The sequence below is a fragment of the Mycolicibacterium elephantis DSM 44368 genome (assembly GCF_004014805.1).
In the GTDB taxonomy this organism is placed as follows: domain Bacteria; phylum Actinomycetota; class Actinomycetes; order Mycobacteriales; family Mycobacteriaceae; genus Mycobacterium; species Mycobacterium elephantis.
On sequence record NZ_ATDN01000012.1, the window covers coordinates 57,672 to 252,880 of the forward strand.

Genomic DNA, 195,209 nt, shown 5'->3' on the forward strand with positions numbered 1-195,209 from the left:
ACGGCAGCCGCGCGTACGCGGTCGGGCAGCAATTCACCGCTACTGGCCTGGCGCGGTCGGTCATCAAGGTGATCAACACCGCCAACTCCGCTGTGCTGCGCGAGATCACCGTCGGTGACTACCGGTCGGCCGAAGACGGCATGGTCTACGTCGGCCAGGTGGAGGCAAGCGCTGACAATCGGCGGCTGTACGCCTTGGTGATCGATTCGCAGGAAGATGCTTACGTCTATTCGATCCGGGTGTACGACACTGCGACGGGCACGGTTCTCGACACCTATGAGAACGTGGGCGCGGCGTTCGGCAGCATCGGCCAGCGGGGCAGGTTCATGGTGCTGAGCAAGGACGGGCGGTACCTGTACGCACGGGACGCAGCAACGATGACTCTGAAGGTGATCGACACCCGCACCGGCGAATACGTCGGCGATCCCGTGCCCTATGAAACCAGCTCCCCGAGCGTCGCCGACATGCTCATAAGCCCAGATGGCAAGCAGCTGTACTTCATCGGTCCGGACTCCACGGGCGGCGGCACGATGCATGTCTTCGACCTCTTCTAGCTACCGAGGTCGCCCATGGATCTAAAGGTTCCGTAACACCCGCGCGGCGCGCGGCGATGATCTTGACGTAGGTGCCGTTCGGAGTCGGGGAGGCCGTGTGCGTTGTCGCTGGAGGGCCGCTCTCATAGCGGTCGCGCTGTCAGTCGCCGTCGTCGTCGGAGAGTTTTCGCCCACAGTGGCGCAGGCGCAGCCGACGGCCGCGGTGAAGGACTTCTCCAAGCCGGCGATCGTCATTCTGGGGTACGGCCTCCATCCGAACGGCACCATGCGGCCGGTGTTGCGTCGTCGCGTGATGATGGGACTGACCGTGGCGCAGTTCTTCCCGCAGTCGCCGATCATCGTGACCGGCGGCAACCCGCGCAACGGCATCACCGAGGCCGCGCAGATGCGCCGAATGCTCACGATGCTGGGCTTTCCGCCGCACCGGATCATCGTGGAGGACAGGGCGAACAGCACCGTGCAGAACGCGCGGTTCTCGGTGCCGCTGGCCAAGGAGGCGGACACGTCGGGCATCATCCTGGTCACGTCGTCGTCGCACCAGGACCGCGCGGACACCACGTTCATCAACGAGGGCGCCAACATCCTTGCCACGGTGAGCTTTCCCGATGAGAACCCGCAGACCAACGTCGTGCAGTTCGTGCACGACGTGATGAGCCCGTTCATCAACGTGCGCTAGCCCGGCGGTATCGGCGAGCCGGCCCACGCTGAGTGAGCAGCCACGGTCGCGATCCGGCGGGTTTGACAACCGTGGCTGCTATCTCGGCGCCAACGGCCAGCGGCCCGCCGCCGAGTGAGTAGCTACGGTCGCGATCCGGCGGGTTTGACAACCGTGGCTGCTACCTCAGCGCCAACGGCAAGCGGCCCACGCCGACTGAGCAGCTACGGTCGCGATCCGGCGGGTTTGACAACCGTGGCTGCTACCTCAGCGCCAACGGCAAGGTAACAAGGTGATCACTGCCCCGCGCGGGGGCACGGACACCGACGGCGTGGCTGTTACTTTCGCGCGGTGACGAACGGATTCGTGCAGGTTGCGCGCCGGGTGTGCGCGGTGGTGGGCGCCGCGGTGACGCTGGCCGCCGCTGGTGCCGTCGTCGCGCCGCAGGCGGCGGCGTACTCGCGCGACGGGCTTCCGGTGGAACGGCTGAGCGTACCGTCGCCGGCGATGGGCCGCGACATCGCCGTGCAGTTCCAGGGCGGCGGACCGCATTCGGTGTACCTGCTCGACGGCCTGCGCGCCCGCGAGGACGAGAACGGCTGGGACATCAACACCGGGGCGTTCGAGTGGTTCTATGAGTCGGGGATCTCGGTGGTGATGCCGGTCGGCGGGCAGTCGAGCTTCTACAGCGACTGGTACGCCCCGGCGAAGGGCAGCGAGGGCACCGTCACATACAAGTGGGAGACATTCCTGACGCGTGAACTGCCGACGTGGCTGGCGGCCAACAAGGGACAGGACCCTCGCGGCAACGCGGTGGTGGGCCTGTCGATGTCGGGCGGGGCGGCGTTGACGATGGCGGCGTGGTATCCGCAGCAGTTCATCTTCGCCGCGTCGCTGTCGGGCTACCTCAACCCGTCAAAGGGGTTGTGGCCGACGCTGATCGGGTTCGCGATGAAAGACGCCGGCGGCTTCGAGGCGGTCGACATGTGGGGTCCGCCCAACAACCCGGCCTGGCAGCGCAACGACCCGATGCTCAACATCAACCGGCTGGTGGCCAACCGCACGGCGCTGTGGATCTACTGCGGCAACGGCGCGACAAGCGATCTCGACGCCGGCGGGGACTTCGGCACCCAGTTCAGCGCGCAGTACCTGGAGAACATCACGCTGAGCACCAACAAGGAGTTCAAGGAGAAGTACCTGGCCGCCGGCGGGCGCAACGCGGTGTTCAACTTCCCGCCCAACGGCACGCACAGCTGGGGTTACTGGGGCGCCCAATTGCAGGCGATGAAACCGGATCTGGTGCGGATCCTCACCACGCCGGTGCCTCCCCCGCCGCCCGTGCCCGTGCCGGGCGCGCCGATGCTGCCGCCCGCGCTGCCGCCGCCGGCGCCGGTCGGTTAGGCCTCGCCCTGCCGGTGCAGGTGCTTCCACCACCGGGCACCGCCGGCGAACGCGACGAGCAGGCCGATGCCGCCGATCACGATGCCGGTGAACAGCGACAGGAACATCGGGTCGACGGTGTCGCCGATCGTGCCCGGGCCGAACATGCCGCCGACCAGGAAGCCGAACAGCGGGGCCAGCACCGCGACCGCCAGCCCGAGCAGGGTCGGCCACATCCCCGGCGGCGTGGGTTCGAGCACAACGGGACGCCCGTCGTCGAGAGGTTCTTGATCGGGTGGGGCGCTAGTCATCGGACCTCACTCTCCTGATATGCGAGATGCCGTCGCCCGTGGAATCGGTTGGGCGTTCGGTGCTTTCGAGGAACGGACGCACGATGTCCATCGGGATGGGGAACACGACGGTGGAGTTCTGATCGGCGCCGAGTTCGAGCAGGGTCTGCAGATAGCGCAGCTGCAGCGACGCGGGGCTCTCGCTGAGCGTCATCGCGGCGTCGCGCAGTTCGGTGGAGGCCTGCAGCTCACCGTGCGCGCTGATGACCTTCGCGCGGCGTTCCCGTTCGGCCTCGGCCTCGCGGGCCATCGCGCGCTGCATCATCTCGGGGATCTCGACGTCCTTGATCTCGACCACCTCGACCTGAATCCCCCACGGCTCGGTCTGTTTGGCGATCGACGCCGCCAGGTCCTCGTTGAGGTCGGCACGGTGCGCCAGCAGGGTGTCCAGGTCGGCGCGGCCGACGACCGAACGCAGCGTGGTCTGGGCGATCTGAGAGGTGGCGACCGCGAAGTTCTCCACGGCCATCACGGATTTCGTCGCGTCGACCACCCGGAACAGCACGACGGCGTTGACGCGGGCGGTGACGTTGTCGCGGGTGATGACCTCCTGCGGCGGGATGGTCAGCGTCACCGTGCGCAGGTCGACGCGGACCAGCTTGTCGACGCCGGGCAGCACGACGACGATGCCCGGCCCGAGCGGTCCGCGCAGCCGGCCGAGCCGAAACGCCACCCCGCGTTCGTACTCCTTGATGATGCGCAGCGACGCGATCGCCACGCCCACCAACACGACGGCCAAGAAGACGACCACGACCACCCAGGCGCCCATCAGCGTGGCTCCCGTCGATCGGAGGCATACGTGGTGCGACGGCGGAGTTCGGCTTCGGCCAGTCGGTTTCGCTCATCGAGGTTGTCGTCAAGGGACTGGAACACCACGCCGTCGGGCACGGCCGGGGTACGGCGCAGGTGTGACCACAGCGGCAGCGACACCAGCCCGGCGGCCACCGCGCTCCCTATCAACAGCAGCGCCTCGGGCACGGTGTTGGCGGCGAGCGCCATCGCCAGCGGCCAGATCACCGCGATCGCGCTGACAGCGCAGGCGATTCCGCGGTGGAAACGCGCGGCCTCCGACGCGGGCCAGCTGTCGATCGCCCGGCTGATCTCGCGGCCGTCCTGCGAGGTGGTGCAGGTGTGCTTGACCGGGCAGGCGTTGCAGATCGACGGGCTGCCGCGGTAGCGCATGACGCGGTTGTCCGGGTCGAACGAGGTGGGCCACAGCCACTGGTCCTCGGGGCACAGCCAGGCGTCGTGATCCTCGTGGTAGACGAACGGTCCGTTGCGGTGCCCCTCCACCGTCGCCGCCGCGCGGCGGGCGAAAGTGTCGATGCCGTAGGCGATTAGGACCAGCAGCGCGGCGTAGCCGATGGTCAGCCAGGTGGCGGCTTCGATGCCCGCGGTCATGGGCTCGCCCCGGTGTCGCGGTCGTCGGGCGCCGGGGGCCGCCGGTCCGAGGCGTAACGCGACGTTCCGCCGCCGCCCGCGGTGGCCAGCCCGGTGCGGTCCTCCTCGGCCTCGGCGTGCTCCTCGACGAACAGCGTCTCGGGTGGCAGCGTGTGCGTCGCCGCCTTGATGCCGTATCGCACACCGAGCCAGGCGATCCAGAGGAACGGCAGCACGCCGCCGAGGATGAACAGGAAGTCCCCGGGCATGCGCAGCCATTCCAGCACGGCGTTGCCGGGCTGGGCGATGTAGCCCAGCGAGCGGGCCTCGTAGTAGCCGTCGTTCACCGAATGCCACAGCTGCAGAACGCCCAGCGGCAGCAGGGTCGCGAACACCATCCAGGCCAGCCCGATGTTGAGGCTCCAGAACGAGATCTTGGCCAGTTTGTCGGGCCATTTGTCAGCCGGGATGATGTAGCGCAGCGCGAACAGCGCCAGCCCGACGGCCAGCATGCCGTACACGCCCATCATCGCGCCGTGTGCGTGGTTGGCGGTCAGCGCCGTGCCGATCTGGTAGTAGGACACGATCGGCAGGTTGATCAGGAACCCGAACACGCCCGCGCCCACGAAGTTCCAGAAGCCGACCGCGACCAGGAACATCACCGCCCAGCGGTGCGGGAACGGCGCGCTGCTGCGCGACTGCTGGCGCGAACCCAGCTGCAGGAACGTCCACGCCTCGACGGTGAGGAACGTCAGCGGGATGACCTCCATCGCGGAGAAGAACGCGCCAAGGGCCATGTGCTCCACCGGAGTTCCGGAGAAGTACAGATGGTGCATGGTGCCGATGACGCCGCCCATCGAGTAGAGGATGACGTCGAGGAAGATCAGCTGGATCGCGATCTTGCGCCGCACCACGCCGAGCATCACGAAGATGTAGGCGACCATGACCGTGGTGAACAGCTCGAGGAAGTCCTCCACCCACAGGTGCACCACCCAGAACCGCCAGAACTCCGCGACGGTGAGATGGGTTTCGGTGCCGGCGAGCAGGCCGACCGCATAGAACGCGGGAATCGCGAGCCCGGCGTAGAAGAACAGCCACGGCATGTTGATCTTGCTCTCGGTCTTCAGCCGTGACCGGATCGAGCGGAAGATGATGGCGATCCACACGAACAGCCCGATGACGAGCAGGATCTGCCAGAACCTCGGCAGGTCGAGGTACTCCCACTGCTGGTCGAAGAAGATCGAACCCTTGGCCCAGTCCACGCCGAAGGTGCTCAGCGCGGTGCCCGTCAGCGTGCCGGCGACGACGATGAACAGCGCGCCGAGCAGCGCGTAGGCCAGCCAGTGCTGCCGTCGCGGTTCACGCCCGGAGATGATGGGCGCCAAGAAGATTCCGGCGGCCAGGAACGACGCCGCCGTCCACAACAGCGACAGCTGCACATGCCAGGTGCGCGCCAGGTTGAACGGCAGAATCTGGGCCAGGTCGATGCCGAAGAAGGTGCTCAGATCGGCGCGGTAGTGCTCGATCGCGCCGCCCAGCACCGCCTGGGCGAGGAACAGCACGGCGACGACGAGGAAGAACCAGGCGGTGGCCTTCTGCGACGGCGTGATCTGCACCTGGCCGGGTTGACGGAACGCCAGCGACGGGGTTTCGGTTGCGTGCCAACCGATCTTGCGGCTCCACCGGCCGTAGAGGGCGAACAGCGCGCCGAGCCCGGCCAGCAGCGCGATGAGCGACATCGCCGACCAGACCAGGATGTCGGCGGTCGGGGTGTTGTTGACGCGGTGCTCGGGTGGCCAGTTGTTGGTGTAGGAATAGGAGTGGCCTTCCCGCTCGGCGGCCGAAGCCCAGGCGGTCCATGCGAAGAACGCGGTGAGGTCGTTGATCTCCTGCGGGTCGGTGATGACGCGCGGGATCAGGCCGTATTCGGTGGAGTCGGTGCCGAAGATGTCGGCGTAGTGGGCGCGGATGCGTTCGAAGGCGGCGACCTGTTCGGCGGTGAACTGCAGTGTGCCGGTGGCCTCGTCGTAGCGGTTGGTGCGCATCATCTCGACGACCGCGGCGGTGGGGTCCTGGACGCCGCGGTCGCGCAGGGCGTCGCCGACGTGGTCGGCCGACAGCCGCAGGTACTCGGCCGTGTAGTCGGGGCCGAGGTAGCCGCCGTGACCCATCACCGAGCCGTACTGCTGCAGCCCGCGGCGCAGGAAGATCTGCTGGCCCTCGGTGATCTGCTGTTCGGTGAACAGGGTCTGGCCGTCCGGGCCGACCACCCGCTGCGGCAGCGGCATCGAGTCGGTGTAAGTCCGCGCCGCGAGCACGCCCATGATCAGGAAGCCGAAGACCATGACAAGCGCGACGCCCTGGACCCACCCTTTCGAGATCGCGAGCTCCGCCTTGGTCGGGCGAGGTTCCAGGAACTGCTCGGTCATGCCAAACCCCCGGGGTTGAGATTCAGAGCATTCTGATGGTCAAAATAGCCCTAAGCGTTGAGATATTGGGGATGTTGGCGATTCCGGGCGCGGTTCAGTCGGCGGCGGTCCAGTCGTAGGGCAGGAACTTGCCGTCGAACGTCACGACGACACGGTCGCCGGACGAATGCGGCTTCTTCTCGACGTTGACGCTGAAGTTGATTGCGCTCATGATGCCGTCGCCGAACTCCTCGTGGATGAGCTCCTTGATCGCGCCGCCGTAGACCTGAAGGGCCTCGTAGAAGCGGTAGATGGTGGGGTCGGTGGGCACCGCGGTGGGCAGGCCGCCGCGCATGGGCACCGCGGCGAGCGCGGGCACGACGGACTCGTCGAGGCCGAGCATGTCGACGAGGGTTCGCGCGGACTCGGCGGGGATGGGGTGCTGGCCGAGCAGCGCGGAGGTGGTCCACACGACCGGCCTGCCGATGGCGTCGGCGAGCTGCTGCCAGGTCAGGCCCTTCGCGAGGCGGGCGGTCACGATCTGTTCGGTGATTTCTTCTCGGGTCGTCATGGCCCCATCGTGCCGCGTTCGTTCCCGATATTTCGCGAGACGTACACCAGGGTCGCGATCGCCAACGATCCGACAGCCCTGGTGTACGTTTCGCGAGCAGTGTTAGGCGGCGGGGCGGATCGCCTGTAGGCCGCCGCCGACGGTCAGGTTCGCGCCGTTGACGTAGCTGGCGGCCGGTGAGGCGACGAACGTCACCGCGTTGGCGATCTCCTCCGGCGTGCCCGTTCGACCCAAAGCCGTTGTGCGGCCCAGCCCCTCGACGAGGTCAACACCGAGGTCGCGGGTGCCATGCGTCTGGGTCGGCCCGGGCGAGACGGCGTTCACGCGTACCCCGTCGGCGCCGAACTCGTCGGCCCACAGCTTGGTCAACAGATCGAGGCCGGCTTTGCTCGCGCCGTAGATGCCGGCGTCCGCGGCGGGCGTGCTCGCCGCCACGGTGCTGACGTTGACGACCATGCCGCCGCCGCGCGAGATCATGCCCGGCACGAGCTTCTGCACCAGCACGTAGGGCGCGCGCAGGTTGGTGTTGATCAGCTCGTCGAAGTCGGCGTCGGTGGTGTCGACGGTGGGTGAGAAGCGGTACACCCCCGCATTGTTGACGAGGATGTCGACGTCGCCGGCCTCTTCGGCGAGCCTGCGGACATCGGCGGCGTCGGCGATATCGGCAGCGGCGAATCGTGCTTTGCCACCGGCATTTTCGATATCTTGAACCGTCTTCGCGCCGCGCTCGGCGTTGCGGCCGTGGACGATCACCTCGGCGCCTTCTGCGGCGAGTTGTAGGGCGATGGCGTACCCGATCCCGGCGGTGGCGCCGGTGACGAGTGCGACCTTGCCCGTGAGTGTGTTGGTCATACCGGCGTAAAGCCGGGGGGTCGGTCGTTTATTCCGTGAGCGTCACCACAACACGGCGATGGCGGCGGCCGCGAAGGACAGCACGCCGATCGACCAGAACATCGGCCGCGGCACGGGCTCGCCGGTGCGCTTCTGGCGCGCGCTGCCCATGCCGAGCACCCCGCCGAGGACGACGAGGATGACGAGCTTGACGCCGATCTTCGGATAGTTCAGTTCGATGCCCGCCGGCCACGGCGCCGCCAACGCCAGGCCGGTGATCAGCGACAACACCAGCCCGTAGTCCATGGCGCGGGTGGTGCGGAACCGTCGCGCCGCGGCCTCGGCCACCCAGGCCCCGAAGGTCACCGCGAACCCCACGATGTGCAGCAGTACAACTACGTTGCGTAGTAGGTCCATGGTTCAGAGCATAGCCGCAACGGCGTAGCGTCCGTCCCATGTTTGTCGACGCGATGACCACCCCGCAGCCCCTCGCCCAAACCGGCGACCTCGCCAGGCGCACGCAGGAGGCCGGCTTCTCCGGGCTGTTGTTCACCGAAACCGGACGCACGGCGTATCTCAACGTCGCGATCGCCTCGCAGGCGGCGCCGGGCCTGGAGCTGTCGACGGGGGTGGCGGTGGCGTTTCCGCGCAGCCCGTTCGTCACGGCGGCGACGGCCTGGGAGCTGCAGGAGTCCTCGGCAGGCAACTTCCGACTGGGCCTGGGCACGCAGGTGCGCACGCATGTGGTGCGGCGCTACGGGGTGGAGTTCGAGCGGCCGGGCCCGCGGCTGCGCGACTACGTGTTGGCGGTCAAGGCGTGCTTCACGGCGTTTCGCACCGGCAAGCTGGACCACCACGGCGAGTTCTACGACTTGGACTTCATCACCCCGCAGTGGAGCCCCGGGCCGATCGACGCACCCGATCCGAAAGTGGATGTGGCGGCGGTGAATCCGTGGATGCTGCGGATGGCCGGCGAGGTGGCCGACGGGGTGCATGTGCACCCGCTGGGCGAGCCCGGATACATCTGGCGCCATGTCGTGCCGAACATCGCGATCGGAGCGGAGAAGGCGAGCCGCTCCCCCGATGACGTCGCGGTGATCGTGCCGGTGATGACGATCGTCGGCGACAGCGACGAGGAACGCGACCGCGAGCGTGAGCTGGTGCGGGCGAGCATGAGCTTCTACGGCAGCACCCCGAACTACGCGTTCATCTGGGACGAGGCGGGTTTCGAAGGGACGACGGCGCGGATCCGCGAGAAGCAGAAGGCCGGCGACTTCAAGGGCATGGCCGAACAGATCACCGACGAGCACATCGCGAAGTTCGCGACCGAATCGACGTGGGATGGCTTGGCGGACGCGCTGATTGAGAAATACGACGGGCTGGCGACGCGCATCGTGCTGTACAACTCGCTGGCCGATCCCGAACGGATCGAACGCTACGGCGCCGTCGCGCAGCGGATCGCGGATTCCTAGTCCAGCGCGTCAAGCGCACCGGCCAGTGCCGTGCGCGAGTGCCCCACGGCGCGCATCCGAGATCGTCGAACACCGCAGCGCCGCACCGATATCGGCGCTCGCATCGTTGCGGCGGCGTTGCCGCCGATTGAGCTGACCGTAAACCAGTTGTGTGCGAGCGCGTTCCAGCGGCATCGGCAACCGTTCGTGGTGAGCGAGTGCCTGCCGCGCGGCCTTCGTGGCGGCCCCGACCTCCCCGCGCACCGCCAATAGCATGCTGCGGCACCGTCCCCCGACGGCCAGCAGCCGAGGCCGGTCGAGCAGACGGCCCCGGCGCTCGAGGCGCTCGATCAGCGTCTCGGCTTCGGCGAGCTGATCGACGCGGATCAACGCTTCGACCGCGTCGGCGACGAACGGGGCGGTGCAGATCTCCAGGGCGTCCGGGGTTTTGTCGAGCTGCCGCAGCAGCGGCTTGAGAGTGGTCAGCGCGGCTTCGTGGTTCTCCAGCGAGAGTTCCAGGAAAGCCAGGGCCGTGATCGGCCACACCGCCAAAATGTGCGCGCCGCAACGCATGCTGGCCGTCAGCGCGGCCTCGGCGTCCGCGCGGGTCTGTTCTTCGCGGCCGGCGTATGCGCCAAGCATGGTGCGCATGGTCAGCGCGGTGCCCGTCGGGACAAATCCGGCCGGCTCAGATGCCCAAGTCAACGAAGCGATGTAGGGACAGCAAAAGGTAACCGTAGGGACATCCCTGATTCAGCAGGTGGTCTCCCTGCCTAACGTCAAACCCCGTGATGACCACGAACGCGTCGGACGGGTGGTACCTGGCCGAGTGCTATTGGCCGCGGATCGTGCCGGGGCCGGGAACACTCGATGAGACGCTGACGCAATTCGACGCCGCCGCGGCCTCCGCCCGCGCCGATGTGCGGCTGCTGTTGGCGCTGTGCGCGCGCACCGACGAGGTGCTCTACAGCCTGTTCTGGGCGCCGTCGCTGGAAGCCGTGCGGCAGGTGTGCGAGCAGGCCGGTCTGCCTGCCGACCGCATCAGCGTGGGGGTCGAAGCCCTGATCAACGCGGACGCCGCCAATTCTCTGTTGCGAGTTCATGGTTCGCCGCCACGCGGGGACCGCCACGCGTAAAAAAGGAACAGCGATGGGACACGCGAGATATATCGGACGGGTCGGCGCGCTGGCGGTGGCACTCGGTGTCGAGCGGCGCCGATGCGACGACGAGCGCACCTGACGACTCGACGACGCCGCAGGTCGAGGGCGCCCCGGCCGCGGCGACCGGGCGCGACTCGTCGGGGATCACCGTCGTCGACGAACGAAAGGAACAGACACCCTCCCGGAACCGGCCGACGAACCGGAGGCGTCGGACACCGCGGCAAGTCCAGGGTTGGCACGGTAACGGTGATCGACACCGCCACGAAAGCGGTCATCACGACGTATCCCGCCGTCGCGGCAGGCCCCGGCGGCTCCTACGTTGTCGATCTGGCCATCGTCGCCCTGATCGCCGCCCACTTCGTCTACATCGTCTGACGGCCCGGTGTCGGGGCCGCTTGTCGGTCGCGATTACGGAATCGGCTCCGCGGCGAAATATCATCGCTGCCGATATGACCGACAACGCCCTCGCCGCCGAAGCCGCCCGGCGCAGAACCTTCGCCGTCATCAGCCACCCTGACGCCGGCAAATCGACGCTGACCGAGGCGTTGGCCCTGCATGCCCGGGTCATCACCGAGGCAGGCGCGGTGCACCGCAAGGCGGGCCGACGCGCCACGGTGTCGGACTGGATGGAGATGGAGAAGGCCAGGGGCATCTCGATCACGTCGACGGCGCTGCAGTTCCCGTACCGCGACTGCGTCATCAACCTGCTCGACACCCCCGGCCACGCCGACTTCTCCGAGGACACCTACCGGGTGCTGACGGCCGTCGACTGCGCGGTGATGCTGGTCGACGCGGCCAAAGGGCTTGAGCCGCAGACGCTGAAGCTGTTCCAGGTGTGCAAGCATCAGGGCATCCCGATCATCACGGTGATCAACAAGTGGGACCGGCCCGGCCGCCACGCGCTGGAGTTGATGGACGAGATCGCCGACCGGATCGGGCTGCGCCCCACTCCCCTGACCTGGCCGGTCGGTATCGCCGGCGACTTCAAGGGGGTGCTGGACCGTCGCGATGGTCATTTCATCCGGTTCACCCGCACCGCCGGTGGGGCCACCGTGGCGCCCGAAGAACACATCGCCGCCGTCGACGCCCGTGCCGCCGCGGGTGACGACTGGGACACCGCCGTCGAGGAATCCGAGCTGCTGTCGGCCGACGGCGCCGACTATGACCGCGACCAGTTCCTCAGCGGCGCAGCCTCTCCGGTGCTGTTCACCTCGGCGGCGCTGAACTTCGGGGTGAACCAGCTGCTCGATGTGCTGATCGAGCTGGCACCGGCCCCGGCCGGCGCGGTCGACGTCGACGGGGTGTTGCGCGGCACCGAATCCGCGTTCAGCGCTTTCGTTTTCAAGGTGCAGGCCGGCATGGACTCCGCGCATCGCGATCGCATCGCGTATGCCCGGGTGGTCTCGGGGACGTTCGAGCGCGGTGATGTGCTCACCCACGCCGCCACCGGTAAGCCGTTCGTCACCAAGTACGCGCAATCGGTGTTCGGTCAGCACCGGTCGACGCTGGACACCGCGTGGCCGGGCGATGTGATCGGGTTGGCCAACGCGGCCGCGCTGCGCCCCGGCGACACGCTGTATCGCGATGTGCCCGTGGTATTTCCGCCGATTCCGAGCTTCTCCCCCGAGCATTTCGCGGTGGCCCGCAACGCCGATCCGAGCAAGCACAAGCAGTTCCGCCGCGGGATCGAACAGCTCGAGCAGGAGGGCGTGGTGCAGGTGCTGCGCTCCGACCGGCGCGGTGACCAGGCCCCGGTGCTGGCGGCCGTCGGCCCGATGCAGTTCGACGTGGCGTCGCACCGGATGGCCACCGAGCTCAGCGCCCCGATCTCGCTGGAGTCGCTGCCCTACCAGGTCGCGCGGGTCGTCGCCCCCGAGGACGCCGAGTTCATGGACAAGCAGGTCTCCGCCGAGGTGTTGACCCGCACCGACGGCGTCATGCTCGTGCTGTTTTCCACCCCGTGGCGGCTGGAGGGCTTTCAGCGCGACAACCCCGACGTTGCGCTGGGGTCGTTGGTGGCCGCGGGGATGTAGCCGTGGATGTGCTCGGGATGTTGCTATGGGTGAGATTGCGCTGAGGGCTGTTGTGTCGCCGTCACAGCCCTGGTTTCAATCTCGTGCATAGCGTCGCAAGCGCACACGGTTTACTTGGAGCCGATGGCACTGGACCGCGAGATCATCCTCACCGAGGAGTTCCGGCACGCACTGGCGCTGCTGGCCGACGGCAGGCACATGTTCCTCACGGGCAAGGCCGGCACCGGCAAGTCGACCCTGATCCGCCACTTCATGGCCAATACCGACCGCAACGTGGTGGTGGTCGCGCCGACCGGTATCGCCGCGCTCAACGTCGACGGTTACACCATCCACCGGCTGTTCGGGTTCCGCACCACCACATCGTTGGCCGACGTCAGCAGCGGTGACTACCGGCCAAGCCGGTTCACCAAGACGCTGGCGTCGCTGCAGACGTTGATCATCGACGAGGCGTCGATGGTGCGCGCCGACATGTTCGACATGGTCGCCGGCGCGTTGGAGCGGTTCGGTCCCGAGCCTGGAACGCCGTTCGGCGGCGTGCAGATCGTGCTGGTCGGCGATCTGTACCAGCTGCCACCGGTGATCAGCGACGGTGAAGAGGCCTACTTCTCCACCGTTTACGAGACGCCGTACTTCTTCTCGGCCCGGCGGTTCACGCCGGAGGACTTCCCCACCGTCTCGCTGACAACGGTGTTCCGGCAGCTTGGTGATGACCGGATGACGGCGATACTCAACGAGATTCGCGAAGGCGTGCTGCTCGGGCACGCCCAGGAGCAACTCAACGCCCGCGCCGACGCCGAGTTCGTACCGCCGGACGGCGAGTTCTGGTTGACGCTGGCGCCGACCAATCGGCTGGTGACGGCACGCAACCGTCAGCACCTCGAACGGCTGCCGGGCGACGAACTGATACACCGGGCACGGGAATCCGGGGATTTGTCGCTCTTCGACAAGCCGATCGAGGACGAGCTGCGGTTCAAGGTCGGCGCGCAGGTCATGATGCTCAACAACGACCAGGGCGACCGGTGGGTCAACGGCTCGATCGGGCGCGTGGTCGGCGTGGACTACAATCGCTACGGCGCCGTCGTCGAGGTGGAGTTCGCCGACGGATCATGCGCCGACGTCACGCCTTTCACGTGGGAGGCGACGCGCCCGGTGATCGAGGGCGGTTCGCTGCGTCGCGAAGTGATCGGCACGTTCACGCAGCTGCCGTTCAAGCTCGCCTGGGCGATCACGATCCACAAGAGCCAGGGGCAGACGCTGGACCGCCTGGTCGTCGACCTCACCGGCGGGATGTTCTCGACCGGTCAGCTCTACGTGGCGTTGAGCCGGTGCACGTCGTTGGCCGGTTTGGTGCTGAAACGTCCTGTGCTGCCGAAGGATCTGAAGACGGACCGGCGCATCGCGCGGTTTCTGCGCGACTCGGGCGATCGGGCCGCGGCGCGGCGCTACTGCGCGATCGGCATGCTGACGGTCGGCGACGAGGGCCGGATGTCGCGGCCGAGGCCGGTGGAGTTGGCGGTGGCGTTCGACGACGGCACCGGGTTGTCGACGCTGATCAACCCGCAGCGTGATCTCGCTGATGCGCGAAATGCGTTCGGTATCAGCGTGTCCGATGTGCTGCTGGCGCCGACGCTTCGGGAGGCGTGGGCGGTGATCGCACCGATGCTGGCGGGGTGCACGCCGGTCGGCGTCGGGGTGGACGAGACGCTGGGGTTGATCGACTTCGAGCTCAAGCGGCTGGGGCAGGTGGCGGTGATGCCGTTCGGGGTCGAGCTCGGGCGGGTGCCGGTGACGGGGCGCACGGCGTTGGAGCGGGCGCAGTCGGCGCTGAAGGCGCACGCATCGACCGACGCCCAGGGCGGCTCGTCGGCGTTCGAGGAACCCGAGGAGGCCGAACTGGTGTCGGGGCTGCTGGTCAGCCGCGACCACGCGACCCCGACGCCGTCGGCCGAGCATCGGCCGGGGTTGTCGGCGTTGCTTCGGGTCAGCCGCGGGGTCGGGGCGGTGGTGCTGGGCCACCTCTCGGCCGCCGAGGTCGACACCGGGGATGCGACGACGTGGGACGCGGCGGCCCGCCAGTCGGTGGCCGACCAGCTGCGGGCCGCGGCGGCACGCGCGCTGTTGCCTGATGAGGTGGTGGCGCGCCTGCATGAGGCGTCGGTGCTGCTGGGCGTCGACGTGATGAGCGGGGCGGCAACGGCTTCGCGGCACGATATCGACGCGACGTTGGTGCCGGGCGCCCGGATCTGCTTTACCGGAACGGCTTTGGATGCGACCGGGCAGGTGGTGGAGCGCGACGAGATGGAACGGTTGGCGGCGTCGGCGGGCCTGGCGCCGGTACGGTCGGTGACCAAGACACGGTGCGAGGTGTTGATCACCGCCGAGGCCGGGACGCAGTCCGGTAAGGCGCGCAAGGCGCAGGAGTACGGCAAGGCGGTGTTCAGCGCCGAGGAGTTCTTCGCATGGCTGGCGGGCCGGTGACTCCTTGCTGTTGGGCGTCGCCTGTCAGACCGTCAAAGTAGCGTCGAGCTTGTCGAGCAGGTCCCCGACAAGACGGTTGCTGCGAACGCACGCCCTCCGGAATAACTATTGACAATCCGCAAGAGAATTCTCATTATGGGTAGAGACGACATCGGTGACATCGTCGAGTGGGCGGTGTCGCAGGGGTGGACTGTCGAGGTTGACAAGGAGGGTTACCGCCGGTTCTTCGACCTGGCCGGCAATTACATCGTGCGCTACCCGGCAACACCGCGGAACCCACACCGGCGGCGCCTGGACGTGCTCACCGCAGTCAAGAAGGCGGGTCTTCCGTGGCCCGCTCCGAGCAAGAAGGAACGACGGGCACAGCGCAGGAGGCCGAACCGTGACGACTGACGACTGGGTAATCACCTATGCGTTCGACCTTGATCCGACCGACGAAATGATGGAGCAGTGGACCGATGATTTGGAGTCGGTCGATGCGTTGGTCGCACGCCGGCCGGGCGTAGGTGTCAACGTGACGGTGTATGGCGACGGCCACCTCCCAATGCTGGCTGCGGGCGAAAAGATGATGAGTGAAGTAACCAGCGTGATCAACGCTGAGCTGGTTGGGGTTTCGATTGCGCGGGAAACGCTGCATGCTGTACTCGCGGAGTCGCCGACCATGCCAGAGCTGATGTCGGCCGCCGAGATTGCCGAGGAGCTAGGCGTCGCACGCCAGCGTGTTCACCAATTGCGGTCGATGCCATCATTTCCCGCGCCGCTGGCTGAACTACGCGGTGGCGCAGTGTGGGACGCTTCAGCGGTTCGGAAATTCCATGCGACTTGGGCACGCAAGCCTGGGCGCCCTTCACGCGTCGGCACCTGATCGCACGGCGTTGAGCCGGATCTGACACGGCCTCTACGATGCGTCGGCGCCGAAGTCTTCACCCCAGTCCGCAGCCCGTTCCAGCACCTCCCGCTTGTATGACTGCGCCATCCGGTCGACGACGGCGATTGCCGCTGCGGTGAGCTCTGCACGGATCCCGCTCCGCGCGTGAGCAAATGGAATGTAGGCGCGCAGGATCTCGGGCACGTTGAGGACGGTGCCGATCGGCATGTAGGTGTCGCCGTACGACGATGCGGCTAACGCATGCTCGACGCGTGTTGGGCTCCAGCGCAGCGGATCGCCAGTGCCGGTATCCAGCAGGAGCTCGAGCGCCAGCTCCCGATACTCGCAGGCATTGAACGGCGCGCCCGACGGTGAGGCGAAGAACGCGTCCAGCAGATCCTCGCTCTGCGCGAAATCGACCGCGGGCGGCAGATATCTCGTCCCGTTGTCGGGTAACTGCCGGATCAGCCAGGTGAGCAGTGCTGGCCACAACCACCCGCTGTCGTCCCCGAACCCGATCAGCGGGTGCTCGAGGCCTTGGGTGATCCAGGCCCGGGCGTCGGCGAGGCTCATCTCGGCCACGCCCATATCGGGGTGGTCCGCGGCGCGAAGCACGTTGGCGATCGAATTCTGCAGGAAGAGCACGTCGGTGGCTGCTGACGTCAGGTTGTGGTCGATGTACACCAGGCAGGTCAGCTCGTGACCGCCGATGAGCCGCGCGCCGATCAGTAGTTGGTCGGCATCGCCGAGCACGTGCGGCATCCGCACCGCTCGGTAGACGTCGATGTCCCCGAGTCGCCGAGCCCAAGCCGGAACCATGTCGTCCCGCGCGGCGACATGTTGTCGGCACCGCGCCCGTAGGTCCTCGTCGTCGATGAGCAGTTCGGCGAGCACCGCAAGCAGTGTCGTCGTCTCGCGACATGGCACGTCGATCAGACCGGTGACCACCTGATCGAGCCAAAGTGGGTCGCGGCGAGGGGATTTCAGCCTCGTGACAGGGTCGGGCGCCGCCGCGCGAATCAGGGCGCTGGCCAAGGCAAGCAACTCCAGCGGACGACGCGTGGACAGCAACTCGCGGATCAGGGGCACCAGGGGTGACTCGTCCACGGTGTCACGTTGGCCTCGACGCCGTGCGTCCCGTCGCACCCGCTTGGCCTGGCGTCGTCTGCGTCCGTGGTTCATGTCGCGGACGGTACGCGCGGGCACCGACAAGCACTGACAAGCACCGCCAGGTGCGATCAGCTGTTACGGCCGACGATCAAGTCTTTGATCTCGGCGAGATGCTCATCCACCGAGCGGAATCGGGCTCGGGCTTCCTGACGGAAATCAGCCAGTTCATTCTCGACGCTGGTCAGCCTGGTTTCGACCCCGGTCAGCCTGGTTTCGACGCCGATTAGACGAGCCGTGTGGTCCCGTTGGTTCACGCCCAGCGCGTTGATCGCCGTCAACACGGCGCGGTAATCCCCTGCGCTGCCTCCAGCGCCGAAATCCGCGCTTGGTGATCCTCGAGCATGCCCACGACGATCAGCGTAAGGGGCGACGGCCGCTGATGGTGCCGGCCGATGAGGTGGCTGTGGATGAGGCCGGTCCGACGGCCGATCCATAGCCGCGCCGTCGGCGCCTCGTATGGTGACAGGATGCGCAAAGATCGAGTTCTTCACATCGCCCGGCAGGTGGCGGCGCTGGCTGTCGCGGCAATGACCGCGGCCTCCACCCTCAACGGTTACCGGCCGCTGGCGCGTAAGGGCTACCCGTCGATGGTCTCGTTCGGGTACGGCCTGGTGGTCAGCGAACTCCCCCTGCAGACGCTGGCAAGCCAGCTCGCCGGGCTGGCGTTGACCGGGCGCCGGCTGACCCGGCCGGTGCGCATCATCGCCTGGGTGGTCGCCGCGATCTCAGCGGTGGGCCTGCTGAACTTCAACCGCGCGGCGCACCGGGCCGGTACCCCGTTGAAGGAAGCGTTGGACCGCGGTCTGGGCGCCGATCGCCGCACGGACTCGACGGGCCTGTGGCGTCGACCCGCCGGCGCGGGCACCGCCAAGAGCCCGGGCGCGCTGCGGATGCTGCGGATCTACCGCGACTACACCCACGACGGCGACATCAGCTACGGCCCCTACGGCAGCGCCAATCATCTCGACATCTGGCGGCGTCCGGACCTCGACCGCAACGGGAAGGCGCCGGTGCTCTTCCAGGTCCCCGGCGGCGGCTGGGTGACGGGTAACAAACGCGGACAAGCGCATCCGCTGATGAGCCACCTGGCCGAGCTCGGCTGGATCTGCGTGGCGGTCAACTACCGGCACAGCCCGCGCAACACGTGGCCCGACCACATCGTCGACGTCAAGCGCGCGCTCGCGTGGGTCAAGGCCCACATCGCCGAGTACGGCGGCGACCCCGAGTTCATCGCGATCACCGGCGGCTCGGCCGGCGGGCACCTGTCGTCGCTGGCCGCGCTGACGCCCGGCGACCCGCGGTTCCAGCCGGGCTTCGAAGACGTCGACACCCGCGTGCAGGCCGCGGTGCCGTTCTACGGGGTCTACGACTTCACCCGCTTCGACGACGCGATGCATCCGTCGATGCCCGAGCTGCTCGAGCAGATGGTGATCAAGCAGCCGCACCAGACTAGCTTCGAGACGTATGCCGAGGCGTCGCCGGTGAACCACGTGAGCGCGGACGCGCCACCGTTCTTCGTGTTGCACGGGACCAACGACTCGCTGGTGCCCGTCGAGCAGGCGCGCGCGTTCGTGGCCAAGCTGCACGACGTCAGCACGCAACCGGTGGTGTATGCCGAATTGCCGTTCGCGCAGCACGCTTTCGACATGTTCGGCTCGGCGCGCGCCGCGCACGCCGCGGTGGCAGTGGAGCAGTTCCTGGCTGAGATCTACGCGGACTGGCAGGCGGCGGCACGGCCCGAGGACGTCAGCGCCGGGTGAAATCGGTGCAGTCGATGCCCGGAAATCGCCGCTAGGCTCGACGCGTGGACTCCGGAGACCTCGAATCACGCGTCAGCGCGCTCGAAGAGCAGGTGCAGGGCCTGACCGGGCGGGTGCGCGCCACCGAGCACGACGCGGCGGCCACGCGGGTGCTGGCCGGGGCCGCCGACCGCGACGTTACCGGCACCCACGTCGACAACGGCTTCATGGAGATACGCGGCAAGTTCGACGTCATGGCCGCCGGGCAACAGCAGATCGTGGACCGTCTTCAGAGCACCCGCAGGCCGGCGTAGTCGGACGGCATCATGGCGACCCTTCACACCCGGGTGGCGCGCATCGCCGAGGCGACCATGGCCGAGCACGGCTTCGTTAGCCCCGTCGACGTCCTCGTCGGCCTGGGCTGGCTGGCGCAGGTCAACGTCGAGCGCTGGGAAATGGGTCGTGTCCCTGTGCTCGCCCGGTGCGCGGGGGTCGACGCCGACAAGCTCGGCGCGGCGCTGATAGCGGTGCAGCAGTGGGCCCGCGACCGCGAGCTGCACCCGTACGAAATGGACTACCGGGACCGGCAATTCAGTGAGGGCGGCGATCCCGACACCGAGCGCGCTTACCGCACTCAGTGGGGGTTGCCCGGCGGACCGGACCCCGTCTCCGAGCGCCCGCGCCAACGGCCGCAGGACATCGTGGTGATTTCACCGCACGACTCGTTTGTGTGCGACGCGTGCGACGAGCCCGGCGACCTACTCGTCAAGGACCCGAAGGGCACGTTGTGCCTGGACTGCGCGGACCTGGATCATCTTGAGTTTCTGCCGTCCGGCGACGCGGCGTTGACGCGGCGCGCACGCAAGGCCAGCCGGTTGTCGGCGGTGGTCGTGCGGTGGAGTCGACGACGCAAACGCTATGAGCGGCAAGGGGTTCTGGTGGAACCGGCCGCGATCGAGCAGGCGGCGCAGGAATGCCTGTCCGACGCGGACGCGCGCGCCCGGCGCAGGGAGCGGGATCGCAGCCGGCGGGCCGTGGAGGACGAGGAGTTTCGCGGTGAGTTCGCCGCGGCGATCCGCCGACAGTTTCCGGGGTGTCCGGCCGAGCGCGCCGAGGCCATCGCGCTGCACGCCGCGGCGCGGGGCAGTGGGCGGGCCGGGCGAAGCGCGGCGGGACGCTCGTTGGACCGCGAGGCGGTGCGCCTGGCTGTCGCGGCGTCGGTGCGCCATCTCGACACCGACTACGACGACCTGCTGATGTCCGGTTACGACCGCGATTCGGCTCGCGCGCAGGTGTATACGCGCGTGGAGGACGTGCTCGACGCGTGGCGCCGCGGCGTGGTGACGCTCGACGGGCCTGGCTGAGCTCGCGGTCGTCGAGTTCTGCGCCAGGGCTGTGCTCCGAGCCGCATCACGACCCTGGTGCAGATTTCGCGGCGCATGCGTTCGCTCAGGGGTTTCAGAGCCCTTCGGCGTCCAGCGCCTTCATCAGTGCCGGCCGCCTGCCGTAGTCTTTGCGGATCTGCGCGATGAACGACGCGAAATCTGCGCTGCGACCGCCCTTCTCGTAGAGTCGCGCCATTTTTGCCAACGTCTCGGCGATGCCCGGATAGCACGTGGAGTCGGGGTAGCGCAGATCGCTCTCGAGCTGCGGTCGGTACAGGTCTGCCGCCGCGACGGGCCGGGCCTCGGCGCCCCGGTCCGCTAGTTCCCGCCACGCCCGGCCGGCGCCGTAACGGTCCGCGGCTCGCCACGCGGCGTCGATATCCCCCTCGCTCAGGCAGACTTGCACCAGGACCGCGCCGGCGGCGAAACGGTCTGAGGCCAGTTCGCGTGCGTGCTCAAAGGCCCAGTCGCGTTCGGTCTCGGTGCGGTCGACGCCAGCGGCGAAATCCCGGAGAACACTGTAAGTCTGGACAGACGGTTGTCGAACGAAATCTGCACGCAGGACGGCGACTGCGTCGTCGATGCGGCCGAGCTCGCGGTAAGTCCGGGCGACGTCGTCAGGACTCAGTCGGTACGCGGTCCCTCCGGCGTAGCTGGTGACGCATCCGTCGGCAACCGCGCGGTCGATCCATGTCAGCGCCTCCGCGGCGCGTCCGCCCGCGCGCAACCGGTCGACGATCGTGCCGTACTCAGGGTGTTGCCCTTGGCTGAGTAACTCGATGGCCCGGTCGACATCGCCGTCGTGATCGGCGAGCTCCAACAGCATTGCGTCGACCTCGTGCCGCTTCCATTGATCAAGACCGGCGAGCTCGCGGTCCAGCGCTGTCACGGCGCGCCGATACGTCGCGAGGGCCCGCTCGTCGAACGCATCGACGAAGTCGGCCAAAGTCACGTTCGGCCACCCCGGCGAGTCGGCCCGGAAGTTGACTAGCCATGTGGCGAGCTTGACCGGGTCCGGGTTGCCCAGCCGGCAGGCCCGCGCGTAGAGGCCGACGGCCCGCTGGCATTGATCACCGATCGAGCCTGAGGAGTCGTCGGCCTGCTCCATGATCTTGCGTAGCCGGGTCAGCGCGCGCAGCAACGCCGGGCGCACGATCTCGGCAGCACCAACGTCGAGGTGGTCTTCGAGTTCGTCGAGCATTTCGCTGGCCACGGCCGCGACCTCGAAGGAGCGCCGGTAGTCGATAAAGCCGCGGAACCTCAACGTGTTTCGCACATAGGCCTCGAGCTCCGCCTTGGCCTGCGCGTCGTCGCCGGAGGCGGTCTTGGCGCGAAGCTCCAGCATGCGCCGCAATCCGTCATCGCGTTGTGCGAGCGTCATGACCATTTGGCGCAGTTGGTCGACGCTCATGGCCTCCACAACCGCCTCCAGCCCCAGGGTGGGATCGTCGTCGACGGCGACCCGCCCGGAGTCGATCACAGCGAGGCCGGTCGCGACCAGGTGCTTGCAGAAGTTGCCGTCGGCGTGGTGAGGGCAGGTGCAGGTCCCGACGGGTCGCGGACCCGACCAGTCCAACTCCACGGTGTAGACGTTCTTGGCCTGGATCGACGCGTAGGCCTTGACGTTGGTGACGCGCAATCCGCGCACGTAACGGACGTAGTCTTCGCCCCGGGCGTAAACGACATCGCCGGCGATGTTGCGCAGCATCGTCTCGGAGAGCGTCATGGCACCATGGTGCCCCATTGGTCGGGGAACTCGCCCCCGGATGCCTCAACCAGACCACTGCAGTCTCTAGGTCATGACAACGTGCGCTCGATCAGGGGCTAGTGCCAGGTCGGTTCGTCGTCGTCGCGACCGCGTTCGTTCTCTTTGTCCTGCGCGTAGCGGATGGCATAGCCGAGGACCGCAGCAATGACGAGCATGAGCAGCAGCTGCCAGACCCTCACTGTGACAGGCAGATCTAGAAAGGCCGTCGTGAGGCCGCTGTCGGTCATTTCAGGCACCCGAGTTTATCTAAGCAATATTTGAAAGTATCGCTCAGGCCATATCGCGAGCGACGGCCAGCTTGAAAAGCGGTACAGGCGCCCCCCGCCGGCACAGCCACGACGAATCCACGTTTGCGCATCATCCCCCCTTGATCCGCGCGAACACCTCGACCATAGACACGGCCACCGACAACTACGGCGACGATGAAGTGCGGAGAGCCTAAATCCGCAGGTAATCAGGGCTTTCTGGCGAGCAGCCATGCCTCGCCGTCGCCCTCACCCGAGGCGATGTTCTCCAACTGGGCGAACGCGGTCGTCAACTCCCCTGGCGCCGTCCGGAACCGCCCCGGTCCGGCGCCGACGACGCTTCGCGTCGAGATCGCCAGCAGCCCACCGGGTGCGAGCCGTTCGATGATCGGTTGGTCCAGCCGCCGGTCCCGGAACCGGTGACAGAGGACGACGTCGACGGGCGGGCCCGCGGGCAGACCGCTATCGAGGTCGACGACGTCGAATCGGCACCGATCGCCGACACCGCTGCGCGCAGCCAGATCTCGCGCCTGGCTGATGGCTGTCGGCGAAATGTCGACTCCCCAGACGTCCATGCCGCGTAAGGCGAGCCACACGCTGGCCCGCCCTTGCCCGCATGCCAATTCGAGTGCTCGCCCCTTCGTCGGGAACAGGTCTTCGAACGGCGCGAACACGGCCGGGAGACTCACCTCGTCCGCCTGTGGTACGGCGCGACTTCGGTAGCGCTCCTCCCAGCGATCGCGGTCCAGCTCGCTCATGCGGGCACGCTAACTCGACGGCAGGTTCAGCCGCCGCGCGAGGTCGGGTCCGCCCACGTCCCGGATGAAGCCGGCATCGCCGCACACCACGAGTTGGTCGCGGGCACGGGACAATCCGACGTAGAGCCGCTCGCGGGAGCGGTCGAACGCGGCCTCCTCGTTGACGACAAGCACCACGGCCCGTCGCTCAAGGCCTTTGAACCCCAACACGTGCCCATAGAACACCTGGTCGGTGTCCCAGAAACTGTCCCAATAGGCGCGGTGGCCGGCTTTCTGGCGCTCGACCTGTTCGGGATGACGACTGCCGGTGGTCAACAGCGCGACGTCTTCGGGCCGCCAGCCCTCCTCCAGGAGCCGCTCGACATGATCGTCGCCGACGTCCATCGCGTCCTCACGGGTGCACGGGATGAACTGCACCGCAGGCCCTTCCCCGCCGAGGTAGCGCATCGGATGATCGACAAGGGGCTGAAACGCATTGGCGATCTGGCGGGTGTTGCGCAGATTGTGGTCGAGCAGCAGCGGCACCAACGGCACCGGCGGCGCACCGAACCGGTTGAACACCCGCTGGCCCTCGTCGGTGAACACATAGATGCCACCGGTCTCATCGTCCTTGAGTGCGGCCAACAGCGGGTCCCACCAGGCGTCGGCGAAATCCTGGGCCTCGTCGACGATGATCGAATCGAACCGATGCCCCGGCTCCAGTTGCGTGGCCAACTCGGTCATTTGCAGCGGCAGGTCGTGCTCCCAGAACTGGACGGTCTCCTCGGTGCGCAGCGACTCGTCGGGCCCTTTCGGGGCGCCCCACAACTTGCCGAGGTCGTGGAACTCCCCGACGTAGGCAGGTTGCTGGCGTCGCGGCCAGGTGGCGCAGATGCGCTCCAGATACGACGCCAGCCCGTGCGAGTAGCAGACCAGCGCGACGCGCTGACCCTTCCCCGAGAGCCGGCGGGCCTGCTCCATCGCCAGAAACGTCTTGCCGCTGCCCGCTCCCCCGCGGATTTCCACCCGGTTGAGCAGCTGTATGGCGTCGAGGATCACGGCCTGGTGCTCGGTCAGCGCGTCGGCGGAGTCCTCGTTGGCCAACGCGCGCGCGACGATACTGCGTTGCGGTAATCCCCTGCCGCTCAGCGCTGTTGAGAGTTGCTCGATGCCCTCGGCACTCAGCAGCGGACGATCGATTTCCTGTCTGATGAGCACATACTTGAGCTTGTCGACCAGCGTCGACAGGTCGTTGCGGTCGATGACCTTCCAGCGCGGGCACTCCGGCAGGGCGAAGTCCGCGGCGATCTCGGCGTTGGGGAAGACGACGACGTGGTCCCAGCGCAGCCGATTTTGGGTCCAGCGGTCGTCCTTCTCGATGAACTCGCGCAGGGCGTAGCAGGCCTCCCGGGCCTGGCGGACCGGGTTGATCTTGTGCTCATGCCCGCGGCGGCGTTGCCACCAGGACTCGCCGTCGTGCCAGACGTCGCCGCCCTTGACCTCCAGGCAGACGATCCCCGCGCCCTCGATCGCGACGACGAAGTCGACCTCGTGGTCCTTGAGGTGGTCGGTGACGCGCTGGCCGGCGATCACCGCGTCGTTCGGCTCGAGCTGCGCGGTCAGGCACTGGTAGACCCGCCGCTCGGCGGCGTTGGCCAAGCGGGGCGTTTCATCAGGCGTCATCGTCATCGTGTTCCCCCACGGACTTGCAGGGTAGAACGGTCGGCCGACAAATATGCGGGTTCGCGGTTTCGACGATGCGCCCGCAGCGAGGCAGCGGACTTGTCGGTGGGTGGGGTTACCGTCGGTTCGGAAGCGCTAATCAAGGGGGGATGATGCGCGGACGTGGGGGAATCGCGAGCGTGCTCGCGGTGTGCGGAGCAGTGGCGTTGTCGGCTCCGGCGCAGGCCGACGAGTACGACTTCATCGCGCAGCTCGACGGCATGGGGGTGTACTACACCTCGGTGCTCGACATGATCGACATCGGCAAGGAGTTGTGTCACGAGCTGCGCTTCGGGGTGGCGCCGCCCGCGGTGCTGGGCAAGCTGCAGCGGACGGGGTTCGCGCCGGCCGAGGCGGCGATCGTGTTGCTGGCGGCGGTGGACACCATGTGCCTGGACGCCAAGCCGGCGGTCGTCGAGTGGGCGCGCGGCATCGGCTACACCCAGCCGCTGTAGGGGCGGGTGTGGCGATGTGTACCGGTGGGTTCGACGGGCTGGGGCGGCCGTGATGGCAAGGCGTGGTTCGGATTCCGGCGGCGCGGCGGCCTTTTTCGGTGTGCTGGTGCTGATCTGGGTGGTTATCAACTACTACTGGGTCATCGTCGGTGTGGGGGCGGCGATCGGGCTGTTCTTCGGGATCCGGGCGCTGATCCGCCGCGAGCAGGAACGCCGGCTGGCCGCCGAGCGGGAAGCCGAGATCCTGGCGTATCGCGCCGATCGACAGCATCGCTGGGCGCTGCGGGGCGACACCCGGGGTGTGTACGGCGTCGAGGGGGCGGAGTTGATGAAGTCAATCACGCCTCAGCCCGACATTCCGCCGGCCGGCACGGCCGAGGATGAAAAGCCCTACGCTGCCATCGCATACACCGCAGAGGATCTCGACGTCCTGCTGAGAGAAAGGCCGACGGGATGGACGTGGGCGGCCTTTGTGTCGGTACTCGTGCAACGCTACGCGAAGGTGCGGCCGCGCCTGCGCGATTGCGAGCTGAACTACTCTGCGGCGCCGATTCGGCACCTGCGGAGCGGCTGGGAGGTCGCGGCTTACTTCGAGGACTGCGTCGACGACGTGTGCGAGCTCACCGAACGGTTGGAGTCGTTCATGCACTCGCCGGCGTTCAAGGACGTGATCGGCTTTGACGACGAGGATCTCGCCGACGCCGACGGAATCCTGCACGTGGCCAATCGGATGATGGACTTTCACGAGCGGTTCGTCGAACTCGCCGAGCGCTGCCGTGATGTCAGCGTGCCGTCGGCGTACAGCGGGCTGCTGACAGACTGCACACACCTGATGGGTATCCCGCTCGACGGGTTCCGGGCGTGCATCGACGAACTCGTCGAAATCGTCGAGGGCATGCCCGACGTACTGCGTCACGCACCGAGCGACGATGTCTATCTCGGCGCAGTCGTGCTGGAGATCGTCGCCGACGACCGGCTCATGGAGCGAATCTGTAAGCAGATCGAGGCGGCCGCGAGAGACTGACGTCGTGTAATGGCCGGACCCGCGGACCGCGCCGCGGGGTCACTCTGGTGTGTCGAAATTGATGACCTTGCCTCGGTTGATCGACACCCAGTCGCGGGCTTGCAGGTACGGGCGGAAAGTCTCGGTGATGGCCTGCTGGTCGGCGGGTGTCTTCGGCCGCTGCAGCTCGTAGAGGTACGGGAACTCCGTCCACGCGACGACGGCGTCCCACAGCCGCAGCGCCGCCTCACCGACGGGCGGGTCGATGAGCACCGGCCCGAACAGGCACTGCCCGTCGGGGAAGAACAGCGTCGGCACGCCGTAGCCGCCGGCGTCGACGACGCGCTGGTGATCGGCCAAGACCTCGTCGTTGGTCGTCGGGTCGGCGATGGCCTGGTCCACCAGGCCGGGATCGAAGCCGAGTTCGGCCAGAAGCGCTCGGGCGACGTCTTTTTCGTGCGGTTTGAGACCTTCGACGTGCAGGGCGCGGGCCGCGCGTTCGTACCACGCGTCGACGTCGGCCATCGACCGCCGGCGCAACAGCGCGCCGATGCGCATCATCGACCAGCCGTAGGACCACTCCCGTTCCCAGGGGTGCTTCTTGCCCTCCTCGCGGTTGATCTCCTCGAGGCTGAAGAAGCGCCAGTTCACCTTGAGGCCGGTCTGATCGCGCACCTCGCGGATCCAGCGCGACGTCTGATACGCGAACGGGCACATCACATCGAAGTGAAAGTCAACGGAGACAGGGCGATTGGTCACAGCGAAACCTCAGAGTGGGCGGCAGTTGGTCGCCATCCTGCCAGCTGCTCGTGTCGGAGTCGATGGCCATCGCCCACTGTCGGGCCCGCGGCCTCGGTATTTACAACATGCCGTGGAGATCAGGGATCCGCACAGACCGGCCCAAAGCCCGTTCGTACAGCGCGAGCACTCGCGGCGTCTCCCCGGGATCGGCGCCCTCAGCTGATTGGTCCGGCGGGCTTTCGTCGTCGTCCAGTTCCCAGTCCATATCCAGCAAGCACAGGACCTCCATATCGCGATGGACGCACCTGATGGCTCGCTCCACATCGCACCAGTGCTCGTGCATACACCGCGCTACCAAGCTTTCACATACGGAACCGACGAGCGGAATGTGCTCGACCAGTTCGCCGTCGCGATAGCGCGCGAGGGTCACGTCGCTGAACGCGTACCCCGGGTCGTCGGGGTCCACTTCGGTGATGACATGAACGACGCCGACGCCCTCGATCGGAATCTGGGTGTGGATTCGCTGCGGCCAGTCATCCATGTTGCTGAGACGAGCCAGATCACGGTTCAATGTAGGGTAAATACTGGTTGCTGCCTGCATATAGCTATTCTAGTAACGACCACAGACAATTTCTGTCGCCTTTGCTGTCTCAGGCGGAGATGTGGATGCGGTCAAGCCGCCGCGCTTCACGCCGGGCGACGTTCGCACCGGTGGAGTGGTGACTTTATATTCGTCCGCGATTGACGTGTTCAACGCCAAGATCCTTCGGAGATTCGTGGCGGCACGCCAAGTCGAATGCCCGCAGCGGGACAAGTCAGAGGTATCGCAGGTACGTCCGGAACACCGATCCAAAAGGTGCTGGGATGGCCAATCGTCCGGATTCGTACCGTGGACAATCCGCAAGTGCGGCACAGATATTCGCTATCCCAAGTGACCGCGTGGTTGTACTGCGCCGGACAGCTACCACGGCATCAGCTGCTGTATGACGGTCTTTTCAACTCGAAGCGAACGCTGTAGAGCAGCCATTCACATTTCACGCCAATCTTCTCGGCCTGCACCTGCACTTGGTCCGCCAACTGCGCGTTGGGTTGGCCGGTGATGATCATCAATCGCGCACCTCGCAAGCCGTCAGCTTCAGCTCGATGCTTGAGAGCCGACATGTACTTGGCTGCCTGCGCGACAATGCCCTGGTCGGGCCATTTAGCCTTCAGTTCGATTCCGACGAGTTCCTTGCTCTTGGTGTCCTCCGCGACCATGTCCGGCCGTGAGCCGGGTGCCAGCATTTTCTCGCGTTCTGTAAGCCGCAAGTTGCGCACCGCTTGGCCTAAGAAGTGTCTGTTCGCCCAAAGGAAGTGACCGAGCTCGGCTTCCTTCTCGAAAAGCTGACGAGCGGGACGTAAGCCTTCTACCGGCCGCTTGGCGTCGAAAAAGTAGATCCGCGTGTCAGGCGTGTTGTCGGTGTCCAGGAGGTCGGGACTGAAGTCAATGCCCGCCGCGTGAAGGCGATTGCTGAGCTCGTCAAGGAAAATGCGCGAAGTTCGCTTGTAGCCAGCTTCTCGAACGAGCACTCCTAGCTTGCTGCTCGGCATATGTTTGAGCAAGCGCGCCGACGCGGGTACGTCTCGAACCCGCCGTCGCGTCTTTTCCACGAGCCGCTCGATACGATCTTTTTTCGTCAACTGAGCAGCCAATTGATTCTCCTCTGCGCGGTCGGAACGCTTCCAAGTGAATGTGGCAAGCGCTCGCCGGCAAGTCAACCACGCTGGGGACCGCGGCGTGCCGAGATGAGCCTGGGAGACACGGTTTCGAGCAGCTTCCGCTATGGCTGGCCGGTCGTACGGGTGAGCGCGAGGACGGTGGGATAGATCGAGCGGACGACAACATCAGGGAACTGAGCCAGCAGCGCCATGACAAACGCTGAACGCTTCACGTTGAGCTCGTTGAGGAGCTCATCGTGGCTTAATTCGCCTTTGATCTTCAAGTTCCAGGCGGCCACGATCATCCACGCCGGAACGAGTTGCGGTGCGGTTTCGAGCCGTCGAAACCGTAAGGTCTCGACCCAGACCCCACTCGCATCGAACCGGTCGATCCAGTTCGGTCGCTTGTTGGTAAGTGTGTCGATCTCGGCATGGGCTTCGAAAACGGCCTGAATTCGTTCGAGCAGATCGTCATCGAGATTTTTCAATCGCGGATGCGTAGAAATTCTGCACCTCCTCGTCTGCCCGGTCGAGGCCCATAAGCCGCTCGACGTACGACACAGACGGCACAACGGGTTTTCAATCGAGACCCCGTATCGATCGCCAAGATAGCGGGTTCTCATCGTCTATCACCAAGAACTCGGATCTGCGGGCGATAATCTTCTGGTGCGAAACGGTGGAACACTGCTCTTCTATGGGTAATGAGTCGGCCGATCCGCTGCTGCTCGGTCAGCGGGTCGTGGCCATCCTCGAAACCGGTCAACGCGACGCCACCTACAAGCTCGCGACCCTGATGGCGCTGATTGAACACTGCATTGAAAACCTACCCGAGCAGGCCACCGATACGCTGCGGGTGCCGATCCCTGAGCTGGCACACCGGGTGCTGGCGATCTACTGGCAACAAGTTCGCCCCTTCGAGGGACATGAGCTCGCACAACGCAGGACTGGGAAGAAAACGCGGATCATCGACGCGACCAAGGAGTTGCGCGATGCGGCGCGCACCGGGGACACCGCACTATCGCTGGAGGTCGCGATGTTGCGGGCACCCAAGGCCTATCAGAAGGCGATCGACAAAATTGTCATCGCACTGGCCAAGCAACCGCTGCCGAGGTTGCAGAAGCTTCCTGGATCGGCCACCAGTGATCCGTTCTTGTACGACGATTCTTTTCTGGGCGAGAATGTTTCGCGCCGAACGGTGCGCCAGCACGGCGACGCAATTGTGCTCAACCCGGGGGTCGCGCACGGCCTGGCCCGACTTGCCGGCCTGCTGCGGCCGACGTTGGAGATCATGTGGGTCGAAGACGTGCGGCAGATGAATAAGTTTCTGGACGCGGAAGTGCCCGACGTGGCGGGGCATCTATTCGGGCGGGAACGAGCAGCCCTGACCGTTGTACGCGACCCATTCAAAGAAGCGTTCGGACCGCACTGTTTCTATTGCGGCACCCACCTGCCCGCCAATAATCCGATCGATCACGTGCTGCCATGGTCGCTTGTGGGTATCGACGGGCTCGCCAACCTCGTATTGGCTTGTGCCCGGTGCAACGGCGACAAACGACACGCACTGCCATCAGTAGACATCGTCGATCGTGTTCTCACACGGGACCGCGACACCCTCGAGGAGATCGCCGCCGACCTGCAGTGGCCGACCCAGCACGAGCGGGTCACTGCGGCAGCACGGGGAATCTACCGCGGCCAGCCCGAAGGAGTCCCAACGTGGGCTGGTTACAAGCAAACCGAGCGGCTCGATATCAGCTTTCCGCCGTGGTGGATAATGACGGGCTAAACACCCCGAGCCTATGGCGCCGACGCAACATCCTTCGCGGCGGAGACCGTCGCCGCCGTCCGAGCCTTTGAGGTCGACCTGTGGTGGAGATGGATCCAGGAATCTACGAATTACTCGTCACTGAGGCGCTCCGCGCACGGGTTAAGAACGTTGACAGTACTTTGCGTCCCACACGTCCTCTGCACACGGCCGAGGCGGCCGATCGGATCGCGCTGCACCTGAGCCGGGAAATCGAGAGGTCTCTCGAGGCATTACCTGACAAGGACCGCGTCGAGGTCGGCATCGAGATCGCGCGCCAACTGATCCAGCGACTGAGCGAACTAGTCGAGACTGACACCTCCGCCGCACCCGTCGAACCAGGTGAGGTTCTTCACGCGATTCTCGAAAGGAGACCTGACGGGACACCGCGTACGTTCACCGAACCGCTTATCCCTCTTCTCGACACCACGCTGCTCACAAATGCTCCCGGTGATCCGGTCCTGATGACCCAATTGGACGCCGAGATCGACTCCGCAACGGACGGTATCGACGTCGTGATGGCATTTGTCCGCCGCAGCGGCATCAACCCCCTACTCAGCTCACTACGGCGTCACTGCGAACGGGGGAACCGACTGCGTCTGCTCACCACGATCTACACCGGTTCCACCGAGCGGGCAGCGCTGGATCAACTAAGCGACCTCGGCGCCGAGATCGGCGTCTCCTACGACGTGACCAGCACTCGATTGCACGCGAAGGCGTGGATTTTTCATCGTCGGTCCGGGTTCTCAACCGCGTACGTCGGCTCATCGAATCTGACTCATAGCGCCCAACACACTGGCCTCGAGTGGAATGTTCGTGTCTCGTCGGCGCGAAATCCCGATGTCCTGGCCAAGTTTGAGGCTGTGTTCGAAAGCTATTGGCAAGGTGGCGACTTCATTCCGTACGATCCCGACCAGTTCGAAATGGAAACACGGCGGGCCACTCATACCGACCAGGGCCCACATGTTGTCCTTAGTCCGATCGAGCTGCGTCTTGAGCCTTTCCAGGAGCGATTGCTCGAACAAATCTCGGTATCGCGCACTAAAGGGCACCATCGCAACTTGCTGGTCGCCGCGACCGGTACCGGAAAGACCGTCATGGCCGCTGTCGACTACGCGCGCCTTCGTGAAAAGTTACCACGCGCTCGGCTGTTATTCGTCGCTCATCGAAACGAAATTCTTGATCAGAGCCTTGCCACATTTCGATATGCCTTACGCGAAGCGTCTTTCGGTGAGAAGTGGATTGGCGGATCCCGGCCTCAGCTCTTCGACCATGTCTTTGCCTCGATCCAAAGTCTCAATGCCGCCAACCTGGAAGATCTACCGCCCGATCACTTCGACGTTGTCATCATCGACGAGTTCCACCATGCGGCAGCGCCCTCGTACCAAAAACTTCTGGACCATGTGCAGCCCCGAGAGTTGTTGGGTCTTACTGCCACGCCTGAACGCAGCGACGGCCTTTCGATCCTTCATTGGTTTGACGACCGCATCGCCGCCGAATTGCGACTGTGGGATGCCATCGACCAGCAGCGCCTTACACCGTTTATGTATTTCGGGATCCATGACGGACTCGACCTCACCGAGATCCCCTGGCGCCGCGGCCGCGGTTACGACCTCGAAGCGTTAAGCGACCTATACACCAGCACGGACGCTTGGGCGCGCACCATCGTGCAAGAGGTGCAGCGGCGAGCGGAAGACCCGCGCTCCATGCGGGCTCTTGGGTTTTGCGTCAGCATCGACCACGCTAGGTTCATGGCGAAGCACTTCAACAAGCACGGCCTCCCTGCCGTGGCGGTTTGGGGTGATAGCCCGCGGGAGGAGCGCAAGGCGGCGTTGCGGCAACTGTCCGCCGGTGAGATCCGTATCGTCTTCTCGGTCGACCTGTTCAACGAGGGGGTCGACGTGCCCGCCGTCGACACCGTACTTATGTTGCGTCCCACCGAAAGCCCGACGCTATTTCTGCAACAACTTGGCCGTGGTCTGCGGCGGTCGAAGGGCAAAGCCTTTTGCACGGTCCTCGACTTCGTGGGTACGCATCGCCGTGAGTTCCGCTTCGACCGCCGCTATCGTGCACTCATCGGTGGCACGCGTCGCGATATTGAACGCGCGGTGCAGCAAGGCTTTCCGTTCTTGCCGGCCGGTTGCTACATGCAGCTGGACCACAAGTCGTCAGAAATCGTGCTGCGTAGCCTGCGCGAGGCGATTCCCACCCGTTGGCCTGCCCGCGTCGAAGAGTTGCGGGTGGTCTACAACAGATATCCCGACGTCACGTTGTCGAAGTACCTCGAGGAGTCCGGGCTGGACTTGCCCGATGTGTACGACGGGTCCCGGAGCTGGTCGGATTTGTGTGAAGCGGCCGCGGTGCCGGTCGCACCCTCAGGCCCACATGAGAAGTCACTACGTAGGGCGGTCGGTCGGCTGTTGCATGTCGATGACGATGAGCGCATCGCCACCTACCGCGACCTTCTAGAGTCAACAAAGCCACCGAATGTCTCGGCGTTGCCCGAACGGCAGCGACGGCTGGTCCGCATGCTCGTCGCGAGCATCGGCGACCAAGTGCTGACGAAGGATCACTCGGTGCAGGACGCTGTCAATCTCGTCTGGGCGCACCCGCAGATACGTGCCGAACTCGCCGAGCTTCTCGTCGAGCTCGACAATCGGGTGGATCATTTGCACGGTGATCTAGAGCATCATCCCGACGTACCGCTGCAAGTTCATGCCCGTTATTCGCGCATCGAGATCTTGAGCGCGTTCGGCATCGGCACAAACGCGAAAGTCGCTGCTTGGCAGAGCGGTGTGTACGAAGCGAAAGATGCCAACGCCGAGGTGCTTGCGTTCACCCTTGATAAGAGCACCGGCGCGTTTTCTCCAACGACCCGCTACCGCGACTACGCGATCAGCCGCACCCTTATTCACTGGGAAAGCCAGTCGACCACAAGAGAAGACAGCGCTACGGGCTTGCGCTACCGCAATCACGAACGCGACGGGCGCTCGATCATGCTGTTCACTCGTCTGCGCGCCGACGACCGAGCCTTCTGGTTCCTCGGCCCGGCCAGCTATCGCGGCCATGTCGGCGAGAAGCCGATGGCCATCACATGGGAGCTGCACACACCCTTGCCGGGTGACCTGTACCAGCAGTTCGCCGCCGCCGTCGCCTGACAGGAGACATTGACGAAAGCCTCGCGGTCAACGCTGGCACTACTCGTGGAGCGCACCATCGTTGGGTTGCACCGTTGGCCCGGTACCCGACATCGAGTCCGGGTCACTGGCAACGGGCACAGGGGTCTATCCGACGCTGCTCAGGAGACCGACGCGCCGAGCTCGGCGTAGACAGCCGCCTCGAACCCGCCGAACGACATTCGAAGCTGATCGCTATAACAGTATCGCCGATTGTGACGAAACAGTTTCACATCGAAGACAGAGCACCCGGCTCCATCGTCGCTACGGGCGAAATCGATTCCAATGGCCTTGTCGTTTGGGTCGAGACGGAAGATAGCGTGAGCAGGGAACTCTCTGATCTAGCAGCCGGGATTCAGGCGCATATTGCCGACGGTTTAGCGGCGGTCAATTACGACGACCCGCTTGAATGGTTCGAATTATAATGACTCACACCTCTTTGGATATATTGGATATAAAGGTGCAGCGTGCGCGGGGGCATCGGCGGAAATCGAGCAACTGCACTGTTCTTAATCAATTAGCAAGAATATGTTTATTGTCAGCAATTCTTGCTTATCCGGAAACTTGCCTCACACGTCGCGGTTGACCGCTGTCGCCGGCGTCGTTGCGCAGAGTAGAAGATCCCAGGGATCTGAGCGACGACGAATATTGGTGAGGTGTTATTTCGGCGCCGATGCCGTCTCATCATTAGTTAAGTATGTCGCGGTGTGTAGTCTTCCGGACAATTTTGAAAAACACTCGGTGATGCCGCAGATTCGCTTTTAGTCTAAAGTAACGGCGCGGTTGAAAGTTGTGTACACTCGGGGCGTTATTCGAAAGTCTGACCTATTGCATTGGGGAGCTGTCCGTGCACTGCCCCGAGGACGGTGCGCGCTAAGTGGAGCCAAGTTTCCCGCTCGTACATGGCGTCATCATCTCCGCCGCTTATAGGAGCACCATCAGGTACGTAAGTCCAGCCGTCGACGCCCACGTCCGGCCAAGTGTAGGCGATCAGCAAGTCGACGCCGTTTCGCCATGACGCCCATCCCTTAGAAGGGGCACTGGAGCCGGGAGATAAGCCTCCCTGCTTCTCGGAGATATCCTGCCACCAGGTCATTGTTGAGCCCTCGTTCCACGTTGCCCGAAAATCGAAGAGGGTCGGCCCCCTCCCATCCGGGTCATAACTGAACGTGAATTCAATCTCGCCTGGTTCGATTTCTTCGGGCAAATCTTGAATATCTGGCATTTCGCATCCTCCGGTTCAGATTTTAGGACTATGGCGCATAGCGATCGTTCAGATGCCTAAACGAATGCGCCAATGATATGGCCGATATCAGACGCTGTGCGCCTCGGCGAAAGCCTCCGCGACCCTTTCGGCGGCGGCCGGATCCGACCCAGCGTGCGCGCAGAGCTGGAGCCACTCCGCTTTCGCTTCATCGGACTCATAATCGGAGTCCGCGCCGGCCTCTTGCGCCTCCCACAGCGCGGTCCCCGCCGCGATAGCATTCGGGTACACCTCCAGCAACATCGACCGCCCGTTCCGAGAATGGAAGTGGGCGGAAAAGCGATTAACAAGAGCTGCTACCGCATCGAAATCTACGACGTCGGCACCGGCAAGGAGAGCATCCAGGGTGTCGGCGAGAGACAGGAAGAACTTGCGATCCCCGGAGTTGGCTTCAGTTGACTCAGCTGCCCAGGCGATGGTCTCGCGAATAGGAAGTCGGTCGATCATTCTCCCGAAGGCGCTGGTTTCATCGAACCACCACGCCGCGAGATCGGGCAGACCAACGTGCAACAAGTACTCGGCAAGGTCACGCGGTGAGTCGAACCAGTCCCATCCCGAAGGGCCAGCATTCTTCAAGATGACGCTTTCGAACAAGAAGACCGAACTCGGACGAAGCGGCCTACCGACCGCTGCGTGCACCGGCGGCGGATAAATCTGGTTCCAAGCCTCGAATCCCCCTACCACAAATGTTCCTTTCACTCGAACTCAAGAGTCGCTGCCCCAGCAGCGCTGCAGGTTAGCAGTTAGCACCGACGCGAAACTGCCGAGTGGCAAGCACGCCAGCCACGGCGGCGTTCGGACTTGCTCGTGGAACTTGGACGTTGGCACGATCCGTTTGGGGTCAAGGCGTGAACGACGGAACTGACCACCAAGGGTCACGGGACGCTCGACCGATCCCATTGCGCTGCGTACGAATCGCTAGCAAACTTGGGAAGGCAGCGGATGAGGCCAGTTGCACCAACAACAGGGGGTCTGATGCCCGACGCAAGCTCGGACGACGAATTTCGCTTTCGCGAGTCCGCGGCCGCCGACTCCCCGCGACCCGGTGACGGCTCGAGCTCTGCGGCACTGGAGTTAGTGAACAAAATCTTGTCCGTTGGAGTCAACGGGCTTGGTCCGTACAAGTCGGCCGCAGCGGTTGCAGATGAGGCACTATCGGCCCACGGTGACCCGGAGATCGCCATCGACCGACTCATAGCGACCCATCGTCGCTGGGTCGGGTCCACGGGATTTGCAAGCGGGTTAGGCGGCTTGATGACGCTGCCAGTTTCGCTGCCAGCCGACGTCACCACCTTCTATATGCTGTCCGCCCGCATGTCCGCAGCAATCGCAGTTCTTCGCGGCTACGACATCTCCTCGGAGGAGGTTCAAAGCGCGATTCTGATCTCGTTGTTGGGGGCTAGCGCGGCAGGTGCGATGGGCAAAGTCGGCGCCGAAGTAGGAACGAAGACGGCGGTCGCCGGATTGAAGGCCCTGCCGGGGCGCGTTCTTACCGAGATCAACAAAAAGGTGGGCTACCGCCTGATCACCAAGTTCGGAACCAAAGGGTCAATAAACTTGGTTAAGGCAGTTCCGCTGGTTGGTGGCGGCGTTGGCGCAGGAGTGAACGTCGTGGCTATTCATCAAATCGCTAAGTATGCGAAGAGCACATTCGTGCCGATTGCTGGCGCCTAAGCTACGCGTCTGGACCGCAGGTTTCCTCGGCGGTCGGCCTGCGGCCATGAAGATGCGCCGTCCCGCCGCCCCTTAGTAGCTAACAGGGCAGATCGGATCATGCTCCTGCTCTAAGTTGTCGGTGTCGACCCACATACTCCCTGCTTGGGGAAAGATGCAGAGTCTCCCCCAACCGCGGTGCATGGAACCGCGCGCCAGTAACGTGGCTACAACCAGAATGAAGGAGGTGGCCCACCGGTGGAAGACGGCCGCTGGGTCACGATTGCTGACTCGCAGTTCGCTCACGAAAAGCAGGGGCTCGATGTCGTCAAGCAACTGCTGCCGGATGCGCCTCCGTTCCGGGCGTGGGCGAACTTCGAGTTCCGCGACAACCGGGGCCGCTGGCATGAGGTCGACTTGCTGGTGCTCGCGCGCGACACGCTGTACCTCATCGAGCTCAAGCACTACCGCGGCATCCTGCGGGGCAACGATCACGTCTGGCTACGTGACGGTCACCGCGCCGAGGACTCACCACTGCTGCTGGCACGCCGCAAGGCCCAGTACTTTGCCTCGCTGCTCCCCCGTCAGCGGATCGATGAGAAATCGGTGCGATTGTTGCCGGGGGTCACGGCGCAGGAGTTTTCTGCTGCGTTTATCGGCATCAATTGGCAGCTGCCGGCGGTCGATGCCTCTGCTCTCCGCGGTCTGAAGTTCTCATCAGCTTTACCAGATGCCCTGGCGCGGCAGACGCTCAGCGCCCGGCTTTCAGATCCATGCCACGCACAACGCGTGTCGGGCGAGAATTGGTCCATATTGAGATAACGGGGGTGCTGATGGTCGACGAGGCAGTTCGCAACGAAATTCGCAACGCGCTCGCATCATGGGATCGTGATGCAGCCAAGGTGCGGGTCGACAAAGCTAAAGATGTCCGAAGCCAGTTCGTCCAGCGATTCCCCAAAGAGCGCTGGGGGAACCTCCTGCTCGAGGATTACGCACTCGGCCTAGGGTCGCAGGACACAGTGTCGTGGTGGCTGGAATACAAGCCCGGCCTAATGCCCAGCATGAAGGGCGGATCTGCACACAAGCATCTCATATTCCGCGCCAAGGGCGGCTCGTGGAGCTTCCCCAACGAGTATGAATCCGTCGAACACGCCTGGACAGCGATCCGAGATGGCTTCGTCGAGATGCTGAACCTAGCTAGTAGCGGGCACTTCGACGACGCGGACGACATCAAGGTACTCACCGGAGCAGCGGCACTTCGAACCAAGCTGCTGTACTTGTACTTTCCTGACTCGCTCGTGCCGGTTTCGTCGAAGGCCGATATCGATCACTTCCTTCGCGCCGTCGGGGAGACGTCACCAGCGCCGACTCCGGTGCGGGCCAATCGACAATTACTTGACACTCTCCGGGCCGTTCCTGAGTTAGCCGAACTGCCTAGTCTCGAGCTCGGCGTCTTCCTGTACCACTCGAGCAACCCCCGCCCCTCACGACGAGTCGTCAAGATCGCGCCCGGCGAGCGCGGCAAGTTCTGGGATGACTGTCTCCACAACGGCTATATCTGTGTGGGTTGGGACGACATTGGCGACCTCACACAATTCGAAAGTAAAGATGAGTTCCGCGACGCCTTCCGCGAGCACTACCCCTACAACGGCGTAGAACGACAAGTCAGTCGCAAGGCTAACGAATTATGGACATTGCGAGAGTTGCAGCCGGGTGACACCGTTATAGCCAACCGCGGCGTGTCGGAGCTCCTCGGCGTCGGCACCGCTAACGATGTCGGATATGCCTGGCGACCTGAACGCCCCGAGTATAAGCACACAGTGGGTATCGACTGGGACACGTCCTACGCAGGACCGGTCGAACCGGTACCAGCGTGGGCAACAACCACAGTCTCCAAGGTGTCAGCAACGCTGCGTCGCAAGTTGCTCGGAGAACGTGGACAACCACCGAAACCAGTTGAGACCGACCAGATTTACCTTGATGTGGAAGCTGCCTTACACCGCCGCGGTCAGGTGATCCTCTACGGACCGCCTGGCACTGGCAAGACGTATATAGCCAACCGAGCAGCAGTCTGGTTTCTTGACGGTGGAAGTGCGAGCGAGAAGGCAAACGCTTTACTTGCCAACGATGACTTGCTGTCTTCGCGAGATAGCTCGCTGAGCTTTGCGGCGACCGATGATGACGTAGCACGTATTACCCGCGCGACTTTCCACCCGTCATACACCTACGAAGACTGGGTAGAAGGATTCCGGCCTCGACAGGCCCACGGTGAATCCCTCCAACTCACCCTTACCGATGGCGTACTCAAGCGGGTGTGTGCGGCAGCACGACGAGATACGGAGAACGCGTACATCGTCCTGATCGACGAGATCAACCGTGGCAATATACCGAAGATCTTTGGTGAACTTATTACGGTCATGGAGAAGGATAAGCGCGGCAGATCCGTGCAGCTCGCGCAGAGCCGAGAAAGTTTCTATGTTCCTTCCAATGTCTATCTGATTGGGACCATGAACACCGCCGATCGAAGTATCCACCTCCTAGATACCGCTCTGCGAAGGCGGTTTCAGTTCATCGAGTTGCTTCCGGAAAGTGACTTAATGGAGGGTGTCACCGTTGGAGCGCTGGCGCTTGACACTTTTCTCGATGGCTTGAATGACAAGATCCGGCAACGGTTCGGGCGTGAGAAGCAGATCGGACACGCTTTGTTCTACAAGGACGGCGAAATCGTAAGCACGGCCGATGACTTCGCGTCTGTGTTCCGATTCGAACTATTGCCGCTACTGCAGGAGTACCTTTTCGACGACTATCGGGCCTTAGCCGACATCCTCGGACCCGTCATCGACGTGGACGCGCAACGCATTTCCGAGCTGGCGCTCGATCCGGACGCACTATGCGAAGTACTGGCTAGCATCTTCGGAAGCGCCTCCGCCTGAATATGGCTCAGTCGATTGAACTAGGCGAGTACGACACCAGGCGGGTTGTAACCGCGCCGCCAACGATAGACGACCAACGTCTTGCCGAGCGATTGTCAGCGGGTGGCGATCTTCAACCACGCCTACTCGTCCAGTGGTGGGCCGACGGGACGGTTCAGGTGACCGCGTCATCTTGGATTGGGGTAGTTCGTTTCTCTCACTTCGAGGTCCGCGTTGTGCCGAAACTCGTGGGCGGTTCCTTGCGGGTGCTTCGCATGCTCGAGTACACATCGGGAGTCCGGCTACTCGCGCACCTCCCGGTGGAACGCGATCAGCCATCAGAGGGCAGGGACTTATTTGATTTGATCGTCATGCTCCTAGCCAAGGAAACAAGGGTCTTGGTGCACGAAGGTCTGATCCGGGACTACCGACCTGTTAACGACAGCCTTGACGTGATGCGAGGGCAGCTGCGACTGCGGGAGCAATACTTCCGCCGCTACGGCGCATTGCACCTTCTGGAGTGTCGCTTCGATGAATACGATGGCGATATCCCGGAAAACCAACTATTGGCAGCCGCTTTAGCGGTCGCACGCAGCCGCGTGCAGGACCCACACATCCGCACAGAAACGCAGTTGGCAACACACTGGCTCGAGGGTGTCTGCACCGCACCCAACCGCAACGCCGACTGGTACCGACGCAGGATCACGTATGGACGGCGAAATGACCGTTACCGGCCGGCTCATGAATTAGCCTACCTCGTCCTGCAGGGTTTGGCGTTTGCTGACCTGTTCGACAGCTCGTCTAGGCGCATGACCACCTTCATGCTAAACATGAATGCGATCTTCGAGCAGTTCGTCAGCCAGCTTGTAGAAGAATCGTTGGCCGACACAGTATTTCGGGTCGACCGCCTTAGGCCGCAACACAGCGCAGTTATCGTCGATGATGCGACTGACAAGACCTATAGCCGTATCCGCCCAGATATCGTGATCGTCGACACCATTCGCAGCCGAACAATACCGATCGATGTCAAGTACAAACTGTACGACTTAAAGAAATTCAGCGCAGCAGACATTTACCAGCTCTTCCTGTACGCGTACGCGCTTGGCGCTGACGCCATCGAGCGCATCGCGGGCTTGATCTATCCGCAGTCAAGCGCACCGCAGAACCGCGGGTGAGAATCCAGCCGGTTAACGGTCCTGCCGGAGCGATGATTCATGGTCTCGCGCTCGACATTCCGTCGATACTGGATGCGCTTGCGGACGGGCGCGACGAGTCGGTTCACCGAATGGTGCGTGACAAAGTTTTCCAAATCACAGATTCGACGGCTAGCCACGCGACTACGCACCGCCATAACTCATAGGAGTTCGGCTCAAGTACTGGGCCGTGCGACCTTCGGCGTCTGGCGAGGGATGTCGTCGGCCGCTACTTGCCCGACAAGATGCGCCACGCCGGCATCGGCCGCCCTCACCGAGCGTCTGCGCGGACTCTTCGAAAGCCGCGGCAGCGAGATGCGCTACCGTCAGGTCGAGCAAATCCTCGTCGACGCCCGCCGCGTCACCGGCGTGCGCTGCAAGGATGGCGAGGCCATCACCGCCCCCGTCGTCGTATCCCACTTCTTCGACCGACACCAGTCTCACCGAACCCGTTGGCGGCCGAGCATTGCTCGACTCAACCGCTCGAAAGACTCCAAGGACGCGACCATCGCGCCACTTCGTCCAGTTGGACTTCGCACTCGACGGACTGCCGAAAATTCCCGCCGCCCTACGACCTGCTCAACGAACCGGCATGCACGCCGCCAGCGCCTACGCATACGCCTTTCCCGTCGAAACCCACGCGATCAACACGGACACCTCAAAAACGAAATGGCACAACGCGTCATAGACAAAATCACCCGCTACGCCCCCGAACTTCAAAGACATCCAGATCCGCCACATCACATTCGCCCCCTACCACATGAACACCATGTTCGGCGCCCCCGCCGGCGACTTCTGCCACGGCCTACTACTCCCCGACCTGATGGGACCCCACCGCCCCGGCCCGAAAGGCTTCCGCGGCCTGTCCATCGGCATCGACGGCCTCTACCTCGGCGGCGCCGGCTGCCACGGCGGACCCGGCATCACCTTCATCCCCGGATACAACGCTGGTTACCAAGCACTCGACAACCTCGCCTGACGGCGCCCCGCCGGCGACACATGACCCCAGCCAGACAGACACACATGACCACGGGAAGGATGCGCCTCGATTCATTCCTTCGAGCACCCGGCAGTCTGATGCCCGGTGGCGGAGCAAGTCTCGCGACAGAGCCCACCTGCGGGGACGCATCACGAAAGACAACAATGGTTTTAGGCGTGCCGCCTTGTGATAGTGCCACATGCAGGGAAAGGCCTGGGGCGTCGTCGTCGAGGTCCAGATTCAGATACACCGAGGACCGCCGCTCCTCGTGGCATCTCGAGATCAACCGATTGGCGACATGGTGACCTTCGGTTCGGTAACGAGGAATCGCGGCGACATCTCTGGGTCGATGGTCTGCTTTCTGCATGAGTTCCAACGCCATCAGCTGCGGCCCGGTCACCAGAAATCCTGCCACCTGAAAAACCGCGGGCACATAGGTGAGGGTCTGCCCTATCAGCGCCTCGGACTGCGTGTTGTCGATGACGTAATGCAGCACGAATCCGCGTTGGGCCAGGACCTGCATGAACACTCCCGCGGTCGCTGCAATGTGGTCCTTGACTCCAGGTGTCCACCGAAACTGGGTCTGCTGCACGAATAGGTGACATCTGAGTTGGCTTGCCCCAGGTGGGTGAGCTGGATGGATGTCCTTGTGCCCAGGCCCTACCCCTGCGAGTTCCGCGACGACGTCGTGCGGGTTGCTCGCAACCGCGATGATGGTGTGACGGTGTCTCATCGTCCCTTCCGGCCCGACATCGGGCCACAGGACTCTAAAACTGATTTGATCTGTCCCCGCCGTTTCGAGCCGTCGTTATGCGAGTTGAAGGATCGAATAGGTGGACTTCCAGAGCGTTTCGTACTCTGTGGGACTGATATTACCGAGGTAGCTGTGGCGACGTTCGACGTTGTAAAAGTTGTCGATGTAATCGGCCATGGCGGCGGCTAATTCGATCGTGGTCCCCCATCTTCTGGTGTTGAGCAGCTCGACCTGGAGTCGGGCCCAGAACGACTCCATGGCGGCGTTGTCGAAGCAGTCGCCCACCGTGCCCAACGAGCCGAGCAGACCCCATCGCCGTATGTTCTCCCCGAAGCTCCAGGACGTGAACTGGCTGCCGTGATCCGCGTGCAGAATCGTTGAGCCACTGCGGATTCTGCTGTCTACAGCCATGTTGACAGCATTGTTCACCAACGCAGTGTCGGCTGTAGTCGAGAACGTCCGGCCCACGATCATCCGTGAGAAGCAGTCTAAGATCGCACAGCAATACACTTTGCCATCACGTGCAGGATGTTCGGTGATGTCGGTGCACCACAATTCGTTGGGCTTTGTGGCGGTGAACCGCCGATTGACCAGGTCAACGGGGGTGTCGACTCCGATCAGGTTGGGTTTTCGCCGCCCGAGGCGTGGCAGCCCGTACAGACCTAGCTCCGTCATGATCGAGTGCACGAGCTTGTGGTTGACGTTCATCTCGTAGTCAGCCAGCAGCGCGGCGCGGACCCGTCGGCGCCCGTAGGTGCCGCGAGAACGTTGGTGGATCTCGGTGATCGTATCGGCGACAATCAGCCGGCGCACCTCACGGTCTGGAACAGGGCGACGCCGGTGGTACTGCAAGAGAGAACGCGTCAATCCTGTTATTCGACAGGATGATCGGGCTGAGTGCCCCCGCGCGATCAACCCTTCAGTGATCGCGCGTCGGTGTTTTGGGGGCACCACCGCCTGCGCGTCGAACAACTCGCACGCATCGCGGGTCAAGGCCAGCTCGGCCTCGAGCGCCGCGATGCGCTTGTGGGCGGCCGCCAGTTCATCGGCCTGAACGCTGGGGACGCCCTCGATGACTCCGGCGTCGATGAGGGCTTGGCGTTTCCAGCGGAACAGGGTCGCCTGGCAGATACCGGTCTCGGCTGCGACATCGGCCACGGATTCATCTGATCGCAGCCGTGCGACAATTTGCCGGCGCACTGACGACGAGTACTGACGGGGCATGTGACCTCCCAGTGATCACTTTGCCCTCGACTCTCACAACCATGGACCAAGGACACGGGTACAGATTGATTGGACTCATTCACCGGGAACACGCCAATGACCACACCGGCCAGTCAGGCCGCGTGACCAAAACTGTCACCTAATCGTGCAGCAGACCCCCCTGCGCGACAAACAGATGACCCACGAGCTGCGAATCTTAGCTGACTCCAAAGGACGAAACTACCGTTCTCACCTGATCATTCGGAACAAGTCCGCAATTTCTACTCTGTGGCCAAGATCTACGGTTATCCAACTGCACCAACGAGATCGTCGACGTAATCCTCAAGAACTTGCAGGACGCCACTGAATCCGATGCGTGCGCGACGAGACTTGAGTACAACTGTTGGCGGCTTGGCGTGTCGATCGACACACTCCGTACCCGCGTGCTTGGCATGCTGCGTTACGACTACGACGACGTCGGCCTTCTCGCAAAGAGCGCGGAGGCGTGGACTACAGTCGCGAGAATCATCAACCTCAACCTCCACCTTCCTGCCTTCGACCAGTCGTGCGATCATCTCAGCGAACCGACGGCTAATCGGAGCGAACAAGCAGTGAAGTCCCAGGGTTTTCCCTTCGAGCACAGTCCATTTCGACTCATCCGTTGCAGGCTCATCGGTCGTCTCGAAGTTGGAATCGACCGCAGCCAAGAGTTCGACCTCTCCGCATTCGGCGTACAGAAGTCGGACATAGCCAACATCTGATGTGCGTAGTCGATAGGCGGTCTGTACCAGCGTGTCCGCGAGGGCGGACAGAAAGCGCAATCGTGCTGCAGGATCTGGACAGGCATTCCGCGCAAGGGCGTCGAGTGCCTCGATCGCCCAGTCTAGGTGTTCGTACGATCGCAAACGTCGTATCCACAGGTCGAGCGTTGTATCGACGATATCCGCGTAGTCCGGCGCCGACGGACCAGCGGATAACAATTGCCCAAAGATTGTCACCACGACTGCTAAGTCACTGGCTGTCGCGTGGTCATCGAGGACGAGAGACTCAAAAAGTGCGCGCCACAGGGGCCATGCCGTAGCGGGGCCGGTATCTTCGGCGATTCGATCGGCGTAACTCAACAGATGCGGCACAGCAGGCAGAAGACTGTCTGGAGCAGATGCATAGATTTCGGCAAGCCGATCGGCGGACGCTTGAACTTGGGTTGGCGTGGGTGCTTCCCACGTTGATGTGCCTACTTCGACGGTTGTGACCGCATCCGGCCATTCTGGCGTCGCTTCCACAATCTCGATCCACTCAGCCAAAGAGGATGGCATAGAGGACGTGACACCGAGAATCGCGGCTACGCTCTCACTCAACGAGTCAAGCCTCCGGCGCATCGAGGGCGTCTCCCGGATCTGTTCTTTATCAGAATCATTCAGGGCTTCGAAACCAGTGACCGCTTGAAGCGCTGCTTCGCAATCATCGAGTTCGAAAGCCGCAATGATCTTGACTCGGACAGCGCTTAATGAATTATCGCCATCCAGGAGAGATAGCGCACGGTCGAACTCGGAATTATCTAGTGCCTCGATCGCCAATTCCAATGATGATGCGGGCGGCGGTGGTGTTGGTGGTGGCTGGAGCAGAGCAGCCAGTTCTTCCAGGGTTGGATCTGCCGGAGTTCTGTGTGATTGCCCGCTCCTTTGTAGAAGCGCCTCGAGGATGTCACCCCGCTGGGGATCAGATGTGACTGCGAACAGCGCTGCAACTTGCTGCGCGACGGGTGAGCCAGCACGTTGTGCTGAGATGAATAGCGGCCAATATTCCGTTCCGACTTCTCGCCGAAACGTGTCGGCCAGATCCTCAGGAGCGTTGCTAGCTGCCGCAGGTATTAGGACCTTATGCCAAATAGCCTCCAGCAGTAGGTCAGTCACGACCTGGGGCCGGGGTATGTCCAACATGTAGGCCATGAGCCCCAATTTCCAGATATCTTCCCACTCTTCTAAGGCGGCGAACCGTTGCACCTCGAGAAACCGCTGATTGTCCTCAGACAACTCGCCCGTGAGCTTGACCGACGCCAATACGGAATCAAGCGTCACCGAGTCGCCATTCCGGACTGCCCAATCGAAGTCCCGAAGGAGATGACCGAGGCTTCTGGGCGCACCCGTTGTGCTCGGTGGAGCCTGCGCCAGGGTCTCGCACATCAGCAACAACTGATTACGAAGGACATCGACAGTGACGGTAGGCGCCCGCCTCAACCGGAAGCCAATGGAGTACCCATGTAACGCAAGCTCCCTGGTCTGTGCATCACCAAGGGGCAGTGCGATATCCCCAGGTTCTATGTCGGCGTACGTCGGACCGACAAATGCTGTCACATCTTCGCGGAAACGCCTTAGCGCCGTAGGGTCGGGGGCAGCACACAGATACCCAGGTCCGGCCGAGAACAAGAATGGCAGAGCGACCGGTTCGTCATCGACTAAACGGTCGCCTGTTACATCCAGCAACTGTCGCTGCGCATCATCCAAAGCATCCAGTCGAACGTTCAAGTGCGCGACCCAACGCGAAAGAAACTCCTGTGCTTCCGCTGGGTTCATCGGCCCACCCGCCGATCGAAGACTCCCCCAAATCGCTCATAGAACGACCTGCGGGCGCGTGCAACCTCAACAGGATCCAAGTCCAGAGCGACCAATTCGCTGCCAATATGGATCCCCGTGTATGTCAAATTCATTGAGCCGCTGAGGTAGAACGTGTCGCCTGCAATACCCTTTTCGTGCAGAAGATCATCATCGGCGACGATAAGATGCGGTTCTCTATTTAGGTCCGCTTGCCCGAAGGCACCACGGATTGTGTTAAGAAATGGCCTGTTATGTGGTTCATTAAGGCGTGTAGCGACCACTAGCGCCGCTCCCCGCCGCGCTCTGGCGAGAAGGACCTCAGACAATCGGACCTCGCGTGGCCCCCAAGCATCATTCAGATCCTCGTAACTCAGGGTTGAGTTATCCACCACTCCGATGTCTGATATCCATGGCGACACCAGCCACAAGCATGTGCTTGGGGCGACGAGTTCGGCGATCATGAGCGTCTGGAGAAGTTGACCTACCTCGACGCTGCTCGTCAAGCGTGAGCGACGTATTGTACGGCGTCCGGACGTCACCAGAACTCTCCGAGATAGATGCGCGCGAGAACACTCTGGCCCGTCGTCCATACTCCATCGACGCGCGGAAACCCTTGGAGTAAGCCGACCTCCGTAGGTCGATTGGCGATCTGCAGCAACGCCATGTGCATCATCTCCGGTTGCCTGACATCCACCTCGAGTACCACAGTTCCCTTATCAGACAGGGCAGCATCAACCAGTTCGCGCCAGTCTTCTTGTGTGACATCAACGTGCCGGTGGCTGTCGGCGCCTAGAAGTAAGTTGAGGCCACAGACATCGGGCGCGGGGGCAGGTTTGAAGCGATTTGGGATCTCAACACTCGAACGGGCCAATTCGGGCCCGCGCGGCCACAACAAAGTAGACAAAGTCAGGAACCGGTGAGCCTGGTCAGCGATTCCGGGCAGCAGGCCACTGATGATCGTGTCCTCGCTAGCAATCAGGGCAGCGATTCGACTGTCTACAGATACCCCGGCCTGCTGTTCAGCAGAGTCCCAAATATCAAGCAGGCGTATGAACAGTTGATCGGTCTGCGTACTACTGCCAGGTCGAAGAATTCGCGTCGTAAGCGTCGTATTGGCCACACGCTGCAGACGGAGATGTTTGCTCTCAAGTAGAGAACGCAGACGTTCGGTAGCGGTAAGAACCGCACTGTGGCCGTTGCCCCATGCCTCACGAACCTCGGCGAAAGCAGATTGCAACTCTACATCTTCGGCATGGGCACGAAGCACACCACGCAGCTGCTCGTCTGCAACTGCCAAGTCCCCGGGCCTCACCACGGAATCCATTACCCTTAGGAATCGGTGTGGATTTTCCTGCCAAACCTCCGCAATCCGACCTACAGTCCCGGTACTGCCCGGCAGGTTCTCGGTAATCCAAACCTCAGCTTGTGACTCACTTTTTCCCTCGACATCCACCGCGAGGTCATCGGTGTCGATATCCGGAGCACATATTGTGCCGGCGCCGATGATTACGCCACCGATTGTTGACCACAAGCGACTGCGAGCCCACCGGATCATCTGTGGTGTGGCTTCGCTCCAAAGGCGCGATACCCGTTCCAGAATGGCGCCGCGAGATTGATGGTCGGAGAGAAGGCTGCGCACCGATTGCAAGGTACGGCCGGGAATGTATGGCGATGCGGGATCGCTAGGATCGCTCTGAAAGGCCGGGAACATAACCTCTGCTACATCCCGAGCCAGGTCAAAGAACCCGTCATGCCCGATCCGGTCCATTGTGTCGGCCAAAGTGTCATCGTGAGCCGACTGCGCAGTGCAAAGAGCACCTATGCACACGAGCCTGAGCCAGTGGCGATCGTAGATCGAGACATCGTCAGGAAACCCTGTGCTGTCGTCGAAAGAATCCAGAGTATAAGCCCAGCGATATTCCCGAAGAAGTTGATCGTCGCTCAAAATGTCGCGTACCGCATCGTCTGGCAATGTGACCGTGATACGCAGACCGTCGACCTCCTGTTGAAAGCTCAACGCTGAAGGTTCCCCACCATTGTCGACAAATTCGGCGATACGGTGAACTCGCTGCCCCTGTCGGATCTGGTCGAGAGTGGCGCTTCGCGCATACCGGCGAACGACAACAGGTGCACCGTCTGCGTGCAGAAACGCGGACCAACCAGAGAGTACATGCGACCATCGACTTGCTTTGGGCGGGTTGAGATTACGTCCGTCTCCACACGCCGCAAACGCGGCTGACCAAGACAACGTCGCGCGATCAGACGGGTGCGCGTAAGACGGAATCTGTTCCAAGCGTGCTGCAATGGGACGCAAGCAGTGCAAGATCGCGCCGTCGCAGTCTGGCTGCGCGCCTTCCTCGGAGGTTGAGTAAACCTCGGCAATGTTGACGACCACCCTGCCGTTGGGATCCGGTTCTGGGATTGGAACCCAATGGGCCTCCGTGCGGTCAGCGACGGCGTAACGGCGGGTGACATTGCCCGGCGCGAACTCTGACAGGCCCAATTGAATACCGAGTGTGTCCTCGCGATCTGGTTGTCCTGCTCGATAAGCGGGGATAGAAACGTACAGTTCCGGAACAAGAAGTTCACCGAAAAGCCGACCGGGAATAAAGTCTGGGGCTGGCCCGCTCACAACACCGTCGGCACCCTTGCTCCCTCCGACTGCCCAACCTGTCGTCAGACGTCGGATCAGCGTGGGTAGTACGTGTCGGTAGAGCGCGCGGGGTGGTGTCCAACAAAGCGCCGTGAGCTGGTCTGGCTCGAGGTTCAACGCGTGACGTATCCAGTTCTCAAGGTCGCGACGTTCGCTTCCGCGTTGCAATACCGCCCCCAAACGCAGCGCGATCGTCCGCTGGCGTTCCGATGGAGATAGGTCATCGCCAGTCGGTCGACTCAACTCCGTCCATACATTTCCGATAGAGGGCACACGTCGCGCTAACCAGTCGAAGGTTGCGAAGACCGCCTGCATCTTGAGGACATAGGGGCTTTTAACAGGAAGACGCTGGGCCTCCAGTCGCGGGTCAATAAGACTTTCAAAAGTTTGGAAGGTGAGCCGATCTCGTCCGTAGTCGGACAGCGCTACGACTGTCCATGGTCGCATCAACGACGGTCGCCCACCTCGTCCCTTTCGCTGTAGATACCTCGCAGCGTCGTGCGGGGCCTTATGCTGAATAACAGCGCCCACGGAGTCATCATCAAAGCCTACTTCGAGAGCTGCAGTGGCGACTACGACTTGGGCATCACCCCGGACCCCACCGTGTTGAGATGAGGTGCGATCTATCGAAAGCTGATTGTCGCCAACGAGATTATGGCCCAGTTCCTGGCTAAGTCGCCAGGTCTGTCCTGCGGAATCACGTGCGGCAGCCGCTGCGGGAGGTTCCGAACGCGGTGCACGGATACTAGCGAGCGTCAGTGGTTGATACCGCCGAACAGGCCTCCCGGGTTCGTACCATCCTTCGGCATCCAAGAGATCCCAATAGAGCCTGTTTACAGAGTCTAAGCGATCCGTGAAAACAAAGGTTTTGGAGCCGAAAACACCATCACTGGGCCTGTAGTTGGGGGCGTCGAGGATCCGTGCGATTAGCATCGACAGCTGAATCGTTAACGATAGCAACGCAGTACCAACGGTGGGATCGTGGCGAAGTGCGACGATATACTCGTCGCTGACTGACTCCATCTGTTCAATCGCGGGTTCAATACGATCGACCGTCGATTCCGGGATACCTACCAGATCGGCAAAAAAGGATTCTGCGTTGATGAGAGTTGCCGACAGGCCGACGAAGTTAACGGGCGCACCTACTCCGTTTCTCCAACGACGCAACAAGTTTGCAACGTGAGCACCGTGCGTACCCAAATATGTATGGATCTCGTCGAGGAGACATAGGCGTGGCCGCCGTTCACCCGAGAGACCAAACGGTGTGCGAGCGTAGGTTGAACCACCATGCGATTGTCGTGGCTCGGGGGTGTATCGGCCGATCCGCGCGACGCCTTCGGGATCGGACTCGAGCTCGCGTTGCACCGCCACCCAGACGGTGTCGCCGTCGATGGCCACGCCCTCCAGGCCCTGGCCGCCCACCTCGGATGCAATGTCGTCCGGCAGCCCGACCCGCCGCTCGATGCTCCCGTCCGCGGCGACGTACACCAGCTGGTTGCCCGGGCCGTCCTCACCCTCGACTGCGAGCACGAACCCGCCGTCGGGCCGCGCGGAGACGCCCTCGATGTCGAGTGTGACCGGCTGCCCGTTCTCGGTCACCGGCAGCGCGGTGTCGATCAACGCCGGCGCCTTCGACAGATCGATCCCGAGGATCCGCGCCGGCCCAACCGCGATGTCCGGCGAGGTATAGAGCCGGTTCTCGTCGCCCGGGTCCGCGCTCAGCGCGCCCAGCGCGCCCCACCCGATCGGCGCCCCCTCGACGTCGCCGGACACGAGCGACGGAAACGCCGGCCCGCCCGCCCCGGCGTACTCCGAGCCGTAGCCGTAGACGCTGACCGAGGCACGCACCCGGTTGTCGGCCTCGTCGGCCTCCGAGGAGATGACCAGCAGGTTGCGCGCCGGGATGGGCAGCACGCCTTCGGGTCCCGGTGTGGTGGGCAGGATCTGGCGGAACGCCGGCGAGGTCACGTCGCTGACGTCGTAGGCGGCGACGAAGTTGCTGCGCTCCGAGGCGACCAACGCCGTTGGGTGACCGTCGATCTCGGTAACCGCCAAGCCTTCCGGCTCCGGCCCCTTCGACTCGGCGCGGCTCTCGATGTGCAGGCCGGTGCGCACGGCGAGCTGCTCGAACGAGTTGCCCGCGTCCCAGACCACTTCGCCGGTGTTGGCGTCGAAGATCGTCCACCCACGCGTGCCGCCCTTCCAGTCACCCTCGTTGGCGGTGGCGACGTGGTCGTCGCCGATCCAGCCGATGGCGTCGGGCTCACGCGGGGTCTCCGGGATCGAACCGGTCTGGTCGATCGCGCCGTCCTCAACGGTGTCGATCCCAGAGACAACGACGCTTCCCGCGCTGAAGATCTGCGACACCGCGCCGGTGCGGCCGTCGATGATCGCGAACCCGTTGTTCTCCTGCAGCGTGACCGCGACCTGTCCGCGGGAGTTGATGCTGACGTATTCGGGTTCGAGGTCCTCTGGCGTCTCGAGGCCTGCCGCTCGGGCGGTCTCGACGTCGAAGTCGACGCGGCGCGCAGTCCACGCGCTCGGCTCGCCCGTGAGATCGATGAGTTGGACGAAACCGGTTGGCGGCTGCGGCAAGTCACCCTCCTCACCGCCCGGCGGGGTGGACTCCTCGTCACGTTGGTTCTCGATCGCGACCGCGGCGAACGCACCGTCGGGGCTGATCGCGATCGAGTCGGGTTGACCACCGAGGTCGATGCTGTGCACGCGCGTCCGGTCGCTGACGCGCACGACGTCCACCCGCCCCGAGGGCTCGGTGAAGTTGCCGCCGGTCGTGTCGACGACCACCAACACCAGGTCGCCGACGGCGGCCACCGAGGTGGGCTGGTCATCGGCGTTGCCCAGCTCGGCCAGTGAAAGCGTGCCCTGGCCAACCGGTTTCGCCGGGTCGCGGATATCCAGGAAACCGATGCGCTTGGCGGCGGCGTCGGTGTAGATGACGGTGTTGCCGTCGGGGGTGACGGTGGAGATCTCGGCGACGGTCTCCATTTCGACCGGATCGTCGGTGGCCTTGTTCAGGTACACCGGGTAGGTGGCGAGTCGGTGATAACGCTGCGCGTCGGGCAGGTTGAAGTCGATCGACGAGGCGGCCCTCGGGGTGCGGGTCTCGCCGGGCTCGTTCTGTGCGGTCGAACATCCGGCGACCACCAACGCTGCTATCGTTGCCGCGGCCACGGCCCGAGCCGAGTTCGTCATCACAGGGGCGTCGTCCTCTTCTCTTGTCCGATGGGTCGAGTGAGCTTGGCGCGCACAGGTAGCCAAACGGCGATCACCGGGTGAACGAGAGGGAACGAGGGGGTTGTCGACGTCTACCCAGGCATCAGCTTGGTGCTTCCCGCGATGGGATGCGTGGTGCTGACGATTTTGGCGATGCAGTTGTCGCGGTCGAACCCCTCGTCAACACACCAGCCGAGCACGTCGTACGGATTGTCCGACCACAGGCCCACGACAGTCACCCAGAAGTTGCGCCCGTCATATGTCGACCAGTCCCCCGACCACAACAGCTTCACATCCGGGTACATGCTCCGCAGCCGCAAATGCTCGTTGAGGATCGCCTCGTTGTCCCACGTGATGCCGTTCGCCACCAAACCCACCCGCTTGGAACTGATCTGCGGTATCCACCGGTCGGCGAGCATTGCCGACACCGATGGGCGGTCATCGCGGGCGATGGCCTGCAACCGCGCGAGGCTCTGCTTCTCCACGTCGGGGGTAGGCGTGACGGTGACGGTGCGGGTGGGCGGCGGTGTTGGCGGCGGCGCAGCCGTCGTCGGATCGGGTTCCATCGTCCCGAGCACCAATTCGACGCCCGCCTTGGCCTCTTGTTCCGTGTAGCTCATCTCGTGTTGGCCGACCTGCACCCGGTAGAACTGCGCCCCTGCCGGCACATCACTCACGTGGAATCTCAGCAGGCACCCGTCACGGTCGGAGCTGCTGCCGAGCATCGACCCCTTGGCGAGCAGCTTTCCCGACTCGTCTTCGACGATGATCGGCGCATTCGGACTGATATCGCCGTAATCGCCTGCGCCGGCGCACTTGTAGCCGCTCGGCAGCCCGGTTGTCTTGACCAAGTCAGTCAGACGGACCTTGCCGGCGATCGTGAACGGCTCAGCGCTCGACTCCTCGTCGGTCGGCTGCAGCGCGAAGTAGGCAACCACGGCGACCGCGGCGAGCACGACGGCCGAAATCACCGCCACCCCAATCAATTTGCGGCCCGTGCCAGCCGACGAGGTCGCTGGTGCGGACACCATTGGGGTGGCCGGTGGAGGCGGGGTCGCCACCGGCGCCACCATGGTTTCCATCGCGTTCGGGCTCAGCGTCGACGTGTAATCGTCGGACTCCAGGGACTGCTCGAGTGCCCGCGCGAAGTCCGTGCACGTCGTAAACCGCTCGTCGGGACTCTTGGCCAGGGCGCGGGCCAGCACTTCATCGAACGGTCGGAGATCGGAGCGGACCCAGCTGATCCTGGGAGGCTCTTCGTTGAGGTGCTTGCCGATCACCACCGCCGGGTTGGAGTGCTGGAAGAGCTGCACCCCGGTCAGCAGGTGATAGGCGGTGGCCGCCAACGAGTACTGATCGGCCCTGCCGTCGAGATCGAGCCCCATCAGCTGCTCAGGCGCGGCATAGGCAGCCGTGCCGACAGTCATGTTGGTCGCGGTCAGGGATCCGCTCGCGGTGTCGGTGAGATCGCGCGCAACACCGAAGTCGGTCAACAAGATCCGTCGCTCACCGTGGTGGGCATCGGAGATCAGGATGTTGGCGGGCTTGACATCGCGATGCAACAGGTTCATACCGTGTGCGTAATCGAGGGCTGCCGACACCGCGGTGACGATGACGAGCACATCTTGTCTCGGCATGCCGTCGGGGTAATCCTGCAGGAGGCGCCCGGCGTCGATTCCGTCCACGAAATCCATCGAGATCCAGAGCCGCCCCCGGTACTTGCCGCGGTCATGGATGCCCACGATGTGCGGATGCCACAGTTTCGATGCGAGGTCGGCTTCCCGGTTGAAGCGCTCCACGTAGTCGGGATCCGACGAGATGTCGGATCGCAGCACCTTGAGCGCGTCGTGCCTGGGCAATCGTGGGTGCTGGGCGAGGTACACCTCGCCCATTCCACCGGCTCCAAGTTGTCGCTCGATGGTGTATCCAGCAAACTTGGTACCGTCCCCCAGCGGCATGCCCGAAATGGTACCGAAGCGAGAGACGCCCGGTAACCCCCTCCAACGGGCAAACAGATGCGCTCCGATGGACGTATCGTCACCTCTGTGGACGCACCTCTGATGAGAGGCGGTTCGGAACTCAGCCGTCGCCGGTGGCTCCGACTTGCGGGAACGGCTGGTCTGGCAGCTGCCCTGGCCGCCTGCGAGGCGCCGCCCGGGTACCCGGGGTCAGCCCGTCCATCCACGAATCCGCGTCCATCCGCCGGCCTCGCTCCGCCGGCGACCTCGATCCCTCCGCCGGCACCATTGCAATCGCCGGCCGCGGTCTCCGACGTGATCTTGTGCCGTGACGCCTGGGGCGCCAAGCCGCCACGTCCCGGCGGCACACCCCAGATCCCCAGCCGCATGACGATCCATCACACCGCCGTCGCACTCGGCGACAACAGCAACGCGCCCGCCCGGTTGCGCCAGCATCAGCGCTATCACCAGGACACGCACGGCTGGATCGACATCGCTTATCACCTCAGTGTCGACCGCAACGGACACATCTACCAGCTGCGAGACCCGACTCTTGTCGGTGACACCGCGACGAGTTACAACCCCGCCGGACACTTCCTCGTCGTTTGTGAGGGCGACTTCGACCAGGAAGATGTGACCGAGGCGCAACTGAACGGTGCTGCGCTTGCATTCGCCTGGGCCGCACAGCAATTCAACATCCCGAGTACCATCGTTCGTGGCCATAAAGACGAAAGCTCCGACACCGCGTGCCCGGGCGCCAACCTTTACGCTCGCCTGACATCCGGTGATCTACAGAACCGTATCGACGCGCTCCTCGCCGCTGGGCCGGTGGAGCTGCAGCCGATCTGTGGAGATCAGGCTGCTCAGATCGTCGCGAACATCGAAGCCGGCACCGGCTAGCAGCCAAGCACAGCGACCTACCGCGGGCCGTCGACTTCGTATGTGCCCGCGTCGTCACGGAAAACGACCTGCACTTGCCGGGGCGCGCCGTTCACCGTCACCTCACACATGAAGCTGTTACCTCGCTTAACCTTTGGATCCACGCCACCGTTGCAGCGGACAGAGGATACGTCGTTGGCGCCGTAACCGTTGATCGGATCGCTGAGGATCTGCCGCACGCCTATTTCGGCTTGGTTCACATCCAACACGTAGCTTCGCTCGAAGACCCCGAAGAGCCACAGGACGGCGATCAGGACGACCACCTCGAGCGCGATGATCGCCGCGCCTCCCCATAGAAGGGTCATGCGTCGTGACCGCTTTGGTGGTGCAGGCGAGGGCGGGACCGGCGCAGGCGGCGGCGGAACCGGCGCGGGCGGCGGGACCGAGCCAGGCGGCGGGGTGACCGGCCGCGCGTAAGGCGGCGGGCCGCTCGGCGGCCGTCCTCGCAGCGGGGCCCCACCGGGCCGGGCCCACCACGGCTGTTCTGGAGGTCCTGTCATGACTGGCTACTCAGCATTTCGGTCCTACGAGAACCGCTGGAAGCACTCGTCGACATCGCTCGACAGGCCGACTCGGTACGCGAGTATCCGCGTGAAGCCCGCCGGCGCCGGCCGACCGTTGACGTCGCTCGCGACGACGGGATTGGTCAGCAGACCGGCCACCGCTTCGTCGGCATCGCCGGGTGACAGCACGAAATCGAAGCCCGCCTCCGCTGTCATCCGGCCCTGCGCGACGCCCGTCAGGCACGCGGTCCGCAACGCAGCGGCCGGTGTATCGAGATCGACTCCCCGCTCTCGTTGGATCGCCAGCGCGTAACGAGACGTCACCATCGACAGCGCCGTGTTGTCTCCTTGGATGAGAACCTCGTCCTCCTCTTCGCTCTTGGGTTCACCGATCGCTCGCAGCATCGGGAGGTTGACGTGAATGACGTTGTCGGCGTCGCAGTATGACGTCGGCGCCGACTCCTGACCTGGCGCGCAGCCCGACGCGCTGGTGGACAGTGTGGGCGGATTCGTCGGTTGAAATATCTCGTTCAGCACGCTCATGAGTTGCGACAGCGTGTTCTCGTTGATCGGACTGTCCAGGACGGGTTCGCCGTAGGCATCGTTGCTCAGCTGCCGCGGTAAATCCCCTTGTCGCTTCTCGATTTCGGCGAGGTCGATGGCGGCGCATTGGTCGGCGCCTCCGGCGAATCCCAGCTGGAAAGCGCTGACTCGGTCCAGCGCGGAGCCGTGCGCATCGCCCGTCGAACTCGACGACACCGGATCTCGGAGGTAGATGAGGCCGGCGAGCACCCGGTTGAGGCCGTCGCCCGTACTCAACTCAAACCGACGCGAGTCGCCCGCCGCGACAGAGCGCAGGTACACACCGGCAAAGCAGTCGGCTTGCTGTTCTCTCACCAGTACGTCGGTGTCCAAGTCGACCAGACCGCCCATGTACTGCAGCGCATGCCCGTACTCATGGGCCAGGATGGCCACGACTCCCATCTCACCGAAGTACTTGATCGCCAAGGGCACGAGTACGCCTCGGTCCCAGGCGATCACGTCACCCAATAGGCAGTACATCGCGTTGACCAGACCGTAGGTGTTGATGAAGCATACGGTCGGGCTGTCAGGGTCTTCCGAGTCGTAGGAAAGCAGTGCCGCCACGGGCTGGAACTCGCCGGGCAGATATTTGGCGTAGTGCTCTTGCCAGAACTCCTCGATATCGTTCACGGCCGACAGCGCCAGGAGATCGGCGGCACCGTGGTCCGAATTCTCGACGGTGCCGACGGGTGGTGGTGCGACCGGCCTCGGGCCGCTCGGTCCCTCCGTGACAGGCAGGCCACCGCCTCGATCCGGGTTGAAGAGCATCGACGTCGCGCGGCCATCCACCCTGATGGGTGCGCACCCCACCAGAACGACAAGTGCGCACACAACGGCGCTTATCGACCGGAGAGACAAGCTCACCCCCTTACCCACGTATAGGGATAGGGGATGCGCGCAGGACGGGTATCGACCGCGGTTCGGGGGCAACGCGCCGCACTGAACAGGTCACTAGCCCCCTTTCGCCTCGAAGCCTCGTCAGCCACTTTGCCGCGAGCCTCACCGCCAAGCCATCGGAATCCGCAAAATCCAAGAGGCAACGGAGCGATTTCGGCGCGCTCATGGACGCTGAGGGGGCATTAGCGCGCCGAAGTCGCCGGACATCGCTGTGACGTGTCGGCAGGTCAATCCACCCGATGAGCCCTGCGGAAGCGATCGAGGTAGGCCGGCCAGTCCCAGGAGGACAGGAACGTGCTCGCCGCCGAATACCCCCGCTGGTACAGCGCTTCGGCATCCTGGCGGCCGATACCGAAGTCGAGCACACCCACATCGGTGGAGTCCACCTGGATGGCGCGCACCTTCACCCAGGGCTGGTCGAGGTGTGCCTGGTCGTGGCCGACCAACATCGTGGTGATCAGGCTTTCCAGCAATGTCGTTCCCCGGAACTTCAACGGACCCAGCCCGGGAATCAGTTGTTCGATCCCCGGGGCAGGAAGGTAGGGAACCACCGTCACACCGAATGTGGGCCAACGGGGCTCCTTGCCGTCGGGGCGGTCGAAGGAGTCGATCGGGAAGTTCGACAGCACGCCGCCGTCGACCAGCGTGCATGGTTGTCCAGCAGCGTTTTCCAGCGTGACGGGTCGGAACAGAAACGGTATCGCCATCGATGCCCGCACCGCGTCGGCCACAGACTGCTCGTCGGGGTCGCGGCCATAGAGCCGCCGGTAGTCCCATGGCAGCCGCACCAGTTGCCCGCTCGTCAGGTCGGCCACCGTGACCACCAGACGGTACCGACGCTCCGGCAGGAGATGATCGTCGTCGACGGCGAGGTCGCCAAAAGTGCTGACCCCCAGGTTCTTCAGCTCACCGCGGATCCACTCGTGAGCGAAATCGCCACGGTAGACACCGGTTTCGCGTAGCAAGCCCCAAGCCGTGCCCAACACTGGGATCCGTTCGATCGGCCCGCTGTCAGCGAACTTGCGATACGGCACGCTCAATGCGAGGTCGCGCAACTGTTCGCTGGTCAGGGGATCCCGCTGCGACGCCGCGGCCACCACCGCCCCCACCAGCGACCCCGCCGACGTGCCCGACACCCGCTGGATCTCATAACCCGCATCCGCGAGCGCGCCGACCGCTCCGACCAACCCGATGCCCTTGACCCCGCCGCCCGACAGCACGAGGTCCGCACGGCGGTCCGCGAGTCGCTTCTCAGCCATAGTCCCAGCCTGACACGAGATGCTGCGAGCCGGCGTTCGTTACGGGCCGGCGCTGGGGCAGAATCGGGGTGTGGCGGAGTTGGTCATCGCGCTCAACCCGGACGAGAATTCCCGGCTGCCTTACCTGCTGCGGCTTCCCCAGCCCGGCGGTGACCTGCTGTTTCGGACGTCGGGAACGTGGCCGCGGGTCAAGGCGCTGTATTGCCACCCGGTCAGCCTCGACGAGTGGCCCGCCGACGCGGAGATCATCGAGCGTGTCGAGCTGCGCTCGTGTCAGCGTCGCGGCGCAGCCATCGATGTGATTGTGCAGCGGTCCAGGGAGAACCGCTCGCAGCTGGTGTTCACCACCGCGCGTGGCCGCGACGCCGTCTTCTGGCAGGCGCCGCGCACCCGCAAGCAGGCGCGTCCGAACGTGCGCACCCCGACCGCGCGCGCCCAGGGCATCGACGGGTTGCAGATCGTGATCGACTCACACGAGCGGTACGCCTACCGGTTTGGTGCCCAGCAGGTGAGCACCGTTGCGCAGGCGCTGCCGTGCGGCGACTACGGACTCGTTGTCGACGGGCAGTTGGTCGCCGGCGTGGAACGCAAATCCCTGGCCGATCTGGTCTCCAGCCTGACCAACGGCAAGCTGCGCTATCAGGTCGCCGATCTGGCGGCGCTACCGCGCGCGGCCGTTGTCGTGGAGGACCGCTACTCACAGGTGTTCAAGCTCGACTGGGTCCGTCCCGCCGTGGTCACCGACGGGCTGGCCGAACTTCAGGTCCGCTGGCCCAACGTGCCGATCGTATTCTGCGAGACCCGCCAACTCGCCGAGGAGTGGACCTACCGGTTCCTTGCCGCCGCACACGCGTGGGCGATTGCTGAACAGGCTGCACTGCAGCGTATCTCGTCGCCCACGATCGAGATCACCAACCACAGCCCGGCGGCCGCGGAGCGCGGGCCGAGCACCGCCGAGGTCCGCGCCTGGGCCCGCACCGCCGGGCTGCCGGTGCCCGATCGCGGCCGGCTTCGCCCCGATATCTGGCAGGCCTGGCACGACGCCCACGACCTGACCTGAGTCGGTCGAATTACGGCGACTCTATTACCGTCGTCGCCGGCGCCTGGACGGAACCTCCACTGCCACTGTCACTTCCGCTGCCGTAACCGCCTCCGCTCGACGGCAGCTCCGGAATCGTGGGCGCGACGGGCGCGGGGGCCGGGGCGGGTGCAGGCGCAACGGCAGGCGGCGGCGTGTAGGCCGGCACCACCTGCGTCGTCGGCGGCTCGGGTGCGGGCGTGACCGGTGAGTATTCGATCGGGGGCGCCGAGGTGGGCGGCTGCTCCGACGTCGTGGGCGCCTCGCTGGTGGGCGGCTGCTCCGACGTCGTGGGCGCCTCGCTGGTGGTCGTCTCGGTCGTCGTCGGTTCCGTGCTGGTCGTCGTCGGCGTCGTCGCGGTGGTCGTCGGCGTCACCGACGTCGTCACCGTCGTCGTCCACGTCGGCAGCGTCGGGAACGGGTTGAACGGCGGCGGCACAGGAACGACCGGCACCACCGGCACGTTCGGGACCGGAGCGGGCGCCGGCGCCGGCACCTGCGGTGCCGGAACCTGCGGAACGACGCGGTTCGGGCCCCGATTCATCAGCACACCCGTTCCTCGCGGAGCCTCGGGCGCCGGTGACACCACCGCGACCGGCAACGCCACCGGGTCCGGCTCATGCGGCACCGTCGGCAGGTATCGACCGGGCACCGTCTCCGCCTGCGCCTGCGCCGGGGGTGGCGGCTGCGCCGACACGTCGGCCACCGGCCGCACCGCGATCGCCACCGATGCCGCCAGCGCCGCGAAGCTCACCACGACGAAGCCCAGCGCGCTGCCCATCAACAGCGTCCGCGGCGGCGGAGGCGCGATCATCGAGGTGTAGGCCTCTTCGTCTTCCAGTTCCGGGACGTACTCCTCGAGCGACTCGAAGGGCAGCTCGTACTCGCCCGGCTCCTCCTGGGAGTACGCCAGCTGCGGACCCACCGCCGCAGGATCCGGCGCGGGCGCCATCTGCGTCGCCTCGCCAGCCACGGGCGCCATCTGCGTCGCCTCGCCAGCCGCAGGCGCCATCTGCGTCGCCTCGCCGGCCGCAGGCGCCATCTGCGTCGCCGCACCCGCCGGGAACCCGGACTCCGGTGCCGTCTGCGCCGCACCCCGCGCGATACCGAACCCCGCGTCCGGCGGCAGCTCCACCGGTGTCGTCGAACTGAGCTCTGCCGCAACGGAATCCAGGTCAAGGCGCTGCCCGACCAACATGATCCGCATGACGCCTTCGTCAGGCACCTGCCGTAACACCTCAGCGCACGCGACGGCCGCACCGGCCGCCCCGATCGGCACCGACGCCAGCGCGGACGTCGACTCCTGGTCTTCGCCGACCACCATCAGCGACACGGTGTCGTCCTCAGCGAGCAGCAACGCGGCGTCCGCACCGGTATTGCGGGCCAGCGCCGCGGCCGCGTCGGCCTCCGATATCACCTCGACGTTCTGCACCCCGGCGTCCAGCACGGCCTGCCGCAGCGTCTCGGCCCGCGCGGCGTCGGGCAGACAGAGCCGCGTCGCGGCCACCCGGTTACCCGAGTCGGCCACCGCGCGGTACGTGCCCACGATCGTGTCGCCGAGATCGGTCAGCGCGTCGTCCGGCAGATCCAGCGCGTACTGGTCGTAGACCTGCGCATCCGACGCGCCGACCAGCGCCAGCCGAGCGACCCGCCCGGTCACCGCCACCCCGAGGACTACGTCCACCAGTTCACCCTCGCCATTCTCCTGCCTGCCACGACCGTCCAAAGTTACCCTCTACCGTCTCGCTTGTGCCGCGACGCAAAAGTGAGCACGCTGAAGCGCAACATGTCCCTAAAGGAGGAATCGGCACGTGAGCGACCCGCGTTACGACGCCACCGTCGCAGTGCCCACCACCGCCATGGGCGGGGGCGGCCGGTCGTCGCAGGCCGGCTACGTGCCCGTCCGCACCAACAGGGTGCGCGACGCGGTCGCGGTCGTCCTGTTGCTCCTCGCGCTGCTGCTGCCATGGAATCTCGACTTCGGATTCGGTGTCCCTGGCAGTAAACACACGTGGTGGGCGGTCGTCATCGTCGTGACCGCGCTCGCCGTCACCGCCGCGCTGGACGCACACATCGGGCCGCTGCGGCTCACCAACCCGCAGCTCGACGTGCGCCTGCTCAGCCGAATCCGGCTGTTCGTCTGCCTGCCCTACCTCGTCGTCGCGGTCGGTTTCGTCGGGTACCACCTGTTCGAGACCGTGCGCGACGGCGGCACCGGCATCGTCCCGCCGGGCGTCGGGCCCGGCCTGGTGCTGGGCGTCGCGGGCGCGCTGCTCGCCGCGCAGCCGCCGGTCACCAGTATCACGATCGAGGACAACCGTTTTCGACGCTGGTACTCCGTCGCTCGTATTCTCGGCGCGATCTCGATCGGGCTGGCGACGCTGTCGGTCGCGTGGAACGTGTACTGGCGGCTGCGCTACCTGTTCGTCACCAACGACGAGTTCGGCGGCCAGGACGTCGCGGTCATCGTCACCACGCTGCTTTACGGCGCCGTCGCACTGATCGCCCTGATCGTCGGTTCGCGCTGGCTGACCGAGAAGTCCGCCGCCGGGCGCTTGTCCACCACCGCGCTGGGCGCGTCGGCAGGGCTGGCCGCGACGCTCGTGTGGGTGTTTCCGATCGGCCGCGACATCGACGCGTTTCACGGCATCGCGCAGAACACCTCGACGGCGGCGGTCGGCTACGAGGGCTATCTGTTCTGGGCGGCCGCCGCGGCGATCGTCGCGCCGACGACGCTGTACACCGTCTTCCTCGTCAAGCCGCCGACACTGGGGGCGTTTCGCTCCGCCGCGCAGAAGTGCCTGACGCTGATCGCGTTCTGGGCGTTCGCCGCGGCGGTCTGCCGCGTGGTCGACTTCGTGATCGCCGCGTCGCTGGAATTGCCCCGCGCGCTGTACGACAGCGTGGCGATGACGGCGTTCAACCTGTTCGCCGGGATCATCGCGGCGTGGCTGCACCGCCAGCTCGCCCGCGGCGAGACCTCGCCGGCCGTCATGGCGGCGTTCAGCGCCTTGCTGTTCGTGTTCACGGTCGCCAACATCGCGATCGGCGTCGCGCTCGCCCCGCGGTACGCCGAAGCGTCGCCCGACGCCCTCTACGGCAACAACCTCGCCCAGCAGATCACCAGCACGTTCGACGTGGTGATCTGCCTGCTGTCCCTCGCGGTCCTGCTCGTGATGCTGTTCACCGGTCCGCTGGCGGGCTACCTGATGCGCCGCCGCGAAGCGCGCGTCACCGCACCGGAGCCGGAGCCAGAGCCGCCGACGGTCGCCCAGCCTCAGCCGGCGGCACCTCCGAGAATCGTTCGGCTCAAGGATGATTCGACGACCGTGCTGCCCGCGCCGGAGACCGAGCAGTTCACCACCGGATTGCGGATCCAGCGCCGCGACCCCTAGGCGATTTCGGCGCGCTCATGCACCCTGAGGGGGCATCAGCGCGCCGAAATCACTCCAGGTCGAATCGGCCGTCGCGCAACCGCTCCGCCGCGCGGCCGTCCACCAGCTCTGCCCGATCCTCGGGATGGCGCCAGTAGTGGCGCACCAACCAGTACAGCGCGGCCCCGCGGGGCAGATAGATGTCGGCGATCGTGATGATCTCTTCGTGGCCGTCGCGCATCCGAAGCACCACTGCGCGACGCGCCTTCTTCGATTCCGCATGGTCGGCGACGTCGACCACGTCGTCCCAGTCGAACACCCGAATCTTGAGGACGTCAGCGTTCTCGACCACGCTCGGCGTCAGCTTGACGTGTCCGATTCCCTTGCGACGCCAGGCGGTGACCAAGCCCAAGATCGTCGTGAACACAGCGAATCCTGCCAGACCAGGCAAGACCCCTCGCAAGTAACGGCTGTCGGGCATATCGATGACGCCGAACGGTCCGAAGACCGCTAAGGGTAGACAGCTCGAAATGGTCGGCACGGTCGACACGAGGCAGATGATGGTGAACCGTCGATCCGGCCACAAGGTGAAACCCGTTGCATCACTTGTGGTCCGCGCAGTGGTTCGGCCGAACCCGACCAATGCTATCGCTGTCATTCCTAGCAGCCAAACAATGGCCAACCCAATGAAAACTACCGCCGTCAAGTAGCTTCCACGGCCGACTGCCGCCACACCCAGACAGGCCAAGCCCACTGCGACACCGATGCCTACCGTGACGATCACCACGAGGAACCGACGCCCACCACGCCAGCCCGGAGGCTCCGGTAGCTCTAGTAGGGACACACCACGTCCCCGACCAACTTGCCCAACTCGCGGCCGCCGAGCCCCGCGAAAAATGCGCCGCCGATGGCGAAAGGTGGAACGAGAAGTGGCGCGAACGGTCCAGTCGCGGCACCGGCCGCCGCACCAGCCTCCGCGCCGCCCCAACCGCCGAGACCGCCGGCGGCCCCGGCGACCAGCGCGACACATCTGTCGTGACGCGAATCGGCCATCACCATGTCGAAGATCGTCGTCGCGACCGTCACCACGGGGCCGCCGAACTTCATCGTCTTGCCGATCCTGTCAACTGACTCGGCAGTAACCATCGGCATCGACCCGCCGCGGGCGATGTGTTTCTCCAACCCGGACATGTGTGAAGTGGTCACCAACGAGATGTCGTCGATCAGCTCGACGGGCACCGCGCTGTGCCGCCCGTCCGCGGAGGTGAAACCGACGGTTACATGTCCGGTCGGGTCCATCGATATCGACAGGTTTGACCCGTCGGCGTAGGCGAATGAGGTGTAGTCACAGTCGTTTCCCATGTCATGCCAAGAGCTCGTTCTGCCGACAAAGTCACCGGATTTGTCAAATTCTTCAATCTGGTAAAAGTTCAACTTGCTCGGCCATTCAAAGGGATCCATGCGCGTGGCGACGGCCTTGCTTCCGTCCTGTTTGGTCACGGTGGTCATCTCCTCGCCGTATTCGTTGGTCGATTCAATGACCTCGCGCACATTTTGCTGTTGATCAACGGACCGGATCGCCGCCTGGCCGAGGGCGCCCACGATCGTGCGGGGATCCGGCACCCGATCGACCGGTCGCGACGCCGTCGCGAGCATCATGTCACCGACGTCAGTGGGCGGTCCCGGCTCGACGAACCCGAATCCCTTGCCCGCGTTCAAAACCGCGTCCGCCATCGCATCATCCGCCTCGGTCACAGCGATCAGCATTGCATTCAATGCTTCCTGCTCGCGCAAGGCCAACGTCTGCAATTCCGCCATCTCCTCCTCGGAGACATACCTGGAATCAATTTGCACTACCCACGAGTCAGTTACGTTCAGCGGCCCGGCGTCGAGTTCGTTGGCCTTGGCCAACAACTCGCCGCGCACGCTGTCGAGCAATGCGGCGCCGTCACCTATCGCAGTCGCTACTGCGTCGGCATAATTTGAGAACTGTTCGGCCACAACGTCGGCCCTGCCGAACATTTCTTCTGCGGCGTTCTGTGCAGTTCCCGCCCACGCGCGCGCTTCAGGCAGCCGCCCGCAAGCGTCGTCCACACTCGACACCGCGGCCCGTACCGCATCACCAGCAGCACCGACGGAGGCCGACGCCGCACGCAGCAAGTCGGGCCTCCAGCTCTCCAACGTCGAACGGGTCGGTAACACCCGTCAATTGTCTCTCACCCGTTGCCGTGCTCCGAACACCAAATTTGCCAGCTGCCGTCGAATCGAGACGGCGCTCCACAGGTGCCGTCTAAAGCTATTGACACACAGGGAAATCGGGCGTCTACTGTGCTTCAACCGGCAGATGAGAGACACGCCATGCTCGCAAATATTGAATCTCGGATCCTGGCCCTCTTCGAGTACCGCCCGGTGGCGTCACTCGCAAGGCTGATCGGCGCCCACCCCGACCCGAGCTGCACATCTGCCTACCGGCTCGCACTCACCCACCTTCGCGATCAGCCGGCCGCCGACCGCAGTCGCCACACCAGGCTCCAGCGCCAGAGACGCGCCGACACCGCCTAGCCACCCGCCGTTCGCTGAAACTGAGCGGATCGCTTAGTCTTTCGGCGACGTGAAGTGAGCAGACTGCTTACGTGGAAGGCGCACCCCGTATTTCAGCGCTCACCAATGCATCCAACTCGGTTTCGAACCGGTCCGCCAAGTCCCACAGGTCGTCCACCAGTTGACGACACGAGATGATGCCCACGTTGAGCTTGCCGTTCAGCGACATCACCGTGATGTTCAAACCGGAGCCGTGAAAGATCGGGCCGAGCGGGTAGAGCGATTTCAGCTCGGCCCCCATGACGTATAGCTGGGCCTGCGGCCCTGCCACGTTCGACATCACGACGTTGTGAATCGGCGTGCGTTTCAACGGCGTCCGCGACATCACCTCGAACGCCACCCCGAACATCGGGGGCGGTAGCGCCTGGGTCACGTCCGCCAACAGCGTCGGTGCGATCTCTGCGCTGTGTTCCTTTGCGCGCGAGCTTGATTCGGCGATCGCCAGCAGCCGCTGGACCGGATCTGCGATGTGCGTCTTCAAGTTGCAGAACATGCCCGACAACTGGTTGCGCCCCGGCCGGTCCCACGCCTCGCGCACCGACGACGGGACCACCGCCACCAACGGCTTGTCGGGTAGCTCCCCTCGGCCCTCCAGGTACCCGCGCAGCGCCCCGGCGCACAAGGCCATCACCACATCGTTGACCTTCACGCCGTGCCGGTCCTTCACCCGCTTGACGTCGTCCAGGTCCAGCTGCGCCAACGCCAGCGTCCGGTCCCCGGTGATCTCGGCGTTGAACACCGTCGCCGGAGCTTTGAACGGCGCCGCCATCGCCCGGCCGCTCAGCGCCCGGCCGATCGTGCTCGCCACCGTCGACACCGTCGCCGGCACCGCGCGCGTCAGCTGCCACGGACGCGTGAGGAACCGCAGCAACCCCCCGGCCTCGATCTCCAACGGCAGCGCGCCGCCCGGCCCGGCCACCGCATCCGGTGGCGGCGCGTCGGGCTGCAGGTCACACAGCTGGTTGAGCAGATCGCCCGCCGACACCCCGTCCACCGCCGCGTGGTGGACCTTGATCATCAGCGCGATCGGCCCGCCGTCGTGCGGGTCCGTGCCTCCGACGCCCTCGATCACCCACATCTCCCACAGCGGTTTGTCGCGGTCCAGCGGAATCGAGGCGATGCGTCCGCAGACCTCGCTCAGCTCATGGCGCCCGCCGGGGGCGGGCAGCGCGATCCGGTGCAGATGCTGTGACACGTCCAGTTCGGTGTCCTCCACCCACACCGGGTGATCGAGGTTCAGATGGCTGTTCGCCAGCTTTGCTCGCAGCTCCGGAAGTGCGCTCATTCGCGACGCCAGATGGTCGCGGATGCGGTCGAAGTCGTAGCCACCGGGGATCGTCGTGGTGTCCAGCTCCGCGATCGAACACACATGCAGCGGTACCGAACTCGTCTCGGCGTAGAGCAAACTGGCGTCGAACGCGGTAAGCCGTTCCATCCCTGGGAGATACCCGCGCTGACACTCCCGTCAAACGTCGGGGTGCGTGGACGGCTAGCGAACCAGTTAGCCGGAGCCGTCGGGTGAGGCGCCCGGGACGTGGCGCGCGACGGTCTGATCCATGGTCTCGCGCAGCGCCGGAATCTCGTCGAGCAGGCGCCGCAGATCGTCGCGCGCGATGTGCAGCACCGAGGCGCGCCCCATCGTCGTCACCGTCGCATTGCGCAGCGATCCGCGCAGCACCGACTCGCCGATGACCTCGCCCGGCCCCACCACCGCGATGCGGTCATGGCCGACGTACACCCCGGCCTCCCCGCTGAGCAGGATGTAGCAGGCATCCGAGGGCGTCTGCTCCTGGATCAGCGGCCACGGCCCCGACGTCGACGTGCGATGCGCCGCCGACACCAGGCGCTTGAGGTCCTTGTCGGAGAACTTCGCGAACGTGTCGAACTCCCGCAGCCGGCGCGCGTCCTCTTCGATCTCCTGGGCGCGGGCCTGCTCGCTTTCCCGGGCGTACTTGCGGTTGTCCACCATGTGATCCCCGATCCGCGATGTTTTCGCTGCCACCGGGAGCTTAGTGAATGCCCCGCGAACGTGCGGTTTTATCCGCAACACGCCGCGCGAGGCGGATAAAACCGCACAGTCGCCGACGCACCCCGACGGTAGATTGACCGCAGCCGGGATCCGCCCCGGCGAAAGCGGTCGGATCAGATGCATGCACGACGCCGGACGCGGCTGGCCACGCTGGCGATCGCCGCCGCCGTCGTCCTGCCGCACTGCAGCTCAGAGCCCCCGCCGCCGGCCGCCTCCGAAGCGCCACCGCCGCCGTCGACCAGCGTCCCGGCGCCGCCACCCCCGCCTCCACCGCCCAGCCCCACGCCGACGCCCGCCGGGCCCGCCGTTCACCCGGTCACCGCCGCCGAGCTCGGACCGAGTTGGCGCCCGGGCTGTCCGCTGGCTCCGGAGCGGCTGCGGCGGGGGGAACTCGACCACATCGGGTTCGACAACCGGCCCCGCCGCGGGGCGCTGATCGTGCACGAGGACCTGGTCGACGACGTCATCGCGATCTTCGACGAGCTGTACCGGCTGGGCTATCCGATCGAGAAGATGCGCACGGTCGAGGCGTATCCGAACGCCGACGACGAGTTGTCCATGCGCGACAACAACACCTCGGCGTTCAACTGCCGCGACATCCCCGGCAGCGGCCAGTGGTCGTGGCACGCCTACGGCCGCGCGATCGACATCAACCCGCTGCTCAACCCGTACATCGACTCAGCCGGCGATTTTCAGCCCGCCAACGCCGAGGTCTACCTGGACCGCAGCCGCATCGACCCCGGCCTGCTGCACGACGGCGACCCCGCCGTCGCCGTGTTCACCGACCGCGGCTGGACCTGGGGCGGCAACTGGCGAACCCCCAAGGACTACCAGCACTTCGAACGTCCGTGACGTCCTCCGGCGCGACTGTGCGATTTCATACGCGACACGCCGCGCGGGGCGTATGAAACGGCACAGTCACGGCTCCTCGCGCCCGGAGGCGCACAGCGACCACACCGTCAGGTACGCCAGCCCGAAGAACGCCGCCACCGCGATCGCCACCCCGGTCGACTGCACGTACGAGAACGGTGAGCGCACCCAGTCCAGCGTCGACGTCGCCACCGCCCTCGGGTCCGTCACCAGGTCCCACGAGTTCCACCGCTGAAACCGCCCGATCACCACGCCGATCGCACACAACCCGACCGAGACGATCGCCGCCGCCCATCCGACCAGCACGCCCGCCTCGCGCTCGATCCGCCGATGCACCAGCCACAGCGAGACGGTGCCCAGGATGATGCCGGTCCACGCGGCCACGCCGTATTGCAGGACGTGCCGCCACAGTTCGGCGTTGTCGTCCAGGTGCACGAGATCGGTGACCAGATACGGGGCGTTGGGCAGGAACAGCAACCAGCACAGCCCCAGCGGAATCAGCCAGACGCGGCGGCGCACCAAGGCGAAACCGGCCGCGAAGAACATCGGCATCCACGCCAACACGAGGTTCCAGATCAGGAACGCGGTCGGGTAGTACAGCGGCTCGGCCCGATCCGTGATGCCCAGCATGATCGCCAACGCGGTCGTGGCCACCAGCGAAAAGCCCAGGAGGTATCGCGACAACGAGGTCATCTGTGCAGCTTGCCAGCACAATCGATGAACCATTCACCCTTTGTGCACGTAACTAGCGGTAGGAAGCCCGACTGAGAGGACGCCGCGTGCTGCAAGGGATCGCACGACTGGCCCTCGCCGCGCCGCGCCGCGTCATCGCCGTTGCCGCGCTGGCGACGATTCTGGCGGCCCTCTTCGGCATCCCGGTCGCAAACCGACTGTGCGCGTGCGGTTTCCAAGACCCCACCTCGGAGTCGACCGAGGCGACACGCCTGCTCGCCGAGAAGTTCGGCCAGGGCGAGGTGCAGCTGCTCATCGTCGTCACCGCGCCCGACGGCGCCGACAGCGCGCAAGCCCGCGCCGTGGGCACCGACATCGTCGACCAGCTGTACCGCTCCCCGCACGTCGCGACCGTGACCTCGGCCTGGACCGCGCCGCCCCCGGCCGCGGCCCAGCTCATCAGCAGGGACGGCGGCTCCGGGCTGATCATCGCCGGCATCCGCGGCGGGGAGAACGACTCGCAGAAGTACGCCAAGGAGCTGTCGTCGGAGATCGCCATGGACCGCGACGGCGTCACGGTCCGAGCCGGCGGCGTGGCGATGGTCAACGTGCAGATCACCGAGCAGTCCCAGCGCGACGTGCTGACGATGGAGATGATCGCGATCCCGCTCAGCTTCCTGGTGCTGGTATGGGTGTTCGGCGGGCTGCTGGCCGCCGCGGTGCCGATCGCCGTCGGCGTGATCGCGATTCTCGGTGCGCTCGCGGTCCTGCACGCCATCACGTTCACCACCGACGTGTCGATCTTCGCGCTCAACCTCACCGCGGCCATGGGGCTGGCGCTGGCCATCGACTACACGCTGTTGATGGTCAGCCGGTTCCGCGACGAGCTCGCCGATGGCGCAGGCCGCGACGACGCGCTGGTGCGCACCATGGCGACCGCGGGCCGCACGGTGGTGTTCTCGGCGACGACGGTCGCGCTGTCGGTGGCCGCGATGGCGCTGTTCCCCATGCACTTCCTCAAGTCGTTCGCGTACGCCGGCGTGGCGACCGTGGGGTTCACCATGGTCGCCGCTCTGGTGGTGACGCCCGCGGCGATCGTGCTGCTCGGGGACCGGTTCGACGCGTTCGATGTACGACGGCTGCTACGGCGTATGTTCCGGCGGCCGACGCCCTTACGGCGGTCGGTCGAGCGACAATTCTGGTACCGCGCACCGAAATTCGTGATGTCGCACGCCGTTCCGATCGGGTTGGCCGTCGTCGCGCTGCTCATCCTGCTCGGTGTGCCGTTCTTCGGCGTGCGCTGGGGCTTCCCCGACGACCGCGTCCTGCCACCGTCGGCGTCCTCGCATCAAGTGGGCGATCAGCTGCGCAACGACTTCGCCGCGAACTTCGAAGCCACGGTCACCGTGGTGATTCCCGACGCCGCCGGCGTCGGCCCCGGCGAGATGCAGCGCTACGCGGCCGAACTGGCGCAGGTCCCCGACGTCGCCTCGGTGTCACCGCCGGCCTTCGCCGACGGCAGCGCGTTCCTCACCGTCGACAGCACCGCTCCGCTGTTCACCGACCGCTCCGAGGCCCAGCTCGACGGGTTGCACGCCGTGGCAGGCCCCGGGAACCAGCCCGTGCTCATCACCGGCACCGCGCAGATCAACCGCGACAGCGTCGCCGCGATCACCTCGCGGTTGCCGCTGGTACTCGGCGTGATCGCCGTCATCATGCTGGGGCTGCTGTTCCTGCTCACCGGCAGCGTCGTGGTCCCGCTGAAAGCGTTGGCGTTCAACGTTCTTTCGCTGACCGCCGCGTTCGGCGCCATGGTATGGATCTTCCAGGACGGGCACCTCGGCGCGCTGGGGACGACGCCCACCGGCACGCTGACCGCCAACATCGCGGTGCTGCTGTTCTGCGTCGCGTTCGGCCTGTCCATGGACTACGAGGTCTTCCTGGTCTCCCGGATCCGCGAGTTCTGGTTGGCGTCCGGAGCCGCTCGGCCGGCGACATCGGGGTCCGGCAGAACCCGCGCCGACAACGACGAGAGCGTCGCGCTCGGCGTCGCGCGCACCGCTCGCGTCATCACCGCGGCCGCGCTGATCATGTCGATCTCGTTCGCGGCGCTGATCGCCGCCAACGTGTCGGTCATCCGGCTGTTGGGCCTGGGGTTGACGTTGGCCGTGCTCGCCGACGCGACGCTGGTGCGGATGGTGCTGGTACCTGCGTTCATGCACCTGCTGGGACGGTGGAATTGGTGGGCGCCTGCGTGGATGACGCGGCTGCACAAGCGTTTCGGTCTCAACGACGGTCACGGCGCGGTGAACCAACCGGACCCCGAAACCGTATCCAATACATGAGCGTCCTTGCGAGCGTCCGCGGCGCGTTACCGCGGCACCGCTACACCCAGGCCGAGATCACCGAGTCGCTGCTCACCTATCCCGGGTGGGAGCGCTACGAAGCGGCGATCCGGGCCGTGCACGCCAGCGCGCACGTCCGCAGTCGCCACCTCGTGGTGCCGCTCGAGGACTACCCGATGCTGATCGACTTCGGCGCCGCCAACGATGCTTTCATCGAGCACGCCGTCGCACTCGGGGCCTCGGCGCTGTCCGACGCGCTGCAGGACGCCGGGCTGGCGCCCTCCGACGTCGACCTGATTCTGACGACGACGGTCACCGGGATCGCGGTGCCGTCGCTGGACGCCCGCATCGCCACGCGCATCGGGCTTCGCCCCGACGTGCGACGGGTGCCGGTGTTCGGGTTGGGTTGCGTGGCCGGGGCGGCCGGCGTGGCCAGGCTTCACGACTATCTGCGCGGCGCGCCCGACGACGTCGCGGTGCTGGTGTCGGTGGAGCTGTGCTCGCTGGGCCAGAAGGTCAACCCGACGATGGCGACCATCGTCGGCAGCGCGTTGTTCGGCGACGGGGCGGCCGCCGTCGTGGCCGTCGGCGAGCGGCGCGCCGAGAAGATCCGCGCCCGCGGACCCGAAGTCCTCGATTCCCGCAGCCACCTCTATCCCGACTCGCTGCGGACCATGGGGTGGGACATCAGTTCGGACGGAATGGAATTGGTGTTGGCTGCCGATCTGCCGGCCATCATCGAGCGCTATCTCGGCGACGACGTCACCGGCTTCCTCGCTTCACACGGGCTGACGATCGACGACGTCGGCGCCTGGGTCAGCCACCCCGGCGGCCCGAAGATCATCGACGCGATCGTCGACACCCTCGGGCTGCCCGACGACGCGCTGGAGCTGACGTGGCACTCGCTGAGCGAGGTCGGCAACCTGTCGTCGTCGTCGGTGCTGTTCGTTCTGCGCGACACCATCGACAAGCAGCCGCCGGCCGGCAGCCCCGGGATCGTGATGGCGATGGGTCCGGGCTTCTGCTCGGAGCTGGTCCTGCTGCGCTGGCACTGACATGGTCTGGTATGTGCTGCTGATCGGCGCGGTCGCGGTGGAGCGCGTCGCGGAACTCATTGTGGCGCAACGTAACCGTGCGTGGGCCCGGTCGCACGGCGGAATCGAGTGCGGTGCACGACATTACCCTGCGATGGTGGCTCTGCACACCGGGCTGCTGGCCGGGTGCCTGGTCGAAGCCGTTGTGCTGCAGCGGCCGTTCATCCCGTGGCTGGGCTGGCCCATGCTCGTGCTCGTGATCGCCGCGCAGGAGTTGCGCTGGTGGTGCATCATGACGCTGGGCCGACAGTGGAACACCCGCGTCATCGTCGTCCCGGGTGCTTCGCGAGTGGATCGCGGACCGTACCGCGTTGTGCCGCACCCGAACTACGTCGCGGTGGTGATCGAAGGGGTGGCGCTGCCGCTGGTGCACACCGCGTGGCTCACCGCCGTCGTGTTCACCGTGCTGAACGCGGCGCTGCTGCGCACCCGGATCAAGGTCGAGAACGCGGCGCTGGCGAGGTTGAGGTGATCGACCTTCTGGTCGTCGGCGGCGGCCCGGCCGGGCTGGTCACCGCGCTGCACGGCGCACGCGCCGGGCTCGACGTGGTCGTCGTCGAACGGCGCCGCGGCCCGATCGACAAAGCGTGCGGGGAAGGGCTGATGCCGCACACGCTGCGCCAGTTGGAGCGGCTCGGCATCGACCCGCCGGGCCGGCCGTTTCGCGGCATCCGCTACCTGGACGAGGACCGCTGCGTCGACGCGACGTTTCGCTCCGGCCCCGGCCGCGGGGTGCGCCGCACCGCACTGCACGCCGCGCTGCGCGACGCGGTGACGGCCGCCGGAGTACCGGTGTTCTTCGCGGAAGCCGGTGCGGTGAAGCAGGATTCGACGTCGGTGCGGATGGGTGCGCTGGGGGCGCGCTACCTCGCCGCCGCCGACGGGCTGCATTCGGGAATCCGCCGATCGCTGGGGCTGGCGCGACCGTCGCACGGCCCGCGCCGGTGGGGCATCCGCCGGCATGTGCGGATGGCTCCGTGGACCGATCACGTGGAGGTGTACTGGGCCCACGGCGCCGAGGCGTACGTGACACCCGTCGCCGACGACTGCGTCGGCGTCGCGATCCTGACGTCGCAGCGCGGCGGGTTCGATCGACAGCTCTGCGCGTTCGCCGCCCTGCATGACCGGGTGGCCGGTCATGCGCACGGCCCGGACCTGGCCGCCGGGCCGTTGCGGCAACGGGTCAGCACGCGGACGGCGGGTCGAGTGCTGCTGGTCGGGGACGCGGCGGGCTACGTCGACGCGCTGACCGGCGAAGGGCTCGGCATCGCGTTCGAGGCCGCCTCGCTGTTGGTGGGCTGCGTTGCCGCGGACCGGCCCGGCGAGTACGACCGGCAGTGGCGGCGGATGTCGCGGCGCTACCGGCTGCTGACGTCGGCGCTGGTGAACGCCGGTGCGTACCGGCCGGTGCGGGCGCGGATCGTGCCGGCGGCGGCGGCGTTTCCGCACGTCTTCGCAGCGGCCGTCAACCAGCTCGCGGACTGAGGTCGCGCGGCGAGCGGAATCGGGCGATTGAAAGATCTTGAATCGGGTACGCCGCCCTCATGTCCAAGTCGAAAACCGCCGCCGCCGTCGCGCTCGCCGCACCCCTCGCCATCGCCATGTTGAGTGCCTGCAACGCCGAGGAGACCGCCGACCAGACCACCACCACGACCACCACGACCAGCCCCGCACCGGAAGCCGAGACGCTCACCACCGAGCTGCGGACCGCCGATGGCACCACCGTCGCCAACGCGACGATCGAGTTCACCGACGACTACGCCACGATCACGCTGGAGAGCGCCGAGGGAAGCAACCTGACGCCCGGGTTCCACGGCTTCCACATCCACGCGATCGGCAAGTGCGAGCCGAACTCCGTCGCCCCCGACGGCGGCGAACCCGGCGACTTCCTGTCCGCCGGCGGACACCTGCACACCCGCGGACAGGGCGCCGACCATCCCGCCGCCGGCGATCTGACCCCGGTGGACGTGCGCTCGGACGGCTCGGCGCGCCTGGTCGCCACCTCCGATTCGTTCACGATCGAAGACCTGCGCGGACCGCAGGGCTCTGCGCTGATGCTGCACGAGCTGCCCGACAACTTCGCCAACATCCCCCCGCGTTACACCGTCAACGGAGTGCCCGGGCCGGACGCCGAGACGCTGGCCACCGGTGACGCCGGCAGCCGTGTCGCGTGCGGAGTGCTGGCGCCCGCGTCCGAGACGCCGGCGACCACCGATACGACGACCGTCACCGAGACGGCCCCGGTCCCGCCGCCCGCAGGGACGACGCCGCCGGCCACCGAGACTTCGCCGGGCACGGAGACGTCGCCTACGGAGACCACCACTCCGACGACCGAGAGCCCGGCGACGACGACACCCACCACGACGGTGACGACGACGCCGACCACCCCGGAGGAGGGGCAGCCGGGCGGGTGACCCCGGCTCGGCGCTTGGCCCCGGCGGCGTGACCACCCGCGGCGCGCAGCCGCGGCCCGGGCGGGCGCTCGGCGTGACCACCCGCCGATCGCTGGCCACGGCTCTCCAGGGTGACGGTGCTATTTGTGCCAACCTCTGAGCGAAAATTTCGCTCAACTACTACGCGCCGTCCCGACGACAGCGAATTATTCGCTCAGAGCTTGGCACTTCGGCATGTGCACCTAGACACCGGTCCGCTCACGCGCGTCGACCCGTTCCCGCTGCGGCACCACAACGTATTTCGGGTCGCGGATGGACTCGACGCCCGCCTCGAACACGGCGAATCTCTGCAGCGCGCTGCCCACCAGCAGCGCCGCCCCCGACACCGCCGTCACCGCGCGCCGTCTCCCGAGCACCGCACCCACCGCGCCGCCGACCGTCAGCGCCTCCGACAGCTGACGTAACCGATGCACCCTGCCGGTCGTGTACGCCTCGGCGGACAGGCCGATGCGCTGCTCCATGACCCGCGACGCCGTCACCTCCAGCGCGGCACCGACGACGGCCATCCGCCGTGCGGGGCCGGTCTCGGCAGGCTGCGCCAGCAGCATGCCCAGCCCGCCGCCGCTGGCCGCGGCCGAGCCGGTGAACACGAACGGCAGGTACGGGTGCGCCTCCCGCCACGCCGGAACCGCCGTCTGCGACAACAGAACTGCCGTGTACGACGCCACCCCCGGCGCCGTCGCCGCCGCCCACAGCCCCGCGGGCCGCGCCGACCGCGACACCAGCCGACCCAGCCACGTGCGTCGCAGCCGCTTCGGCATCACCTCGGCCACCGCGGCCACGCCCGAGCCGGGACCATACGCGCTGAGGATCCAGGTGCCCACGCTCATCGGCGAGCTCGGTTTAGCCACCCGCAGCATGTGGTGGAACCGTTCCGGCCGCCCGAGATCCGCGATCAGGAAGTACAGGCTGGCCAGCACGCTCAGCAGCGACCCGATCCGCGAAACCCTGCGCAGCCCAGGCAATCCCGTCAGGTCCGCGCCTGCGGCCAGCATCGCCGAGCCCGCAGACAGCCCGCCGGTGAACAGGTAGGCCGCGATCATCCAGTTCCACACCGGCGTCTTGAGGATCTGCTTGCCGTAGTAGGAGCGGAACTCCGCGCGCGGCACCGCCAGCTGTTCCTTCATCGGCGCCGCCCCGCGAACGCCGACACCGCGATGCCCACCAACGCCGACGCCGCGATCCCGGCGTAGCGCCACATCGCCGGGGCGTCGCGCGTGGGTACCACCGGATCCGGCGGCAGTCCGTACACCTCGGGCTCGTCGAGCAGCAGGAAGAACGCGCCGTCGCCGCCGACGCCGTCGTCGGGATCCTCGCCGTACAGCCGGGCTGAGGTGACGCCGCGGGCGTGTAGATCCTCGACGCGTTGCGCGGCCCGTTCGCGCAGTTCGTCGAGCACGCCGAACTGGATCGAGTCCGTCGGGCACGCCTTGGCGCATGCCGGTTCCAGCCCGTCGCGCAGCCGGTCGTAGCACAGCGTGCACTTCCAGGCGCGCCCGTCGCCCTCGCGGCGCTCGATGACCCCGTACGGACAGCCCGAAACGCAGTATCCGCAGCCGTTGCAGATGTCCTGCTGCACAACGACTGTGCCGAACTCGGTGCGGAACAACGCGCCCGTCGGGCACACGTCCAGACAGCCGGCACGGGTGCAGTGCTTGCACACGTCGCTGCTCATCAGCCACCGGAAGTCGGTGCGAGTCTCTTCGCCGGAGGCGTCGCCGGGCCGCTGAAGCCCGGGCATGCCCAAGTCCACCGGGGCCTGCTCGACGAACGCGACGTGGCGCCACGAGTTCGCGCCCAGCTCACCGGTGTTGTCGAACGACGTGCCCAGCAGGTTGAACCCGTCGTCGGGCACGCCGTTCCATTCCTTGCACGCGACCTCGCACGCCTTGCAGCCGATGCACACCGAGGTGTCGGTGAAGAACCCCACCCGCGGCTGCTCGTCGTAGGCGGTCATGGCGTCTCCTCGGTGTGCGCGTCGGCCGGGCCGGTGGTGTCCAGCCGGGTTCCCGTCTCGATCGTGATCCCCGCCCGGCGGCGGTATTCCGCGATGTAGGACAGCAATTCGGGTCCGCGGGGCCGCCGGCCCGGCTGGATGTCGCACGTCGCGACCTTGCTCTCCTGGATGAACACGTTCGGGTCGGCCACCACGCCGAGCAGATCGTTGACCACGTCGCCGTCGATCAGCCCGACGTGCCCCCAGTGGTAGGGCATCCAGATCTGGTGCACCACCCGGTCCTCGATGCGCAGCGGGCGCATCCGGTCGGTGACGAGCACCCGGGCGTCGACCGCGGTGCGGCTGGTGATGACGTGCGCCCAGTCCATGTGCGAAAGTCCGCGCAGCGCAGCCAGTTGCGGGGACACCTCGACGAACAGCTCCGGCTGCAGCTCGCTGAGGTAGGGCAGCTGGCGGCTCATGCCGCCGGCGGTGTGGTGCTCGGTGAGCCGTGCGGCGGTGAACACGTACGGGAACACGTCGCCGTTCGGTTCGGGCGGTGACGGATTCGACGGGTTGTCGTCGCGCCCGTAAACCTTCCGCGCCGGGTTGCCCTGCTGTGTGTAGAGCGCATTGCGCACCGGCGACTCGTGGGGTTCATAGTGTGTCGGTAGCGGTCCGTCGAGCAGGCCGCTGGGCGCGAACAGCCACCCCTTGCCGTCGGCCTGCATGACGAACGCGTCGTCGCCTCTCAAAGCATCCACGCCGACGGCGTCCGGATCCGGTTGGTAGTCCGGGGGTTTGGTCTTCTCGAAGTCCGGGACGTCGTAGCCGGTCCACTCGCCGGCCTCGGCGTCCCACCAGACGAGCTTCTTACGTTCGCTCCACGGCCTGCCCTGCGGATCGGCCGAGGCGCGGTTGTAGAGCACGCGCCGGTTCATCGGCCAGACCCAGCCCCACTCGCCGGGCGGGCCGTACCCGGTGTGCGGGTTGCGGCGGGCGGCCTGATTGACCTCGTCGGCGTAGACACCGCTGTAGATCCAGCAGCCGCACGCGGTGCTGCCGTCGGCCTTGAGTTCGGTGTAGCCGTTGAGCGCGCGCCCAGTGGTCAGGTCCACGCCGTTGATGCGGCGCAGCACGTCCTCGGCCGAGGGTTCGTCGCCGTCCATCTCGTAGTCCCACGCCAGGTCGAGGATGGGGCGGTCGCGTTCATCGGTTGAGCCGGCGAGCTTTTCGCGTATCCGACGGCCGAGGTGGTAGAAGAACCACAGCTCCGAGCGCGCGTCGCCGGGCGGTCCGACGGCCTGGTCGCGCCACTGCAGCATCCGCTGCGTCTGGGTGAACGTGCCGGACTTCTCCACATGCGAGGCGGCCGGGAACAGGAACACCTCGGTGCGACAGGTCTGCGGGGTGATCTCGCCGGTCTCGATCTCGGGCCCGTCCTTCCAGAAGGTGGCGCTTTCGATCTCGACGAGGTCGCGCACCACCAGCCAGTCCAGGTTGGCCATGCCGAGGCGTTGCAGCCGGCCGTGCGCCGAGCCCACGGCCGGGTTCTGGCCGAGCAGGAAGTAGCCGAACACCTTGCCGTCGACCATGTCCATCACGGTGCGGTAGGTGCCGTGGTCGCCGTTGATGCGGGGCAGGTAGTCGAAACAGTAGTCGTTGTCGGCGGTGGCGGCGTCGCCCCAGTACTCCTTGAGCAGCGACACCATGTAGGTGTCGGCGTTGCGCCAGAACCCTTTCTGGTACGTGCCCATGATGTCGTCGAGGTAGTCCGACAACGTGGCGTGGCCGGCCTGGGCCATCGCGAGGTAGCCGGGCAGCAGGTTGAACAGCGTCGGCACATCGGTGGAGCCCTGGATGCTGGCGTGTCCGCGCAGTGCGATCACCCCGCCGCCGGGCCTGCCGATGTTGCCGAGCAGCAGCTGGATGATCGCGCCCGCGCGGATGTACTGCGCGCCCACCGAGTGCTGTGTCCAGCCGACGCTGTACACCAGCGCCGAGGTGCGTTCGCGCCCAGAGTTTTCCGTCCAGGCCCGCGCGATCTCGAGGAACTGCTCGGCGGGCACGCCGCAGATCCGTTCGACCATCTCGGGGGTGTAGCGAGCGTAGTGGCGTTTGAGGATCTGGTAGACGCAGCGCGGGTCCTGCAGCGTCGGGTCGGACGGAATCTGGTGGGCGCCTTCGATCGGGGCGCCGCCGGAGCCGTGACGGTCGGGCGCGGCCTCCTCCATGTCCGCGGCGCCGCCCTCTTCGGCGTCGGTGGTCTGGTATTGCCACGTCGCGGGGTCGTAGGAGGCGGTGTCGGGGTCGTAGCCGCTGAACAGCCCGTCGAGATCCTCGGCGTCCCGGTAGCGTTCGTCGACCAGGAACGACGCGTTGGTGTAGGCGGTGACGTAATCGCGGAAGTCGAGTTCGTTGGACAGGATGTAGTTGATCACGCCGCCGAGGAACGCGATGTCGCTGCCCGCGCGCAGCGGGATGTGCTGGTCGGCCAGCGCGCTGGTGCGGGTGAACCGCGGGTCGATGTGGACGACGCGCGCGCCGCGGGCCTTGGCCTCGACCACCCACTGGAACCCGACGGGGTGGGCTTCGGCCATGTTCGAGCCCATGATGACGATGAAGTCAGAGTTGGCGAGATCTTGCTGGTAGTCCGTCGCCCCGCCGCGACCGAAGGAGGCTCCCAGACCGGGAACCGTGGCGCTGTGTCATATCCGGGCCTGGTTCTCGATCTGTAGCGCGCCCAGCGCGGTGAAGAGTTTCTTGATCAGGTAGTTCTCTTCGTTGTCGAGGGTCGCGCCGCCCAGGCTGGCGATGCCCATGGTGCGGCGCAACGTATTGCGGTCGGCATCGAACTGCTGCCAGCCCTTCTCGCGGGCGTCGAGCACCCGGTCGGCGACCATGTCCATCGCGGTGTCGAGGTCGAGGTCCTGCCATTCGGTGGCATACGGCGGGCGGTAGCGCACCTTGGTCAGCCGCTGCGGGCCGGTGACGAGCTGCTTGCTCGCAGATCCCTTGGGGCACAGTCGGCCCCGGGAGATCGGGCTGTCCCGGTTGCCCTCGATCTGGATGACCTTGTCGTCCTTGACGTAGACGTTCTGCGCGCAGCCGACCGCGCAGAACGGGCAGACCGAGTGCGCGACGCGGTCGGCGTCGACGGTGCGCGGGGTCAGCGTGGCGCTGCGCTTGGATTGGGCGGCCTGCCCGCGTCCCGTCGGATCCTCCCCCGTGAGCTGGCGATACACCGGCCACGACTGGAACAGTCTCTTGATCTCCATGAAGCTCTCCCTACCCGGCGGTCTTTCGATCAAACCCGGGAACCGCGGAGAAGGCAATCGCGCACGCCGGGACAGTGGGCCAAACTCCCCGCGAGCGGCCGTTAGACCAGCGTGCGAGTGCCGTCTGGCCCCCGTCGCGTCACCCCTCGCGCGTCGAGCTGTTCCAGCAGCGGCACGGCGACCCGGCGCGTGGTGTTCAGCGCGCGCTTGGCTTCGGCGACGGTGAACGGCTGCGCCAGCGTCGCCAGCACCTCGGCGGCGCGTTCGAAAGCGTCCCCGCCGAGCACGACGCCCTCGGCGATCCGGGCCAACCGCTTCACGCGCACCGCCGCGGCGAGCTCACGAGGACCGAGTTTGAGCTCGCTGAGCCGATCGGCGTCGGGCGCGCGGAACGGCTCCGCCGCCAACCACTTTTCGACCGTGCGCACCGCCTCGTCCACCCGCGGGGGTAGCTCCGCGTCGGGTCGCCGCACCAACCCGTCGGCGACGACGAGACCCGTTCCGTCGAGCACCCCGGCCACCAGCTCAGCGGCGGGCAGGTCGAGCTCTTGCCGCAGTGTCTCCAGCGGCATTCCCGCCGCGATGTCGTGCTCCCTCGACCACCGCTCCACCGCCACCGTCGCGCCGGATCGCCGCTGCGCCCACCACTGCTCATCCACCACCCATTCGCCGATCCGCAGCCCGTCGACGGGAAACCCCATGGCGCGCAACTCATTCACACGCGCACACACCGGCGGCCGCGCCCGCCCAGACGCCAGCTCGGCGGCTCGCTCTCGCGCCGCACCACGCCGTCGCAGCGGCGGCGGGCGCACGTCGAGCACTTCGATGCCCGCGGCGATGCGATGCCGGCCGGGGTCGCGCAGCAGCCCGACGTCGCCGACGCGCAACGGCAACGGCCGCGCCAGCCGCAGCCTGGCTGCCGCGCCCAGCGGACGGACGGTCGCCGGCACGGCCGCAGAGCCGATGTGCAGCACCAGGTTTCGAGGCACCTCGTCGGCGGCGCGCACCGAAACGTCCACTTCGGCGGTGTCGAGCCACGCCCCCGGTGTACGCAGCGCGTCGCCGCGGCGGATGTCGCGGTGGTCCACGCCGCGCAGGTTCACGGCAACGCGCGCCACCGCCGAAACGGACACTTGGGCGCGTTCCAGCGACTCCAACCCCCGCACGGCGTAGCGCCGCCCCGCGTGCTCGATTTCGTCGCCGACCCGCAGCGTGCCCGCCCCCAGCGTGCCGGTGACGACGGTACCCGCGCCGCGGATCGTGAACGAGCGATCCACCCACAGCCGCACGTCGGCGTCCACATCCGGGTCCGGCAGCCGCTCGGCGAGCGCCCCCAGCTCCGCCCGCACCGCATCCAGATCCGTGCCCAGCACCACAGGAGCGACCGGAAACCGCTGCCGCACTTCAGCAATGGCACGCGCAGGGTCGGCGAGGTCGGCCTTGCTGATCACGACCAGCGTGTGCCGCACCCCCAGCGCCTGCACCGCGGCGAAGTGCTCGTCGGACTGCGGCATCCACCCCTCGGTGGCCGCGACGACGAACATCACCGCGGGCACCGGCCCGACCCCGGCGAGCATGTTGGCGACGAACCGCTCGTGTCCGGGGACATCGACGAACGCGAAGGTCCGGCCCGCGATCTCCGTCCACGCGTAGCCGAGCTCGATCGTCAGCCCGCGGCGCTTCTCCTCGGCCAGCCGGTCCGGCCACATGCCGGTCAGCCGCTGCACCAGCGTCGACTTCCCGTGATCGACGTGGCCCGCGGTGGCTATGACATGCATGCCCGCACCGCACGCACCAGCGCGTCGTCGTCGCCGGGCCGCACCGTCCGCAGGTCCAACAGGCAGCGGCCGTTCTCCAACCGCCCGACCACCGCCGGGTCGCCCATCCGCAGAGGCGCCGCGCACGACTCGGGCAGACTGACTGCCGCGCTTGGCAATTCGACGCCGGGAGCGCCGCCGCCGCCGACCGCGGCGACACAGTCGGCCGCCTCCGCTCCGGGCAACTGCGCGGCCAGGCGCTTCGCCCGCTCCCGCAGCGATGCCACGTCGACCTCCAGCGCCTCGACGACCGGCGGCGGAGGGCCGGTCAGCGTCGCCTCCAGCGCCGCCAACGTGAGCTTGTCCACGCGCAGCGCCCGCGCCGCCGGGTGCCGTCGCAGCCGCTCGACCAACTCCGCCGTCCCGAACAGCAGCCCGGCCTGCGGCCCGCCGAGCAGTTTGTCGCCGCTGGCGGTGACGAGGTCGGCGCCGTCGCGCAGCATCGTCGTCGCATCGGGCTCGTCGGGCAGTAGCGGATGCGGCCGCAGCAGCCCCGAACCGATGTCGACGACCAGCGGCACACCCAGCCCGGTCAGTTCGGAAACACCTACCGCAGAGGTGAATCCACTGAGCAGATAGTTCGACGGGTGCACTTTGAGCACGAAGCCGGTGTCGGCGCCGATGGCGTCGGTGTAGTCGCGCAGATGGGTGCGGTTGGTGGTACCGACCTCGCGGAATCGCGCCCCGGTGGACTGCATCAGCTCCGGCAGCCGGAACCCGTCGCCGATCTCGATGAGCTCGCCGCGGCTGACGACGATTTCCTTGCCCGGCGCCAGCGTCATCGCGGTGAGCAGCAGCGCGGCGGCGTTGTTGTTGACAACGTGCACGCCGCCCGCGGTCGGGACGGCGGCGGCCAGCGCTGCCAACGCGCCCCGGCCGCGGCGCGCACGTCGTCCCGTCTCGAGGTCGAACTCGACGTCGGTGGCGCCCGCGGCGGTGACCATCGCGTCGACGGCGGCCTGCGACAGCGGCGCGCGCCCGAGGTTGGTGTGCACGACGACGCCGGTCGCGTTGATCACCGGGCGCAGGCTCGCGGCGCTGCTCGGCAACGCGGCGACCGCGTAGTCGGCCACCTGGTCGGCCGCGATCGTGCCCGCCCGCGCCTGCTGCTGGGCGTCGGCGACGACGGACTTCACCAGCGTGCGACCCAACGTGCGCGAGGCTTCGGCCAGGCGAGGATCGGCCAGCAGCACGTCGGTGCGCGGCACCTGCCGGCGCGGATCCTCGGACATGGGGCCATCATGGCAAGCCGCCGCTGGGGTAGACAGAGGAAGTGCTGATCTCGGTGGGCCACGGGACGCTGGACAAGGCGGCGCTGGTGGCGTTGCTGACCGGCGCCGAGGTCGAGGCGCTCGTCGACATCCGCCGTTACCCCAACAGCCGGCGCAACCCCGACGTCGCAACCGAGGCGATCACCGCGTGGGCGGCCGACGCCGGGCTGGACTACCGCTGGGACGCACGCCTGGGCGGGCGCCGGCGCCTGCCCGCCGACACCGAGCCCGAGGACACCTGGTGGCGGGTGAAGCAGTTCGCCGCCTACGCCGCCTACACCCGCACCGCGGAGTTCGGCGAGGCGCTCGACGAGCTGCTCGCGCAGGCGCGGCGGCAGCGCACCGCGATGATGTGCAGCGAAGCGGTGTGGTGGCGCTGTCATCGGCGCATCGTCGCCGACGTCGCGGTGGTGAAGTGCTCCACGGAGGTGTGCCATCTCATGCACGACGGCCGGCTGCGCCCCCACCCGCCGTCCGAGGGCGCGCGGCTGCGCGACGACGGCCAGCTGGTGTGGGTCTGACCTGGGCGTTCCGCGGCGCTGTGCGGTGGCGGAGGCGGACGGGAATCGAACCCGCCAGCGACAGAATCTGCCGCTCAACGATTTTGAAGACCGCGCCGGTCACCAGACCGGATACGCCTCCCTGCCCACGCCAGATCATGCCAGGGCAGCATGGAGGCCATGGCTTATCGACTGACCCAGTACGCCCACGGCGGCGGCTGCGCATGCAAGATCCCGCCCGGCGAGCTCGAGGACGTGGTGCGCGGGCTGACGTCGGCGACGCCGCGCGATCCGGTGGGCGAGCTGCTGGTCGGTCTGGACGACGGCGACGACGCGGCCGCGGTGCGCGTCGACGGCGACACGGCGCTGATCGCGACGACGGACTTCTTCACCCCGGTCGTCGACGATGCCTACGACTGGGGCCGTATCGCGGCCGCCAACGCGCTGTCGGATGTGTACGCGATGGGCGGGCGGCCCGTCGTCGCGGTGAACCTGCTGGGCTGGCCGCGCGAGAAGCTGCCGTTCGAGTTGGCCGCCGAGACGCTGCGCGGCGGGCTGGACGTCTGCGGGTTGGCCGGTTGCCATCTGGCGGGCGGGCACAGCGTGGACGATCCGGAGCCGAAGTACGGCCTGGCGGTGACGGGTATCGCCGATCCGAATCGGTTGCTGCGCAACGACTCCGGCGAGGCGGGGCTGCCGCTGTCGTTGTCCAAGCCGCTGGGCATCGGGGTGCTCAACAGCCGGCACAAGGCCACCGGTGAGCGTTTCCCGGAGGCGATCGAGGTGATGACGACGCTGAATGCCGCTGCGGCCCAGGCTGCGCTGGAGGCGGGTGTCGAATGTGCCACCGACGTCACGGGTTTCGGGTTGCTGGGTCATCTGCACAAGCTCGCGCGGGCCAGCGGGGTGACGGCGGTGCTCGACGCGAAGGCGGTGCCCTACATCGACGGCGCGCGCGAGGCGTTGGCCGACGGGTATGTCAGCGGCGGCACCAAGCGCAACCTCGACTGGGTCTCGCCGCATGTCGACCTGAGCGCGGTCGACGACGCCGAGGCGCTGCTGCTCGCCGATGCGCAGACGTCGGGTGGACTGTTGATCGCCGGCGAGATCCCGGGCGCGGCCGTCATCGGTGAACTGGTGCCGCGCGGAGAGCACACGATCGTCGTCCGATAACGCCGTACACGTGTAGCCGCCTATCCGCCCTCGCGAGACGTACACCAGGGCCGTTGACCGGCGGGCGATCGCGACCCTGGTGTACGCCTCGCGAGACGAACACCAGGGTCGTTAACCGACGAGCAATCGCGACCCCGTTGTACACCTCGCGAAACGAACACCAGGGCCGTTGACCCGCGGGCGATCGCGACCCTGGTGTACGCCTCGCGAAGAGGGACCCGTCGAAAACCGGTTGCGACACGGTCACGGACGGGTATCAAGTAGAACTCAGCGATCCCAACAAGATCATTGATCACTATCGTCACATCAGCCCCACTGTTGACGTCAATGCGACGTCCGCCCCGGAAACCGGAAAGGTGTGACATGTCGCCGCGTCCACGCATTGCAAGCCTCTCGGCGTCGGCGGCCGCGATCGGATTGATCGCCACACTCGGTGTCGCACCACCGGCCGCGGCCGAACCGTGCACAGGCGCCGCCGCCGCCGCGCAACCCCCCGCGGCCAACAACGCCGAGGAAACCCCGCTGCTGCCGGGCCTCAACCGCCGCCCGCTCGGTCAACGCCCCGACGGCGCCAACGACGACGCCCCGCTGCCGAGCCTGGGCCAAATCTCCGCGCCGCTGCAGCAGCAAGCCGGGGTGCGGCCCCGCCCGGACGTGCCCGACGCCCAGACCGTCAACCCGCCGCCTGCACCACCCCCGCCGCCGTCGGCGCCGGGCACCTCGCTCGTCGGGTGGGTGACGGGTCCCGACAGCCCGAACAAGACCATCGAACGGTTCGCGATCACCGGCACCGACCTCGGAATCATGTGGGACAACGGCGATCCCGCCAACCGCCAGGTGTTGATGGCGTTTGGCGACACCTACGGCTACTGCAGCGTGCGCGGCCAGCAGTGGCGCTACAACGTGCTGATGCGCAGCCAGGACGGCACACTGTCCAACACCGTCGCCGTACCCAACGGCGTTCTGGCCGGCAGCTATTCGGGTTCACCGATGCTGCGGCCGAACATCTCCAAAGCCATCCTGCCGGGCGTGAAGTGGGCGCCCGAGGAGAAGGGCATGATCCCGACCGCGGGAATCGCGGTGGGCGGCAAGCAGTACCTCAACTTCATGTCGATCAAGAGCTGGGACGGCGACGGCCGCTGGACCACCAACTACTCGGCGATCGCGGTGTCGCCCGACAACGGCGAGCACTGGGGCATCTACCCCGACAGCGTCCGTCCCGCCCGCCCGGATGCCGTCCCGAACGTCAAACACCGTGCGGGAGACCAGAACTTCCAGCAGGGCGCGTTCCTCAAACCCGGGCCCGGCGACCCCTACATCTACTCGTTCGGCACCCCGTCGGGGCGCGGCGGCCCGGCGTTCGTCTCCCGTGTGCTTCCGGCCTACGTGCCCGACCTCAGAAAGTACGAGTACTGGAGCGCCGACGCGAACGCCTGGGTGCCGGGCGATCCGGCCGCGGCCACGCCGGTGATCCCCGCCCCGGTGAGCGAGATGTCGGCGCAATACAACACGTACCTCAACCAGTACCTGGTGCTGTATGGCAACGGCGCCAACGACATCGTCGCGAGAACCGCGCCGGCGCCGCAGGGCCCGTGGAGCCCCGAGCGACTTCTCGTGCGCTCGTGGGACTTCCCCGGCGGCATCTATGCGCCGTTCCTGCATCCCTGGTCGACGGGTAAGGAGTTGTACTACAACCTCTCGCTGTGGTCGGCGTACAACGTGATGTTGATGAAAACTGTTCTGCCCTAACCAGAGCGTCGGCGGGACCGCGCCTGCAACGCGGTCTGCAACCCGACGACGCCACCGGCGGACCACTTGCGTTCCGAGGCGGTCTCGGGCGCGTCGTCCGGCGTGGCGTGCAGGAACCGGTCGGGCAGCGCCAGTTTGTGGATGGTTCGCAATGTCAGGAGATATTGGCGGGCAAGCGAACCGCTGGTGTACGGCAGGTCGTACTTCTCACATAGCGCCCTTACCCGCAGCGCCACCTCGGCAAAACGGTTGCTCGGCAGATCGGGAAACAAGTGATGCTCGATCTGGTAGCACAAATGCCCGCTCGAAAACGCCAGCAGCGGACCGGCATCGAAGTTGGCCGCACCCAGCATCTGGCGCAGATACCAGTCGGCGCGGGTTTCTTGCTCCAGAACGTCGGCGGTGAACTTCTCAGCGCCGTCGGGAAAGTGCCCGCAGAAGATCACCAGGTAAGCCCACAGATTGCGCAAGACGTTGGCCGATACGTTGGCGGCCAGGGTTCTTCGCCACCGTGACCGGCTCAGCGCCGGCATCAGAACGTAGTCCTTGACGGCTTGGCGGGCGATCTTGCCTACGAGCACCATCCGTGCCCTGGATACCTTGCCGGTGTCCGGTGTCAGGCGGTCACGCTCGGAATGCACGCCTTGAAAGGCGATCCCCCACTCGAAGACGGCGGCCAGCAGAAGGTTTCGGAGAGGCTGCACGAGATGCTTCGGCTGCCACGGTTGGTCACGGGTTATCCGGATAACGCCGTAGCCGAGGTCTTCGTCCAGCCCGACGACGTTGCTGAACACGTGGTGGCGGTAGTTGTGCGAATACCGCCAGTGCGAGGAAACCGCGACCATGTCCCACTCCCATGTGTTCGAGTGGATCTCCGGGTCGTTCATCCAATCCCATTGGCCGTGGCTGACGTTGTGGCCGATTTCCATGTTCTCGATGCTCTTGGCATAGGCCAGCGCCGCGGCTCCCAGTGCCCAACTCGCCCGTGACCGGCTGACGGCGATGAGTATCCGTGCGCTCACCTCGAGTGTCCGCTGGAACCTGATGGTGCGGCGGATGTAGTCGGCGTCACGCTCACCGAGGGATGCCTCGATGTCGCGGCGGATCGCGTCGAGTTCACCGCCGAGGGCATCGATGTCCGTCTTGCTCAGATGCGCATATGCGGCAACGTCGGTGATTGCCAAGAGTTGTCCTAATGTCCGTTCGGTCGAGGCAGCGTGTGCCTGCTCTGGTCATCCCCAAGAGCGGCGCTTCCTAAACTTCATCTGGGACGCTGCATCCCGGTGATAAAGGGCCGGCGATTTCTGACAAGTCTTCTCCACCAGCCCGCAATGCCTGGAAATGCGTTGTGGGCCAGCAGGAAACCTGCCAGCCCACAACGACGAGGTACTCGTTAGACGGCCGTCACTCCGACTGCCTGCGGACCCTTGGCGCCCTGTTCGATTTCGAACTGAACGCGCTGGTTTTCCGTCAGTGTCCGATAGCCGTTACCGCGGATTTCGCTGTAATGGACGAACACATCGTTAGAGGCCCCATCGGGAGCGATGAAGCCGAAGCCCTTGTCTTCGTTGAACCATTTCACGGTTCCCTGTGTCATACTTTCCAACTTCTCTCATTCTGAACGGATGTCAGAGAACATCCGTTGTCAGGATAGCAGCCCACCCGCCGTCAACCCTATCGCCGACAGCAGGTCGCTGAAAATACCTTGTGCGCCAATGCTTTACGCAACACTGCCTATCCACGACGCGCACTGCGTGCCAGCGTCTCGAACAACGCCCTCGGCCGCGCCACACCACTGGCTGTCAAGTTCCGAACCGACCAGCGGTCTGCCCGACGCGCATCGCATCACCAAGTTACCCAGCGCCGGTGTCGTCATATGCGGCACGACAAGAAGCCTGGCCTGGGCGTTACGGCCGACAATCATCATCAACCGGTGCCGTCGATGCGCGGCAGCGGCGTTGGGCCGCGCCCGGGTCAGGATTGAATTCAGGTCCAACTCGCCGTCGGTCGCCGACCAGTTGACGCAGATGTCGACAATCTCGCCGAGGGATGGGTGTAAGACCTCGATCAATTGCGGCAATTCGCCGGCGGTCGAGCCGGTGTGGGGCCACCATGCCCCGTCGATGTCCGTGCCGCCGAGTTTGCGGGCGAGCACCACCCTGACGGGCCGGGCCAGTCGCCGCGTACCCGTCAAGCCGTTCATGAGTGCCGCGACGTTACAAACGACTTCCGATGCGGCTGATCGGAGAACACCGGGTTCTTCACGGGTTCGTCGGATCGACTGGTGTTCGAGGTGGGCTCGGCCTTGTCGAGATGGGAAAACAGTTCGGATGACTTCATAAAGCAAGTCCTCAAATAGGGTGCGCTCCGGGCCCACGAAATCGGCGGGGCGAAGGGCATTCAAAGCGCAGATGCGCTGCTGACCGATTGGTCTGACACCCAGCGTACACGCCGCTAGCCCGAGCCGAATTCCAGCGCCGGTTCCGCCGCATCGACACCGCGGCTGCTGGAGATCGTCAACATGTCGGGGCGCACCTCGTAGCGGGCCCCGTCGGCGGGGTTGACCGCCACAAACCCGGCGCCGGAGCGCACCGCGTTGCCGAGTTGCAGGCTCGCGCCGTCGCTCAGCCGCTCGCCGCGGTAGTAATACGTGCCGGGCGAGGTTTCGCACACCACCGCCAGCGAGTTGGCCGTCCGGATCGCCGCCGCGGGCGAGTCGCCCGCGTCACACCGGGCGGAGTGGCCGACAAAGCCCAGCGAATCGGTGCCCGACACCCCGGCGATCGGAGCCCCGGTCGGCGACGGCGTCGTCGTGGGGGTGGTCGTCGTCGGCGACGTGGTGGTGGGCGACGTCGTCGTCGTCGTTGTCGTCGTCGGCGCGCTGGGCTCCGGCGGCACCGCCAGCGTCGTCTGCGGTTCGCTGCCGCCGCCGTCAGCGAACACCAGCACCGCCGCCAGCACCACAGCCGCGGTGAACATCACGATCGTTCCGATCAGCAGCGCCAGCTGTGCCGGGCCGAACCGGGACTTGCGCGCCGGCGGCGCAGGTGCAGGCGGCGCGTACGGCAGATAGCCCGTGCCGGCCGGGTTCGGATAAGCCGCCGAGAACTGCCGCGTCGACGGCGGCGCGGCGGGCGCGACCGCGGGGGCCGGCGTCGCGACGGGCGGCTGATCGAGCGCCGCGGCGGCCGCCCTGGCCAGCTCACCGGCCGAGGCATGGCGGTCGGTGGGCTTCTTCGCCATGCCGCGCGCGACGACGTCGTCGAAGGCCCGGCTGACCCCGCGGCGCATGATGCTGGGCCGCGGCGGCGGGTTGAACAGGTGCGCGCTGATGACCTGGCGCAGATCGGCCGCCTCGAACGGCGCCCGGCCGGTGAGCGCCTCGTAGAGCAGGCATGACAGCGAGTACACGTCGGAGGACGGGCCGCCGCGTTCGCCGTTGAAGCGTTCGGGCGCCATGTAGGCGCTGGACCCGATGAGCAGCCCGGTCATCGTCACCGTCGCCTCGCCGGTGCCGTGCGCGATGCCGAAGTCCACCAGGTAGGCGAAGTCGTCGGGCGTGAGCAGCACGTTCTCCGGCTTGATGTCGCGGTGCACCAGGCCGTTGGCGTGCGCGGCGTCCAGCGCCGAGGCCACCTGGCCGATGATCGACACCGCCCGCCGCGGTGTCAGCGCCCCCTCGTTGCGCAGCACGTCCTTGAGGCTGGCGCCCTCGACCAGCCGCATGTCGATGTAGAGCACGCCGTCGATCTCCCCGAAGTCGTGCACGGGGATGACGTGCGGCTCCTGCAGCCGGGCCGCGACGCGGGATTCGCGGCGGAACCGCTCCTGGAACGTCGGGTCCGACGCCAGGTCCGGTCGCAACAGCTTGATCGCCACCATGCGGTCGCGCGCGGTGTCGTAGGCCCGATACACCTCGCCCATGCCCCCGACCCCGATCAGAGACTGCAGCTCATAGGACCCGAACCGGGTGCCCAGTCGTGAGCCGCCCTTCGGGGTACTCACATGAAATCCTTTCCGTGTGCGGCGCGCGAAGGCGACAGTGCAGGTCAAACGTCAGGGTTCCCGCTGCGCGCCCGGACCTAACGCGCTGGTCCGGGCCGCGAGCGCTCGACACTACCAAAGTGTATGCCGCACAGATGGATTGGTAGACCGCCGAACGCCGGGTTCCCTGACCTCGGGAAAGCGAAACGCTATTTCGTGGCGCCGTTGATCGTCGGGGTGTCGATCGTGCCCTGCTCCACGCCCCACATCGTGGCGATGGTGCGGTACTCGCCGGTCTCGATCAGGTGTTCCAGCGCCAGGCGCAGCGACTCGGCCAGCCCCGATCCCTTGGCCACCGGCCAGCCGTAGGGTGCGGCGTCGAACACCTGCCCGGCCGCCTCCAGCGCGCCGCCCGAGGTTTTGATCGCGAACCCGGTCACCGGCGAATCGGCCGACATCGCGTCGACCTCGCCGGTGATCAGCGCGGTGTTCAGGTCGTTCTGGCTGACGTAGACGGCCTTGTCGATCGGCGGCATGCCTGCCGCCTCGCACGCCGCGCTCTTGTCCGGGATCTCGTCGGTCTCCTGCAGCGACGCGTAGGACACCCCGACGCGCAGCCCGCACGCGTTGTCCGGGTCGACGGAGGAGCCGACCTGCTGGGCCCACTGCGTGCCCGCCTCGAAGTAGTCGACGAAGTCCACCGACTCCTGGCGTTCCTTGGTGTCGGTGAACGACGACATCCCCACGTTGAAGTCGCCCGCCCGCACCGACGGGAAGATCGCCTCGAACGCGGTCTCGCGATACTCGGGCACCAGGCCGAGCGTGCGCGCGACCGCGTTCATCAGGTCGACGTCGAACCCGACGATCTGGCCCTCGGCGTCTTTGAATTCGTTTGGTGCATACGGCACGTTGACTCCGACGATCAGCCGGCCCGTGGACCGGATGTCCTCGGGCACCGTCGCCGCGATCGACTCCACCGCACCCGTCACCGCCTCCGGCGTCGCCGTCGACGAACTCTCGGCCATGCTGGCCGGGGTGGTGTCGCTCCCGGAGCCGCCGGAACCGCCGCGCCCCTGCCACACGCCGAAGGTGCCCAGCGCGGCGACCAGCACGACGGCACCGGTCACTGCGAGCACCCGCCGCTTGGTGACCGGTTTGCGGTGCGCGGCGTGGCGACCGCTGCCCGCCACCCGCACCGGCGCATCCAGGGCCTGCCGCGCGGCCTCGGCCAGCGCGCCTGCCGTCTGGTAGCGCTTGCCCGGCTTTTTGGCCATGCCCTTGGCGATGACGTCGTCGAACGCGGCGAGCCTGGGATCGGTGGCCGACGGCCGCGGCACGTCCTTGGTCATGTGCGCGGCGATCTGCTGCTCGAGGGTGTCGGCCGGATACGGCCGCACCCCGGTCAGGCATTCGTAGAGCACGCAGGTCAGCGCGTAGATGTCGGCGCTGGGATCGACGGGTTTGCCCTCGAAGCGTTCGGGGGCCATGTAGGCCATCGTGCCCAGGGTGCTGCCCGCCGTCGTCAGCCCCTGATCACCGGCCGAGCGGGCGAGCCCAAAGTCGATGAGGTACACGAAGTCTCGGTCGGTGATCAGGATGTTCGACGGTTTGACGTCGCGGTGGATCAGGCCGGCCTTGTGCGCGGCGTCGAGCGCGCTGGCGACCTGTTCGACGATGCTGACCGCCAGCGCCGGGTCCAGCGCGTTGTCCCCGCCGGACAGGATGGTGCCGAGGTTGCGGCCCTCGATGAGGCGCATGTCCAGGTAGAACCGGCCGTCGATCTCGCCGAAGCCGTGGATGGGCACCACGTGCGGATCGTTGAGACCGGCCGCCGCATGGGATTCGCGCCGGAACCGCTCCTGAAACGTCTCGTCGGCGGCCATCGCGGCGGGCAGCACCTTCAGCGCGACGACGCGGTCGGTGCGGGTGTCGTAGGCGCGGTAGACCTCCCCCATTCCGCCCCGGCCGATCAACTGCTGCAGTCGATAGTGCCCGAATGGTGTCGCGTCCACCCATCACTCCTCGAACAGCGTCCCCGCGTCGCTGTGTCGGTCGAAACTATCGCACGTTTGCCAGCAATGTGGCAGCGCGTGTCATTTTCGGTTTTCTCAGGCCGCCTGCACCAGTGCGGCGTCGGGGGTCGAGATCGCCGACGCGTCCGCGGTCGGCAGCGTCAGCGTGATGTCGGAGATGCTGATTTCCCCCAGCGTCCACAGCGTCTGGTAGGTGACCGCGGACGCGACGATCTGCAGCGTCACCGTCTGCCCCGGCGCCAGCGTGTGCGCGACCGGCTCCAGTGAGACCTTCGCCGTGTGGGTGTTGCCGTCCAGCGTCACCGGTATCGGTGTCACCTGGTTGCCGAGCACCAAACCCGTTGAGTCGTCGACGAGTTGGGCGTAGACATGCCGGGTGTACCCCGTGCCCGAATAGCTGAACTCCAACTCGGGCGCGCCGACGATGTAGGTGGTGGCGGGCGCCGCGGTGCTGGTCAGGTTGACCGCGTTGAGCGCCGGGGCGCCCGACAGGAATCCCAGCAGCGCGCCGAGCGGTCCCGCCCCCAGCGCCCTGAAGTTGGGGCCGGACCCGCCCAGCAGCGGCAGCAGCGGCAGGGTGCCGCCCGCGGTGCTCGTGACGGTCAGCGGCGTCGCGGATGTGACGGGGTAGGTGTTCGACGCGAAGTTTCGGCCGTGCTGGTCGACCCACTCGAACTGCGGGCCGGTCGACACCGGCAGACCCTTGACGTAGCGGTCCAGCCAGTCCAGCGTGGCCCGCTCGATGACCTCGCCGTTGTTGGTGCTGGTGATGCACCCGCCGTGCCCGCCGCAGTACCACACCACCTTGGTGGGAACACCGTTGGCGATCAGGACCATCGCGTTGTCGTGGGCCTCCTGCAGGGTGAACAGCGTGTCCACCGTGCCTTGGATCAACAACGTTGGGGCGGTGATGTTCTCGAGCAGCTGCGACGGGCTGCGCGCGTCGAGGAAGTTCTGGGCGACCTTCGGCAGTTGCCCGGTGATCAGGCCGACCACGACCGCGGAGTAGATCCGCGGGTTGACCCGGGCGCCGGTGAACAGCAGCGCCGCGGTGAGGATGGCGCCCCAACTGGTCTTGGTGGCGCCGTTCTTGTACAGTGCCGTGTTGAGGTTGTGCCACGCGATGGTCGGCACGATCGCGTCGACCCGGTCGTCGATTGCCGCCGTCACCAACTGAATTCCGCCGCCGTAGGAGGCGCCGACCATGCCGATGCGCGGGTCGCCGGGCGCGTCGAGCTGGGCCTCGGGCTGCTGCGAGACCCAGCTGATGATCGCGACCATGTCCTGGCCCTCGTAATCCGGATGGTCGATCTCGAGCCGGCCGCCCGAACTCCACTCGCCGCGCGGATCCCACGTGACGACGTTGTAGCCGGCGCGCAGCAGCATGCCGATGCCGATCACCTGGTTGGGCAGAAACGGGCTCTTCATCGCCAGCGGGTTCGTCTCGCCGGGCAGCCCCAGGCCGGAGCCGTACAGGATCGTCGGCGCCACCGTGCCCCTGGCGGCGCCCTGCGCCGGGAAGAAGTGCACGTAGATGGGGGTGCCGTCGGCGGAGATGACGTACACGTCGCGTGGTGTCGTTCCGCCGGTCGCGCCGAGGGGATAGCCGATGATCGGGTGAAGGATGTCGCCGATCAGCGGTATCTGCTTGATGGTGGCGACGATCGGGGTGATCACCAGCGGGCCGAGGATCGGGATCTGCTGCAGCGGTGCGAGCACCGGCGTCACGGGTATCGCGACGACCTTCTCGACCGCCGTGGTCGCTGCCGGGTTCGCCTCCTGGTCGAGGTCGGGTACCGCGCCGAGGAATTCGCGCCGCGCGGCGGCGGCCAGTGCCCACACGGCGGGTGTTCCGGCGGGCGCGGCAGGCGTGTTGCCGGCACCGGTGAACGGATTGAGCACTGCGGTAAGAAGATTGGACACCGCGACCGTGGCCCGCTCGGCGGGCTCGTCCTCGACAGGCTCCTGCTCGACGACGGTGACGTGCGCGACGACGGGCGCCTGCTCGACGACGGGCGTCTGCTCGGCAACCACGTCCACGGTCGAGTCCTGCGGGGTGGGTGTAGGGACGTCAGCGGCGGCAGGCTGTTCAGGTTCGGTGGTCGTGTCAGGCTGGTCGACGGTCTCGGGCTCGTCGGCCTCGGTCGAATCTTCGGAGCCGCCAGAGGAATTCACGTTGCGGCCGTTCCCCACCGTCGACGTCGCCTTCTGCTCGGCGAGCCGGGCGGAGTTGGCTTCCTGCGCCTCGTCCCACCGCTTCTGCAGCCGTTGTCGCAGCCGATGCAGCGGCGTCGACCCCTGCGCCTCGGCGGCCGGCGACTCCTCCGGTTCGGCGGACGAGGGCTCCGTCGTCGACGCCGACTCGGTCGTCGTGTCCGATCCCGAGGAGTCCGGCGCGGCCAACGCGACACCCTGACCCGTCAGCACCGCGACACCCACGCCGAGGGCTACCACCAACCCGCTGATCCGTCCCACGCCCACCAGTAAGTGCTTACCGACACCACGCGCCGGAAGTGGGCGTTTGGCCGAATCTGCCGCCTGCAGCCATTGCTGCCAAAGCCGCCCCGAAGGTGGGTTTTCCCAGCTCAGAACGGTAAAACGGCCAGGTGAAACAGGTTGTGTCGAGTTGGCCGGTCTGCGGCAGCTGCTGTCGCTCAGCGATTTGGGTGCGCTAAGTCGCGCTCAGCGATGGTTTGCGCACCGAAATCGCCAGAGCGACGCGCGCGGACCGTGATCCGGGCGCCCTTTCGCGGCGTGAAGATCACGTGCCTGAGCCGGGTCTTCTCCCCCGGCTCCGTCGTGGTGGCCAGTTCGACGCGGCGCAGGATCTCCCGCAACACCACCCGCATCTCGACCATCGCGAAACCCGCACCGAGACAACGCCGGTTACCGCCGCCGAACGGCAGCCACGTCGTCGGGCTCAGCGTCGCGCCCACCATCCGGTCCGGGTCGAACTCCTCGGGCCGCGGATAGACGGAGTCGCTCGAGTGCACCAGCGTGATGCTCGGCACCACCATCACTCCCGCAGGTAACCGATAGCCCGCGATCTCCACCGGCTCCTTGATGATTCGGCCCACATCGGGCACCACCGGCCGCACCCGCAGCGTCTCCTTGGCCACCGCGTCCAGGTACTCGTCGTCGCCGGAGTCCGCCGCGGCCACCGCCTTCGCCAGGATCTGCGGGTGGCGGGTCAGCCGCTCCAACGCCCATGACAACCCGGTCGCGGTGGTGTCGTGGCCCGCGACCAGCAGCGTGATCAACTGATCGCGTAACTCCTTGTCGCTCATCGCGGTTCCGTCGTCAGCGCCGGCCTGCACCAGCATCGCCAGCGCGTCGGTGCGCGACGCCAGGTCGGGATCGGCGCGGCGCTCGGCGATCTCGGCGTAGAGCAGCCGGTCGGCCTCGGCCATGCACTCCCGCAACCGCCGCCACGGCCGACGGCCCAGCAGGTGCGGTTTGGCGATCGCCATCGACTGCCACGGCCCGACGTTGAGCAGCCGCGGCATCACGTCGCGCAGCGCGGCCAGCCGGTCCGGGTCGCTCGCGCCGATCACCGTCCGCAGGATCACCTCCAGCGTGATCTGCGACATCTTCGGCGCCGCCGCGAACGGCGTGCCCACCGGCCAGCCCGCGATGTTCTCCGCGGCGAGCTCGGCCATGGTCGTCTCCTGGCGCGCGACCGCGTCGCGGTGGAACGGGCCCATCATCAGCCGGCGACGCTCGCGGTGCGCATCACCGTCGATCACCAGAACCGAACTGTCGCCGAGCAGCCCGCCCAACATCGAATTCGCCTCGCCGGCATGGAACACCCGCGGATCCCCGGCGAACACAGTCTTGATGTCGTCGGGGTCGGCGAGGTACACCATCTGACCCATCACCGTGTTGCGCAGCGTGAGGACGTTGCCGTAGCGGCGCCGGCACGCGGCCACGAACTGCGCCCACCACCGCGCCATCAACAGCATCTGAACAACCGAGGGGATCGGAGGTCCCGGCGGCAGCCCCGTCCGCGTTGTTCTACTCATGCCTAATAGCGTACGAACCTCGCCGCCGACATGGAAGCGATTTCCGAAATCGCTCGACGACGACTCAGGGCCGGTACTGCAGGATCCGGTCGTCGCCGTCGCGCGGGCTTCCGCGCCCGTCGCGGTTGCTGGTGGTGAACCACAACGCGCCGTCGGGGGCGGCGACGACCGTCCGCAGCCGCCCGAACCGCCCGACGAACAGCGCCTCCGGGCTGCCCAGCGCGCCGTCGGCGCCGACCGGGATCCGGAACAGCCGCTGACCCCGCAACGCCGCGACCCACAGCGCGCCGCCCCAGAACGCCAGCCCCGACGGTGACGCCTCGTCGACGCCCCACTGGATCACCGGGTCGATCAGGCCGTCGGCGCCGCCGCGGCCCTCGACCATCGGCCAGCCGTAGTTGCCGCCCGGTTCGATCAGGTTCAGTTCGTCGAGCCGGTTCGCCCCGTATTCGGTGGCCCACATCCGCCCGGCGCCGTCCCACGCCAAACCCTGAATGTTGCGGTGGCCCAAGGACCAGACCGGCGATCCGGGGTCCGGGTTGTCCGGCGGGACCGAGCCGTCGAGGTTGATGCGCAGGATCTTGCCGCCCAACGACGACGGGTCCTGCGCCAGGTCGGGATCGCCGCGCTCACCGGTGGCCACGTAGAGCTTGCCGTCGGGGCCCAACGCGATGCGTCCGCCGTTGTGGATGGACCCGGCCGGGATGCCCGTGAAGATCGGCGTCGGCGCCGACAGCGCGGTGCCGTCGAAGCTCATCCGGACCACCCGGTTGTCCTGTGCGGTGGTGATGTAGGCGAACACGGTCTGCCCGGCGGTGACCAGCCCGAGCAGGCCGCCCTCCCCACGGGCTGCCACGCCCGCCACGGTGCCGACCGGGTTCACCGTTCCCGAGACCGCCATGTGTTTGATCGCGCCGGTATTACGTTCGGCGATCAACGCGCCGCCGTCGGGCAGGAACGCGATGCCCCACGGCACGTCGAGGTTGGCGGCGACGTCCCGCGGTTCCGCGCCGCTGGGCTGACCGCGGGATTCGGTGTTGTATCCGCATGCGGCCACCAACATCACGCTCGATGCGACGACCAGCAATGCGCGCGCGAATGCAGTCACCGCACAGGAGTACCCGGGCCGGCCAATCCCACTACGCTGATTGGCACGTGAACATGAAGGTCGCCATCAGCGGCGCGGGCGTGGCCGGCGCGGCGATCGCGCACTGGCTGCAGCGTGCGGGCCACACGCCGACGCTCATCGAGCAGGCACCGGCGTTTCGCACCGGCGGCTACATGATCGACTTCTGGGGGGTCGGCTACCGGGTCGCGTGCCGCATGGGTATCGAGCCGGCCATCCGAGACGCCGGTTATGAAGTGCAGTCGGTGCGCACCGTCGGCGCCGACGGCAAGACCAAGTCCGAGCTGCACGTCGACACCTTGGGCACGATCGTCGGCGACGACATGATCAGCCTGCCCCGCGGCGACCTCGCGGCAGCCATCTACGACACCATCGACGGCAAGGTCGACGCCCTCTTCGGCGACAGCATCGCCACGCTCGACGAGCATCCCGACGGGGTGCGGCTCACCTTCGAGCACGCCGAGCCGCAGGAGTTCGACCTCGTCATCGGCGCCGACGGACTGCACTCCAACGTGCGACGCCTGGTCTTCGGCCCCGAACAGGACTACGAGCACTACCTGGGCTGCAAGGTCGCCTCCTGCGTGGTCGACGGCTACCGTCCGCGCGACGAACTGGTCTACCTCACCTACAACGTCCCCGGTAAGCAGGTCGGCCGCTTCGCGCTGCGCGGGGACCGCACCCTGTTCCTGTTCGTCTGGCGCGACGAGCACGACAACGCCGGACTGTCCCCGAAGCAGCAGTTGCACAACCAGTTCGACGAGGCCGGCTGGGAATGCGCGCAGATCCTCGCTGCGGTGGACGGCGTCGACGACATCTATTTCGATGTGGTCAGCCAGATCCGGATGGACCGGTGGTCACAGGGCCGGGTGATGCTGATCGGCGACGCGGCGGGCTGCATCTCGCTGCTCGGCGGCGAAGGCACCGGGCTGGCGATCACCGAGGCCTACGTGCTCGCCGGAGAGTTGCAGCGCGCCGGCGGCGACCACCACCGCGCCTTCGCCGCCTACGAGGCCCAGCTGCGACCGTTCATCGACGACAAGCAGGCTGGCGCCAAACGGCTGATCGGCTTCTTCGCCACCAAGACCCGATTCGGCCTGTGGTTTCGCAACGTCGCCATCCGCAGCTTTGCCTTCCCGCCGCTGGCCAGGATGTTGGCCGGTAGCGTCGCCGACGATTTCGAGCTGCCCGACTACGCGATCTAGCGCGGCAACGCCGACAACCGACGCAGTACCGATAGGTTGTCGGCGAGTCGCCACCCCCGCGACCCCAGGACGAAAGATCGTGGAGACATGCGTGTTGACGGGCGGGAGATCACCGTTTCCGGCAGCCTGCTGCAACCCCTGACGCGACGCACCAACGACATCCTGCGGGTCGTGCTCTCCGGGCTGTTTCTGGCGATCGTCATCTTCAGCTCGCTGATCACCCGAAACGAGTGGGTGGCGCTGGAGCAGTCGATCTCTCAGATCGTCGGGGTGCTCACCCCCACCCAGGCCAACCTGGTGTACATCGGTTACGGCATCGCGTTGCTGGCGCTGCCGTTCGTGATCCTGGTCGGCCTGATCGTCTCGCGGCAGTGGAAACTGCTCGGCGCCTACGGGGCCGCCGCGGCCATCGCCGGGCTGGCGCTGTCGGTGAGCGGCGACGGCCTGGCCGCGCCGCGCTGGCACTTCGACCTGTCCGATCGCCTGGACTCGGTCACCTCACAGTTCGTCGACGACCCCCGCTGGATCGCGATGCTGGCCGCGGTGCTCACCGTTTCGGGGCCGTGGCTTCCGGCGCGCTGGCGGCGCTGGTGGTGGGGGCTGCTGCTGGCGTTCGTGCCGGTGCACCTGGTGATCAGCGCGATCGTGCCCGCCCGCTCGCTGTTCGGCCTCGCCGTCGGCTGGTTCGTCGGCGCGCTGGTCGTGCTCGTCGTCGGCACCCCCGGTCTCGAGGTGCCGCTGGACGGCGCCGTGCGCGCGATGGCGCGGCGCGGCTGCACCGTCGCCGCGCTGAGGGTGGTGCGGCCGGCGGGTGCGGGGCCGCTGTTGCTGCTCGCGACGTGTGAGGGCCAGCAGGACTCGGCGGTGATGGAACTGTACGGTCCGCACCAGCGCGGCGGCGGCGTGCTGGTGCAGCTGTGGAACAAGGTGCGGCTGCGCAACCGGGAGACCGCGCCCCTGCACGCTTCGATGCGTCGCCTCGTCGAGCACCGCGCGTTGATGGCCATCGCGATCGGGCAACTCGGCCTGGCCAACACCTCGACGATCAGCGTCGCCGCGCTCGACCGCGGCTGGACGCTGTATGCCCACACGCCCGCCCGCGGCACCCCCATCAACGAACACGAGATGCCCGTCGGCCGGGTGTGGGAGTCGTTACGCGAGCTGCACGACTGTCAGATCTCCCACGGTGATCTGCGCAGCAGTGAGATCACCGTCGACGAGGACCAGGTGCTGTTCGGCGGCTTCGACAAGGCCGAGTACGGCGCCACCGACGCCCAGCTGCGCTCCGACATCGCCCAGCTGCTGGTCACCACCACCGACCTGTACGACGCGCCCTCCGCCGTGCGCGCCGCCATCGACGCGTTCGGCAAGGACGCGGTGCTCACCGCCTCTCGTCGACTCACCAAAGCGGCTGTGCCACAACCCATTCGCCAGTCCGTCCGCGACGCGGGGACCGTCATCTCCGAAGCCCGCGACGAGGTCAAGCGCCAGACCCTCGTCGACGAGATCCGCAGCGAAACGGTCACCCGGTTCACCCGCAGCCAGATCATCCAGCTGGTGCTGCTGATCGCGCTGGTGTACGTGGCCTATCCGTTCCTGAGCTCGGTGCCGACGTTCGTCACCGAACTGCGCACCGCGAACTGGTGGTGGGCGCTGGTCGGGCTGGCGGCATCGGGGCTGACGTATATCGGTGCGGCGGCGTCGCTTTGGGCGTGCGCCGACGGGCTGGTCACCCTGCGCGGGCTGACCGTCATGCAGGTCGCCAACAAGTTCGCCGCGACCACCACCCCGGCGGGCGTCGGCGGCCTCGCGCTGTCCGCGCGCTACCTGCAGAAGGGCGGTGTCAGCCCGATGCGCGCCACCACCGCCGTCGCGCTGCAACAGTCGGTCCAGGTGATCACCCACATCGCGCTGCTGATCTTCTTCAGCACCGCGGCGGGGGTCTCGGCGGACCTCGGCCGCTTCGTCCCCGACATCGCGGTGCTGTATCTGGTGGCCGGGCTGGCGCTGGGCCTGATCGGCACCTTCCTGCTGGTGCCCAAGCTGCGCCGGTGGCTGGCCACCTCGGTGCGGCCGCGGCTGCAGGAGATGATCGGCCACCTCACCGAACTCGCCCGCGAACCCAAACGGCTCGCGATCATCGTGGCGGGCTGTGCGGCAACGACTCTCGGTAACGCGTTCGCGCTGTGGGCGGCGATCGAGGCGTTCGGCGGGGACACGTCGTTCATCACCGTCACCGTGGTGACGATGATCGGCGGGACGCTGGCGTCGGCCGCCCCCACGCCCGGCGGCGTCGGCGCCGTCGAGGCGGCGCTGATCGGCGGTCTGGCGGCGTTCGGCATGCCGGCGGCGGTCGCGGTGCCCTCGGTTCTGCTCTACCGCGTTCTCACGATCTGGCTGCCGGTGTTCGCGGGCTGGCAGGTGATGCGCTGGATGACCGAAAAAGGGCGAATTTAGCAGGTCGACGCGTCGGCGGGCCCAATACAACACCGCCCGATCGCGAGGTACTGTCGTCTCATCGTGTCGAGAAGACCTGCGCGATGAAACAACCAAAACCCAGGATCGGCAAGGGTGACGATGACAGATTCATCAGGCGCAATGACGGGGATCACCCCCCACGCGGAATCCAAATGGCTGTCGAGGTCGGCGGCGCAGACCCGCGGCTCCGACAAGAAGGAAGTCCAGTTCCACTACGACATCTCCAACGATTTCTTCCGGCTGTGGCAGGACCCGACCCAGACGTATAGCTGTGCCTACTTCGAGCGCGACGACATGACGCTCGAGCAAGCCCAGATGGCCAAGGTCGACCTCGCGCTCGGCAAGCTGGGCCTGCAGCCGGGAATGACGTTGCTGGACATCGGTTGCGGCTGGGGCTCCACGATCATGCGGGCCGTCGATCGCTACGACGTCAACGTGATCGGGCTGACGCTCTCGGAGAACCAGAAGCAGCACATCGAGGACCACTGGTTCGCGAACTCGAAAAGCAAGCGGCACATGGAGGTCCGGCTGCAGCCGTGGGAGGAGTTCGAGGGCCGCGTCGACCGGATCGTGTCGATCGGGGCGTTCGAGCACTTCGGCTTCAACAAGTACGACGACTACTTCAAGAAGACCTTCAGCTGGCTGCCCGACGACGGGGTGATGTTGCTACACACGATCATCATTCCCGAGGACGAGGAGATCAAAGCCAAGAAGCTGCCGCTGACGATGTCCAACGTGCGCTTCATCAAGTTCATCATGGACGAGATCTATCCCGGCGGCCGTCTGCCGCTGGGCTCGATGGTCAAGGACCATGCCGTCAGGGCCGGCTACACCGTCACGCGCGAGCAGCACCTGCAACCGCATTACGCCAGGACGCTGGACACCTGGGCGGCCAACCTGGAGGCCAAGAAGGACGAGGCGATCGCCGTCACCTCCGAAGAGGTGTACGAGCGGTTCCACAAGTACCTGACCGGCTGCGCGAACCTGTTCCGCGACGGCTACACCGACGTTTGCCAATACACGTGCGTGAAGGCGGGCGTTTAGCCGATTTAGGAAAATTGCGATATACAAAGTGCGTCAATTTCGCACCTCATAGCTGAAGGAGCCGAACGCTGATGTCGGAGAGCAGGTCGGGCTCGACGAAGGTTTCGACGGATATGCGGCCAGCATTCGAGGATGTTCAGGCCCATTACGACATATCCAACGAGTTCTTCGGGCTCTTCCAAGACCCGTCGCGCACCTACAGCAGCGCCTACTACCAGCGGGACGACATGACCCTGGAAGAGGCGCAGATGGCCAAGATCGACCTCGCGCTCGGCAAGCTCGAGTTGCAGCCCGGGATGACGCTGCTCGACGTCGGGTGCGGCTGGGGCTCGGTGATGAAGCGGGCGATCGAGAAGTACGACGTCAACGTCGTCGGTTTGACGTTGAGCAAGAACCAGTGCGCGTTCGCCAACGACATGCTGGGCGGCATCGACACCGCACGGTCCCGCAAGGTGCACCTGCAGGGCTGGGAGGAGTTCGAGGGCCGCGTCGACCGCGTCATCAGCATCGAGGCGTTCGAGGCGTGGCCCAAGTCGAAGTACAAGGCGTTCTTCGAGACCTGCTACCGCGTCATGCCCAGCGACGGCCGGATGCTGCTGCAGACCATCATGGGTCACCCGCTGAGGCGCTGGCCGGAGATGGGCATCCCGATCGTCATGAGCGACTTGAAGTTCATGCGGTTCATCGCCAAGGAGATCTTCCCCGGCGGCGCCGTGCCGTGCGACGAGGACGTCGTCGACTACTCGCGCGACGCCGGCTTCTCGCTCGCCCAGCTGGACAAGTTGACCCCACACTATGTGCGCACCCTGCGGACTTGGGCCGATGCCCTGGAGGCGCATCACGACGAGGCCGTCGCCGTGACGTCGGAGGAGGTCTACCAGCGCTACATGCGCTATCTGACCGGATGCGCGGACTTCTTCGAGCGCGGCATCTGCGAGGTCGGCCAGTTCACCCTCGTGAAGTAGCGATTTCGGTGCGCTTACGCGCGCTGAGCGCTGCTTACCGCACCGAAATCGCCCTAATTAGGGAGCGCCGAACACCAGCGCGACGTTGTAGCCGCCGAACCCGAACGAGGTGCTGACCGCGTAACGGTAGTCGCCGCGGCGCGGGCTGCCGGCGACGACGTCGAGGTTGATCTCGGGATCCGGTTCGGCGTAGTTGCGGGTGGCCGGAATGACGCCCTCGCTCAGGGTCTTCACGGTCAGCATGGCTTCCACCGCTCCGGCGGCGCCCAGCGAATGGCCCAACGCCGCCTTGGGCGCGTACACGGCCGGTTGGTGGGTGCCGAGCGCGCGATGAATGGCGCGCGCCTCGGCGAGGTCGCCGATGGGGATGCCGCACGCGTGGGCGTTGATGTGGTCGATGTCGGTGGGGCTGAGCCCGGCCACCTCGATCGCGCGGCTGATGGCGTCGCCCGCGTGCTCGCCGGACGGGTCGATATCGATGGCGTCGTAGCCGTCGGACGTCATCGCCGCGCCCATCAACCGGGCGAGAACACGTGCCCCGCGGGCCTTGGCGTGCTCCGCTCTCTCGAGGAGCAGCAGCGCGCCGCCTTCGGCCAGCACCATGCCGTCGCGGTTCTTGTCGAACGGGCGACACGCGCCGGCCGGGTCGGCGTTGTGCGTCGACATGATGCCCTGCTGCAGGAACGCCGCGATCGGGACCGCCTCGACCTCGGTCTCCACCCCACCGCAGATGGCGACGTCGGCGTCACCGAACACGATGTGTCGCCAGGCCTGGGCGATGGCCGCCGACCCTGAGGCGTCGGCCATCACCGGCGACAGGATTCCCGCCTTCGCCTGATGGTCCAGCCCGAGTGCGGCCGCTGCCGCGTTGGGCATGTACATCTGCACGGCCAGAGGCGAAACCGCGCGCAGCCCTTTCTGTTTCCACGCGTCGTACTGGGCGGGGATCTCCTCCGTCGAACCCAGCGCGAGCCCGACCGAGACCATCAGCCGTCGGGTGTCGACCTCGGGGGAGCCGGCGGTCTCCCACAACCGGCGCCCGAGCAAGGTGGACATCTTCTGCATGAACGCCATTCGGCGCTTCTCGACCCGGTTGAGCTGCTCGTCGAAGTCTTCGCGGAGCTGTCCGCCGATCTTGACCGGTGATTCGTATTCGCCGACAAACCACTTGTCCAGTGCGCGGATACCGCTTTCACCCTGCAGCAGTTGCTGCCATGTCTGTTCGGTGTCGGGCGCCAACGACGTCGTGGCCGTTACCGCGGTGACCACGACCTCAGGGAACCGATCGCCCGTGCTCAGCGTCGTCATACCCGGTGCTCCTCCATGCCACCCATTACATTAGGGCCTGATGCTGCGGAGGCGATGGTTTGGTATTTGAACGCAACGTTTTGGGCGAAGTGCTAGAGCCGTGCGGCACCGACCCGCTCACCGGTTTCTACCGTGACGGTTGCTGTTCGACCGGGCCGGAGGACATCGGCAGACACACCATCTGTGCTGTCGTGACGGCGGAGTTCCTGGCCCACCAGCGCGGCATCGGCAACGACCTGTCGACGCCGCGGCCCGAGTTCCGTTTTCCGGGGTTGAAACCCGGTGACCGTTGGTGTGTCACGGCGGTGAATTGGCTGCGGGCGTATCACGACGGCGTGGCCGCGCCGGTGGTGCTCGCGTGCACGCACGAACGCACGCTCGAGGTGGTCCCGTTGGAGGCGCTGAGCGAGCACGCCGTGGATGTGCCCGACGATCCCGGGGACCTGTGACGCTCCCTTCCGCCGCGACGCCGGTTCGTCGTAGCGTGGGCGCATGACAGACGTATCACCCGCGGTCACGATCGGCCATCCGCCGCAGGCCCTGCTGCGGACCGTCAACCCGATCCTGCGGTTCGCGTTGCGCACACCGCTGGTCGGGCCGCTGCGCAGACGCTTCATGGTGCTGAACTTCACCGGACGCAAGACCGGCCGGAAGTTCTCGATCCCGGTGAGCGCACATCGAATTGACGGCGAGCTCTACGCGATCGCGAACGCGGGCTGGAAGCACAACTTCCGCGACGGCGCCGAGGCGCAGGTGGTGTACGACGGCAAGACCACCCCGATGCGTGGTGAACTCATCACGGACCCGGCAAGCGTCGGCGAGCTCGCTCACCGGGGCGCGCAGTCCTACGGTGTCAAACGCGCGCAGACCATGATGGGGCTGAAGTTCCGCGAGCCGCGGATGCCGACCGTGGAAGAGTTCACCGAGGCGGCCGCACGGGAGAAGATCGCCGCGATCCGTTTCACCCCGTCGGGATAGTTGCTCATCGTTGCGCTGACCGGCCCCGGGTTTGGCCGTACGGTAGGCGCATGACTGAAAAGCAGCCCGCGGTCACCCTCTCGCACCCGCCGGAGCGCCTGCTGCGCATGGCCAACCCGACGGTGAAAGCCCTGATGCTCACTCCGCTGATGGGTTCGCTGCGCAAGCAGTTGATGCTGCTGGTCGTGACCGGACGCAAGAGCGGGCGCAAGTACTCGTTTCCGTTGAGCGCCCACCAGATTGACGGTGTGTACTACGCGCTGACGAGCGCGCCGTGGAAGAACAACTTCCGCGACGGTGCCGACGCCATCCTGCGGCACGCCGGGTCGACGAGGCGGGTGCACGGTGAGCTGATCACCGACCCCGCCGCGGTCGCCGAGATCTCCCGGCGCTGCGCGGAGTCCTACGGACCCAAGCGGGCGCAGATGATGATGGGCCTGAAGTTCCGCGACCAGCGCCGGATTCCGACGGTCGAGGAGTTCGCGGAGGCGGTGTCCCGGGTGGGCTTCGCGGCCATCCGCCTGACGCCGACGAGGTGATGTCCCGCGCCGCCGCCTGACTTGCATTCAAGTGGTTGGTTCGATGACCTAACCACCCGGCGTCCGCGTTTGCTGCTGTGACCTGCGTTCACCATCTGGCTGGGCGGCGCGTTCGGGCGGGGACGGCCGCGCCCGGCTCGCTCGAAAAGTTCAGGTTTGAATTTTCTCATTTCTGGTACACCGTGACCGAATAGTGATGTGATGGAGATCACGCCTTGATGAATTCATCTGGCGCCCGATCCGCCTGAAGGGGAAGCGATGGACCCGAGGTTGAGTCCCGCTTGGATCGGTGCGCTGGTCGTGCCCATGGCGGTCATGATGACCATCGCGTACTTCGTGGAGCGGGGCAAACGCCGGCGGGATCGCGCGGATGGTGTGCTGCTGTCCTTCGACGATCTGCGGTTGACGCGAACGCATCTGATCGTCGGATCTGGCCCGGATGCCCCACGATTTGCGCTCACGGGGCTCAGCGCCACCGCCGCCACCACCGGCGGGGACGCTGACGAGGTCCAGGTCATCATCGAGAACGCGGGCTGCGACATCCGCCGGCGGCTCCCGTACTCATACGGCGCCAGCGGCGACGCGCAGATGTTCGCCATCAAGTTCAACCTGCTCGCCGGCCACTCCTACGCGGAGGCCCGCAACCTGCGCGACGGCGCGAAGGTTCGGCACACGCGTCACCACGCCGCCTGACATCGCGCTCACCCGCGCATGATCGCGGCGAGTTCGCGGTGATCCAGCCACGGCTGTTCGAGGGGCCGGTGGACGTTCTTCTCGACGAGCGTCGGGTAGCGCGCGAGATCGGTGAATCGGACCTCGCCGGAAAGGAATCCGATCATCGCGCCGGCCCGCCCGCCCGATCGCAGTTGCTCTGAGAGGAATTCGATGCAGCGGGCGGTCAGGATCGTCGCCTGGATCCGGTCGAACGGCGAGGGATTGCCACCTTCCTGGACATGTCCCAAGATCTCGGCCCGGGCGTCGAACAGGTCCCCGCCTTCCTTCTCGAACAGGGAGGTGATGAAATCCGTTGCGTACACGGGATCGGAACCTTCGCCCCGGACGATCAGGCCGACCCTCTTGCCTGCTCGGAAACCCTCGGCGAGGGCATGGACGTCGGCGGTGAGGCTGCCGAGCGTGATGCCCTCCTCGGGCAGGTAGATGCGTTCGGCGCCGGTGGCCAACCCGGACACCAGCGCGAGGTAGCCGCAGTCGCGGCCCATCACCTCGACCACGAAGACGCGTCGGGTGGCGACCGCGGAGCGCCGTATCTTGTCCACGTCGGTGACGATGCTGTTGAGCGCCGTGTCGCTGCCGATGCTCAATTCGGTTGCGGGGACGTCGTTGTTGATGGTCATCGGCAGGCACACGATCGGGATGTCGAGCGCGGAGTACTGCTGCCGGTGTCGATCGAGTTCGTGCGCGGCCCGGTAGCCGTCCCAGCCGCCGGCCACCAAGAGCCCGTTGATGCGGTGTGCGGCAACCTGTTCGGCGATCCGGGCGACGGCGTCGGGGCCGGGCACGTAGCGGTTGGTGCCGATCTCGGCGCCACCCTCGGACACCCAGCCGCTGATGTCCATCCAGCCCATCTCCTGGATGTCGCCGTCGCGCAGCCCGCGGAATCCGTTGTTGACCGCGAGAACGGTGTAGCCCTGGTCCAGCCCGAGCCGGATGGCGGCGCGCACCGCGGCGTTCATCCCGGGTGCCGGTCCGCCGCCGTGGACCACCGCGATCCGGAAGCGTCGCTCGGCAGGGAGCGGACTCGGCGCGGCCTGCTGGATGGTCTGCAGGATCCGGTAGGCCTCGCGAAAACCCCTGCCGCGCAACTTCAGTACGCCGTCGTAGTCGCGCTTCTTCATGCGTTCGGCGACCTCTTGGGTTTGCTCCACGCATTCCATCAGCGGCAAGATGACGACACGGTTCCCCCGCAGCCCGATCAGTTGGGCAGGCGCGTGCGGTTCGTCGGCGAGGAGCCGCTCCACCGCGCGATGGCCGAGCTGGGTACCGAGGTAGCGGTCGAAAGCGCTTGGCGCGCCGCCGCGCTGGACGTGTCCGAGGACGGTGACCCTGACATCCTCGCCGAGGTCGTCCTGCAACAGAGTTCTGACCTGTTCGGAGGTGATTCGGTTGCCGTCACGGTCATGGGCGCCCTCGGCGACGACGACCACGCCGTGTCGGCGGCCGATTTCCCGGCCCGCCCTGATGAGGCGAGACATCTCCTGAGGCCAGTCGCTGTGCGGCGGTTGCTCGGGGATGAGAACATAGCTGGCCGCGGTGGCAAGCGATGACATCAGCGCGAGGTAGCCGCAGTTGCGGCCCATCACCTCCACCACGAACGTGCGCTGGTGGCTGGCCGCGGTGCTTTGCAGGGCATCGAGCGCATCGGTGATCCGGTGCAGCGCCGTGTCGGCGCCGATCGTCATGTCGGTGCCCCACATGTCGTTGTCGATCGAGCCGACCAGGCCGACGAGGCGCAGAAACGGGTGCGCGTCGGCCAGATCCTGTGAGATCGCCCCGCCTGCAACCAATTCGGCGAGCAGCCCGGCCCACTCCTGGCGGAACATGTTGGCACCGGCCAGGCTGCCGTCGCCACCGATCACGACGAGCGCGTCGATGCCGTGCGCGACCATGTTGCGCGCGGCCGCCAGACGGCCCTCGCGGGTGCGGAACTCGTCGGAGCGCGCGGTTCCGATGACCGTGCCGCCGCGGTGCAAAATCCCGTCGACGTCCGCGGGTTGCATGCGCCGGATCAGGTCGCCGCCGGTGACCAGGCCGTGGTAGCCCTCGTGGACGGCGTACACGTCGATGCCGCGGTGCGCGGCGGTGAGGACGACCGCGCGCACCGCCGCGTTCATGCCCGAGGCGTCGCCGCCGCTGGTCAGGACGGCGATGCTCGATGGTGCGGAACTGACTTCCGACATGTTCAGCGGCCTCCGTCCCCGTTCGCGAATCCACATACCGTCTTAGCGGTAGACAGCACGGCGGTCGAGACGAGGGTGGCTACTGGTCGAGCAGCCGCAGCGGGTGCAGCCCGTCGACGGCGCCGACGAACGGCGGGTGGATGCTGTAGCCGATCATGCGCCGGATGTCGTCGGAGACGGTTCGGGCGATGTCGCGCGAGATCGACAGCGTGAAGGCCTCCATCGGCCGCAGCCACGGCTGGCAGTACTGGGCGGTGACGGCGAGCCGGGCGTCGGCGCTGCTGTTGGCGCCTCCGCCGTGCCAGAGCGTGCCGACGAAGAAGACGCAGGAGCCGGCGGGCATGACGACCGGGAACGAGGGATCGTCCGGCTCGGGGCGACGGCGGCCCCAGCGGTGGCTGCCCGGGTAGAGCACGGTGGCGCCGTTGTCGGCGGTGAAGTCGTCGATCGCCCAGATGGTCGCGGCGGCCAGGGGCTCCCGGGGCCGCGGGATCGGATAGAAGCCGTCGTCGTGGTGGGCCAGCTGGGCGGACTCCCCCGGCTGGATGTTGATGGCCTGCAGCGCCGAGAGCAGGTAGTTGTCCATGAGGATGCGGTCCAGTACGGCCAGCACCCGCGGATGATCGACGAGGCGGTCGCAGAGCCGGGTGCGGCTCAGCAGGCTGTAGACGCGCTGGGTGTGCCGTCCCTCGAACGCGTTGCGCCCGGGATGCACGAGCCAGGGTTCAACGGTCTCCTTGATCTGGCGGCACTCGTCGGCGCTGAGCAGGTTCTCCCAGATGATGTAGCCGTCGCGGTCGATGTCGGCCATGTCGGCCTCGACGATCGCCGGGTCCACCGAGGCGCCGCTGCTGGGTGTCCACTTGTACCGCCCCGCGAGGTCGCCGCGAAGGTCCTCCAGCGTGGTGACGGGCTCGTCGTCGATGCTCATCGCAGCTCCCCTGCGTTCGGTCGGCCTATGCAAGACACTGGACCTTGCTGGGGCACCGGTCAAGGACCGGGACCACAACCGGCGGGCTCGCGCCCCCGGTGTCAGCGCGATCGCGGGGCGAAGTTGCCGTGGAACCCCTGCGGGATGTGGTGGCGCAGGTTGGCGGAGGCGATCGGGCCTGCTGCGATGTCGGCGGCGTCGAGGATCACCAGGCGTGACGTGTGGGTCCGCGCTTGGTATTCCACCGAGAGCACCCACCCGTCGTCCTCCGCGGCGGCGTCGGGTTTGGCGACGAATATCGGCTCGCAGAAGCTGTTTCCCGCCTCGGGCGTGGTGTAGGTCGCCGCGGAGGAGTCGCTCAGGTCGAGTCTGGTGATCGAGTCGTAGAACGAGACGAGATGCTGGCGCGTGTTGAGGTAGGCGTAGCGGTGTTTGCGGCCCTCGAAGGCGTCGTTGTGGCGGGGGAACTCACAGGGGAGGTCGGAGAGCGCCTCGGCGAGGACGCGCCCCGACGGCGTGATGCGGTATCTCATGAACGTCGAGGGCGCGTCATCAAGGGGTGCTACGTGGAATCTGTTGAGCCGCTCCAGGAGTCGCCCGTCGTCGTAGGTGATCGCGTCGATGACGGTGTCGCCGCCGTCGTCGTAGGCGTTGCTGAGGTGGAACATCAGGACGGCGTCGTATTCGACGGTACGGATGTTTCCGCCGTCGCGCGGAACCAGGATGAACACGCTGCCCCGGTCGGGTCGGTACCGCATGGCGTCGCCCATCGGCTTGAGCCCCAACACGATCGGTAGGGCCTGCGGGATGATCGGCGATACCACGAACACCAGATGGCTCTCCGTCAGCGCGAAGTCGTGCACCATGGCGACATAGGGCAGTCGAGCCGAGCGGAAGTGCGTCAGCCGGCCCGTCGAATCGGTGCGATAGATCCGCAGATGCGGTCGCGGGATGAACTCGACGCCGAAGTTGAACATCTCGCCGGTACGCGGACAGAAGCACGGATGCGCCGAATACGAACCCACCCAGCGCAACTCACCGCCGAAGCGGCGGACGCCGAGGGTTTCCAGTGTCTCAGGGTCGATCTCGTGCGGCGGGCCGCCTTCCCACAGCGCGTACAGCCGGCCGGCGTGTTCAACGACGTTGGTATTGGCCAGGTTCGGTGGAAGACGGCCGATGTTGGCCTTGACGCCTCCGGGCGCGGCGGTGCCCATGTGGTTCAGCCCGGTTTTACCTAGATAGTGGTTGGTCCGCACGTACCTGTTCTTGTAGTGGACCGAACCGTCGACGACGGTGAACGCCGAAAGCATGCCGTCGCCGTCGAACAGATGGTGAAGCGGCCGACCGCTGTGGTCCTGCCAGCGGCCGGGTCCGTTGCGGTACAAGGTCCCGTGCAGGTCTGGCGGAATGGTTCCGTCGATGTCGTCGACGCGGTAGTCGTATTCGTCCAGCTGCGGCTCGCTGACCCCGAGGCTTCGGAAGTCGGCGTCGTTGAGGGTGTTGAGCTGCGTCGTCAGCTGGTCTCGCTCGCTGACCGGAAGTGTCGCGAGGTAGCGATGGAGTTCGGGGAGGTCGGGCCGATCGGACGCCGTACCGGTCTGCGTCGGGGTTTGGATCACCGGGCCCTCCTGGGATCAACTGAGACTAATTGGCAATTTAGTCTCAGTTTGGGTCGGGCCGCAATGGAGCTGAGGTAGAAAGAGTCGGTGGCCAGGACTCGTTCGTCGTCACAACTGGTGCAGGCCGCGCTGGAGTTGATCAGCGAAAGCGGTCTGGACCGGCTCACCTTGAGTCAGGTCGCGGAGCGGGCCGGCGTCTCGCGGGCCACCGCCTACCGCGAGTTCGGCGACAAGGACGGACTGCTGGGCGCGATCGCCGAGCAGGAGATCGGCGCGATGATCGCGGCGACGCTCGCGGCCTTCGATCCCCAGGCCGATCCCCCGGCGCAGACGGCCGCGATCGTCACGACCGCGCTGCGCTACCTCCGCAATCACCGGGCGTTCGTCTACGTTCGCGACCACGAACCTCACTGGCTGCTTCATGCTGGGCTGCCCGTCGGCAATGATCGGTTGAACCTGGTGCAGACGATGGCTGCGATGGTCGCGCAGGCCATCCCGAGTTCCGACCAGCTCGCCCTGACTCCCGTCGCCGCCGCCGAGGTCGTCGTCCGGACCGTCCTGTCACACACGCTCATCCAGGACAGCGCACTGACCGATGAGGAGGTGGCCGAGGTGGTCAGCCGCGCCATCACGCGGAGTTGACCGTCGCGCTTACCCGCCGCTGGCGGGATCCGCCGAGCAGACGCCAACTGTTCAAGAAAGCGCTTTGAACTGGGTGTTTTGCGTCTGCTCGCACAGGTTCGCATGGTGGCAGGTGCAGGATTCGAACCTGCGTAGGCGTAAGCCGACGGATTTACAGTCCGCTCCCATTGGCCGCTCGGGCAACCTGCCTGGGTGCTGCACCGCGCCGGTAACCCCGGCTTGGTGCGACTAGCAGGGTACAACGAGGATAGGCCGAAGACGAAAACGGCATCAGACTCTCGAGGAGGACCGGATCCAATGGCGGATTCATCGTTCGACGTCGTCAGCAAGGTCGACCGCCAGGAAGTCGACAACGCGCTCAACCAGGCGGCCAAGGAGCTGGCCACCCGCTTCGACTTCCGCGGCACCGACACCGGCATCGCGTGGAAGGGCGAGGAGGCCATCGAGATCACCAGCTCGACCGAGGAGCGCGTCAAGGCCGCGATCGACGTGTTCAAGGAGAAGCTCGTCCGCCGCGACATCTCGATGAAGTCCTTCGACGTCGGCGAGCCGCAGGCCTCGGGCAAGAGCTACAAGGTCACCGGCACCATCAAGCAGGGCATCAGCAGCGAGAACGCCAAGAAGATCACCAAGCTCATCCGCGACGAGGGCCCCAAGGGCGTCAAGGCCCAGATCCAGGGCGACGAGGTGCGGGTGTCGTCGAAGAAGCGCGACGATCTGCAGGCCGTCATCGCCATGCTCAAGAAGGCCGACCTCGACGTCGCGCTGCAGTTCGTCAACTACCGCTAGGGAGCGGCGTTCACGGCGAGCAGACGCGAACACCCCCTAAAACCGCCGGGATTGGGGGAGTTCACGTCTGCTCGGCGCCGGGAAGGGCGCCGGGAACCTTGTAGGCCCACGACTTCTGCTGGCGCTGCTCCATCTTCCTCAGGCACCTGTGGTGCTTGAGCGCATGGTAGGCCAGCGGGAAGTACGTCAGCCGGTCCGGCAGCACCCGGTAGGCGACGCGAATCACCTTGTAGATCCTGTTGAGTTGCCGCTCTTCCTCGGCACTCCAGCTCACACCGAGCTTCTCGCGCAGCCGCGGATCGAGCAGACCGACGATCGACAGGTAGTTGAAGCGCATCGCGGGCCGCAGCAGCACCTTGAGCACCGGCTCGAGCGCCTTGGGCACCGACGGGCCCAGCTCCATGTGGCCGGTGATCAGGTCGTCCATCAGCTTCATCGCCTGCGGAGTGGCCTCCAGCGTGTCGACCATCGACTCGAAGTAGTCGGTCATCTCCTCGTGCGTGCGCGGATAGCCGCGCATCGGCACGTGCAGCAGCCGCGCGAGCCGCCGGTTGTCGCGCAGCAGTTCGGCTTTCTCGTCGTCGGTGAACTCGCGGCCGATGAGCAGTCGGCCGCCCTGCGCGTTGACCAGATATCCGGTGACGATCACCCATTGGTAGGCGTCGGGATTCAGCGCGCTGATCTGCTTGCCGCTCGCCGCACTCTTCATCGTCATCGGTTTGTGCATCGAGCGGACCCGGTTGCCCTCGGCGACGGCCTCGGTGCCGCCGTAGGTCCAGCGCAGCACCGAGTCGACCGACCGGATCGCGCGACCGCCCGGATCACCGTGAAACGACGCCGAATAGCGGCCGGTGACCTCGGCGATGATCGGATGCATCGCCTGCATCATGAACGCCGCGCCTTCGACGATCAGGAACGTCCACCGCCCGGTGTGCTCGGCGGTCAGCGAATCCAGCGGCACGAGTTCGACGGCCTCGTCGTCGTCGTCGGCTGTGGTGGGAACCTCGAGGTCCGAAGTGGCGGTCATGAGCAGCACAAACCTCCTGTCGGGTGATGCGACGAACGCTAATATGACCGCCAGGTCGCATTCAAGTCGCGTAAGGAATTCCCGTTGAGCACCAATAAGCGCAGTTCAGCGCGCCGCAAGCTGCCACAACAGAAACGCTCCCGCGAGATGGTCGCAAAAATCGTCGAGACCACAGCCGCGCTGCTGCACACCACCGATCCCGCGCACGTGACCACCAACCTGATCGCCGACCGGGCCGGCATCAGCAAAGGCTCGCTGTATCAGTACTTCGCCGACAAGGATGAGATCCTCGAAGCCGCGATCGAACACCTCGCGGCCCGGCAGGCCCCGGCCGTCGAAGAACGGTTACGGACGCTGACGCTGGTTGCGCCCGAAGAGGCCATGGCGGCCTCCATCGACATCCTCATCGACCTGACGATCGCCAACCGCAACCTGGTCCGCTACCTCGCCGAACGACCCGATCATGTCCGCACCTTCGAGAACATCGCGGGCCTGAACGCCACGCTGATGGCGCTGTCGACCTTGCACATGAGCCACTTCCGCGACCAGTATCGCGACGAGCTGAGCCCAGATGCGTTGGCGTGGTTGTTCTTCAACATGGCCGTGGCGACCACGCTGCGCTACGTCGAGGCCGACGACCCGATCCGCCTCGACGAACTGCGCGCAGGGCTCAAGTTCGCCTCCTCGGGGCTTCTGGCCGCCCGCCGCGACTGAACCGGCGACTCACGGCCGCGGCGGGCACGGCGGGTTCGGGTCGATGCCGCACATCCCATGGTGCACATAGCTCGGAACGTCCTCTGCCGGTTGCACATCGGCGTGCTGGTTGACGAAGTTGAAGCCCAGCATGAACACCATCATGATCAGGTTGAACACCGCGGTCAGGGCGAGGATCCGGATGACGGGCAACCAGCGGGTGCTGCGGAGCCGCTCGATGCCCTTGTCGGTGAGCATCATGCCGTCCTGGTCGCGGAAGCAGTAGATGCCGATGGACAGCACGGTGACCACCCCGCCGAAGAAAATGCCTTCGTAGAGCGGGAATTGGTACATGGTGCCGCTGAAGATCGACCAGGTCTCGTTGACCCGCAGGTAGTGCCACGCGCCGATCCGGTGGAAGAACTGCTCCAGTGTGATGCACAGGAACGTGAACAACGCGATCATGAAGACGATCACGCCGGCCTTGTTGATCCGCGGAAACCGCTTGCGCACCGTCTCGATGAGCTTGTCGATGCCCATGATCGCCAACGGGGTCAGCACGATGTAGCTGGCCAGGAAGTAGATGATCGGCTGGGGGTTCTCGGGGCCCTTCTCGACCCAGCCCGGCATGAACTGTGCCCAGGTGCCCATGTTGAAAAAGCCGCCGTTGTAACCGAACACCGGCCGCACCGCGTTGACGCCGACGTCCTGCCACGCCGCCAGCAGCCACGCCAGCACGAACACGCCCAGCGTGGGGAACTGCCGTTCGCGGCGCATCTTGCGGATGATGAACCAGAACAGACCCACCCCCAGCACCAGGCACCCGATCTCCCAGAACCGGATCCAGGTCATGGTGGAGCCGGGGATCTCATCGGTCCCGTTCGGCGACGGGGCGAACGCGTCAGAGAAGATCCAGCGTAGATAGATGTAGGTCTGGAAGATCACGAACACCGCGCCGAGGCGGGCCAGCCACACGATCGGCGGGGAGTCCTTGGCGCCCGTCCAGAGTCGGTTGAAGTTCTCTGATTCCGGTCGGGTGGCTTGCTCTGCGGTCACAGCACAGCTCCAATCTGTTCGAAGGCATTGATGACCTGACCGACGTAGTGCTTGCGGCGCCGCGGGCTCACCAGAAAGCCGGGCGGAGAGAGGAATCCGATGTCGGGCAGCCGCCGACGGGCGGCCAGCATCTCGCGGGCCTGGGCCGAATCGCCGCAGACCGCCATCGCCCACAGCATCTCGTCGGTGACGTGATCGCCCATCTTGCGCGGGTCGCCGCCGGCGAATTCGGCTCGGATGGCCGCGGTCTCGTCCTGCCAGCCGTGCAGCTCAACCAACGAGTCATAGGTCTTGACGGTGAGGTAGAACGCGATCTGGCGCTTGGCGTCCGCGATGGCGCGTTGCGGGTCGTCGTCGTCGACGGCGGTGATGACCCAGCCCCATCGGAGCAGGTCGGCCGCGCTGCGTCCCGCGCGTCGGGCGCCTAGATGCAGCTGCGGGTCCACCACCTCGTCCCACCACCGGTCGGTGAACAACCCGTGTCCCAGCACGCCGTCGGCGACCTCACCCGCGGTGCGCAGCATGTGGATATTGAAGGCGCCCAGCAGAATCGGCACCTCAATCGGGCCCAGCACCGGGGCGCGGATGTGCGCGTCGAGGTTGTAGTACTCGCCGGCGAAGGTGATTCGCTGGTCGTCCTCCGCCTGGAGAAAGGCCCGGATGCAGGTGACGAGCTCTTTCATCCGCGGCGCCGGGTGCGACGAGTCGACGCCGAACCAGTCGCGGTTCATCCGGCTGGTCCCGGCGCCCAGCCCGAGAAACACCCGGCCGGGGGCGATCTTGTCGAGGTGGCGCACCGAGGCGGCGTGCACGAACGGGGATCTGGCGAACGCGTAGGCGATGCCGGGGCCCGTGCGCGCCGTCGTCGTGGCGTGGGCCATCTCCGAGGCGGTCACGTAGGCGCTCGCGTCGGCGAACTCTCCGGCGCAGAACGCCACCGCTCCGGCCTCCTCACACCGGCGCGCGAGTTCGGCTCCCGGCCACGGCGTTCCCCACTTCATCGAGGCCTCAGAACTTCAGGCTCGCGCCCGCGTCTACCTTGAACTGCACCCCGGTGACGTAGCGGGACTCGTCGGAGGCCAGGTAGCACACCGCGTGTGAGATGTCGTCGGGCTCGACGTAGGGAATCGGCATGCCCTGCATCATCGGGAAGGTCAGGATCGCGTCGTCGAGGCTCGGGTGCTCGAGGTCGGGGCGGAACATCTTGTACATCGCCTCGTTGTGCAGCATGTCGGTGTTGACGTTGGTGGGGTGAATCACGTTCGCCCGGATGGAGTGTGGGGCCAGTTGCGCCGCGACGGCCATGGTGTAACGGTCGATGAACTGCTTGGCGAGGTTGTATCCCGCGCCGCCCGCCCCCTGGGGTCCCATGGCGCCACCGGGAGCCTTCTCGGCCAGCAGCCCGGCCACCGAGCCGACCGTCACGATCGAGGCGCCCGCGGACAGGTACGGCAGGCTGGAGTGCACGGTGTTGACCACGCCGACGAAGTCGACGTCGAACGCGTTGGCGAACGCGCCGATCGGTTGATCGGCGCCCAGCGGGCAGATGCCGGCGTTGGCGACGACGACGTCGAGCCTGCCCATCTCCCCGACCGCCGCGGCCAGGGCGGCTTCCAGCGCATTCCGGTCCCGCACGTCGACCGCCGCCGAAGTCACTCGGTGCCCGGCCTTTTCGACCTCCCGGCAGGCCTCCTCCAGGTCCTGCTCGGTGGCCAGCGGGTAGTCGTTGTGTTCGATGTCCTGGCAGATGTCGAAGAGGATGATGTCTGCGCCCTCCTCGGCCAGCCGCACGGCGTGTCGGCGGCCCTGCCCGCGAGCGCCGCCGGTGACCAGCACCACCTTGCCTTCAACTCTGCCCATCTTCGTGACCCTTCATGTTGTGTTGGTTGCGGTCAGTTGTGCGCGCAGCAGGTGCTTCTGCACCTTGCCGCTGGCCGTTCGGGGAAGCTCGTCGACGACGACGATGCGTTCGGGGGTCTTCTGGCGGGCCAGCCCGCACGCGGCGAAATGCGCTGCGGCGTCGTCGAGCCCGAACCGCTGTCCGTCGTTGACGACGACGAAGGCGCATACCCGTTCGCCGTAGGTCTCGTCCGCGGCGCCGACGGCGGCGGCTTCGGCGATCGCCGGATGGCTGTCGAGCACGTCCTCGACCTCCTTGGACGAGATGTTCTCGCCGCCGCGCACGATGATGTCCTTCTTGCGGTCGGTGATGGTCAGAAACCCGTCGGCGTCGAGGCGTCCGACGTCGCCGGTGCGGAACCAGCCGTCGACCATCGCTGCCCGGGTATGGCCGTCGTCGGTGTAGCCGCGGAATAGTTCGACTCCGCGCGTGAGGATTTCGCCCGCCTCCCCCGGGGCGACGTCGCGGTCGTCGTCGTCGACGATTCTGATCTCGGTTCCGGGACAGATCCGGCCGTCGGTGTCGGCCCGTTTGTCCAGCGGGTCCTGCGGGCGCCCGGAGCTGATCGTCGGGTGCTCGGACGATCCGTAACACCGGAACGCGCCCACCCCGAACCGGTCCGCCCGGCGGATGAGCGCGCCCGCGACCCCGGCGGCCCCGGTGACGTATTCGGCGAGGCTCGACACGTCCAGGCCGTCGCGTTCGGCGATGTCGAGGATCCCGCTCAGGTGGATTGGGGCACCCCCGGAGGCGCCGATCGCGTGCTTGTCGATGAGTCGCGCCGCGGTCTCCGGGTTCCATGCGTCCATCGCGAACGTGGCGCTGGACCGGCAGAGTGTGCGCAGGATGCCGAGCGTGCCAGCGATGTGTCCGGACGGGAACACCGACAGCATGGTGAGATCGGGTCCGCTGGAGCGCATTTCGTCCATGGCGCGGATCTCGCCGAGCAGGCCGGCGTGGGTGTGTTGGACACCTTTGGGCCGCGCTGTGGTGCCCGAGGTGTACACCAGCAGGCACCGGTCGCGGGGATCGGTCCCGTGAACCGCGGCGAAGCCCGCGGATGAGGTCTCGGCGAGCTCGGTGTAGGACACGGTACCCGGCAACGGGGCGCCGACGATGATGCGCTGCGCCAGCCCCGGCAGCTCGGCCACCGCCGCGAGCGTGTCCGCGGCGTCGCGGCCGCGGATCTCGCGGGCGAGGATGAGTGCGCGCGCACCCGACTGCTGCGCGATGAACGAGACTTCGGCGGGCCCGTAGATCGGCACGATCGGCAGCACCACCGCGCCGCGCAGCCAGATCGCCGCGTGCGCGGTGAGGCACTGGCGCCAGTTCGGCAGCTGCACGGCCACGACGTCGCCGGGGCCGACGCCCAGCGCGGCCAGACCCGCTGCCACGCACCGGCTTTCGGCGAACAGTTCGCCAAGCGTGGTCGAGTCCGGGTTGACCTCGCTGTGCACCTCCACCACCGAGCCGGGGTGGGCAGTGGCCGCCGCGGCGATCTCCTGCGCGACGGTGGAGGCGACGGTCAACATGTCAGCAACACGCATCCCGCGATCGGGCCGCCACCGGCCGACACCACCGCCACCTCGGGTCGGTTGGGCAAGGCGGTCTCTCCGGCGCGTCCGCGCAACTGCTGACAGGCCTCATACAGGACCCAGTACCCGTGCAGCCGGCCTGCCGAGAGCTGACCGCCGTAGGTGTTCAGCGGCAGCTGTCCGTCGGGCGCGATGCGGGTGCCGCCCTCCACGAAGGGGCCGGCCTCACCGTCGGCGCAGAAGCCCAGCGCCTCGAGCCACGCCAAGGTCAAAAACGTGAACCCGTCGTAGAGTTCGGCCACATCCACGTCGCTGGGCTTCAAGGTGGTCTTGGCCCACATGTCGGCCCCGGCGTCGGTGGCCGCCATCTTCGGGTAGTCCGACCTGCCGCTCCATCCGCCTGCCCCGGACGCGCCGCCGGTGGCCTCGACCGTGACGGCCCCGTGGGGGCTGTTCGCGCGGTGGCTCGCGGGCGAGACCACCAACGCGATGGACCCATCGACCGGGACGTCGCAGTCCAACAGCCCGAAGGGATCCGACACCGGCCGCGCATTGAGGTAGTCGTCCATGGTGATGGGCTCCCGATACACCGCTCGTGGATTGCGTCCCGCATTGCGCCGGCCGTTGATCGCCACCCAGCCGAGCTGCTCCTTGGTCGTCCCGTACCGCTGCATGTGTCGGCGGCAGTGCATGGCCAACCAGTTGGCCGCCGAGTAGGCGTGTGCGGCAAGGAGATACCCGACGTCACCCATCGGGCCGACGGTGCGGCCGCGCGCCGGCCTCGGGCCGGAGGACTTGGTGTCGGCAGTGCCCCCCATCATCTGCACGGTGCGGTAGACCAGCACATGGCGGGCGCGGCCCTCGGCGACGGCCGCGCAGGCCCGCGCCACCGGTGTCAGCAGGCCGTGAGTCCCGAGCGGATCGCCGAGATCGGCGCGATCGGCGATGCCCAACCGGTGCGCGGCCTCGGCCGCCGGGGTGTCCCCGAGCGTGAGGATGGCGTCGACGTCGACGGAGGTGAGGCCGGCGTCGGCGATGGCGGCTTCACACGCCTGCGTCGTCAGATCCAGCGGCGCGATACCGGTACGCCGTCCGATCTGCGAGATTCCGGTGCCCGAGATCACCGGAGCGGCTCTGCCCGATCCGATCGTTCACTCCCGTCGACGTCGCAAAGAACTTAATCAGTGTACTGTTAAACGGTGACGACAACACCCCCTTTGGCGCCGCGAATCCTTCCCGAACTCGACGACTCGTCACGGCCCTATTGGACCGGCGGCGCGGCGGGAGAACTACGGATCGCGCATTGCGGATCCTGTCGACGCTTCTTTCATCCACCGTTCGACGGGTGCCCGGACTGCGGCGGCGCGGTGGAGTTCGTAGCCGTGTCGGGTGAGGGTACCGTCTTCACCTACACCGTCGCCTACCAGCAGTTCCATCCCGACGTGCCAACGCCTTTCGTGATCGCGCTGGTGGAGCTCAACGAGCAGCGCGGTCTGCGGGTCGTCGCCAACATCGTGGACTGCGATCCCTCCGCGGTGGCGTGCGGTATGCCGGTCCGGGTGCGGTTCGAGCAACACGATTCGGTGTTCGTCCCGGTGTTCTCCCCGGCATAACCGACCGACCGCCTTTGTGCCGCCGGTCATTTGATGAGCGGATCGCGGGGCAGGCCGAGGATGCGTTCGGCGATCTGGTTGCGCGTGATCTCCGAGGTGCCGCCCGCGATCGTCATCCCGCGCGAGCCGAGCATCAACAGCCCGGTCACCTTGGCCGGAGCCGACAGCAGCGCCACGTCGGGCCCGAACAACTCGGCGGACAGGCCGGCGCGCGCGACGACGTGTTCGGCGATCAGCAGTTTGGTCACGTTGCCCTCCGGGCCGGGTTCGGCGCCCGCCACGCTGCGGGCGGCACGGCGCAGGTTGAGCAGCCGCAGCGCGTGGTCCTCGGCCAGGAAGCGCCCCGCTCGCTCGGCCGCGCCGGCCACGCGGTCGCCGTAGCGCGCGGTCAGGTCGACGACCGTGGTGGCCGCGCCCCGCGCGCCGGCGGCGCCGCCACCGATGCTCACGCGTTCGTTGCCGAGCGTCGCGCGCGCCACCGCCCAGCCGTCGTTCGGCGCCCCGACGACGTCGTGATCGGGGACGAACACGTCGTTGAAGAACACCTCGTTGAACTCCGAGCCGCCGGTGATCTGCCGCAGCGGACGGACCTCGACGCCGGGGGCGTGCATGTCGATGATCACCGTGGTGATGCCCGCGTGCTTGGGGGCGTCGGGATCGGTGCGCACAGTGGCCAGCCCGAGGTGGCAGTGCTGGGCGCCGCTGGTCCACACCTTCTGGCCGTTGACGATCCAACCGCCCTCGGTGCGGACCGCTTTCGTGCTCACCGCGGCGGCGTCCGATCCCGCGCCGGGTTCGGAGAACAGCTGGCACCACACCTGTTCGTGGCGCAGCGCCGGGTTGACGAATCGCTCGATCTGCTCGGCGGTGCCGTGCTGGATGAGCGTGAGGATCACCCAGCCGGTGATGCCGTACTCGGGACGCTTGACGCCGGCCGCCGCGAACTCCTGCTCGATGACCAGCTGCTCCACCGCGTCGGCCGCGCGGCCCCATGGCTTGGGCCAGTGCGGCATCACATAACCGGTCTCGATCATCTTGTCCCGCAACCGCTTCTCGTCCAGCTCGGACCAGGTGGCCAGCTCGGCGCGTAGTTCGGCGCGCAGCTGCTCAGCCTCCGGCGGTAGGTCGATCGAGTTCTCCCGCACCACGCCCTTGGAGGTCAGCGTGTACACGTCGGCCGGCGCGGTCCGGCCGCCGAGGATGCCTCGCAGCGTGGCCGACCGACGCAGGTGCAGGTGTGCGTCGTGCTCCCAGGTGAACCCGATGCCGCCGTGCACCTGGATGTTGAGCTCGGCGTTGTGCACGTAGGCCGGAAACGCCAGGGTGGCCGCGCAGGCCGCCATCAGCGCGAACTCGTCGTCGCCCGCGGTCGCGGCCCGTGCCGCGTCCCACACCGTCGCGGTGGCCTGCTCGGCGGCGACCAGCATGTTGGCCAGGTGGTGCTTGACGGCCTGGAAGGTGCCGATGGTGCGGCCGAATTGCTCACGCACCTTGGCGTAGGCGACCGCGGCGTCGACGCAATTCTGCGCGCCGCCAACGGCTTCGGCGGCACCGACGACGCGGGCCAGTGCGGTCGCGACGCCCGCCGCGCCGGGCAGGATGTCGGTGGGCGCCAGTTCGACGTCGGTCAGCCTGACCCGCCCCGACCGCCGGGTGGGGTCGAGGTTGGCCGGCACGTCGACGGTGACACCGTCGGCGGCGGCGTCGACGATCAGCACGTCCTCGCCGACCGTGAGCACCAGGAGCTCGGCCAGTCCGGCGCCGAGCACCACCCCGGACTCACCGGAGAAGCGGTCGCCCTCGGCGGAGATCGGGGACTCGCCGGCGGCCTCGAGCCCGAATCCGGCTGTCGCGGTGCCGTTCACGAGCGGGGGCAGCCAGCGTGCCCGCTGGTCGTCGTTGCCCGCGGCGGCGATGATCGCCGAGCCGATCACCGTCGGCAGAAACGGTCCCGGCGCAGCGGCGCGGCCGAACTCCTCGGCGACCACCACCAGCTCGGGCAGCCCATAGCCCCCGCCGCCGTACTCCTCGGGCACGTGCAGGCCGAGCCAGCCCAGGCCGGCCAGTTCCGACCAGAACGCAGGGCGGGCCTCGGATTCGGCGTCGAGCAGGTCGCGCGCCGCCGTCCGGGCACCGCGTGCGGTCAGGAAATCCCGTACGACGCCGGCTAACTCACGGTGGTCTTCGGTGATGGCGATGCCCAAGAGTCCGGATCTCCTTGCTCGACGGGATGGGGTTCGGCCGGATGGCGAAGTGGCGGCCAGGTGCGCCGTCCCAGCGCACCCGATGCCGTGCGGGTCAGGTAGTCGTCGCGTTTGATGCCACGCCACAACTGCGCGACGTAGTCGTGCTCGCTGACCTCGCCTCGGCCGGCCGCCTCCGCGAGTGCGGCGCGGCCCTGCGCCACAGAGGTCGGCGCCTCGCCGAGAAGCGCGGCGAGCTCGGCGGTTTCGTCGGCATCGACGACAGCGCCGAGGCGATCGACTTCGGCCAAGTACTTCACTAGCCGCGCGGCGCCCTTGACGTAGCGCAGCGCCAGGGCGTCCTGCGTGCGCGCCGCCGCAGCCGACATCGCGGCCGCGGCCGCGTCATACACCGGCGCGTATTCGGACTCGGCGTCGGCGTCGGGCAGTGCCACGTCGACCTCCGGAATTCCGACGACGTGGGCCAGCGCCTCGATGAGCAACCGGCGATGCAGCATGCCGTAGATCAGACTGTTGCCCGCATCGGGTGAGCCGGCGGGCACCGAGGCGCGGACGTCGACGCTGCCCGGGCTCAACGACGCCAGCCGGGTCTCGGCGAACAGGCGGTAGTACCAGACGCGGTCTTCGTCGATAGGGTGCCCGGACAGTTGTTCGTATTCGGCGAGGCGGGCGGGGAAGTCGGTGAACGTGTCCTGCACGGTGCGCAGCGAGAGCCAGGCGATGTCGTCCATCGGGTCGCCGAAATGCGCGAGTTCCCAGTCCACGATGGCCGTGACGGCACCGTCGGCGTACATGAAGTTGCCGGGCCCGGTGTCGCCCTGCACAAACACGGTGGGCCCGTCGTAGTCGGGGATGTTGCGGTCCAGCCACTCGATGCAGAACCTCAACAGCGGGGCGGGTTTTCGATAGCGATCCACCCGTGCCCGCATGGCCGTGATCTCGTCACGAACGTGCCCTTCGACCGGACCGGCGGCGCCCAGGCTCGGCATCGTCAGGTCCTTCGCGTCGATCCGGTGCAGCGCGGCCAGTTTGGTGATGAAGTCGCGGGCGGTGCTCACCTGCTCGTCGGGGTCCTTGATCCGGCTGAACCAGGTGCCGCCGTCGATGCGTTCCAGCAGGACCGCCTGGCGCTGCGGGTGCGCGGCGACGACCCGCGGCACCGTCACGCCGTGGCGGTACAGCTCGGCCATGATCTCGGCCTCGACCGCCAGCGGATGAAATGCGCTGACGGGATCCGGTTCCCGCGGGTCGTAGCGCAGGAACAGGTGCTGGGCGTCGGCCCCGGCGAAGATGTCGACGAACCACGCCTGCCTGCTCGCGCCGCCCGGCACCTGCTTGACGTCGACGCGCTGCGCGCCGGTCTGCGCCATGATCCACTCGCGGATGTCGGCGGGCAGCTCCGGACGATCACCGGTCATGACTTGCTCTTCTTGTTCGCCGTGGCCAGCCAGGCCTTGACCGCGTCGCGGTGCTCCTGGGTGAGCGCGCTGCGCACCATCCGCTCGCTCTCGGGCAGCAACGCCTCGTCCAGCGAAAGCCGCAGCGCATCAAGCACGTTGGCCTTGGTTCCGGCGAACGCCGAGGTGGGGCCGGCGGCGATCGTGGTGGCCCATGCGCGTGCGGCCGCGGGCAGGTCGGCGTCGTCGACCACCCGGTTGAACAGGCCGAGGTGCGCGGCGGTGTCGGCGTCGATCGCCACGTCAGCGATGAGCAGTTCCAGCGCCTTGGACGGGCCCACCAGATGCGTCAGCAGCCAGGCACCGCCGAAGTCGCCGGAGAACGCCAGCTTGGCCCAGCCGGGGATGAGCCGTGCCGACCTCGCGGCGATGCGCAGGTCGGTGGACAGCGCGATGCTCATCCCGGCTCCGACCGCCGCGCCCGGCAGGGCCGCGATCGTCACCTTCGGCAGGTTGTGCAGCAGGCTCACCATGCAGGCATTGTCGGCGAGAATCGCTGCGCGCGCGGCGATCTGCTGATCCCGGTCGCCCGCGGGAACGTCCTTGGCCGAGCCGCCGTCGCGGACGTCACCGCCCGCGCAGAACGCGTCGCCGGCGCCGGTGATCAGCACACAGCCTACGTCGTCGGCGGTGGCGAACCGCTCCAGCAGGCGCGGCACGGCCTCATACATCTCGGCGTGCAGGGCGTTTCGCCGCTCGGGCCGGTTGAGCGTGATGGACCCGACCCCGTCGGCGACCTCGGCCAGCACGGTCACGGTGCCGGTGTCGATCTGCTGTGCGGCGGCCAACGTCACCGTTTCCGGCCGGACAATTCGTTGTGGCGCGCCATGAACGCGACCGCCTTGCGCCGCAACTCCTCGTCGGGTTCCGGAAGCACGACCGGCCCGAGTTCCCGGCTGGGCAGCGCCACCGTCGCGGTTGCCGGCGCGGTGATCTCACCGCGCTGACTGGTGGCCCGGAATTCGACGTCGACGACGCCGTTGCCGTTCTCGATGCGCTTGCCGACCACCTCGCCGGTGATGAACTGGGTGTCGCCGATGTAGTTGAACTTGCGCATCTCGTCGTGCTGGCGCACCAACCAGCCGTCGTCGCCCATCCAGTCGGTGAGGTAGTGCGTCAGCCAGCACTCCCGCATGATTCCGTAGTCGTAGGCCATCGGGTTACCGATCGACTGCGACCATTCGTTCTCCCAGTGCAGCCGCTGCGCGACGTCCGGGATGCCCGCGGCGTTCTTGATGTAGAACTTGGGCTTCTTCTGCCGGTTCTTGTAACCCACTCGGGTGCCGCCGATTCCGTACGGGCCGAAGCCGTATCCCCCGGCGTGGAAGCAGATCATGTCGGTCAGCGTCAGCGGGCCCTTGACCATCTTCGGCAGCGCTTCGCCGACCTCGACGTCTTCGAAGTAGCGCGGTTCGGCGCCGCGTGGGCCCTCGGCCGCGTAGATCTCGTCGATCTCGGCGATCTGCTCGTCGGTGTACGTCGCGGGCTTGAGGTCCATGTACTTGCCGCGCTCCCGCGACTTCTTGCGTTCGGTGGCGATCAGGATGGTGCGCTCGATCGCGACGATCTCGGCGCGCTGGTTGACCCGCACGGCCCGGCGGACCCGGATGACCGAGCGACCGGCGTACTCGCTTGACTTGACCTCGGTGGACTCCATACCGCCGAACCCGAACAGCTGGTCGCCGGGACGCACCGGTTTGAACCATTCGGTGTCCTGGCCGGAAACGAAAAGGTGCACACCGGAGAACAATCCCTTGGTGGCCTTGCGGATGTCCTCGGGGATCGGGTCTCCGAGCATCTTCTTCGACAATGAGGAATGGATCATCGGCGGCGCGATCGGACCGCCCCACCGCGTCGTGGCCGCGTAGTCCGGGTCGACGTAGAGCGGATTGTCGTCGCCGTATCCGATCGCGAACTGACGGATCGTGTCGACGCTGCATTCGCGGTGGTGTTCGTCGATGCTGATCGGCGCGTCGATGCCGATCAGCAGTTTGGCGCGCTCGATATCCTCGTCTTTGATCGCGTGATCGAAGTCTCGGGCCTGTTCGGTCTGGGTCATGTCAGTACATCCGTATCGGTAGGTTGATCAGTCCTCGCAGCGACGCAGTGGGCTTGTACCGCAGGCTTTCCCGCGGCGCCAGCGGTTCCCAGTGGTCGAAGCGTTGCAACAGGGTGGAAAGCGCGATGCGGCCCTCCAGCCGGGCCAGCTGGTGGCCCAGGCAGTAGTGGATACCGAACGCGAACGCCAAGTGCCGGTTGGGCTTCCGCGTGAGGATCAAGGATTCGGGATCCTCGAAGACCGCTTCGTCGTAGTTCGCGGACGTGATCGAGCCGATCACCTGGGAGCCGCGCGGAATCGGCATACCGCCGATCTCCATGTCCGCCATCGCGAATCGCGCGGCGCCGTCGGCGACCGGTGAGGTGAAGCGCAGCAGTTCCTCGATCGCGGTGGTCTCCAGGAGTTCCGGTTGCGCCCGCAGCTGGGCCAGTTGTTCCGGATGCTCGATGAGCGCCAGCACGCTGCTGCCGATCAGGTTGGCCGTGGTGTCGTGGCCGGCCAGCAGCAACAGGAACACCATGGAGACCAGCTCGCGGTGGCTGAGCCGGTCCCCGCCCTCGTTGGCGCGGATGAGCTCGGAGATCAGGCCGTCGTCAGGACGTCGCCGCCGGTCGTCGATCATCGCCTCGAACAGCTTGGCGAGCTTGCGCGCCGTCGGGTAGCCGCGCATCATCTTGTGCTGCTCGTTGCCCAGCTTCTCCACCAGCATGTGGAACATGTCGCGGTCCTCGTCGGGGACGCCGAGCATGGTGGCGATCACCGCGAGCGGAAGCCGGACGGCGTAGGCGTGCACCAGGTCGACCTCGCGCTTGGCCGCGACGTCGTCGGCCAGCTGCTCGGCGATCTTGGCGATGTCGGGTGCCATGGTGCTGACGAGCTTGGGGGTGAAGGCCTTGTGCACCAGGGTGCGTAGCCGCTTGTGGTCCGGATCGTCCTTGAACACCATGGTCTGGGCCAGCATTCGCAGGCTCGGCGGCAGCAACCAGATGAACTTGCCCGCAGGCGAGTTCTTCAGGACGTCGGTGGAGAACCTGTCGTCGCTGTGCAGGGTCATGACGTCGTCGTGGCGGGTCAACAGGTAGCCGCCCTGGCCCTGCAGGAGACCTTTGGCGGTCGCCCACGACACCGGCTGGTGCTTGCGCAGGTATGCGAACCGCGCATGCGGGGTGTCCAGCATCTCGCGCGAACCCAGATCGGTCTTCTCAAGCGAGTCAATCACTTTGGACATGGTTACTCCCGTCCGTGGTCACCGGAACTGGACTCGAACATCGCGACGTCTGGCCCGCCGACAGGCTCGGCGGCCGATGCGAAGAGCAGCGCGGCACGCGCGTGCGGGCTCTCCAAGGTCGACTTCTCCGTATCTCAACTGGGCTCGGATCCTATTAGTACACTGATTACTATGATTTCCGCTACCCCCCACGATCAAGTGCCCACGGACGGGGTCGACGCGGCCCGGCTGCAGGACATCGAGTTCGGCGTCGACGACCACGTCGCCACCATCACTTTGAACCGTCCGGACGCGCTGAATGCGGTTTCCGCTCAAATGGCCGCCGAGCTGGCGTGGGCGTGGCAGACGGTGCGCGACGACGACGAGGTCCATTCGGTGGTGCTGCGGGCCGCCGGCGACCGCGCGTTCTGCACCGGCGTCGACGTCAAGGGCGACGGCAACTGGTTCTTCCGCTCCAACGTGTGGAACACCTTCGACCCGGGCACGGTGATATCGCCGAAGATCGTGCACCGCTGTTGGAAACCGGTGATCACCGCGGTGCACGGGTTCGCGGCCGGCGGCGCGCAGTATCTGCTCAACGAGTCCGACATCATCATCTGCTCCGAGGACGCGAGTTTCTTTGACCCGCATGCCAACGCCTCGATCGTCTCGGCCCTCGAGCCGATCGGCATGCTGCACCGCGGTGTGCCGCTGGGCGAGGTGCTGCGGTGGGCGCTGATGGGAACCGAGGAGCGCATCTCCGCGGCGACGGCCATGCGGATCGGGCTGGTGTCCGAAGTCGTGCCCCGCGAGGAGCTGTGGGACCGGGCGCAGGCGATCGCGGCGTCCATCGCGGCGCGCAACCCGACCGCGATCCAGGGCAGCGTGCGGGCGATATGGGAATCTCTAGACATGACCAGGTCGACCGCGCTGCACAACGGCATGGCCTACACCCACATCGGCAACCCGCCGCTCGCCGAGCGCCGGTCGGCACCGCGCCGCAACGGGCCGCCCACCTATCGGTGACGCCTTGAACCCCGAACGAATCGGACCCCGCGTCGACTCGCGCCGGGCCAAGCTGGCCGGGCGCGCGGCCGAGCAGATCGTCAACGACGTGGTCGAGCTGGGCTGGCCGGTCGGCCAGGTGCTGGGGTCGGAGACCGAACTCCTCGAACGGTACGGAGTCAGCCGCGCCGTGCTGCGTGAGGCGATCCGGCTCGTCGAACATCAGCGGGTGGCGCGGATGCGCCGGGGCACTGGCGGCGGCCTGGTCATCGACGAACCCGACGTCGACGCCGTCATCGGGCCCGCGGTCATCTATCTGCTGCGCGTCGGCGCCACCCTCGACGAGATCTTCGACACCAGAATCCTGCTCGAGGAGCTCGCCGCCGAACTCGCCACGCAACGCATCGCCGAGGCCGACCAGGCGGCCGTTCGTGACACCGTGGACCGGGAAGCCGAAGGCCGGCTCACCGATTTCCGGGAGCTGCACACCCAGCTTGCCGTCCTGTCGGGCAACCCCGTGCTCGAGCTGTTCGTCGAAACCTTCTCCCGGGTCTGCAATTTCCACTTCAGCGACGTCGCCCGCCTGCCCGCCGACATCGACCGCGCAGTGCTGCGGGCGCATCGCGGCATCGCCAAGGCGGTGCTGGCCAACGATCCCGCCCTGGCCCGCGAACGGATGCGCCGCCATCTGCGCGCCGAGGCCGACTTCATCCGGGCGCAGCCGGCGACCGTGCAGCGGCTGGACCCCGACGTCGCGCTCGCCGGCACGCTCGGTGACAAGCGCGGCGAAGCGCTCGCCCGGCAGATCTTCGCCGAGCTCACCACCTCTGGCGCGACGCCGGGCACGTTCGTCGGATCCGAGGCCGCGCTGATGGAGAAGTACCGCGCCAGCCGCGCCGTCGTGCGCGAGGCCATCCGGATCCTGGAGTACCACCAGATCGCGCTGACCCGGCGGGGTCCGGGCGGCGGCTTGTTCGTCACCGAGCCCGACATCTCCGCCGTCGTCGACATCTTCACGATCTATCTGCGCAGGCATGGTGTCAAGGTCCGGCACATCGCGGACCTGCGGGTCGGGCTGGAACTGGCGGTGGTGGAGCGGGCCGCCGAGGCGCTGAAGTCGGGTGGTGCGAATTCGGCTGCCATCGAGGCCGCTCTGCGCGCGGAGTCCGAACACGGCCCCGCGACGGCGTTCGGCCACGGCGAGGACTTCCACTCGATGCTGGGCCGGCTCACCGGCAACCGCGCGCTGAGCCTGGTGCACGGCGTCACGATGCGGCTCGGCTGGCAGTTCTTCTCGCAGTTCGCAATTGAAGATCCGCGGGTGGGCGCGATGTCTCAGGAGCTGCCGTCCACGGTGGTGCCCGCCCACCAGAGCATCGCCGACGCCCTGCTGGCCGGCGACGCCGAGTTGGCGGTGGCGCGGATGCGCGACCACATGGCCGCCACCGGCCCGTCGTGACCTGACCGAAAGCCGCCCGCCGTGACATCCGGGCTTTCCCCGCGCCGTGATTAAGGATACTGTTTTATCTGAATCGAACCTGCGGGGAGGCTGGATGCGGCATCCATGGGATCAGCGGCTCGGCGTGTGGTGGATCGCCGAGGACCACCCCGAGGCGCCGGCCATCGTCGAATCGCCCAGCGGCCGGACCATGACCTTCGCCGAGCTGGCGGCCGCCGCGCACCGGGTGGCGAACGCGCTGCGCGCACACGGCCTGCGGGTCGGTGACACCGTCGCCTACGCGCTGCCCAACGACGTCGACGCCGTCATCTGGCAGCTCGCCACCACCGAGATCGGGCTGCGCTACCTCACCCTCAACACCGCGCTGTCCGCCGACGAGTTCGCCTCGATACTCGCGCACTCCGGCGCGTCGGCCTTGGCGGCGCACCCCGATTACCTCGACCGGTTCGGCTCGGTGCCCGACGGGGCCCGGCTGCGGGTCGTCGTGGGCGGGCCGGCCCCGGCCGGCTTTGTCTCCGAAGCCGACTTCCTGGCCGGGCAGCCGTCGACGCCGCCCGCCGAGCGCACCCAGGGCGACGCGATCCGGTACTCCTCGGGCACGACGGGCAAGCCCAAGGGCATCGTGCGCCCGCTCGATGGCCGGGATCCCGGGGAGGCCGCCAACGCGCACGCGATCTTCGGTCGCGCGTTCGACTTCCGTCCGCTCGAAGGCGTTCATCTCGTGTCGACCGGTATGCACCACGCCGGATGTCAGAGCTTCTACCTCGGCGCGCTCAATGTCGGTCAGGCCCTTGCGATTCTGGGCAGGTTCGACGCCGAGCAGACGCTGTCGGCGATCGAGCGGCACGGCGTGACAACGGCCTACATGGTGCCCACCCAGTTCGTGCGGATGCTGAAGCTGCCGCCCCACGTGCGCGCGAAGTACGACCTTTCGAGCCTGCGATCGGTGATCCATTCCGCCGCACCCTGCCCGCTGCAGGTGAAGAAGGACATGATGGCGTGGTGGGGCCCGGTGATCTGGGAGACCTACGGCGGCACCGAGGGTCCGGCCACCATCGCGAAACCCCACCGCTGGCTGGAGAAGCCGGGCACGGTGGGCCGCCCGATCCGCGGTGTGCGGGTGCACATCCTCGACGACGAAGGCAACCCATTGCCGCCCAACGCAATCGGCAACGTCTACATCGAACGGCTGGACGGGCTGTCGTTCGAGTACCGCAACGACGCCGAGCTCACCGCGTCGGTGTACCGCGGATCGGCGTTCACCATCGGCGACGTCGGCTACCTCGACGACGACGGATACCTCTTCATCTGTGACCGCGCCAAGGACATGATCATCAGCGGCGGGGTCAACATCTATCCCGCCGAGGTCGAAGGGGTGCTGCTGACCCATCCCGCGGTGGGCGACGTCGCGGTCATCGGTGTCCCCGACCCCGAATGGGGCGAACAGGTCAAGGCCGTGGTCGAACTCGTCGACGAGGCCGAACCCTCCGCCGGGCTGGCCGACGAACTCATCGCGTACTGCCGGGCCAGGCTCGCCGGCTTCAAATGCCCGCGGTCGGTGGACTTCGAACCGAGGCTGCCGCGCAACGAGGCCGGCAAGTTGATCAAGCGCGTCGTCCGTGACGCCTACTGGGCCGAAGCCGGACGGCGGGTCTGACGACGATGACGCAGACGTCGCGTGAGGTCTTCGACGCCGACCAGGCCGCCCCGACAGCCGTCGCGCAGGTCTTGCAGCTGAAATCCCTTCCCCACGACCGGTTTCAGGCCGACACGGTGAGCGTGACCGGCCGTCGCACCATCTACGGCGGACAGGTCGCCGCCCAGGCGTTGCGCGCGGCCAGCCTCACCGTGCCCGAGGACCGGGTCGCGCACTCGATGCACGCGTACTTCCTCGCCGCGGGCGATGCCAGCAGGCCGATCGAGCTGAAGGTCGAGCGCGACCGCGACGGCGGGCGCTACTCGGGCCGGCGGGTCAGCGCGGTCCAGGGCGAGTCGGTGATCTTCTCGATGGTCTGCTCGTTCGCCCGACCCGCCGACGGCGCACCGGAATTCCAGGCCGCCCCCATCCCCGAGGTCCAGCGGCCCGCCGAACTGCCGACGCATCAGCTCAACGCGTCGCGCACGTTCGACTTGGAGGCGCGCGTTCCCGAGGACACCGAGCCGTGGTATCGCTGGCCGGCGCGAATGTGGCTGCGCATCCGGGAGCGGCTGGCCGACGACCCGAACGTGCGCGCCTGCGGCATGGTGTTCATCTCCGACCTGTGCACCGGGCTGTCACGCGCACCCCAGATCGAACAGGTGGGTTTGCTGCCCAGCGTCGACCACGCGGTCTGGCTGCACCGCGGCGCCGACCCCAACCAGTGGCTGCTGATCGACCTGCATCCGCTGTCCACGTCGGGCGGGCGCGGGATGTACTCCGGTCAGATCTTCGACGAGCGCGGCGCGCTGGTGGCCAGCCTCGCCCAGGAGTCGCTGTTCGACTTTCCGCGCGACCGATGAGCGCCGCGAAACTATTCCCTAAATAAGTATCCTTTAGTTAGGATCGGTTCATGGTCAGAGCGGACGCGGCGTGCGGGCATGTTTCGGTCGTGACCGCCGAGACCCCGTTCGTTCCGGACGACGACACCTTTCACCGCTCGCCCGACGACAACCCGTTCTGGGCCGAGACCACGTGGTGGTCGTTCAACGTTCCCGAACGCAAGCTCGGCGGGTGGCTGCACGCGCAGTTCAACACCAACCGCGGCACGGTGACGTGGCGGGTCTACGTCTGGGACCCCCACGGCGCCCACCCGGAGCAGTTGCGCTACTTCCGCATGGAAACCGACGTGCCGATGGCCGATCCGGCGCCCGACCTGCGTGACATCGCCATCCCCGGCGGCGGGTTCAGCATCCGGATGCGCCGTCCGCTGCACGACTACCACATCGAGTACACCGATCCCGCAGCGGATTTCGCGGTGTCCCTGGACTTCGAAGGCGTACACCCGCCGCAGCGGTTCACCCCGGGGGAGCCGCCCTTCATGGAGCACACCCATCTCGATCAGCTGGGGCACGTCACGGGCGAGCTCGTGCTCTCCGGTGAACGCATCCCCGTCGACTGCTACTCGGTGCGGGACCGGTCCTGGGCGCCCCGCGGCGCGCCGCTCAGGCGCACGGGTGACACGCCGGCGGCCGCGCCGACGAACCGGGTGCGCCATCCCGGCGGGCCGCGCTGGCGCGAGATCGAGCGCGAGCGCGGAAGAGGGCGTATTCAGTACATTTTCGGGCACGCCGGGCCCGACGTCGGCTTCCTCGGTTTCGTGCGGGTCGCCGAGGGTGACGCCGGAGGGTGGTCACCGCTCAACCACGGCTGGCTGCTCGCCGACGGGCGCTTCGAGCGACTGGACAAGACCGCCAGCGTGATGAAGAACTACCGCGACCCCGTCACCGGCTGGAGCGACCACATGGAGCTTCGGCTCACCGACCTGACCGGCCGCCCGCTTCACGCCGAAGGCCACAGCGTCAGCCACATCTGCGAACGCGGCGGGGGAAGCACCGCGCTGATGCGCTGGGACCTGGATCACCGCATCGGTTGGGGCGAAGACCAAGACATCTGGCACCCAACACATTTCGCCCGCATGCTGAAAGCCCTGCAGGCCGTGCGGTGATCGACTCGACAAGGAGCGACAGGTGACCGGACCTTTCGAAGGTGTTCGCGTGGTGGAGGTCGCCTCGTGGACCTTCGTGCCCGGCGCCGGCGCCATCATGGCCGATCTCGGCGCCGACGTGATCAAGGTCGAACCGCCCGACGGCGACCCGCAGCGAGCGCTTCGCAACGCCATCAACGCCGACGACTCCAGCCCGAATCCCTTTCTGCACGTGCCCAATCGCGGCAAGCGCAGCATCACGTTGAACCTCGCGACGCAGGCCGGCCACGACACGCTGCTCAAACTCACCAAAGGCGCCGACGTGTTCCTGACCAGCTACCTGCCCAAGGTCCGCACCAAACTCGGCATCGACGTCTACGACCTGCGGACGGACAATCCGCGGCTCATCTACGTTCGCGGAACGGGTTGGGGCACTTCGGGTCCGATGGCCGATGCCGGTGGCTTCGACTCCGCGGCGGCCTGGTCGGCGGCGGGCGTGCAGCACAAGCTCACCGAACCCGGCGCCCAGGCGCCCGCCGCGCAGCCCGCCGCGTTCTTCGACCTGCAGGGCTCGAGCGCGATCGCGGGTGCCGTGGCGATGGCCCTGTACCGGCGGGAGCGGACCGGCGCGGGCGGGGTGATCGACGTGTCGCTGTTGAACACCGGCATGTGGACGATGAGCCCCGATCTGGCCGCCGCCGCTGCCGGCGTCGGCGAACTGCCCAGGCCCAACCGGTTCGACGCCCCCAACCCGATCGTCAACCTCTACCGCACCTCCGACGATCGCTGGCTGAACCTGGTGTGCCTGCAGGCCGACCGGTTCTGGGGCGAGTTGTGTGAGCTGATCGGCAGGCCGGAGCTGGCCGACGACGAGCGGTTCCGCGACGGCGTTTCGCGGTTCGTCAACCGGGAGGCCTGCGTCGCCGAGCTGGACAGGACCTTCGGTGCACGCACGGTGGACGAGTGGAAGTCGGTGCTGGCGGGTTTCTCCGGAGTATGGGCGCCCGCAGCGACTTTCGAGGAGGTGTGTGAGAACCCGCAGGTCACCGAGAACGGTTACCTGCCCACCGTCGCAGGCAACGACGGCCGCGAATTCCGGCTGGTGTCACCGCCGTACCAGTTCGACGGTGTGCCCGGAGCACCGGCCGGGCCCGCACCCGAACTCGGGCAGCACACCGAAGAGGTGCTGCTGGAAGCCGGGTTGGGCTGGGACGAGATCAGCACGCTGCGCGACAGCGGAGCCCTGGATTGAGCCCATGTCACACGTAGAGGTCGATCACCGTCTCCTTGGCGAGGTCGCCCCACAGCATGCTGCGGCCGGCCCGCTCCATGTGCGCGGCCCAATGATCCCTGGCGCCGGCACCGTCGCCCGCCTCGATCAGCGCGACGAGCTTGTTGAACGCCCTGATGGTCTGCTTGTACTGCTTCTCGATGCCGGCGGGGTTGGTCGCCGTGCTCATCACCCGGGTCATGTGCCGGGTCACCACTTCCCGCAGCACCGCACCGAACAGGCGCAGCGTATTGTTGCCGGCCCGCTCCATGATCAGGTCGTGGAACCGGAACGTCGCCGCCGTCCACTCCGCGTAATCCGCACCCTCGGTGCCCTCGTTGACCAGCGCCGCCAGCGCGCCCGCCGCCGCCTTGAGGTCGGCGATGTCCTCGGGCGTCGCGCGCCGCGCCAGCATCTCCGCGGCGGCCGGTTCGAACACCTTCCGCGCCTCGTAGAGATCGGTCAGGGTGGTCCCCGACATCTGCAACAGCAAGCCGAAATTTCGGGCGGCGACGGATGTTTCGGGCGAGCACACCAGCACACCACCGCGCGATCCGCGCCGCACGACGATCAGCGACTCGCTCTCCAGAATGCGGAAGGCCTCACGCAAGGTCGGCCGCGAGACACCGAACTGTTTCACCAGTTCCACCTCGGTGGGCAGCGCATCACCCTCCTTCAGCACCCCGCGCACGATGCTGCTGCGCAGGTGATCGGCGATGAGCTCAGCGGTCTTCGGTGCGCGCACCAGTTTGGACTCGCCGTTCCCCCCGTTCGACAGGTCCATCCGATGATCCGTTCTCGTCTGCTCGCGCTGTGTGAGGCGAACCCGTTGCCCGCGTTCCCAATTACCTAACTGATTGTACTCAACCCAGACCCAACAGGAGGATCCGATGACAGCGAGCTCACTGGCCACCCGCAAGTTGTTCATCGACGGCGCATGGACCGACGGTGTCGGTGACCAGACCCTCCACGTGCTCAACCCCGCGACCGAGGAGACCATCGCCGAGGTGCCGCAGGCGTCATCGGCCGACGTCGACGCCGCCGTGCGCGCGGCCCGCCGTGCGTTCGACGAAGGCCCGTGGCCGTCGATGAGCCCTGCCGAGCGCGGCCGCATCCTGGGCGCCATGGCCGACGAATTGGCGCGCAGGCGCGCCGATCTCGTCGAGCTGAACATCACCGAGGCCGGGTCCACCCGGATGCTGGCCGAGTTCCTCCAAGTCGGCACGCCGATCGACCACTTCGCGGACATGGTCCACCGCGTGCTGCCGCAGTTCGAGTTCGAGGCGCCGACCGCTCCCGTGCTCGGCAACGGCATCGGCCAGGGCGTCGTCGTCCGCGAACCGTACGGGGTGGCCGCTCTGATCACCGCGTTCAACTTCCCGTTCCTGCTCAACCTGGCCAAGATCGGCCCCGCGCTGGCCGCCGGCTGCACGGTGGTGCTCAAGTCGTCGCCGTACACGCCGCTGGAGGCCCTCATCCTCGGCGAGATCGCCGAATCCGCCGGGCTGCCACCGGGAACATTGAACATCGTCACCGGTGACGTCGACGCGGGCGAGGCGTTGACCCGCCATCCCGGGGTCGACATCGTCAGCTTCACCGGGTCCGACGCCGTGGGCCGCAAGGTCTACGCACAGGGTGCGGAGAGCATCAAGAAGGTGGTGCTCGAACTCGGCGGCAAGTCGGCGAACATCCTGCTCGACGACGCCGATCTGGACAGGGCGATGGAAAGCGTTCTGGGCGGCTTCATCACCCACGCCGGCCAGGGGTGCGCGCTGCAGACGCGGATCCTCGTGCACCAGTCGCTGCACGACGACCTGGTGGCGCGCATCGTCGGCACCCTGGGCTTCATCTCTGTCGGCGATCCCGCCGACCCGGCCACCATGATGGGGCCGCTGATCCGCGAGGTGCAGCGCCAGCGAGTGGAGACGCTGATCGCCATCGGGGTCGACGAGGGTGCGCAGATCGCCTTCGGCGGTAACCGGCCCGCCCATCTGGACCGCGGATTCTTCGTGGAACCAACACTTTTCGTCGGTGTGAAAAACGAAATGCGGATCGCCCAGGAGGAGTTCTTCGGTCCGGTGGCGTGCGTGATCCCGTTCAGCGACGACGACGAGGCCGTCCGCATCGCCAACGACAGCCGGTACGGCCTCAGCGGCGGCGTCTGGTCGGCCGATCCCCTGCGCGCCGCCGCGGTCGCCCGCCGGCTGCGCACCGGCATGGTCGTCATCAACGGCGGCGGCGGCGGACTCAACCCGGCTGCCCCGTTCGGCGGCTACAAGCACAGCGGGGTCGGCCGTGAGTTCGGGCAGTTCGGGCTGGCGGAGTACCTGCAGCACAAGGCACTTCAGTGGCCGGTCGGCTGAGCCATCTGATCGCCTCGGCGGCGCTGGGTGCGGCCATCTGCGGAGCCGCACCCGCGGTTGCCGCACCGCTGCCCGAACGCCCACCGGGTTCGCCCGACTACATCGAACGCACCGAATGGGTGTACCACGGCGAGCGGGCCACCCTGCGGATCTACCCCACGGCCTGGGGATGGGCGGCCGCGGGCATCTTCACCAACGGCGCGCAGAGCTACGACGCGTGGGCCGAGCTGCTCGAGCACGCACCGGACGCCAACACCCTGACCATGCAGAACCAGTTCATGTGCTACTGGCAGCTTGCCTCGTTCACCAACCCGGGCAAGGTCGGCACCTGGAACCTGGAACCGTGGCGGCCGGTCGTGTCGAGCATCATCATGCAGAACTCGGGCTGCAACCCAGGCGGGCCCGACGACGTGCTCAACTGGTGATCGGCACGAACTCGGGGGCGATCAGATCGCTGACCGCCGGCCACGGGATCGTGATCGAGCGCACCTCGCGGCCGAACTGCCCTTCGGGGAAGTATATTTCGATGCCCGCATCGGTCGGAATCCAGAACCGGAAGTTGCGTTCCACCGGGGCCCACCCGGCGTAGTACTCGCCCCAACCGCCCAGCGGTGGCGTCGGATAGGTGGCGGGCAGGATCTCCTTGGTCAGTGCGCCCAGCCGGGTCAACCCGGCCTGCTCGTCGACGAACAGGTTGCTCCACACGATCTGGATTCCGCTGCGCGCGTCGAACACCCGCGTCGCGACCGTGTCGACCGGCATGTTCGGCAGCTCGACGGCGTGGTACTGGCCTCGCCACAGCTCCGAGATGGTCAGCGGCCGGAACTGCAGCCTGCCTTGGGTTTTGAACGTCCACGGTGAGCTCTTACTCGCGCTGGCGGCGAACAGCCACACCTGACCGTCGGCCTCGTCGTCGAGAATCCGGTTGATCGCGTCGGCGACCACGGGGTCACCGCCCGCGAGCTTCTCGTAGTTCACCGTCCACTCACCGGGCCCCTGCGGACTGACGCCGGAACGCACATCGGGCACGACGGTGTAGGTCACACCGTTCGACACGGTGTCGGCAAGAGCACCCGGCGCCGCCCCGAGGCATGCGAGCAGCAGGACGCCGAGCAGCGCGGCCAGCCGGGTCATGGCAGCACGACGTCGCTGGCCAGCCAGCGGCCGTCGACTTTGTCCATCGTGATGATGATCCTGTTGCGGTCAAGGCGCGGTTCGGGATTCAGCTTGTTGCTGACCGCCTGATCGAGGAACAACATGATCTCCACCTTGTCCTTGGTCGCCGACTTGATACCCGCGGCGATGACCTCACCGGCCTTGGCGTCGTTGTCGATGAGCACCTGCTTGAGCTGGTTGCTCGACTCGCTGTACATCTTCTTGAATTCGCCGGTGGCGCCGTCGAGCACCGCGGCGAAGTTCTCGTCGAGCTTGGCGCCGTCGACACTGGTCAGGATCAGCGCATACTGCTGTGCCGCGGCCAGGGCCTGCTGGCCGGCATTGTCGACCGCCCGCTGCTCGGACAACTTGACGGCCAGCACGGCGCTGGTGGCGAGGGAGGCCACCAGCAGCGCGGCACCGGCCCCGAGCGCCGCCGTTCGGCGGGTGGGTCGGCGAAGCCATCGGCGCCGTGGCGAATCGGCTTGGTGCTGGGCATCTTCCGAGCCGGTGTCGACGCTCTCTTCTGCCACGTTTTCGGTGTCCGCGGTGGCGTCGACCGTGGACACGTCCTCGCGAGTGGTCACATCGAGTCCTTTCTGACGGTCCTCGGGTCAGGGTCCGCTCGGCGGCGGGGGCAGCGGAAGGAAGGGACCGCCGTACGGCGTCGGGATGGTGAACCGGCCGGTGGGAACCGGGTCGGCCCGTTGGAGCGGATGAGCGCCGGGCGGCGGTCCCGCGGTGTCGTCACCGGGCGGTCGAGGCGCGTTGCGCGCCCCGCGCACCAGGTACTTGGGGTCGGGGTTCGGGCAGTAGGTGTACAGGAAGGGCTCCGGGAAGTCGGTCAGCGTCGGCGGCGCCTTGGGCAGGTTGTAATCGCAGCCGTAGCGCGAGTACAGGCTCACCGCACCCCACACTCCCCCGTCGCGGAACGTGCTGCCGACCGCCTCGAGCGCCGAACCCTCGCGGTACTTGGGGAAGAAGAACTCCTCCAGGGCGGGCACCCGCAGATAGACCAACTGGGACACCGTCGTCAGGTTGCCGAGCAACTGCACCATGGTCGGCGAGTTGTCGGCGATGACGGCGTCGATGCCGGAGAACGCCTCGGGTCCGCGGTCCAGCAGGGTGCGGTACCCGCCCTCCATGCGTTCGGCCCCGGCGAAGATCTGCGCCAGATCGTTCGACGTCTCGGCCATCCCCGGGCTGACGTCACGCACCGTCGACAACATCACCTTGCTGTTGCGGACGAGGCTGACCGTCTGAGGCAGAACCGAATCCAGGGTCGACACCAGGAAGGTGCCGCCGTCGAGGATGGCGGCGAGCTTGTCGGCCCCCTCCGGCCCGACCCGCAACTCGTCGAGCACCCCCGACAGCCGCCCGGTGTCGATCTGCTCCAAGGTGCCGTCCAGGTCGCCGAGCAGTTTGGCCAGCGTCACCGGCGTTCTGGTTCGGTCACTGTCGATCACGGCGCCGTCGGCGAGATAGGGTCCGTCGTTGCGGTCGGCACGGAAATCGAGATACTGCTCGCCGGCCGGGGACAGCGCCGACACCCGGACCTCGGTGTCGGCGGGGATCCGGGTCCCGGGACGGATTTCCGCGACGGCCACCGCCCCCGTGTCGGACAACTCGATGGCGCGGACCCGGCCCACCGGTACGCCACGCAACGTCACGTCCTGGCCCGGCAGCAGCCCGCCGGTCTGGTCGAGGTGGACGCGCACCACGGCGGCGGTGCTGATCGGATCGAGCCGCAACGTCCCGAACAGAAGGTAGACCACGCCGACCACGAACATCGTCGCCAGCGCGAACGCCGACAGGCCCAGCCGGCGTAACCTGGCCCACCGCAACGCGTTCAGCAGCTGCCTCATCCCGTCGGCTCCTCCAACGACGCACCCGGCGGAGCCGTCGGCGGTGGCGGCTCCAGACCCGGCGGTGGCGGAGCGGGCGTGAGCCTGCCCGGTGCGGGCCCGATCAGGTTGGGCGGCGGCACGTTTCCGGGTGGCGGCGTCGGCGCGCCCCAGAACTTGTTCCGCACCATCAACAGTTCGTAGGAGATGCTGCCGACCATGTTGCGGAAGTCCTCCCGGGTGGGTGCGCGGCTGCCCGAGTCAGCGGGGTGATACGGGTCGGCGAACGCGCCGACAGCCAGGTCGGCGAGGTCGATCTCGACGCTGGACGCGGTCGAGTTGGTGGTCTTGAGGATGGGACCGAACATCCGATTGAAGTTGGCCAGCGAGGCGCCGGGGGCGATGGACGCTTCGTTGAGGCCCGCGGAAAGCCGGTTGAAGTCGGCCATCATGCTGCGCGACTCTTCTCCGCGCACCGACGGCATCTTCGCCAGTTGCAGCGTGATTCGGTTGACCTGCGCGACGATGTCGACGATCCGGTCGGTGTTCTCCGCGACGGTTCCCAACGCGGGGCCGGCGGCCTCGACGGCGGCGTCGATGGATTGCTGCCGCGCGGCCATCGTCTCGGCGAGATCCCCGGTCTGGGTGAGGGCGGTCTTGATGCGGTCCGACCGTGCGGAGAGGCTCTGGATGAGCCGGGTGGACTCGTCGATGAACTGGTTGAGGTCCTCGCCCTTCCCGCCGACCGCGCGGCCCATGCCGTTGACGATCCTGGTGAGGTTGCGGATCGCTCCCCCGTTGACCAGCACCGCCGCGGTACTCAGCACGTCTTCCACCGACGCGGCGGACGCGGTGGAGTCCAGTGGGACCACCGCGCCCGGCGACAGCGGTGTCGTCGCCTCGGACGTTCCGGGCGGCGGTGTCAGCGACACGAAGATGTCGCCGAGCGGCGTGGCCGAACGCAGTTCAGCCTTTGTACCCTCGGGGATTTGGACGTCGGAGGCGATCCGCATGGTCACCACCGCGGTGTAGTCGCGCGCGGTCATCGACTCGACCTCGCCGACGTCGGCGCCGGACAACCGGACCTTCGCCTTGGCGGGCAGGTTGAGCGCGTTGGCGAACGTCGCGCTGACCTCGTAGGTGTCCTCGCCGACCGACGGGGCGGGTAGCGGAAGCTGGTCCAGGCCCATCGAACAGCCCGCCACCACCACCGTCGACAGGCAGAGTGCGGCGAACGCGCCCAGAGGTTTCATCCGCTGTGTCATCCCGGCAGACCCGCCAATCCCTCGAGCATGCTGGTGAGTCCGAAGTCGGGGCCGAAGTCCTGGATGGTCCCGGTGGTGCAACCGAGTTGTTTCATGCCCAGCAGGTTGCACAGCTCCTTGGTCATCTGCCCGTTCAGTTCGACCTTGTCGAGCACGGGGTGCGCCCGGATGGCGTCCTTCTCGTGGTCGATCATGTTGTAGACGTTGTCCAACAGCATCGGCGCCACATCGAGCGCCTCGGCCATCTCGCGGCGGTAGTCGGCGATGGCCTTGGTCACCGTCTCCATCCCCGCCGTGGTCCCCTTCAGGTGATCGCGGTTGTCCTCGATCAGATCGGCGGTCTGGGCGAGGATCTCGTTGACCTGCGCTCCGGTCGACCCGGTTCCGAGCTGCTCGGCGGCCAGCACGGCGCTCAATTGACGCACCGAGGTGCCGACGTCGCGGATGGTCTGGTCGTTCTCGACCGCCGCGGCGGTCAGCCGGTCGAGGTTGGTGACGATGGTCGTGATCGCGTCACCGGTCGGCGCGCCTCGATCCTGGCTCATCTTCAGCGCCTTGGACAGTTCGCCCAGTGCCGAGCGGATCTTGGCGCCGTTGCCGTCGGTCATCGCGGCACTCACCGACAGCAGGTCCGCGACGGGACCCGACCCCTGGCCGTCGCCCTGCAGTTGCACCGCCAGCTCGTCGATCATCGCCAGTACCCGGTCGAATTCCACCGGCGTCCTGGTGCGGTCCAGGCCGAGCCGGGTGCCGTCGGCGAGCGTCGGCCCGTCGCGGTACACCGGGGTGAGCTCGACGTGCCGGTCGGTGAGGATCGAGGTGGAGACGGTGACCGCCTGCGCGTCGGCGGGGATCCGGATGCCGGGGTCGACGCGCATCGTCACCTCGACATAGGCGCCCTTCGGCTCGATCTTCTCGACCGTGCCCACCGGCATGCCCAGCACGGACACCGCGTTGCCCTCGTAAAGCCCACTCGCACTGTCGAACTCAGCGACGATCGTCATCGCTTTCCCACCGATCGGGCCGCGCGAGCAGCCGCCGCACACGAAGCCCACCAACGCCAGCACGGCGATCAGCTTCACCATTGCGCGTGCGGTCATTTGCAGTCCCCGAAGTACGGCGGCAAGTTGAACTGTTTGGCGCGGCCACTGATCGCGCAGATGAACGAGTCGATCATGGAGCCGCCGGTGGAGGTGAAGTCGAACTCGTTGCCGTTTCCGGTGGCATTGGCGAAGTTGCGGACCGGAAGCGGCAGCAGCTGAAGCGTGCTGCGCAACAGCGCGTCGTTGCGGTGCACCGCGCTCAGCATGCCGTCGAGGTTGGCCATCAGTTCGTCGATCCGCTGCCGGTCATCGACCAGCACGGGCCGCAGCTCGTTCATCAGCTTCGCGGTGGCGTCGATCAGCCGGACCACCAGTTCTTTTCGTGCGGCGAGGTCGCCGAGGACCTCGCGGCTCTGATGGATCAGCAGGCCCAGGCTGTGTTGTTGGTTGCCGAGCAGTTCGGCGACCTGCTCGGTGCTGCGGAGCAGGTCGTAGATCTGATCACGACGGGAGGCGATCACCGACGAGAGGTGGTCGATGTTGTCCAGCGCCTGCGGAAGCACCTCGGGTGCACCCTGCAACTGGGTCGACAGCGTCGTCATCGACTGCGCGACCTTCGCGGCGTCCACGGCTTCGAACGTGGTGGTGGCGTCCTGCAGCGCCGATTGCAGATCGTAGGGAACCTCGGTGTTGGCCAGCGAGATTCGGTGATCCGTCAGCGGCTGCGCGCCTGCCGGCTGCACGTCGACATAACGCGCGCCGAGCAGCGTGGTGAGCTTGATCGACGCCTTGGTCGCCGAGCCCATCGGCACGTCGTCGTCGATCTCGAGACCGACGGCGACGTGGTCACCGGCGAGTCGCATGCTCTTGACGCGACCGACGTGCACGCCGGCCACCGTCACCTGATCGCCCACGCTCAACCCCGCCGACTGCGTGAACTCGGCGATGTAGACGTCCCTGCCGAGCCCGAGGCGGCCCAACCCCAGCGCACCTCCCAGCGCCAGGGCGAGGACGAGTACCGCGATGACGCCGAGGCGCAGCTTGCTGTAGGACTCGATGGGTCGACCGATCGCAGGCCTTCTCATGATCGTCACCGGCATTTCTGGCTGTAGGTCAGGCGATCCTCAGGGGTGCCCTCGCGCACGATCGCGTGGATGAGGCTGTCGATGCGCGGGAACTGAGAAACGGTGAGGTTGCATGCGTACACGTCGAGATACGCCCCGCCCTGGCTGAAGCGGGCCATGCCCTTGAGCATCAGCGGGGTGTTGAAGGCCATGTATTCGAACCCCTGCTTGTCCTCCATGAAGTGCTTGGCGAAGCCGGGTTCGCGCGCCAACCATTCCCTCATATCCGGCTGGACGTCGTCGACGATGTTCGCCAGGCGCTGGCCCACGATCGCGGTTTGATCCATCGAGTCCACGAATTCGGCACGGCGGGCGGCGAATCCGTCGAAGACGTTCTCTGCGGAGTCGATGGTCGTGCGCAGGGATTCGTCGCGGTCGGCCAGTGAGGCGACGACGGAGTTCAGGTGGGTCAGCACGCCGTCGAGGATCGCGTCGGTGCCGGAGTAGGACTCGGCCAGACGGGTGGTCTCGGAGATCATGGTCGCGATCGCGCCGGTGTCGCCCTGCAGGGACCGCACGATCGCGGTGGTGAGGTTGTCGACCTGCTCGGGGTTGAGCAGCGCGAATAACGGCTCGAAACCGTTGAGCAGTCGGGAGATGTCGAACGACGGCTCGGTGCGTTCGACCGGGATCACCGAACCGGCGGGAAGCACGCGCGGGTCGCCGTAGTCGCCGAGGGACAGGCCGAGATAGCGCTGGCCGATGATGTTCTGATAGATGATGCCGGCCTTGGTGTTTCCGTACAGCACTTGTTCGGACTGCACCCGGAAGTCCACTTTTGCGTTGGTGCCGTCGAGCGCGATGCCGTCGACGCGTCCCACCTTCACCCCGGCCATCCGCACCTCGTCGCCGACTTTGAGTCCGGACGCGTCGGTGAAGACAGCGCTGTAGCTGTGGGTCTCGCCGTTGACGTTGCGCTGCAGCGTGACGAACACCGTCCCGATCAGCGCGAGGCAGACGGCGAGGAAGACCGACAGCCCGAGCAGGGGCCGACGGTACTTGGTGAGAAACGTTCCGACCGCGGTTTCCGGCGACTTCACGGGCCGTTGCCTCCTCCCGGCTGGACGGGACCGGGCAACGGCGCCTCGGCGGGCAGCGGCGGCGGTGCCCCGGTGTCTGGAACGACGTGGATCGTGTTGCCGCGCGCGATCGGGCCGAGCAGCAGTTCGGAGGCGACATCGGGATCCGGCCCGAGCAATTCGGCCAACTGCTCGCGTTCCTGCGGGCTGCCGACCGGGCCCACGTTGCCGCCCGGGGGCCGGTAGTTGCGCGGGTCGAGCGGGGCGGGCAGCACCGGCGGGTCGGCAGTCACCGGCGCGTTGTGGCAGCTGGGACCCTCGAGCGCACCGTAGCGCGGACAGTCCTGGCGCGTGTACATCTTGTTGGGCGTGAAGACCAGCATGAACTTACCCACCGCCATGTTCTTGTCCTCGTGCCACACGTGGTCGAAGAACCGGTTGGTGACGCCGTTGATGCGCGTGACGATCGGTGCGAATTGATCGGCGCCGTCGGCCATCACACCCATCACCGGGGACAGTTGGGTGGTGATCACGATGATGCGGTCCATGTGGTTCTCGAAGGACGTGCCGATCTCGCCGAACGTTGCGTGGCCTGCGGACAGGAAGTGCGTCAACTCCTGGCGCTTCTCGGCGAGGGTCCGCATCGGCACCACCGCGCTGTGCACCGCGTCGAGCAGATCCGGCGACGTGCGCTGCAGGCCCTGAAGTGCGCCGGAGACGACCGCGAGCGTGGCCTCGGTGCCGTCGTCGGCCATGACATCGTTGAGTTCGTCGACGATGCGCTTGGCGCCGCTGCCGGCGCGTTCGATCTCGTCGCCGCGCCCGCTCGTCGCCTCGGCGACGGCGGCCAGCACGCCGACCGTGTCCGTCGAGCCGGGCCTGCCCGCTGCGGCGAGCACCTCGCGCAGCTTGGTCAGCGCCGTCTGAAACTGCACCGTCGCCAGGCTGTCGTCCTGGCGGATCTGCGCTCCCGACTTCAGCGCCGGACCGGAACCGTTGTCCACCAGTTGGATCGACGACACCGCGAACACGTTGCCGGGCACCACGCGCGCGGTCACGGTGGCCGGGATGGCGCGCGCGAAGTGGGGATCGATGCTCACGTCGACCCGGTTGTCGCCGCCGTCGATGGCCGGCGCCACGCTTTCCACGGTGCCGACCAGCGCGCCGCGGAACTTCACGTCGGAGCCCTTCGGCAGGCCGTCGCCGACGTCGGTGAGGAGCGCCACCACCTCGACGCGGCCGGAGAACACCCCTTCGGACTTGGCGATCGCGGCCCCGGCCAACAGCAGGGCGCCGAGCAGCACCGCCGCCCCGCGCAGCAGCAGCCGGGCCTGCGACACCGGCGGCGAGGCTGATTCGAAGTTCGGCAGCGTCGTCATCCACCCAGCCTCGCGCCCGACCCGATGCCCCAAAGCCCGATCGTCAGCAGCAGATTGGCGATGATCATCACCGAGATGCTTGCCCGCATGGCACGTCCGGCGGCGATCCCGACCCCTTGCGGTCCCCCGGCCGCGAAGTAGCCGTAGTAACACTGGATGGTCGACGTGATGATGACGAAGACGATCGCCTTGCACACCGAGTAGAAGACGTCGGTGCCCGTCAACACCAGCCGGAAGTAGTGTTGGAACGAACCCGCCGACAGCCCGCCGCTCAAGGTGACGACGGTCTGCACCGTCGCGTAGTTGACCACCAGGCACAGGATGTACAGCGGGATGATCGCCACCACCGAGGCCAGTAGCCGGGTGGTGATCAGATACGGGATCGGCCGGATCGCCAGCGATTCCATCGCGTCGATCTCCTCGGAGATGCGCATCGAGCCCAGCTGCGCGGTGAACCGGCAGCCCGCCTGCGCGGCGAAGGCCAACGCCGCCATGATCGGCGCCAGTTCGCGCGTCGACACCGTCGACGACAGCAGTCCCGCCGCCGGTTCCATGCCGAGCAGGTGAAGCGCCTGATAGCCCTCGATGCCGACGATGGCCCCGGCCGTCGCACCGAGCAGGATGATCACCCACGCCGTGCCGCCACCCACCACGACCGAGCCGTTGCCCCATGTGACGTCGGACAGGATGGCCAGAAAGCCCTTCCGGTACCGCGCCAGCGTCACCGGAATGCCGGCCACCGCCCGGGTGAAGAAGGTCAGCATGTGGCCGAGCCGGGCGCCGAGACCGGCCACCGATTCCGTGGCCGACACCAGCGGCCGGACTCCGCGCGGGTAGTACGGTGCCGCCGCCATCAGAGCGACGCCTTGGGGAACAGCAGGACGTACATCTGGGTGAACACGACGTTGGTGATCATCAACAGCAGAATCGACGCCACCACGGTGGCGTTCACCGAGTTCGCGACCCCGGCGGGGCCACCCTTGGTGGTCAGCCCCTTGTCGCACGCGACGATCGCGACGATCGCGGCGAACACCACGGCCTTGATCAGGGTCAGCACCATGTCACCCACCGTCGCGAACGACGCGAACGTCATCACGAAGCTGCCGGGCGCACCCTGCTGCGCGAAGGTGTTGAACAGGTAACCGGCCAGGAAGCCGATGAAACACACCAACCCGGTCAACGCGACGCCGACGACCATGGCCGCGGCCAGCCGCGGCACGACCAACCTGCGGATCACCGAAATCCCCATCACCTCAAGCGCGTCGACCTCGTCGCGGATGGTTCGCGAGCCGAGGTCCGCGCAGATCGCCGAGCCGACCGCCGCCGCCATCAGCAGCGCGGCGACAAGCGGTGCGCCCTGACGGATGACGGCCAGGCCGCTGGCGGCTCCGGCCAGCGACGTGGCGCCGACTTGCCCGGCCAGCAGCGCGAACTGGATCTGCAGGGTCACCCCGATGGGGATCGCCACACACATCGTCGGCAGCATGGCCGTCGAGGCCATGAAGGCCGCCTGCTCGACGAACTCGCCCAGCGGGAAGCGCCATCGCACGATGTCGAGGACGAGGTACTGCAGCGCTCGTAGTCCCAGGATGCACTGGCTGCCAACGGTTTCCAGAGAGGCGATGGGGTGCCTCCTGGCGTACCCCTTCGTCCACTCGGTGATCTCACCGACTGGCGAAGGCATCTGCCCCGAAGTCACCATTGACCGCTCGGATCCTTACCTGTCGTCGTTCAACGCCACTGCGGAGGCGGGCTGGATGTCGGACTGGCCGGTGACCCGAACCGGCGGTGGAACGACTCGTTGGTGCGCTGTTCCCGGCGATACCGGTCGCTGCTGGTCTTCAGCAGTTCGATGCGCTGCTCGAGGCGTCGAATACGTTCGGCGTCCGGGCTGGATTGCTCGCGCAGGCCGTCCAGTTCCGCTGTGACCGCGGCCAGTTCTTCTGACAGCCGCGCGGCGACCTCGCCGAACGTCAACAGGTCGTAGTCGCCGGTGTCGGGCCGCGGTTCGGTCATCGCCCGTTGCCGAAGCGCAGCAGTTCGCGCGCGTTGAGTTCCACGATGCGATGAACCTCGTCGTCCGGCACGTTGACGAGGTTCTCGCTGATCCGTTTACGGCTGTTGGGCCAGTTCGAGTCGGAGTGCGGATAGTCGACTTCGACGAGGATGTTTTCGACGCCGATCGCGTCGCGGGAGTTCACCCCGTGCTCGTCGTCGATGAAGCAGCCCCAGAAGTGCTTGCGGAAAAGATCCGACGGCCGGTCTTCGCGGCTGATGTTCTGGTACCAGCGGTGCCGCTCCCAGGTGTAGTCCAGCCGTTCCAGCAGGTACGGAATCCAGCCGATGCCGCCTTCTGACAGCATGAACTTCAGGTTCGGATGTCGTTGCAGGACACCGGAGAACACCAGGTCCGCGGTGCTCCACATGAGGTTGGTGGAGAAGGTCGCGATGGCGACCGCGAACGGCGCGTTGAGGTCGATGGATCCGGTGGCGAAGGAGAAGCCGGGCACGTAGCTGCCCGAACCGAAGTGCAGGCACACCGGCATGTCCGCGGTCTCGAGGGCGTCCCACAGTTTCTCCCAGTGGGTCGGGTCGTGGAACGAGGGCAGGCCGAGCGGGACGGGGCTGTCGGGGAACGACACCGCCCTTGTCCCGATCTGGGCCAACCGCTCGACTTCGCGGGCGGCCAGCTCCACATCCCAGGTGGGCAGAATCCCCAACGGGATCAACCGATCTGGCGCCGTCGCGCACCATTCGTCGACCTGGAAGTCGTTCCAGGCCCGCACACATGCCAGCGCCAGCTCCTTGTCCTTGGCGCGTTGGAACACTCCGCCGCCGAAACCGGGGAACGACGGGAACGCCAGCGCGGCCTCCACCCCGTCGATGTCCATGTCGCGGATGCGCTCGACCGGGTCGTAGCAGCCGGGGATCATCTGGTCGTAGCGCACCGGTTCCATGCCGTACTCCGCGGGCGGCTTGCCGGCGACGGCGTTGAGCCCGATCTGCGGGTACAGCTGGCCTTCGTACTGCCAGACATGGTGTCCCTCAGCGGTTTCGATGATCTGTGGGCCCTCGGTGCGAAGCGCTTCCGGGAGCCGGTCCTGCCAGACCCGAGGATGTTCGATGACGTGGTCGTCGACCGAGATGATCTTCATCCAGTCTTGCAAAGGCATGGCATCTCCTTCGACTCCGGAACCGGGCCGCGTGTGCTCATCGCGGCAATCCCAGTGCGCGTTCGGCGATCAGGTTTCGTAGCACCTCGTTGGTGCCCCCCGCGATGGTGAACGCCCGCCCGTAGAGAAAGGCGTCCTGCCACCATCCGTCGTCGTGCACGTGGGCGTCGCCCTCGATGCGAACCCCGTCGTGACCCTGCACCTGCACTCCGAACTCGTGCAGCGCCAGGTTGATCTCGCTGAACAGGATCTTCGACACCGGCGCGTCGGCGAGGTCCCCGGTGCCGTGCAGCGCCCTGCTGTCCCCGAACGCCGACACCAACGCGTTCACGTGCACGTCGGCGGCGAAACCGCCGATCGCCTGGCGCACGTCATCGTGCTCGATCGCGGGACGGCCATCCCGCGTCACCTCGCCGGCGAGCCGCACCAGCCGGTTCAGCGCCCCGAACAGCGATGCGCCGCTGCCCGCGCTGGAGCGTTCGAGCGCCAGGCTGGTGGTCGTCACCGCCCAGCCCGCGTTGACCTCGCCGATGACGTGGGTTTCCGGAATCCGCACGCCGTCGAGGAAGACCTCGTTGAAGTCGGCGGTGCCGGTGATCTCGCGCAGCGGCCGCACCGCGACGCCCGGGGTCTTCATGTCCAGGGCGAACGCCGTGATGCCCGCGTGCTTGGGCGCGTCGGGGTCGGTGCGGGCGAGCAGGTAGCCCCAGTCGGCGTGCTGACCGTTGGTGGTCCACACCTTCTGCCCGTCGACGACGAAATGGTCGCCGTCGCGGCGCGCGCGGGTGCGCAGGCCGGCCAGATCGCTTCCGGCGTCGGGCTCGCTGAACAGCTGGCACCAGATGTGTTCGCCGGAGCGGATGCGCGGCAGGAAGTAGTCCTTCTGCGCGGTCGTGCCCGACGCGACGATCGCCGCGCCGGCGAGCAGTCCACCGCCGACCGGGCCGGCCGCTCCGGCGCGGATCAACTCGTCGGCGACGACGGATTCGTGCAACGGGTGCGCGTCGGCCAGGCCGCCGTACTCGACCGGCCAGTTCACTCCCAGCAACTGTTCGTTGAAGAGAATCGCGGTCCACTTCCGCAGCGCGGGAATTTCGTGGGGCTCAGGTGCCCGAACGCCGGTGCGAGCGTGTCGCGGCGGCGCATACTGGGCGGCTAGATCGCGGACCCGCTTTCGCAGCGCGTCCAACTCGCGGTCCTGGCCGAGATGCAAGTCGCCTCCGTCCAACCCGTTTAGTGATCAGATTCACCTTAATCAGTATCCTGTATGTTTTGGGGAGTTATTGCAATCCCCTCATTCGCCATCGGCAGCTTCAGCGAAGGAGTCTCCGTGGATTTCGAGCTCTCCGACGAGCAGCGCGGCCTCGTCGACTCCACCCGTTCCCTGCTCGCCAGCAAATCCTCGGTCGACCGCGCCAGGGCGCTGATCGACGGCCCGGAGGGGTTCGACGCCGAGGTGTGGCGGCTGGGTTCACAGCTCGGCTGGCCCGCGTTGGCGATTCCGGAGGTCGACGGCGGGCTGGGCCAGCTGTCGATCGATCTGGCGCTGGTGGGCATCGAGCTCGGCCGCGGACTGGCCGCCACCCCGTTCATCCCGACGGTCGTCGCGGCCGATGCCCTGAGCCGCGCCGAGGGTGAGCCGAAATCCAAGGTGCTGCAGTCGATTTCCGAAGGCTCGTTGATCGCGACGTGGGCGTTCGCGGAGTCGGGCCGGCCGTGGACGCCGGACGGCATGCAGACCCGCGCCGAACGGCACGGCGACGGCTATCGCATCACCGGGTCGAAGGTCTCGGTGCAGGACGCCGACGCCGCCCAGCTGCTGCTCGTCGACGCGGTGCTTGACGACGCACCGGCGCGGTTCCTGGTTCCCGCGGACGCCGAGAACCTGCGGATCGACCGGCAGCAGACCCTCGACGTCACCCGCAGATACTGCGACGTCACGCTTGAGGGGGTCGCCGTGCCGCCGGACGGGCTCGTCGCCGCAGGCGATGCGGCGGAGCGATCGCTGGCCCGCACGCAGCAGCTCAACACCGTGCTGGTGTGCGCCGAACTCGTCGGCATCGGCGAACGCCTGCTCGCGATGACCGTCGACTACGTCAAGAACCGCGTCCAATTCGGCCGTCCCGTGGGCAGTTTCCAAGCCGTCAAGCACAAGTGCGCCGACATGCGCATCCGGGTTCAGGCCAGCACGGCGGCCACCTACTACGCCGCGATGGCTCTCGACAGCCGCCGTGACGACATCGACCACGCGGTCAGCGTCGCGAAAGCCTATGTGTCCGATGCCGTCAACGAGGTCGCGGGCGAGGCGCTCCAGCTGCACGGCGGGATCGGGTTCACCTGGGAGCACGATCTGCATCTGTACCTGAGGCGGGCCCGCGTCAACTCGCTGCTGTCAGGCGACGCACGGCATCACCGGGAGCAGCTGTGCCGGATGCTCGTGGCGCAGGCGCAGCCCTGACCTCGACGCTGGACTCAGCCTGATCCGAAGTCGTGACAGCGCGCCGGGGTGGCGCAATGGCCCCGACGGCGTGGTATTTGCCCAGCTCAACAGGGCGGGCGGATGGCGCATTCGTCGGCGCCCCGGTCGGCCCCGACCTCGCGGCCCCGGCGCGCGCGGCAAACCGAATTACGGTGACCTTCGTCCATGCACGGTACGGAAGGGCACGCGATGGCGGTCTTGGCGGCGCAACGCCGTGCACGCCGCGCTGAGGTCCCCACGCGCGACCACCACAACTATCTGCTCGGCGTCCTCTCGGTCCTCAGCCTCGTCGGGGTGGTCGGGCTGTGGGCGCTGCTGGTGCGCCTCGGCATCTTCTCGCCGTCGCTGCTGCCGTCACCTGCCGACGTCGTACGCGCCGCCGGCGACATGTACGCCCAGGGCACCCTGGTCGCCGACGCCACCGCCAGCTTCCGCCGCGCGCTGAGCGGCTTCCTCCTCGGGTCGTTTCTCGCGATCGTGATCGGCACGCTGACCGGGCGCAGTCGGATCGCCCGCGTGCTGCTCGAGCCGACGATCCAGGTGATCCGCCCCATCCCCGCCATCGCTCTTGTCCCCCTTGCCATTCTCTGGTTCGGCATCGGCGAGGAGTCCAAGCTGTTCCTCACCAGCCTCGGCGTCTTCTTTCCCGTCTGGGTCAACACCCACGCCGGAATCGCCTCCACCCGCGAGGATTACCTGCGCGTCGCCGCCTGCCTGGGCGCGCCACGCCATCAGGTGTTCACCTCGGTGGTGGTGCCCGCGGCGCTGCCGTTCATCCTCACCGGTCTGCGCCAGGGCATAGCGATGTCGCTCATCCTGATCGTGGCGTCCGAACAAGCCGGCGTCACCGAAGGTCTCGGATTCCGTCTCGACCAGGCCCGGCTGTTCAGCCAGCCCGACCGGCTGTTCGCCTGCCTGGTCGCGCTCGGCGTCGTCGGGGCGCTCGCCGACCAGCTGTTCCACCGCGGCACCCGCGGGCTGGTGCGCTGGGCGAAGGAACAGTCATGACCGCCGCAGGCATCGGCGTCGCCGGCCTCACCGTCGAATACGCCTCCGGCAACACAGTTCTCGACGATCTCGATCTGAGCATCGACGCGGGCACGTTCCTCGCGGTGCTGGGCCCCTCCGGATGCGGTAAGTCCACGCTGTTGAACTGCATCGCCGGGTTCGTCCACCCGACCACCGGCGAGGTGTCGTTCAACGGCGCGCTGGTGACGGGCCCGAGCCGGGAACGCGGCGTCGTCTTCCAGCGCGACGTGCTGTTCCCATGGGCCTCGGTGCGCGGCAACATCGGGTTCGCGCTGCGCGCCGCGAAAGTACCGCGGTCGCAACGACGCGGCAGGGTCGACGCGCTGCTCGAGGCGGTCGGCCTGTCCCCCAACGTCGCCGGGAAGCTGCCCCACGAGCTGTCCGGCGGCATGCGCCAACGCGTCGGCATCGCCCGCGCGCTGGCCAACAGCCCACAGGTGCTGCTCATGGACGAGCCGTTCGGCGCGCTCGACGCGCTGACCCGCAGCCAGATGCAGGATCTGGTCACCGATCTGTGGGAAAAGACCGGCACCACCATCGTTTTCGTCACCCACGACGTCGACGAGGCCATCCGCATCGCGTCGTCGATCGTCGTGATGGGCGTCGACGGCTCGATCGCCGAACAGCTCGACAACCCGCTGCCCCGCCCGCGCCCCACCGGCCGCGTCGCCGAGTTCGCCGAATACGCCCCGCTGCGCCGCCGCCTGCACGACCTGCTCCGCCCCACCATCGACACACCCCTGGGAGACCGCTCGTGACGATTCGCGTATTCCTCACCGCACTGCTGATGATGGCGTTGACGGCCTGCGGTGGCAACGCCGCCGATTCCAAGCAGGCGTTGACGCTTGGCTGGGTGGTCGACCCGTGCTGGTCGCAGGTGCCCGTCGCCGAGGACCTCGGCTACTTCGCCGCCTCCGGCGTCGACATCGAGGTCGTGCCCTTCCCGACCGGCGCGGCGGCGCTCGAGGCGCTGACCGGCGGTGCCGTCGACGTCGCCACCGGAGGCGACGTGCCCGCCGCCGCCGCCGCGCTGAAGAGCCCCAACCTGCGCATCATCGCCGACGGATCCCGTTGGCCCGAGGGCCGTTTCGTCGCCCGCCGGTCCGCGGGCATCAACTCCATCGAGGACCTGCAGGGCCGCAAGGTCGCGGTGCCGCTCGGCAGCAGCGCCCACTACTTCGCCACCAAGTTCCTGAGCGAGGCCAACGTCGACGCCGAGCTGATCCAGACCGGCCCCGCCGAGATCGTCACCGCGATCGCCAACGGCGACGTCGACGTCGTCGCCGTCTTCCAGCCCCCGCTGGCCAAGGTGATCGCCGCGCTCGGACCCGACGCCGTCGAACTGCAGGGCGACGAAAAGTACAACCAGCACAGCCTTTACCTCACCAACGCCGACACGTTGGCCACTCGCGAAGCCGACCTGTCGGCGTTCCTGGGGGCGGTCCGGCAGGCTGACGCGCCGCTGACCGAACGCGACCCGGCCGCACTCACCGCCGTCGCCAGGGCCACCGGCCTCGACGAGCAGTTGATCAGCGGGGTCGTCGACGAATTCCAGTTCACCACCCAGTTGGGTCCCGAGCTGCCCGCCGACCTCGCCGACCGGGCCCGCTGGGCGCAGAGCATCGGTCGGGTGCCCGCCGACGCGACCATCCCCGATTACCGCACCCTGATCGTGCGCGGACCTCTGGACGGCGTCACGCAGTGAGCGACGTCCGGCTCATCGGGCTGGGCGGCACCATCTCGATGCGCGACACCGCCGCGGGCGCAGTGCCTTTCGCCGCCGCCACGGTGTTGGCGTCACGCGTCGACGGGTTCGGCGGCGCCGAGGATCTCGCGCTGGTCGGCGGCTCGGAAGTCGACTTCGCGCTGATGGAGCGGCTGGCGGTGCGGATCGGCGAGCTGGTCACCGAGGGCGTCGGCGGCGTCGTCGTCACCACCGGCACCGACTCGATCGAGGAGGTGTCGGCGTGGCTGGCGTATCGCCAGCGGTGGCCGGTGCCCGTGGTCGTCACCGGATCGATGGTCACCGGTGAGCGCCCCGACAGCGACGGCACCGCCAACCTCGCCGACGCGGTGGCGGTCGCCGCCTCGGGCGTTCACATCGATCCCGTCGTGGTGTTCGCCGGGCGGATCTTCGCGGCCCGCGAGGTGCTCAAGGTGTCCGGGGTGGCGCGCGACGCGTTCGACGCGCCCGGCCGCGGTGCGCTCGGCATCGTCGGCGGCGGACACATCGACTGGTACCGCACGCCGCCACGCGGGCCGGCCCACGGCGCACCGAACGCGCCGGTCCACCCGGTGCCCGTCGTGCTGGCGGGCCTCGGCGACGACGGTGCGGTGCTGGCGTTCGCGGGAGCGGGCCGCCCAGCCGTCGTCGTCGCCGCCAACGGGGCGGGCAACCTGCCACCCGGACAGGCCGCCGCGGCGCAGCGGCTGATCGCGGACGGAACCCACATCGTCGTCACGACGCGGGCCCCCGACGCCCGGGTCGCACCGCGCTACGGCTACCCCGGTGGAGTCGCCACCCTCGCGGCGGGCGGGGCACAGTTGGCGCCGGGGCTGACGCCGCACCGGGCGCGGGTGCTGGTGTCGCTCGGCGTCGCGCAGGGCCGTGACCAGCAGGGGCTGCGGGCGCTGGTGGACAGCGAAATCGCCTGACCCGAGTACAAAAGTGGCGGTCGGTCCTACGCTGACGGGCATGGCAGCTGCGAAACGGGATCCCAAAGTCGTCGTTCTCGGAGGGGGCTCCTGGGGCACCACCGTGGCGTCCATCTGCGCCAGGCGCGGGCCGACCCTGCAATGGGTGCGCTCGGAGGAGACCGCCAAGGACATCAACGACAACCACCGCAACACCAAATACCTCGGCGACGAGGTCGAGCTGCCGGAGTCGCTGAAGGCGACGACGGACTTCTCCGAGGCGGCCACCTGCGCTGACGTCATCGTCATGGGCGTGCCGTCGCACGGCTTTCGCGCGGTGCTCACCGAACTCGCCAAGGAGCTGCGGCCTTGGGTACCGGTGGTGTCGCTGGTCAAGGGGCTCGAGCAGGGCACGAACTACCGGATGAGCCAGATCGTCGCCGAGGTGCTACCCGGGCACCCGGCCGGCATCCTCGCCGGGCCCAACATCGCCCGCGAGGTGGCCGAGGGCTACGCCGCCGCCGCGGTGCTCGCGATGCCCGACCAGCAACTCGCCGCGAACCTGGCACAGCTGTTCCGCACCAAGAGGTTTCGCACGTACACCAGCGACGACGTGGTCGGCGTCGAGATGGCCGGCGCGTTGAAGAACGTGTACGCGATCGCGGTCGGCATGGGCTATTCGCTTGGGATCGGCGAGAATACGCGCGCGATGGTGATGGCGCGCGCCGTGCGTGAGATGTCGAAGCTCGGCGAGGCGATGGGCGGACACCGCGACACGTTCGCGGGCCTGGCCGGCATGGGTGACCTCATCGTCACGTGCACGTCGCAGCGCAGCCGCAACCGCCATGTCGGCGAACAGCTGGGTGCGGGCAAGCCGCTCGAGGAGATCATCGCGTCGATGAACCAGGTCGCCGAGGGCGTGAAGGCCGCCAGCGTGGTCATGGAGTTCTGCAACGACTACGGGCTGTCGATGCCGATCGCGCGCGAGGTCGACGCCGTGGTCAACCACGGTTCGACCGTCGAGCAGGCCTACCGCGGGCTGATGGTCGAGAAGCCCGGCCACGAGGTGCACGGCTCCGGTTTCTGACAGCAGCCCGGCGAGCGGTACTAGTTGAAGAACGGGTTGGTGCCCTCGGGCCGATCCAGCAGCGGAACGCGGCCGCCGTTGATGATGTAGCTGCCCGCCGGGCTGAGCACGAAACCGGACTGGTTGCGGCTGTCCGCGCAGGTCGTCACCGAGCCGTCGCTGCCGCAGCTGACCGTCTGGAAGCTGATCCGCGAACCCGCGGGCAGCGGTTTGACGTCACCGACGAAGCCGAACACCGCGGCGTCGGCGTTGGCGAACCCGGGCACTCCGGGCCCGCCGCTGACGAAGTTCGCGCCGTTGGGCGCGGCGGGGATCGCGCCGCTGCAGCCGTAGCCGCCGCTGCGCTGCAGCACGCACGTCAACCCGTCCGGGGTCCGAAACGCGTACCAGCTGCCGTCCATCACCGCATACTCCGAGAGCTTCACCGGCGCGAACGCGTTCACATCGGGAGCGGGCGGAGGCGGCGGCGGTGACGGCTGCGCCGCAGCGACGCCCGGCCCGCCTACCAGGGCCGCGGCCGCGCCGAGGGCGCCGATCAGGACTCTGTTCAGCACGTCCACACCCTAAACGGTGCGCTGGGGACTCGCAGCATACTCAGGTCATCGCTGCTCGACGGCCGTGCGTTACCCGGTCGCGCGCCGAAATCGCTCAGTACGGGCCGCGGCCGGCCATCTGCTCGAGCCGGCGGATCCGGTCCTCGATCGGCGGGTGTGTGGAGAACAGCTTGCCGATCTTCTCGCCCGCGCGGAACGGGTTGGCGATCATCAGGTGCGCCTGATCGGCCAGTTTCGGGTCCGGCGGCAACGGCGCCTGCTCGACTCCCGCGCTGATCTTGCGCAGCGCGCTGGCCAACGCCAGCGGATCGCCCGTCAGCTCCGCGCCGGACTGGTCGGCCTGGTACTCCCGCGACCGCGACACCGCCAACCGGATCACCGTGGCCGCGATCGGACCCAGCAGCGAAACCAGAAGAATCGCAAACGGATTCGCGCCGCCGCCGCGGTTCCCGCCGAACATGCTCGCGAAGAAGGCGAGGTTGGCCAGTGCGGTAATCACCGAGGCCATCGCCCCGGCCACACAGGAGATCAGGATGTCGCGGTTGTAGACGTGCGACAGCTCGTGCCCGAGCACCGCGCGCAGCTCGCGTTCGTTGAGGATCTGCAGGACACCCGTCGTGCAGCACACCGCCGCGTTGCGCGGATTGCGGCCCGTCGCGAACGCGTTCGGCGCCGCGGTGTCGCTGATGTAGAGCCGCGGCATCGGCTGTCGCGCAGCGGTCGCCAGCTCCCGCACGATCCGGTACATCACCGGCGCCTGCATCTCGGTGACCGGCTGCGCGTGCATCGCCCGCAGCGCCAGCTTGTCGCTGTTGAAGTAGATGTAGACGTTCATCCCGACGGCGAACAGCACGGCCAGGAACATGATGTTGCGGCCGAACATCGCGCCGACGGCGACGATCAACGCCGAGAACAGCGCCAGCAACAAAAACGTCTTGAACCTGTTCGCGTGCGGGTTCCACGTCATCGCGGATTCCTCCTGCTTGGAGCTCTTGGGCAGAGCTGGAAGTCTTCGCCTGACATAACGCTGCAGCGATCCCCCCGGTTCCGTCAGCCTCAGCCGTGCCGGTGGACCGTGTAGTGCACCAACGTGGCCAGCGCGTCGCGGCCCGGGCCCGCGGGCAGCTGGTTGAGCTCGTCGCTGGCCTGCGCGGCGTACTTGGCGACGGTCTCTTTGGCCCGCTTCATGCCCGGTGAGATCCGCAGTAACCGCAGCGCCTCGGCCAGGTCGTCGTCGTCCTCGACCGGCCCGGCCAGCAGCTGACGCAGCCGGTCGGCGTCGGGACCCGTTTCGCGCAGCGCGTAGAGCACCGGAAGGGTGTGCACGCCTTCGCGCAGATCCGTGCCGGGCACCTTGCCGGATTCCTCGAGGTCGCTGTCGATGTCGATGATGTCGTCGGAGATCTGGAACGCGGTGCCGACGATGCCGCCGAGGCGGGACAGCCGCTCGATCTGCTCGTCGTCGGCGCCGGAGAACGTCGCCCCGAACCGGCCGGACGCCGCGATCAGGCAGGCGGTCTTCTCGTACACCACCTTGAGGTAGTGGTCGACGGAGTCGACGTGATCGGCGGCGCCGCGGGTTTCGCGCATCTGGCCCGTGACCAGCTGTGCGAACGTGTCGGCGATCACCCGCACGGCCTCCGGCCCCAACGTGCTGACCAGACGCGAGGCCGTGGCGAACAGGTAGTCGCCGGCCAGGATCGCGATGTTGTTGCCCCAGCGGGCGTTGGCGCTCAGCGCGCCGCGGCGCATCTGCGCGTCGTCCATCACGTCGTCGTGATACAGCGTCGCCAGGTGCACGAGCTCGATGACCGCACCGGCGACGGTGACCTGCCACGCGTCGGGTTCGGGACCCAGCCGCGCCGACAGCACGGTGAACAGCGGGCGGAACCGCTTGCCGCCCGCCTGGAACAGATGCTGGACGGCCTCGGCCATCAGCTCATCGGCTTTGCCCAGCTCAGAGGCCATCAGATCCTCGACACGGGCCACCGCGTCGCGGACGTCTTGCGCGAACGCGGGGTCACCGAAATCCACTCCCGCCACCACGCTCGCCGGTGTCCTCACACAGCCAACATACTGGGAACCATGGATTCGCGAGCCGACGTGGTGGTGGTAGGTGCCGGACCCGCGGGATCGGCGGCTGCCATCTGGGCGTGCCGCGCCGGGCGCGACGTGCTGGTGATCGATTCCGCACAGTTCCCCCGCGACAAGGCCTGCGGCGACGGTCTGACGCCGCGCGCCGTGCAGGAGATGGAGCGGTTGGGGCTGGGTGCGTGGCTGGATGACCGGGTGCGCCACCGCGGGTTGCGGATGTCGGGTTTCGGCGCCGACGTCGAAATCGAGTGGCCCGGACCGTCGTTCCCGGCGACGTCCAGCGCGGTCCCGCGCACCGAACTCGACGACCGCATCCGCATGGTCGCCGTCGACGAGGGCGCCAAGATGATGTTGGGCGTGAAGGCCGTTGGGGTGCAGCATGACTCGACAGGACGGGTGTCGACGCTGCAACTGGACAACGGGGCGTCGATCGGATGTGGCGAGCTGATCGTCGCCGACGGCGCACGGTCGACGCTGGGCCGGGAGCTGGGCCGGCAGTGGCACAAGGAAACCGTCTACGGCGTGGCGGTCCGCGGCTACATCGCCACCCCGCGGGCCAGCGAGCCGTGGATCACGTCGCATCTGGAGCTGCGCTCCCCGGAGGGTGAGGTGCTGCCCGGCTACGGCTGGATCTTCCCGCTGGGCAACGGCGAGGTGAACATCGGCGTCGGCGCGCTGGCGACGTCACGGCGGCCGGCCGACGCGGCGCTGCGGCCGCTGATGTCGTACTACGCGGGGCTGCGCCGCGAGGAGTGGGGCTTCACGGGCGAACCGCGCGCGGCGCTGTCGGCGCTGTTGCCGATGGGCGGCGCGGTGTCGGGGGTGGCCGGGCCGAACTGGATGCTCATCGGCGACGCGGCGGCCTTGGTCAACCCGCTGAACGGCGAGGGCATCGACTACGGGCTGGAGACCGGACGGCTGGCGGCGGAGCTGTTGGGCTCCGGTGACCTGTCGGCGGCGTGGCCGGCGGTGCTCTCGGCGCACTATGCGCGCGGGTTCTCGGTGGCGCGGCGGTTGGCGTTGCTGTTGACGGTTCCGCGGTTCCTGCCGCTGGCGGGGCGGGTGGCGATGCGGTCGGACTTCCTGATGACGATCGCGGTGCGGGTGATGGGCAACTTCGTCACCGAGGAGGACGCCGACTGGGTGGCCCGGGTGTGGCGCCTGGCGGGGAAGGCGTCGCGGCGCATCGACGACCGCCCTCCGTTCATCTGATGGGCGCTCCCGCGGTCTACCGCGCCCCGATGCGTTCCCGCAGCGACGATTTCGAGGCGGCGGCCACGATCGATCGCGCGTTGGCGTTGGGGTTGGTGGGCTTCGGCGAGGCCGGCGCCGACGAGCGGCTTCAGCGCCGCGTCGACCGGTTCGCCGACGTCGAGGATGGGTCGTTCGTGTGGACGCGCGACACCGCGGGCATGTACTGGCTGGGCCGGATCGACGGCCCGTACTTCTACGACAGTGCCGGTGCGACGGTGGATCTGGTCCACGTCCGACCGTGCCGGTGGCTGGCGCGGCCGCTCACCGAACCCGAGGTGCCCGCGGCCGTCATCGCCACTTTCGGCCGGGGCGGACGCAACTTTCAGCAGACCCATGACCGCCGCGTCGGCGCGCAGACGCAACGGGCTTGGGACGCAGGCGTTGTGGAGTCTGGCTAACTGTAAGCCCTGCTAGCTGAACTGTTCTCGGGCACGCGCCGGGATTATTCTTTGAGGTAACGGCGTTTAACACAAGCATCGAGGGAAGGAACCACGATGCGCAGCCTGGCAGTTCGAGCGGCACTCGGCGCGATCGTCGTCACCGCGGCCCTGGGCTCGGCCGGCGTTGCCGTCGCGGCGCCGAGCGGGCCATGTCGAGACGTGCCCTATGTCGGTGTGTGCGAACGACTCGGAGAGCAGCAACGCTCGCCGTCACAGCAAAGCAGGGGCGAAATCATCCTGCCACCCAACAGCACTCAGTCCGTCAGCTAGCCGAGCGACTTCGTGCATGACGGCGTCGAACACCTCCGGCATGGGCGTGACCGTATAACGCGGCGCCGGTGTTTCGGGCCCGCCCAGGTCATCTGGTCGGCCATCTGGTGTCGAAGATGTCCAGCATGTGCGGCAGGCCCGACATGTACCGGCCGCGGTCGAGCTGCTTGAACGGTTCCCACCACGGCGCCTGGAACAGCTCGACGATCTTGACCATGTCGCCGTTGTAACCCGACGCCTGCAGCACCCCGTTGGCCGCGTAGCGCCCGCCTTCGTTGGCGCCCTCCATCGTGGTGACGTTCTGGTCGGTCTTGATCCACTCGCCGGCCAGAAACAGGTTGTCGATCCCGGTGACCGCGTTGGGTCGTCGGTGCCACGACCCGGGATCCTGGATGAACAGCGGTTCGTCGTTGCGCACGTCCGGTGTGCCCGAGTCGATGATCGCCGGGTCGAGAAACCATGAGTGCAGCATGTCGTCGTCGAGCACCTTGTCGGTGTCGTTGAGATGGGCCTTGATCTGCTGCCACGCCTCCTGGGCGATCTCTTGGGGCGTGCAGTCCCGTGCGCTCTTGCCGTTGAAGTTACCCGGGGTGCTCCAGTCGGAGATGATCGCCGACAGGCAGTCGCGCACGGTGCCGTCGCCGTACTCGGTGAGGCTCTTCTTCCAGAACTGCTCCTGGCTGATCGACGTGATCGCCCATCCGGAGTCGACGTAGTTGACGTGGCCCTTCGTGACGTCGACGCGGTCCTTGAGGTAGAACATCAGGCCGTTCATCCACTCGGTACGCAGCAGGGCGATGTTGGCCAGTTGCGGGTCGGCCTCGATGACGTCGGGGGTGAGCACGGCGGCGAGCTTCTCGCACGGAATCGCCGAGATGTACCAATCGGCGACGACGGGCTGCGGGATGCCGCCCTGGCTGACCACGGTGGCCGACTCGATGTGCTTGCCGTTGGGGGTCAACCGCGCCAGCGCCTGCCCCACGCGGAACTGCACGCCCTGATCGCGCAGGTGCTCGACCCACGGGTCCAGCCACTGTGAGCTGGTCGGCCCGTTGAGCACTCGGTCGAAACCCTTGCCGTCGATGTCGTTTCCGAACATCAGGATGGACCAGACCGACGCTTCGCCGACCAGACCGATCGAATGTGCGCTGGCGTCTTTGGATTTGGACGCGGCCAGGTTGCGGATGATGCCGTCGGCCAGGTAGCGGTTGTATTCGTGAGACTTGCGGTTCGCCCCGATGTAGTCCTCCCACGTCATGTTCTCCCACTGGCCCAGCTTGCGTTCGTTGCTGCTGGTGACGTAGACGGCCAGCTTCTGCGCGGCGTACACCGCCTCCAACGGCGGCAGCCGGAACAGCGTCTCGAACACGGTGGTGACCGATTCGATGAACACCTCCGGAGTGATCGGGTTGGGGATCGTCGGAAGCGGAAGCGGCAGCGGCACAGTGAGATCCGAGCGGCCCAGCCCGGAGTGCAGGTACGACGTCGCGCGGGTCAGGTTCTCCCAGGTGCCGTTCCGGTTGCCGGGAAACGGGATTCGCCGCATCGTGTTGGTGACGTTTTTGTAGAAGCCGGGGAAGAACCGGAAGCCGTGCTCGGCCGGCAACGGCGTGGCCCCCGAGTCCGGCACGGGTATCGAACGGGCCTTGCCGCCGAGTTCTTTTCGTTCGTAGACCGTGACCTGATAGCCGCGCTCGACGAGTTCATGCGCGGCGGTCAACCCCGCGATGCCGGCGCCGAACACCGCGACCGTCTTGCCGGGCGCGGCCCGAGCGCGCGGCGGCATGGAGGCCAGCGCCGCCGCAGTGGCGGTTCCGACCAGGAACGTCCTGCGGGACAAGTGAGTGTGCTGAGCATCACTCGACATGCCGCTAAGTTAATGGCGATTCTCCGCGGGTGGGCAGCGACACGCCGTAAGGCGGCCCCGATTGTCAGCTAAGGCTTGGTCGCGGCGTGCAGCGCGACGATGCCGCCGGTGAGGTTGCGCCACCGCACCTGCGACCAGCCGGCCTCGGCAATCTCGCATGCCAGGGCCCGCTGGTCGGGCCACGCGCGGATGGACTCGGCGAGGTAAACGTAGGCCTCCGGGTTCGACGACACCGCGCGGGCGATTCGCGGCAGGGCCTGCATCAGGTACTCCTTGTAGACGGTGGCGAACAGCCCGTTCGTCGGCGTCGAGAACTCGCACACCACCAGCCGCCCGCCGGGTCGGGTCACCCGCGCCATCTCGCGCAGCCCCGCGGTGTGGTCCACCACGTTGCGCAGCCCGAAACTGATCGTCACCGCGTCGAAGACGCCGTCGGCGAACGGCAGCCGCGTCGCGTCCCCGGCCACCTTGGGCACGTTGCGCTCACGACCGGCGGCCAGCATCCCGACGCTGAAGTCCGCGGCCACACACCACGCCCCCGACGCCGCCAACTCCACCGTCGACACCGCGGTGCCCGCCGCCAGGTCGAGCACCTTGTCGCCGGGCCCGATCCGCAGCGCCGAGCGCGTCGCCCGCCGCCAGAACCGGTCCTGGCCCAGCGACAGCACGGTGTTGGTCAGGTCGTAGCGACGCGCGACCGCGTCGAACATCGAAGCGACCTCGTGCGGGTCCTTGTCCAGCGTCGCGCGGCTCACGGCGACGACGCTACCTGTGAACCGGCCGGGTCCGGGAATGGGAACGCCCGTCGTGGGGATATATGGGGCCATGAGCGAAAAAGTGTGGTTCATCACCGGGACATCGCGCGGGTTCGGCCGCGAATGGACGAAGGCGGCCCTCGAGCGCGGCGACAAGGTCGCGGCGACCGCGCGTGACGTCGCGACGCTGGACGATCTGGCGTCGACGTACGGCTCCGCGCTGCTGCCGCTGCAGCTGGACGTGACCGATCGCGAGGCGGACTTCGCTGCGGTCAAGCAGGCCCACGATCACTTCGGCCGCCTCGACATCGTCGTGAACAACGCCGGCTACGGGCACTTCGGTTTCGTCGAAGAGGTGACCGAGCAGGAGGCGCGCGATCAGATCGAGACCAACGTGTTCGGCGCGCTGTGGGTCACCCAGGCCGCGCTGCCGTACCTGCGGGCGCAACGCAGCGGCCACATCGTCCAGGTCTCGTCGATCGGCGGGGTGCTGGCGTTTCAGAACCTCGGGCTCTATCACGCGTCGAAGTGGGCCCTGGAGGGCTTCTCGCAGTCGTTGGCCCAAGAGGTGGCGCCGTTCGGAATTCACGTCACGCTGATCGAGCCGGGCGGCTTCGCCACCGACTGGGGCGGCTCGTCGTCGCGGCGGTCCGCGCCGCTGCCCGACTACGAGCAGGTGCACGAGGAGGCCGACCGGATTCGCAGTCAGCGTGTCGCCAAGCCCGGCGACCCGACGGCGTCGGCGCGGGCTCTGCTCAAGGTCGTCGACGCCGAAAACCCGCCGTTGCGCGTGTTTTTCGGCGAGGTCGGGCTCGGGATGGCCAAGGCCGAATACGCTGACCGGATCAAGACGTGGGAGCAGTGGCAGCCGGTGGCCATCGAAGCCCAAGGCTGAGTCCGTTGGCGCGAGCAGACGCCAACACCCCCGAATTCATGCCGAAATGGGGGTTTTCACGTCTGCTCGGCGGTGTTGGACGGCCGCGTAATGGTCGAGCAGCTCGTCGCAGATGGCCGGCCAGGTGCGACCGAGCACGCTGCGGCGGGCGGCGACCGCATAGCGCGGCCGCTCGGCGATCAGGTGGTCGACCGCCGCGGGCAGTTCGGTCTCGAATCCGTTGACGGAGAGCAGCAGCCCGGTGCGGTAGGGCGCGACCAGGTCGCGCGGGCCGCCGGCGTTGGGTGCGACGACGGGCAGGCCGGAGGCCATCGCCTCCTGCACGGCCTGGCAGAACGTTTCGTGCTCTCCGGGGTGGACGAACACGTCCATCGAGGCGTAGGCGGCGGCCAGCTTCTCGCCGTACAGCGCGCCGGTGAAAACCGCTGAGGGCAACATTGTTTGGAGCTTTTTGCGGTCGACCCCGTCGCCGACGATCACGAGTTGCAGGTCGTCGCGAGCGGCCAGAGCCGCCAGCCGCTCGACATGCTTCTCCGGGGCGAGCCGGCCGACGAAGCCGACGATCGGCCTGCCGTCCGGTGACCATCGGCGGCGCAGCGCGTCGTCGCGCGCCGACGGGGCGAACCCGGTGACGTCGACGCCGCGTGCCCACTTGTGCACCCGCGGAATGCGGTGTGCGGTCAGATCTTCCATGGCGGCGGTGGACGGCGCCAGGGTGCGGTCGGCGCGGCTGTGCAGATGCCGGGCCCACGCCCACGCGGCGCGGCCGGCGAACGCGACGCCGTAGCTTTGCGCGAAACCGGCGATGTCCGTCTGGTACACCGCGACGGTCGGCACGCCGAGGCGCCGTGCGGCGTGCAGCCCGCCGTACCCAAGGAGCGCCGGTGACGCCAAATGCACGACGTCGGGGTCGAATCCGCGGAGCACGCCGACCATCCGGGGCCGTGGCACGCCGAGCGGCAACGAGGTGACGGGGGGGAACATGCGCGACGGCACCCGGTGCACCCTGATGCCGTCATGCACGCGGTCGGCCCGCGGTTGGCCGCGCGGGGTGTCCGGGGCGATGACGAGGGCTTCGTGGCCGGTGCGGCGAAGGTGCTCGAGTATCCGCAGCACCGAGTTCGTGACGCCGTTGACGTTCGGGAGGAAGGACTCTGCGACGATGGCAACGCGCACACCTGAATGGTCTCCGCGACTGATGTCGGCGAGGTTGCGTCGCGGCGTACGGCGGACGAAGACCTGGTGCCGACAACGGATGCGGCACCGCCGTTTCATCGAGTAGGGTGCGCACCAAGGAAAGGGCGGTTGACATGCGGATATCCCGTGTCCTGGCGCTGCTGGCGATCGGTGTCACGCTGGTCGCGGCAGGGTGCACCCGACACGTCGCCGGCGCCGCGCAGCCCGACCCCGACAAGCCCCCTGTGGAGGTGAGCGAGGACGGCTTCGGCGTCGTCGCCGGCTTCGCGAACGCGCCGGCGCGCATCGAGATCTTCACCGAGCCGCAGTGCACACACTGCGCGGACCTGCAGGCCGACTTCGGCGACGAGCTGGCCTACTACATCGGCGTCGGGCAGCTGAAGGTCACCTACCGTCCGCTGACGTTTCTCGACAGCGAGGTCGACGGGCAGTCGGCGCGGGTGAGCAACGCATTGTTCCTGGCCGCCGACGCCGACGCGACCGGTGCCGAGTTCCAGCGGTTCGTCCGGGAGCTGTGGACCAACCAGGATCCGGGCGGGCCCGGCCCGAGCGACGACGAAATGGCCGAGATAGCAAGGGACGCAGGACTTCCCGAGAGTGCGGTCAAGCGCGTCGCCACCGGCGGGTCCGCGGTGAACATCGCCGACATGGAGGTGTCGAACTTCGGCTATCTCTACGAGATCGATCCGTTGAGGACCGGTACGCCAACGGTTTTCGATTTGGTGAACGACGAGCGGCTCGACATCTATGACGACGACTGGCTGCGGAAGCTCATCCAGTCCTGACCGCGCGCGCACCCTGCGCCGAAATGCGCCCACCCTGCGCCGAGATCGACGAAATGGCGGAAGAATTTACTCGCACTTTTCCGCCCGTTTGTCCCTTTGGGCGCTTTGAACCCCCTCGATGCGGCGCTGGATCAGGCCGGTCGCGGGCAACGCCACCCCCGCGATCACCCACCCCACCACCGCGATCGAGCCGGCCGGGATGATCGCCAGCGCCGCGTTCCGGTCCTGCACCCGCACCAGATCCGGGTCGTTGCGGTCATATTCGACATAGATCCGCATGCCCGTCTCCAGCTCCGACGGGTACAGCACCCCCAGCTCCGGCCGATACGTCACCCGGTCCGGCGTGACGAACTCGATCGTCGAGCGCCGCGGACCCGCGCTGAGCACCTCGGCCTCCGCGACCCCCATGTGCCGCTCGATCTGCCGGTCGTTGCGCCACGCGCCAAGCACCATCAGCACCGACTGCAACGTCACCAGACACGCCACGATCACGATGCCGATGCGGATGCGGCGGAACACCCGCTGAGTCCGCGATCCGTTCGGCTCCGCCGACAGGTCCGGAATCACGCTGCGCAGCGCGGCGAGTAGATTCCGGATCTTGCCGATGTTCACAGCGCCGCCTTGATCGACGCGTGCAGTGCCCGCAACGAGGACCGGTCTGCCTTCACCTCCAGCACCCGCATCCCGTCGAACGGCTCGTCGAGCGCGGCCGCGAGGTGGTCGACCTCGAGCTGGCGGCTCTCCACGTGATACGCCCGGCACAGCGCGCCGACGTCCACGTCGTGCGGGGTGCCGAAGATCCGGGAGGACACGTCGGAGAACCGCGGATCGCCCTGTTCGAGAAGCTCGAAGATGCCGCCGCCGTTGTCGTTGGACACCACGATGGTCAGGTTGCGCGGGGTGGGCTCCGTCGGCCCGATCAACAGACCGGAGCTGTCGTGGACGAACGTCAGGTCGCCGATCAGCGCGATCGTGCGGCCGCCGGCCGTGCGCTCATGCGCCAGCGCCGCCCCGATCGCCGTCGACACCGTGCCGTCGATGCCTGCCACGCCCCGGTTCGAACGCACCTTGACGCCGTGCGGGTTCAGCCCGACCAGCGCCGCGTCACGCACCGGGTTGGACGCGCCGAGCACCAGCTGGTCCCCCGGCCGCACCGCGTCGGCCACGGCCGCGGCCACGTGCAGCCCCGTCGTCAGCGGGTGCGCCTTGAGCTGGCTGCGGACCGCGTCCACGGCATGCCGGTTGAACTCCTCGCAGCGCTTCAACCAGCCCGGATGCGGCGCGCCGGTGGTGACCGCGCGGGTGCCGGTGGCCTGCGAGTTACCGGAGACGTCGGGCCAGCGCGGGCCCGTCGTCAACGCGTACACCGGGACCGACGGGTCGGCCAGCAGCGCCGACACCGGCCGGTGCAGCGTCGGCCGGCCCAGCATGATGACCTGCTTGGGGTGCACCAGCGGCAAGGCCAGCGGATGCAGCGGGTTGGCCGCGGGCGGGGCCGTCGGCTCGGCGACGGTCGGCAGCGCGGCGAGGTTGGGGTGCTCGCCCGCGCCGTGCCCGGCGATGACGACGGTGTCGGGCGTGAGGTCGATGTCCAGCGGCTGGTCGAACGTGACCGGCGGGGTGTACGTCCACGGCTTGCCGCCCGGCCGGCCCTCGGGCGCGTACGCATGGGGATCGCGGCCTTCGCTGGCGTCGGGCACCAGCGGCTCGCGCAACGGGATGTCGAACTGCACCGGGCCCGCGTTGGCCGAGCGAGATCCCATGGCCGCCACCAGAACTCGGCAGGTGGCCGAGCGCCACTGCGCGTTGAGCTCGGCCATCCGTTCGGTCGCCTCCTCGGCGAGGCCCAGGCTGATCGACGCGCGCACCTGGGTGCCGAAGTAGCCGAGCTGCTCGAACGTCTGGTTGGCGCCGGTGCCCAACAGCTCGTAGGGCCGGTTGGCGCTCAGCACGATCAGCGGCACCCGCGCGTAGTTGGCCTCCACCACCGCCGGGCCGAGGTTCGCCACCGCGGTGCCCGACGTCATCGCCACGCACACCGGCGCCTGCTCGGCCACGGCCAACCCGATCGCCAGGAAGCCCGCGGTGCGCTCGTCGATGCGCACGTGCAGCCGGACGCGGCCGGCCCGGTCGGCGTCCTGCAGGGCGAAGGCCAGCGGCGCGTTGCGCGACCCCGGGCACAGCACGACGTCTCGCACGCCGCCGCGAATGAGTTCGTCGACGACCACGCGGGCCTGCGCGGTCGATGGGTTCACGACTCCAGACTATCGGCGAAGAACTTCAGCACCGCTTCGTTGACCACCTGCGGCTGCTCGATGAAGCCCAGGTGCCCGGTGTCGGGAATCTCCAGGTAGCGACCCTTGGGGATGGCGTCGGCGACCTCACGGCCCAGATGCGGCGGCATCACCACGTCGTCGGCGAACCCGAGGACCAGCGTCGGGTGCTGGATGACGCGGTACGCCGCCAGCCGGTTGCCCTCCGGGGCGACCCCGAGCTGGGCCCGCAGCCCAGGGGTGGGCTTGGTCGGCCACATCGTGAACATGTCGATCCAGTCGCGGACCTTCGCGTCGTCGTTGAGGGTCTTCGGCGAGAAGCTCTCCAGCAGCCTGATTTTCGCGTCATAGCTGGGCGGGAGCGTGATGCCGGACTCGGTGAGCTCCACCTCGGCCCTGCGGAAGAACTCGCGGGAGCGGTCGGCGCGGCCGCGGGTGGCCATCAGCACCGTGCGGTCGACGAGCTCCGGGCGCGCCAGCATGAGCTCCTGGGCGATGAACGAGCCCATCGACACCCCCACCAGCCGGGCCGGTGCGGCGTCGAGCTTCTCGATCAGCGCGGCGGTGTCGGCGACCATCGTCTCGATGGTGAACCCGCTGGCCTGCTCGGTGGCGCCCACGCCACGGTTGTCGAAGGTGATGCAGCGATAGCCGGCCCGCTGGAACTCGGGCACCTGATGCAGATGCCAGGTCCGGCCCGCACCGCCGCGCCCGGCGATGAACAGGACAGCGGGGCCGCTACCGCGGTCGTCGTAGGCCAGATTCACGCTGACGACCGTATCTCGCGGCGATTTCGGCGCGGATATGGCCCGTGGCGGGGCGTCGGCGCGCCGAAATCGCCGGAAGTGGAACCGCGGGGCCCTCGCGCGCGTCCGAACGATCATGATCGACGACTATCTGCGCCGTCATGACGGCGTGATCACGCTTGCTCAGGCGCGCAGGGCCGGCCTGACCCACAAAGTCGTGCAACGACGCGTGGCCTCCGGGCGTTGGCGCAGGTGCACGCCGGGGGTGTACTTCGTCGAAGATCGGCCTTTCACCGACGCAGCGCGTATCCGCGCAGCGGTGTGGGGCTACGGCCCACAGGCTGCGGCGAGCGGCCTCACCGCCGCCTGGTGGCACCGCCTCACGAGGTTCGCCCCGGACCTCGTCGAAGTCACCGTCCCTCGGAACAGTCACGGACGCAGGCATGACGGGTCCCGGGTGCGACGGCGCGACCTCGAGCCGTCAGACGTCGTCGAGCGAGACGGGCTTCGGCTGACGGCGCCGGAACTGACGGTGCTGGAAGCCGCGGTCCAGCGCGGCGGCGGAGCGAGGCTGATGGATTCTGCGCTACAGCGTCATGTCGAGCTGGGCCAGTTGTGGCGGGCGCAGCTGCGCAACAAGGGCCGGTACGGCTCGCCGCGAGCACGCCGACTGTTGCACGCGGCGTCGGATGGCGCCCGCTCAGAGGCGGAGAGGCTGCTGCTCGGACTGCTCCGCAACGCACGTATCACCGGGTGGAGGGCGAACCACCCATTCGGCCCGTACAAGATCGATGTCGCGTTCACGGTGCTGAAAATCGCGATCGAGGTCGACGGCTGGGCATTCCACAGCGACGAGGAGGCGTTCCAGCATGACCGGAACCGCCAGAACCATCTGATCCTGCACGGTTGGCAGGTTCTGCGCTTCACCTGGCTGGACCTCGTCGAGTACCCGCAGCGGGTCCTCGCCGCCATCCGTTCGGCGGTTTCGGCGCGCTCGCGGACCCTGGCGGGGCATTAGCGCGCCGAAACCGCCCGTTGCCGCGCCCGTTTGATCGCCGCACCCCACACCAGCTTCACCGTGGGCGACAGCTGGTGCTGCTTGACCATGTCCCTGGTCAGCAGCGCCGACGCGGCCGCCTTGGTGGCCACCGACGCCTTGGAGGTGTGCCCGGAGTCGAACGGCGGCTGCGGGTCGTACTCGATGACCAGCTGCACCGCCTTGGCCTTGGCCTCGCCGCCGATCTGCCCGCACAGCCAGATCCCCAGGTCGATGCCCGCCGAGACGCCCGCCGCGGTGACGATCTTGCCCTCGCCCACGATCCGCTGATCGCCCACCGGTTCGACGCCGAACGAGCGCAGCGTCTGCAGCGCCATCCAGTGCGACGTGGCCCGGCGGCCCTCCAGCACGCCCGCGGCGGCCAGGATCACCGAGCCCGAGCACACCGAGGTCGTCCAGGTCGACGTCTGGTGGGCCCGCCGGACCCAGTCGAGCACCTTCTCGTCGCGGGCGTGCTCGAACGTCGTCCCGCCGCCGGGAATCAGGATGATGTCGGGTGACGGTGTCTCGACGAACGAGTGGGTCGCGCCGATGAGCAGCACCCCGGAGTCGGCGGCGACGGGCCCGGGCTCGTGCCAGACGAACCGCACCTCGGTGTCGGGCAGGTTGCGCAGCACCTCGTAGGGGCCGATGAAGTCCAGCGCGGTGTAGCCGGGGTACACCATGATCGCGATCTGCATGTGATCTCCTCTGCTAGGCGAACGTCTTGCGGTACTGGTCGGGTGACACCCCGAGCCGACGAACGAAGTTGCGGCGCAACGTCTCCGCGGTGCCGAAGCCACAGCGCGCGGCGATGACGGTGAGCGTGTCGTCGGTCTCCTCGAGCTGACGGCGCGCGGCCTCGGTGCGGATCCGTTCGACGTAGGCGCCGGGCGCCTCGCCGACCTCTTCGCTGAACACCCGGGTGAAGTGGCGCGGGCTCATCGCGGCGCGGCGCGCCAACTCCGGGATGCTGTGCGGCCCACCGGGTTCGGTTTCGATGGCTTCCTGCACCTGCCGGATCGGCGTGCGCTTGGCCCGCGGCATCCACACCGGGGCGGCGAACTGCGTCTGCCCGCCGGGCCGGCGCAGATACAGCACCAGCCAGCGCGCCACGGTCTGCGCGACGTCGGTGCCGTGGTCGTCCTCGACCAGCGACAGCGCCAGGTCGATGCCCGCGGTGACGCCCGCCGCGGTCCAGACCCGCTCGCTGCTGCGCAGGTAGATCGGCTCCGGATCGACGGTCACCGAGGGGAATTCACGCGCCATCCGGTCGGCGAACGCCCAGTGCGTGGTGGCCGGGCAGCCGTCGAGCAGGCCGGCCTGCGCGGCCAGGAACGCGCCCGTGCAGACGCTGACGACGCGGCGCGCGTGCTGCGCGACGGCCTGGATCCATGCGATGACGTTGGGGTTGGCGCGGGTCTCGTCCACGCCGAATCCGCCGGGCAGGATCACGGTGTCGACGGGCTCGTACGGGTCGGGCAGCGGCTGCGCGACCAGCGCCAGGCCGGTACCCGTGGTCGCGGGTTCGCCGTTCTCGGTCACCACGCGCACCGCGTAGCCGTCGCGGCCGTGGGCGCCCAGATACGTCGAGGCGCCGGTGAACACCTCGTGCGGGCCGACCAGGTCGAGAGCCTGGACACCCGGATAGCCGAGGATCACCACCGATCGCACGTCATCAGTGTGGTGCCCCTGCGCGATGGCGTCTATGCCATGCATCCCACAAATTAGGACACGAGCGGGTAGCAGGCCCGGATCCGGTCGATCCACCACTGCCTGCGGTCGGGCGCGGCGGCCAGCGTCTCCAGCCGGGCCGGGTCCGGCACGACGGCCCTCACCGGCAGCGTGCCGTCGACGAGCGGCGCGGGTTCGGCGACGTCCTCGACGAACAGACCGCCGGTGCCCAGCCCGCACGCATGGTGCAGGGCGGGCAGCGCCGCGGCGGCCAGCAGCCCGCGCCCGATCCCCACGGCCGTGTCCAGCGCGGACGACACCACGATCGGGATGTCGATCTGCGCGGCGATGTCCAGCAGCCGCCCGACCCCGCCCAGCGGGGCGACCTTGACCACCGCGACGTCGGCGGCGTCGGCGCGCACCACGTGCAGCGGGTCGTCGGCCTTGCGGATGCTCTCGTCGACGGCGACCGGCACGTCGATGCGGCGGCGCAACTCGGCCAGTTCCGCGACCGTCGGGCAGGGCTGTTCGAGGTACTCCAGCGGCCCGTCGGCGGTCAACGCGGCCGCGGCGTCGACGGCCTCGGCGACGCTCCAGCCGCCGTTGGCGTCGACACGCACGGTGGGCACGTGGGCACGCACGGCATTGACGCGCGCGACGTCGTCGGCCAGGGTCTGGCCCGGTTCGGCGACCTTGACCTTCGCCGTCGTCGCCCCGGGAAACCGGGCCAGCACCTCGGGCACCTGCGCGGGCGCGACGGCGGGCACGGTGGCGTTGATCGGGATGCGGTCCCGGCGCGTCGGCGGCGACGGGTGGTAGGCGGCCTCGATGGCCGCCGTCAGCCAGTGCGCGGCCTCGGGCGGCTCGTATTCGGTAAACGCACCGAACTCGCCCCAGCCGGCCGGCCCGTCGATCAGCGCCGCCTCGCGAACGGTGATGCCGCGGAACCGAACTCGCATCGGCAGCGCGACGACGTGCATGCGGTCCAGAAGGTCGTCGAGCTCCGGCATATCGTCCATCCTGCCCCACCGCCGATGTTTAATTCTGTGCGCAACCGGCAAATTCTCCAGGCGAACATTCGAGTGCGAGGAGAATTGTGCCGTTTCCCACCGTGATCGGGAGCCCACGATGATGCGGCTGCTCGAGATTCCCGTGCAGGTCGCGGAATCAGTGCTGTCGATCGTGGGCATCCGGGCGGGCACCGAAGAGCCCCACTACGTGGGCACCGAGCTCACCGATGGCGTGGAGATCCGGCGGTACGGTCCGCGGATCGCCGCGGAGACCACGGTGACCGCCGACGAAGACCGTGCCCGCTACATCGGTTTTCGCCGCCTCGCCGGGTACATCTTCGGCGGCAACCATCGCGACGAGACGATCGCGATGACCGCGCCGGTCAGCCAGCAGTCACGCGAGAAGATCGCGATGACGGCGCCGGTGGCGCAAGCCCGAAACGGTGAACACTCGACGATCCGGTTCTACATGCCGTCGAAGTGGACGATGGACACCTTGCCGACCCCGGATGACGACGAGGTGCGGCTGGTGACCGTACCGGGTGAGACGGTCGCCGTGTTGCGGTTCAGCGGCGACCTCAGCGCGCACGCCGTCGCCGCCCGGACACAGGAACTCTCGGAGGTGTTACGCACCAACGGGATCGAGGTCGTCGGGTCGGCACAGGCCTGGTTCTACGACCCGCCCTGGACGGTGCCGTTTCGCCGCCGCAACGAGATCGCGATCCCGGTGCGCCAGTAGCTCGGTGCACTAGACCGTCGCCCGGTCGCGGCCCTCCCAGTAGGGCTTGCGCAGTTCCTTCTTCAGGATCTTGCCGGTGGGGTTGCGCGGCAGCTCGTCGGTGATGTCGACGCTCTTGGGGCACTTGTAGCCCGCCAGCCGTTCGCGGCACCACGCGATCAGCTCCTCGGGAGTGGCCGAACCCTCCAGCGAGACAACGGCCTTGACGACCTCACCCCACTTCTCGTCGGGAACGCCGATGACGGCGACGTCGGCGACCGCGGGATGCTCGGCCATCACCCGTTCGACCTCGATCGAGTAGATGTTCTCACCGCCGGAGATGATCATGTCCTTGAGCCGGTCCTCGACGAAGATGTAGCCCTCCTCGTCGATGCGCCCGATGTCGCCGGTGCGGAACCAGCCGTCGGAGGTGATCGCCTCGGCCGTCGCCTCCGGCTTGTTGTGGTAGCCCTTCATCAACTGCGGTGTGCGGAACCACAATTCGCCCTGCTGTCCGGTCGGCACCTCGTCCAGCGTGTCCGGGTCGACGACGCGCAGCTCGGCGTTGGGCACCAGCGTGCCCGCGCTGGACAGCCGCTCCTCGCGGCCGGGGTCGCGGTGCGCCTCGGGCAGCAGGTGGCTGATCACCCCGCACACCTCGGTGAGCCCGTACACCTGCATGAAATCGGTGTTCGGCCAGGCCTTCAACGCCGCACGCAGCAGCGGCAGCGGCATCGGGGACGCGCCGTAGGCGAACGTCTTGAGCGCGCCGAACAGTTTCACCGCGTCCTCGCCGGACTCCAGCACCTTGGCCAGCACCGCGGGCACCAGGAAGGTTCGGTTGGCGCCCTGCAGAATCGCGCCGGCCAACGAGGCGCCGTCGACCTCGCGGGTCATCACGCTGGGCAACCCGTCGTGCAGCCCGAACTGCACATACGACGAGCCGCCGACGTGGAACAGCGGCATCGACACCATGCTCTTGTCGCCCTCGTCGAAGTTGAAGCCCTCGTGGGCGTTGATGGTGTGCGCGATGATGTTGGCCTGCGTCAGCTCAACGCCTTTGGGCCGGCCCGTCGTGCCCGAGGAGTACATGATGATGGCCACGTCGTCGGGTTGGACGTCGGCGCCGCGGTTCACCGGCGTGGCCGAGGCCAGCATCGCCTCGTACTCGTCGCCGTCCGCTCCCTCGGGCGTCACCTCGACGATGTGCTCGATGTTGGTGAGCTTGCCGCGGATCTTGTCGATGCCGGCCTTCTGCTCGGCCCCGACGACCAGCACCTTGGCGTCGGAGTCGTTGAGCACGTAGTCGAGTTCGTCGGCGGCCAGCCGGAAGTTGATGATCGCGTTGGCCGCGCCCAGCGACGCGGCGGCCAGCGTCATCTCCACGCAGGCGGGGTGGTTCTTGTCCAGGAACGCCACCACGTCGCCGCGTTCGACGCCGCGCTCGGTCAGCGCGCCGGCGAGCCGACGCACGCGGTCGTTCCACTGCGCCCAGGTCCAGGTGCGGTCGAGGTACGTGATCGCCTCGGAGTCGGGCTTGGTTTGCGCCCAGTGGGCGGTTCGTTCGTCGAGGAAACGCGGGTCAGGCAGGTCAGACATGTTCAGAGCGTGCCATAAACCCGGGTTCCAGCCAGGAGAGTTTCGCGAACCTCCGAATCTGCGATCCGTTCGGGCGGCGCGAGTCGGCCGCAGTTGCCGATCTCCCGGGAGACCTTCGATGAGAAATCGCGTCGGGACGTGTCGGTCTCTAAGGGTGCCCGTACGGGGCACGACGAGAACCTGAAGGAGACATCACGATGGCGCGTTACATGCTGATCATGCGGTCCACCCCGGAGGCCGAGGCCGCGATGGCCGAGGCCGAGATCGACTTCGACCAGATCTTCGAACAGATGGGCCGCTTCAACGAGGAGCTCATCAAGGCCGGTGTGCTACTGGCCGGTGAGGGCCTGACCGGACCTGAGGAGGGGTTCGTCGTCGACTTCAACTCCGATCCACCGACGGTCACCGACGGCGGGTACACGGACGCCAGGGAGCTGTTCAACGGGTTCTGGATCCTGCAGGTGTCGTCGAAGGACGAGGCCGAGCAGTGGGCGCGGAAGATCCCCCTGGGCAAGGGCGTCAAGGTCGAGGTGCGGCGGGTCGCCGAGACGACCGAGTTCCCGCTCGACAATCCCTGGGTCAAGAAGGAGATTCAGTGGAAGGCCGAGCTTGCGGAGAAGATCGCGACGCAGGCCCGCGCCGAGGCCGAGCAGTTCGTCTAGGCCCTCGGGCGGCGAGGCTAGGTGGCGCGGATCCGGATGGGTCCGCGCCACGTTGCGTCGGGGTCGAGCACCTCCCCCTTTTGGGTGATCTCGACGTGACCGTCGCGGGCCAGGGCGCGTGCGGTCTCGCGGGCGTCGTCCATCAGGTCGCGCCAGCTCTCGCCGCCGACCGCGCGGGCGGCGTCCGATGGGCAGATCGTCTTGTCCGGCCCGCGTTCGCGGGACAGGTCCAGGATCGCCTCGCGCAGCCGCCGCCGGGTGCTCATTCGGCCGAATCTACGCTCCCGCGCACACCCCGGAGTCGCGGATCACCCCGCCGTAGACGTTGGCAGTGGCGATATTGGCGTTGATCTGCCCGGCGGGCAGCCGCTTCTTGATCTTGTCGCTGATCTGGGTGAACTGATACCACAGCCGGTACATCGAATCCCCGTGGAACACCGGCGAATACTCGCTCTGGTCCGGGTAGTTGATGATGAACAGCGTGTGCGCACGGGGGTTCAGGAAGGCCGCGGACTGGTCGAGGTTGGCGGCGACGACGTCACCGGCGCGGGTCATCCCCGGCGCCGACCAGTCGTCGTCGTGGTCGGCCAGGAAGTTCTGAAAGCCGAACACCTGCGCCATCAGTTCGTCGTACTGGGCGTTGAACCACTGGCAGGAGTCCCGCATCGCGGTGACCTGTTCGGGGGTGACGCGGATCTGCCACAGGTTGTACGGGAACACGGTGTAGTCGGGCTGCCAGGCCGACGGGTGCGGTGTGAACACCGGCAGCGTCGGCGCAACCTCGTCGGCCCGTGCCATCGGCGCGGCGACCAGCAGCGCCGCGATGCTCGCCACCACAACCCGAAACATGGTCAGGCGCCGCCGAATTCGGGACGCAGCACCGGCGCGAGCGCCGACAGCGGGATATGGGCCTGCACGGTGCCGCCGTCCATCGCCCACTGCATGCGGCCGATCGTGTAGTCCAACGGGCTGTCGCGACCGACCGGATAGTCGGGCATGTAGAGGATCAGCTCATCCGGGGTGAGCGCCCACGCCCGGTAGCCGCCGGAGTACACCTTGTCCGGGGTCCAGCGGTCCGGGGTGAACGGATAGGTGCCGGCCTGGTGCGGCGGCGGTGCGGCATCGAGTGCGGCGACGATGAACGGCGCACCCAGGCGCGGGATCTCGGCCAGGTGGTCGACGCCCGGATTGAACAGGTCGGCCAGTTGCAGCTGCCGCCCGCCGGCGAAGGTGAAGGTGCGGTAGGCGTCGCTGATGATGGGCGCGTTCGGGTGTGCGAGGGCGTCGGTACCCACTGTGCCCGAATACATCTCGTGGAAGACGGCCGTCATCGCGTCGCCGTGATGGAAGATCTGGAAGTGCTGCTCGCCGAAGCTGTCCTGGACCATCTTCGTCGCGGCGTTGCGCCAGTTGTTCATCAGGTTGGTCAGGTATTCCCGGATGGTGGGGTTGTTCACCAGATCGCCGGGCAACGCCATCTTGATGGTGCGGACGGCGTTGCGCTCCGAGACCACCGACGTGCTGCAGAACTGCCCGTCCCACTGTCCGCCCAGCTCGTCACAGAACGACGGTGCTGACGCTGCAGCAGCGGGTGCGGTCAGCAGGGCGGCGACGACGGCTACCGCGGCCACGACGGACGCGCGCATCTAGGGCAGCTCGACTTTGCTTGCGCGCCAACGACCGTCGACGTACTCCATGGTCATCTTGATCCGGCTGCGATCGATACGCGGATCCGGGACGGTGGCGTTCTGCACCGCCTGATCGACGAATAGCAACACCACCACCTTGTCCGTGGTGGCGGATTGCACTGCCGACTCCAGCACCACCCCGTGCGCGGAGGCCTTGTTGTCGATCAACAACTGGCGCAGCTCGGCGCTGGACTTCGAGTACATGTCCTTGAACTCGCCGGTCGCGCCGTCGAGTACCGCTGCGAAGTTCTCGTCGACCTCGTTGGAGTCGATGCTGGTCAGCACCTGCGCGTACTCGACCGCCGCCTGCTGGGCGGCATCGGCGGCGTGTTCTGACTGCCGCAGCTGCCATAGCTGCCAGCCCAGAAAACCGGAGCCGGCCAGCACCCCGACGACCAGGGTGGCCAGTGCCGCGAGCCGGATGCGGCGCGGCCAGTTCCGCTCGGCCGCCGTGCCGGACGCCGGGTCGTCGGGTGTCTGGTCGTCGCTGCCCGAGGCGGTCTCGGGGGCGTCGGACACGTCGGTGTCGGGCTGCTCGACGTCCGACGTTGCCTCAGTAGTTTCGCTGTCACCGTCGGGTTTCTTGTCGGTGTCCTTGTCGTTCGTCACAGACAACTTGATCTCCTAGCAACTACGCACTCGCGGCTCACCGCGGTGGCTCGATCGGTAGCGTCGGCCCACCGTACGGGGTGGGAATGGTGAACCGGCCCTTCGGGGTCGGATCCGTCTGCCGACCGAGATCGGCACCGGGCGGGGGGCCCGCGGTGTCGTCGTCGGCCGGCCGCGGCGCGTTCTTGGCTCCGCGGACCAGCATCCCGGGGTGATCGTCGCGGCAGTAGGTGTACATGAACGGTTCCGGGTAGTCCGCGTTGGACGGTGGAAGGCGCGGCGTTCCGTAGTCGCAGTGATACCGCGGGTAGATGTCGCCGCTGGCCCACAGCCCGTTGTCGTGCATCGCGCTGCCCAGCGCGTCGAGCAGCGAGCCACGGTAGTCCGGGAACAGCGCATTCAGTGCCGGCACCCGCAGGTACAACAGCCGGGAGACGGTGGTCAGATTGCCGAGCAGTTGCACCATCGTGTCGGAGTTGTCGATGAACAAGGCGTCCACCGCGGACAGCGCATCCGGACCCTGGTTGGTGAGCCGGCGATAGCCGTCGCGCATCTTGTTGATGCCGACGAAGCTCTGGTCGAGATTATCTGAGGCGACTGCGATTCCGGCGTTCTTGTCGGCGGCCAACGTGAGCACCACCCGGCTGGTCCGCAACAGGCTGCTGGTCTGCGGCAACACCGAATCCATCGTGGACAACAGGAACGTGCCGCCTTCGACGATGTCCTTCAGCTTCTGCGGACCGGCCTGCGACAGGCTCAACTCTCGCCTGATCAGCTCGAGTTTCTCGGTATCGGCCTGCGCCAACGCCCCGTCCGCGTTGGCCAACAGCTCGGCCAGGCTGACCGGCACCGTGGCCCTACCCTGCTCGATGACGGCGCCATCGGCCAGGAACGGGCCCTGGTCGGACTCCGGCAGGAAGTCAATGTACTGCTCACCGGCCGGCGACAGGCCCGACACCGCGACATCGCTGGATTCCGGGATCTTCATCGACGATTTGACGTTGACCACCGCGTTCACCCCGGCCGGGGTGATGTCGAGCCGGTCCACCCGGCCGATCGGCACGCCACGCATCGTCACGTCCTGGTCGGGCAGCAGGCCGGCCGACTCGGGCAGTTGGATGGTGAGTTGATACTGCGAGGCGAACGGGTTCACCCGCAACGCACCGAACAGCAGGTAGCCGGTCGCTACCACCAGGACCAGAATCAACCCGGCGGAAGATAGCCAGGCGCGGCGGCGGTGGCCGAACCGGACAAGGTCGACCAGCCGGTCGGCAGCTGTCGAGATCATCGTGGCGCCTCCGCAGGCAGTGGCGCGGGTGCAGGCGGCGGGGCGGGCGAAGGTGGCAGCGGCGGCCCGGCCACCGGCCCCAGTGCCGGCAGTGGAATATCGGTCGCCGGGGGCGCGACGGGCAGCGGTGCCGGCGGCGTTGGTGGGGCGAGCGGTGGCCCCGCGACCTCCAATTCCCCGGGCTCGGTCGGACTGGGGATCACCGGGACCTGCGGCACACCGGGACCCTTGCCGACGATCTTCTCCTGCAGCCGGTACAGCGTGTACTTGAACGAGCCCACCAGGTGAAACCAGTTGTGCCACTTGGGACCGTGGAACCCCTGGTCTCCGGCGAAGCCGATATCGGGTATGTGTCCGAGGATCAATCGGTCGATGCTCGCGTTGGTCGCGAGCGCGTTGCCGGTCATCGACTTGATGAATGGGGGCATCAGCCGGTTCAGCGCATAGAGCGTCGTGTCGGGGGCCAGCGCGACGTCGTTCCACGCGCCGGCGACGGTGTTGGCGTCAGCGATGACGCTGCGGCCGCTGGTGTCGGTGCCGGCGATCGACGGGAACTTGCGTGCCTGAACGGACACATCACCGATCTGCTCGACGAGGTCGGCGATCTGGGTGGTGTGTGCCGCCAGCGTGTCGGTGGCCGGACGGGCTTCGGCCATCACTTCGCTGATGGTCTGATTCTTGGCCTCGATGGCCTCGACGAGCCGGGAAGTCTCGGTGATCGCGTTCGAGATCTGCCCGGACCGGGCGTTCAGCGTGCCCAGGGTGTCGTTGGTCTTACGGATGAGATTGCCGAACGCCTCGCCCTGATCGCCGGTCGCCTTGCCCAGTCCGTTGATGATGTTGGTGAAGTTGCGCACCGCACCGCCGTTGACCAACACCGCCGCCGATGCCAACACCGATTCGACGGTGGCTGCGGACGTCGTCGACTCCAATGGGATCGTGTCGCCATCGGTCAACAAGGGCGCGTTCGGATCGGCGGGGAACGGCGGCTTGATCGCGATGAAAATATCGCCGAGGGGTGTCGCGGAACGTAATTCGGCGGTGCTGCCCTGGGGCACCTGAACTCCGTCCATGATGCGCAAGGTGGTCACCGCGGTGTAGTTGCGCGCCTTCATCGACTCCATCTGGCCGACATCGGCACCGGCCAGCTTCACCTTGGCGCTGGCGGGCAGGTTCAGCGCGTTGGAGAACACCGCCGTCAGCTGGTAGCCGCCGGACCCGACGCCGGGTGCCGGCAGCGGCAAACTGGCCAAACCATCGGTGGCACAGCCGGAAAGGGCCAGGCACGCCGCCATCGCCAACGCGATCGGCCGACGGTGGCGCCTGCTGCTCGGGGTCATCATTTCTGTCCCATCGCCGCGAGTCCGTCCAGCATGTACGTCAGCCCGAAGTCCGGCCCGAAGTCCTGCAACGTCCCGGTGCTGCAGCCCAGTTGCCGCAGCCCCATCACGTTGCACACCTCCTTGATGAACTGGTTGTCGAACAACACCCGGTCGGTGAGCACCTTGACCCGCAAGGCGCCGTTCTTCCGGTCGACGATGTTGTACAGGTTGTCCAGTGTCATCGGCGCCACGTCCAGGAATTCCTTGAGATCGCGTTCGTGATCGACAGCCGTGTTCAGCACAATGTCGCCGTTGGCGACGAGATCCTTGATGGTGTCGCGATGGATCTCGAGCACCTCACGGGTGTTGGTCAACACCTCGTTGATCTTTTTGCCGGTGGTCCCGCTGCCGAGGTTCTCATCGGCCAGGATCTGGCTGAGTGCGCGCACCGACGAGCCGAATTCCCGCAGTGTCTCGTCATTCCTGGCCGCCGCCTCTGACAACGAACTCAAGTTCCGTACGATGGTGGTCAGCTGATCCTTGGTCACCGTGCCCCGATCGGCGCTGAGCCGCAGGGCATTCGACAGCTCGCCGAGCGCGTCCTTCATCTGCTGGCCGTTGCCGTCGGCGATCGCGGCGCTGGCGTTGACCACATCGGCGATCGGGCCGTCACCCTTTCCGTCGCCCTCCAGAGATACCGACAGCTTGTCGAGAACGTCGAGCACCCGGGCGAATTCCACCGGGGTCTGGGTGCGATTCAGGCCGATGGTCGCGTGATCCTGCAGGGTCGGACCGCTGCCCGAGTAGGGTGGCGTCAGTTCGATCTGCCGGTCGGTCAGAATCGAGTTGGAAATCGTCACCGCCTGGACGTCCGCGGGAACCTTGACATCCTTGTCCACGGTGAAGTCGACCTCGACGTAGCCGCCCTTGGGGGTGATCTTGGCGACCCGGCCCACCGGCATCCCGAGAACCGCGACGGTGTTTCCCTCGTATAGGCCTGCGGCACTGTCGAACTGGGCGGTCACCGTGATGGTGTCGAGCCGGTCCTTGGTGTAGAGCACCACGACGGTGGCCAACACCAGACCCGCGACCAGTGCGATCGCACCGGCAACCAGCAGCTTGGTCTTGGTGATCCTCATTTGCAGTCCTGGTAGTACTCGATCATGCTGAATTGCTTGGCGCGGCCGCTGATTGCGCACATCCACGAGTCGACCAGCAGGCCGTTGGTCGCGTTGAACCCAGCCGCATTGCCGCTGCCGGTGGCGTTGGCCAAGCCACGCAGGGCGATTGGCCCGGACTGCAGGATGCTGCGCAGGAAGCCGTCACCGTCGCGGGCGAGCAGAGTGGACAACTCGCGCAGATTGCCCAGCAGCTCCTCGAGTTCGGGCCGGTCGTCGATGACGACGCTGCTCAATGTTTCGACGAGGTTGGTGAGCGCATCCATCATCGCGTGGAATGTCGCACGCGACGCGACGAACTCGCCGAGCAACGAGTTGCCCTGGTTTACCAGGCTGCCGATGGTGGACTGCTGACGGCGCAGCGTATTGCTGACCACTTCAGTGGTTTTCAGCAGTTCGCCGAGTTGGTCGCGACGCTCGGCGATGATCGTCGACAGCGTGTGGGTGTTCTCCAGGGCCTGCGGCACCACCGGCGGCAACGTCTTCATCTGCTCGCCCAGAATGGACAGCGTCTCGGCGAAATTGTCGGAGTCGACCTGCTCGTAGGTTCGGGTGACGTCGGCGAGGGCTTCCTGCAGGTCGTAGGGGACCTCGGTGTGGGTCAGGTCGAAGGTGTCGTTCGGCAGCGAGCCTGCACCGTCGGGAAACAGGGCCAGATACCGCGAGCCGAGGATCGTGGTGATCTTGATCGAGGCCCGTGAATCCTCGCCCAGCGCAACGTCATTGCGCACCTTGAGCTTGGCCTCGACGTAGTCACCGGCGAGGCGCATGCTCAGCACCTCGCCCACCGGAATTCCGGCAACCGTGACCGGATTGCCGACTTGCAGCGCGGCGGCCTGCAAGAAGTGCGCGGTGTACTGCCGGTAGCCGAAGTTGGCCACCTTGAACAACAGCAGCGTTCCGACGAGCAACGAAACCACCAGGACCGCAACGACGCCCATCCAGGTCTTGTTGCGGTTCTCCAGCGGGAGTCGCCGGCGCCGCGGCTTCGTCTGATCAGCCATTGGCCATGTTCCTGCACTTCGGGGTGTAACGCGCCTTGTTGCCGGGGGTGGCGGCGTCCACGATGATCGGCACCACGTCGTTGAGGCCGGGGAAGAATCCTTGGATATTCAGGTCACATGCGTAGGCGTTGGCGAAGGAGCCTTCGCTGGTGATGCGTGCAAAGCCCTTCAGCAGCAACGGGAGGTTGGCGCCGGTAAATGCCAGCTGGTTCTCCAGACCGACCATGTGCGCCGCGAACCCCGGTTCGCGGGTGACCATTTCCTTCAGCGACGGGTACACCTCGTCGGAGATCGTCGACAATTGCCGCACCACCTTCGCGATCGAACTCATCGACGCCACCAATTCGGGGCGTCGCGCGTCGAAGGTCGACACCACCGTGCGGGCTTCGCCGATGATGTGGTCGAGGTCGTCGTTGTGCCGGGCGAGGTTGGCCACCACGACGTTCAGGTCAGTGATCACCTCACCGAGTTGCTCGTCCTGACCGGCGAACGACTCGGTGAGCTGGCTGGTCTGGTCCACCAGGGCGGTGATGGACCCCTTGTCGCCCTGCAGCGATTGGATGACACCCTTGGTCAAGTTGTCGGCGTGCTTGGGGTCGAGAACGCTGAACAGTGGCTCGTACCCGTTGAGCAGCCGGCCGACATCGAACGACGGGTCGGTGCGCTCGACGGGGATGACGCTGCCGGGCTTCAGCGGGCCCGGGTCACCGAGATTGCCCAGCGACAGACCGAGATATCGCTGGCCGACGATGTTCTGGTAGGTGACCGAGGCAACGGTGGTGCCCAGCACCTGCTGGTCGCTTTGCACCACGAAGGACACCTTGGCGTGTTTGCCTTGCAGCTCAATGCTTTCCACCCGGCCCACCCGCACACCGGCCATCCGCACGTCGTCGCCCTCACGCAACCCGAACACATCGGTGAACATCGCGGCATAGGGCACGGTCCGGCCGGCCACGTCTCGACGCAGCGTGACGTACACCAGCCAGGTCAGCGTGATCGCGACCACCATGAACAGCGACAGGCCGATCAGCGCTCCGCGGTACTTCATCGGGCCTCCTGGCCGAGCGAGACGGTCGTGCCACGGGCTACCGGTCCGAGCAGCAACTGGGTCGCCGTGGTGGCCGGCTGGCCGGTGATGACGGACAGCTGGTTGCGTTCCTGTCGGCTACCAACGGGTCCGACGTTCCCGCCGAAGGCCGCCGGCTGAGCCGGCGTTATAGCAGGAGCCGGCTGAGCCGGCGTTATAGCAGGAGCCGGCGCGGCTTCGGCGGGCAACGGACCGGATGGCTGCGGAGCGACCGGCCCGGCAGGTGGGGCTGGCGGATCCCATGGTTTGGGCGCGACCGGTGCCGGTGGGGATTGGATCACCGGCGGCTGTGGCGTTGGTTCCAGCGCCGGGTTGGCCGATCCGGGTACCGGTGGCGACGGCGAAACTCCCGGTGGCAGCGGTGGATTCGGATCAGCCAGGTTTGGGTACGGGTTGACCAGCGGTGGCCCGACGGCAACCAGGTTGCCGTTCTCCCCCAATACCGTGCCGGGCGGGGGCGCCAGGTCCTTCGGAGGCTGATAGTTCTGTGGTAGCAGCGTATCCGGAAGGGGCGGCCGCACCGGAACCAATGGCGCGGTGTAACAGCTCGGGCCCTTGAGTTCGCCGTACTGCGGGCAATCGGCACGGGTATAGGTGTAGGTCGGCGTGAACGACAGGTTCACCCGCATGTTGCCGATGTCGCGGTCATGCATCCACACCTCGTCGAAGAACTTGTCGGACAGCTCGTTCAGCTTGACGAAGGCCGGCACCCAGTGGCGCGAGGTATCCGCCAGGTTGCCGACCACCGGGGTCAGCTCCGAGCTGATCTTGACCATTCGGTCGGTGTGGTTGTTCAGCGCGGTGTGAGTGGTGTTCATGGTGTGGATACCGCCGTTGACCAGCGTGTCGAGCTGGGCCCGCTGCTCGACCAGCACCTGCATCGGTTGCACCGCCTTCTGCAGCGCGTCGAACAGTTCCGGTGTGGTCTGCTGCAGTCCGACGGCCGCATCGGTGAGCGCCGACACCGTCGTCGAGTCCGGCCTGGTGGCCACGATCGCGTCGACATCATCGATGAGCCGGTCCAGTTGGGCGCCGGCGGCCAGCAACTCGGTGCGGCGGTCCTCGGTGGCCTCGTTGATCGCGGCCAGGATGCCGATGGTTTTGTCTTCGCGACCCCGCCCGGTGGCGGCCAGGATGTCGCGCAGCTTGCTGATCGTCGTCTGGAACAACACGGTCGGCAGCTCGGTGTCCTCCGGAATGTGCGCGCCCGCACGGATCGGCGGCCCGTCGCCGTTGTCGACGAGTTGCACCGAGGACACCGCGAACACGTTGCTGGGCACCACCCGGGCGGTGACGGTGGCCGGTATCGAACCGGCGTACTGCCGGTCGAGGTTGATGTGGACGTGGTTGGGGTTGCCGTGGGCGCCCGGGGTGACGCTCGCGACGGCGCCGACGAGCACGCCGTGGTACTTCACGTCGGACCGCTGCGGCAGCCCGTCGCCGACGTTGACGAGGTCCGCGACGACGCGCACGAACGGATCCAGCCGTCCGGTCGCCTTGACCAACAGGGTCCCCGTGATCAGCGCGGCCACCAGAACAACGACGATCCCCCCGCCGATCAGCTGGCGATCGGTGGGCCCGCGCCCGTCCAGGTCAAAGGAATTCGGCACTATCCCCCGAACCTCGCTCCGGAATCGACATTCCACAGCGCCATGGTGAGCAGCATGTTGACGATGATCACCACCGTGATGCTGGCCCGCATGGCGTGTCCGGCCGCGACCCCCACACCCTCGGGACCGCCGGCGGCAGAAAAGCCGTAGTAGCACTGGATCGTCGTGGCGATCCACACGAACACGATGGCCTTGAGCAACGAGTACAAAATATCTTGGCCCGACAGCATCAACGTGAAGTAATGCAGATATGAGCCCGTCGCGCCGCCGCTGATGACTTGAACCACAAGCTGTGTCGTCAGATAACTGACCGCCAGGCACACGACGTAGAGCGGAATGACCACCACCACCGAGGCCATCAGCCGCGTCGTCACCAGATATGGGATGGGACGGATCGCAAGGGATTCCAGCGCGTCGATCTCTTCGGCAATCCGCATGGAACCCAGTTGCGCGGTGAACCGGCAGCCGGCCTGGGTGGCGAACGCCAGGGACAACGCGATCGGCGCCAGTTCGCGGGTGTTCACCAGCGAGGAGATGATTCCCGTCGCCGGGCCCAGACCCAGCAGGTCGAGGAAGTTGTAGCCCTCGATGCCGACGAGCGCGCCGACGGTGATGCCGAGCACGATCGCCACGCCTGCGGTTCCGCCGCCCACCACCAGGGAACCGTTGCCCCACGCGATATCCGACAACAGCCGGACGAACTCGGCGCGATAATGCCGTAGCGCCAACGGGATTGCCGCGATCGCGCGGACGAAGAACACCAGCATGTGGCCGAGCCGGCCGATCGGCGGGGTGGCCTTCTGGTAGAGGCGGACGAAGGGCGCCAGCAGCGGCGGTACGAAAGTCGACGCCATCTCAGAGCCCGACCCGGGGGAACAACATGATGTAGAGCTGGCTGATCGCGACGTTGACGACCATGAGAACGAGAATCGACTCGACCACCGCGGCGTTCACCGAGTTCGCCACCCCGGTCGGCCCGCCTTTGGTCGACATCCCCTTCTGGCAGGACACCACCGCGACGATCGCCCCGAAGACGACGGCCTTGACCAGCGCCACGATCATGTCCCCGGTGGTGGTGAACGCGGCGAAGGTGGCGACGAAGCTGCCCGGGGCACCGTTTTGGAAGTACACGTTGAACAGGTAGCTGGCCAGAAAGCCGACGAAGCACACCACGCCGGTGAGCGCCACGCCGATCATGATGGCCGCGGCGAACCTGGGCACCACCAGGCGCCGGATCACGGAAACACCCATCACCTCCATCGCCTCGGTCTCCTCGCGCATCTTGCGGGAACCGAGATCCGCGGTGATCGCCGAACCGACGGCGGCGGCCATCAGGATCGCCGCGGTCAGTGAGGCGGCCTGACGGATCACCGCCAGACCGCTGGCCGCGCCTGCCAGTGACGTGGCGCCGACCTGGCCGGCGAGCAATGCGAACTGAATCGACAGGGTGACTCCGATGGGCAGGGCCACCAGCACCGTCGGCAGCACGGCGGTGCCCGCCATGAACGCGGCTTGGCGGATGAACTCCCACCACTGGAACCGGCCGGTGAAAAGATCGACGAAGAAGTACTGCACCGTGCGCACCGCGAGCACGAACTGGTCGCCGGCGGTCTCCAGCGCTGCCACGGGGTGACGTTTGACGTAGCCACCGGCCCAGTCGCCGATGACCTCGACGCTGTCACTACGCGCCATAGTTACGAATCGTCATTAACTTATTGCCTCGCGTCTGTGTCCGCCGCATCCCCAAGTCTGCGGGTAAAAGCAGCATATTCACTTGACTTCGCCGTATAGACGTGACCAACCGCGGTGGTGGTCCACCCTGGGCTCCAGTGGCCCCACCGCAGTAGTGATGAGTATGCACATTTACTAATGCCGAGTCTGCAGAATTGCGGAATACCCACCGCGGCGACGAGCCGGGCATGCTGACACGAGCGAAAGCGTGCGCTCAACCGGCATTTCCGGCGGCGCGGAATTGTCGTGGCCGTCAACGAGAGGTGTTTGCGGGTTGGCCGTTCCCGCGAGCCCGCCTTTGTGGGGCACCCGGGGGGCATTCTGGAACACGTTCTAGTGTGATGGCCATGGCTGACTCCTCGCACGAGCGCTCGTCGGTGGACCTGTTGCGTCACCCCCTGCACTCCGGACACCTCACCGTGGGCGCGCTGAAGCGGAACAAGGACAAACCGGTGCTGTTCCTCGGGGACACCACGCTGACCGGCGGCGAGCTCGCCGACCGCATCAGCCAGTACATCCAGGCGTTCGAGGCGCTGGGCGCGGGCACCGGAACGGCGGTGGGCCTGCTGTCGCTGAACCGCCCCGAGGTGCTGATGATCATCGGCGCCGGCCAGACCCAGGGCTACCGCCGCACCGCACTGCATCCGCTCGGTTCGCTGGACGACCACGCCTACGTGCTCGACGATGCCGGCGTCTCGTCGTTGATCATCGACCCGGTGCCGATGTTCGTCGAGCGCGCGCTGGGGCTGCTGGAGAAGGTGCCGTCGCTCAAACAGATCCTGACGATCGGGCCGGTGCCGCAGGCGCTGACGGGCGTCGCGGTGGACCTGACCGCCGAGGCCGAGAAGTACCCGCCGCGCCCGCTGGCCGCCGCGGATCTGCCGCCGGATCACATCGGCGGGATGGCCTACACCGGCGGCACCACGGGTAAGCCCAAGGGCGTGATCGGCACGGTGCAGTCGATCACCACGATGACGACGATCCAGCTGGCCGAGTGGGAATGGCCCGAGCACCCGAAATTCCTGATGTGCACGCCGCTTTCGCATGCCGGGGCGGCGTTTTTCGTGCCGACGATCGTCAAGGGCGGCGAGATGGTGGTGCTGTCCAAGTTCGACCCGGCCGAGGTGCTGCGGGTGATCGAGGAGCAGCGCATCACCGCCACCATGCTGGTGCCGTCGATGATCTACGCGTTGCTGGACCATCCGGATTCGCACACCCGCGACCTGTCGTCGCTGGAGACCGTGTACTACGGCGCCTCGGCGATGAACCCGGTGCGCCTGGCCGAGGCGATCCGCCGCTTCGGGCCGATCTTCGCCCAGTACTACGGGCAGTCCGAAGCGCCGATGGTGATCACGTATCTGGCCAAGGGCGACCACGACGAGAAGCGGTTGACCTCGTGCGGACGCCCGACGCTGTTCGCGCGGGTGGCGCTGCTGGACTCCGAGGGCAACCCGGTGCCGCGAGGCGAGGTCGGCGAGATCTGCGTGTCCGGCCCGTTGGTGTCCGGCGGCTACTGGAACAAGCCCGAGGCCACCGCGGAGACGTTCCGGGACGGCTGGATGCACACCGGCGACCTGGCCCGCGAGGACTCCGACGGCTTCTATTACATCGTCGACCGGACCAAGGACATGATCGTCACCGGCGGTTTCAACGTTTTCCCCCGTGAGGTGGAAGACGTTGTGGCCGAACATCCTTCGGTCGCGCAGGTGTGCGTCATCGGCACGCCCGACGAGAAGTGGGGCGAGGCGGTGACGGCGGTGGTGGTGCTGCGGCCCGAGGCCGACCGCTCCGAGGAGGCGATCGCGCGGATGACCGCCGAGATCCAGGCCGCGGTCAAGGAGCGCAAGGGGTCGGTGCAGTCGCCCAAGCAGGTGATCGTGGTCGACTCGGTGCCGGTGACCGCGCTGGGCAAGCCCGACAAGAAGGCCGTGCGCGCGCAGTTCTGGAAGGACGCCGACCGCGCCGTCGGCTGACCCGTTCCTGCGCGAGCGTGCGTGTCAGAGGGCGACACGCCGACAAAAACCGCGAGTTTGCGCACGCTCGCGGGAGAAGGTGACCACCGATGACCGACGACGGGTGGGTGCGCGGTGACTACCTCGGCCTCGACATGCCCGCGCACGCCGACGCCCTGCGCGCCGGCGGCGCATCGTTTCTCACCGACGCCTTCCGGCGAGCGGGAGCGCTGACAGCGAGCAACACCGTCCTTGCGATCACCGAGCTGCGTGAATTCCGCGGCGGCAGCACCGGTCGAAAGGCGATGCTGTCGGTCGAGTACCACGACGCGACGCAGCTGCCGACCGAGCTGTTCGTCAAGTTCTCCCGCGATTTCGACGACGCCGCACGCGATCGCGGCCGCACCCAGATGGGGTTCGAGGTGCGCTTCGCGCTGCTCTCACGCATGCCGGGCTTTCCGATCACCGTGCCGCGCTGCCTGTTCGCCGACTACCACGCGCCGTCGGGCACCGGCCTGCTGATCACCGAGCGAATCCCCTACGGTACCAACGGTATCGAAGCCCACTATGACAAGTGCATGGACTACACCATGCCGGAACCGCTCGCCCACTACGAGGCCCTGCTGGGTGCGCTCGGCCGGCTCGCGGGGGCCAGCAAGGCGGGCCGGCTGCCCACCGAACTCGTCGAGCAGTTCCCCGTCGACATGGAGCGACTGTCGGTCGGAGAACGCACGCCGTACACCCCCGATCAACTGCAGCGCCGGGTCGACCGACTCGTCGAGTTCGCCGTCGCGCACCCGTCGCTGCTGCCGGCCAACGTTCGCGAACCGGAATTCCTTGCGCGACTGCGTAATGACGTGACCCGCTTTCCGGAACGGGAGAAGGACATCTGGCGACACCTGGCCGACGATCCCGACTACGTCGCGCTGTGTCACTGGAACGCCAACGTCGACAACGCCTGGTTCTGGCGTCACCCGGACGGTCACCTCGAATGCGGGCTGCTGGACTGGGGTTGCGTCGGCCAGATGAACCTGGCGATGGCGCTGTGGGGCGCGATGTGCAGTGCGGAGACCCAGATGTGGGATCGCCACTTCGATGCGCTGCTCGACCACTTCCTCGCGGAGTTCCGTTCGGCGGGTGGGCCGGCGCTCGAGGCGGCCACGGTCAAACGGCACCTCCTGTTGTACGTCGCGGTGATGGGGCTGGCGTGGCTGCTCGACGTGCCGTCGTACCTGTTGAAGCTCCTGCCCGAACCGGTGCCCGACCGGTTCGACGCGCGGATCGCCGACGACGAACAGGCCCGTAGCCGCTTGTTGATGATGACCAACTTCCTCAACCTGTGGTCGACGAACGACATCGCCGCTGCGCTGGACGGGATGTGACCGCCGGGGTGCGCTGCGGCGAGCGTGCGTAAACTCGCGCCTTTTGTCGGCGTGTCGCCCTCAGACGCGCACGCTCGCGCCAAAAAGGGGCTAAACAGGAAGCTCCACGATCAGGTCGGCCTTGTGCCGACAGGCCTCGATGCGGTCGGCGTTGGGGTCGTCGACGTCGCGCACCCAGGCCTGCGCCTGCTCCGATGTCTTGCCGAACTGCATGTGCCGCTTGATAAGTCGGCGTCGACGCTCGTCGCGGTCGACGTCGAGGAACCACACTTCGTCGAGCACCGCGCGCACGGCCGGCAACGGCTCGTCGTCGTCGAGGAGGTAGTTACCCTCGGTGACGACCACCCGCGCGTCGGGTGGGACGGGGATGCTGCCCGCGATCGGCTGCTCGAGGTCGCGGTGAAACGCCGGCGCGTACACGGTGTGCGACGGTCGCGCCCGAATGCGTTGCAGCAGTGCCAGATAGCCGTGCCCGTCGAAGGTGTCGATCGCGCCCTTGCGATCGAGCCGGCCCAGCCGCGTCAACTCGGCGTCGGCCAGGTGGAAACCGTCCGCGGGGACGTACACGGCGCCGTCGAACGCCGTCACGACACTCTCGGCGAGCGTCGACTTGCCCGCGCCCGGCGGGCCGGTGATCCCGAGCAGGACCCGGTGTTGTCGATCGAGGCGGGCCGCCACGCGCGCCGCGAGGTCGGGCGGCAACGGCGCCATCAGTCCAGCAGCGCGTCGATCTCCGCGGCCAGCCGCGCGATGCGCTCCCGTTCGCTGGGAATCCCCCGGTTCTCCTCCGCAGCGCGCTGCCAGCCCAGCCGCCACATCCGCGCCACCACGCGGTCACCGATGCCCGCGTAGGGGTTGACGAGCCTGTGCGGGAACGCCTTGCGTCCCTCCCGATAAGCAGTAACCAAACGATGCGCCATCGCCGACCACCTTCCCACCGCGAGCAGACGCAGAAGCGCACCCGCACCGGCGTGTCGATCCGTTTCTGCGTCCGCTCGCCGGAGAAAACGAGAACGCTTGACCCGCAAGCCCGCCCGCACCCGGGATCTAGCATGGTGAAATGACCGGAATCCGTGCCGTCCTGTTCGACTTCTACGGCACCCTGTTCCGGCTCGAGGAGGACGAGAGCTGGTTTCACGGCATGGAGGTCGACGAACGCGAGGTCGACGGTCACGTGCAGGCCGAGCTGATGCGCCGGCTCACGGCGCCGACCGGTCAGCACGTGGACCTGCCCGGCGACACCTACCACGCCTGGGTCAACCGCGACCTCGCCCCGCACCTGCACCGTGAGGCGTACCTGCATGTGCTACGGGAATCCGGGCTGGCGGGTCATCACGCCGAAGACCTGTACGCCCGCGTCATCGACCCGCAGTGCTGGACGCCCTATCCCGATACCGCCGACGTGGTGGAAAGCCTGCACCGGCAGGGCATCAAGACCGCGGTGGTGTCCAACATCGCCTTCGACGTGCGGCCCGCGTTCGCTTCGATCAGCGCGGCCGGGTTCGTCGACGAGTTCGTGCTGTCGTACGAGGTCGGGGCGGTCAAACCCGACCCCGCCATCTTCGAGACCGCGCTGCAGCGGCTCGGGGTCGACACCGCGCACGCCGTCATGGTCGGCGACAGCGACGAGGCCGACGGCGGCGCCCGCGCAGTCGGCTGCGGTTTCATCCTCGTCGACCCGCTGCCCACCACCGAACGCACCGACGGCCTGCGAACCGCGCTGGCAGACTACGGTGTTCGACTGTGAGCGGCGACCACATCGCCCCACCGCGCGGGCTCAAGACCATGAACAAGCTCGTCATGGTGTTGCTGCGGCTCGGAATCCCGATCTCGCGGCGCGAGGAACCGGTGGTGCTGACGGTGCGAGGCCGCAGGTCCGGCAAGCCCCGTTCGACCCCGATCACGCCGATGGCCGTCGACGGCATCCGCTACGTCGTCAACGGCTACCCCGGCGCGGACTGGGTCGCCAACGTGCGCGCCGCCGCCGGGGACGCCACCCTGACCAAGGGCCGCCGCCGCGAGCACGTCCGGATGGTCGAGCTCGGCGCCGACGAAGCCCGACCGGTGTTGCGGGAGTTCCGGACCCAGGCGGCCGTCGGCGTCGACCTGATGAAGCGTGCGGGCATCCTGCAAACCGGTTCCGCCGAGGAACTCAAGGGCATGGCCGGGCGCCTGCCCGTGTTCCGCATCGAGCCGGTCACGTAGCGTCGTGACCATGTCCGACAGCACCCGCATCCGGCCGCCCTGGTGGCTGAAGTACGTGAACAAGGTGATGATCGGCCTGCAGAAGCTGGGCATCCTCGGCGAGAACGGGCCCGTCGTGCTCGAGGTGCGCGGCCGCAAGAGCGGGAAGTTGCGCCGCACGCCGATCACCCCGATGACGGTCGACGGGCAGCGGTACGTGCTCGGCGGGCTGCCCGGCTCGGACTGGGCGGCCAACCTGCGCGCCGCCGGCGAGGCCACCCTGCACATCGGCCGCCGCAGCGAACGGATCCGGGTCGTCGAGTTGCCGCCCGACGAGGCGCGTCCACTGCTGCGCGAGTTCCCGATCAAGGTGCCCACCGGCGTCGGCTTCATGAAGAACGCCGGGTTGGTCACCGGACCCAACCCCGACGAGTACGAGGCGCTGGCCGGCCGGTGCCCGGTTTTCCGCTTGGAGACGGTAAACGCATGAGCGACAACCCTTTTGACCCGTCACTGTGGCAGCCCGTCGCCGGGTTCGAGCTGACCGACCTCACCTATCACCGGCATGTGGCCGACGGGGAGCCGCAGCCGACGGTGCGGGTCGCGTTCGACCGGCCCGAGGTGCGCAACGCGTTCCGGCCGCACACCGTCGACGAGTTGTACCGGGTGCTCGACCACGCCCGGATGTCCTCGGACGTCGGCGTGGTGCTGCTGACCGGTAACGGCCCGTCACCGAAGGACGGCGGCTGGGCGTTCTGCTCGGGCGGCGACCAACGCATCCGCGGCCGCAGCGGCTACCAGTACGCGTCGGGCGAGACCGCGGACACGGTGGATCCGGCGCGGGCGGGCCGGCTGCACATCCTCGAGGTGCAGCGGCTGATCCGGTTCATGCCCAAACCGGTGATCTGCCTGGTCAACGGCTGGGCGGCCGGCGGCGGGCACAGCCTGCACGCGGTGTGCGACCTGACGCTCGCCAGCCGCGAGCACGCCCGGTTCAAGCAGACCGACGCCGACGTCGGCAGCTTCGACGGCGGGTACGGCAGCGCCTACCTGGCCAAACAGGTGGGCCAGAAGTTCGCCCGCGAGATCTTCTTCCTCGGCCGCCCGTACACCGCCGAGCAGATGCACGCCATGGGCGCGGTGAACGAGGTCGTCGACCACAAGGACTTGGAGACCGTCGCGCTGGAGTGGGCCGCGCAGATCAACGCCAAGTCGCCGCAAGCCATCCGCATGCTCAAGTACGCGTTCAACCTCACCGACGACGGCCTGGTGGGCCAGCAGCTGTTCGCCGGTGAGGCCACCCGGCTGGCGTACATGACCGACGAGGCGGTCGAGGGCCGCGACGCGTTCCTGGAGAAGCGCGACCCGGACTGGACCCCGTTCCCGCGCTACTTCTGACCCTGTGATTTCGGCGCGCAAACAGCCCGTGAGCGTCCATTAGCTGTAATGACCAGGCAGGTTGTGAACGGCGTGGCGTGAGGAAGTAGGT

General features: G+C 67.1%; 174 protein-coding genes, 2 tRNA genes and 5 pseudogenes (1 of these 181 only partly in view). 75 read left to right on the forward strand and 106 right to left on the reverse strand.

The annotated features are described in order from the left end of the window. The 3 genes from MELE44368_RS09910 to MELE44368_RS09920 form a co-directional block, all read left to right on the forward strand. Positions 1–554: the end of an Ig-like domain-containing protein gene (locus tag MELE44368_RS09910; protein ID WP_128108308.1), read on the forward strand. It extends 3,661 nt beyond the left edge of the window; only the last 554 of its 4,215 coding nucleotides appear in the window; its start codon lies off the left edge, out of view; its stop codon occupies positions 552–554. A 97-nt stretch (positions 555–651) separates the two neighbouring features. Then, entirely contained in the window at positions 652–1,230 is a 579-nt protein-coding gene (locus tag MELE44368_RS09915; RefSeq protein ID WP_128108309.1) for a YdcF family protein, read from the forward strand. Between the two features lie 363 nt (positions 1,231–1,593). Then, positions 1,594–2,610, forward strand: a complete 1,017-nt coding sequence (locus tag MELE44368_RS09920) for an esterase family protein (protein WP_409366113.1) — start codon at positions 1,594–1,596, stop codon at positions 2,608–2,610. On the opposite strand, the gene MELE44368_RS09925 is transcribed toward MELE44368_RS09920, so the two are convergent. From MELE44368_RS09925 to MELE44368_RS09955, 7 genes are all read right to left on the reverse strand, one after another. Beyond that, positions 2,607–2,900 (reverse strand): hypothetical protein, encoded by a 294-nt coding sequence (locus MELE44368_RS09925; RefSeq protein ID WP_128108311.1) that lies wholly within the window; start codon positions 2,898–2,900, stop codon positions 2,607–2,609. The two genes, MELE44368_RS09920 and MELE44368_RS09925, sit on opposite strands and share 4 nt — an antisense overlap. After that, complete coding sequence (locus MELE44368_RS09930) at positions 2,893–3,708, reverse strand: SPFH domain-containing protein (RefSeq protein ID WP_128108312.1); 816 nt, start codon at positions 3,706–3,708, stop codon at positions 2,893–2,895. The genes MELE44368_RS09925 and MELE44368_RS09930 overlap by 8 nt, the downstream gene beginning before the upstream one ends. Further along, positions 3,708–4,340, reverse strand: a complete 633-nt coding sequence (locus MELE44368_RS09935) for a hypothetical protein (RefSeq protein ID WP_128108313.1) — start codon at positions 4,338–4,340, stop codon at positions 3,708–3,710. Before MELE44368_RS09935 ends, MELE44368_RS09930 begins: the two co-directional genes overlap by 1 nt. Then, entirely contained in the window at positions 4,337–6,748 is a 2,412-nt protein-coding gene (locus MELE44368_RS09940; RefSeq protein WP_128108314.1) for a nitric-oxide reductase large subunit, read from the reverse strand. The genes MELE44368_RS09935 and MELE44368_RS09940 overlap by 4 nt, the downstream gene beginning before the upstream one ends. 94 nt (positions 6,749–6,842) lie before the next feature. Then, positions 6,843–7,298 (reverse strand): cyanase, encoded by a 456-nt coding sequence (gene cynS, locus MELE44368_RS09945; RefSeq protein WP_128108315.1) that lies wholly within the window; start codon positions 7,296–7,298, stop codon positions 6,843–6,845. Between the two features lie 102 nt (positions 7,299–7,400). Then, the gene (locus MELE44368_RS09950; protein WP_128108316.1) at positions 7,401–8,150 is read right to left on the reverse strand and encodes an SDR family NAD(P)-dependent oxidoreductase; all 750 of its coding nucleotides are present in this window, start codon (positions 8,148–8,150) and stop codon (positions 7,401–7,403) included. Positions 8,151–8,192: 42 nt separating this feature from the next. Next, a complete protein-coding gene (locus tag MELE44368_RS09955; RefSeq protein WP_128108317.1) occupies positions 8,193–8,546 on the reverse strand; it encodes a Fe-S protein in 354 nt (117 codons plus the stop codon). 38 nt (positions 8,547–8,584) lie between these two features. On the opposite strand from MELE44368_RS09955, the gene MELE44368_RS09960 reads away from it, so the two are divergent. Continuing rightward, positions 8,585–9,601 carry a TIGR03617 family F420-dependent LLM class oxidoreductase gene (locus MELE44368_RS09960; RefSeq protein WP_128108318.1) on the forward strand — a complete coding sequence of 339 codons (1,017 nt, stop codon included), beginning with the start codon at positions 8,585–8,587 and terminating at the stop codon, positions 9,599–9,601. Positions 9,602–9,610: 9 nt separating this feature from the next. On the opposite strand, the gene MELE44368_RS09965 is transcribed toward MELE44368_RS09960, so the two are convergent. After that, on the reverse strand, positions 9,611–10,285 hold the full coding sequence (locus MELE44368_RS09965) for a hypothetical protein (RefSeq protein WP_128108319.1): 675 nt from the start codon (positions 10,283–10,285) through the stop codon (positions 9,611–9,613). Between the two features lie 83 nt (positions 10,286–10,368). Between MELE44368_RS09965 and MELE44368_RS09970 the strand changes: the two genes are divergently transcribed. From MELE44368_RS09970 to MELE44368_RS09990, 6 genes are all read left to right on the forward strand, one after another. Continuing rightward, the gene (locus MELE44368_RS09970) at positions 10,369–10,716 is read left to right on the forward strand and encodes a hypothetical protein (RefSeq protein WP_128108320.1); all 348 of its coding nucleotides are present in this window, start codon (positions 10,369–10,371) and stop codon (positions 10,714–10,716) included. A gap of 270 nt (positions 10,717–10,986) precedes the next feature. Continuing rightward, positions 10,987–11,115, forward strand: a complete 129-nt coding sequence (locus MELE44368_RS27305; protein ID WP_264031623.1) for a hypothetical protein — start codon at positions 10,987–10,989, stop codon at positions 11,113–11,115. A 74-nt stretch (positions 11,116–11,189) separates the two neighbouring features. Next, a complete protein-coding gene (locus MELE44368_RS09975) occupies positions 11,190–12,773 on the forward strand; it encodes a peptide chain release factor 3 (RefSeq protein WP_128108321.1) in 1,584 nt (527 codons plus the stop codon). Between the two features lie 123 nt (positions 12,774–12,896). After that, positions 12,897–15,251, forward strand: a complete 2,355-nt coding sequence (locus tag MELE44368_RS09980) for an AAA family ATPase (protein WP_206613732.1) — start codon at positions 12,897–12,899, stop codon at positions 15,249–15,251. Between the two features lie 135 nt (positions 15,252–15,386). Continuing rightward, on the forward strand, positions 15,387–15,644 hold the full coding sequence (locus MELE44368_RS09985; RefSeq protein WP_128108322.1) for a hypothetical protein: 258 nt from the start codon (positions 15,387–15,389) through the stop codon (positions 15,642–15,644). After that, the gene (locus MELE44368_RS09990; RefSeq protein WP_128108323.1) at positions 15,634–16,116 is read left to right on the forward strand and encodes a helix-turn-helix transcriptional regulator; all 483 of its coding nucleotides are present in this window, start codon (positions 15,634–15,636) and stop codon (positions 16,114–16,116) included. The genes MELE44368_RS09985 and MELE44368_RS09990 overlap by 11 nt, the downstream gene beginning before the upstream one ends. Positions 16,117–16,149: 33 nt before the next feature. Here MELE44368_RS09990 and MELE44368_RS26885 read toward each other — a convergent pair whose 3' ends face one another. Together MELE44368_RS26885 and MELE44368_RS10000 are read right to left on the reverse strand one after the other, a co-directional pair. Then, the gene (locus MELE44368_RS26885) at positions 16,150–17,226 is read right to left on the reverse strand and encodes a hypothetical protein (protein ID WP_206613733.1); all 1,077 of its coding nucleotides are present in this window, start codon (positions 17,224–17,226) and stop codon (positions 16,150–16,152) included. Between the two features lie 131 nt (positions 17,227–17,357). Continuing rightward, a complete protein-coding gene (locus MELE44368_RS10000; RefSeq protein ID WP_241566548.1) occupies positions 17,358–17,570 on the reverse strand; it encodes a hypothetical protein in 213 nt (70 codons plus the stop codon). A 186-nt stretch (positions 17,571–17,756) separates the two neighbouring features. Between MELE44368_RS10000 and MELE44368_RS10005 the strand changes: the two genes are divergently transcribed. The 3 genes and pseudogenes from MELE44368_RS10005 to MELE44368_RS10015 all read left to right on the forward strand — a co-directional run bounded on the left by MELE44368_RS10005 (position 17,757) and on the right by MELE44368_RS10015 (position 20,392). After that, positions 17,757–19,049, forward strand: a complete 1,293-nt coding sequence (locus MELE44368_RS10005; RefSeq protein ID WP_128108324.1) for an alpha/beta hydrolase — start codon at positions 17,757–17,759, stop codon at positions 19,047–19,049. A 44-nt stretch (positions 19,050–19,093) separates the two neighbouring features. Beyond that, a pseudogene (locus MELE44368_RS27500) lies at positions 19,094–19,228 on the forward strand (hypothetical protein); the annotation flags it as partial. Positions 19,229–19,354: 126 nt separating this feature from the next. Then, positions 19,355–20,392 (forward strand): DUF2293 domain-containing protein, encoded by a 1,038-nt coding sequence (locus MELE44368_RS10015; protein WP_128108326.1) that lies wholly within the window; start codon positions 19,355–19,357, stop codon positions 20,390–20,392. 94 nt (positions 20,393–20,486) lie between these two features. Here the strand turns inward: MELE44368_RS10015 and MELE44368_RS10020 are convergent, their stop codons facing one another. From MELE44368_RS10020 to MELE44368_RS10030, 4 genes are all read right to left on the reverse strand, one after another. Further along, the gene (locus MELE44368_RS10020) at positions 20,487–22,139 is read right to left on the reverse strand and encodes an SWIM zinc finger family protein (RefSeq protein WP_128108327.1); all 1,653 of its coding nucleotides are present in this window, start codon (positions 22,137–22,139) and stop codon (positions 20,487–20,489) included. Between the two features lie 98 nt (positions 22,140–22,237). Next, on the reverse strand, positions 22,238–22,408 hold the full coding sequence (locus MELE44368_RS26600) for a hypothetical protein (RefSeq protein ID WP_164890074.1): 171 nt from the start codon (positions 22,406–22,408) through the stop codon (positions 22,238–22,240). A gap of 227 nt (positions 22,409–22,635) precedes the next feature. Continuing rightward, positions 22,636–23,184 carry a class I SAM-dependent methyltransferase gene (locus tag MELE44368_RS10025; protein WP_128108328.1) on the reverse strand — a complete coding sequence of 183 codons (549 nt, stop codon included), beginning with the start codon at positions 23,182–23,184 and terminating at the stop codon, positions 22,636–22,638. Between the two features lie 9 nt (positions 23,185–23,193). Beyond that, a complete protein-coding gene (locus MELE44368_RS10030) occupies positions 23,194–24,852 on the reverse strand; it encodes an NERD domain-containing protein (protein WP_128108329.1) in 1,659 nt (552 codons plus the stop codon). A 146-nt stretch (positions 24,853–24,998) separates the two neighbouring features. On the opposite strand from MELE44368_RS10030, the gene MELE44368_RS10035 reads away from it, so the two are divergent. Together MELE44368_RS10035 and MELE44368_RS10040 are read left to right on the forward strand one after the other, a co-directional pair. Next, positions 24,999–25,340 carry a DUF732 domain-containing protein gene (locus MELE44368_RS10035; RefSeq protein ID WP_128108330.1) on the forward strand — a complete coding sequence of 114 codons (342 nt, stop codon included), beginning with the start codon at positions 24,999–25,001 and terminating at the stop codon, positions 25,338–25,340. Between the two features lie 52 nt (positions 25,341–25,392). Continuing rightward, positions 25,393–26,364, forward strand: coding sequence for a hypothetical protein (locus MELE44368_RS10040; RefSeq protein ID WP_128108331.1), 972 nt, complete (start codon positions 25,393–25,395; stop codon positions 26,362–26,364). 39 nt (positions 26,365–26,403) lie between these two features. Here the strand turns inward: MELE44368_RS10040 and MELE44368_RS10045 are convergent, their stop codons facing one another. The 4 genes from MELE44368_RS10045 to MELE44368_RS10060 all read right to left on the reverse strand — a co-directional run bounded on the left by MELE44368_RS10045 (position 26,404) and on the right by MELE44368_RS10060 (position 29,270). Further along, positions 26,404–27,102, reverse strand: coding sequence for a mycothiol-dependent nitroreductase Rv2466c family protein (locus MELE44368_RS10045; RefSeq protein WP_128108332.1), 699 nt, complete (start codon positions 27,100–27,102; stop codon positions 26,404–26,406). Between the two features lie 100 nt (positions 27,103–27,202). Beyond that, positions 27,203–27,685: a hypothetical protein gene (locus MELE44368_RS10050; RefSeq protein WP_128108333.1), complete on the reverse strand. Its 483-nt coding sequence runs from the start codon at positions 27,683–27,685 to the stop codon at positions 27,203–27,205. Between the two features lie 371 nt (positions 27,686–28,056). Continuing rightward, positions 28,057–28,776 (reverse strand): hypothetical protein, encoded by a 720-nt coding sequence (locus MELE44368_RS10055; RefSeq protein WP_128108334.1) that lies wholly within the window; start codon positions 28,774–28,776, stop codon positions 28,057–28,059. A gap of 128 nt (positions 28,777–28,904) precedes the next feature. Beyond that, positions 28,905–29,270: a hypothetical protein gene (locus MELE44368_RS10060; protein WP_128108335.1), complete on the reverse strand. Its 366-nt coding sequence runs from the start codon at positions 29,268–29,270 to the stop codon at positions 28,905–28,907. 206 nt (positions 29,271–29,476) lie between these two features. Here MELE44368_RS10060 and MELE44368_RS10065 point away from each other — a divergent pair, with 206 nt between their 5' ends. The 3 genes from MELE44368_RS10065 to MELE44368_RS10075 all read left to right on the forward strand — a co-directional run bounded on the left by MELE44368_RS10065 (position 29,477) and on the right by MELE44368_RS10075 (position 34,184). Further along, positions 29,477–30,565, forward strand: coding sequence for an HNH endonuclease (locus tag MELE44368_RS10065; protein ID WP_128108336.1), 1,089 nt, complete (start codon positions 29,477–29,479; stop codon positions 30,563–30,565). 89 nt (positions 30,566–30,654) lie between these two features. After that, positions 30,655–33,741 (forward strand): DUF3427 domain-containing protein, encoded by a 3,087-nt coding sequence (locus MELE44368_RS10070; RefSeq protein WP_128108464.1) that lies wholly within the window; start codon positions 30,655–30,657, stop codon positions 33,739–33,741. Between the two features lie 233 nt (positions 33,742–33,974). After that, positions 33,975–34,184, forward strand: coding sequence for a hypothetical protein (locus tag MELE44368_RS10075; RefSeq protein ID WP_128108337.1), 210 nt, complete (start codon positions 33,975–33,977; stop codon positions 34,182–34,184). Positions 34,185–34,567: 383 nt separating this feature from the next. Here the strand turns inward: MELE44368_RS10075 and MELE44368_RS10080 are convergent, their stop codons facing one another. Further along, positions 34,568–34,984 (reverse strand): hypothetical protein, encoded by a 417-nt coding sequence (locus MELE44368_RS10080; protein ID WP_128108338.1) that lies wholly within the window; start codon positions 34,982–34,984, stop codon positions 34,568–34,570. An 87-nt stretch (positions 34,985–35,071) separates the two neighbouring features. After that, positions 35,072–35,617 carry a hypothetical protein gene (locus MELE44368_RS10085; RefSeq protein WP_128108339.1) on the reverse strand — a complete coding sequence of 182 codons (546 nt, stop codon included), beginning with the start codon at positions 35,615–35,617 and terminating at the stop codon, positions 35,072–35,074. Between the two features lie 381 nt (positions 35,618–35,998). Here MELE44368_RS10085 and MELE44368_RS10090 point away from each other — a divergent pair, with 381 nt between their 5' ends. The 5 genes and pseudogenes from MELE44368_RS10090 to MELE44368_RS27035 form a co-directional block, all read left to right on the forward strand. After that, positions 35,999–36,697: an EcsC family protein gene (locus MELE44368_RS10090; RefSeq protein WP_128108340.1), complete on the forward strand. Its 699-nt coding sequence runs from the start codon at positions 35,999–36,001 to the stop codon at positions 36,695–36,697. 237 nt (positions 36,698–36,934) lie between these two features. Then, positions 36,935–37,498 (forward strand): NERD domain-containing protein, encoded by a 564-nt coding sequence (locus tag MELE44368_RS27030; protein ID WP_128108341.1) that lies wholly within the window; start codon positions 36,935–36,937, stop codon positions 37,496–37,498. Between the two features lie 11 nt (positions 37,499–37,509). Beyond that, positions 37,510–39,609, forward strand: coding sequence for an McrB family protein (locus MELE44368_RS10100; protein ID WP_241566563.1), 2,100 nt, complete (start codon positions 37,510–37,512; stop codon positions 39,607–39,609). Between the two features lie 2 nt (positions 39,610–39,611). Then, a complete protein-coding gene (locus MELE44368_RS10105) occupies positions 39,612–40,763 on the forward strand; it encodes an McrC family protein (protein ID WP_128108343.1) in 1,152 nt (383 codons plus the stop codon). Positions 40,764–41,048: 285 nt separating this feature from the next. Beyond that, a pseudogene (locus tag MELE44368_RS27035) lies at positions 41,049–41,760 on the forward strand (NAD(P)/FAD-dependent oxidoreductase); the annotation flags it as partial. Positions 41,761–42,568: 808 nt separating this feature from the next. On the opposite strand, the gene MELE44368_RS10115 reads toward MELE44368_RS27035, so the two are convergent. The 6 genes and pseudogenes from MELE44368_RS10115 to MELE44368_RS27595 form a co-directional block, all read right to left on the reverse strand. Further along, positions 42,569–43,738, reverse strand: coding sequence for an IS3 family transposase (locus MELE44368_RS10115; RefSeq protein WP_128108344.1), 1,170 nt, complete (start codon positions 43,736–43,738; stop codon positions 42,569–42,571). A gap of 284 nt (positions 43,739–44,022) precedes the next feature. After that, positions 44,023–46,290 carry a protein DpdD gene (gene dpdD / locus MELE44368_RS10120; RefSeq protein WP_128108345.1) on the reverse strand — a complete coding sequence of 756 codons (2,268 nt, stop codon included), beginning with the start codon at positions 46,288–46,290 and terminating at the stop codon, positions 44,023–44,025. Beyond that, entirely contained in the window at positions 46,287–46,901 is a 615-nt protein-coding gene (dpdK, locus tag MELE44368_RS27505; protein WP_409366112.1) for a phospholipase D-like domain-containing protein DpdK, read from the reverse strand. Before dpdK ends, dpdD begins: the two co-directional genes overlap by 4 nt. Further along, positions 46,847–50,233: pseudogene (gene dpdJ / locus MELE44368_RS27040) on the reverse strand (protein DpdJ); the annotation flags it as partial. The gene dpdK and the pseudogene dpdJ, both read right to left, overlap by 55 nt. 6 nt (positions 50,234–50,239) lie before the next feature. Next, positions 50,240–52,177: pseudogene (locus MELE44368_RS27045) on the reverse strand (esterase-like activity of phytase family protein); the annotation flags it as partial. 1,142 nt (positions 52,178–53,319) lie between these two features. Continuing rightward, positions 53,320–54,156: pseudogene (locus MELE44368_RS27595) on the reverse strand (serine/threonine-protein kinase); the annotation flags it as partial. Positions 54,157–54,543: 387 nt separating this feature from the next. On the opposite strand from MELE44368_RS27595, the gene MELE44368_RS27050 reads away from it, so the two are divergent. Continuing rightward, the gene (locus tag MELE44368_RS27050; RefSeq protein WP_128108348.1) at positions 54,544–55,056 is read left to right on the forward strand and encodes a peptidoglycan recognition protein family protein; all 513 of its coding nucleotides are present in this window, start codon (positions 54,544–54,546) and stop codon (positions 55,054–55,056) included. 17 nt (positions 55,057–55,073) lie between these two features. Here MELE44368_RS27050 and MELE44368_RS27055 read toward each other — a convergent pair whose 3' ends face one another. The 3 genes from MELE44368_RS27055 to MELE44368_RS10150 form a co-directional block, all read right to left on the reverse strand. After that, a complete protein-coding gene (locus MELE44368_RS27055) occupies positions 55,074–55,400 on the reverse strand; it encodes a DUF4333 domain-containing protein (protein WP_241566549.1) in 327 nt (108 codons plus the stop codon). Between the two features lie 219 nt (positions 55,401–55,619). After that, positions 55,620–56,810 carry a neutral zinc metallopeptidase gene (locus MELE44368_RS10145; protein ID WP_277749991.1) on the reverse strand — a complete coding sequence of 397 codons (1,191 nt, stop codon included), beginning with the start codon at positions 56,808–56,810 and terminating at the stop codon, positions 55,620–55,622. Positions 56,811–57,304: 494 nt separating this feature from the next. Continuing rightward, positions 57,305–58,336 carry a patatin-like phospholipase family protein gene (locus tag MELE44368_RS10150; protein WP_128108351.1) on the reverse strand — a complete coding sequence of 344 codons (1,032 nt, stop codon included), beginning with the start codon at positions 58,334–58,336 and terminating at the stop codon, positions 57,305–57,307. A 70-nt stretch (positions 58,337–58,406) separates the two neighbouring features. Between MELE44368_RS10150 and MELE44368_RS10155 the strand changes: the two genes are divergently transcribed. Next, the gene (locus MELE44368_RS10155) at positions 58,407–59,396 is read left to right on the forward strand and encodes an ERCC4 domain-containing protein (protein WP_128108352.1); all 990 of its coding nucleotides are present in this window, start codon (positions 58,407–58,409) and stop codon (positions 59,394–59,396) included. 10 nt (positions 59,397–59,406) lie between these two features. On the opposite strand, the gene MELE44368_RS10160 is transcribed toward MELE44368_RS10155, so the two are convergent. After that, complete coding sequence (locus tag MELE44368_RS10160; protein WP_164890078.1) at positions 59,407–61,098, reverse strand: DUF7159 family protein; 1,692 nt, start codon at positions 61,096–61,098, stop codon at positions 59,407–59,409. 127 nt (positions 61,099–61,225) lie between these two features. Between MELE44368_RS10160 and MELE44368_RS10165 the strand changes: the two genes are divergently transcribed. Further along, complete coding sequence (locus MELE44368_RS10165) at positions 61,226–62,809, forward strand: DUF7937 domain-containing protein (protein WP_128108353.1); 1,584 nt, start codon at positions 61,226–61,228, stop codon at positions 62,807–62,809. Positions 62,810–62,858: 49 nt separating this feature from the next. Here MELE44368_RS10165 and MELE44368_RS27060 read toward each other — a convergent pair whose 3' ends face one another. The 4 genes from MELE44368_RS27060 to MELE44368_RS10185 form a co-directional block, all read right to left on the reverse strand. Next, positions 62,859–63,215, reverse strand: coding sequence for a hypothetical protein (locus MELE44368_RS27060; protein WP_241566550.1), 357 nt, complete (start codon positions 63,213–63,215; stop codon positions 62,859–62,861). Positions 63,216–63,619: 404 nt separating this feature from the next. Further along, complete coding sequence (locus MELE44368_RS10175) at positions 63,620–64,882, reverse strand: hypothetical protein (protein WP_234707932.1); 1,263 nt, start codon at positions 64,880–64,882, stop codon at positions 63,620–63,622. A gap of 535 nt (positions 64,883–65,417) precedes the next feature. After that, positions 65,418–66,824 carry a WS/DGAT/MGAT family O-acyltransferase gene (locus tag MELE44368_RS10180; RefSeq protein WP_128108355.1) on the reverse strand — a complete coding sequence of 469 codons (1,407 nt, stop codon included), beginning with the start codon at positions 66,822–66,824 and terminating at the stop codon, positions 65,418–65,420. 66 nt (positions 66,825–66,890) lie between these two features. Continuing rightward, a complete protein-coding gene (locus MELE44368_RS10185) occupies positions 66,891–67,355 on the reverse strand; it encodes a Crp/Fnr family transcriptional regulator (protein WP_082944459.1) in 465 nt (154 codons plus the stop codon). Positions 67,356–67,535: 180 nt separating this feature from the next. Here MELE44368_RS10185 and MELE44368_RS10190 point away from each other — a divergent pair, with 180 nt between their 5' ends. Next, complete coding sequence (locus tag MELE44368_RS10190) at positions 67,536–68,270, forward strand: M15 family metallopeptidase (RefSeq protein WP_128108356.1); 735 nt, start codon at positions 67,536–67,538, stop codon at positions 68,268–68,270. A 66-nt stretch (positions 68,271–68,336) separates the two neighbouring features. Here MELE44368_RS10190 and MELE44368_RS10195 read toward each other — a convergent pair whose 3' ends face one another. Further along, on the reverse strand, positions 68,337–68,981 hold the full coding sequence (locus MELE44368_RS10195) for a DUF1361 domain-containing protein (RefSeq protein WP_128108357.1): 645 nt from the start codon (positions 68,979–68,981) through the stop codon (positions 68,337–68,339). A gap of 86 nt (positions 68,982–69,067) precedes the next feature. Between MELE44368_RS10195 and MELE44368_RS10200 the strand changes: the two genes are divergently transcribed. From MELE44368_RS10200 to sodC, 5 genes are read left to right on the forward strand one after another with little or no spacing between them, the layout of a single operon-like run. Then, positions 69,068–71,305: an MMPL family transporter gene (locus MELE44368_RS10200; RefSeq protein WP_128108358.1), complete on the forward strand. Its 2,238-nt coding sequence runs from the start codon at positions 69,068–69,070 to the stop codon at positions 71,303–71,305. Further along, complete coding sequence (locus tag MELE44368_RS10205; RefSeq protein ID WP_128108359.1) at positions 71,302–72,360, forward strand: type III polyketide synthase; 1,059 nt, start codon at positions 71,302–71,304, stop codon at positions 72,358–72,360. The genes MELE44368_RS10200 and MELE44368_RS10205 overlap by 4 nt, the downstream gene beginning before the upstream one ends. Before the next feature lies 1 nt (position 72,361). Next, complete coding sequence (locus MELE44368_RS10210) at positions 72,362–72,871, forward strand: isoprenylcysteine carboxyl methyltransferase family protein (RefSeq protein ID WP_128108360.1); 510 nt, start codon at positions 72,362–72,364, stop codon at positions 72,869–72,871. Beyond that, the gene (locus tag MELE44368_RS10215) at positions 72,868–73,884 is read left to right on the forward strand and encodes an NAD(P)/FAD-dependent oxidoreductase (protein ID WP_128108361.1); all 1,017 of its coding nucleotides are present in this window, start codon (positions 72,868–72,870) and stop codon (positions 73,882–73,884) included. The genes MELE44368_RS10210 and MELE44368_RS10215 overlap by 4 nt, the downstream gene beginning before the upstream one ends. Positions 73,885–73,943: 59 nt before the next feature. Then, positions 73,944–74,813 (forward strand): superoxide dismutase[Cu-Zn], encoded by an 870-nt coding sequence (sodC, locus tag MELE44368_RS10220; RefSeq protein ID WP_128108362.1) that lies wholly within the window; start codon positions 73,944–73,946, stop codon positions 74,811–74,813. A 221-nt stretch (positions 74,814–75,034) separates the two neighbouring features. On the opposite strand, the gene nrfD is transcribed toward sodC, so the two are convergent. The 5 genes from nrfD to selA form a co-directional block, all read right to left on the reverse strand. Next, positions 75,035–75,979, reverse strand: a complete 945-nt coding sequence (gene nrfD, locus MELE44368_RS10225) for an NrfD/PsrC family molybdoenzyme membrane anchor subunit (RefSeq protein ID WP_128108363.1) — start codon at positions 75,977–75,979, stop codon at positions 75,035–75,037. Beyond that, entirely contained in the window at positions 75,976–76,809 is an 834-nt protein-coding gene (locus MELE44368_RS10230) for a 4Fe-4S dicluster domain-containing protein (RefSeq protein ID WP_128108364.1), read from the reverse strand. Before MELE44368_RS10230 ends, nrfD begins: the two co-directional genes overlap by 4 nt. Then, positions 76,806–80,066 carry a formate dehydrogenase gene (gene fdh, locus MELE44368_RS10235; RefSeq protein ID WP_128108365.1) on the reverse strand — a complete coding sequence of 1,087 codons (3,261 nt, stop codon included), beginning with the start codon at positions 80,064–80,066 and terminating at the stop codon, positions 76,806–76,808. Before fdh ends, MELE44368_RS10230 begins: the two co-directional genes overlap by 4 nt. 101 nt (positions 80,067–80,167) lie before the next feature. Then, complete coding sequence (locus tag MELE44368_RS10240) at positions 80,168–81,844, reverse strand: selenocysteine-specific translation elongation factor (RefSeq protein ID WP_128108366.1); 1,677 nt, start codon at positions 81,842–81,844, stop codon at positions 80,168–80,170. Next, on the reverse strand, positions 81,832–83,115 hold the full coding sequence (gene selA, locus MELE44368_RS10245) for an L-seryl-tRNA(Sec) selenium transferase (RefSeq protein WP_128108367.1): 1,284 nt from the start codon (positions 83,113–83,115) through the stop codon (positions 81,832–81,834). The genes MELE44368_RS10240 and selA overlap by 13 nt, the downstream gene beginning before the upstream one ends. Positions 83,116–83,156: 41 nt before the next feature. Between selA and MELE44368_RS10250 the strand changes: the two genes are divergently transcribed. Further along, a complete protein-coding gene (locus tag MELE44368_RS10250; RefSeq protein WP_128108368.1) occupies positions 83,157–83,675 on the forward strand; it encodes a DUF488 domain-containing protein in 519 nt (172 codons plus the stop codon). A 26-nt stretch (positions 83,676–83,701) separates the two neighbouring features. On the opposite strand, the gene MELE44368_RS10255 is transcribed toward MELE44368_RS10250, so the two are convergent. Then, a tRNA-Sec gene (locus MELE44368_RS10255) sits at positions 83,702–83,796 on the reverse strand. Positions 83,797–83,834: 38 nt separating this feature from the next. On the opposite strand from MELE44368_RS10255, the gene selD reads away from it, so the two are divergent. Together selD and MELE44368_RS10265 are read left to right on the forward strand one after the other, a co-directional pair. After that, positions 83,835–84,827: a selenide, water dikinase SelD gene (gene selD, locus MELE44368_RS10260; protein ID WP_128108369.1), complete on the forward strand. Its 993-nt coding sequence runs from the start codon at positions 83,835–83,837 to the stop codon at positions 84,825–84,827. A 363-nt stretch (positions 84,828–85,190) separates the two neighbouring features. Then, positions 85,191–86,576 carry a glycoside hydrolase family 183 protein gene (locus MELE44368_RS10265; protein ID WP_128108370.1) on the forward strand — a complete coding sequence of 462 codons (1,386 nt, stop codon included), beginning with the start codon at positions 85,191–85,193 and terminating at the stop codon, positions 86,574–86,576. On the opposite strand, the gene MELE44368_RS10270 is transcribed toward MELE44368_RS10265, so the two are convergent. The 8 genes from MELE44368_RS10270 to MELE44368_RS10305 form a co-directional block, all read right to left on the reverse strand. After that, the gene (locus tag MELE44368_RS10270; RefSeq protein ID WP_128108371.1) at positions 86,573–87,760 is read right to left on the reverse strand and encodes a fatty acid desaturase family protein; all 1,188 of its coding nucleotides are present in this window, start codon (positions 87,758–87,760) and stop codon (positions 86,573–86,575) included. The genes MELE44368_RS10265 and MELE44368_RS10270 overlap by 4 nt on opposite strands. Positions 87,761–87,969: 209 nt before the next feature. Beyond that, complete coding sequence (locus tag MELE44368_RS10275; protein ID WP_128108372.1) at positions 87,970–88,173, reverse strand: cold-shock protein; 204 nt, start codon at positions 88,171–88,173, stop codon at positions 87,970–87,972. 123 nt (positions 88,174–88,296) lie between these two features. Then, positions 88,297–88,779, reverse strand: coding sequence for a DUF5994 family protein (locus tag MELE44368_RS10280; RefSeq protein WP_128108373.1), 483 nt, complete (start codon positions 88,777–88,779; stop codon positions 88,297–88,299). Between the two features lie 251 nt (positions 88,780–89,030). After that, the gene (locus MELE44368_RS10285; protein ID WP_128108374.1) at positions 89,031–90,581 is read right to left on the reverse strand and encodes a serine/threonine-protein kinase; all 1,551 of its coding nucleotides are present in this window, start codon (positions 90,579–90,581) and stop codon (positions 89,031–89,033) included. 188 nt (positions 90,582–90,769) lie between these two features. Beyond that, positions 90,770–92,572 (reverse strand): serine/threonine protein kinase StpK7, encoded by a 1,803-nt coding sequence (gene stpK7, locus MELE44368_RS10290; protein ID WP_128108375.1) that lies wholly within the window; start codon positions 92,570–92,572, stop codon positions 90,770–90,772. 96 nt (positions 92,573–92,668) lie between these two features. Beyond that, on the reverse strand, positions 92,669–95,074 hold the full coding sequence (locus MELE44368_RS10295; RefSeq protein ID WP_241566551.1) for a S15 peptidase family protein: 2,406 nt from the start codon (positions 95,072–95,074) through the stop codon (positions 92,669–92,671). A 173-nt stretch (positions 95,075–95,247) separates the two neighbouring features. Further along, a complete protein-coding gene (locus tag MELE44368_RS10300) occupies positions 95,248–96,615 on the reverse strand; it encodes a cytochrome P450 (protein WP_128108377.1) in 1,368 nt (455 codons plus the stop codon). A gap of 64 nt (positions 96,616–96,679) precedes the next feature. Then, positions 96,680–97,678 (reverse strand): PQQ-dependent sugar dehydrogenase, encoded by a 999-nt coding sequence (locus tag MELE44368_RS10305; protein WP_128108466.1) that lies wholly within the window; start codon positions 97,676–97,678, stop codon positions 96,680–96,682. Between the two features lie 98 nt (positions 97,679–97,776). On the opposite strand from MELE44368_RS10305, the gene MELE44368_RS10310 reads away from it, so the two are divergent. The 4 genes from MELE44368_RS10310 to MELE44368_RS10325 all read left to right on the forward strand — a co-directional run bounded on the left by MELE44368_RS10310 (position 97,777) and on the right by MELE44368_RS10325 (position 103,430). Then, positions 97,777–98,943, forward strand: coding sequence for an FAD-binding domain (locus tag MELE44368_RS10310; RefSeq protein ID WP_128108467.1), 1,167 nt, complete (start codon positions 97,777–97,779; stop codon positions 98,941–98,943). 87 nt (positions 98,944–99,030) lie between these two features. Next, positions 99,031–101,400, forward strand: coding sequence for a lysylphosphatidylglycerol synthase transmembrane domain-containing protein (locus MELE44368_RS10315; protein ID WP_128108378.1), 2,370 nt, complete (start codon positions 99,031–99,033; stop codon positions 101,398–101,400). Between the two features lie 120 nt (positions 101,401–101,520). Then, on the forward strand, positions 101,521–102,465 hold the full coding sequence (locus tag MELE44368_RS10320) for a cyclopropane mycolic acid synthase family methyltransferase (protein WP_276050560.1): 945 nt from the start codon (positions 101,521–101,523) through the stop codon (positions 102,463–102,465). 71 nt (positions 102,466–102,536) lie between these two features. After that, complete coding sequence (locus MELE44368_RS10325) at positions 102,537–103,430, forward strand: cyclopropane mycolic acid synthase family methyltransferase (RefSeq protein ID WP_164890080.1); 894 nt, start codon at positions 102,537–102,539, stop codon at positions 103,428–103,430. A 57-nt stretch (positions 103,431–103,487) separates the two neighbouring features. Here MELE44368_RS10325 and MELE44368_RS10330 read toward each other — a convergent pair whose 3' ends face one another. Next, positions 103,488–104,738: a KasA/KasB family beta-ketoacyl-ACP synthase gene (locus tag MELE44368_RS10330; protein ID WP_128108380.1), complete on the reverse strand. Its 1,251-nt coding sequence runs from the start codon at positions 104,736–104,738 to the stop codon at positions 103,488–103,490. Between the two features lie 59 nt (positions 104,739–104,797). Between MELE44368_RS10330 and MELE44368_RS10335 the strand changes: the two genes are divergently transcribed. From MELE44368_RS10335 to MELE44368_RS10350, 4 genes are all read left to right on the forward strand, one after another. Then, positions 104,798–105,187: a DUF2237 family protein gene (locus tag MELE44368_RS10335; protein ID WP_128108381.1), complete on the forward strand. Its 390-nt coding sequence runs from the start codon at positions 104,798–104,800 to the stop codon at positions 105,185–105,187. Positions 105,188–105,230: 43 nt separating this feature from the next. Continuing rightward, on the forward strand, positions 105,231–105,716 hold the full coding sequence (locus MELE44368_RS10340) for a hypothetical protein (protein ID WP_128108382.1): 486 nt from the start codon (positions 105,231–105,233) through the stop codon (positions 105,714–105,716). 50 nt (positions 105,717–105,766) lie between these two features. Beyond that, complete coding sequence (locus MELE44368_RS10345; RefSeq protein ID WP_128108383.1) at positions 105,767–106,255, forward strand: hypothetical protein; 489 nt, start codon at positions 105,767–105,769, stop codon at positions 106,253–106,255. A gap of 258 nt (positions 106,256–106,513) precedes the next feature. Then, positions 106,514–106,948 (forward strand): hypothetical protein, encoded by a 435-nt coding sequence (locus MELE44368_RS10350; RefSeq protein WP_128108384.1) that lies wholly within the window; start codon positions 106,514–106,516, stop codon positions 106,946–106,948. Between the two features lie 8 nt (positions 106,949–106,956). Here MELE44368_RS10350 and MELE44368_RS10355 read toward each other — a convergent pair whose 3' ends face one another. The 3 genes from MELE44368_RS10355 to MELE44368_RS10365 all read right to left on the reverse strand — a co-directional run bounded on the left by MELE44368_RS10355 (position 106,957) and on the right by MELE44368_RS10365 (position 111,723). After that, the gene (locus MELE44368_RS10355) at positions 106,957–109,173 is read right to left on the reverse strand and encodes a 6-phosphofructokinase (protein ID WP_128108385.1); all 2,217 of its coding nucleotides are present in this window, start codon (positions 109,171–109,173) and stop codon (positions 106,957–106,959) included. Positions 109,174–109,252: 79 nt separating this feature from the next. Next, entirely contained in the window at positions 109,253–110,104 is an 852-nt protein-coding gene (locus MELE44368_RS10360) for a phytanoyl-CoA dioxygenase family protein (RefSeq protein ID WP_128108386.1), read from the reverse strand. A 101-nt stretch (positions 110,105–110,205) separates the two neighbouring features. Beyond that, on the reverse strand, positions 110,206–111,723 hold the full coding sequence (locus tag MELE44368_RS10365; protein WP_128108387.1) for a carotenoid oxygenase family protein: 1,518 nt from the start codon (positions 111,721–111,723) through the stop codon (positions 110,206–110,208). A gap of 117 nt (positions 111,724–111,840) precedes the next feature. Here MELE44368_RS10365 and MELE44368_RS10370 point away from each other — a divergent pair, with 117 nt between their 5' ends. Continuing rightward, positions 111,841–112,365 (forward strand): TetR/AcrR family transcriptional regulator, encoded by a 525-nt coding sequence (locus tag MELE44368_RS10370; RefSeq protein ID WP_241566552.1) that lies wholly within the window; start codon positions 111,841–111,843, stop codon positions 112,363–112,365. 103 nt (positions 112,366–112,468) lie between these two features. On the opposite strand, the gene MELE44368_RS10375 is transcribed toward MELE44368_RS10370, so the two are convergent. Continuing rightward, positions 112,469–112,554 (reverse strand) — tRNA-Tyr (locus MELE44368_RS10375). 108 nt (positions 112,555–112,662) lie between these two features. On the opposite strand from MELE44368_RS10375, the gene MELE44368_RS10380 reads away from it, so the two are divergent. Further along, the gene (locus MELE44368_RS10380; RefSeq protein ID WP_128108389.1) at positions 112,663–113,154 is read left to right on the forward strand and encodes a YajQ family cyclic di-GMP-binding protein; all 492 of its coding nucleotides are present in this window, start codon (positions 112,663–112,665) and stop codon (positions 113,152–113,154) included. 61 nt (positions 113,155–113,215) lie between these two features. Here the strand turns inward: MELE44368_RS10380 and MELE44368_RS10385 are convergent, their stop codons facing one another. Then, positions 113,216–114,181 (reverse strand): oxygenase MpaB family protein, encoded by a 966-nt coding sequence (locus tag MELE44368_RS10385; RefSeq protein ID WP_128108390.1) that lies wholly within the window; start codon positions 114,179–114,181, stop codon positions 113,216–113,218. A 147-nt stretch (positions 114,182–114,328) separates the two neighbouring features. Here MELE44368_RS10385 and MELE44368_RS10390 point away from each other — a divergent pair, with 147 nt between their 5' ends. Then, the gene (locus MELE44368_RS10390) at positions 114,329–114,895 is read left to right on the forward strand and encodes a TetR/AcrR family transcriptional regulator (RefSeq protein WP_128108469.1); all 567 of its coding nucleotides are present in this window, start codon (positions 114,329–114,331) and stop codon (positions 114,893–114,895) included. 9 nt (positions 114,896–114,904) lie between these two features. Here MELE44368_RS10390 and MELE44368_RS10395 read toward each other — a convergent pair whose 3' ends face one another. From MELE44368_RS10395 to MELE44368_RS10415, 5 genes are read right to left on the reverse strand one after another with little or no spacing between them, the layout of a single operon-like run. Beyond that, positions 114,905–115,930, reverse strand: coding sequence for a spirocyclase AveC family protein (locus tag MELE44368_RS10395; RefSeq protein ID WP_164890082.1), 1,026 nt, complete (start codon positions 115,928–115,930; stop codon positions 114,905–114,907). After that, positions 115,927–116,931 (reverse strand): LLM class flavin-dependent oxidoreductase, encoded by a 1,005-nt coding sequence (locus MELE44368_RS10400; protein ID WP_128108391.1) that lies wholly within the window; start codon positions 116,929–116,931, stop codon positions 115,927–115,929. The genes MELE44368_RS10395 and MELE44368_RS10400 overlap by 4 nt, the downstream gene beginning before the upstream one ends. A gap of 7 nt (positions 116,932–116,938) precedes the next feature. Continuing rightward, positions 116,939–117,790: a mycofactocin-coupled SDR family oxidoreductase gene (locus MELE44368_RS10405; protein ID WP_128108392.1), complete on the reverse strand. Its 852-nt coding sequence runs from the start codon at positions 117,788–117,790 to the stop codon at positions 116,939–116,941. Between the two features lie 12 nt (positions 117,791–117,802). Next, on the reverse strand, positions 117,803–119,377 hold the full coding sequence (locus MELE44368_RS10410) for an AMP-binding protein (protein ID WP_241566553.1): 1,575 nt from the start codon (positions 119,375–119,377) through the stop codon (positions 117,803–117,805). After that, entirely contained in the window at positions 119,356–120,489 is a 1,134-nt protein-coding gene (locus MELE44368_RS10415) for a thiolase family protein (protein WP_241566554.1), read from the reverse strand. The genes MELE44368_RS10410 and MELE44368_RS10415 overlap by 22 nt, the downstream gene beginning before the upstream one ends. 75 nt (positions 120,490–120,564) lie before the next feature. On the opposite strand from MELE44368_RS10415, the gene MELE44368_RS10420 reads away from it, so the two are divergent. Then, a complete protein-coding gene (locus MELE44368_RS10420; RefSeq protein WP_241566555.1) occupies positions 120,565–120,978 on the forward strand; it encodes a Zn-ribbon domain-containing OB-fold protein in 414 nt (137 codons plus the stop codon). A gap of 26 nt (positions 120,979–121,004) precedes the next feature. Here the strand turns inward: MELE44368_RS10420 and MELE44368_RS10425 are convergent, their stop codons facing one another. Genes MELE44368_RS10425 through MELE44368_RS10445 form a run of 5 tightly spaced genes read right to left on the reverse strand, consistent with a single transcriptional unit; the run spans position 121,005 to position 127,926 of the window. Further along, positions 121,005–123,182, reverse strand: a complete 2,178-nt coding sequence (locus tag MELE44368_RS10425) for an acyl-CoA dehydrogenase family protein (protein WP_128108394.1) — start codon at positions 123,180–123,182, stop codon at positions 121,005–121,007. Continuing rightward, entirely contained in the window at positions 123,146–124,600 is a 1,455-nt protein-coding gene (locus tag MELE44368_RS10430) for a phosphotransferase family protein (RefSeq protein WP_128108395.1), read from the reverse strand. Before MELE44368_RS10430 ends, MELE44368_RS10425 begins: the two co-directional genes overlap by 37 nt. Next, positions 124,597–125,433, reverse strand: a complete 837-nt coding sequence (locus MELE44368_RS10435; RefSeq protein ID WP_128108396.1) for an enoyl-CoA hydratase/isomerase family protein — start codon at positions 125,431–125,433, stop codon at positions 124,597–124,599. The genes MELE44368_RS10430 and MELE44368_RS10435 overlap by 4 nt, the downstream gene beginning before the upstream one ends. After that, positions 125,430–126,698, reverse strand: a complete 1,269-nt coding sequence (locus MELE44368_RS10440; RefSeq protein WP_128108397.1) for an FAS1-like dehydratase domain-containing protein — start codon at positions 126,696–126,698, stop codon at positions 125,430–125,432. Before MELE44368_RS10440 ends, MELE44368_RS10435 begins: the two co-directional genes overlap by 4 nt. A gap of 1 nt (position 126,699) precedes the next feature. Beyond that, positions 126,700–127,926: a cytochrome P450 family protein gene (locus MELE44368_RS10445; RefSeq protein WP_128108398.1), complete on the reverse strand. Its 1,227-nt coding sequence runs from the start codon at positions 127,924–127,926 to the stop codon at positions 126,700–126,702. A 171-nt stretch (positions 127,927–128,097) separates the two neighbouring features. Here MELE44368_RS10445 and MELE44368_RS10450 point away from each other — a divergent pair, with 171 nt between their 5' ends. From MELE44368_RS10450 to MELE44368_RS10475, 6 genes are all read left to right on the forward strand, one after another. After that, entirely contained in the window at positions 128,098–128,931 is an 834-nt protein-coding gene (locus MELE44368_RS10450; protein WP_128108399.1) for an enoyl-CoA hydratase/isomerase family protein, read from the forward strand. Between the two features lie 4 nt (positions 128,932–128,935). Then, positions 128,936–130,369, forward strand: a complete 1,434-nt coding sequence (locus MELE44368_RS10455; protein ID WP_128108400.1) for a FadR/GntR family transcriptional regulator — start codon at positions 128,936–128,938, stop codon at positions 130,367–130,369. Between the two features lie 94 nt (positions 130,370–130,463). Next, positions 130,464–132,026 (forward strand): AMP-binding protein, encoded by a 1,563-nt coding sequence (locus tag MELE44368_RS10460; RefSeq protein WP_128108401.1) that lies wholly within the window; start codon positions 130,464–130,466, stop codon positions 132,024–132,026. A gap of 5 nt (positions 132,027–132,031) precedes the next feature. Then, positions 132,032–132,868, forward strand: a complete 837-nt coding sequence (locus MELE44368_RS10465) for an acyl-CoA thioesterase (RefSeq protein ID WP_241566556.1) — start codon at positions 132,032–132,034, stop codon at positions 132,866–132,868. A gap of 50 nt (positions 132,869–132,918) precedes the next feature. Beyond that, positions 132,919–134,013 carry a DUF7064 domain-containing protein gene (locus tag MELE44368_RS10470; RefSeq protein WP_128108403.1) on the forward strand — a complete coding sequence of 365 codons (1,095 nt, stop codon included), beginning with the start codon at positions 132,919–132,921 and terminating at the stop codon, positions 134,011–134,013. Between the two features lie 22 nt (positions 134,014–134,035). Then, positions 134,036–135,244: a CaiB/BaiF CoA transferase family protein gene (locus tag MELE44368_RS10475; RefSeq protein ID WP_128108404.1), complete on the forward strand. Its 1,209-nt coding sequence runs from the start codon at positions 134,036–134,038 to the stop codon at positions 135,242–135,244. Positions 135,245–135,251: 7 nt separating this feature from the next. On the opposite strand, the gene MELE44368_RS10480 is transcribed toward MELE44368_RS10475, so the two are convergent. Beyond that, positions 135,252–136,046 carry a FadR/GntR family transcriptional regulator gene (locus tag MELE44368_RS10480; protein ID WP_046752752.1) on the reverse strand — a complete coding sequence of 265 codons (795 nt, stop codon included), beginning with the start codon at positions 136,044–136,046 and terminating at the stop codon, positions 135,252–135,254. 106 nt (positions 136,047–136,152) lie between these two features. On the opposite strand from MELE44368_RS10480, the gene MELE44368_RS10485 reads away from it, so the two are divergent. Both MELE44368_RS10485 and MELE44368_RS10490 read left to right on the forward strand, forming a co-directional pair. Beyond that, positions 136,153–137,625, forward strand: a complete 1,473-nt coding sequence (locus MELE44368_RS10485) for an aldehyde dehydrogenase family protein (RefSeq protein ID WP_128108405.1) — start codon at positions 136,153–136,155, stop codon at positions 137,623–137,625. Continuing rightward, complete coding sequence (locus tag MELE44368_RS10490; RefSeq protein WP_082944450.1) at positions 137,610–138,050, forward strand: DUF2599 domain-containing protein; 441 nt, start codon at positions 137,610–137,612, stop codon at positions 138,048–138,050. Before MELE44368_RS10485 ends, MELE44368_RS10490 begins: the two co-directional genes overlap by 16 nt. On the opposite strand, the gene MELE44368_RS10495 is transcribed toward MELE44368_RS10490, so the two are convergent. The 13 genes from MELE44368_RS10495 to MELE44368_RS10555 are packed head-to-tail and all read right to left on the reverse strand — an operon-like array spanning position 138,040 to position 150,840. Next, a complete protein-coding gene (locus tag MELE44368_RS10495; protein WP_128108406.1) occupies positions 138,040–138,759 on the reverse strand; it encodes a type 2 periplasmic-binding domain-containing protein in 720 nt (239 codons plus the stop codon). The genes MELE44368_RS10490 and MELE44368_RS10495 overlap by 11 nt on opposite strands. Further along, positions 138,756–139,367 (reverse strand): Rv1363c family protein, encoded by a 612-nt coding sequence (locus MELE44368_RS10500; protein ID WP_241566557.1) that lies wholly within the window; start codon positions 139,365–139,367, stop codon positions 138,756–138,758. The genes MELE44368_RS10495 and MELE44368_RS10500 overlap by 4 nt, the downstream gene beginning before the upstream one ends. A gap of 27 nt (positions 139,368–139,394) precedes the next feature. Continuing rightward, positions 139,395–140,645 carry an MlaD family protein gene (locus tag MELE44368_RS10505; RefSeq protein ID WP_128108407.1) on the reverse strand — a complete coding sequence of 417 codons (1,251 nt, stop codon included), beginning with the start codon at positions 140,643–140,645 and terminating at the stop codon, positions 139,395–139,397. After that, positions 140,642–141,877, reverse strand: coding sequence for an MCE family protein (locus MELE44368_RS10510; RefSeq protein WP_241566558.1), 1,236 nt, complete (start codon positions 141,875–141,877; stop codon positions 140,642–140,644). The genes MELE44368_RS10505 and MELE44368_RS10510 overlap by 4 nt, the downstream gene beginning before the upstream one ends. 8 nt (positions 141,878–141,885) lie before the next feature. Beyond that, the gene (locus MELE44368_RS10515) at positions 141,886–142,989 is read right to left on the reverse strand and encodes an MCE family protein (protein WP_128108409.1); all 1,104 of its coding nucleotides are present in this window, start codon (positions 142,987–142,989) and stop codon (positions 141,886–141,888) included. Continuing rightward, positions 142,986–144,017, reverse strand: coding sequence for an MCE family protein (locus tag MELE44368_RS10520; RefSeq protein ID WP_128108410.1), 1,032 nt, complete (start codon positions 144,015–144,017; stop codon positions 142,986–142,988). The genes MELE44368_RS10515 and MELE44368_RS10520 overlap by 4 nt, the downstream gene beginning before the upstream one ends. 5 nt (positions 144,018–144,022) lie before the next feature. Further along, positions 144,023–145,096 carry an MCE family protein gene (locus MELE44368_RS10525; protein ID WP_128108411.1) on the reverse strand — a complete coding sequence of 358 codons (1,074 nt, stop codon included), beginning with the start codon at positions 145,094–145,096 and terminating at the stop codon, positions 144,023–144,025. Then, positions 145,093–146,454, reverse strand: coding sequence for an MlaD family protein (locus MELE44368_RS10530; protein ID WP_128108412.1), 1,362 nt, complete (start codon positions 146,452–146,454; stop codon positions 145,093–145,095). Before MELE44368_RS10530 ends, MELE44368_RS10525 begins: the two co-directional genes overlap by 4 nt. After that, positions 146,451–147,308 carry an ABC transporter permease gene (locus tag MELE44368_RS10535; protein WP_128108413.1) on the reverse strand — a complete coding sequence of 286 codons (858 nt, stop codon included), beginning with the start codon at positions 147,306–147,308 and terminating at the stop codon, positions 146,451–146,453. Before MELE44368_RS10535 ends, MELE44368_RS10530 begins: the two co-directional genes overlap by 4 nt. Continuing rightward, positions 147,308–148,138: an MlaE family ABC transporter permease gene (locus tag MELE44368_RS10540; protein WP_128108414.1), complete on the reverse strand. Its 831-nt coding sequence runs from the start codon at positions 148,136–148,138 to the stop codon at positions 147,308–147,310. The genes MELE44368_RS10535 and MELE44368_RS10540 overlap by 1 nt, the downstream gene beginning before the upstream one ends. 47 nt (positions 148,139–148,185) lie before the next feature. Next, positions 148,186–148,470, reverse strand: a complete 285-nt coding sequence (locus tag MELE44368_RS10545) for an acyl-CoA synthase (RefSeq protein ID WP_128108415.1) — start codon at positions 148,468–148,470, stop codon at positions 148,186–148,188. Then, positions 148,467–149,627, reverse strand: coding sequence for an amidohydrolase family protein (locus MELE44368_RS10550; RefSeq protein ID WP_128108416.1), 1,161 nt, complete (start codon positions 149,625–149,627; stop codon positions 148,467–148,469). Before MELE44368_RS10550 ends, MELE44368_RS10545 begins: the two co-directional genes overlap by 4 nt. A gap of 37 nt (positions 149,628–149,664) precedes the next feature. Then, positions 149,665–150,840, reverse strand: coding sequence for an acyl-CoA dehydrogenase family protein (locus MELE44368_RS10555; RefSeq protein ID WP_128108417.1), 1,176 nt, complete (start codon positions 150,838–150,840; stop codon positions 149,665–149,667). 117 nt (positions 150,841–150,957) lie between these two features. Between MELE44368_RS10555 and MELE44368_RS10560 the strand changes: the two genes are divergently transcribed. The 6 genes from MELE44368_RS10560 (at position 150,958) to MELE44368_RS10585 (ending at position 156,856) form a co-directional block, all read left to right on the forward strand. Then, complete coding sequence (locus tag MELE44368_RS10560) at positions 150,958–152,085, forward strand: acyl-CoA dehydrogenase family protein (RefSeq protein ID WP_128108418.1); 1,128 nt, start codon at positions 150,958–150,960, stop codon at positions 152,083–152,085. Positions 152,086–152,271: 186 nt separating this feature from the next. Further along, entirely contained in the window at positions 152,272–153,114 is an 843-nt protein-coding gene (locus tag MELE44368_RS10565; RefSeq protein WP_128108419.1) for an ABC transporter permease, read from the forward strand. Continuing rightward, positions 153,111–153,893, forward strand: coding sequence for an ABC transporter ATP-binding protein (locus MELE44368_RS10570; protein ID WP_128108420.1), 783 nt, complete (start codon positions 153,111–153,113; stop codon positions 153,891–153,893). Before MELE44368_RS10565 ends, MELE44368_RS10570 begins: the two co-directional genes overlap by 4 nt. Continuing rightward, a complete protein-coding gene (locus MELE44368_RS10575) occupies positions 153,890–154,840 on the forward strand; it encodes an ABC transporter substrate-binding protein (RefSeq protein WP_128108421.1) in 951 nt (316 codons plus the stop codon). The genes MELE44368_RS10570 and MELE44368_RS10575 overlap by 4 nt, the downstream gene beginning before the upstream one ends. Continuing rightward, positions 154,837–155,790 carry an asparaginase gene (locus MELE44368_RS10580; RefSeq protein ID WP_128108422.1) on the forward strand — a complete coding sequence of 318 codons (954 nt, stop codon included), beginning with the start codon at positions 154,837–154,839 and terminating at the stop codon, positions 155,788–155,790. The genes MELE44368_RS10575 and MELE44368_RS10580 overlap by 4 nt, the downstream gene beginning before the upstream one ends. A gap of 40 nt (positions 155,791–155,830) precedes the next feature. Then, positions 155,831–156,856 (forward strand): NAD(P)H-dependent glycerol-3-phosphate dehydrogenase, encoded by a 1,026-nt coding sequence (locus MELE44368_RS10585; protein ID WP_128108423.1) that lies wholly within the window; start codon positions 155,831–155,833, stop codon positions 156,854–156,856. Between the two features lie 20 nt (positions 156,857–156,876). Here MELE44368_RS10585 and MELE44368_RS10590 read toward each other — a convergent pair whose 3' ends face one another. The 3 genes from MELE44368_RS10590 to grcC1 form a co-directional block, all read right to left on the reverse strand. After that, a complete protein-coding gene (locus tag MELE44368_RS10590) occupies positions 156,877–157,410 on the reverse strand; it encodes a hypothetical protein (RefSeq protein WP_407662052.1) in 534 nt (177 codons plus the stop codon). A gap of 94 nt (positions 157,411–157,504) precedes the next feature. Next, on the reverse strand, positions 157,505–158,377 hold the full coding sequence (htpX, locus tag MELE44368_RS10595) for a zinc metalloprotease HtpX (protein WP_128108424.1): 873 nt from the start codon (positions 158,375–158,377) through the stop codon (positions 157,505–157,507). An 89-nt stretch (positions 158,378–158,466) separates the two neighbouring features. Further along, positions 158,467–159,474 carry a nonaprenyl/(2E,6E)-farnesyl/geranylgeranyl diphosphat synthase gene (grcC1, locus tag MELE44368_RS10600; protein ID WP_206613738.1) on the reverse strand — a complete coding sequence of 336 codons (1,008 nt, stop codon included), beginning with the start codon at positions 159,472–159,474 and terminating at the stop codon, positions 158,467–158,469. 21 nt (positions 159,475–159,495) lie between these two features. On the opposite strand from grcC1, the gene menJ reads away from it, so the two are divergent. The 3 genes from menJ to MELE44368_RS10615 all read left to right on the forward strand — a co-directional run bounded on the left by menJ (position 159,496) and on the right by MELE44368_RS10615 (position 161,468). Continuing rightward, a complete protein-coding gene (gene menJ / locus MELE44368_RS10605; protein WP_128108425.1) occupies positions 159,496–160,716 on the forward strand; it encodes a menaquinone reductase MenJ in 1,221 nt (406 codons plus the stop codon). Further along, entirely contained in the window at positions 160,716–161,156 is a 441-nt protein-coding gene (locus MELE44368_RS10610; RefSeq protein WP_128108426.1) for a GAF domain-containing protein, read from the forward strand. The genes menJ and MELE44368_RS10610 overlap by 1 nt, the downstream gene beginning before the upstream one ends. 96 nt (positions 161,157–161,252) lie before the next feature. Then, a complete protein-coding gene (locus MELE44368_RS10615) occupies positions 161,253–161,468 on the forward strand; it encodes a hypothetical protein (RefSeq protein WP_128108427.1) in 216 nt (71 codons plus the stop codon). Between the two features lie 88 nt (positions 161,469–161,556). Here the strand turns inward: MELE44368_RS10615 and MELE44368_RS10620 are convergent, their stop codons facing one another. Together MELE44368_RS10620 and MELE44368_RS10625 are read right to left on the reverse strand one after the other, a co-directional pair. Beyond that, on the reverse strand, positions 161,557–163,335 hold the full coding sequence (locus MELE44368_RS10620) for a hydroxysqualene dehydroxylase (protein ID WP_128108428.1): 1,779 nt from the start codon (positions 163,333–163,335) through the stop codon (positions 161,557–161,559). Between the two features lie 68 nt (positions 163,336–163,403). After that, complete coding sequence (locus tag MELE44368_RS10625; RefSeq protein WP_064928504.1) at positions 163,404–164,090, reverse strand: demethylmenaquinone methyltransferase; 687 nt, start codon at positions 164,088–164,090, stop codon at positions 163,404–163,406. A gap of 70 nt (positions 164,091–164,160) precedes the next feature. On the opposite strand from MELE44368_RS10625, the gene MELE44368_RS10630 reads away from it, so the two are divergent. Further along, positions 164,161–164,985: an SDR family oxidoreductase gene (locus tag MELE44368_RS10630; protein WP_083042424.1), complete on the forward strand. Its 825-nt coding sequence runs from the start codon at positions 164,161–164,163 to the stop codon at positions 164,983–164,985. A 36-nt stretch (positions 164,986–165,021) separates the two neighbouring features. On the opposite strand, the gene MELE44368_RS10635 is transcribed toward MELE44368_RS10630, so the two are convergent. Then, complete coding sequence (locus tag MELE44368_RS10635; protein ID WP_128108429.1) at positions 165,022–166,161, reverse strand: glycosyltransferase family 4 protein; 1,140 nt, start codon at positions 166,159–166,161, stop codon at positions 165,022–165,024. Between the two features lie 134 nt (positions 166,162–166,295). On the opposite strand from MELE44368_RS10635, the gene MELE44368_RS10640 reads away from it, so the two are divergent. Beyond that, complete coding sequence (locus MELE44368_RS10640) at positions 166,296–166,967, forward strand: DsbA family protein (RefSeq protein ID WP_128108430.1); 672 nt, start codon at positions 166,296–166,298, stop codon at positions 166,965–166,967. A 66-nt stretch (positions 166,968–167,033) separates the two neighbouring features. Here the strand turns inward: MELE44368_RS10640 and MELE44368_RS10645 are convergent, their stop codons facing one another. From MELE44368_RS10645 to MELE44368_RS10655, 3 genes are read right to left on the reverse strand one after another with little or no spacing between them, the layout of a single operon-like run. Then, positions 167,034–167,579 (reverse strand): DUF3592 domain-containing protein, encoded by a 546-nt coding sequence (locus MELE44368_RS10645; protein WP_241566559.1) that lies wholly within the window; start codon positions 167,577–167,579, stop codon positions 167,034–167,036. After that, entirely contained in the window at positions 167,576–169,222 is a 1,647-nt protein-coding gene (gene menD / locus MELE44368_RS10650; RefSeq protein ID WP_128108431.1) for a 2-succinyl-5-enolpyruvyl-6-hydroxy-3-cyclohexene-1-carboxylic-acid synthase, read from the reverse strand. The genes MELE44368_RS10645 and menD overlap by 4 nt, the downstream gene beginning before the upstream one ends. Continuing rightward, a complete protein-coding gene (locus tag MELE44368_RS10655; RefSeq protein ID WP_128108432.1) occupies positions 169,219–170,007 on the reverse strand; it encodes an alpha/beta fold hydrolase in 789 nt (262 codons plus the stop codon). The genes menD and MELE44368_RS10655 overlap by 4 nt, the downstream gene beginning before the upstream one ends. A 115-nt stretch (positions 170,008–170,122) precedes the next feature. On the opposite strand from MELE44368_RS10655, the gene MELE44368_RS10660 reads away from it, so the two are divergent. Then, complete coding sequence (locus tag MELE44368_RS10660; protein ID WP_128108433.1) at positions 170,123–171,004, forward strand: DUF559 domain-containing protein; 882 nt, start codon at positions 170,123–170,125, stop codon at positions 171,002–171,004. On the opposite strand, the gene MELE44368_RS10665 is transcribed toward MELE44368_RS10660, so the two are convergent. Genes MELE44368_RS10665 through MELE44368_RS10675 form a run of 3 tightly spaced genes read right to left on the reverse strand, consistent with a single transcriptional unit; the run spans position 171,001 to position 173,706 of the window. Further along, positions 171,001–171,723 carry a DJ-1/PfpI family protein gene (locus tag MELE44368_RS10665; RefSeq protein ID WP_128108434.1) on the reverse strand — a complete coding sequence of 241 codons (723 nt, stop codon included), beginning with the start codon at positions 171,721–171,723 and terminating at the stop codon, positions 171,001–171,003. The two genes, MELE44368_RS10660 and MELE44368_RS10665, sit on opposite strands and share 4 nt — an antisense overlap. 13 nt (positions 171,724–171,736) lie before the next feature. Beyond that, on the reverse strand, positions 171,737–172,741 hold the full coding sequence (locus MELE44368_RS10670) for a GlxA family transcriptional regulator (RefSeq protein WP_164890083.1): 1,005 nt from the start codon (positions 172,739–172,741) through the stop codon (positions 171,737–171,739). 8 nt (positions 172,742–172,749) lie between these two features. Beyond that, on the reverse strand, positions 172,750–173,706 hold the full coding sequence (locus MELE44368_RS10675; protein WP_164890088.1) for an o-succinylbenzoate synthase: 957 nt from the start codon (positions 173,704–173,706) through the stop codon (positions 172,750–172,752). Between the two features lie 121 nt (positions 173,707–173,827). On the opposite strand from MELE44368_RS10675, the gene MELE44368_RS10680 reads away from it, so the two are divergent. Continuing rightward, the gene (locus tag MELE44368_RS10680) at positions 173,828–174,445 is read left to right on the forward strand and encodes an SOUL family heme-binding protein (protein WP_128108476.1); all 618 of its coding nucleotides are present in this window, start codon (positions 173,828–173,830) and stop codon (positions 174,443–174,445) included. Positions 174,446–174,454: 9 nt separating this feature from the next. Here MELE44368_RS10680 and MELE44368_RS10685 read toward each other — a convergent pair whose 3' ends face one another. Then, the gene (locus MELE44368_RS10685; RefSeq protein WP_128108436.1) at positions 174,455–176,023 is read right to left on the reverse strand and encodes a long-chain-fatty-acid--CoA ligase; all 1,569 of its coding nucleotides are present in this window, start codon (positions 176,021–176,023) and stop codon (positions 174,455–174,457) included. 197 nt (positions 176,024–176,220) lie between these two features. On the opposite strand from MELE44368_RS10685, the gene MELE44368_RS10690 reads away from it, so the two are divergent. Next, entirely contained in the window at positions 176,221–176,685 is a 465-nt protein-coding gene (locus MELE44368_RS10690; RefSeq protein WP_128108437.1) for a YciI family protein, read from the forward strand. A gap of 17 nt (positions 176,686–176,702) precedes the next feature. Here MELE44368_RS10690 and MELE44368_RS10695 read toward each other — a convergent pair whose 3' ends face one another. Genes MELE44368_RS10695 through MELE44368_RS10750 form a run of 12 tightly spaced genes read right to left on the reverse strand, consistent with a single transcriptional unit; the run spans position 176,703 to position 188,163 of the window. After that, entirely contained in the window at positions 176,703–176,951 is a 249-nt protein-coding gene (locus MELE44368_RS10695; protein WP_128108438.1) for a DUF3253 domain-containing protein, read from the reverse strand. A 10-nt stretch (positions 176,952–176,961) separates the two neighbouring features. Then, on the reverse strand, positions 176,962–177,534 hold the full coding sequence (locus tag MELE44368_RS10700; protein WP_128108439.1) for a hypothetical protein: 573 nt from the start codon (positions 177,532–177,534) through the stop codon (positions 176,962–176,964). A 2-nt stretch (positions 177,535–177,536) separates the two neighbouring features. Beyond that, positions 177,537–178,331 carry a mannan-binding protein gene (locus MELE44368_RS10705; RefSeq protein ID WP_128108440.1) on the reverse strand — a complete coding sequence of 265 codons (795 nt, stop codon included), beginning with the start codon at positions 178,329–178,331 and terminating at the stop codon, positions 177,537–177,539. Beyond that, complete coding sequence (locus MELE44368_RS10710; protein WP_128108441.1) at positions 178,332–178,988, reverse strand: Rv1363c family protein; 657 nt, start codon at positions 178,986–178,988, stop codon at positions 178,332–178,334. 31 nt (positions 178,989–179,019) lie between these two features. Further along, positions 179,020–180,270, reverse strand: a complete 1,251-nt coding sequence (locus MELE44368_RS10715) for an MlaD family protein (protein WP_128108442.1) — start codon at positions 180,268–180,270, stop codon at positions 179,020–179,022. After that, positions 180,267–181,613: an MCE family protein gene (locus tag MELE44368_RS10720; protein ID WP_128108443.1), complete on the reverse strand. Its 1,347-nt coding sequence runs from the start codon at positions 181,611–181,613 to the stop codon at positions 180,267–180,269. The genes MELE44368_RS10715 and MELE44368_RS10720 overlap by 4 nt, the downstream gene beginning before the upstream one ends. Continuing rightward, entirely contained in the window at positions 181,610–182,731 is a 1,122-nt protein-coding gene (locus MELE44368_RS10725) for an MCE family protein (protein WP_128108444.1), read from the reverse strand. The genes MELE44368_RS10720 and MELE44368_RS10725 overlap by 4 nt, the downstream gene beginning before the upstream one ends. Continuing rightward, entirely contained in the window at positions 182,728–183,774 is a 1,047-nt protein-coding gene (locus MELE44368_RS10730) for an MCE family protein (protein WP_128108445.1), read from the reverse strand. The genes MELE44368_RS10725 and MELE44368_RS10730 overlap by 4 nt, the downstream gene beginning before the upstream one ends. Beyond that, positions 183,767–184,822, reverse strand: coding sequence for an MCE family protein (locus tag MELE44368_RS10735; RefSeq protein WP_128108446.1), 1,056 nt, complete (start codon positions 184,820–184,822; stop codon positions 183,767–183,769). Before MELE44368_RS10735 ends, MELE44368_RS10730 begins: the two co-directional genes overlap by 8 nt. Then, positions 184,819–186,471 (reverse strand): MlaD family protein, encoded by a 1,653-nt coding sequence (locus tag MELE44368_RS10740; protein ID WP_128108447.1) that lies wholly within the window; start codon positions 186,469–186,471, stop codon positions 184,819–184,821. Before MELE44368_RS10740 ends, MELE44368_RS10735 begins: the two co-directional genes overlap by 4 nt. Next, entirely contained in the window at positions 186,471–187,325 is an 855-nt protein-coding gene (locus MELE44368_RS10745) for an ABC transporter permease (protein WP_128108448.1), read from the reverse strand. The genes MELE44368_RS10740 and MELE44368_RS10745 overlap by 1 nt, the downstream gene beginning before the upstream one ends. A 1-nt stretch (position 187,326) precedes the next feature. Continuing rightward, a complete protein-coding gene (locus MELE44368_RS10750; protein WP_128108449.1) occupies positions 187,327–188,163 on the reverse strand; it encodes an MlaE family ABC transporter permease in 837 nt (278 codons plus the stop codon). A 386-nt stretch (positions 188,164–188,549) separates the two neighbouring features. Here MELE44368_RS10750 and fadD8 point away from each other — a divergent pair, with 386 nt between their 5' ends. Both fadD8 and MELE44368_RS10760 read left to right on the forward strand, forming a co-directional pair. Beyond that, complete coding sequence (fadD8, locus tag MELE44368_RS10755) at positions 188,550–190,175, forward strand: fatty-acid--CoA ligase FadD8 (protein ID WP_128108450.1); 1,626 nt, start codon at positions 188,550–188,552, stop codon at positions 190,173–190,175. 89 nt (positions 190,176–190,264) lie between these two features. Then, complete coding sequence (locus tag MELE44368_RS10760; RefSeq protein WP_128108451.1) at positions 190,265–191,536, forward strand: type-F conjugative transfer system secretin TraK; 1,272 nt, start codon at positions 190,265–190,267, stop codon at positions 191,534–191,536. A 90-nt stretch (positions 191,537–191,626) separates the two neighbouring features. On the opposite strand, the gene MELE44368_RS10765 is transcribed toward MELE44368_RS10760, so the two are convergent. Both MELE44368_RS10765 and MELE44368_RS10770 read right to left on the reverse strand, forming a co-directional pair. Continuing rightward, the gene (locus MELE44368_RS10765) at positions 191,627–192,247 is read right to left on the reverse strand and encodes a nucleoside/nucleotide kinase family protein (RefSeq protein WP_128108452.1); all 621 of its coding nucleotides are present in this window, start codon (positions 192,245–192,247) and stop codon (positions 191,627–191,629) included. Continuing rightward, positions 192,247–192,456 (reverse strand): ribosome modulation factor, encoded by a 210-nt coding sequence (locus MELE44368_RS10770; RefSeq protein WP_128108453.1) that lies wholly within the window; start codon positions 192,454–192,456, stop codon positions 192,247–192,249. The genes MELE44368_RS10765 and MELE44368_RS10770 overlap by 1 nt, the downstream gene beginning before the upstream one ends. 140 nt (positions 192,457–192,596) lie before the next feature. On the opposite strand from MELE44368_RS10770, the gene MELE44368_RS10775 reads away from it, so the two are divergent. From MELE44368_RS10775 to MELE44368_RS10790, 4 genes are read left to right on the forward strand one after another with little or no spacing between them, the layout of a single operon-like run. Next, a complete protein-coding gene (locus MELE44368_RS10775; RefSeq protein WP_128108454.1) occupies positions 192,597–193,283 on the forward strand; it encodes an HAD family hydrolase in 687 nt (228 codons plus the stop codon). Between the two features lie 38 nt (positions 193,284–193,321). Beyond that, entirely contained in the window at positions 193,322–193,741 is a 420-nt protein-coding gene (locus MELE44368_RS10780) for a nitroreductase/quinone reductase family protein (protein ID WP_128108477.1), read from the forward strand. Between the two features lie 10 nt (positions 193,742–193,751). Further along, positions 193,752–194,210, forward strand: a complete 459-nt coding sequence (locus tag MELE44368_RS10785; RefSeq protein WP_128108455.1) for a nitroreductase family deazaflavin-dependent oxidoreductase — start codon at positions 193,752–193,754, stop codon at positions 194,208–194,210. Beyond that, complete coding sequence (locus tag MELE44368_RS10790; protein WP_128108456.1) at positions 194,207–195,118, forward strand: 1,4-dihydroxy-2-naphthoyl-CoA synthase; 912 nt, start codon at positions 194,207–194,209, stop codon at positions 195,116–195,118. Before MELE44368_RS10785 ends, MELE44368_RS10790 begins: the two co-directional genes overlap by 4 nt. Positions 195,119–195,209 lie beyond the last annotated feature (91 nt).

What these genes read in the sequence shown, in the direction of transcription:
- cynS (WP_128108315.1), bottom strand. Translation starts at nt 7,298, where the DNA reads ATGACGACCCGAGAAGAAATCACCGAACAGATCGTGACCGCCCGCCTC.
- MELE44368_RS09980 (WP_206613732.1), top strand. Translation starts at nt 12,897, where the DNA reads ATGGCACTGGACCGCGAGATCATCCTCACCGAGGAGTTCCGGCACGCA.
- MELE44368_RS10505 (WP_128108407.1), bottom strand. Translation starts at nt 140,645, where the DNA reads ATGAGGCAGCTGCTGAACGCGTTGCGGTGGGCCAGGTTACGCCGGCTG.
- MELE44368_RS10640 (WP_128108430.1), top strand. Translation starts at nt 166,296, where the DNA reads ATGCGGATATCCCGTGTCCTGGCGCTGCTGGCGATCGGTGTCACGCTG.
- MELE44368_RS10680 (WP_128108476.1), top strand. Translation starts at nt 173,828, where the DNA reads ATGCGGCTGCTCGAGATTCCCGTGCAGGTCGCGGAATCAGTGCTGTCG.
- MELE44368_RS10780 (WP_128108477.1), top strand. Translation starts at nt 193,322, where the DNA reads ATGAACAAGCTCGTCATGGTGTTGCTGCGGCTCGGAATCCCGATCTCG.
- MELE44368_RS10350 (WP_128108384.1), top strand. Translation starts at nt 106,514, where the DNA reads ATGGACCCGAGGTTGAGTCCCGCTTGGATCGGTGCGCTGGTCGTGCCC.
- MELE44368_RS09935 (WP_128108313.1), bottom strand. Translation starts at nt 4,340, where the DNA reads ATGACCGCGGGCATCGAAGCCGCCACCTGGCTGACCATCGGCTACGCC.
- MELE44368_RS10700 (WP_128108439.1), bottom strand. Translation starts at nt 177,534, where the DNA reads ATGTTTCGGGTTGTGGTGGCGAGCATCGCGGCGCTGCTGGTCGCCGCG.
- MELE44368_RS10100 (WP_241566563.1), top strand. Translation starts at nt 37,510, where the DNA reads ATGGTCGACGAGGCAGTTCGCAACGAAATTCGCAACGCGCTCGCATCA.
- MELE44368_RS10730 (WP_128108445.1), bottom strand. Translation starts at nt 183,774, where the DNA reads ATGGCTGATCAGACGAAGCCGCGGCGCCGGCGACTCCCGCTGGAGAAC.
- MELE44368_RS10615 (WP_128108427.1), top strand. Translation starts at nt 161,253, where the DNA reads ATGCGCAGCCTGGCAGTTCGAGCGGCACTCGGCGCGATCGTCGTCACC.
- MELE44368_RS10685 (WP_128108436.1), bottom strand. Translation starts at nt 176,023, where the DNA reads ATGTCTGACCTGCCTGACCCGCGTTTCCTCGACGAACGAACCGCCCAC.
- MELE44368_RS10450 (WP_128108399.1), top strand. Translation starts at nt 128,098, where the DNA reads ATGATTTCCGCTACCCCCCACGATCAAGTGCCCACGGACGGGGTCGAC.
- MELE44368_RS10205 (WP_128108359.1), top strand. Translation starts at nt 71,302, where the DNA reads ATGAGCGTCCTTGCGAGCGTCCGCGGCGCGTTACCGCGGCACCGCTAC.
- MELE44368_RS10305 (WP_128108466.1), bottom strand. Translation starts at nt 97,678, where the DNA reads ATGTTGGTGGCCGCATGCGGATACAACACCGAATCCCGCGGTCAGCCC.
- sodC (WP_128108362.1), top strand. Translation starts at nt 73,944, where the DNA reads ATGTCCAAGTCGAAAACCGCCGCCGCCGTCGCGCTCGCCGCACCCCTC.
- MELE44368_RS10405 (WP_128108392.1), bottom strand. Translation starts at nt 117,790, where the DNA reads ATGGGCAGAGTTGAAGGCAAGGTGGTGCTGGTCACCGGCGGCGCTCGC.
- MELE44368_RS10565 (WP_128108419.1), top strand. Translation starts at nt 152,272, where the DNA reads ATGCACGGTACGGAAGGGCACGCGATGGCGGTCTTGGCGGCGCAACGC.
- MELE44368_RS10240 (WP_128108366.1), bottom strand. Translation starts at nt 81,844, where the DNA reads ATGCATGTCATAGCCACCGCGGGCCACGTCGATCACGGGAAGTCGACG.
- MELE44368_RS10495 (WP_128108406.1), bottom strand. Translation starts at nt 138,759, where the DNA reads ATGACCCGGCTGGCCGCGCTGCTCGGCGTCCTGCTGCTCGCATGCCTC.
- MELE44368_RS10620 (WP_128108428.1), bottom strand. Translation starts at nt 163,335, where the DNA reads ATGTCGAGTGATGCTCAGCACACTCACTTGTCCCGCAGGACGTTCCTG.
- MELE44368_RS10210 (WP_128108360.1), top strand. Translation starts at nt 72,362, where the DNA reads ATGGTCTGGTATGTGCTGCTGATCGGCGCGGTCGCGGTGGAGCGCGTC.
- MELE44368_RS10410 (WP_241566553.1), bottom strand. Translation starts at nt 119,377, where the DNA reads ATGCGTGTTGCTGACATGTTGACCGTCGCCTCCACCGTCGCGCAGGAG.
- dpdD (WP_128108345.1), bottom strand. Translation starts at nt 46,290, where the DNA reads ATGAACCCAGCGGAAGCACAGGAGTTTCTTTCGCGTTGGGTCGCGCAC.
- MELE44368_RS10400 (WP_128108391.1), bottom strand. Translation starts at nt 116,931, where the DNA reads ATGAAGTGGGGAACGCCGTGGCCGGGAGCCGAACTCGCGCGCCGGTGT.
- MELE44368_RS26600 (WP_164890074.1), bottom strand. Translation starts at nt 22,408, where the DNA reads ATGACCGACAGCGGCCTCACGACGGCCTTTCTAGATCTGCCTGTCACA.
- menJ (WP_128108425.1), top strand. Translation starts at nt 159,496, where the DNA reads ATGGATTCGCGAGCCGACGTGGTGGTGGTAGGTGCCGGACCCGCGGGA.
- MELE44368_RS10550 (WP_128108416.1), bottom strand. Translation starts at nt 149,627, where the DNA reads ATGCCTTTGCAAGACTGGATGAAGATCATCTCGGTCGACGACCACGTC.
- MELE44368_RS10545 (WP_128108415.1), bottom strand. Translation starts at nt 148,470, where the DNA reads ATGACCGAACCGCGGCCCGACACCGGCGACTACGACCTGTTGACGTTC.
- MELE44368_RS10150 (WP_128108351.1), bottom strand. Translation starts at nt 58,336, where the DNA reads ATGGCTGAGAAGCGACTCGCGGACCGCCGTGCGGACCTCGTGCTGTCG.
- MELE44368_RS10585 (WP_128108423.1), top strand. Translation starts at nt 155,831, where the DNA reads ATGGCAGCTGCGAAACGGGATCCCAAAGTCGTCGTTCTCGGAGGGGGC.
- MELE44368_RS10540 (WP_128108414.1), bottom strand. Translation starts at nt 148,138, where the DNA reads ATGCCTTCGCCAGTCGGTGAGATCACCGAGTGGACGAAGGGGTACGCC.
- MELE44368_RS10030 (WP_128108329.1), bottom strand. Translation starts at nt 24,852, where the DNA reads ATGACGATGACGCCTGATGAAACGCCCCGCTTGGCCAACGCCGCCGAG.
- MELE44368_RS10470 (WP_128108403.1), top strand. Translation starts at nt 132,919, where the DNA reads ATGGTCAGAGCGGACGCGGCGTGCGGGCATGTTTCGGTCGTGACCGCC.
- nrfD (WP_128108363.1), bottom strand. Translation starts at nt 75,979, where the DNA reads ATGAAGGAACAGCTGGCGGTGCCGCGCGCGGAGTTCCGCTCCTACTAC.
- MELE44368_RS10515 (WP_128108409.1), bottom strand. Translation starts at nt 142,989, where the DNA reads ATGACCGCACGCGCAATGGTGAAGCTGATCGCCGTGCTGGCGTTGGTG.
- MELE44368_RS10760 (WP_128108451.1), top strand. Translation starts at nt 190,265, where the DNA reads ATGACCGACGACGGGTGGGTGCGCGGTGACTACCTCGGCCTCGACATG.
- MELE44368_RS10630 (WP_083042424.1), top strand. Translation starts at nt 164,161, where the DNA reads ATGAGCGAAAAAGTGTGGTTCATCACCGGGACATCGCGCGGGTTCGGC.
- selA (WP_128108367.1), bottom strand. Translation starts at nt 83,115, where the DNA reads ATGTCCGAGGATCCGCGCCGGCAGGTGCCGCGCACCGACGTGCTGCTG.
- MELE44368_RS09930 (WP_128108312.1), bottom strand. Translation starts at nt 3,708, where the DNA reads ATGGGCGCCTGGGTGGTCGTGGTCGTCTTCTTGGCCGTCGTGTTGGTG.
- MELE44368_RS10195 (WP_128108357.1), bottom strand. Translation starts at nt 68,981, where the DNA reads ATGACCTCGTTGTCGCGATACCTCCTGGGCTTTTCGCTGGTGGCCACG.
- MELE44368_RS09940 (WP_128108314.1), bottom strand. Translation starts at nt 6,748, where the DNA reads ATGACCGAGCAGTTCCTGGAACCTCGCCCGACCAAGGCGGAGCTCGCG.
- MELE44368_RS10105 (WP_128108343.1), top strand. Translation starts at nt 39,612, where the DNA reads ATGGCTCAGTCGATTGAACTAGGCGAGTACGACACCAGGCGGGTTGTA.
- MELE44368_RS09925 (WP_128108311.1), bottom strand. Translation starts at nt 2,900, where the DNA reads ATGACTAGCGCCCCACCCGATCAAGAACCTCTCGACGACGGGCGTCCC.
- MELE44368_RS10315 (WP_128108378.1), top strand. Translation starts at nt 99,031, where the DNA reads ATGCGTGTTGACGGGCGGGAGATCACCGTTTCCGGCAGCCTGCTGCAA.
- dpdK (WP_409366112.1), bottom strand. Translation starts at nt 46,901, where the DNA reads ATGGACGACGGGCCAGAGTGTTCTCGCGCGCATCTATCTCGGAGAGTT.
- MELE44368_RS09960 (WP_128108318.1), top strand. Translation starts at nt 8,585, where the DNA reads ATGTTTGTCGACGCGATGACCACCCCGCAGCCCCTCGCCCAAACCGGC.
- MELE44368_RS09955 (WP_128108317.1), bottom strand. Translation starts at nt 8,546, where the DNA reads ATGGACCTACTACGCAACGTAGTTGTACTGCTGCACATCGTGGGGTTC.
- MELE44368_RS10015 (WP_128108326.1), top strand. Translation starts at nt 19,355, where the DNA reads ATGGCGACCCTTCACACCCGGGTGGCGCGCATCGCCGAGGCGACCATG.
- MELE44368_RS09975 (WP_128108321.1), top strand. Translation starts at nt 11,190, where the DNA reads ATGACCGACAACGCCCTCGCCGCCGAAGCCGCCCGGCGCAGAACCTTC.
- MELE44368_RS10020 (WP_128108327.1), bottom strand. Translation starts at nt 22,139, where the DNA reads ATGACGCTCTCCGAGACGATGCTGCGCAACATCGCCGGCGATGTCGTT.
- MELE44368_RS10025 (WP_128108328.1), bottom strand. Translation starts at nt 23,184, where the DNA reads ATGAGCGAGCTGGACCGCGATCGCTGGGAGGAGCGCTACCGAAGTCGC.
- MELE44368_RS09950 (WP_128108316.1), bottom strand. Translation starts at nt 8,150, where the DNA reads ATGACCAACACACTCACGGGCAAGGTCGCACTCGTCACCGGCGCCACC.
- MELE44368_RS10480 (WP_046752752.1), bottom strand. Translation starts at nt 136,046, where the DNA reads ATGGACCTGTCGAACGGGGGGAACGGCGAGTCCAAACTGGTGCGCGCA.
- MELE44368_RS10320 (WP_276050560.1), top strand. Translation starts at nt 101,521, where the DNA reads ATGACAGATTCATCAGGCGCAATGACGGGGATCACCCCCCACGCGGAA.
- MELE44368_RS10445 (WP_128108398.1), bottom strand. Translation starts at nt 127,926, where the DNA reads ATGTCCAAAGTGATTGACTCGCTTGAGAAGACCGATCTGGGTTCGCGC.
- MELE44368_RS10385 (WP_128108390.1), bottom strand. Translation starts at nt 114,181, where the DNA reads ATGACCGCCACTTCGGACCTCGAGGTTCCCACCACAGCCGACGACGAC.
- htpX (WP_128108424.1), bottom strand. Translation starts at nt 158,377, where the DNA reads ATGACGTGGAACCCGCACGCGAACAGGTTCAAGACGTTTTTGTTGCTG.
- MELE44368_RS10040 (WP_128108331.1), top strand. Translation starts at nt 25,393, where the DNA reads ATGGCAAGGCGTGGTTCGGATTCCGGCGGCGCGGCGGCCTTTTTCGGT.
- MELE44368_RS10745 (WP_128108448.1), bottom strand. Translation starts at nt 187,325, where the DNA reads ATGGCGTCGACTTTCGTACCGCCGCTGCTGGCGCCCTTCGTCCGCCTC.
- MELE44368_RS10670 (WP_164890083.1), bottom strand. Translation starts at nt 172,741, where the DNA reads ATGCATGGCATAGACGCCATCGCGCAGGGGCACCACACTGATGACGTG.
- MELE44368_RS10465 (WP_241566556.1), top strand. Translation starts at nt 132,032, where the DNA reads ATGACGCAGACGTCGCGTGAGGTCTTCGACGCCGACCAGGCCGCCCCG.
- MELE44368_RS10360 (WP_128108386.1), bottom strand. Translation starts at nt 110,104, where the DNA reads ATGAGCATCGACGACGAGCCCGTCACCACGCTGGAGGACCTTCGCGGC.
- MELE44368_RS10340 (WP_128108382.1), top strand. Translation starts at nt 105,231, where the DNA reads ATGACAGACGTATCACCCGCGGTCACGATCGGCCATCCGCCGCAGGCC.
- MELE44368_RS27055 (WP_241566549.1), bottom strand. Translation starts at nt 55,400, where the DNA reads ATGACCCTTCTATGGGGAGGCGCGGCGATCATCGCGCTCGAGGTGGTC.
- MELE44368_RS10325 (WP_164890080.1), top strand. Translation starts at nt 102,537, where the DNA reads ATGTCGGAGAGCAGGTCGGGCTCGACGAAGGTTTCGACGGATATGCGG.
- MELE44368_RS10775 (WP_128108454.1), top strand. Translation starts at nt 192,597, where the DNA reads ATGACCGGAATCCGTGCCGTCCTGTTCGACTTCTACGGCACCCTGTTC.
- MELE44368_RS10080 (WP_128108338.1), bottom strand. Translation starts at nt 34,984, where the DNA reads ATGCCAGATATTCAAGATTTGCCCGAAGAAATCGAACCAGGCGAGATT.
- selD (WP_128108369.1), top strand. Translation starts at nt 83,835, where the DNA reads ATGGCTTATCGACTGACCCAGTACGCCCACGGCGGCGGCTGCGCATGC.
- MELE44368_RS10440 (WP_128108397.1), bottom strand. Translation starts at nt 126,698, where the DNA reads ATGACCCAGACCGAACAGGCCCGAGACTTCGATCACGCGATCAAAGAC.
- MELE44368_RS10665 (WP_128108434.1), bottom strand. Translation starts at nt 171,723, where the DNA reads ATGCAGATCGCGATCATGGTGTACCCCGGCTACACCGCGCTGGACTTC.
- MELE44368_RS10705 (WP_128108440.1), bottom strand. Translation starts at nt 178,331, where the DNA reads ATGCGCGCGTCCGTCGTGGCCGCGGTAGCCGTCGTCGCCGCCCTGCTG.
- MELE44368_RS10790 (WP_128108456.1), top strand. Translation starts at nt 194,207, where the DNA reads ATGAGCGACAACCCTTTTGACCCGTCACTGTGGCAGCCCGTCGCCGGG.
- MELE44368_RS10770 (WP_128108453.1), bottom strand. Translation starts at nt 192,456, where the DNA reads ATGGCGCATCGTTTGGTTACTGCTTATCGGGAGGGACGCAAGGCGTTC.
- MELE44368_RS10765 (WP_128108452.1), bottom strand. Translation starts at nt 192,247, where the DNA reads ATGGCGCCGTTGCCGCCCGACCTCGCGGCGCGCGTGGCGGCCCGCCTC.
- MELE44368_RS10750 (WP_128108449.1), bottom strand. Translation starts at nt 188,163, where the DNA reads ATGGCGCGTAGTGACAGCGTCGAGGTCATCGGCGACTGGGCCGGTGGC.
- MELE44368_RS10265 (WP_128108370.1), top strand. Translation starts at nt 85,191, where the DNA reads ATGTCGCCGCGTCCACGCATTGCAAGCCTCTCGGCGTCGGCGGCCGCG.
- MELE44368_RS10675 (WP_164890088.1), bottom strand. Translation starts at nt 173,706, where the DNA reads ATGCCGGAGCTCGACGACCTTCTGGACCGCATGCACGTCGTCGCGCTG.
- MELE44368_RS10190 (WP_128108356.1), top strand. Translation starts at nt 67,536, where the DNA reads ATGCATGCACGACGCCGGACGCGGCTGGCCACGCTGGCGATCGCCGCC.
- MELE44368_RS10180 (WP_128108355.1), bottom strand. Translation starts at nt 66,824, where the DNA reads ATGGAACGGCTTACCGCGTTCGACGCCAGTTTGCTCTACGCCGAGACG.
- MELE44368_RS10720 (WP_128108443.1), bottom strand. Translation starts at nt 181,613, where the DNA reads ATGATGACCCCGAGCAGCAGGCGCCACCGTCGGCCGATCGCGTTGGCG.
- fadD8 (WP_128108450.1), top strand. Translation starts at nt 188,550, where the DNA reads ATGGCTGACTCCTCGCACGAGCGCTCGTCGGTGGACCTGTTGCGTCAC.
- MELE44368_RS10355 (WP_128108385.1), bottom strand. Translation starts at nt 109,173, where the DNA reads ATGTCGGAAGTCAGTTCCGCACCATCGAGCATCGCCGTCCTGACCAGC.
- MELE44368_RS10530 (WP_128108412.1), bottom strand. Translation starts at nt 146,454, where the DNA reads ATGACGACGCTGCCGAACTTCGAATCAGCCTCGCCGCCGGTGTCGCAG.
- MELE44368_RS10735 (WP_128108446.1), bottom strand. Translation starts at nt 184,822, where the DNA reads ATGAAGTACCGCGGAGCGCTGATCGGCCTGTCGCTGTTCATGGTGGTC.
- MELE44368_RS10725 (WP_128108444.1), bottom strand. Translation starts at nt 182,731, where the DNA reads ATGAGGATCACCAAGACCAAGCTGCTGGTTGCCGGTGCGATCGCACTG.
- MELE44368_RS10330 (WP_128108380.1), bottom strand. Translation starts at nt 104,738, where the DNA reads ATGACGACGCTGAGCACGGGCGATCGGTTCCCTGAGGTCGTGGTCACC.
- MELE44368_RS10115 (WP_128108344.1), bottom strand. Translation starts at nt 43,738, where the DNA reads ATGCCCCGTCAGTACTCGTCGTCAGTGCGCCGGCAAATTGTCGCACGG.
- MELE44368_RS27050 (WP_128108348.1), top strand. Translation starts at nt 54,544, where the DNA reads ATGACGATCCATCACACCGCCGTCGCACTCGGCGACAACAGCAACGCG.
- MELE44368_RS10310 (WP_128108467.1), top strand. Translation starts at nt 97,777, where the DNA reads ATGAAGGTCGCCATCAGCGGCGCGGGCGTGGCCGGCGCGGCGATCGCG.
- MELE44368_RS10715 (WP_128108442.1), bottom strand. Translation starts at nt 180,270, where the DNA reads ATGATCTCGACAGCTGCCGACCGGCTGGTCGACCTTGTCCGGTTCGGC.
- MELE44368_RS10520 (WP_128108410.1), bottom strand. Translation starts at nt 144,017, where the DNA reads ATGAGAAGGCCTGCGATCGGTCGACCCATCGAGTCCTACAGCAAGCTG.
- MELE44368_RS10065 (WP_128108336.1), top strand. Translation starts at nt 29,477, where the DNA reads ATGGGTAATGAGTCGGCCGATCCGCTGCTGCTCGGTCAGCGGGTCGTG.
- MELE44368_RS10280 (WP_128108373.1), bottom strand. Translation starts at nt 88,779, where the DNA reads ATGAACGGCTTGACGGGTACGCGGCGACTGGCCCGGCCCGTCAGGGTG.
- MELE44368_RS10460 (WP_128108401.1), top strand. Translation starts at nt 130,464, where the DNA reads ATGCGGCATCCATGGGATCAGCGGCTCGGCGTGTGGTGGATCGCCGAG.
- MELE44368_RS10690 (WP_128108437.1), top strand. Translation starts at nt 176,221, where the DNA reads ATGGCGCGTTACATGCTGATCATGCGGTCCACCCCGGAGGCCGAGGCC.
- MELE44368_RS10485 (WP_128108405.1), top strand. Translation starts at nt 136,153, where the DNA reads ATGACAGCGAGCTCACTGGCCACCCGCAAGTTGTTCATCGACGGCGCA.
- MELE44368_RS10610 (WP_128108426.1), top strand. Translation starts at nt 160,716, where the DNA reads ATGGGCGCTCCCGCGGTCTACCGCGCCCCGATGCGTTCCCGCAGCGAC.
- MELE44368_RS10660 (WP_128108433.1), top strand. Translation starts at nt 170,123, where the DNA reads ATGATCGACGACTATCTGCGCCGTCATGACGGCGTGATCACGCTTGCT.
- MELE44368_RS10230 (WP_128108364.1), bottom strand. Translation starts at nt 76,809, where the DNA reads ATGACCGCCTACGACGAGCAGCCGCGGGTGGGGTTCTTCACCGACACC.
- MELE44368_RS10090 (WP_128108340.1), top strand. Translation starts at nt 35,999, where the DNA reads ATGCCCGACGCAAGCTCGGACGACGAATTTCGCTTTCGCGAGTCCGCG.
- MELE44368_RS10510 (WP_241566558.1), bottom strand. Translation starts at nt 141,877, where the DNA reads ATGAAACCTCTGGGCGCGTTCGCCGCACTCTGCCTGTCGACGGTGGTG.
- MELE44368_RS10070 (WP_128108464.1), top strand. Translation starts at nt 30,655, where the DNA reads ATGGATCCAGGAATCTACGAATTACTCGTCACTGAGGCGCTCCGCGCA.
- MELE44368_RS10430 (WP_128108395.1), bottom strand. Translation starts at nt 124,600, where the DNA reads ATGACCGGTGATCGTCCGGAGCTGCCCGCCGACATCCGCGAGTGGATC.
- MELE44368_RS10300 (WP_128108377.1), bottom strand. Translation starts at nt 96,615, where the DNA reads ATGAGTAGAACAACGCGGACGGGGCTGCCGCCGGGACCTCCGATCCCC.
- MELE44368_RS10390 (WP_128108469.1), top strand. Translation starts at nt 114,329, where the DNA reads ATGGTCGCAAAAATCGTCGAGACCACAGCCGCGCTGCTGCACACCACC.
- MELE44368_RS10380 (WP_128108389.1), top strand. Translation starts at nt 112,663, where the DNA reads ATGGCGGATTCATCGTTCGACGTCGTCAGCAAGGTCGACCGCCAGGAA.
- MELE44368_RS10695 (WP_128108438.1), bottom strand. Translation starts at nt 176,951, where the DNA reads ATGAGCACCCGGCGGCGGCTGCGCGAGGCGATCCTGGACCTGTCCCGC.
- MELE44368_RS10050 (WP_128108333.1), bottom strand. Translation starts at nt 27,685, where the DNA reads ATGCAGGCAGCAACCAGTATTTACCCTACATTGAACCGTGATCTGGCT.
- MELE44368_RS10275 (WP_128108372.1), bottom strand. Translation starts at nt 88,173, where the DNA reads ATGACACAGGGAACCGTGAAATGGTTCAACGAAGACAAGGGCTTCGGC.
- MELE44368_RS10345 (WP_128108383.1), top strand. Translation starts at nt 105,767, where the DNA reads ATGACTGAAAAGCAGCCCGCGGTCACCCTCTCGCACCCGCCGGAGCGC.
- MELE44368_RS10785 (WP_128108455.1), top strand. Translation starts at nt 193,752, where the DNA reads ATGTCCGACAGCACCCGCATCCGGCCGCCCTGGTGGCTGAAGTACGTG.
- MELE44368_RS10570 (WP_128108420.1), top strand. Translation starts at nt 153,111, where the DNA reads ATGACCGCCGCAGGCATCGGCGTCGCCGGCCTCACCGTCGAATACGCC.
- MELE44368_RS10005 (WP_128108324.1), top strand. Translation starts at nt 17,757, where the DNA reads ATGCGCAAAGATCGAGTTCTTCACATCGCCCGGCAGGTGGCGGCGCTG.
- MELE44368_RS10035 (WP_128108330.1), top strand. Translation starts at nt 24,999, where the DNA reads ATGCGCGGACGTGGGGGAATCGCGAGCGTGCTCGCGGTGTGCGGAGCA.
- MELE44368_RS10535 (WP_128108413.1), bottom strand. Translation starts at nt 147,308, where the DNA reads ATGGCGGCGGCACCGTACTACCCGCGCGGAGTCCGGCCGCTGGTGTCG.
- MELE44368_RS09985 (WP_128108322.1), top strand. Translation starts at nt 15,387, where the DNA reads ATGGGTAGAGACGACATCGGTGACATCGTCGAGTGGGCGGTGTCGCAG.